Raw genomic sequence first — 224,375 nt, 5'->3', positions numbered from 1 at the left:
GATGGAGGCGACCAGCGTCGGCGGCAAGAACACGACCGAAGCGATCGAAAAAATCTTGATGATGGCATTCTGCTCGATGTTGATGAGGCCGAGCGAGGCGTCGAGCAAAAATGTGATGTTGCCGGCGACGAAGGACGCATGTTCCGAAAGGGACTGGATGTCGCGCGAAATCGTCCGGCAAAGTTCCTTGGTTTCCTGATCGTGCTGCACGACAGGGATCGTATAGAAGAAGGTGAGAAGGCGCGAGAGCGAGCCGAGACTGTCGCGCAGCTTGCTGATCATGCGGTGATGACCGGCAATGTCCTTCAGCTTCTCTTCCAGATAGTTCGACGGCTTGCGCACCTTCTTGGCGCGGTCACCGAACACGTGCACCGACAGGATGTCCAGGCGGGACACCGACATTTCCAGAACTTCGGCGGTGCGATCGACGATGGTTTCCAGGAGCTTGGCAAGAAGGGCGGCGCCGCTGCGCCACTGCTCCGGTATGCGATGCAGGGCGGCGATGAAGAGTGCGAAGGACTTCGGATGAGCGTAGCGGATGGTCACTAGCTTGTCGCCGGCAAGAATGAAGGCGACATCCGTCAGGGTCGGCGCTTCCGTTTCCGCTTTCCATATCAGCGAAGCGGTCATGTATACGGCGTTATTTTCGACATAGAGGCGGGCTGACGGCTCAATCGCCCTGAGATCGTCACGGGTCGGCACTTCGATGCCAAGGATCGTTTCGACATGCAGTTCCTCCTCGCGAGTCGGCTCGACCATGTCGATCCATACCACATCCGCCGGAAACTCCGGAGGATTGGCAAGATCACGGATCTCGACCGACTTGCAGTTGGAACAGTATGCGGTGATCACAGCCCGCATCTCCGGCGCCGGCAGCGCCCAGCCGTCGTAGCCCTTTTCATCGAAAGTCCTTCCATGCCCACGCGAGCGCGGTGACGCCAGGGCGCACTTGCCATCGATCGTAACGGAAGCGGATAAAGAAAGTTCATACAACTCCGGTCATGTCCGGCCTTATCGGCCGGGTTGCTCCACCGCATCGCAGTCACCAATCCTTCGATCGACAAGTCAACTCCGAATATGCAGGGAGGCCGGAACCTTCATCGACAGGCGGCCATCACAGAGCATTTGCAGACGCGCCATCATGACGCCGGCGCGCATATGAAGCAAAGCCGGAAAATAATCAAGACATCTTACGTGAACTGCGCCCTTTCATCTCATTTCCCCCACAATTCGAGGTGAGCGGCCAAGTGATTCGCACTATTCGAAGACGATCGCGGGTGCCTCACGCTGCGGCTTTTCACCGAGCTGTTCCCAGACCTTGGCAGCGATGGCACGGTAGATGCCGGCAACGACGCCATTCGGATCGGAGGCGACAAGCGGCGTTCCGGCATCCGAAGTCTCGCGGATATTCATGGTCAGCGGCACTTCGCCGAGAAAGGGTACACCGATGCGCTCGGCCTCCCTGCGGGCGCCGCCGTGGCCGAAGATGTCGTAGCGCGTACCGGTATCGGGCGCGACGAAATAGCTCATGTTCTCGACGATGCCGAGAACCGGCACTTCGACCTTGCGGAACATGTTGAGGCCTTTGCGGGCATCGATCAGCGCCAGATCCTGCGGCGTGGAGACGATCACGGCGCCGGCGAGCGGCACCTGCTGGGCCATGGTGAGCTGAGCGTCACCGGTGCCGGGCGGCATGTCGACGACGAGAACGTCGAGTTCACCCCAGGCGACTTCCCGCAGCATCTGCAGGAGGGCGGACTGAACCATCGGTCCGCGCCAGATCATCGCGGTTTCCTCATCGACAAGGAAGCCCATGGACATGACCTTGAGGCCGTAATTCTCCATGGGATTGATGATGCGGCCGTCGATCTGGGTCGGGCGGCCGGAAATCTTCAGGAGGCGAGGCATCGAGGGGCCGTAGATATCGGCATCGAGAATGCCGACGCGAAGACCATTCGCCTGCAGGCCGAGTGCCAGATTGACCGCCGTCGTCGACTTGCCGACGCCGCCCTTGCCCGATGCGACGGCGATAATGGCGCCAATGCCGGGAACACCGATCTTGGCGGTGCGCGGCTGCTGCGGGGCATGGGAGTGGCCGTGATGGCTGTGGTCAGCCTGCGGCGCGGGGCGCGCTGCGGGTGCATTTACGGCGGCCTTCTTGTCTGCCGTCAGCGCCACGAGCGCACCTTTCACACCTGGCATTTCCTTGATCACACGCTCGGCAGCAAGCCGCAGCGGCTCCAGTTCCTTGGCGCGTTCCGCCGGCACGGTGATCGAGAAATAGACCTTGCCATCGGAGATGAAGACATCGGAAACCATGCCGAGTTCGACGATGTTGTGCTCCAGATCCGGCCCGCGCACGGTCTTCAACGTTTCCAGAACCTGTTCCTTGGTGACCTCGGTCATTCCGCCCTCACTGCTTTTTCGTCTTCAGTAAATAGTGGAGGCCAGCAGCTTCGCCAAACAAAATCGGGCGGCAGGCACATCTCGCGTTAAAGGAAAGGCAGCGCGTTCTCTCTCCGTTGCGGTCATCAAGTCCGCTGGGCTCTCGCCCTGATGACCGCAACGGACTCCCCGAGAACCGGCGCAATTCGGGGCGAAGTAGAGCAAGCGGAAAAAAAGGCCAGAAAAAAATGAACGATATCGTCCGGTTTCGGAACAGGGCAAAAGGCGGTTGCCCAAACGCAACAACCGCCGCCGATATCGGAACGCCGGGAGAAAAGCGGCAGCGATATCAGACGGCGGCGTGTCGGTCGCGCCGTTCAGCTGGCGCTGTTTTCAAAGTCCCCTCTGGACCTCTGTTGATAATGATGCACGAAGCATGCCAACTGCGGAATCCGATGAAAAGGATGATAATTGTCAGTCCAGGGCCACCAGCAAAGGGAATGGCGCTCAGATATTGAGCACGGCGGCAGCGACTGACGATATTTTAGGCCGGCAATGCCTACTAATCGGGACTACTTGATGAGGCCGATGCGTAGCGCCTTGGCGACGGCCTGCGTGCGGTTGACCGTATCAAGCTTCTTGGTGGCGCGGTTCAGGTAGTGATTGACCGTATGCTCCGAGAGATCGAGGATTTCGGCAATCTCGGCACTGGTCTTGCCGGCGGCAGTCCAGTTGAGGCAATCAATCTCGCGGTCGGTCAGCGTGTCGGTTATGCGCGTATCGAGATTGCGGATCTCGGCCAGCCGGTCGAAGACATGGATCGCGATATAGCTGAGCTCGCGCATCTCTACCGGGGTGAAAGGCTCGCGATCACCGGCGAAGGAGACTGCACCGCGCGCGCCTGACGGTTCATGTGTAGGAAAATAGGCGCAGCGCATCATCTTGAAGCGTTCGAAAAGGGTTGCAACGACACCTGTCTTGCCGTCGTCACGCGGCCAGTTGGAGCGCGACGTGTCGTGGAAGAAAGGCAGCGTCGACGTACGCAGCCGACGCAGGACCGGGCTGTTCACCATCAGTCCCTCCTGATCGTAGATGGACAGCAGTTCAGCGGGCCAGCTGGTGATGATCGTATTGCCCTGAAGATCGAAGGAGGTAATCGGCGGCAGGTTCAAAACCATGAAAGCCCGGCTGCGATAGGCCTCCGTCACCCGCTTCATGAAGCGGAAAATGTCGAACTGCGTCTTTAGACTGGCGACCTCGTGGACATAGGCGTCTTCCACCGAAGTTTGCGGTAAGCTTGCCATCAGATTTTTTCGCCTTCAACCGGGCTTTGGGTAAACCTCTGGCAGCCTGTGTGGAAAAACGGTCAGGTACAGGGTGGGTTACACAACGCCCGTCAGATCAATAGGATTCAGCCTCGGCGTGCAGCGCGTTCGGCCGGTGAATTGTCGATGATTTCGCGGACGACCCCAGTTGGCGTGATTCGCCGTCAAATCTCAATAACGCACTCATCATAAGCATGCTATGTATACGACGTCCAGCAATGACCGCCGCCAAATCGGTTTCAACGCCTCGGCCCGAGGCGGATGCGCATTTCATCCATGATTTTCCGTGCTGTCATCTGAACCGGAACGGCCCATTCCTGAAGAAGTTCCATCGAGAGCCGGTAAGCGGGACCGGTGACAGAGACCCCACCGATGAAGGAGCGGTCGTCCGACCAGATGGGGGCGGCGACACAGCGGATGCCCGCCTCGTGCTCCTCGCGATCGAAAGCATGACCGGTCGCGGCGATTTCTCCGATCTCCGCCAGCAGGCTTTCAGCGCTCACATGCGTCGCCGAGGTAAAGCAGTTGAAATGCAGACCGGGTAGCAGTTCCTCGATTTTGTCGAGTGGCAGCACTGAGAGGGCCGCCTTGCCGACACCGGTGCAATAACAGGGCGAGGCGTTGCCGATCTGTGAATACATACGCACCGGCTGGTGTCCTTCGACCTTGTCGAGATAGATGATGGAGGAGCCGCGCAGCACGCCGAGATGGACGGTCTCTCCCGTCTCCCGATGAAGGGCGGCCAGATGCGGCGCGGCAATCAGGCGGAATTCGTTGCGCGCCCAGCTTCGTGAGGCGAAGTCGAGCAGCCGGAGGCCCGGCGCATAACGGCCCTCGGCGTCAAGTTCAAGGAGCCCTTCCTCCACGAGATGGCCGAGCTGTCGGTGCAGCGTGCCACGCGGCTGATTGGCAAGTGCGAGGATATCGGTGAAACGCAAGGGGGCATCGGCATGGGTGACGAGGTCGAGCAGCACCATCAGCTTGCCGAGCGTGCCAGTATCACGCGGCGTGACGGTGTCGCGCAACGTGCCTTTGTCATCCGCCTGCGCCATGCTGTCGCCGTTAGAACTCATTGCCCTTCCCACCCTTGACAGGAAAGGCAGCCTAGTCGGATAATTCCATATAGTCAAATTAAGTTCCATATAATGGAATAAATAGCATGCCCGGAGGAGAGACGGTGAGCGCTATGTCTGCACAATTCCCCGAATTCAGGGATCGCACGGTGTTGGTGAGCGGCGGAGGTTCCGGCATCGGCGCTGCCCTGGTCGAAGGTTTCGCAAGGCAGGGTGCAAGGGTTTCCTTCCTGGACATCGCCGAGGCAGAAAGCCGGGAATTGGCGGAACGGCTTTCCAGAGAGACTGAGCATCCCGTCAGCTTCTACCACACCGACCTGCGCGATATCGATGCCATCAGGCGCGCGGTGAACGAGGTTGTCGAAAAGTCCGGGCCGATCCGGGTGCTCGTCAACAATGCCGCCTGGGACGACCGGCACGAATTCGACGATGTGACCGAGGACTATTGGGACAATAATCAGGCGGTCAATCTGCGCCATGTCTTTTTCACCTCGCAGGCGGTTGCCCCTTCGATGCGGGCAGCCGGCGGTGGAGCGATCATCAATATGTCGTCGATCGCCTTCAAACTGAACATGGGTGTCTTTCCCGCCTATGCCGCCGCCAAGGCGGCAGTCGTCGGCCTGACGAAGAGCATGGCCGGAAGGCTTGGCCCTGAGAATATCCGCGTCAACTGCATCCTGCCGGGCATGGTTGTGACCGAGCGGCAGATGAAGCTATGGCTGACGGAGGAAAGCATTGCCCGCTCCGTGCAGGGGCAATGCCTGAAGATCGTATTGAAGCCTGACGCGATTGTCGGTCCGGCTCTGTTTCTTGCATCCGACTGCGCAGCCGGCATGACCGCGCAGTCCCTTATCGTCGATGGAGGCGTTCTCTGATGGCAAATCCCGCTTATGTCGCGGTGGACTGGGGCACCAGCAGCTTCCGGCTCTGGCTTATCGGTGCTGACGGCAGCATTCTTGCCGAGCGCCGCAGCGGCGAAGGCATGACGACGGCCGCCAAGACCGGTTTTTCCCAGGTACTCGAAGGACATCTTGCAGCAGTTGAAGCGCCGGCCAACCTGCCGGTTATCGTCTGCGGCATGGCAGGCGCCCGGCAAGGCTGGGTGGAGGCGGGTTATATCGACGTGCCGACTTCGCTTTCCTCGATTCTGTCAGGTGCGGTCTCCGTGCCCGGCGAACGCCGTGACGTCCGTATTCTGCCCGGCCTTGCCCAGCGCGATGCGGCGACGCCGGATGTCATGCGCGGCGAGGAAACGCAGCTTCTCGGTGCGCTCGGGCCTGACAGCCAGGGCACGCAGGCCGTCTGCATGCCGGGTACGCATTCCAAATGGGTGCATGTCAGGGACGGAAAGGTCACCGGTTTCTCCACTTTCATGACCGGTGAGCTTTTCGACGCCATCACCAAACATACGATCCTCATGCATGCCGTTGCCGGCGCCGAAGACCAGCCGGCCGAGGCCGCAGCCTTCGAAGCGGCGGTTGCAGCCGCCTTCCAGCGACCGGCGCTCGCGTCGAACCTGATTTTCACCGCCCGCTCCGGCCAGCTTCTGCACGGTATTTCGGCTGCCGCGGCTCAAGCCAAGCTCTCGGGTACGCTGATCGGCCTCGAAATCGCTGGCGCGCTGCAGAATGCCGGAAAGGATACGGCCATTACCCTTGTCGCTTCCGGACGCCTGCAGGCGCTTTACGAGCAGGCCTTCCGTACGCTCTCCCTTTCCTTCACCGCCATCGATGCCGATGCCGCCGTTCGCGGCGGGCTTTCGGCCGCTGCCCAAGCCATTTGGCCAAACTGAGCCATCTGGCCGAACTGAGAAAGATACCTCCCATGAACCGTATCCCCTTCCCCGACATGAAGCGTCCGCTCATTGCCATTCTGCGCGGCATCAAGCCCGAGGAGACCCAAGCCGTGGTCGGCGCGCTGATCGAGAACGGTCTAACGGCAATCGAAATCCCGCTGAATTCGCCCGAGCCCTTCAAGTCTATCGAGATCGCCGCCAAGATGGCACCTGACAATGTGCTGATAGGCGCCGGCACCGTGCTGACCACCGGGGCCGTCGACAGCCTGCATGCGGCCGGCGGCAAGCTGCTGGTGACACCGAATGTCGAGCCCGACGTCATCATTCGCGCCCGCGACTATGGCATGGTGACCATGCCCGGCGTCTTCACGCCCACAGAAGCGCTGCAGGCAGCTCGCGCGGGTGCGACCGGCCTCAAGTTCTTCCCCGCCAGCGTTTTGGGACCGTCAGGCATCACCGCGATCCGCGCCATCCTGCCGCCGGAACTGGTAATTGCGGCGGTCGGCGGTGTGTCGGACAAGAACTTCTCCGACTACACCAAGGCCGGCATTCTGGCCTTCGGTCTCGGCACCAGCATTTACAAGCCTGGAATGACTGATGCAGAGGTTGCCGAGCGCGCCAAGGCGACCATCTTAGCCTATGACGCAGCCATAGGAGCATAGGCATATGACTGATATTTATGAATTCGAGGGCAAAACACTTTGTAATACCAATTCGGTTCTCGGTGAAGGCCCCACCTACGATCCCGGCACTAACACGGTCTGGTGGTTCAATATTCTTGGAAAGGAACTGCACGAACTCGATCTTTCGACCGATGAAAAGAAGGTACATTCGCTGCCGATGATGGCAAGCGTGCTCGCCCGCATCGATGCCGGCCGCCAGTTGCTGGCGACCGAAGAGGGGCTGTTCGTGCGCGACGTCGCCAGCGGCAACCTGACCTTTTATGCGGCGCTCGAAACTGACAGACCGGAAAACCGCTCCAATGACGGGCGCACGCATCCGTCCGGTGCGCTCTGGATTGGCACGATGAGCAAGCGCGCCGAGAACCAGGCCGGAGCGATCTATCACGTGGCCGCCGGCAAGGTGACGAAGCTCTTCAGCGGCATCAGCATCCCGAACTCCATCTGCTTTTCGCCCGACGGCACGATCGGCTATTTCACCGACACGCGCCTCAGCCGCCTGATGCGTGTGATGGTCGATCCGCAGACCGGCCTTCCCTCCGGCGAGCCGATCGTCATGGTCGACAGCATGGATGAGCCGGGCGGCCTGGACGGATCGGTCTGCGATGCCGACGGCTATATCTGGAACGCCCGCTGGGGTGCTGGCGTCGTCGATCGCTACAGCCCGGATGGCTTGCGGATCGCCCGCTACAAGGTGCCGGCCGCACAGCCCTCATGCCCGGCCTTCATCGGCGCCAATGCCGATCGGCTGGCGGTGACCACCGCCTGGGAAGGGCTGGATGAGGATGCCCGCTCCACGCAGCCGAGCGCCGGCGCCCTGCTCGAACTCGGCGTTGCCGTGAAGGGCGTTTTCGATCCTGCCTATGTGATCTGAAGCACGAACTGCGGGCAGAGCCGGCAGTCTCGAGGGCGCTCCGATCCGGGGCGCCTTTTTGCTTTTGTGGGCCTATCTCCCGGTAAAGGTTCCGTAAAAACCGTAAAATTTTCCGTGTCTTCGTCCGGAACCAATAAGCAAATCGGTCATTTCACTCTTGAACCGGCGCGGCAGGAATGCCTGAAAAACGGGCGCTGCCACGCCAGGGATCACTCAAGGAACGAAGGTAGGTTCGAAATGACACGCAAACTTCTGACGACCGTTGCCGCTGGCGCACTGTTTGCCACGGCTTTCGCACCGGCGGCATTCTCGCAGACGGCTCCGCAGCCGGCGAACCCTGCTGCCCCGACCCAGTCTGCGCCCGCCGACCCGGCCGCCCCGGCCCCGGCAGAGCCGGTCAAGCCGATGGCGCCCGCAGGTGATGCCGCACAGGCTCCGGCCCCGGCACCGAGCACTGATACGGCTCAGGCAGGTGGCGACAGCTATCTGACGCAGCAGGCCGCGGACCAGATCAGCGCCAACACGTATATCGGCCAATCGGTCTATAACGGCAACAATGAGAGCATCGGCAGCGTCAATGACCTGATCATGAAGAAGGACGGCGGCCTTGTTGCAGCCGTGATCGGTGTCGGCGGCTTCCTGGGCATTGGCGAAAAAAATGTCGCCGTTCCGATGGAGAAGGTAACCGTTGCGCAGAATACGCAGGACGGCTCCGTCAAGCTGACGACCACAGAAACCGCCGAATCCCTGAAGGCAGCTCCGGAATTCAAGACGCTGGCCATGCAGTCAGCTGAAAAGGCTCCGGCAGCAACCGGCACTGCCCTGCCGACGGACAATACGTCGACAGGTTCGACGACCAACAAGTAATCCGTACGGAGAGTAGAGCGTAAGCGATGGCGTCCCATGGGCGCCATCGTTTCTTTGCTTCTGCCGCTATGCGCTCGCGCGTTCGGTTGCGCTTGTGTCGTAATAATAGTTCTCGTGCAGGAAGCGCAGTGTAGCGATGCCATCGGCCGGCCGGCCGAAATGATAGCCCTGCCCCATGCCGCAGCCGAGCATGCGCAGCTTGACCGCTTCCGAATAATCCTCGATGCCCTCGGCCACGACTTCCAGCTCCAGACCTTCGCACATGGCAAGGATCGCCTTGATGATGTGCTCGGAGGCGCGGTCGGAATTGATGCGCGAGACGAAGGCGCGATCGATCTTGATCTTGTCGAAGATGAAATCGCGCAGGCGCCCGAGGCTCGACTGGCCGGTGCCGAAATCGTCAAGCGAGATGCGCACGCCGGCGGCCCTCAGATCGGCGATGATCCGGTGCGCGGTGTCGGCAGAGCTCATGACAGCCGTCTCGGTGATCTCAAGCTCAAGACGATGCGGGTCGAAACCGACGCGGCCGAGGATCGACAGAATGCTGCTGCTCGTGCCCGGATCCATGAGCTGGGCCGAAGACAGATTGAAGGACAAGAAGAGTTCTCGCGGCCAGGAGAGTGCGGCTTCCGCAGCCTTGCGCAGCAAGGCTTCCGACAGGGCATCGATGAAACCGCGCTCTTCGGCGAGCGGCACGAAGACGCCAGGCGAGACGAAGCCGAGATCGGGATCGTTCCAGCGGGCAAGTGCCTCGAAGCCCACCACCTGGTTGTTGGCGAGCGAGACGATCGGCTGGAAATGCACGTCGATTGCGTCGGAGATGATGGCGTTTCGAAGCGCTTGTTCGAGCTGGGTCGCCCGTTTCATCTCCTGCGCTATCTCGCGCGAATAGACGGTGATCTGACCGCGGCCGCGGCGCTTGGAACGATAGAGTGCGGTTTCGGCACTCTTCAGCAGCTCCTCGCAATCCTCGCCGGCAAAGGGATAGATCGCAAAGCCGAAGGAGGCTGAAAGGCGCACGTTGCGGTCGCCGAGATCGTAGGGAGCCGACAGCACCTCGCGGATCATCTGGCCGAACTTTTCCGCACTGGCGCGCTCGAAGATCAGCGGCAGGACGAAGGCGAACTCGTCGCCGTCATGACGGGTGACCACCGCACCATCCGGAATGCAGGCTTTCAGACGATGAGCGACCTGGCACAGGATTTCGTCACCGGCGGCGGAGCCGAAGAGATCGTTGATCGGCTTGAAGCTGTCGAGATTGGCGATACCGATGGTGAAGGGCGCAGGATCGCTGGCCCGCTCGGCAGAAATCTGTATCACCTTGTCCCGCATGCGATTGCGGTTTCCCAATCCGGTCAGCGGATCGGTATAGGCCATAGACTGGAGTTCGCTTTGACTCACAGTCGTGAATGGTACTTCCGCCGACACCATCACTCCAAACCCAGGGTTTTCCTCCACACCGTGGTGAAGATGACGGGCAAATCTTAACAATTCGATAGTAAATCGGCGGGACTACAACCCGAAGCATTCCCAAATTCTGGGGAGTTGACGGATATTTTATTTAGACCTGCGCCTTAAGCGGCTCATCTATCAGGTGTTTCTGAAATACCGTTTCCAGGATGTCGGGGCTGACCGGTTTCATGATGACGTCATCCATTCCGGCCTTGGCGCATTCCGCTCGATCGCGCTCGAAGGCCTGTGTCAGCACGCCGATAATCGGGGTTCGCGTGCCCTGCCCCTCTTCCATCTGGCGAATGAGGCGCGACGCTTCAAAACCGTTGAAGACCGGAAGCGAAATATCCATCAGCACGATCTGTGGCCTGTGTTCGGCCCAGAGACGAACGACCTCTTCGCCGGTCGCTGCGATCCGATGGCGGTAACCGAGACCTTCGAGGATCTGCGTGAAGACGATCTGGTTGATGTCATTGTCCTCGGCGACGAGAACCTGCAAGCCTACGGTTTCTTCAGTCGTGGTGATTTCCCAGTCGCCTTCAGTGCCGCCGCCACGTCCGCTGCGGTTGAAGTGGCGGGCGATCTGGAAGGTCAGCTCGTTGGCGATCTGGAAGCCATCCATGACGAGGGCGGGAATGCCGTATTGTTCGGTGAGCTCCAGGCAGCGCATGCCCATCTGGTTATCGATGATCAGAAGATCGAGCGAGATGCCGGAGGAGCTGGCAATCTCGAGGAAACGTTCCTCCTCATCCTCGCCACGGACCGAGCAGGCCTCGAAGCCGTATTTGGCGAGCGTGCGCAGCGCGGCAGCCTCGGCGGCGAGATCCGAGGTAACGACGAGGATCTTTCGGCCGGAGAAGTTTTCCGGAACGATCGCCTCCATCGCCGCAGGCTCGCGACGCTGCGATGCGCTCGGCACCGGCACATAGGCGCGGCGGTAGGTCTGGTTGCTGGAGGTGGTGATCTCGGAGGCCTGATTGAATTCATCGAGATCGTCGCCGTCGCGCGGCAGGTCTTGCATGGTCGAGACGAGAAAATAACGTCCAGGCTTGCCGATCCTGTGCTTGCGGCTGACGATGTCGCGCTCGGTGCCGTCGCGGGCAATTTGGCGCTGGCGGGAGACCGACATTTCACCGGTTTCCAGTACGTGACGGTCGCTTTCCTCGAAGCGCGTGGCAATGTCAGGCGAAAACAGATCACCGCTCTTGCGGCCAAGAACCTCGTCCGCCGTCGTCTGGTACTTCTCGCAGAAGGCTTTGTTGACGGCGACGTAGGCGAGGTTGCGATCCTTGACGAAGAGCGGGAACGGCAGATGGTCGAGAATGTCCTCGGTGAGCTGTACGCGCTCCAGGTCGTAGCGCCACTGTTCCTCTCGCTTCCGCGCCTCAGAAATATCGGAGACGATAGTCACGCCGTAGCCGTTCGGCAGGCGGCGCTTCAAAAAGCGCACCCAGCGGTCGGCGCCGTGGCGCTCGACGGATTCGAAACGTTCGCGCCAATGGGAGGCGATGCGCTGAGACAACCAGTCCTCGCGACTGAGCGAACCCGGTTGATGCACGAGGGTCTGCTCGCGAAAGCCTGTGTCGTAGACCGCACTCAGGAAATCACGAAGCCGGGTGCCCGGTCGAAGCACATCCTCAGGCACCGGAAAGAATTCCATGACCTGATGGCTGGCAAAGATAAGAAGATCGTTGCGATCATAGATGACGAACGCAGCAGAAAGACTATCGCATACCGCATCGAAAAGCACCGTCTGAAGGTCAGCCTCAGGCGGCAGTGCGTCACTCGCAGATGATGTGTCCGCCTTTTCGAAGCCGGCACTCATTCCTTCACGTCCCACATCTATCCGATTTTCGCAGTTTCGCAGGTGTATGAATAAAATGCCGTTTTTGTCTTAAGAGCCGCTTAACGGTAATGACCCCCAAATTTGGGGGAGAAGCCTCCGGTGTCCTCTCACAGGCTAATGAAAACCCTTTCCTCGGGGCCGCGAATCCTCGAAAATAGGGATATGGCCATCAGACAGCTCTCCGAAACGCTCATCAACCAGATCGCCGCCGGTGAAGTCATCGAACGGCCGGCGAGTGCTGCAAAAGAATTGATCGAAAACGCGCTCGACGCAGGCGCCACCCGTATCGAAATCGCAACCGCCGGCGGCGGCAAGGCGCTGCTGCGCGTAAGCGACAACGGTGCCGGCATGGATGCCGCCGATCTGGAACTTGCCGTCAAGCGGCACTGCACCTCGAAAATATCGGAGACGCTCGACGACATTCGCACGCTCGGTTTTCGCGGCGAAGCATTGCCGTCCATCGGTTCGGTGGCGCGGCTCAGCATCGCAAGCCGCAGGCGTGATAGCGCGGCCGGCAACGAAATTTCCGTTGCCGGCGGCAAGATCGTGCATCTGCGCCCGGCAGCCGGCAATCCGGGAACGATCGTCGAAGTGCGCGACCTGTTTTTCGCGACGCCGGCGCGGCTGAAATTCCTGAAGACGGAGAAGGCGGAAGCGGCGGCAATCACCGAGATCGTCAAGCGCATAGCGATCGCCTTTCCGGGTGTGCGCTTCGTGCTGTCAGGCCCCGACCGTTCGACGCTGGAATTTCCGGCAACCGGCGAGGATCATCTGGCGCGCATGGCGCAGATACTCGGCAAGGACTTCCGCGACAATGCCATCGCCATCGACGCCGAACGCGAGGATGTACAGCTGACCGGCTTTGCCGGCGTGCCGACCTTCAACCGGGGCAATTCGGCCCATCAATATGCCTTCGTCAACGGCCGCCCCGTGCAGGACAAACTCATCCTCTCAGCGATCCGCGGCGCCTATGCCGAAACGATCCCGGCCGGCCGTTATCCGGTCGCGGTGCTTTCGATCACGCTCGATCCGGCGCTGGTGGACGTCAATGTGCATCCGGCGAAATCCGACGTCCGCTTCCGCGATCCGGGACTGGTGCGCGGGCTAGTCGTCGGCGCAATCCGCGAAGCACTTGCCCGTGACGGCAGCCGGGCGGCAACGACCGGCGCAAGCGACATGCTGCGCGCCTTCCGCCCCGGTTTCCAGGCTGCACCACAGCGGCCGCAGGCACCATGGTCGGCGGCAACCTCCCCATCCCGGCCGTATCAGCCGAGTGCCGGTTTCGGCGAGAGGCCGCAAGCTTCCTTCGACGGGCTCGTCCATCCGACGGCCCGTTCCGAACCGGCTTTCCAGCCCGCACCACAGCCTCTTGCCGCTGCTGCCGCCGAACCTTTGGCGCGCTATCCGCTCGGCGCTGCCCGGGCGCAGATTCACGAAAACTATATCGTCGCCCAGACCGATGACGGCATCGTCATCGTCGATCAGCACGCGGCTCACGAACGGCTGGTCTTCGAAGCCATGCGTAAGGCCTTACACTCCAAGAGGCTCGCCTCGCAGGTGCTGCTGATCCCCGAAATCGTCGACATTCCCGAAGAGGATTGCGACCGGCTGATCGCGCATGCCGAGGAATTTTCCGAGCTTGGCCTTGCGATCGAACGCTTCGGGCCGGGCGCCATTGCCGTGCGCGAGACGCCGGCCATGCTCGGTGAAGTGAATGCGCAGGGCCTCATCCGCCAGCTTGCCGATGAGATCGCCGAATGGGATACGGCCTCCGGTCTCACCACCAAGCTCGAATATGTGGCGGCGACCATGGCCTGCCATGGCTCGGTGCGATCAGGGCGACGGCTGCGGCCGGAAGAAATGAATGCGCTTTTGCGCCAAATGGAAATGACCCCAGGCTCCGGCCAGTGCAATCACGGACGCCCGACCTATATCGAACTCAAGCTTGCCGATATCGAGCGGCTGTTCGGCCGGAGCTGAAAAAGCTGGCAAAACGGCTTCTCGGGGAGTATGGCAGACAGATGACAGACTGCAGGGAATGGAGCGCATGAACTTGTTCGAAGGACACGGAAACCGCGAGGCGAAGATCCGTTATCTCGACGGCGATTTCCAGATTCTGTCGCCCGGCTCCTATGTCGTCTGCGCACTGACAGGCAAACAGGTCCCGCTCGACGAACTTCGCTACTGGAGCGTGGCGCGGCAGGAGCCCTATGTCGATGTCGCCTCCGCACTGGAAGCCGACCGGCGCGCCGGCGTTCTGCCGACCCAACGCTAAGTTTTTGCCTTTGCCTCCTTGAGCCTCCGCTCACGGCAGGCTTCAAAGGCTCGGTCGATGATGAGACCGGGGGCGAGCGGGTCGGTGAAGGCCATTTCCACCTCGATGACATGGCAGCGGGCCGCAAGCTGCTCCGCCTTGCCGTGATGGCCGGCGAGACGCACGAAATCCTTCGACGTCGTGACGATCGTCAGGTTCTGCTGGTCTGCGGTCATCAGGAGACCGTCGATCTCTTCCTCGCTTAAATGCTCGTGATCGCCGAAGGAGGTCGCGACCTCGATGGTCGCTCCAAGCGAACGGACCGTGCGGAAGAATTTTTCCGGATCGGCAATACCGGCAAAGGCGAGCACTTTGAGCCCCTCCAGATAATTCTCGCCGGGCACTTTCAGCGCGGCGGTAAAATAGGGCTTGGCAGCGCGCGCCGCGATACGGACGATACGGTCAGCCGCATTGCCATCTCCGACCTTCAGAAGCGCGGTCGCCTGGCGCAGTTGCAGGCGAACCGGCGCACGCACCGGGCCACCCGGCACGATATGGCCGTTGCCGAGACCGCGCGTCGCATCGATCACCAGAAGCGCGTAGTCGATTGCGAGCCGCGCACTCTGGAAACCATCGTCCATGATAATGAAATCGGCACCTTCTTCGACGAGCCTCACAGCACCATCGACACGCCTGCGGGAGATCACCGTCAGGGCTTCCTGCGCCAGCAACAGCGGCTCGTCACCGACAGCGACCGCGCGGTGGTGGGTAGGATCGACGACGGTGGTGACATCCAGCAAGCCGCCGTGACCGCGGCTTAAGAAACCGGGCTTGAGACCCTTGGCTTTGGCGGCACGGGCAATGGCAATTGCCGTCGGCGTCTTACCGGCGCCGCCGACCGTGAAATTACCGACGCAGATGACGGGGATCGGAACCGAGGCGCGGCGCGCATGGACCATGCGGTAGCCCGCCACACGACCATAAAGGAAAGAAAGGGGCGACAGAGCCCATGCCTGCCAACCTGCCCGCCTCCACCAGAAAGGCGGCGCTTCGGATATCATGATGCCGTCCCGTTTCCCTTGCCCTCACCCCCAGGCGAGGTCTCACAAAATCGACCGGGGCGGATTGAGAAGCCAAAACGCGTGAAAATGCAAGTCTTTGCGCGTCAGGCCAGCTGCAGATCCGGCAGCAGGGCTTCGATGTGGGTGATGTCATCGAAAACATGATCGGCGGAGGCGGAGAGTGATTCACGCGAGCCGGTGCCGGTCAGAACCGCGATCGTCAGGCCGGTTTTTGCATTCCTGCCCATATGAAGATCGTGATTGTTGTCGCCGACCATAGCGATCTCTTCCGGCTGCAGGCCCGTCGCAGCGCAGAAGCCGAGCACCATGCCGGGCTCAGGCTTGCTGCCGAAGCCGCTGTCGTAGCCGGCGATGTAGTCAACATAGTCGGAAATGCCGAAGCGCTGGGCCGTTTGGCGGATCGAGCGCTCATTGTCGCTGGAGGCGATGCCGAGCTTGAAGCCACGGCTGTGCAGGCGTCCAAAGAAGGCTGCGAGATCGGTGACCGGCACAGAGAATTCTGCGGCATTGGCAAAGAGATTGTCGAGCTTGATCGTCAGCTCGATCACATCGAGTTTTGAGCCGGCGGCAACGAGGCCTTCCGCGATCTGGTGGGTATTGCCGGCAGCAAGCAGGCTGTCGGGAACAATATGGCCCGTGACGGGGTCCATGCCGCATGCGGCAAGCAGGTGATCGGCGAGCGCCGCGTCGCCTTCGGCGGCGATATGAGCAAGCTCGCGGTTTACTGGCAGCCAGCTTTCATCATAGTCGAGCAGCGTACCGTCCTTGTCGAAGAGGATGCCCCTGATCTTCGCCTCTGCAGACATAACCGCTCCTCAGGCCTGCGCCACGGCCTTCGGCAGCAGACGCGCCTTCACCGTCAGCGGATTGATATAGGGCTCCAGCCCCTTCAACGTGGCGCTGAGCGCGCCGCGCATTTCATGCACGGCCGCAATACCGGCCTGGATCATCTTGCCGCGCGCCTCGTCATTGGTCAGCAGGTAATGCACGCCCTTCGCCAGCATCTCGGTATCACGCACCATGCGGGCGCTGCCGCTGCGCGCGAGCTTCTGATAGGCCTCGCGGAAATTCTGCACATTGCCGCCCGAAAGGATGGCACAGCCGAGCATGGCCGGCTCGAGCGGGTTCTGGCCGCCCTCGGCAAAGAGTGAGCGGCCGACGAAAGCCACTTCCGTCAGGCGTAGATAAAGGCCCATTTCGCCGATCGTATCACCAAGGAAGATATCGACATCCGGGGTCAGAACATCGTCACGCGTACGGCGAGCGACCTTCAGACCCTGCTTGACGAGGGCTGCCTCGATCTCGTCAGCGCGCTCGGGGTGGCGCGGCACGATAATGGTCAGCTGTTTGTCACGGTCGCGCAGCGCCCGATGGACGATGCCGGCGGCATTTTCCTCGCCGTCGAAGGTGGAGATCGCCGCCCATGTCTTGCGGTCGCCGATCTGCTTCTTATAGCGGGCGAAAACAGCGCTGTCATAGGGCGGAGCGTCGGTATCGACCTTCAGGTTGCCTGAGGTGATGACCGGTACAGCGCCGAGATCGCGGAAACGCTCTGCATCCAGATCTGACTGGGCAATGACGAGCGCCAGATTTTCGAAGAGCGCCTCGGCAAGCGACGGGCGGCGGCGCCAGCGGGCGAACGAGCGGTCGGACATGCGGGCATTGACGAGGATCTGCGGAATGCGGCGACGACCAAGTTCAAGCACGGTCGCGGGCCAGATTTCGGATTCGGCAATGATGGCGCAATCCGGCTGCCAGTAGTCGAGGAAACGGCCGACAGCAGGTTTCAGGTCGAGCGGCACATATTGATGGATCGCGTCATTGCCGAGACGTTCAGCTGCAAGCCTTGCCGAGGTGATGGTGCCCGTCGTCAGGATGACATGGATGTCGCGGCGGCGGATTTCACGGATCAGGGGAATGACAGCGTTGGTTTCGCCAACGCTTGCGGCATGAAACCAGACAAGCGGGCCTTGCGGCCGATTGGCGCTCGCATAGCCGAAGCGCTCCAAACGGCGGGCGCGGTCTTCCTTGCCCTTGGCCGTGCGGTAGGTGATGTAGAGGCCGACGACCGGCGACGCCACAGTTCCCGCCAGACGGTACGCGTTCAGACCGATCCGCGCCATCCGGGAGCTCATTCAGCAGACCTCCGACCTATGCAGATCGACATCAATCCATTTCCCTAATTATCGTTGCGGCCGCAATGACCGATCAATTTGTTCAGAATGCGTCGATCAAGGGCAAGGAACCGATGCGCAAAGGCCTCCGCTGTGGACAGCGGAGGGCCAGCGGCTTGCTGCTAGGGCTCACTTGCTCCCAGTCGTATCCTGCGGATCGAGCAGACGATGCATGTGGACGATGAAATAGCGCATATGCGCATTGTCGACCGTTTGCTGCGCCTTGGCCTTCCAGGCCGTCAGTGCCGTGGCATAGTCGGGGAAAATACCGACAATATCGAGATCCCCAAGATCCCGGAACTGGATGCCTTCAAGGTTTTCGAGTTCGCCACCGAAGACGAGGTGCAGGAGCTGCTTTTTACCGCCGGAGTCCGTCATTTTTATTCTCTTTCTGCCTATTCTCCTCCGGCCCTTCATCTGAGGGATTTTGACGGAAACGTCAACCGTCTCTTAGCTGAGTGAACAAGTCCAGATATTCACGGAGACGCGGGACAGGCGAAGCGCAGAGCGCCTCGTGGCTGACTTTCTCTCTATTATAGGTTGTCGGGTGACCCGAGAGGTCGACGAGACCACCGCCGGCACGTTCGAGAATAAGATCGGCTGCCGCAATATCCCAGTCGTGGGCATTCCGCCCGACAAACGTCGTGTCCAACCGGCCATCGGCCACCATGGCGATGCGGTAGGCGAGCGAGGGGATATATTTGACGCGTTCGCTGCGTTCACGAACCGCCGCCGGCAGAATCTTGAACAGCTCCTCGCTGACGGCAAGCTGGCTGAGATCAGCTTCGCCGCGCGTGGAGACGGAAATCGGCTCGCCGTTTTTCAGCGCAGGGCCGCCTTCCATCGCTTCGTAGAGTTCATCGAGCGCCGGCGCATAAAGCGCGCCCGCAACGGGACGGCCGCGATGGACGATGCCGACGCTGACGCACCAGAGATCCTTGCCGGCGAGGAATGCCCTGGTACCATCGATCGGATCGACGATGAACAGCGTCTCGTGTTCCAGACGGCCGGCATCGTCGTCGGTCTCTTCCGACAGCCAGCCATAGTCCGGCCGCGCCCCGCGCAGGATGGTTTCAAGCGTTTCATTGGCGGCGAAATCGGCGGCGCTGACGGGCGAGCGTTCCTCATTCTTCCACCAGACTTCCGGTGACTTGTTGAAGAAGCCAAGTGCGACGGCGCCCGCCTGTCTTGCGGCATCGGCGATCAGTGCGAGATCGCTCTGCCAGCGGTTGTCCGTGTCGCTCATCGCGTCGATCCGTTCGTCAGCGGCCGGCAAGCGTCATGCCTTCAATGGCGAAGGTCGGAGCCGCCACACCGAATTTACGGTCGATGTCGTTAGCGAGCGTCAGCCGCATGAACATGTCCTTGAGGTTGGAGGCGATCGTCACCTCCGATACCGGGAAGGTGAGTTCGCCGTTTTCGATCCAGAAACCAGTCGCGCCCCGGCTGTATTCGCCGGTTATCATGTTGACGCCCTGGCCGATCAGCTCGGTCACATAGAAACCGTTGCCAACGCTGCGGATCAGCTCTTCCGGCGAAATGTCGCCCGGCTCCAGCGCCAGATTGGTCGAGGCAGGCGTGACAGAGGTGCCGCCGCGCACGCCGCGGCCATTGGTTTCCAGACCGCCGATCTCGTTTGCGGTGGAGGTCGACAGGAACCAGTGCTTGAGTACCCCGTCCTCGATCATGACCAGCCGCTCGCCGGAAACGCCCTCGCCATCGAAGGGACGCGAGGATGGGCCGCGCACGATCAACGGATCGTCGGTGATCGACAGGCCCGCTTTCAGCACCTGCTGGCCCATCTTGTCGCGCAGGAAACTCGTCTTGCGGGCAACCGACGCACCATTGATGGCGCCGGCAATATGGCCGACGAAACCACGAGCGATGCGGGGATCGAAGATGACGGTAATACCCTTGCCGGTCGGCACCTGCCGGGGATTAACGCGTTTGATGGCGCGCTCGCCGGCCCTGCGGCCGATCTCGGCGGCATCGTCCAGTTCGGAATAATAGAGGCGGCTGTCGAAATCATAGTCGCGCTCCATGCCCGTGCCTTCGCCGGCAATGACGCTGACGGAGTTGCCGAAGCGCGAAGCCATATAGCTGCCTTCGAAGCCATGCGAGGTGGCGAGCACCAGCCCGCCCATTCCGGCAGAGGCGCCAGCGCCGGAGGAATTGGTGACACCTTTCACTGCAAGAGCCGCCGCTTCGGCGGCAAGAGCCGCTTCCCGCAACTGATCGGCGCCGACTTCGGTCGTGTCGAGAAGCTGCAGGTCGGGATAGGTTTTTGCGAGCCTGTTCTCATCGGCGAGGCAGGCAAACGGATCTTCCGGCGAGACCTTGGCCATGGCGACGGCGCGTTCAGCCAGCGCCTGCAGGTCGAAACCCGGATTGGCGGAAACGCTTGCCACCCGCTTGCCAACGAAGACACGGAGCGAAAAGTCGTCGCTCTCGGAGGACTCCGTGCCTTCGACCTTGCCCAGGCGTACGCTGACCGATTGAGCGCGCGAGCGAACGACGACAGCGTCGGCGGCATCAGCACCTGCCTTTTTCGCCAGATCGATCAGTTGACTTGCACGGGAAAGAAGTGTCGAGGAATCGATTTCAGAGGACATGATTTGGCCTTTCCTTCCCGTTCCATTTATTGTGCACTCCCGAAAGCATCAAGGCCGTGGATGCCGATTCTTTTCCTCGCTGCCTGCTTGCCCCGCCATCGAAAGAAATGAAGCATGTCCGCACCCAACGCTCTTTTCACCGAAACGATCCTGCTGCTCGGCGGCGCGGTCGTCGCCGCACCGATCTTCAAGAAGCTCGGGCTCGGCACGGTTCTCGGCTATCTGGCGGCGGGTATCGTCATCGGGCCGATCTTTCATGGCATTACCGATGGCGAGCAGATCCTCGATGTCGCCGAGCTCGGTGTCGTCTTCCTGCTGTTCATCATCGGGCTTGAACTGAAGCCCACCCGCCTCTGGCAGATGCGGCGCGACATCTTCGGTCTCGGCACCGCGCAGGTGGTGGTGACGGGCTTTGCGCTGACAGCACTTGCCTGGTTTTCCGGCGTGCTCGAATGGCGCGGCAGCATCGTCGCCGGCTTCGGGCTGGCGCTTTCTTCCACGGCGTTCGCCATGCAGATCCTCGAAGGTGACGGTGACGTCAATACCCGTTACGGACAGCGCTCCTTCTCCATGCTGCTGTTTCAGGATCTGGCGATCGTGCCGCTTCTGGCTGTCGTCACCATCCTCGACGGCGACAAGGGCAGCGGTAACCCACTCGTCGACTTCGGCATTTCCGTTGCGGCGGTCGGTGCGATGATCATCATGGGCCGATACCTGCTGACGCCCCTCTTTCAGATCATCGCCCGCACCGGCGCGCGCGAAGCGATGATCGCGGCCGCGCTCTTCGTCGTCATGGGATCGGCAAGCCTGATGCAGTTTGCCGGGCTCTCGATGGCGATGGGTGCTTTCCTGTCCGGCGTCATGCTGGCGGAATCCTCCTACAGGCACGAGCTGGAAGCCGATATCGAACCCTTCCGCGGCGTGCTGCTCGCTATCTTCTTCATCGCCGTCGGCCTGTCGTTGCAGCTTCAGGTGCTGCTCGACAATGTGCTCTTCATCATCATTGCCGTGCCGATCATTATGGCGGTGAAAGCGCTCATCATCTACGTGCTCTGCCGTGTGGCGCGTTCTTCGCATAACGATGCCGTTCGCATCGCCTTCCTGCTGCCGCAGGGCGGGGAATTCGGTTTCGTCCTCTTCACCACGGCCGCTGTCGCCGGGCTGATGTCGAGCAGCACGGCTTCGCTGCTCGTTGCGATCGTCACCCTTTCCATGGCGCTGACGCCGCTGGGTGCCGCCCTCTCCAAGCGAATGCTGACGGGAGAGGATCACGAAGAGTTGGACGAGGATTTCGAGGGTGCGGGTGCTGATGTGCTGATGGTCGGCTTCTCGCGTTTCGGCCAGATCGCCGCGCAGATCCTGCTTGCCGGCGGCCGCAGCGTCACCGTCATCGATTTCTCCGCGGACCGCATCCGGCAGGCGTCCTCCTTCGGTTTTCGCATCTATTTCGGCGATGGCACCCGCAAGGATGTGCTGCGTTCGGCCGGCATTGATAGGGCCAAGATCGTGCTCGTCTGCACCCAGAAGAGGGAAATCACCGACAAGATCGTCGAACTGATCCAGGCCGACTACCCGCAGACGACGCTCTTCGTGCGCTCCTATGACCGCATTCACTCCATCGAACTGCGCAACAAGGGCGTCGATTACGAGCTGCGCGAAACGCTGGAATCCGGTCTGCTCTTCGGCCGGCGCACACTGGAGGCGCTCGGTGTCGCCGAAGTCGATGCCTACGAGATCGGCGAGGACATTCGCAAGCGCGACGAGGCGCGGCTGGTGCTGCAGGTTTCGGAGGGCCTGCAAGCAGGACAGGATCTGCTGTTTTCGAAGCCGATCCATCCGGAGCCGCTGGTCAAGCCCAAGCGTGCGCCCGGTCCCTTCGACAACGATCCGCTGGCAAATACGGCCGATGTGACGGCGGACGCCTGAAGCGATACCGGTTTATCGCTTCAGCTGCGCCTCGATTTCCCGATCGAGCGCATATTTCAGCTCGTCCTTGACGCCAACCGACATGGCAAGCACATCGCGCGCCTTCAGGAAATCCATGACGCCTGTGCGGCCGACGATAGGGCGCAGGAAGATATGCGGCCGCAGGAGCTTCAGCTTCAGGGAAATCGCCGCCTGCATCATCAGCTGGCCGGAGCCGAAGATGCTTTCCATCCGGTTCGGGATATGGGTGCCGTCGCCTTCGGGCGCGCCGACGACATCGATGCCGATGACGATATCGGCGATGTCCATCAGGCATTCGTAAGGAACGGGATTGGCAATGCCGCCATCGATCATCACCCGGCCGTGCAGCCTGACCGGCATGAAGACCGCAGGAATAGCCGATGATGCGGCAAGTGCCGGAAAAAGCTGGCCTTCTTCGACGATGACCTCGGCCTGGCCATAATAGTCGGTGGTGATCACTTTCATCGGCACTAGCAGATCTTCGAAGCGCGCCGGAAGCTCTGAGGGCAGGAAGGCTTTCAGGATGCGTTCGAGATTGAACTGGCCAATGCGGATGCCCTTGGCCACGGCATCGCGTACGGTCGTCGGGCGCAGCCCCCAGATACGACTGACGACAGCTGCCTTGTTGCCGACGGTTGCCAGCGCATGTTCGCGGATCTCCGCACCCGACATGCCGGCCGCCATACCGGCGCCCATAATGGCGCCGATGGAGGAACCAGAGATCGCCACCGGGCGGATGCCGAGTTCATCCAGCGTTTCGATGATGTGGATATGCGAGAGGCCGCGTGCGCCACCGCCGCCGAAGGCGACGGCAACCGTCGGTAGGTCGCTGATCGCAGGCGATTTCGGACTGATGATTTCCGCCTGCACGATCTGCCCCCAACGCGCCCGCTACTGCGGCTGATACCGGAAGAAATGTACTCTTGTATCGCCGAATATTCGGCTTTCGAGGAAAACATAGGAAGGATGAACCGAAACGGCAACATCCGCGCGTTCTTCCAGAACGGTAATCGCGCCAGGCTTGAGCCAGCCGCCTTCGGCCGCCGCCGCAAGCGCCTTCTCTCCCAGCCCCCGGCCATAGGGCGGATCGGCAAAGAGCATGTCGAAAGGCTCGAGATTGCCGATGCTGCCGAGATCGGTCGCATCACGGCGCAGGATTCGCGTCCTACCATGCAGGCCGAGCGCATCGATGTTTTCCCAGAGAAGCGCCCTGCCCTCCACGCTGTTTTCAACGAACAGCGCATGGCGACAGCCGCGCGAGACGGCTTCGAGGCCGACCGCGCCCGTACCGGCGAAAAGATCGAGTATCCGGGTGCCGTCGATGCATTCCGGATAGGCATGGCTCAGAATGTTGAACAGGCTCTCACGCGTCCGGTCCGCTGTCGGCCGGATGTCGTTGGATTTTGGTACGGCAAGCGGCCGTCCGCGAAACTCACCGCCGACGATCCGCACCGCGCGTCATTCCCTTGCCTTTCGCACCACCTCTGGACGGCCCGCCCGAAGGCTTGCCACCACCGCCCGGTCGATCGCCCTTCGGCTTGCCGGAAAAATTCTTTGCCCCGCGGGGTTTGTCGCCTTGGGGACGTTCCGAACGGGCCTCGCCGCCAAAGCTTCTCGCCGGACGCGAAGCACGCTCGCCACCCTCCTCGCGCGGACGATCGCGGAAGGAACGCGGGCGTTCTTCCCCCTCCGTACGCGGACGACGTTCGCCGCGCGGCTTGTCACCAAAGGGTTTGTCGCCGCGGACGCGCTCGGAGCGGCCTTCGCCGCCAAAGCTTCTGGCGGGACGCGAAGCGCGTTCGCCTCCGTCCTCACGCGGCCGATCGCGGAAGGAACGCGGGCGCTCTTCTCCCTCCGTACGCGGACGACGGTCACCGCGCGGCTTGTCGCCGAAGGGTTTGTCGCCACGCGGACGCTCCGAGCGACCTTCGCCGCCAAAGCTTCTGGCCGGACGCGAAGAACGTTCGCCACCTTCCTCACGCGAGCGGCTGCGGAAGGGACGCGAGCCCTCTTCGCCTTCCGTGCGTGGACGGTGCTCGCCACGCGGCTTGCTACCAAAGGGCTTGTCGCCACGAGGACGCTCCGAGCGGCCTTCGCCGCCAAAGCTTCTGGCTGGGCGCGAAGAACGCTCGCCCCCCGCTTCGCGCGGACGGTCGCGGAAGGAACGCGGGCGCTCCTCTCCGTCCGTACGAGGACGACGTTCACCACGCGGCTTGTCGCCGAAGGAACGCTTGCGGCCGAAACCTTCATCCTCATCGCGCTTGCTGGGCGTCTCGCTCGAACGGATCCACTCGCCATCCTCTTCGTGGACGCGATTGATCTGCGGGCGCAGGCGATCGGCTGCAGGATCGAAGCGCTGCTCCTTCACTGGGGCCGTTTCACCGCGACGGCGTGCGGTCTGAGCATTCTTGGCAGCCTTGGCGGCGGCCTTCTCGCCGAGCGGACGGGCACCGGGCGCCATCCACACATTGGCGTTGCGGCGGCTGCCGAGGGCCGGACGCTTCGGCCGGTCATCTTCGCTGCGGCGGTCATCCCGTCGCTCGTCCCGCTTATCATCACGACGGTCGTCGCGCTTGGTATCGAGGCGGCTCAACGCCCGTTCGCGCTTGTCTTCCTCGCGACGCGGACGCTCGCGGCGCTCCGGCGCCGGTTCCTCGGGCTCTTCGGCGGCAACGGCCGGGGCATTGTAGAGCGGCGCATCGAAATTCGCCTTGGCATCCTCGATGAGGCGCGGACCGAGCTGGTCGCGCAGCGTGCGGCCGCGCACCTCGACCACGTGACCTTCGGGCAATTCGCCAAGCTGGAAGGGGCCGTAGGAGATGCGGATCAGGCGGTTGACCTCAAGACCAAGCGCGCCGAGCACGTTCTTGATTTCGCGGTTCTTGCCTTCGCGCAGGCCCATGGTGATCCAGACATTGGACCCCTGCGTGCGATCGAGCGTCGCTTCGATGGAGCCGTAGAGAACGCCGTCGACGGCAATGCCATCCTTCAGCTTGTCCAGCGCATCCTGATCGATATCGCCGTGGGCGCGGACGCGGTAGCGACGCAGCCAGCCGGTGGTCGGCAGTTCCAGCGCACGGGCCAGACCGCCGTCATTGGTGAGCAACAGCAGGCCTTCTGTGTTGATGTCGAGACGACCGATCGACATGACACGCGGAAGTTCTTCCGGCAGATTGTCGAAGACGGTCGGGCGTCCCTCGGGATCGGAATTCGTCGTCACAAGTCCCTGCGGCTTGTGGTAGAGCCACAGGCGGGTGCGCTCGATGCCGCGGATCGGCACGCCATCGACTTCGATCTTGTCTTCGAGCGTGACGTTGACGACGGGCGTGTCCAGGAGCTTGCCGTTCAGCGTGACGCGGCCGTCCATGATCATGCGTTCGATATCGCGACGGGAGGCGACGCCAGCGCGCGCCATCACCTTGGAGATGCGTTCCGCCTTGGCATCGCCATCCGCTTCGTTAGCAGCGACTTTCGCGGCAGCAGCCTTCAACGGCTTCTCGCTGCCGGTCTTCGGGCCGCTTCCGGACCGGGCTTCGCGCGCGGGGGCCTTGGTGCCGGGGCGTTTTGGCTTGTCTTTGGGTGTCATTTGTTGTTTGCCTGCCTTTTCGGCCTGTCTATCAGGTCATGCACCTGCGGTTAAGTGGAAATTCTTGCGAACGTGAAGACAAATCGATTTATGGAGATGGCGCTCGAGGAAGCGCGCGCTGCCGGGGAGCGCGGCGAAGTGCCGATCGGCGCGGTCGTCGTCGTCGATGGCGCGGCAGTCGCCGCCTCCGGAAACCGCACGCGGGAACTCAACGACGTCACCGCCCATGCCGAGATCGACGCCATTCGCATGGCCTGCGAAAAGCTTGGCCAGGAACGTCTTGCCGGCGCCGACCTCTATGTCACGCTGGAGCCTTGCACCATGTGTGCGGCGGCCATATCCTTCGCCCGCATCCGCAGGCTTTATTACGGCGCGGAAGACCCGAAGGGCGGAGCGGTCGATAGTGGCGTGCGCTTCTATGCCCAGCCGACCTGCCATCATGTGCCGGAGGTCTATTCCGGCTTCAACGAGACCGAGGCGGCGGATATGCTGAGGGCATTCTTTTCTGAGAGAAGAGACCTGCCATGATCCTAGAGCCTTTCCTGGTTAGATTGAAGCATTCTGCCGGAGCAGGTTTTCGTCAGGGCAAAGGCGATCGGCGAAGGGCATACCCCTCGGTACGTCCGAGCCGATCGCCTTTGATCCTGGCGGAAAGATGCCCGGCCCTTCGGGTTGGCTGAAACGGGCCGCCTGATCGACCGGCCGGCTTGGCCGGAGATCTGGCTACGACGCGCGCCGGCCGGTCGATCATCCGACTCCGTTTGAGCCAACAGAATGCTTCAATCTAACCAGGAAAGGCTCTAGCCATCGGAACCATCATCGTCATGGGCGTGCTTGCCGCCTACGCCAACCGGACAGTTGCGCCCGGCGTGGCGAAGCTGCCGATGCAATGGTCACTGAACGGAAGCGTGAACTGGACGGCGCCGCGGACGATCGCTTTCGCCTTCATTCCAGGGCTTGCAGCTATCATCATGGCCGCGATCCTGCTCAGCGACCAAGTGCGCAATGCCGATATCGCCTTGATGGGTGCGTCCTTCTCGCGTGCCAGCTTCTGCATATCACGCTGACGCGACGCTGGTTTAACGCGTCGCGCCGCTAAACATTTCCGTTTTGCTTCTACGCATTCCGGACGCAAAACCGCTGCGCATTCTTGCTGAATTGCTTTTACTGAAGGATCTGCCACCACTTGGTGCCGCTATTGGCGACCGCTGCATCCTTCTTGCGCTGCTTCGCCTTCTTCTGCTCCGGCGTGCCGAGGTCATCGAGCTTGGCAGGATCGTCGACGGCGCGATATTCGGTCGGCGGATCGGAAATGTAGCGGCGCTGGTCGATATAGGCGCCCTTCTGCAGGGCACGGGCTTCGCGATAGGCCTTGGTCTGGGCTTCGGACGTCTGGCGGCCGCCCTCGATGGCGGAGCTGGCGAGCGGCGAACGATAGCTCGGATTGTCCGAATTCTCGTCGGCTTCCTTCACGAGACGGGCGCGGGCCTCTTCCGGGGATTCAACCCACTCAGGATTGTCCTTGTTGGCGACATTCTGCTGCGGCGCGACGAGCGTTTCCTTCTGCGCGGGCGCAGGCATGACCAGCGTCGGGCGCGGCGTATATTTCACACCGGTGTTCTTCGGGCCGGGACCGGTCAGCGAAACGGACTGGCCGAGGTCGTCGGCAAGCTGTTCCATGGCGGTCTTGTCGGTACCGTAGGTCGGGCTGCTGGCGCAGCCGGACATCGTGGAGCTTGCCGCCAGAACAAGAGACAGGCAGGCGCCCAAACGGAACCAATGCGTCGCTAACATGAAAACCCTTCCCGCATGCCGGAATCAGTACTGCCCACCGGACAATCGTCCCCCTGACGCAAAAATCCGGCCATTTTCAGGCAGCTTTTACCGGATGAACGCCATAAAGGCAATTCACCCGGCAAATATCTTCAGGCACGGATGCCGAGTTCGCGGAGTGCCGCTGCGTCACGCGCCGAAACGTCGGGATAATCAGGATCGGAACCGACATCGGTGGTGATGCGCCAGGAACGTGCACATTTTACGCCTTCGGCAAGCTTCGGAACGACGGCGACTTCAGGCACTTCCGGCAGACGGAAAGCGTCAGCCGGGCCGGCGTCCGCCTTGATGGTGATGCCGGAGGTGATGCAGACCTCGCTGAAATCCTGGCCCTCAAGTGCCTTGCGCAGTTCCGCGTCGGCAACATAGACGACGGGGGCTGCTTCCAACGACGAGCCGATGCGCTTGTCCTTGCGCTCGATTTCGAGAGCGCCGGTAACGACGCTGCGGATCGCGCGGATCTGCTTCCACTTTTCGGCCAGAGCATCGTTGCGCCATTCCGTGGCGACGGGAGCAAACTGCTCCAGATGCACGGAGACGGCCGAAGGATTACGCGAGAGCCATGCTTCTTCCGTGGTGAAAGGCAGCATCGGAGCAAGCCAGGTCACCATGCAATCGAAGATCATGCGGATGACGTAGAGTGCCGAACGACGACGAAGGCTGGAGGGCGCATCGCAGTAGAGCGCATCCTTGCGGATATCGAAGTAGAAGGCCGAGAGCTCGACGTTTGCAAAGTCGATCAATGCACGGGCGATCTTCTTGAAGTCGAAGGCGTCATAGTTCTCACGCACGAGCTGGTCGAGCTCGGAGAGACGGTGCAGCATCAGCTGCTCCAGTTCCGGCAGATCCGAGAGCGCGATGACTTCGCCCTTGTCATGCGCCAGCGTGCCGAGCATCCAGCGGATGGTGTTGCGCAGCTTGCGATAGGCATCGACATTGGTCTGGATGATCGTCTTGCCGACGCGCAGATCGTCCGCATAGTCCGAGGTCATGACCCAGAGGCGAAGGATATCGGCACCGGCATCCTTCATCACTTCCTGCGGCGAAGTGACGTTGCCCTTCGACTTCGACATCTTCTCGCCCTTCTCGTCCATGGTGAAGCCATGGGTGAGGACGGCGTCATAGGGCGCTCGGCCACGCGTCGCAGCCGATTCCAAGAGCGAAGAGTGGAACCAGCCACGATGCTGGTCGGAACCTTCGAGGTAGAGATCGGCCGGCCATTTCAGGTCGGGCCGATCTTCCAGTGTGAAGGTGTGCGTCGAGCCCGAGTCGAACCAGACATCGAGAATATCCATGACCTGCGACCACTTGGCCGGGTCATGCTCGTTGCCGAGGAAACGCTCCTTGGCGCCCGCAGCAAACCAGGCATCGGCGCCTTCGGCATCGAAAGCATCGAGAATGCGCTGGTTGACGGCATCGTCCTGCAGCACTTCGCCGTGCTCATCGACGAAGACGCAGATCGGCACGCCCCAGGCGCGCTGGCGGGACAGTACCCAGTCCGGGCGCTGCTCGATCATGGCGCGCAGGCGGTTCTGGCCGGCAGCGGGCACGAAGCGGGTGTCGTCGATTGCCTTCAGGGCGCGGGTGCGCAGCGTGGCGCCGTCTGCCAGGGTCTTGTCCATATAGACGAACCACTGCGGCGTGTTGCGGAAGATCACCGGCTTCTTGGAGCGCCAGGAATGCGGATACTGATGCTTCAGGCGGCCGCGGGCAAAGAGCGCGTTGCGCTCGATCAGCGCCTTGATGACGCGGTCGTTGGCATCGCCCTTCTTGCCGTTGTCGTCGATGACGCGTGCGCCTTCGAAGCCGGGCGCATCGGCGGTATAGAAGCCGCCGTCGTCAACCGGGAACGGGATCTTGCTCTCGATACCGCGTCCCTCGATTTCTCGGGCATGCGCCATCCAGACATCAAAGTCTTCGCGGCCGTGGCTCGGCGACGTGTGAACGAAACCCGTACCGGTATCGTCGGTGACGTGATCGCCTTCGAGTAGCGGTACCAGAAATTCGTAGCCGCCTCCGAGGCCATGCAGCGGATGGGCGCAGGTGATGCCGGCGAGATCGGCAGCCGTGACGTCGGCGAGACGCTTATACTGCAGCTTTGCCTTGGCGAAGGATTCTTCGGCGAGCTTGTCGGCGAAGATCATCTTCTCGCCCGGGCGCGGGCCAAAATCGTTCTCAGCAGCCGTTACCTCATAAAGGCCGTAAGCAACACGCGAGGAATAGGCGATCGCCCGGTTACCAGGGATCGTCCAGGGCGTGGTGGTCCAGATGACGACGGAAGCATCCTTGAGGCTATCAGGGCCCTTCGCGACCGGGAACTTCACCCAGATCGTGTCGCTCTCATAGTCGTGGTATTCAACTTCGGCTTCCGCCAGTGCAGTGCGCTCTACGACCGACCACATGATCGGCTTGGAGCCACGGTAAAGCTGGCCGCTCCTGGCGATCTTCAGAAGCTCGCCGGCGATCCGGCTTTCCGCATGAAAGTTCATCGTCAGATACGGGTTTTCGAAATCGCCGACGATACCGAGACGCTGGAACTCGCCGCCCTGGATGGCGATCCACTTTTCGGCATAGGCGCGGCATTCGCGGCGGAACTCGATCATCGCCGACGGCTCGGTCAGGTCAGGCTTGGCCTTGCCCTTGGCGCGGTAGTTTTCTTCCTCGATCTTCCATTCGATCGGCAGGCCGTGGCAGTCCCAGCCGGGAACGTAGTTGGAGTCGTAGCCGCGCATCTGGAAGGAGCGCGTGATGACATCCTTGAGGATCTTGTTCAGCGCGTGGCCGATATGGATGTTGCCGTTGGCATAGGGCGGGCCGTCGTGCAGGACGAACTTTTCGCGGCCGGCGGCGGAGGCGCGCAGCTTCTTGTAGAGGTCCATCTGCTGCCAGCGGGCAACGAGTTCCGGCTCCTTCTGCGGCAGGCCGGCGCGCATGGGGAAATCCGTCTCGGGCAGGTAGAGGGTCTTCGAGTAATCGATCTTTTCGGCTGTGTCGGTCATGTGTGACAATCGCTTCTGGCGGCCCGAACAAGGGCACGCGGATATGAAATCTGTGGTGACGGAAAGCGCTCGCGCAAGCCAAGCGCCGAAAACCCGGACCTTCCGGCCGCTCAGCGCGCGCGGAAGACCGGGCCGATAATTCGTATCGAATGCGCCAGCCGGAATTTACTCATTGCGCCGGTTCATAAGCGCTTTTCAGCGGAAAAGGAAGAGGGATTTCAGTCTCTCAGCCTCACGAAAAGCCGCCGGCCGGATGCCTGCCGCTTCGCTCCAACGAGATTCATGAACTACGCGCAGGCTCTCGCAGCTCCCCGTGCCGGCGCTGGCAGATTGACGATGACGGCAACGAGGGCGTTCACTGTCTCACCGTTCCAGAACCCTTGTCCATGTCGAGATTGCCTTTCGGCGCCTGGGCACGGTCAATGCGCGGGCGATCGGTTGGCAAACGCCTGGGACAGGCGATGGCTGCAGTTTTGCTGGTCCCAATGCAAAAAATCCCAAAACCCCTGTCGAATTCCCCGTTGCCCGAACGTCTTTGACTCGCAGGCATGGGAAATTCATCATGCCTATCAAACCCGCCCGCAAGGAGTTATGTGGATATGAGCAGTTCCTATCGTTGGGTAATCGTCGCGGCCGGCGCACTGATGACGTGCGTTGCTCTCGGCGCCATGTTTTCTCTCGCAATCTTCCAGCAACCAATCGCCAACGCGACCGGCTGGTCGCATGCCGGCATCGCCAGTGCCATGACGCTGAATTTCATCGTCATGGGCGTAGGCGGTTTCTTCTGGGGTGCTGTCAGCGACCGATACGGACCGCGCCCCGTGGTGCTGATAGGCTCCGTCATCCTCGGGCTGGCGCTGATGCTTGCCAGCCGTGCGGAAACGCTACTGCAGTTCCAGCTGACCTATGGCGTGCTGGTCGGGCTTTCAGCCAGTGCCTTTTTCGCGCCGATGATCGCCGCGACGACGGAGTGGTTCGACGAGAACCGCGGGCTTGCCGTCTCGCTGGTTTCGGCAGGCATGGGTGTCGCGCCGATGACGATCTCGCCCTTCGCGCGCTGGCTGATCACCACCTATGACTGGCGCCCGGCGATGATGATCATCGGCATCGGTGCGCTCATCCTGATGATCCCGGCAGCACTTCTCGTACGTCGGCGGCCGTCGCCGCCGCAGGATGCGCATGAGGCCATCGTGTCAGGTGATGGCAGTGCCCCCAATCTGTGGAAGGTTTTCCGCTCGCCGCAGTTCATTGTGCTCGGGCTGACCTTTTTCGCCTGCTGTGCTGCCCATTCCGGACCGATCTTCCATATGGTGAGCTATGCAACGCTCTGCGGCGTTGCACCGATGGCTGCCGTCAGCATCTACAGTGTCGAGGGTCTTGCCGGTCTCGGCGGGCGCCTGCTCTATGGCACCCTGGCGGACCGGATCGGCGTGAAGCCGGTCATCATCGCAGGCCTGCTGGTGCAGGCGGCGGCCCTTGCCACCTACCTTGCCGTCAGCAAGCTCGGGGAGTTCTATGCGCTCGCCGTCATCTTCGGCAGCGCCTATGGCGGGGTGATGCCGCTTTATGCCGTGCTGGCGCGTGAATATTTCGGCCCGCGCGTTATCGGCACGGTGTTCGGGGCGGCGACAATGCTCTCCAGTATCGGCATGGCCTTCGGCCCGCTGATCGGCGGCTGGATCTACGATACCTATGCCAACTATTCGTGGCTCTTCATCGGCTCCGCGCTGGTCGGGCTCGGTGCGGCGGCAATTGCACTCGCTTTCCCGCCTTTGCCGCGCCAGAAATCACAGCCCGCGCTCGGCACGGCCTGAGGTCAATTGAAACAGAGCTTGCGGTCGAGCTCGCCGAGCGGTCTCACACCTGCCAGCAGTGCCCTCGCTTCCTCCTCGTCGCGCTTGATCTGCGCGACGAGCGGATCGAGCCCGTCGAACTTCAGTTCGGGGCGCAGATAGCCGAAGAAGGAGACCGAACAGGTCTGGCCGTAGAGATCACCGCTGAAATCGAAAAGATAGGTTTCGAGCAACGGCACGCCGTTTTCTGTCACCGTTGGACGCCGGCCGTAGCTTGCCACCGCATCATAGAGCCCGCCGTTTTCGAGGCGGAAACGAACGGCGTAAATGCCGGCTGCAAGTTCCGCTTCCGGCGGCAACTGCATGTTGGCGGTCGGGAAGCCGAGCTGGCGGCCGAGCTTCTCTCCGTCAATGACCTTCGACTGGACCGTATAATGATAGCCGAGCATGGCGGCGACCGAGGAGACATCGCCTTCCTTCAGCAGCGCGCGGATATGGCTCGATGAGACGACATCGGTGTTCTCGTCGCGAAAGGCGTCGATCAGTGTGACGCCGAAACCATACCTGTTACCGGCATCCATCAGGAAGGCAGGCCCACCTTCGCGGCCGCGGCCGAAATGGAAATCGAAGCCGGTCACCACCTCGGACGCGCCAAGCCAGTCCTTCAGGATGGAATGGATGAACTCTTCCGCCGAGCGCTGCGAGAACTCGTAATCGAAGGGATATTCGATGACCGCGTTGAAGCCGAGCTCTTCCAGGATGCGCGCCTTGAACGGTGCGGGCGTCAGGCGGAAGACCGGCGCATCCGGCTTGAAGACGGTGCGCGGATGCGGCTCGAAGGTCAGTACCAGGGCGGGGATACCGCGCTCTTTCGCGATATCGAGAGCCCGGTTCAGCACCGATTGATGGCCGCGATGGACGCCGTCGAAATTGCCGATGGCGATGACACCGCCTTTCAAATGCTCGGGCAGCGGATCACGGGTTTCATTGCGGTGGAAAACGGTCATCGGCTTCAATTCTCTTATGCGAGGCGCGGCATCCACCACTTTGGCGCTGCCTTTTCCCGTTCGAGATAGGCGTGCAGGATCGCCTCGTCGGTCTCACCGTGCAGCGTATATTCCTTCGCGTGAATACCGCCGCTGATGTAAAGAAGGTCGAGGCCATAATTCAAGGCGCCGCGAACATCCGTCGGCATGCCGTCGCCGATCGCCAGCACACGGTTAACAGGGAAATCACCACGGACCTCGCGGGCAGCGGCAAGTGTGGCCTCATAGATCGGCCGGTGTGGCTTGCCTGCGATCCGGGTGGAGCCTCCGAGTTGCTCATAATAGGCGGCCATGGCGCCGGCGCAGGGAATGATGCGGTGACCGCGCTCGACCACGAGGTCGGGATTGGCGCAGATCATCGGCACGTTGCGGGCTTTGAAATCCAGCAGCATGTCCGTGTAGTCCTCGGGCGTCTGCGTCTCGTCGTCGAAAAAGCCGGTGCAGACGACGGATGTGGCTTCGCCGGCGGCAGCGCGCTCGATATCGAGGCCTTCAAGGATCGGATTGTCGCGCTCCGGACCGAGCAGGAAGACCTGCCGCGGGCCTTCAGCAATCAGCGCGCGGGTGACATCGCCCGAAGTGACGATGCGATCATAGGCGTCGTCGGGTACGCCGATCTGGCGGAGTTGCTCGACGACCTGCCAGGAGACGCGCGGCGAATTGGTAATGAGAACGACAGTGAGGCCAGCGGCACGGGCGGCCTGGAGCGCTTCCCCGGCCTTCGGAAAGGGATCGACGCCGTTGTGCACGACGCCCCAGACATCGCAGAGCACCGCATCGTATCGATCGGTGATTTCGGAGAAGTTCGCAATCCGCTTTGCCATTCCGCTTTCCTGCTTCGCTTTCAGTCACCGGTGACATTGCAAAGGCGGGCTTCAATGGCAAGGCATTTTCTGCGCATTTTCTGCGTCAGGCGAAGAACGCCGGAGGTTCAAAAGCTGGACGTGAGCAAAGCTCGGTAACCACGCCGGACAAATCCTGCCTGTCTCCACAATTCCGGCACAAAAATCCGTGATGGCTCTTCTTGACTCCTTCTGAAGCCATCCCTAAATGCACGGCGGTAGCACTCACGGGAGTTGAGTGCTAACACCTTCATTGTGGACCAACCCGGTCCGCGAATGTCATTTGATCGAGGGATTAGCAATGGCAAGCACCAATTTCCGCCCGCTTCACGATCGCGTCGTCGTCCGTCGCGTTGAATCCGAAGCGAAGACCAAGGGTGGCATCATCATCCCGGACACCGCCAAGGAAAAGCCGCAGGAAGGCGAAATCGTCGCTGTCGGTTCCGGCGCTCGTGACGAATCCGGCAAGGTCGTTCCGCTGGACGTCAAGGCCGGCGACCGCATTCTGTTCGGCAAGTGGTCGGGCACGGAAGTCAAGATCGACGGCGAAGACCTTCTGATCATGAAGGAAGCCGACATCATGGGCATTATCGGCTAATCGGCCGATTGTCTTTCATCGAAATCGCTGACACCCCTTTTCAGGAGTTCTCAAAATGGCAGCTAAAGAAGTAAAGTTCGGCCGCAGCGCGCGCGAAAAGATGCTGCGCGGCGTCGACGTCCTCGCTGACGCAGTGAAGGTCACGCTCGGTCCGAAGGGCCGTAACGTCGTTATCGACAAGTCCTTCGGCGCTCCGCGCATCACCAAGGACGGTGTTTCTGTCGCCAAGGAAATCGAACTCGAAGACAAGTTCGAAAACATGGGCGCGCAGATGGTCCGCGAAGTTGCTTCGAAGACCAACGACATTGCCGGCGACGGCACCACGACCGCCACGGTTCTCGCACAGGCCATCGTTCGCGAAGGCAACAAGGCTGTTGCAGCCGGCATGAACCCGATGGACCTGAAGCGCGGCATCGACCTCGCCGTTGCTGAAGTCGTCAAGGATCTCCAGGCCAAGGCCAAGAAGATCTCCACGTCGGAAGAAGTTGCCCAGGTCGGCACGATCTCCGCAAACGGCGACAAGCAGGTCGGTCTCGACATTGCTGAAGCCATGCAGAAGGTCGGCAACGAAGGTGTCATCACCGTCGAAGAAGCCAAGACCGCTGAAACCGAGCTCGAAGTCGTCGAAGGCATGCAGTTCGACCGCGGCTACCTGAGCCCGTACTTCGTCACCAACCCGGAAAAGATGGTTGCTGACCTCGAAGACGCCTTCATCCTGCTGCACGAAAAGAAGCTCTCGAACCTGCAGTCCATGCTCCCGGTTCTCGAAGCTGTCGTTCAGACCGGCAAGCCGCTCCTCATCATCGCTGAAGACGTCGAAGGCGAAGCTCTTGCGACCCTCGTCGTCAACAAGCTGCGCGGCGGCCTGAAGATTGCCGCTGTCAAGGCTCCGGGCTTCGGCGATCGCCGCAAGGCCATGCTGGAAGACATCGCTATCCTCACGGGCGGCACTGTCATCTCCGAAGACCTCGGCATCAAGCTCGAGTCCGTCACCCTCGACATGCTCGGCCGCACCAAGAAGGTTTCGATCTCCAAGGAAAACACCACGATCGTCGACGGCGCCGGCGCCAAGTCCGACATCGAAGGCCGTGTTGCCCAGATCAAGGCCCAGATCGAAGAAACCACCTCTGACTACGACCGCGAAAAGCTGCAGGAACGTCTTGCCAAGCTCGCTGGCGGCGTTGCCGTCATCCGCGTCGGCGGTTCGACGGAAATCGAAGTGAAGGAAAAGAAGGACCGCATCGACGACGCTCTCAACGCGACGCGCGCTGCTGTTCAGGAAGGTATCGTCCCGGGCGGCGGTATTGCTCTCCTGCGCTCCTCCACGAAGATCAAGGCCAAGGGTGAAAACCAGGATCAGGAAGCCGGCGTCAACATCGTTCGCCGCGCGCTCCAGTCGCTGGTTCGCCAGATCGCAGAAAACGCTGGTGACGAAGCTTCGATCGTTGTCGGCAAGGTCCTCGACAAGAACGAAGACAACTACGGCTACAACGCCCAGACGTCTGAATATGGCGACATGATCGCCATGGGCATCGTCGACCCGGTCAAGGTTGTCCGTACGGCTCTGCAGAACGCAGCTTCGGTTGCTTCGCTGCTGATCACCACGGAAGCCATGATCGCCGAGCTGCCGAAGAAGGACGCTCCGGCAATGCCAGGCGGCATGGGCGGCATGGGCGGTATGGACATGATGTGATAGGCCAACGGCCTTTCACAGCATCGTCCACGAAACCGCCCATCATCTAAGATGGTTCAGCACCTCGAGCGCGCTGAACTGGCGGTATGGACATGATGTGATGGGCGCAAGCCATCACTGATATCCATTCCGATCTCCGGAATAGAAAGGGCGGTCTTCGGGCCGCCCTTTTTTATTCAGTCGATTCGAAAATAACCGCGGCTTAAGCTGCGACTTAAGGCGCGGTTTTGGGTCCAAAACTTTCGCGAGGCTTGCGTACTTCGCATTTTCCCCTTCAATGAAATTCGGTCTCAGAGCTGTCTAATTTACGAAAACCGCATGCTATGGTGTGTGTGAAACCGTTCCCACAATGCATAAATGAGACTTTTGAACACAAAACTAGCGGATAACGCGCAATCCGGGCAAAATCCAATCATAACGTCAACCTAACGCCCCGGAAAAAGCCGTTGCCGTTTGCGCAAAAGCTCCTATAAATCCGCGCTGCAATTGACGTTCGCCCGGAACAATTCTCGCCACAGACGAGACCGGACACGCCAAAGGCCATGCGTGAACATTCGGGCTTTCGAAGGTCTCCGCGAACATACGAGATTAAATCTTGCGGGAGACATTCGAGCGGCGACCATCAAAGGCGCAGCCGAACAGCTGTTCCCGCAAGGTGAAAGCACAGGCATGATGCCTGGCGCTACGTGATCCTGTTTCTTTGTGTTTGCCGAGCGTGTGGCAGGGGAGCCGCACCCAAACTGGGGAACGCCTTGTTTAAGATCGCCAAAGCCAATGCTGCCGCACCCTTGATGCCCGGCTCGCTGGACTACAACAATCATAATCACGACATGTTGGCGCAGTTTTCCGTCTCCGAAAGCTGGATCGGAGACTTTTCGACTGGAGTCATCAGGCTCGGCGAATGGAGCGCGATGCTGCACGGTCTCTCGGCGCAGGAATGCGGCCTATTGAGCCTGGTGCGCTGTTACGATCCCAAGGACCGCAACCACGTTCTGCAGCTCTTCGAGCAGGCTGCGACGCTTTCCTCATCCTTCTGCTTTTTGACGACCATCATCATGCCGAACGGCTTTCGCCAGCCGCTCTTCTGCATGGGCGAATCCAACGGGCTGGAAGAAAAGTACAGCGGCAGCATGGTCGGCGTTTTCGTCTTCCCGCGCTTCAAGCTGGAAGGCGCCAGCCAGATCGCCAGCCGGCAGTAAGCGCGCTTTAAACGTGGGCTTGCTCCTCGTGCTGCCGACAGGATCAATCCGGAGAGCCTCATGGGCAGGGAAAGCACATCTCCGACCGATGCGGGTCACATCTTTCCCGGGATACGATGGGAGGATGCCGCCGGCGAAAGTTCCGGCTGGTCGCCGACTGGCCTTGCCGCACTTTCCCTTAGATTGAGTGAGGGCGAATCCTCCGCATTCATGATCGTTCAGGCAGGACGGCTGATCTATCAGTGGGGCGACCTTACTCTCAAATCCAGCGTCGCCTCGGTGCGGAAAAGCCTGATCAACGTGTTATACGGCATCTTCATCGCCGAGGGCCGGATCAACGCGAATGCGACGCTCGCGGATCTTGATATTGACGACACCGAGCCCCTGACGCCGGCAGAGCGGCAGGCAACCGTCATGAACCTGCTGATGGCCCGATCCGGTGTCTATCTGCCTTCGGTCTACGACACGGAGAAGGGACGCCCGGCGAGAGGAAGCCATCCGCCGGGAACGCACTGGTTCTACAATAACTGGGATTTCAACGTCCTCGGCACGATCATCCAGCGCGCGACAGACCAAAATCTGTTTGACGCCTTCGTGTCGCGGCTCGTCCTTCCGCTCCAGATGGAAGATTATGCGCCGGGAGACGGCTGGTTCCAGCATGGTCCTCAATCATTGCACCCGGTCTATAAGATCAGTATGTCGGCCCGCGATCTTGCGCGGGTTGGGCTGCTTTATCTGCGTTCCGGCTGTTGGGGAGACAAGCAGATCGTTCTCGAAAGCTGGGTCAGCGACAGCACCGCCATTCATTCGGAAGTCGGCGCCGGACATGGTTATGGCTATCTCTGGTGGGCCACAGAAGCGCACGCCGGGGGCGATAGCATGGCGACACATGTGCCGATGTTCTACGCCAGTGGATGGGGTGGCCAGTATCTGATCGTGCTGCCGACGCTCGATCTTGTCATCGTTCACAGATCCGCCTCGTCCAAAAGGAGCGGCAGCGGTGCCAGCCATGTCCAGATGGGCGCAATATTGCGCCTCGCGCTAGCTGCGATGAATGGGCAAGGTTAGACCGACCCAAGACCGGCCTAACGTTCAATCCAAACTCAGGCCAAAACTCAGGCCGGCTTGACCGGAATGTTGAGGCCCTTCTCGCTCGCCGGGCGGGCGATGCAGCGCTGCAGCCAGTCCATGACGGCCGGGAATTTCGCATAGTCCAGCACTTCGCGGCCGCCATAGAAGATATCGGCGCCACGGATCCACGGGAAGGTGGTGATGTCGGCGATGGTGTATTGGTCGCCCATGATCCACTGGCGGCCCTGCAGGCGGCTTTCCAGCACGCTCAATAGGCGCTTCGCCTCGTCGCGGTAGCGCTCCACGGGGTAGGAATTGTTGGCGACCTTATCGGCGGCGAATTTGTAGAAATGGCCAAACTGGCCGAACATCGGGCCAATGCCCGCCATCTGGAAAAAGACCCATTGGATGGTTTCATAGCGGCCTGCAGCATCAGCCGGGATCAGCTTGCCGGTCTTTTCCGCCAGATAGAGCAGGATGGCGCCGGATTCGAAGAGCCCTATCGGCTTTCCGTCCGGGCCATTGGGATCTACGATTGCGGGGATACGGCCATTTGGGTTCAGCGATACGAATTCCGCCGTCTTCTGATCCGTCGTCGCGAAGGACACATAGTGGGGCTCATAGGGCAGAGCGAGCTCCTCCAGCGCCACTGAAATCTTCACGCCATTCGGCGTCTGAAGCGAATAAAGCTGGATAATGTCGGAGTTTTTCGCCGGCCAGCGGCTGGTGATCGGAAATGCGGAAAGATCTGCCATCGGTTTCTCCTTGGGTGAGGCGGCGACCATAAAAGACAGCCGCCATGCAAGGCAAGCCAACCGATCGTTTCATATTAGTGAACAAACTGTCCGCTGACGTTTATCTTTCCCCAACGTCAAAAAAAGGCGAAATAGAGGGCATCCGAGGTTCAACACGGTGCCGGGGCATCAAGACCTCAAAAGCCATTCAACGGAGCAACGTCCATGTCGAATACGAACAACGTCCTCATCCTTCTCGCCCGCATCCTTCTGTCCTTCATGTTCATCCTTGCCGGCTTCGGCAAGGTAACCGATGCTGCCGGTACTGCGGGCATGATCGCCGGTGCCGGCCTGCCGGCAGCAACCCTCCTGGCCTATGTCGCAGGCCTCTTCGAACTGCTGGCCGGCCTTGCGGTTCTCACGGGCTTCCAGGTCCGCATTGTCGGCTGGCTGCTCGCCGGCTTCTGTGTCTTCACGGCCGTTGTCTTCCACCTGCCCTACGCAAGTGGCGCGGAACTCGTGAATATCCTCAACCAGATCATGGTCATGAAGAACATCACACTGGCCGGCGCGTACATCCTGCTTGCCACCGTCGGTGCCGGTGCCTATTCGATCGACGCACGCCGCGGCCTGCAGGCCATCGCCGCCCGCTAATTCCATTTCCTCCCAAACACGAAAGCCCGCCGTCTCTCCTGACGGCGGGTTTTGCATGTTCAATAACGTGATCAGAGAACCGAGCGGACAGCCTCGACGATCGCCGTCACCGTGGGCGTATCGGCATGGGCATCCTTGCGGGCACGCACCAGGCAGGCTTCCGAGCGCAGGATGACGCCATCGGAGAGCACCTTGAGGTGATTGGCGCGCAGCGTCGAGCCGGTGGAGGTGATATCGACGATGATATCGGCCGAGCCCGAAGCGGGTGCGCCTTCCGTGGCGCCGAGGCTCTCGACGATGCGGTAAAGCTGGATGCCATGCTGGCTGGAGAAGAACTGCTGGGTCAGGCGCCAGTATTTCGTGGCGATCGCCAGACGCCGGCCATGACGGGCGCGGAAATCGGCGGCGACGTCAACGAGGTCGGCCATAGTATCGACATCCAGCCAGATTTCCGGCACGGCGACAACGACATCGGCATGGCCGAAGCCAAGCCGGGCGCAGAATTCCACCCGCTTGTCGGCTTCCGCCAGTCCCTCGCGCACGAGGTCCTCGCCGGTAACGCCGAAATCGATCGAGCCGTTGCCGAGCTCGCGGGAAATTTCCGAGGCCGAGAGGAAGGCGATTTCCACATCGTCCCAGCCTTCGACGCGGCCGCGATAGGAGCGGTCATTGCCGACGGCATAAATTTTCAGGCCAGCGCGCTCGAAGATATCAGAGCAGTCGTCCTTCATGCGGCCCTTGGAGGGAAGCGCAATGGTGATCGTCATGCGGCTGCCCTTTCGGTTTCGATACGGTCGAGCCAGAGGGAGAAGCCGACGGCGGGAATACGATCCTTGGCACCGAGGAAGGTCATCAGCCTGTCGAAACGACCGCCACCGGCCAGAACCGCCGACGAGCCCTCGACCATCGTCTCGAAGACGAGGCCGGTATAATAATCAAGCGGGCGGCCGAAAGCGGCGCGGTATTCGATGAGCGAGAGATCGACGCCGGCGTTGGAGAGTGCAGCGACACGGCCATCGAAGCGGGCCAACGCATTGCCGAGCTTCAGCCCCGCCGCGTCGGCGAAATGCGAGAGTGCTGCCGAAGCATTGACCAGCGGTACGTTGAGCGACAGGAACTTTTCCAGCACCTGGAAGGCCGCATCATCGAGACGGGTCTCGGAGAGGACGAGCTTTTCCTTGAGCCGCCGGGCGATCTCCTGCGGCGAGCGGCTGGCATTGGTGGAATAGCCGGTCGCCTGCATCGTCTCGTCGATATAGGAAATCAGCGCCGTTTCATCCTCGAGGCCGACAAGGCCTGCGACATGATCGTCGAGGCCGGTGACGAATTGCGGGCTCACGAGACCCGCCAGCAGGCTCTCAAGCTGGATCATATTGCCGAAGGCATGGATCAGCCGCTTCTGCCAACCGAGCGGCAGGCCAAGAGCCTGCACGACGGCCTCGAATACGGCCTGATCGCCGATCGTGACGGCGAGCTGCCGGCCTGGTAGCAGGCGAGAGAGAATGCCGACGGCATCGCCGATTGCGCGGGCATCGGCGCTGGCGAGATTGATATCGCCGAGATCTTCGATGCCGGCCTGATAGAACTCGTTGCTGCCGTCGCGGCGCTGGCGGAAGACTTCGCCGAGATAGGAATAGCGCTTCGGCGTGCCCGTTGCACTCTCGATATGGCGCAGACAGACGGGGATGGTGAATTCCGGGCGCAGGCAGAGGCTGGCGCCGGTTTCGCTTTCCGTCATGAAGATACGCCGGCGAAGATCTTCGCCGGCGATATCGAGAAAGGGTTCGGCCGGCTGGATGACCGGTGTGTCGATACGCTCCGCCTTGCGGGCGGAAAATTCGTCCAGAAGCTCGCCGGAGAAATCAGGAAGGTTGATCAGGGCCATATCAGCCCGCCCTCTTCCGGTCCTCCGCCTGGGCGGCGAGGATTTCTTTCACCTTGGCGATCAGATCGGCTTCCGGCACGGTCTCCTGTGCCACACGCGCTTCGCGCCAGGTGGTGTTGTCCTCGATCTCACCGGAGAGGCGCTTGCCTTCGATCAGATCCTTGATCTGCACGACGCCCTGCGCACGCTCGTCGCCGCCCTGGATGATGGCGATCGGGCAGCCGCGGCGGTCGGCATATTTCAGCTGATTGCCGAATTTCTTCCAGTTGCCCTGGAACATCTCGGCGCGGATGCCGGCGGCACGAAGCTCCTGCGTGAAGCGCTGGTAGCGGCCCATCGCCCCGACATCGCCGTCCATGACGGTGACCAGCACCGGCTGGATAATATCCTGCTGGCCGAGCTTGCCGAGGTTCTTCAGCGCCGTCATCAGGCGCGAGACGCCGATCGAGAAGCCAGTGGCCGGCACCGGCTGGCCCATGAAGCGGGAGACGAGACCGTCATAGCGGCCGCCGCCGCCGACGGAGCCGAAGACAACCTTTTCGCCCTTTTCGTTGGTGACGTCGAAGAGCAGTTCAGCCTCATAGACCGGGCCGGTATAATATTCGAGGCCGCGGACAACAGAGGGATCGATCTTGATGCGGTCGGACTGATAGCCGGCGCTGGTGACGAGCGCGCCGATGAAATTCAGCTCCTCGACGCCTTCGACGCCCTTCCCGGTGCCGGCGACTAGCTCTGCCAGCTGGGCGGCACTTTCAGCATAATCCTTGATGCCGACGAAGAAGAGAACCTTCTCGATCTGGCTCTGGTCAAGGCCGGCACCCTTGGTGAAGTCGCCGGATTCATCCTTTCGGCCGGGGCCGAGCAGCAGGGCCACACCTTCCGGGCCGAACTTATCGAGCTTGTCGATCGCGCGCAGCACATTGAGGCGCTGGCCGGCCTTGTCGTCGCCGCCGAGGCCGATCGCTTCCAGCACGCCGTCCAGAACCTTGCGGTTGTTGACGCGGATGACATAGTCGCCGCGCTTGATGCCGAGAGCTTCCAGCGTATCGGACATCATCATGCACATTTCGGCATCGGCCTGAACGCCCGGTGCGCCGACAGTATCGGCATCGAACTGCATAAACTGGCGGAAGCGGCCCGGACCCGGCTTCTCGTTGCGGAAAACGTAGCCGGCGCGATAGGTTCGGTAGGGAAGCTGGATCTCGTTGAAATTCTCGGCGACATGACGGGCGAGCGGCGCCGTCAGGTCGTAACGCAGCGACATCCACTGCTCGTCATCGTCCTGCAGCGAGAAGACGCCCTCGTTCGGGCGGTCGCTGTCCGGCAGGAACTTGCCGAGCGCATCGGTATATTCAAGCAGCGGCGTTTCGACCGGATCGAAACCATAATGCTCGTAGACCTCGCGGATCTTCGCGGTCATTTCGTTGACGGCGCGGAGATCGGCTGCTGAGCGGTCGACGAAGCCGCGCGGAAGGCGGGCCTTGAGCTTTTGCGGTTTCTTCTGCTTGTCGTTCATTTCGGGGAAATTCCACATATGTGACAGTGGCGGTTTCCTAGCGGATTGGGCGGGTAGCGGCAAGGGCAAGGGCCTTGATATGGCGACCAGAATCGATGGAACGATGCGGAAAGAACCTGTTATCAGGATATAGCCATGATCGCGGAAGCGCTTCAGTATCTCGCGACAGCAGCGCTTACGGGCAGCGCGCACCGCCGCTTCGTGCGCTATTCGGTCAATCTGTGGTCGCGCGCCGGCCGCTGCAGCCGCGATTGGGCGGCCCATGAGGCCAACAGCAAGAAGGCCATTTCCGCCGCGATATCAGGCCTGTCGCAGCGGCGGACCGCTGTCGTGCTCGGCTCCGGATTGCTCCGGGACGTGCCGATCGAGGATCTGGCTGAGAGCTTCGATACGGTGGTGCTCGTCGATCTCGTACATCTGGCATCGGTGCGCCTGCGGCTGAGGGGCAAGCGCTATCGGAACGTGCGGCTGATCGAACGCGATCTCTCGGGCTATGGCGATCTCAAGGCAGGACAAGATCCCGAGCCGCTCAGCTTCCTGCGCAGCGTGCCCTATCTCGACTTCGTCGTTTCCGCCAACCTGCTCTCGCAGATCGGCCGGGGCGTCAAACGACAATATGAGGCGGAAGCTCCATCCGGGATGCCTGACGATACCGTTGAGAGGCTGATAGCGGCGCATATCGAGGGACTTGCGGCGCAGCCCTGCCGCACCTGCCTGGTGACCGATATCTCCTACATGGTCATCGACCGGACTGGCAAAGTACATGAGGAAGCCGACCTGCTGCATGGCGTGGCGCCACCCGAGGCGAAGGCCGGCTGGGACTGGCCCGTCGCACCACTCGGCGAAGAAAGCCGTGACTACCAGATCGTTCACAAGGTTATTGCTGCCTGGTGAGCGGCTTGGCTTTTCGCCTGGGCTTGCCTATGTTTCTCGCATGCGCGCATTGGCTCTCATGACGATGTTTTTCGGCTGGCTGGTCTACAGCACCCTGTCGGCATGGGCTGGCTGCCCGACCTGCGCATCGATGAGCACTGCGGTTCAGACCGAAGCCAGCATGACGCATCATCACATGGAGGGCATGGCCATGCCCGACATGGCGGCTAAGGCCGATTCTGCGAAAGACCCTTGCTCCACAGGCGTTGCCCATATGCCGCTTTGCGCCGCCTGCATGGTGCTGCCGCCGGTCGATCTGCTTGCCGATGGCGGCAAGCATGTTTTCGCCTATCCGTCTCCTGCGCTCGACCGGGCGCTCAGGGACAACAGGCCCACACCACAGGCACCGCCTCCCCGCTTCGTCTGACGATCCCTTTTTGCAGAACGGCAGCGATGCGCTGCCATCAGACCCTATTGTCAGACAGAGGAAGGAATACTCATGTCTCTGAAAATCATCGCCCTTTCCGCCAGCATCGCCTTTGCTGCGCCGGCCTTTGCCGAGGATATGCCGACCATGGACATGTCCAAGCACATGGGCGGCCACGGCCCATCCAGCCAGGCTTTCACGGAGGCCAATGACAGGATGCACAAGGATATGATGATCAAACTGAGCGGCGATACCGATGTGGATTTCGTCCGCAGCATGATCCCTCACCATCAGGGAGCGATCGACATGGCAAAGATCGAGCTGCAGTACGGAAAGGATCCGGAAATCCGCAAACTTGCCGAGAGTGTCATCAAGGCGCAGGAGGCTGAAATCGCCGAGATGAATGCCTGGCTGAAGGCGCACGGCAAGTAAGTCGGCAGCAAAGAATAAGGGCCGCCGTCGGAACGGCGGCCCTCTTCAATCAGTCCTTTGCTTGATCAGGCTTTGGGCTCGAAATCGACCGGGCGGCGGCCGGCGGCCTGGCGAGAAAGCATCCAGCCCGGATATTCCGGAGCAAGAGCGCTGACCTCATCGAGTTTTTTGATCTCCTCGGCATCGAGCTTCAGGTTGACGGCAGCAAGGTTCTGGTCGAGCTGGTCGACACGCTTGGCGCCGATGATGACGGTCGTGACGAAGGGCTTGGCGAGGATATAGGCAAGCGCCACCGTGGCGACGCTGACGCCATGCTTTTCGGCGATTTCGCGCATGACGGCGACACAAGCCCAGGCCCGATCCTTATCGACGGGCGGGAAGTCGAAATTGGCGCGGCGGCCTTCACCATTGCCTGGTGCGCCCGGACCATACTTGCCCGAGAGCAGGCCGCCAGCGAGCGGCGACCAGACCATCAGGCCGAGCTTTTCTTCCTGCAGCAGCGGCACGATATCGCGTTCGAGGTCACGTCCGGCAATCGAATAATAGGCCTGCACGGTCTCAAAACGGGCATAGTCCTTACGCTCGGAAATGCCGAGCGCCTTGGCGATGCGCCAAGCCTGCCAGTTGGACACGCCGACGTAACGCACGAGCCCACGGGAAACGAGATCGTCGAGCGCACGCAACGTCTCGTCGATCGGGGTGACCGGATCGGTGGCATGGATCTGGTAGAGATCGATATGGTCCGTCTGCAGGCGCTTGAGGCTTGCCTCGACGGAATCCATGATATGGCCGCGCGAGGCGCCGCGGTCGTTCGGCTTGTCGCCCATAACGCCATAGACCTTGGTGGCGATGACGACATCCTTGCGCGGCACGCCAAGGTTCTTCAGTGCCTGGCCGAGCAGCCGCTCGGATTCACCAAACGAATAGACGTCTGCGGTATCGATGAAATTGACGCCGGCATCCAGTGAACGCTGGACGATCTCATCGGCCGCCTTCTGGTCGACATCGGCAATGGCGCCCCAGGGGGTGCCTTGCTTGGCCTCCCCGAATGTCATGGTTCCAAGGCAGATTTCAGATACGAAAAGTCCGGTATTTCCGAGTTGATTGTAACGCATGTCGAGAAATTCCCTTGTGTCTGCCGCAATAGGGGCTTGCGGACTGCTGAACTCTATTTTTTGATTATTGGCCTGCGCGTAACAGGCACAGCCGGGGCTGGCTGCAAGGTGAGGCACTTTTCATGTAGGTCGCCGGCCCGCGTTTTTCAACGGAACACGGCCCCGTGGAGACGCCCTTGTCTCGACACAGGCTGGGAATAGATTGCCCGCCTTATATCGACAGGGCGTATTTCTAGAGGTGCGTATATGACCGCCCGACCATTGACGACGATCGGTTTCGATGCCGATGACACACTCTGGCAGAACGAACACTATTACAGACTGACAGAAGAGCATTTTACCCGGCTTCTCGCCGATTTCGCCGAGGGCGCGAAGATTTCCGAGCGGCTTCTCGAAGCCGAAAAACGCAACCTCGCCCATTACGGTTTCGGCATCAAAGGCTTCACGCTGTCGATGATCGAAACGGCGATCGAAATCACCGAGGGCAAGGTGCCGGCGAGTGTAATCGCCAAGATCCTCGATACCGGACGCGACCTTCTGTCCCATCCGGTCGAAACCCTGCCGCATGTGCGCGATACACTGGAAACGCTTGCGGGAAAATATCTGCTGGTGGTGATCACCAAGGGTGATCTCTTCGATCAGGAGCGCAAGCTCGCCCAGTCTGGACTTGGCGACTATTTCGATGCTGTCGAGATCGTCTCCGACAAGACTGCGGTCACCTATCGGCGCATCTTCTCCAAGGTCGGCGACGGGCCGGAGCGGGCGATGATGGTCGGCAATTCGCTGAAGTCCGATATCGTGCCGGCCATTGCCGCCGGCAGCTACGGTGTCTTTGTGCCCCACGAGCTCACCTGGGTCCTGGAGCGGGTCGAGGAGCCGAAAGACGCGCCGCGCTTCCGCAGGATTGTCCATCTCGGCGAATTGCGCGGGCTGATCGACGGGCTTGGCTAAAGCATCCTTACGCAATTCCGGACGCAAAACCGCTGCACAGTTTTGCTAAAATTGCTCTCGGTTATTACCGCTTCGGAAAAAGCGACGGCCGCTCCTCCTGTTGAGGCGCCGGCTTCACCGGCTGAGGAGCCGCGGCAAGCGGTTCGATCAGGATGCTGTAGGGCGCGCCCAGCCCGCGGCGCGGCGAGACCTTGGAATAGTAAGGGCGCAGCAGCCAGGTAGCGTTTTCCTCCACGGTCGTCTCGTAGCTGGTGCCGTCCTCGTCCGTCCCGAAAAAGGCTTCGTCATCGGGTTTCGACAGATCGAAGATCGCGAGATAGGCGAATTTGCTCTTTGTCTCGAAGCTGATCTTCACATGCTGGCCGACGCGCACGGGCAGCGTATAGACGTGGCTGTTGCCGAACTTGGTCCAACCCTTCAATTGCATGGTCACGGCGGGGAACTGCAGCTTTTCGATTTTCTCGCCCGGGTCGAGTTGCGGCGTCTGCGCAATGGCTGCGGAGGCGGAGAGGAAAAGTGCTGTGGCAAACACAAGAAGCGGCTTCATGGGCGCGCCAATGCTGCGCGCATCGCCTCCACTTCAGCGCGACAGAAGCAGCCTTCGAGATGATCGTTGACGAGACCCATAGCCTGCATGAAGGCATAAACTGTGGTCGGTCCGACAAAGGTCCAGCCGCGCTTCTTCAAATCCTTGGAAATCCTGACTGACGTGGCGGTGGTCGGATTGGCGACGATATGCTGGCGGTCGACGACGGCAGGCCGATCTTCCTGGCGCGGCTCATAGTTCCAGAAGTAGCGGGCGAGAGTGCCGAATTCGCTCCTGAGATCGATTGCGCGACGCGCATTGTTGATCGTCGATACGATCTTGCCGCGATGGCGGATGATGCCGGCGTCAGCAAGGCAGCGAGCGATATCCTCGTCGCCGAAGCGCGCCACCTTCTCGAAATCGAAGCCGGCGAAAGCGGCGCGGAAATTCTCGCGTTTGCGCAGGATCGTCAGCCAGGAAAGACCGGACTGGAAACCTTCGAGGCAGATCTTCTCGAAGAGCCTGATGTCATCGGTGACAGGCCTGCCCCACTCCTCATCGTGGTAGCGCAGGTAATCGGGCAGATTCGCATGCCAGTGGCAGCGGCTCTTGCCATCCTCGCCGATGATGATGCCGGTTTCGCTCATATTTTCTTCTCGTTTTGCGGCTGTGAATCCGGCTTTACCATTTGCAAACCTTCTTTCCAAACCGAACGGTAACCCTGACGAAAAGTTTATTCCGTCCGTCGCCTTTTAATGAATCCGCATTTACCATTCGCTGGCGAACGCGGTGGCAGCATGGCCGCAGGCGGACAATTCCGCCAGCGCATTTTCGGTCATTTGTAGAGAGTTCGTCCGATGATGAAACCCCTTGTCCTTGCCGCAGCCATGCTCGGCATTCTGTCCACGGCCGCCCTTGCAGACGACCGCTACGCCTCCCGTCCGCCCGTGGTGTTGAGCCCCGATCTCACCGCCCCCTGGATCAACCAGCTCGGCGGCGGTTCGGTTCGTCCCGTCGTCTACCAGCGGCCGGTCGTCGTACAGCAGCGCGGCCTTTTCCAGCAGCGCCGGACGTATATCCAGCGCGCGCCGCAGCCGGCACCGCAGACCGTGTCTGCCATCCGCCCCGGCGTTCCCGTCATCCGTGGGCAGGTCGAGCCGCAGTTCCTGCCACAGATCGTCGATTACGATACGAAGGAAAGGCCCGGCACGCTTATCATCGACACCAACAACCGCTTCCTCTACCTCGTCATGGATGGCGGCAAGGCCCGCCGCTACGGCGTCGGCGTCGGCAAGCCCGGCTTCGAATGGGCAGGCGCCCACAAGATCACCCGCAAGGCGGAGTGGCCGGATTGGACGCCGCCCTCGGAAATGGTGAGCCGCGAAGCCGCCAAGGGCCATTATCTTCCCGCCCGCATGGATGGCGGCCCGGAAAATCCGCTCGGCGCCCGTGCCATGTATCTCGGTTCCACGCTCTACCGCATTCACGGCACCAATGCGCCCTGGACGATCGGCAGCGCCGTCTCCTCCGGCTGTATCCGCATGCGCAACGAGGACGTGGTCGACCTTTATGATCGCGTCAATATCGGCACCCGCGTCATCGTGATGTAAAGGCCAAATAACGCCAGCGGACGGCAAGAACAGCCGCCCGCTGGACAACAAAAAACCGTGTCCCTCACCTCTCCGACTTGAAATTCAAACCGATTTGACTAGCCTCTACGCGGTCTGAAGGAGAGGGTATCGAAAATGAAGCAGTTTTTTAGGCTCGCGGCGGCGGCTGCCGTCGCGCTGTCCTGTACAGTTGTGACCGTCAGCGCGGAACCGGTCATGACGGCTACGGACGCCGTGCGCGGCGTCAAGCAGACCCGTGAGATCAAGCCACAGTTCCGCAAGCGTGTCGTCCGTCTTGCCACCAGCGAAAAGCCCGGCACCATTATCGTCGACACCAACAACAAGTTTCTCTACCTCGTCGAAGGCAATAACCGCGCCACGCGCTACGGCATCGGCGTCGGCCGCGACGGTTTCGGCTGGTCGGGTGTCGTGACGGTCGGTCGCATGGCCGAATGGCCGAACTGGACGCCGCCGGCTGAGATGCGCGCCCGCGAGGCCCGCGAGGGTCACAATCTTCCCGCCGTTCAGCCCGGCGGCCCTGATAATCCGCTCGGTGCGCGCGCCATGTATCTCTACAAGGGCGGCCGCGACACGATCTTCCGCATTCACGGCACCAACCAGCCCTGGACGATCGGCCTCAACATGTCCTCAGGCTGCATCCGCATGATGAACAATGATGTGTCGCATCTTTACAGCCGCGTCTCCGTCGGCACCAAGGTCATCGTCGTCGGTCCCGGCAACAAGCAGGGCAATGTCGCCTTCCAAGACAAGGGCATCGATATCCTGCGCACCATGTTTGGCGGTTGAGCCACACTTTCAACAAAAAAATAAAGGCGCACATCGTGCGCCTTTTTGTTTGTTAAGATTGTGACACAGAACTCTGCCACAAAATCGACCTGATCACCTTTCGGTACTTCGGGGACATTCAATGGCATATGCATTGCGTCTTTCCGCCATGCTTCTGGCAGGCATTGCGTTTTCCGCACTTGCATCGATGGCTGGCACGGCTTCGGCCGAAGATCTGGAATTTTCCATCTATGGCGGCTACCAGACGGCGCCGCATAGCCACGTCGATGTTTCCGACGGCACCTCCTTCAGCGCCGGCTGGGAGGGCAAGTCGTTCGGCAGCCCGCCCTATTACGGCGGCCGCGTCACCTGGTGGCTGGGCGACTTCAACCTGCCGAACTGGGGCGTGTCGCTCGACTATACCCATGACAAGGTCTATGCCGATGACGAGACGATGGCACGTTCACCGGGCTGGACGCATTTCGAATTCACCGACGGCCTGAACCTCCTGACCGTCAACGGCCTCTACCGCTTCAAGGACCCGGCTCGTCGATGGACCCCCTATCTCGGCGCCGGTGTCGGGGTAAACATTCCGCACGTTGAAGTCACCCGTCCGCAGGGCACGACCTTCGACTATGAATTCGGCGGCGTGACCTTCCAGGCGCAGGCGGGCGTCGACTTCCGCGTCACCGACAACTGGTCGACCTTCGTGGAATACAAGGGCACCTATTCGCGCGTCGACGTTCCGATCGACAGCGGCGACCGCCTGAAGACGAACATCGTCACCAACGCCGTCAATGTCGGTATTTCCTACCACTGGTAATCTGGAGCAATTCCAGCAAAAGCGTACAGCGGTCTTGCGTCCGGAATTATGTAAAAACAAAGAGATAGAGCTGCGGGACTATTTGGTGCCGCAGCTCACCTTGCCTTCGACGACGAAGAAGCTTGTGCTGCCTTCGATGCGCAAAGCATAAGTGCCGCTGAAATTCGGCGAAGCCTTGCCGTGCTCGCCGGCGAGAACCGCGAGATCCAGAGACTCGCTTTCAGCGTCAGTACCTTCCGTCGTGAAGACTTCCAGGCGCAAATCGCCATCGCGCGACCAGCGGTTTGTCAAATCCCTCGATTCGAGGATCCGCTTGCCGAAGTTTTTGGATTTATTGGCGTCCTTGAGCATCAGCGCGCCACGGAAATGGATCAGCTTGTGACCGCCTCCATCTTCAAAAGCGCTTTCGAGCGTGAAGCGCACGCCCTTGTCGTCTGCAGAACAGAAATAGCGACTGTCGGCGTGCGCCGCACCAGCCGCGCCGAGCAATACGGCAAGCACCGTCAATCCACGCCACATAGCCAGAACTCCTGAGATCGGCCCTTGAGATCGGCCAATGAATCGATGCTCTCAGGCTAGCGGCAAATCCCTTAATTTTTCAGGCACAGCACCGCCATAAGCCCAGTCCAGAAGCTCGACGGTGTGCAGGATTGGCGTTGATGTGCCTGACCCGATCTGGGTGATGCAGCCGATATTGCCTGTCGCGATGATATCGGCCTTGGTCGCCTCGATATTCTTGACCTTGCGGGCCTTGAGGGTAGCGGAAATATCCGGCTGCAGGACGTTGTAGGTGCCGGCCGAGCCGCAGCAGAGATGGCCCTCGGCCGGATCGCGAACGGTAAAACCTGCCGCCTTGAGCAGATGCCTTGGCGCCATGGTGATCTTCTGCCCATGCTGCATGGAACAGGCTGAGTGATAGGCAACGGTGATGCCTTTCGGCATGTGGGCGGGCAGATCGAGGCCGGCCAGATATTCTGTGACGTCCTTGGCAAGGGCAGAAACCTGCGCCGCCTTGCCGGCATAGGCCGGGTCAAGGCGCAGCATGTGGCCATAGTCCTTGATCGTCGTGCCGCAGCCGGAGGCGGTGATGATGATCGCGTCGAGGCCGCCAGCCTCGATCTCGCGGGTCCAGACATCGACATTGACACGGGCCGAGGCGAGAGCCTGCTCTTCGCGCCCCATATGGTGGACGAGAGCGCCGCAGCAGGCCTCGCCCTCGGGGACGACCACCTCCACGCCCAATCGTGTCAGCAGCCGGATGGTCGCCTCATTGATGGCGGGATCGAGAACGGGCTGCGCGCAGCCGGTGAGGATCGCGACGCGGCCGCGGCGCTCGGCCTGTGGCTCATGCCGGCCAGGCCGAGCAAAAGGCGACGGCGCCGGAATGCTGTGCGGCGCAAGCGCCAGCATGGCTGCAAACGGCTGCAGTGCCGCCCCGCGCATCAGGCCGGCAAAGGGACGACCGATGCGGGCAACCGCAAGTGCTGCACGAAAACGGCCGGGATAGGGCAGCACCGCCGCCAGAATGGCGCGCGTCAGCCGGTTCATGAACGGCCGCTTATAGGTCTTTTCGATGTGAACCCGGGCATGGTCCACGAGATGCATATAGTCGACGCCGGAAGGACAGGTCGTGGTGCAGGCAAGGCAGGAAAGACAGCGGTCGATATGGGTGACGACTTGCGTATCCGCCGCGCGACCGTTTTCCAGCATGTCCTTGATGAGATAGATGCGACCGCGCGGGCTGTCGAGTTCGTTGCCGAGCGTGACATAGGTCGGACAGGTGGCGGTGCAGAAGCCGCAGTGGACGCATTTGCGCAGGATCTGCTCGGATTCGGCGACATGCGGATCGGCAAGCTGGGCAAGGTTGAAGTTGGTCTGCATTTCAGTGTCCCGCCATCTTCCCCGGGTTGAAGATCCCCGACGGATCGAACTTTTCTTTCACGCGGCGCGAAAGCAGTGCCACTGCCTCTTCCTCGGGATGGAAGGCTGACGTCGCCGCTCTTGCCTGAGCCGAGGCGCGGATGAGCGTCGCATGGCCGCCACCGAGCGCCTTGATGAAGCGGCGGACCAGATCAGCTTCCGGATCGGCTTCCATGCGCATCCAGACTAGACCACCCTGCCAATCGTAGAAAGCATCGACACCGGCTTCCAGCCGCAGGGCCGCAACAAGCTGATGGCCAATGCCCGGTGCGACGGAAGCACGCCAGACATGTCGGGCGGTGCCATCGGCATAGGGCGCCACATCGCGGACTTCCTGCCAGAGCTGGCGGCTGGAGGCCCGATCCAGGCTCGCGACCTGCCCGAAGGGCGCCATCGCCGACAGAAGCTTTGCCACGCGCGATTCCACCGAGCCGGGTAGGCCTTCGATGCGCAGCACCGTCGCCTCGCCCTCGGGCAGGTTGCCGCCGAGAAATTTCCAGGTCACCGTCAAAGGCAGGTGAGCAGCACCCGAGGCCTCCACCGGCAAAGCCATGGCCGCTGCCATAGCATTTGCGGCCTCGGCATCGTTGAGACCGGAGATGACGACAGTCTCCTCCGTCTTCGCACGCGGCGGCACACGGAAAGTCACCTCGGTCAGGAAGCCGAGCGTGCCATGCGAGCCGGCGAGCAGCTTGACCAGATCGAGGCCCGTGACATTCTTCATCACGCGGCCACCTGCCTTGATGATCTCGCCTTTGCCGTTGACGAAGCGGATGCCGAGCAGGCTGTCACGAGCAGCCCCCGCCACGAAGCGGCGCGGGCCGGAGACATTGGCGGCAAAGACGCCGCCGATCGTCGGTTCGCCCGAGGTGCCCATCACGGCGCGATGATCCATGGGTTCGAAAGCCAGCATCTGGTTGTTTTCGGCAAGGGCCGCCTCGACTTCGGCGATTGGTGTACCCGCCTTTGCTGTCATCACCATCTCACCGGGATTGTAGGAGACGATGCCGGACAGGCCAGTCGAGCGCAGGCGATCCTCCGCGTCGACCGCATTACCGAAACCAGAACGCGTATCGCCGCCGCTGATGGCGAGCGCACGACCCTCTTGCGCATGCGCGCGGATGATCGCTGCGGCTTCTTCTTCGCTTACAGGCACCAGATCGATCATGCGGCAGGACGCCCCTCGAGCGGGAAGACCTTGGAAGGGTTCAGCAGCCATTGCGGATCGAAGGCGGCGCGCGCCGCCATCTGCTGGGCAAGATCGGCCTCGGAATATTGATGACGCATCAGATCGCGTTTCTCGATGCCGACGCCGTGCTCGCCGGTCAGGCAGCCGCCGGAATCGACGCAGAGCTTCAGGATATCGTTGCCGGCCGCTTCCGCCTTGGCGGCATCCTCGGGGTCATTGGCATTGAAGAGAATCAACGGGTGCATGTTGCCGTCGCCGGCATGGAAGACATTGGCGACGCGCAGGCCGTAACCGGCGACGATCTCGGACGTCCGCTGCAGCACATGCGAAAGCTGGCTCAGCGGCACGGTACCATCCATGCAGATGTAATCGGCAATGCGGCCGGTGGCGCCGAAGGCGGACTTGCGCCCTTTCCAGATCAGCGCCGCCTCGGTTGCCGACTGGCATTCGCGCACCGTCTTGACGCCATGTTTGCGGGCGATGTCGACGATGCTTTTCAGCATGTCGTCCATTTCCGCTTCCGATCCCTCGACCTCGACGATCAGGAGCGCGCCGACATCAAGCGGGTAGCCGGCATGGGCGAAGGCCTCGCAAATCTCGATCGCCGGCTTGTCCATGAATTCGATGGCAACGGGAATGATGCCGGCGGCGATGACGTCGGCGACACAGCGGCCTGCCTCCTCGGAGCTTTCGAAACCGAAAAGCACCGGCCGGGCGCCTTCCGGCTTGGCGATCAGGCGTACCGTCGCTTCGGTGACGATACCGAGCTGGCCCTCATGACCGCAGACGAGGCCGAGCAGATCGTAGCCCGCCGCATCCAGAGCCTTGCCGCCGAGCTCGATCACCGTGCCGTCGGTCAACACCATCTTGACGCCGAGCAGGTTGTTGGTCGTGACACCATATTTCAGACAGTGCGCACCACCGGAATTCATGCCGATATTGCCGCCGATTGTGCAGGCCAGCTGCGAGCTCGGGTCGGGCGCATAGAAGAAACCGTCCGCCGAGACGGCTTCGGAAATGTTGAGATTGGTGACCCCGGCCTGAACCACGGCGCAGCGATTGGCGAAGTCGATCTCCAGGATGCGGTTCATCTTCGACAGGCCGAGCACGACGGCATCTTCCTGCGGGATGGCGCCGCCCGAAAGCGAGGTGCCGGCCCCACGAGGGACGACCGGAATGCCGTAGCGATGACAGTATTTCATGATGGCTGCCACCTCCGCGGTCGAGCGCGGCAAGGCAACGGCGAGCGGCAGGCGGCGGTAGGAGACGAATGCATCAGTCTCGAAGGGCACGAGTTCGCGCGCTTCGTGGATCAGGCATTCCGGCGGCAGGAGATCGACGAGATCGGCAACGATTTCCTTGCGGCGCGCAAGAACGTCGGGGCGCGGAGCGAGGAACGAAATGGCGTCGGACATGGCGTTCTCCCTCGGCCAACATGACGGAAACCGGTGACAAATCCTCCTTGTAACCGGTTCTTTCGGCTTAGCACTTTCCCGAAACCGGCGCAAATGTTAAGCACTTATGCCAAAAGGGAAAAAGTTATAAAAGCTTATGACCAATCTGGGTGATCTCGAAATCTTTGCCAAGGTCGTTTCAACCGGCAGCATGTCGCTCGCCGGCCGCGCGCTCGGCTTTTCCCCTGCCGTCGTCTCCAAGCGCATCAAGCGGCTGGAGGACCGGCTCGGCACGCGGCTCCTGCAGCGCACGACAAGGCAGATTTCGCTCACCGAATCCGGCCAGGGTTTTTACGATCGCGTTCTCGGCATCCTGGCAGGGCTCGAGGAGGCGGAATTCTATATTTCCGGGCGTTCGGCGCAGATGCACGGCACGCTGAAGATCTCGGCGCCTACCTCCTTCGGCCGCATGCATATCGCCCCGCATCTCAAGGCTTTCATGGAGGCGCATCCGGAGCTGGCGATCAATCTGGTGCTGACCGACGAGTTCAGCGATATCGTCGGCGGCGGCTTCGATCTCGCCATCCGGATCGCGGAACTCACCGATTCCAGCCTTGTCGCCCGCCGGCTGGCGCCTGTGCGTCGGTTGCTCTGCGCCTCGCCCGATTATGTTGCTGCCAATGGCATGCCCAAATATATCGAAGAGTTGAAGCAGCACCGCTGTCTGCCGGCCCATAACAATGATGTCTGGCGGCTGGACGGGCCGGATGGGGCCTTCAGCCTGCGGCCTGAAGGCATGCTGATCACCAATTCCAGTGAGGTGATCCGCGAAACAGTCATTGCCGGCCTCGGCATTGCGCTGCGTTCCACCTGGGACATCGGCGAAGAGCTGAAGAACGGCAAGCTCGTGCAGGTGCTGCCGGCCTACGAGGGTTCGCACAACGTTACGCTCTCGGCGGTCTACCCAAGCCGGCAGTTTCTGCCGGCCAAGGTTCGGTTGTTCATCGATTTTCTGGCCGAGCTCTACGGCCCTGTTCCCTACTGGGAGCGCTGAGCTCGGGCGAGCAGGCGACTAATCCGCCAGCTGCTCGATGACGAGATCGAGCAGCGCCCGAAGCCGCGCCAGCCGTTTCATATCGCGGTGATAGCCGACCCAGGTATCGCGGCCGGGCGGCGCTTCGCCGAGATCGACGGGCTCGATGGCTGGAATGGCATCGCCGAGCGGGCACGGCAGGACGGCAAGGCCGGCGCCGTTGGCGCAGAGGGTCGCCTGCACATCTCTGTTATTGCTGCGCATGGCGATATCAGCCTTCGGCAGCAGACGCTTCAGCCAGCCGACATCGGGCATGCCGCCGAAGGCCTCATCCATGGTGACGAGACGGGCGCCGGCCCCATCACCGGCCTCGGGATGTGGCAGGCCGCGGCGGATATAGAGGCGGTAATCGATATGCAGCAGCTTGCGGGATATGACCTCCGTCTCGGTGAATGGGGCGATGCGGAAGACGATATCGGCCTCGCGGCGCGCGAGGCTCATGAGGCGGCTGTCGGTCAGGAGTTCGATGACGACTTTCGGATAGGCGGCCGAGAACTCCGCCAAGACCGGTGAAAGCACATGCGCGCCGAACCAGTCGGACGAGGACAGGCGCAGCAGGCCGTCGAGCTGCTTGTTCTGGCCGGCAAGCTCGCGCTCCAGGCCGAGCGCTTCCTCTTCGATACGTTCTGCATGGGCAAAGACGGTCGTACCCTCATCCGTCAGGATGAAGCCATCGGCGGTACGCTGAAAGAGCGTCTGGCCGAACGAGACTTCGAGTGCACGCAGCCGCCGGCCCATGGTCGGCTGCGTCAGGCCGAGGCTGCGGGCGGCAGCACCCAGCGTTCCGAGCCGCGCGATGGCGAGAAAGAGTTTGAGATCGCTCCATTCCAAGGGTTTAGCCTCAAACAAAAATGCATGACCTACATGCGTTATCTTTGATTTTCATTCAGAATTCAACGCGGCATTCTGCGTCCAACAGATCAAGGAGAAGTTCCATGAGCAGCATGAAAGCAGCGCTTGTCGAAGCGCAGAATGCCGAATTCACCATTGCCGATATTGCAAAGCCCGTCGCGGAAGGCGGTCAGATTCTCGTGCGCATCAAGGCCACTGCGCTCAATCCGCTGGATACGAAGATCCGGGCCGGCGAGGCCGCCCATGCACGCCATCCCCTGCCCGCCATTCTCGGCATCGACATGGCAGGGATCGTCGAGGCGGTTGGCCCTGGCGTGACCAGTTTTCGCGTCGGTGACGAAATCTATGGCATGACGGGTGGCGTCGGCGGGTTGCAGGGATCGCTGGCGGAATTTGCCGCCGTCGATGCCGATCTCATTGCGCTGAAGCCGCGCAATCTCACCCTGCGCCAGGCGGCCGCCCTGCCGTTGATCGCCATCACCGCCTGGGAAGGTCTGGAAGAACGCACTCAGGTGAAGGCCGGGCAGAAGGTGCTGGTCATCGGTGGTGGTGGCGGCGTCGGCCATATCGCTGTGCAGATGGCAGTCGCTGCCGGTGCCGAGGTCTATGCCGTCGATAGCAGTTCGAAGGCCGCATACATCCTCAGTATTGGTGCAACGCCGATCGACTATACGAAGGAGACGACCGAAGATTTTGTCGCCCGATATACCGACGGGAAAGGATTCGACATCGTCTACGATACGATCGGCGGAAGGGGCCTCGATGATGCCTTCCAGGCCGTCGCCAAGTTCGGCCATGTTGTCAGCAGCCTCGGCTGGGGCACGCATTCGCTGGCGCCGCTTTCCTTCAAGGGCGCCAGCTATTCCGGCGTCTTCACGCTGGCACCGCTGCTGACCGGCGAAGACCGCGCCCACCATGGCGAAATCCTCAAGCAGGTCGCACAGCGTGTCGAAGCCGGAATGCTGATGCCAAATCTCGATCCGCGGCAGTTTTCGCTCGCAGACGTGGGAGAAGCCTATCGGCTGCTCGAAAGCCGTCAGGCCGAAGGCAAGGTCGTCGTGGAAATCTGACGCTCTGTCTGTTCGTTTCCCGCAATTGCGGACGCAAAACCGCTACGCACTTTCACTGGAATTGCTTTCTTGCTTACGCAATTCCACACGCAAAACCGCTACACACTTTTGCTGAACTGCTTTAGCGCGCCAGATCAAGATAGGCGCTCGCGACCATTGCGTCGATATCCGCGGGCACCGGCACGATGCAGGATTCGGCGCCGACACTGCGCTTTGCGACCCGCTCCAGGCAGCGGGCCTGCAGGGTGAAGCCGAGGTCCATGGATTCGACAGAGTTGCCGAGCGGGCGTGGGCCGGCGAGATTGGCCATATGACCGCCGCCGAGCACGTGGAAGGACCGACCGTCCTTCAGGTGGAAGGTCTCGATAAAATCGGCCTCGTACCGATCGATATCAACGACATCGGGATGGCTGCGGAAGGCTGCGACATCGATCTCATGCGGGAAATGCCCCCCGTTCATGAGGATCGCACCGTCCTTGATCAGCGGCAGATCGGTGACAGTGACAATGCCGGGAAAACCCGTGACAGTGGCGATCACGTCCGCCGAGCGGATCGCCTGTTCGCGGAGCGGCGTGATGAAGCCGTCGAGATGCGCCTCCAGGCTGGTAACAGGATCGATATCGACGACGCTTACCGTCGAGAAGGCGTTGCGGAAGGCGGCGGCCGTGCCCTTGCCACAGGCGCCGTAACCGAAGACGGTCACACGCTTGCCATTGGTGGAGCGGTTGGTGAAGCGCATGTAGCTTTCGAACAGGCTCTGGCCGACGGCATGCCTGTTTTCGGCAAACTGCTTGATCGGGCTGTCATTGATGACGAGGATCGGCATTGCCAGCTTGTCGCGCATCGGCAGCAGGCGGGTCCGGCCGGAGGTCGTTTCTTCCGTGCCGCCGAGCAGATTGGCATAGGGCTTGTCGGCTGCGATCGCGAAGAGATCACCACCATTGTCCAGCAAGAGATCGGGCTTTTCAGCAACGACGGCTTCAAGGTTCCGGTGATGGGCGACGGGATCAGTCGTCTGGGTTGCGAAGACAGTGATGCCCCGCGCGCGCAGGAATTCCACGGTTGCCGGCTGTGTACTGTTCAGGTTGCCGGTGCAGATCAGGCGTGCTCCACCGGCCCGCAGAGTCATCAGCAGAGCGACCGTCTTCGGTTCCAGATGGATGCCGGTGCCGATCGAAAGACCGGCAAACGGGCGCGTCTTTTCGAATTCCGCAGCCGTTGCCTTCAGCAGGCGGCAGCTATTGCCGATCCAGTCTATGCGTGTCGCAGGTTTTTCCATCTCATGCCCTTTCGTTCCCCTCTGTTCTAGCGAGGCAAAGATAGGGCGGGCATGGAGATATTTCTGATGAAAGGGCAGAAAAACTGCCCTTTCAGGACGCGCCGCCCGAGCGCAGCAGCCAGTTGCGGAGCGCCGCGAAGGCTGGCCGTTTCGCATCTGATGTCCGGCAGCAGAGGCTGTAGCCAGCCGGCCGGCGGATGAAGCCATAAGGGGCGGCCAGAATGCCGCGGGCGAGATCGTCCTCGATCGAAGCCTTCGGCGCCAGCGCAATGCCGAGGCCCGCGCGGGCAGCGCCCACTGCCAGAAGAAGATCCTCAAATTCCCGAAGACGGGAAAAGGAAACAGGGGGCGTACCGCTTTCTGCAAACCATTCTGTCCAGAGTTTTGGCGCGCTGCGACTGACAAGGATGTTTACTTCCGCCAAGGCCGCGGTATCGCCTGCAAGTCTGCCGGCTATTGCGGGCGCTGCAACCGGGCCGAATTCATCCTCCATGAAGCGTGTCTCGGTGATACCGGCAGAAGATCTGATCTCGCCGCCCATGATCACGGCATCGAAATCCGGATGTTGTGACAAGGGCTCGACTACCGTCATCGGCACGATATCGACCTCGATATCGCCAAGGCTTGCCTGCATGTCGGCCGCTCGCGGCATCAGCCACCAGATGGCGAAAGCCGACGGCACGCCAAGGCGGATGCGCTGCCTGGCCGCCTCTTCGAATTCATCGGCGGCGCGTTTCAATATGGTCAGGGCAGCACCGGCGGCCTCGGCAAAGGCGCTTGCCTTCTCGGTCGGAACCAACTTGCGGCCGTCACGCACGAAGAGCTTGCTGCCGAGGTGATCTTCGAGCGTCGATATCTGCTGGCGCACGGCGCCGCGCACCACGCCCAGCTCTTCGGCCGCCTTCAAAATGCTGCCGTGACGACAGACAGCTTCAAAGGCGCGGATCGCGTTGAGGGGTGGGAGTCGCATGGTTACCACACTGCAGAAAATCACGGTGGATCAGAAGATCTCGCCATTGAATGAAAAACAAGGTCGGGCCATATTGTACAGCTGTGCAAGACGACGCATTCGAGACAGGAAATGGCGGAATTTCCGAACCTGCCTGGCCTCGATTTTTCCTATGTACAGTGGATAAAATAGTTTTTCGGTCCGTTTTGCACGTATGGATCGCGCAAGCTTTTCATATCATACTAATATAACAACGACTCAGCTTAACGATCGTAAAGGTGACCCGACAATTGACCCTTCTTGCCCGCCTGGCTTCTGATGTGCAACTCATGTTTCGGCGTCCGCCGCGACAGCAGTATGCTGCGCTCTGTTATCGGGTCAAAAAGAAGACGGGTGAGCTTGAGGTTCTGCTGATGACCAGCCGCGATACCGGGCGGTGGGTGATCCCCAAGGGCTGGCCGATGAACCGCAAATGTGCCTATGAAGTTGCGGCGCAGGAAGCCCTGGAAGAGGCTGGCGTACGCGGCACGGTGGAAACCGAAACGCTCGGCGACTATACCTACGCCAAGGTTTTGCGCGACGGCATGAAGGTGACCTGCAAGGTTCAGGTCTATGCCCTCGAAGTAACTGGTGTGGCGAAGAATTTCAAAGAAAAGGGCGAGCGAACCGTCGAGTGGGTTTCCTGCGACGAAGCGGTCAAGCGCGTCCAGGAAGCCGAACTGCGTAACCTGTTCCTCGCCTTTAAACGGCGCATGGCTGAAAAGCTTTCCAGCGGCATTCCGAAGCAAATTCCGGCTGAATAAGTCTTGCCATCTTGTGCCGCTAGAAAAGGCGGCGCAAAAGCAGGATTTAGCCAGGAAACAGAATGCCGCAACGCAACACCATCCTTACGAAACGCACGCTTGATAAGGATCTCGACAAGGTCACCCATGTCGAGGATGCGGCCAAATATGTCTCGCGACGGCTGGTGGCGCCCGGGCTTGGCTTGATCTTTCTCGGCCTGGCGATGCTTTTTGCCGGCGTCTATGTGTTCGACAGGCCCGGCGCGGTGCTGGTGATTGCGGCTGCAGCACTTGCCGCCTACATGGCGATGAATATCGGCGCCAACGACGTGACCAACAATGTGGGCGCAGCGGTTGGTGCACGCGCCATCACCATGAAACAGGCACTCATCATCGCCGCGATCTTCGAGGTGCTGGGCGCGACGATTGCCGGTGGCGAGGTCGTCAAGACGATTTCGTCCAGTATCGTCGATACGGTTCAGGTCCCGCCGGCAACACTCGGCTGGATCATGATGGCGGCGCTCACGGCTGCCGCACTCTGGATCAACCTCGCCACCTGGATGAATGCGCCGGTTTCGACGACGCATGCGATCGTCGGCGCTGTGATCGGTGCCGGCGTGGGAGCGGTCGGATTCGAGCCGGTCAATTGGCGGGTCATGCTGGAAATCACCGCGAGCTGGATAACCTCGCCGTTGATCGGCGGGCTGGTCGCCGCGGGGCTCCTCTATCTGGTCAAGACCCTCATCGTCTATCGCGAGGACAAGATCGCCGCCGCCAGGCAATGGGTTCCCATCATGATCGCCGTGATGGCCGGCGGTTTCATGGCCTATATGGTGCTGCAGCTCGCACCGCGGGGTCGGTACTCATCGCTGACGATCCTCCTGATCGGCATCGGGATCGGTCTCGTCAGCTGGCTCGTGGTGCGGCCGGTCATCCTGCGGCAGGCAGAGAACCTCGAAAACCGCAACAGCTCGCTTCGCACACTGTTCCACTTTCCGCTGATCGGCTCGGCCGCCCTGCTCTCTTTCGCACATGGCGCAAACGATGTCTCCAATGCGGTCGGTCCGCTTTCGGCGATCGTTCACTCTGCCGGTATTGCCGACAACGGCATGATCGGCCACCCGCCGCTCTGGGTGATGCTGATCGGCGCCTTTGGAATCTCGGTCGGCCTTCTGCTTTTCGGGCCGCGCCTTATCCGGCTCGTCGGTGAGGAGATCACCAAGCTCAATCCGACCCGCGCCTATTGTGTAGCGCTCTCGACCGCCTTCACGGTCATCGTCGCCTCCTGGCTCGGCCTGCCGGTCAGCACCACCCATATCGCCGTCGGCTCGGTGTTCGGCGTCGGCTTTTTCCGCGAGTGGTACACGCGCAATTCGAAGCGCCGTATCGAATTCATACGCCGCAAGACTGAAAGCTTCGAGATCGACGAGCCGGAGCCGAACGTTCATGAAGCCCGACGGCGTTATCTGGTTCGCCGGTCGCATTTCATGACGATCGTCGGGGCGTGGGTCATTACAGTGCCGGTCTCGGCCGCGCTTGCGGCGGTGATTTATTGGGCTATGTTCGCGCTCTTCATGTGAGTCAGGGTCTTAAGATGCGCGCCAATTTCCGCATGCAGCGGCTTTTCATCAATGCTCCCTTGTCAACAGGTGCCGCCGTCGAGGCCAATTCGGAGCAGTTCAACTATCTCGCCAATGTCCTGCGTATGGACGAGGGTGCGGAAATTCTGCTCTTCAACGGCCGCGACGGCGAATGGAAGGCGAGCCTCACCTTCCCCACCCGCAAGCGCATCCTGCTCACGGCGACGGAAGAGACGAGGCCGCAGCCTGCCCCATCCGACCTGCACTATCTCTTTGCGCCGCTGAAGGTCGGCCGCATGGATTATCTGGTGCAGAAGGCGGTGGAAATGGGCGCCGGCTTTTTGCAGCCGGTCATGACTCAGCATGTGCAAGGCAAGATCACCAATCTCGACAAGATCCGCGCCAATGTCATCGAAGCGGCGGAACAGTGCGGCATCCTCGGCATTCCCGATGTGGCCGAGCCCGTGCGGCTTGCCGATCTGCTCGACCGCTGGCCTGCGGACCGGCGCATCATCTATTGCGATGAGGGCGACGCGGGGCAGAACCCGCTGCCGCTGCTTTCCAAAGTGACCGAACGGAAGATTGCGCTGCTGGTCGGCCCTGAAGGCGGCTTTTCGGAGGAGGAACGAACGCGCCTGCACAGCCTCGATTTCGTGACCGCTATCCCCCTCGGGCCGCGCATCCTGCGCGCCGACACGGCAGCGGTCGCAGCTATGGCCGTGATACAGGCTGCCATCGGCGACTGGAATTAACTGCCGAAGGCCGATTGAAAGGAAAGTGCTGCTATTTTTTTGATGACCTGTTGAAACAATTTCACTTGCAACTTAGCTGGCTTGGGCACTAATCACCCTTCCAATTGCCCCGGCCCCGGCGCCTTCCCGAATACAGGTACTTTCATGGCTCGCGACACCACCGACCAGACGCCGATCTCTTCGGTTCAGGAGCTGACCGACTATCTTGCCGCCGGCAATAAGCCGAAGGACCGGTTCCGCATCGGCACGGAACATGAGAAGTTCGTGTTCTTCCGCAAAGACAACAGCCCGGTTCCCTATTTCGGCGAAGCCAGCATTTCGGCGCTGCTGAAGGGCCTGCAGGCCAAGAGCGGCTGGGAGCCGATCACGGACGGCGACAATATCATCGGTCTTGGCGAGCAGAGCGGCATGGGTGCCATCTCGATCGAGCCCGGCGGCCAGTTCGAGCTCTCGGGCGCACCGCTTGAAAACATTCACCAGACCTGCAAGGAATCCAACCAGCATCTGGCGCAAGTGCGCGAGATCGCAGAGCCCATGGGCATCGGTTTCCTCGGCATCGGCGGCAGCCCGAAATGGACCTATGCGGAAACCCCGCATATGCCGAAGTCGCGCTACGAAATCATGACCAGCTACATGCCTGAGGTCGGCACCCGTGGTCTCGACATGATGTATCGCACCTGTACGATCCAGGTGAACCTCGATTTCTCCTCGGAAGACGATATGCGCCGCAAGATGCGCGTCTCGATGAAGCTGCAGTCGCTGGCGACCGCGCTCTTCGCCTCCTCTCCTTTCACCGAAGGCAAGCCGAACGGCATGCTCTCCTGGCGCGGCGATGTCTGGCGCGACGTCGACAACAGGCGCAGCGGGCTCCTGGACTTCACCTTCCGCGACGATTTCGGCTTCAAGGACTATGCCGAATGGGCGCTCGACGTACCCATGTATTTCGTCATGCGCGACGGGCACTATCACAGGGCGACCCACGTCACATTCCGCCAGTTCATGAACGGCGCGCTGAAAGGCGAGATCGCCGCCTATGAGCCGACGATGGGCGACTGGACGAATCATCTTTCGACGCTCTTCCCAGATGTGCGCCTGAAGCGCTTCCTGGAAATGCGCGGCGCGGATGGCGGGCCGTGGCGGCGCATCTGTGCCCTGCCGGCCTTCTGGGTCGGCCTGCTCTATGATGACGCCGCTCTCCAAGCCGCCGACGAACTGACCAAGGACTGGGGTTTTGCAGAAGTGAATACGCTGCGCAACGCGGTGCCGGAAGAAGGTCTCAAGGCCGAGTTCCGCGGACATGCGCTGATCGACACGGCGCGCGAGGTCGTCAATATTTCCCGCGCCGGCCTGAAAGCACGCAACAGGCTGAATGGCGACGGCGTCGACGAGAGCATCTTCCTGGCACCACTCGACGAGGTTCTGGCCAAGAAGGCGACGCTCGCAGAGGATCTGCTGGCGCTCTATCACGGCCGCTGGAACGGCTCGGTCGAGCCGGTCTTCCAGGAATATCAATACTAAGAGGCAAGCCGCCCCTTCCAAAAAGCCGTTTGCGCAATCCCATTTCGAGCTATAGTGGCGCGAATATGCGCCGCTATTCCGGGAAAGGGACTTTCATGCTGCCACTCTTCGACATGATGATGCAGGCGCAGAACGGGGCGGCGATGGACGCCGTTGCCAAGCAGTTCAACCTCGCGCAGGAACAGGCAACAAAGGCGATGGCCGCACTGACGCCGGCCTTTTCCGCCGGCCTCAAGCGCAGCACCAGCAACCCTTATGATTTCGTCGGCCTTATGCAGGCCGTGGCGTCGGGCAATTATGCCAAATATTTCGAGGACATGAACAGGGCCTTTACCCCTGAAGGCATTTCCGACGGCAACAATATCCTCGCCCAGCTTTTCGGCTCCAAAGAGGTCTCGCGCGCCATTGCCGCGCAGGCGGCGCAGATGACCGGCATCGGCCAGGAAATCTACAAGCAGATGCTGCCGGTCATGGCGGGCACGCTGATGGGCGGGTTGTTTAAGCAATCGATGGGGCAGATGGCGACACCGGTCAATCCCTTCGTCAATACCGCCATGGGCGAGACGATCCAGCAATGGCTTGAGAGCACCGGTTTTGCGCCGAAGCCGAAGGCAGCACCCGAGCCCAGCATTTTCGATAATCCGTTCACACAGGCCATGCAGCTGATGTTCAGCGTGCCGAAACCGGAAGCGGCGCCGCAGCCTGCCAATCCTTTCCTCGACAACCCCTTTGCCAAGGCATTCCAGGAAATGATGGCCGGTTTCCAGCAACCGACAGCGAAGGCTCCGGAGCCGCCGAAGGAAGAACCGAAAGCCGGCGACAGCTATACTGAGATGCTGAACGCCATGTTCGACAGCGGTCTCGAAGTGCAGAAAAGCTATCAGAAGAACCTTGAAGCCATCTTCGAGGCCTATCGGCCCAAATCCGCGCCCTCCCCCGAAGATCCCGCTCCCACCGCCAAGAAATAAAAAAACCCGGAGATGGCTTGGGAAAGCCGATCACCGGGTTAAGCAGCAGGGCTATTGGCTATCACCCTGCGGGGAAACGCGTGCGTTCAGTCCCTGTAGGGGCGCATGACCGCAATACGCCAGCGGCGCTTGGCCGCCTGCGTCAGATGCTCCGACGGATCTTCAAAGAAGGTCGAAGCGAGGAAAGCGGAGGTGACATCTGCCCGCGTCAGGCCGATATCCCGCAACTGGTTATCATCGAGATCGTGCAGCCCATTCACCTGCGAGCGATTGCGCACAATGCGAAGGGCGGTTGCCAGCGGCGCAAGGCCAGCCATAAGACGCTGCATGAACGTCGGGGCGAGCTTGCCGCAGTCGAGTTCTAGTGTCTGTTCATGAGTGCGCATCGAACTCTCCTTTCTTCGGGGCGCAGAACAGCCCACCCCGCCTGCGAGGTCGTGCAGGAAGGGCAAAGCTGGTCACAGGTTGGACAGGCAGGGTGTCTGTCCTTCACTTTGCTTGATTTGCATCCCGAAGATGCCAAAGACCTATTGATCAGTCCAACGAATGTTTCTAATGATTAGCATCAGAGATCTTTATGGATGGATGAGATCATGTCGGCGCCTCTTGATATCGACCAGTTGCAGACCTTCATCGCAATTGTGGACTCCGGCAGTTTCACCAAGGCGGCCGACAAGGTCTACAAGACACAGTCCGCCGTTTCCATGCAGATGCGGCGCCTGGAAGAACGCATCGGCAAGCAGCTCTTCATCAAGGACGGTCGCGGCAACCGGCTGACGGTCGAGGGCGAAAAGCTGCTCAATTATGCGCGCCGCATCATACGCCTGAACAATGAGGCAATCGCCGCCTTCGACGACAACAGGCTGGAAGGCACGCTGCGTATCGGCACGCCTGATGATTATGCAGACCGCTACATGCCGGAGATTATTGGCCGCTTTGCCAAGACACATCCGAATGTCGAGCTCTATATCGTCTGCGAACCTTCGGTCGACCTTGCCGAACGCATGCACAAGGGCGAGCTCGATATCGCGCTTGTCACCCACAATCCGCGCGAGCGCATTTCGGATGTGGTGCGGACGGAACCGCTCTGCTGGGTGAGCTCGGCCAACCATCCGATCCGCGACGATGCGCCGGTCCCGCTTGCCGTCGGCCGGCGCGACTGCCAGTGGCGCCAGCTCGCCTGCTCGGCGCTCGATGCCGTCGGGCGTGAATATCAGGTTCTGTTCACCAGCTGGTCCTGCACCGTGGTCGCCTCCGCAGTGCTCGCCGGCATGGCAGTCTCGGTCATGCCGGAATCAGCACTCCGGACAGGCATGAAGGTCTTGAGCCAGGCAGACGGCTTCCCGGCACTGCCGCCGGTGCAGATCGGCATCATGAAGCGGCCCGGCGTTTCGCTGTCGCTGATGAACGCGATTACGGCACATATTACCGCCTGCCTCGACAATATCACGCCGACCGTCATCGAAGATGGGCTGGAGCAGGATGGGAAGACAGGCTACGCCCGTCACTATCCGCGGCTCAAGGCGGCGGCGAGCATGATGCCGAGCTGGTAGGTCGTCTCAAGCTGCCGAAGCGGACGTCGGAGCAAATAGGGAAGCGCGGACCACGCGCTTCCACTCATCGAGAATGCGCTCGCCAAAGCCATCCTCGCTCAAGACCGCAAGGCGGATCGCCGCGCCGATCAGGTGGCTGAAAAGGTAAGTGCGCGCTTTCATCTGCTCATCGCAGAATTCCGGCGCCAGACGGCGCACGGCCTCCTGGAAGATCTCGGCGACCTGGCCGCTATGCTCGATGTTCAGGCGCAGGAGATCCTGATCCGTCTCCGTACCCATCCAGACGCCGAGATAGGCGGCATCGTTGCGGTATTCGGCATAATACCAGTCGATCATCGCCGAGATCAGGTCGAGCGCTTCATCGAGGGATCGAACATCCGCGAACATCTCCGCCGTCTTCTGCTGGATCGCCTGCGCATGGCGGTCGAACAGCGCTTTGACGATCGCCGCCTTTTCCGGGAAATACTGATAGACCGAACCGATCGGAACTTTTGCGGCGACGGCAAGTTCGGTCATCCGCATGGCGCTGACGCCCTTTTCGGCGATGATGGTGGCTGCGGCGTTGAGGATGAGATCCAGCCGCTGGATGCTTCGCTCCTGTTTCGGCTTCCTGCGAAGAGCAATACGATCCGAAATGTCCGCGCCCATGTGGTTCCCATCTGTCTCGTTATTGAGCGGCGGAAATGATGTGTCATACCGGCGCGTCGGGCGGATATGACATGCAGGTATTCATCCGTCGTAAAGGGAAATGGTCGGATTTTAAGCAATGGCAAGAGCGCAGGGGCAAAGGGGCGTTACGCCCCGTTTTGGCCTGTGCAAAAGTCAGTCTTAACACTTCATTCAGCAAGGCAGGCTGAGCACTTGTCACCCTGCCTTTTTCGTCTTGCGGCACACTCTCCAGGCCTGGTCAGGCGAGGTTCTGCTTCAGAAATTCGACCGTGCGGCTCCAGGCGAGATCGGCTGCCGCCTTGTCATAGCGGGCAGCGGACGTGTCGTTGTTGAAGGCGTGGTTGACCCCCTCATAGACGTAGATCTCAAATTTTTTACCATTCTCCTCTAGCGCCTTCTTGTAAGCGTCGATGCCGGCATTGATGCGATCGTCGAGGCCGGCATAGTGGAGCAGCAGCGCCGCCTTGATTTTGGGAACGTCAGAGGCCGGCGGCTGCGCACCATAATAGGCCACGCCTGCCTTCAGCTCGGGTGACTTGACCGCGAGGTTGTTGACCGCGCCGCCGCCCCAGCAAAAGCCGATCGCGCCGACATTGCCGTTCGCAGCCTCGAGCTTGGAGAGGTAGACGACAGTCGCCTCGCCGTTCGCGACGGTCGTGGCCGCATCGAGTTTGCTAAACATGTCACGCGCCTGATCCTCATTCTGAGTCGTGCCACCCTGCGGCGAAAGGAAATCGGGCGCGAGCGCTACGAAACCTTCGAGCGCCATGCGGCGGGCGACATCGCGAATATGCGGGTTGAGGCCGCGGTTCTCATGGATGACGATGACGGCGCCGAGCTTGCCGGACGCATTCTTCGGCTGCACCAGATAACCCTTCATGTCACCGCCGCTGCCGGGATAGGTAATATCCTGGGCGGTCAGGCGATCGTCGTTTTCGGCGACGACCTCGGCGGCTGCCTTGTTGGCCGCCAACAGCGGCGCGATTGCCGCGGCCGCGGTTGCCGAGCCGGCAAGCTTCGTGAGCTTGTCCATGAAGCTGCGGCGATCCAGCGTCAGGTGCGTATATTCATCATAGGCATTGATCATTGCCTGCGTAATGACGGGCTTTTCCATGACAGTCCTCCTCTATTCCCACCCCGTGCCCAATCGGTAAGGGGGAACTTAGGTCAGCAGCCGGTAACGCAGGAACAAAACTGTGTTACCAGCTTATCTGAGGAAATCGCCCGGATCAGGAGAACAGCATCCAGCCGGCAAGCCAGGCCCACATGGCTCCCAGCACGACAAAACCGGCGGCAAAAAGCGGGCTGCGATAGCGCAGATCGTTGCTGGTGATATGCACATAGGCATGGACATACCGCAGGGCGACGAAAAGCCAGGCAAGCCCGACGGCCACCAGATTATCCGCCTCGGTGATATAAAGAAGAATGCTGCAGGCATAGAAGAGCACCGGCAGCTCGAACTGGTTGGCGAGGTTGTTCTTGACGAAAAGGCATTCGGGCGGTTCGTCACGGTTCTCGCGATAGCCGGATTTCTTCATCCGCCCCTCACGAACCGCCTTGCCACGGCGCAGACCAAGCACTCCGTAAAGGATGTAGACCAACAGGACGTGGGCAAGCAGAGGCCAGAACATCTCAAAGCCGGTCATCATCATTCCTCTCACTTCGGCGACGGCGGGAGCAGTAGCGGAAAGACCGGACAGATACCAGAGCCATGACGGCCCGCCGTGGAGCGGGCCGTCTTCAGGGTCAGACCTGGGCGATACCGCCATCGACGAAGATCTCGGCGCCGGTGATGAAGCTCGAATCCTCTGTCGCGAGGAAGAGGGCCGTTGCGGCGATTTCTTCCGGGCGGCCGACGCGACCCATCGGAACCTGTGATGCCATATAGTCCAGCAGGCCCTGCTGCTGTGCCTTGTCCTGGCCCGCGAGCTCAACGAGGCCTGTCGTTTCGGTCGGACCAGGGCTCAGCGTGTTGATGCGGATGCCGCGGTCCTTCAGGTCGAGGATCCAGTTACGGGAGAAGTTGCGGATCGCTGCCTTGGAGGCGGCATAGACGCTGAAGGCCGGCGTGCCCGATACCCCCGCCGTGGAGCCGGTCAGGATGACAGAGGAACCCTGCCCGAGCAGCGGCAGCGCCTTCTGCACCGTAAAGAGCACGCCCTTCACATTGCGCCCAAAGGTATCGTCATACTGTTCTTCGGTGATTGCGCCGAGCGGCGCAAACGAGCCGCCACCGGCATTGACGAAGAGCACGTCAATGCGGCCGGCCTCCGCCTTCACCTGCTCATAGAGGCGATCGAGATCGGCAAGCTTTGCCGAGTCCGCCTGGATGCCGGTGACATTGCCGCCGATCTCGGCGACAGCCGCATCAAGAACCTCCTTGCGGCGGCCGGTGATGAAGAGGCGTGCGCCTTCGGCTGCGAAGCGCTTTGCGGTGGCAAGGCCGATGCCCGACGTGGCGCCGGTGATGACCGCGATCTTTCCGTTCAGTCTCCGTGTCCCATTCAGTGTCTGGTTCATTGTCGTCGTCTCCTGTTCTGTTCGACTGAACTGAAGATGTGGACGGGTCTTTCGTTTCTGAATAGAAAGAAATGAAAGATATCATTGCAGGAATGAAATGATGGGTTTTCCGGATTTCGAGGGCCTCGCCATGTTCGCCAAAGTGGCGGAGGAGCGCTCCTTCGCCCGCGCGGCCAAGACGCTCGGCGTTTCCGTACCGACGGTGTCGCGGGCGGTCAGCCGGCTGGAGGACCGGCTCGGTGCGCGGCTCTTCAACCGCACTTCCCGGCAGCTGGCACTCACCGATTTCGGGCTGCGGCTCGTCGACCGCGCCCAACGCATCTATGCTGAGGCGGAGGCGGCCGAGAATGCGGCGCGCGAACTTTCCAGCCAGCCACGCGGGCTGATCCGTCTCGCCGTACCGATGGTCTTCGGGCGGCAATGGCTGGCGCCGATCCTGCCCGATTTCTTCGAGCTCTATCCCGATATCTCCATCGACATGCATATGAGTGATGCGGTGGTCGATCTCGTGGGCGAAGGCTTCGATGCGGCATTGCGCATCGCGGTGCTGCCCGATTCCTCCCTCGTGGCGAAACGGCTGACACCTGTCGCGCCCTTCATTCTCGCAGCCCCCTCCTATCTCGAAAGATACGGCTGTCCACGGCACCCGCGAGACCTCGCGGCCCATCATTGCCTCGGTTACGCCTACCGGCCGCGGCAGGATGTCTGGCGCTTCAGCAACAAGGCGAGCGAAGAGGAGATCGTGGTGCCGACAGGACCGCTGAGGGCAACCAATTCGGAAGCACTGATCCCGATGGCGTTGCGCGGCCTCGGCATCGTCGAACTGCCGGAATTCATGGCTTACGAATACCTGAGCGACGGACGCCTGAAGGCGATCCTGACGGACTGGACCTTGCCAAAGGGCGCCCTTTATTTCGTTACGCCCTCAGCGCGTGCCCGGCCGGCGAAAGTGGAAGCGCTGGGAGATTTCCTCGCGGCAAAGCTTTCACAGCCGGTGTGGCGCTGGCCGCTATAAGCAATTCCAGCAAAATGTGCAGCGGTTTTGCGTCCGGAATTGCGCAAAAGGAAGTGCTGCAAGCATTCAGTTTTCGCGCGTTTGGTGGAGAATTGCGCTTCTCACGATCAGAATGGCGCAGATGGCAAGGCTTGCGAATTTCAGCTTCGTCATCCACGGCAGGATCTGCGCGGCAAAGCCTGCCGCAACACTGTCGCTGAAGGCAACAAGGCTTGAGATGTTTTCTGCGTAATCGGCGAAGCCGTAAATGAAGGGCAGGACGTAAGTAATCCGGCCGAGCAGGTGGGGCGCCTGCCGGCCGCGCCATGTCTCTATCGGGCCGAGCCGCAGGAAAATCACGAACAGAAGGGCTGTCAGCAGAGCCGGAAAGATGAGCTCCGGGCCGAAATACATGGCCCGGAGAATGCCGCTTGCCGTCTCGTTCTGATCGAGCAGCGTCTGCATATGGAAGACCGCGGACTCGTCATAGCCTACAAAATAGGTATCGAGCACCGCCTGCCCCGTCTCATGCTGGAAGGGCACGGTGTAGCCGAAGGTAGTCCAGCCGAGGACGATGAGGCAGAGGGCCGCGAGCAGCGCGATGATCCAGAGCGGAACCCGGCTGCCCGTTTCCATGATTAGACGCCGACGCCCGGATAGTTCGGGCTTTCGCGGGTGATCGTCACATCATGCGGATGACTTTCACGCAGGCCGGCGCTGGAGATGCGCACGAAGGTGGCGCGCTCCTGGAACTCCTTGATGTCCTTGCCGCCGACATAGCCCATGGCAGCCTTGAGGCCGCCCGCGAGCTGATGCAGGACGCCGGAGACCGGGCCCTTGTACGGCACCTGTCCCTCGATGCCCTCAGGCACGAGCTTCAGCGTGTCGCGCACTTCCGCCTGGAAGTAACGGTCTGCCGAACCACGCGCCATAGCACCGACGGAGCCCATGCCGCGATAGGCTTTGAAGGAGCGGCCCTGGTAGAGATAGACTTCGCCGGGGCTTTCATCGGTACCGGCAAGCAGCGAGCCGATCATGACGGCAGAAGCGCCCGAAGCGATGGCCTTTGCCACGTCGCCCGAGAACTTGATGCCGCCATCGGCGATGACCGGAATGCCCTGCGCATTCGCCGCCTCGACCGCCGACATGATCGCAGCAAGCTGCGGAACACCGACGCCGGCGACGACACGCGTCGTGCAGATCGAGCCCGGGCCGATACCGACCTTGACGGCGTCAGCGCCGGAATCGATCAGCGCCTTGGTGCCGTCATAGGTCGCGACATTGCCGGCCATGATGCGCACCGAATTGGAGAGCTTCTTGACGCGGGCAACGGCTTCCAGAACGCGAGCCGAATGACCATGGGCCGTATCGACGACGAGCAGGTCGACGCCGGCATCGATCAGCCGTTCGGCACGCTCGAAACCATCGTCACCGACGCCGACGGCAGCGGCAGCACGCAGGCGGCCCTGCGCATCCTTGGAGGCGTTCGGGTTCAGTTGTGCCTTTTCGATATCCTTGACGGTGATCAGGCCGACGCAACGGCCCTCACCATCGACGACCAGCAGCTTCTCGATGCGGTGAGAGTGCAGCAGCCGCTTGGCCTCCTGCTGATCGACGTTTTCCTTGACCGTCACCAGATTCTGATGGGTCATGAGTTCGTAGATCTTCTGGGTCGGGTCGGATGCAAAGCGGACGTCGCGGTTGGTGACGATGCCAACGAGGCGGCCGGATTTCTCGACAACCGGGATGCCGGAGATGCCGTGCATCTTCATCAGCGCCAGGGCATCGGCGAGCGTAGCATCCGGGCCGATGGTCACGGGATTGACGACCATGCCGCTTTCGAACTTCTTGACCTGACGAACCTGCTCAGCCTGCTCGACGGGGGTAAGGTTCTTGTGAATAACGCCAAGGCCGCCGGCCTGCGCCATCGCAATCGCCAGACGGCCTTCAGTGACGGTGTCCATCGCTGCTGATATGATCGGGATATTCAGCTCGAAGTCGGGTGCGAGGCGCGTTGCGACACTCGTCTGACCCGGCAGGACTTCGGAATGACCGGGTTGCAGCAGCACGTCATCGAAGGTGAGTGCGTCGAGTCCGGTTGGCGTTTCAATGATGCGAGCCATGGCCAAATTCCTTCAAGAAAGAAAAATGCGTTCCACCCGGTACGAATCGTCCGCACCGGCGGTGTGCATGAGTTTATGGAAGTTGGCGAGGGCTGGTAACACGTCTATGACAGGAAGGAAATAGCAAAAAAGCCCGGCACGTGGCCGGGCTTGGTATGGCAGCCATGCGTCTCGTTCAAATGTCGAACTGATAGGTCTTCGGCACGAAGCGGTAACCGGTCTCCTGCTTTTCGACAAAACCGACTGACGGGAACGGCATGTGGTAGCCAAGGAAGGCGATCTTCTCGGTGGCGATCATGTCGAACACCTTCTTGCGGGTTGCGGCTGCCTGCGCCTTGTCCATGTCGAAACGCACCTCCCAGTCCGGACGCTGCAGCGACAGGATGTAATGGTTTGCCGTATCACCCGTCATGACCAGCCGCTTGCCCTCGGATTCGACATGAAAGACCATGTGGCCGGGCGTGTGGCCGGTTGCGAGCATCGCGGTCAGACCGGGCGCAATCGTATCACCTTCCTTGACGAAGGTCGCCTTTTCGGCGAGCGGCACGACATTGGCGAGCACCGCCTTGTGGCCGCCTTCGGCAGGCGTGCCTTCCCGCGCCTTATCCGACCAGAAATCGTATTCGGCCTGGCCGATGACATAGCGGGCATTCTTGAAGGCCGGAGCACCACCTTCCATCAGACCGCCAATATGGTCCCCGTGCAGGTGCGTCAGGGCCACGACGGTGACGTCGTCAGGTGAATAACCTGCCGCCTTCAGCCCGGCGGTGAAATGGCCCAAGCCGCGTTCGCGGCCGGCCGCACCGAAGCCGGTATCGACGACGATGACGTCGGAACCCGTATCGACTACCGCGGGTGCATAGCTGTTTGCGAACTTGTCGGTCGGCAGGAAATTGGCGGCGAGAAGCGCCTGGACGGTTTGCGGGTCCTGGTTGGAACCGAAGGTCTCATAGGGCTTTTCGAGCACGTTGAAACCGTCGCGGACGGCAGTGAACTTGAAGGAGCCGAGCTTGAACTGATTGATCTGCGGCTGCGGGGTAACTTCCATATTGCCTGTTTCTCCAGTTGCGGCCGCATAGGCCGTTCCTCTCAGGATGACCGGCGCGGCGAGCAGACCGAGGCCTGCGGCAAAAAGCGCGCGTCGCTTTATTCCATGAAAAATCGTCATATATCCATCCTCGACACTGTGCGGTGCGTCGCCGCACGACCCCCGATATTCCAGCCGGATTGATACAGGATTTCTGGCCCCGGCCGGGTAAGCATATGTCAATCTTGAGAGGCGAAAGTGTCGGGCAAGTCGTCTCACGCAGTCGTGATCCAAACGTGTAATGGAAACCGATTGAGGGATTGGCACAGCCCGTAACTGGGACTACACAGCACGGGCTTCCCAAGCCCCATCCGCATCCATCAAGGCATTCGCCTATGAACCGCATTGTCCCGCTGATCCTTGCCGTTGCTCTCTTCATGGAACAGATGGACTCGACTGTAATCGCGACGGCCCTGCCGGCGATTGCGGCCGATCTGCATGTCGGACCGATCACGCTGAAACTGGCGCTGACCTCTTATATGGTGGCGCTTGCGGTGTTCATTCCGATCAGCGGCTGGATGGCGGACCGGTTCGGTGCGAAGAATATCTTCCGGCTGGCGATCTGTGTTTTCGTCGTCGGCTCCATCTTCTGCGCCTTCTCCTCCAATCTCATCGAATTCGTCTTTGCACGCTTCCTGCAGGGCATGGGCGGCGCGATGATGACGCCTGTCGGGCGTCTGGTGCTGGTGCGGACGACGCAGAAGAGCGAACTGGTCTCCGCCATGGCGCTGCTGACGATCCCGGCTCTTGTCGGCCCGCTTGCTGGCCCGCCACTCGGCGGCTTCATCACCACCTATTTCAGCTGGCACTGGATCTTCCTGATCAACGTACCTGTCGGCATCATCGGCGTGTGGCTTGCGACAATCTACCTGCCGGAGATAGAGGCGACGGCTCCGCCGAAGCTCGATTTCAGCGGTTTTATCCTGACCAGCCTTGCGGCTGCAGGCGTCGTCTTCGGCCTCTCGGTCGTCAGCCTTCCGGCCCTGCCGCCGATCATCGGTATTACGGCCACCGCCATCGGCATCATCTGCGGCGTGCTCTATGTGCGCCACGCCAGGCGCTACCCGACGCCGATCCTCGATCTCAACCTGTTCAAGAATTCGACCTTCCGCGCTTCGACGAGCGGCGGCACGCTGTTCCGCATCTGTGTCGGCGCCATGCCGTTTCTGACGCCGCTGATGCTGCAGCTCGGATTTGGCCTTACGCCCTTTCAGTCAGGCCTCATTACGTTTGCCGGCGCGATCGGGGCAATCACCACGAAGTTCATCGCACGGCGCGTCTATAAGGCGATCGGCTTCCGCACCACGCTTCTTTGCGCCGGTGCGGTGACGACGGTCGTGACGGCTGTGACCGGCCTCTTCACGCCGGAGACGCCGCACCTTGTCATCATCGGTGTGTTGCTGCTTGGCGGCTTCTCCCGGTCCTTCATGTTCACTGGCGTCAATGCGCTGGCCTTTGCAGATATCGACGATGCGCAGGCAAGCCAGGCGACATCCATGGCCTCGGTGATGCAGCAGATCAGCCTGGCGCTCGGTGTTGCCCTTGCCGCCTCGATCCTGGAAACCTCCATCTATTTCCGGGGAGCCGAGCTGCAGGTCATCGATTTCCACATCGCTTTCTTCCTGATTGCCGGCCTGACGGTGCTTGCCACCATCCCCTTTGCCCGCATGGCCAAGGATGCCGGCGCCTCCGTCTCCGGCCACCGCGCCAAGCGCCTGGCACCCGCGACGATCGCAGCCGAGCAGCAGCCGGTCAAATAAGGCAAAAGGCCCAGATCCACGTTTGATCCGGGCCTCCTCGGTGATATCTGGACGGTGATCGGCCTCAAAAGCCAAACGCATTCCGCCACTTGTCGATCCAAGCCCCCAAGTCGTTCGAGGCCTTGCCAAAATTGCTGTTGTTCAGCATCGCGGATGCCATTTTCAGCTCATCCGTATTGCTACCATCCGACCTGCTGATGATCATCCCAGCATCGATTAGTGCGGATTGGGCCGTCTTCAATCCGGTCGCAAGGGTCTTACTGGTGCTATTTCCATTCTTGTCTTCGATGTTGGAGATGATCGCGCCACCGCTTCCAAGCTTGAAGCCGATCACGAATTCGCCGTCACCGAATTTGGACCTGTTGTCACGGATCAGCCGCTGAATGGCGTTGGCCATCGCGTTGTCATCGCTGATGCTGGATTCTTCGCCTTTTCGGCTTTGACCAGCGAGGCAAATTTGTCCCCATCGTCGTTGATGAGTTCCTTGATGACGTCGGTAATGCCGGCATCACTGGTTTTGAAGTTGTCCGAATCCAGGAAATTGATCGCGCTTGAGACGATTCCGTCGTTGCTCTCTTTGACGTCGAGCAGCGCGCTGTTGATTGTCGATGAGGCCTGGGTCTTTGCGGCGCTTGTTTGACTGGAAACGCCGTTGGCGATGGCTGCAATTGTATCGGCAGCCGATTTCCCGGCTTGCTGCTTATTAGAAAGCAACGATGCGTTCGTCTGCTGCAGGATGAGCAGTGCCGCACTGTTGGCTGGTGAGATCGCGGTCATTATCGTTCCTCTGGTGCCGGAACTTCCTCCATCGGAATTCTCAACACGGAAGGGCTTGCGGCATCATGCGTGAGCGACTGAAATGCAAAATACTCAATAACACAACTTTGGATTTTACGAATTAACAAAAAACTAACCTCGCGTGCAAGATCTTGAAGCCAGTAGTGGTAACCGGACGATACAATCTCGGGCATGTTTCAACCTTAAATTCTCATAGCGCACATTAGGATTGGCTATTTAGCGCCAGACCGGCAGTTATGATCCCGCCGTCGCTTATTCATAATCAATGACTTAGGGCATATTTTGCCACATGGTTGCGTCACTGGATTTCCTCTTTTCTTGATGTGAGAAGAGAAAAAGAGAGTTAGGACCTCCAGAACTGGCGGGTAGCAAGAGAGAGCACCTCGTCCAAGCCATTGAAAATGAATAAGTTTTTTCGAAGCATCTGATAACGTCAGGAACGATGCGCCAGACGCATGTTTGCCGGCACACGGTCTCACCAAACTTTCTTATTCACAATCAATAACTTAGCGAAAAAGAAACTAGCCGCTCAGTCAAAGGGCGGTTCTTCCGCCTTCTCGCAGACGGCGCATAGCTTGTTGCCGTCGAGATCCCTGACATAGGCTGCGTAGAAATGCGCGTGATAGGAGCGCAGTCCCGGTTCGCCTTCATCGATAGCGCCGGCAGCAATTGCTGCCGCATGGAAGGCATCGACCGCCGCCCGCGTTTCCGCCTCGAAGGCGACCATGGAGCCGTTGCCATTCGTGGCCCGGCGCCTGTTAAAGGGGGTTACGACCCAGAAGCGGCAGCGAGTGTCGCCATCGGCGGCATAGCCGATCTCCTCCTCCGAATAGCGCTGGCGCCGGTAGCCGAGCACCGGCAGAACGGCATCATAGAAATGCCGGGCGCGATAGAGATCGTTGGTTCCGAGTGTAACGTAAAGAAGCATGGGATCGGTGGGTATCCAGTCCTGGGAAATCATCATCCGCAGGACTGGCGCAAAGATCAAGCGTCCTCTGGCTCCGCCTCGACCTTGCGGCCTTTGAAACCCTTCGCCAGCAGGAACATCTCCACCGATTCGGCGCGCGATGAGGCGGGTTTGACGTGCACAACCTGACGGAAATGCTGCTTCAGCATGGCAAGCAGATCCCGCTCGGTGCCGCCCTGGAAGGTCTTGGCGAGGAAGTGCCCACCCTCGCCCAGCACTTCGATCGCGAAGTGGGCTGCGACCTCACAAAGGTGCATGGTGCGCAGGTGATCGGTGCGGTGATGACCGGTCGTCGGTGCCGCCATGTCCGAGAGCACCAGGTCCGGCGTGCCGCCGACGGCCTCCATCAGCTTTTCCGGGGCTGTGGGATCAAGAAAATCGAGCTGCAGTACCGTGACGCCGGGTAGCTGCGTCATTTCCAGAAAGTCGATTGCTGCAACGCGGACATCCTCGTCCGTCGACCCCGTCACCTTCGCGGCGATCTGTGACCAGCTTCCGGGAGCGGCCCCGAGGTCAATGATGCGCCTAGCGCCCTTCAGGATGTGGTGCTTCTCATCGATCTCCAGCAGCTTGAAAGCCGCGCGGGCTCGATAGCCCTCGAGCTGGGCACGCTGCACATAGGGATCGTTGATATGGCGCTCCAGCCACTGGCGCGAAGAGGCCTTCATCTTCTTTTTCTTGACGCGCTGGCCGAGCTTGCGGCCGGTGCGGTTTCCCGCAATCGTTGGTTTGGTCATGCCTACCCCTTGTTTCCCCGCTGGCCGCGGCGGTTGCGATGACGCCGCCAGACGCCGTCATCGGCCATCATGTCGGTGAGCAGGCCTTCCCTCAAGCCACGATCGGCAACACGCATGCGCGGGCTCGGCCAGCGGCGGCGGATCGCCTCCAGAATGGCGCAGCCGGCCAACACCAGATCGGCGCGATCCGGCCCGATGCAGGGATTGGCAGCGCGGCTTTCGAAATTCCAGGAAAGTAGCTTTGCCTGCATGGCGGAGACTTCGTCATCGGACAGCCATATGCCATCGACCTTGCGGCGGTCATAACGCGGCAAGTCGAGATGCACGCCGGCAAGCGTCGTCACCGTGCCCGAGGTGCCGATCAGATGGAAATCGCCATCCTCGGCAATCTCGATCTCCGGGCAATCGAAACTCGACAGCATGCCCGCAACCTCGCTCACCATGCCCTCGAAAACATCAGGCGTCACATCGCGGCCGCCATGGCGCTCCGAGAGGGTGACGACGCCGACGGGCAGCGAGGTCCAGTGGGTGATGTGATTGGCAAGGCGGGCGAAGCGGTTATCACCGATGCGGATGACGGCAATTTCCGAGGACCCGCCGCCGATGTCGAAGAGCACGACGGAGCGCGCCTCGCGCCCGACCAGCGAGGAGCAACCGGAAACGGCAAGCCGTGCCTCGGTTTCCCGATCGATGATTTCGAGCTCCAGCCCGGTCTCAAGCACGACCCGCTGCAGGAATTCCTCGCCATTGGCCGCCTGACGGCAGGCCTCGGTCGCAATCAGCCGCATGCGGCGGATCTCGCGGTTCCGGAGCTTGGAGGCGCAGATTCTGAGCGCATCGACCGCCCTCTCCATCGCCTCGTCGGACAACCTGCCGCTAGCGGCAAGCCCTTCGCCGAGGCGCACGATACGGGAAAAGGCATCGACGACGCGGAACTGGCCGGGGCGTGTGGGCTGGGCGATCAGCAGGCGGCAATTGTTGGTGCCGAGATCGAGCGCGGCATAGAGTTCGTCCGGCCAGGGATGTTCGCCCCCTGCCCGTTCGTCTTCATGACCTGGCTGACGGCTCCTGCGATTTGCCGATTCGGCATCCTGCACCTCGCGCAGCACAGGGCGCGACTGCGCTTCAGCGCGATGTTCGGGCCTTGCGGACGGCGGCGCTTGCACAGGAGCCAGCGGCCTGCCTTGCAGACCCCGCTTGCTGCGATGCTTGCGTCGGTTACGTCGGCTGGAGGGCGAATCACCATTGGGGCGCGGGCCATGGCTTTGAGCGACGGCCTGAACCACAGGCAATGACTGGACGACCGTATCGGGCTGAGATGCGCCACGCCCACCACGACGGCGGCGTTTCCGCTTGCGGGCCGGGCTTTCCGTGTCTTCCTTCGGGCGCGCTGCCTCCCCGGCATGGCCGGAGAGATCATGCGAAGCGGGATGAGCGGCGCCGCGGGATTGCCCGCCACGCTTGCCCTTGCGACGCCTGGACTTCTTGCCGTCCTTGCGCCCTACCGCCGACGCCCCGTCAAATTGCGGCCTTGCGCCGCCTTCGGGGTCTTCCACGTTCGTTTTCCATCGCGCCGCGCAAGTCCAGAAAGGTATGCAGCAGGCGCTCATTCGATTTTTGCGTTGGCGCGAAGATATCAGCGACCGACGAAATCACCAAATTCTTTTTGATTCCAGATTTTAGCCACCCGATTTTCACGCCGCGTGGAGGGATCGAATTTTTTCAAAACGGGTATTTGCAATCCGCCCGGTTTTGGTTATAAGCGCCGCACAGCAGCCAAGCCACGCTTCGGCAGCGCCTGCTGGGGAATAGTTCAATGGTAGAACGACGGACTCTGACTCCGTTAATCTTGGTTCGAGTCCAGGTTCCCCAGCCAAATTTCTCCTCCTAAATTCCACTGTCTTGAATTGAGAGTCTTCTGCGCCCGTTTTCGCGCAACCGCAGTAGCAAAACCTCAACCTTCCGCCGCTAGAATCACCCCCACGACTTGGAGACGGTTCGAGCCATGAAGACCTTTTCTGCGATATTGCTGGCAGCACTCCTCATTCCGGCCGCGGCCCGGAGCGACACAGAATGGATGGGCGATGCGCGGCAGTGGTCGGTTGGGTTCGTCGGTGAGAAGCCGTCCTATTGCCGGCTGGTGTGGAATAATGAGCTCGGAAAAACGGTCGAATTCCGCCAGAGCCTCGACAGCGTCATGTGGCTCGTTTCGAAGGATGGCTGGGATATTCCCGAGGGCACCACGACCAAGGTAACGCTTGTCGGGTATTCCGGCACCAAGGCTGTTCCGGCCGAGGCCTTCGACAGCAAGACGCTTCGCATCCTGCCGGCCTCTGAGAAGACGGGCGTCGCGCAGATCAAGAAGATGCTCAAGAATTCCTTTATCGGCACGCCGGATATGGAACTGGATTTTGCCGGAAATGAAGAGCCTTGGGTGGTGCCGCTGTCGCGGCTGCAACAGATGTATACGACCTACGTCAATTGCTTGAACCGGCTCGTCCCCGCCAATCAGGCCAGCCAGGTTTCGGACAAGACTCAGCCGTTCTAGCGCGTGTTGCGATCCTTCCGATTCGCTCGCAGCGCTTAACCTCCTCATTTTACGCATGTCGTGATCGCAAAACCGCTGAATACTTTTGCGCGACATGCTTTCGGCTCCCGCTTTCTGCGTCGCCACGCCGCAGCGCTGCGCCACAAATTTGGCCTGCGCCGCAATGATCATCCTAGTCGTGCCAGCTGCACTTCATTCGCGCGGGCAATTGGATTGGTGTTCTTCCCGTTCAGGAGGCCATTGTGCAAAGGCTTCGTATCGCATTTCTCATGAGCGCCGTGGCAATCGCCGCCGTCGAGCTTGTCAGCCCAGCGGAGGCTCAGACCGTCGCCCACAAATCAGCAGATACCCATGTGCTTGTCGTGCGACTGCCGGATGGTTCGCTCGAGCGCATTCGTTACGCCGGCGACCGACCGCCGCAAATCCGGTTCGACAGTCAGCCGGATTCCGGCCTTTTCGATCCGTTCTGGCCTTCCGCTCCCTTTGCCGATCTGGACCTGATATCCGCGGCGATGGACCGTGAGGCTGCTGCGATGATGCAACAGGCCGACAGCATGATGCAGGCATCGCCGGGAAATCCGACTGATGTCGGCCTCAACAGGCTGCCGGCCGCCGTGCAGGGCTATTCGATGGTTTCGACCATGTCCGGCAACGGCGTCTGCACCCGCAGCGTCCGTTACTTCAGCAGCGCTGACGGCAGGCCGCAAGTCGAGAGCAGCACGTCAGGGAATTGCTCGCCCGGCAAGGCGGCAGGCGCGCCGTTGCCCATCAAGGCGCCACGGCCGGCCCTGAAGTCTAAAACATCTGGTTTCATCGAGGTCAACGCCCGGCCGCCGGCAACAGATGGCGGCGTATCACAGGCAAATCTTCGGCTTGCGAGCGCGGTGAACTGATGGATTACGGCCCAGTATCGTTAGTTACAGTCAGACGGAAATCTTGCTCCGTACCGCATCGGCGATCTCAGTCATGCGGTCGACCGGGGCGTGGCCGATGAGCATGAAGGCGTGGGTGGCGTTCGCCCAATAGACGACATTCATGCCCTTGCGGCCTTCGATATCGGGGGCCTTGGGGCCGCCACCGGAGGCGACGATGCAGAGCGCCATGGGGCCGGTTTCGGGATCCAGATAGGCGATCTGGGCGAGCGGCTTGCCATCATATTGCAGGATCTGGGCGCGCTTGAAATCGATATCCGGCAGGGCGACTTGCTCTGGCGAGAGCTGGAGGCGGAGGTCGCCGTCCAGACTGGCGAGCTGCGCTGCCTGCACATCTCTGGGCGGGACGGGACCGGCGAGCGTCTCCGGCGTGTAGAGCGAGATATATTCGGCAACGACGGCGCGCCATTCGCTGTTTTCGTCCTTGCCCGAGAGCCCCGTGCCGAGACCGATCACGGCGCGGTCGACGGCGATGCCGGCAACCACCGAAGCAGCAAGCGCGCCGAGAAAGCCTCGACGGCTCATGAAGGCAGCCGGTCTTGCAGGCCGGGCGGCGGGAATGGCCGACAGCATGGCTTCGAGCTTTGCCCGCGGAGCGGCATCGAGCAACGGCGCAAAGGCTTGCTTGTAAGGCAGGCCTGCACGCGCCAGGAATTCCAGCCGTTCGGCGACAGCCTGGTCGGCCTCGACCATAGCCTCGATGCGGGCAGCCTCTTCGGGCCCAAGCTCACCATCGATGAAGGCGGTCAATTCCTCGTTGGAGGGCATTATGTGCTTCGTGCTCATTCAACTCCCCCTGCCGATACGGTTTCGGAGAGCTTCGCGCGGGCGGCTGCCAGCCGACTCATCACGGTGCCGATCGGAACATCAAGTATGGCGGCGACCTCGCGATAGGAAAGCCCTTCCACATAGGCGAGGAAAACCGCCGATCGCTGCGCGTCGGGCAGCGCATTCACCTGTTTCAAAACCTGGTTCGCCATGACATGCGTTTCGGTGTCATGGGCGCCATCGAAACTCAGCGTCTCGTCGGCATCGACGAATCCCTGCCCCTGGCGGACGCGGCGGGCACGGATCTCATTCAGCCAGATCGAATGCAGGATCGAAAACAGCCAGCGGTCGAGCCGCGTGCCTGCGACAAACTGATCGGCCCGTTCCAGCGCGCGAACGCAGGTCGCCTGCACGAGATCATCGGCCACATCACGCTGATGCGAAAGAACGAGGCCATAGCGCCACAGACGGGCGAGATGTTCCGTCAGGCCGCTCCTGATATCCGCTTCGCTCGCGATGGTCGCCTCCGCGCGTATTGGCTGTTTCGGAATCGCCGGCCGGGCCGGCGATTCCGTTCTGGCGCGACTATAGGCAGGAAATGTGGTGTGCGCGACCGACATCCGGAAATACCCTTCAATCAACCTTATCTCTCTTCTGCCTCACGCAAGTGTACAGCTTTGTTTCGCGCAATTCCGGACGCAAAACCGCTGCACACTTTTGCTGGAATTGCTTTAGATCTTCGACGGATCGAGGATGGCGGCGTTGAGGTCCTGATATTCCTCGCAGCCGGTGCCGCAGATCGCCTTGATGGTGGTCAGCTGCTCCTTGGCGAGATCGAGCTGGCCCTTGATGACATAGGCTTCGCCGAGATATTCGCGGACCTTGGCATATTGTGGATCGAGCTTCACCGACTGCAGATAGTAGGAGATACCCTCATCCGTGCGGCCGAGCTTGCGCGTGGCGTAACCGCGATAGTTCAGCCATTCGGCATTGTTCTGATCCTTGACGGTGTCGAGCATGGCGAGCGCTTCTTCATAGCGGCCGGCCTTGGCGAGCGAGTAGGCGTAATCGGTACGGTTTTCGTCCGTCACGTTGGCGCTCTGCTGTTTGACGCACTTCTTTGCCTTCTTGTCATAGATCTCGCCCTTCTTGCAGACCGGCATGGTGCTGCTATCGTCGCCAATGGCGAAGACGGGACCGGAAAGGACAGATGCGGCAATGCAGCTGCCGAGCACGAGAGAAGCGATGCGAACAGTCTTGGTCGTCATGGGATAACTCCTCGAAAAATGACGTTGCGAGGAGTGAACACCGCTGTTGGCAGGTTTATTCGGCCGGCTTTCGCGTTTTTTCGATCACTGCTTCGTGAAGAGTAGCGTACTGAATAAACCTTCGCGCCCGCGTGTTTTCCGCTCGTTCCGCCGGGAACGACAAGGAGCATACCGTGACTCAATCCGTCAGACTTTTAAGTCTCGCCACCGCAGTGCCTGACCATATCATCACCCAGAGCCAAGCCGCCGAGGCCTCCGCGCGCCTCTTTGCGGATCGCTTCAAGGAATTCCGCCACCTCGCGCGCGTGTTTGACAATGCCGGTATCGGAAAGCGGCACGCCGCCCGTCCCCTCTCCTGGTTTGAAGAGACGCATGGCTGGCAAGACAGGATGGAGGCCTATGAGGAGGTCGCCGGTTCGCTGTTCGTCGCGACGGCAACGCGCGCGCTTGGTCAGGCAGGGCTGACAGCCGATCAGGTCGATTGCGTGGTAACGGTTTCCTCCACCGGAATCACCACGCCGAGCCTCGATGCGCGGCTCGCCGGCCGGCTTGGCTTTCGCGCGGATATCGAGCGTGTACCCGTCTTTGGGCTTGGCTGCGCTGCCGGCGTTTCCGGCTTTGGCATCGCTTCGCGGCTGGCGCGCAGCCGCCCGGGTGCCGTGGTGCTCTTCGTCGCCATAGAGCTCTGCACGCTGGCCTTCCGTCTGGATGAGCTGACGAAACCGAACATCATCGCCACCGCCCTCTTCGGTGACGGGGCTGCAGCCTGCGTGCTACGATCAGGCGAAGGCGGTATGGCGGAAGTGGAATCGGCGGGCGATCACCTGTTTCCCGATACGCTCGACATCATGGGCTGGAAGATCGACGATACCGGGCTCGGCATCCTGCTGGCGCAATCGCTGCCGCCCTTTGCGGAAAAGGAGCTCGGCCCGGCGATCGACGGCATCTTGGCGCGCAGCGGGCTCAAGCGCGATGATATCGACCGTTTCATCTGTCATCCCGGCGGTACGAAGGTGCTGGCGGCAATGGAGAGCACGCTTTCCATGGTGCCGGATACGCTCGACATCGAGCGGTCGGTGCTTGCAGATTACGGCAATATGTCCTCGCCGACAGTGCTCTTCGTTCTGGAGCGCGCTATCAGCAGAGGTCTGCCGGACCGGGCGGCGATGATCGCCATGGGGCCGGGCTTTACGGCAAGCTGCGTGACCTTGCGGAGGGTTGCATGATGTGGCCTTCCATCGCATTGCTGACCTTCGTGACCGCCCAGCGGCTTTCGGAACTGGTTATCGCGCGCCGCAATACGACGGCGCTCTTCGCAAGGGGAGCGCGCGAGATCGCGCCCGATCATTACCCCTACATGGTGGCGCTCCATACGGGCTGGCTCGTCGGGCTATGGATGCTGGCGACGGGACAGCCGGTCCAGCTCTTCTGGTTTGGTCTTTTCATGCTGCTGCAGGTGCTGCGACTGTGGGTGCTGACCACACTTGGGGAGCGCTGGACGACGCGTATCATCATCCTGCCCGGTGCGCCGCTCGTCGAGGGCGGCCCCTACCGCTTCTTCAAACATCCGAACTACATGATCGTCATCGGTGAGATCGCCGCCCTGCCGCTTGCCTTCGGCATGCCGCTTTATGCGCTCGTCTTTTCGCTCCTCAATGCCGCCGTCCTGACTGTTCGCATCAGGGCCGAAAATGCCGCACTCAAAAGCGCAATGATTTTGAAATGAAATGCGATTTTTCGTTTGCGCCGCAGCATTGAGATGGGCATTTTAGGGCCTAAAATATAGCGGAATGCAGGGGAAAATGACGAAAAACGCAATCGTGCTCGGCGCCGGTATCGTCGGGGTTTCGACGGCCATTCATCTTCAACGCCGCGGCTGGCAAGTGACACTCATCGACCGCAAGGAGCCGGGTAACGAAACCTCCTTCGGCAATGCCGGCCTGATCCAGCGCGAAGGCGTCATGCCCTACGGTTTTCCCCAGCAGCTCGGCCTGCTGCTGCGCTATGCGCTGAACAATCGCATCGATGCGCATTATCACCTGAAGGCGCTGCCGAGCCAGCTCGCCTTCCTCGCCCGCTACTGGTGGAACTCCAATCCGAAGCGGCACGAGATGATCACCAAGGCCTATGCGCCGCTGATCGAGAATTCGATCACCGAGCACAAGGACCTGATCGAGGCATCACATGCCGAAGCGCTGATCCGCAGGGATGGCTGGATGAAGATCTTCCGCACCGAGGCCAAGCGTGATGAAGCCTTTGTGGAAGCTGCCCTCTGGAAGGATCAGTTCGGTGTCAGCTACGAGAGCCTGAATTCGGCCGATATCGCTCGATTGGAGCCTAATATTACCGGGGATTTCGTCGGTGGCCTGCGCTGGGTCGATCCCTGGTCGGTTCTCGATCCGCATGCATTGACGCGTGCCTATCGCAGCTATTTCGAAAGCCTCGGTGGGCGGTTCGTGACCGGCGATGCGGCGTCGCTCGGGCCGGCCGGATCGGGCTGGAAGATCATGACGTCGGAGGGGTCGCTGGAGGCCGATGATGTCGTGCTGGCACTCGGCCCCTGGGCGGCGGTCGCGACGCGCCGCCTCGGCTATTCCTTTCCGCTCGGCGTCAAGCGCGGCTACCACATGCATTACGGCGTGCAGGGCAATGCTGTGCTCAACAACTGGACTCTCGATTCCGAGCGCGGCTATTTCCTGGCGCCGATGAACAAGGGCGTGCGCCTGACAACGGGGGCGGAATTCGCAACGCTCGATGCGCCGAAGACGCCGGTGCAGCTCGACCGGGCCGAAGCCGTGGCGCGCACGATATTCCCGCTGGGTGAGAGATTGGATCCGGAACCGTGGATGGGCGCGCGACCCTGCACGCCCGACATGATGCCGATCATAGGCAAGGCGCCGCGGCATCAGGGCCTGTGGTTTGCCTTCGGCCATGCCCATCACGGGCTGACGCTCGGGCCGGTGACCGGACGAGTGCTTGCGGAACTGATGACCGGCGAAGCGCCATTCATCGATATTTCGGCTTATTCGCCCAGCCGCTTCAACCCTTAGAGCCTTTCCTGGCTAGATTGCAGCATTCTGCCGGAGCAGGTTTTCGTAAGGGCAACGGCGATTGGCGAAGGGCATACCTCCAGGTACGTCCGAGCCGATCGCCTTTGATCCTGGCGGAAAGATGCCCGGCCCTTCGGGTTGGCTGAAACGGGCCGGCTGATCGACCGGCCGGCTTGGCCGTAGATCTGGGCTACGACGCGCGCCGGCCGGTCGACCATCCGACTCCGTTTGAGCCAACAAAATGCTGCAATCTAGCCAGGAAAGGCTCTAACACCGAGAGCGGCGAGAGCCTTCAGGGCTTCTGCCGCGATATCGTCGATTGTGTCGTCGATATCGACGGTGACGACACCGGGCTCGCCGGTCGGCACTTCCAGCGTCTGCAGCTGGCTTTCCAGGAGCGAGGTCGGCATGAAATGGCCCTTGCGGTGACCCATGCGCTCGGTCAGCAGTTCTTTCGAACCTTCGAGATAGACGAAATAGAGGTTGCCGCCAGCAGCGGCTCGCAGGCGGTCGCGGTAGCTGCGCTTCAGCGCCGAGCAGGAGACGATGATGCCCTTGCCCTTGGTAAGCGACGCCTTCATCTCCTTGCCGATCCGGTCGAGCCAGGGCATCCGGTCCTCGTCGGAGAGCGGAATGCCCTTCGACATTTTCTCGACATTGGCAGCGGGATGCAGCGCATCGCCTTCGACAAACGGCAGGCCAAGGCCTGCCGCTATCTTTTCGCCGATCGAAGATTTACCGGAACCGCTGACGCCCATGACGATGATTGCATGGAGAGTTCCGTTATTCTCGGTCATCGCTCATCTCGGTCATCGTTGCAGTGTGAGATATCTGCGGCCTTACTACGCCGCAGAGACGGCAGCGGCCTTGCGTGCAAGACGTGCCTTGATCGTATCGACATCCGCCCGCGGGGTCGCCGCAAACAGGGTCTTGGTATAGTTGTGCTGCGGATCGCTGAAAACCTGCTCCCGCGTGCCGTATTCGACTGCCTCCCCGAAATACATCACCATAACCTCGTCTGCCATATAGCGAACAACCGAGAGGTCGTGGCTGATGAAGACATAGGTCAGGTTCAACTCGTCCTGCAGGTCGGCGAGAAGGTTGAGCACCTGCGCCTGCACCGACAGATCGAGTGCGGAGACCGGTTCATCGAGAACCAGGAGCCGCGGGTTCAGCATCAGCGCGCGGGCAATGGCGATACGCTGGCGCTGGCCGCCCGAGAACATGTGCGGATAGCGGTTGAAGTGGACGTCCTGCAGTCCGACCTTCTTCAGCATCGCCATCGCCAGGTCGCGCCGCTCGGAAGCCGGCGTATTGGTGTTAATGATCAGCGGCTCCATCAGGATGTCGCCGATCTTCTTGCGCGGGTTCAGCGATCCGTAAGGATTCTGGAAGACGATCTGGACCTTCCGGCGGATTTCCGGCGTCAGATCGCCCTGGAAGATATCGACCTTCTTGCCGTCGATGAAGAGTTCGCCCGACGTGGCCGGGTCGATCATCGTCACGATGCGGGCGAGCGTCGACTTGCCGCAGCCGCTTTCGCCGACGATCGCCAGCGTCTTGCCTTGCTCCACGCTGAAGCTCACGCCCTTGACAGCATGGACCGTTCGCGCCTTCTTGAACATGCCGCCCGGTAGGTAATAGTCGCGGACGATGTTCTTTCCTTCGAGAACTGGCGTCATCAGGCCGCTCCCTCCACAGTCTTGTTCGGATTGAAAAGTTCGCCGATGGTCGGCAGCCGGTCGCCGGTCGCATTATCAGGAAGGGCGGCGAGCAGTGCGCGCGTGTAATCGCTCTTCGGCGCTTCGAAGAGCGAGAGCACGTCGGCCTCTTCCATCTTGCGGCCCTTGTACTGGACGATCACCCGGTCTGCCGTCTCGGCAACCACGCCCATATTGTGGGTGATCATGATCAGACCCATACGATGCTCCGTCTGCAGGCGCATCAGAAGATCGAGGATCTGCTTCTGGATGGTCACGTCGAGTGCCGTGGTCGGCTCATCGGCGATCAGGAGCTTCGGATTGCAGGCAATCGCGATGGCAATCATGACGCGCTGGCACTGGCCGCCCGACATCTGATGCGGGAAATGGCCAAGCCGCTCGGCGGGATCTGGAATGCCGACCGCCTGGAAAAGCTCGATTGCGCGCTTGCGCCGCGCCGCCTTGTCGAGACCGAGGTGAATTCTCAGCACCTCTTCGATCTGGAAGCCCACGGTGAAGCAGGGATTGAGGCTCGCGATCGGCTCCTGGAAGATCATCGACATATCCTTGCCGATGATTTCGCGCCGCTTGGCGCCGGACATGCCGAGCAGGTTCTGGCCGTCAAAAACCATCTTGTCGGCCGTCACCTTTGCCGTCCAAGGCAGAAGGCCCATGGCAGCGAGCATCGATACCGACTTGCCGGAGCCGGATTCGCCGACGATCGCCAGAATCTCACCCGCGTCGACCTTCAGCGAGACGCCGTCGACGGCGCGGAAAGGACCGGTCGACGTCTGGAATTCGACGACGAGATTTTCAATTTCGAGAAGCGCCATCTCAGGACCTCTTCATCTTGGGGTCGAGCGCATCACGCAGGCCGTCGCCCATCAGGTTGATAGCGAGAACGGTGATGAGAATCGCAAGACCCGGAAATGTAACAACCCACCAGGCGCGCGATATGAACTCGCGGGATTCGGCAAGCATCGTGCCCCATTCAGGTGTCGGCGGCTGAGCGCCCATTCCGAGGAAGCCGAGGGCGGCTGCATCAAGGATCGCGGCGGAGAAGGCAAGCGTTGCCTGGACGATCAGCGGTCCGAGGCAATTCGGCAGGATCGTCTTGAACATCAGCCGGAAGGTGCCGGCACCGGCGACGCGGGAGGCCACCACATATTCCTTTTCACGCTCGCCCATCACGGCGGCGCGTGTCAGGCGCACGAAATGCGGCTGGTTGACGATCGAGATCGCGATCATGGCATTGAGCAGGCCGGGACCCAGCACCGCGACGAGCACGAGGGCCAGAAGCAGTGACGGGAAAGCCAGGATGATATCCATGAGGCGCATGATGACGATATCGACGCGGCCGCGGAAATAACCGGCAACGAGGCCGATCAAGACGCCCGCAAGCACCGACAGCGTGACGACCACGACACCGATGAACAGCGAGAACCGTGCGCCGAAAATCAGGCGTGAAAGGATATCGCGACCGACGGCATCGGTTCCGAGCGGATAGGAGAAGCTGCCGCCATCCATCCAGAAGGGGACAGACAGGAGAAGCTGGCGGTTCTGCTCGGTCGGCGCATGCGGCGAGACGAGCGGTGCGAAGATCGCCATCAGAAGGATGACGAGGAAAACGAAGAGACCGATGACGGCGCCCTTGTTTCGCGAGAAATAGTACCAGAATTCCGTAAGGGCGGAGGGCTGGTCGGATTTTGCAGTAACCGTGCTCATGGACCGCTCCTAGTGCCTGATACGCGGATTGATGAAGCCGTAGGTCAGGTCGACGATCAGGTTCACCAGCATGATGATGCCGGCGATCAAGAGAAGACCGCCCTGGACGACTGCATAGTCGCGCTTGAAGACAGCATCGACCATCCACTTGCCGATGCCCGGCCAGGAGAAGATCGTTTCGGTAAGAATGGCGCCTGCGAGCAGTACGCCGACCTGCAGGCCGATCGTGGTGATGACCGGGATCATAGCGTTTCTGAGCGCATGAATACCGACGACACGCAGCGGCGCCAGACCCTTGGAGCGGGCCGTGCGCACGTAATCCTCGCCCAGCACTTCGAGCATCGCCGAGCGGGTCTGGCGGGCGATAACCGCAAGCGGAATGGTGGCAAGCACCACGGTCGGCAGAATGAGATAGCTGACGGCCGAGGCGAAGGCGCCCTTCTGGCCGGAGAGCAAACTGTCGATCAGCATGAAGCCGGTGACAGGTTTGAAGAAATACATCAGCGAGATGCGGCCGGAGACAGGCGTCCAGCCGAGATAGCCGGAGAAGAAGATGATGAGCAGCAGGCCCCACCAGAAGATCGGCATCGAATAGCCGATAAGGGCAACGCCCATCACGCTCTGATCGAACCATGTTCCGCGCTTGACGGCCGCGAAGACGCCGGCCGGCACGCCGAGAAGGATTGCCACCAGGATGGCGCAGAGCGAAAGCTCAAGCGTTGCCGGGAAGAGCGTAAAGAATTCGCCGAGAACCGCACGTTTGGTAACGATCGAGGTACCGAGATCGCCGTGCAGCACTTTTCCGAGATAATCGAAGTATTGCACGTACATGGGCCGGTCGAAACCGAGATCGTGCATGATCTGGGCGTGACGTTCGGGTGCCATGGTTCGTTCGCCCGACAACAGCATGACGGGATCGCCAGGAAGCAGGCGGATGAACGAGAAGGCAATGAGCGAAACGCCGAGGAAGGTCGGTATCAGGACTGCGAGGCGCCCGATGAGAAATCGCAACATAGCAAGGTTGTCCAATAGTTTCCGGCGGTCAGGTGGAGACCTGACCGCCGGTCGAGCCCGGTTTCAGCCGGGCAGTTTATCATTTTTCTTATTCGGCGATATCAACGCCGTCGAAGCGGTGGATGCCGAGCGGATCCATATGGAAGCCCGATACCTTCTTGCTGACCGGGACGAAGACCAGCGAGTGGTCGAGCGGAGCCCAGGGAGCTTCCTTCTTGAAGATTTCCTGTGCTTCTTCGTAGAACTTCGTGCGGGCAGCAACGTCAGCCGTTTCCTTGGCCTTCGTCATCAGAGCGTCATAGTCCTTGTTGCACCACTGAGCGCGGTTGTTGCCGCCCACAGCGTCGCAGCCGAGCAGCGTGTCCATGAAGTTGTCCGGGTCGCCGTTGTCGCCGGTCCAGCCGATGATGACAGCGCCATCGCGCTTCACGTCGGAGGAGAGCTTCAGGTATTCGGCCCATTCATGGGTGACGATCTCGACCTTGACGCCGACCTTGGCAAAGTCTGCCTGCATCAGTTCGGCGGCGCGGCGAGCGTTCAACATGTACGGACGCGAAACCGGCATTGCCCAGATCTTCATCGACAGATCCTTGACGCCAGCGGCTGCGAGAGCCTTCTTGGCGCCTTCCGGATCGTACTTGTCGTCCTGGATCTTGTCGTTATAGGACCACATTGTCGGCGGGATCGGGTTCTTGGCAACCTGGGCAGCGCCCTGGAAGACGGCGTCGATGATCGCCTGCTTGTTGATCGCCATGTTCAGCGCGCGGCGGACTTCCGGCTTGTCGAACGGAGCCTGCTGGGTGTTGTAGGCGAGGAAGCCGACGTTCAGGCCAGCCTGTTCCATGACCGTGAGGTTCGGATCCTTCTTGAGCTCGGCAACGTCAGCAGCATTCGGATACGGGACGAGGTGGCACTCGCCGGCCTTCAGCTTCTGGGCGCGGACAGCGGCGTCCGGGGTGATCGCGAAGACGAGATCGTCGATCTTTTCCTTGCCCTTGAAGTAGGTTTCGTTGGCCTTGTAGCGGATGACGGCATCCGTCTGATAGGCAACGAAGGTGTACGGGCCGGTGCCGAGCGGCTGCTGGTTCAGCTGGGCCATCTTGCCGTCAGCGGCGAGCTTGTCGGCATATTCCTTGGAAACGACGGATGCGAAGTCCATCGCGAGGTCGGCCAGGAACGGAGCTTCCGGATGGTTCAGCGTGAACTTGACGGTCAGATCGTCAACCTTCTCGACCGACTTGATGAGGTCAGGGAAGCCCATGCCGGCGGCATATTCGTAAGAACCGCCTTCGACATACTTGTTCCACGGATTGTCCGACTTGATCTGGCGCTCGAACGAGAAAACCACGTCGTCGGCGGTGAGATCACGCGAGGGGGTGAAGAAATCGGTGGTCTGGAACTTCACGCCGGGATGCAGCTTGAAGGTATATTCCTTGCCATCGGGGGAAACCGTCCAGCTGTCGGCAACACCCGGCTCGATCTCCGTACCGCCATGCTTGAATTCAACGAGGCGGCTGTAGACCGTACGTGAAGACGCGTCGAAGGTCGTGCCTGACGTGTAGAGGCTCGGATCGAAGCCTTCCGGCGATCCTTCGGCGCAATAGACAAGCGTCTTGGAATACGCGGCGGTGGCCATGACCGAAGCCAGGGCTGTCGCTGCGAGCAGGACAGAGAACTTTTTCATGATATCGTTTCCCAGGTTTGTTCTTTTTTGATCTTTAGAGATCGGGCGCTCATTACCCCGATCAGCGGGCCGATGGAACGATATTTATTTGCTGAACGCAACGGCATCCGCAGAAAATTTTTCCAGAAAAGCAATTTTAGAAATTTTCGGTCAAAAATAGGCCAAAATTTGCAAGATTGAGGCACGTTCAACCGCATTTCTGTCGCTTTTGGTACAATTTGGCGTCGCGGAAGGCGTTGAGAACGGTTTCAACGGGCTCTGATATATCAACAATCCGTGAGTGCAAATGAAAAACCACGGCTATCGAAAACAGCCGTGGTTCATGACGATATCAGAATATTCAAGTATCAGGCGGCCGGTGCCGGAACGACGGGCTTGCGATAGTGCTGTTCGCCGGTGAGGCCCAGCAGAAAGTTGATCTGCGGCCGCGCCTTTACCAGATCATCGATCGAATATTCGGTCAGCACGTCGAAGAAGGCATTCAGTGCCTTGCGCAGCGCCGAATTCAGGCCGCAGCTATCAACCAGCGGGCACTCGACCACACCATCTTCAAAGCATTCCGCCATGGCGAAGCTGTCTTCGGTGACCCTTACCACGTCGAAAAGGCTGATATCGGCCGCCGGCTTGCCAAGGCGCACACCGCCGTTGCGGCCGCGCACCGTCTCGACAAGGCCTGCCTTGTTGAGCGGCTGCAGAATCTTGAAAAGGAAGAGCTCGGAAACACCGTATGCTCTGGCAATCTCCGGAATCCGGCTCAAATGTCCTTCATTGGCTGCACAATACATCAACATGCGAACCGCATAGTTGGTCTGCTTCGTCAACCGCATGCCAATCTCCTAAATCATTTGTGAACCGTATATAATGGCTTTCACAGTTTTGAACAATTCCAAAATATGAAATTCACATTCACGTTTCCCGCGACTGCTCGCCGCAGCGTTTGAAACGAAAACGGGCCCTTCCCGGGCCCGTTTCCAAATGCGATGGCTTTCGCGTCACTTCATCGTCGGCATGACGAATTCGGCGCCGCCCTTGATGCCGGATGGCCAGCGGGCGGTAACGGTCTTGGTCCGGGTCCAGAACTTGATCGAATCCGTGCCATGCTGGTTGAGGTCGCCGAAGCTCGAAGCCTTCCAGCCGCCGAAGGAGTGGTAGGCGAGCGGCACTGGGATCGGAACATTGATGCCGATCATGCCGATGTTGATGCGGGAGGCGAAGTCGCGGGCAGCGTCGCCGTCGCGGGTGTAGATCGCGACGCCGTTGCCGTATTCATGCTTCATCGGCAGGGAGAGCGCTTCTTCATAGTTGTGGGCGCGAACGACGGACAGAACCGGCCCGAAGATCTCGGTCTTGTAGATTTCCATCTCGGGCGTGACGTTGTCGAACAGGCAGCCGCCGACGAAATAGCCGTCCTCATAACCTTGCAGCTTGAAATCGCGGCCATCGACGACAAGCTTTGCGCCCTCTTCGATACCCTTGTTGATCAGATCCTGGATGCGGTTATAGGCATCCTTGGTGACAACAGGGCCCATGTCTGCTTTATCGTCGGTGTAAGGACCGATGCGCAGGGATTCGATCTTCGGGATCAGCTTCTCGACGAGGCGGTTCGCTGTTTCCTCGCCGACCGGCACGGCAACCGAGACGGCCATGCAGCGCTCGCCAGCCGAACCGTAGCCGGCGCCCATCAGGGCGTTGACGGCCTGGTCCATATCGGCATCCGGCATGATGATCATGTGGTTCTTGGCGCCGCCGAAGCATTGAGCGCGCTTGCCGTTCATCGCAGCCGTTCCATAGACGTAACGGGCAATCGGCGTGGAGCCGACGAAGGAGACGGCGCCAATATCGGGATCGGTGAGGATCGCATCGACGGCCGTCTTGTCGCCGTTGACGACGTTCAGGATGCCGGCCGGCAGACCGGCCTCGATCATCAGTTCGGCAAGGCGGATCGGAAGGGACGGATCGCGCTCGGAGGGCTTCAGGATGAAGGCGTTGCCGCAGGCGATTGCCGGGGCAAACATCCACATCGGGATCATGCCCGGAAAGTTGAAAGGCGTGATGCCGGCGCCGATGCCGACGGGCTGGCGGATCGAATACATGTCGATCGCCGGGCCGGCGCCTTCCGTGAATTCACCCTTGGCAAGATGCGGGATGCCGCAGACGAATTCGCAGACTTCGAGGCCGCGGATGACATCGCCCTTGGAATCCTCGACCGTCTTGCCGTGCTCGCTGGAGAGCAGCGTCGCAAGCTCATCCATGTGCTGGTTCAGGAGATCGACGAACTTGAAGAAAACGCGGGCGCGGCGCTGCGGGTTCGTCGCGGCCCATTTCGGCTGCGCAGCCTTGGCGTTTTCGACAGCGGCGCGCAGTTCCTCGACGCTTGCGAGCGCGACCTTTGCCTGTACTTCGCCGGTCGCGGGGTTGAAGACGTCGCTGGTGCGGCCGCTGGTGCCGGCGACCTTCTTGCCGCCGATGAAATGACCAATCTCACGCATGGGTGTTCCTCCTGATCTCTTGATGGCGCAACAATCGCACTTCAATTTGCACAAATCAATGCGCTATAATAAGCAACCGTTGTGCGTATATTATAGCTCGATCGCTGTGACCGGTGCTCCTGCTTCAAAACTGGCACGGCACGCGGACAAGTCAAAGGGAGGCCGAACCGATGAGCGGGAAACCTGTCGTCAGGATGGCGGAACTGGAGATCGATCCAGGCACGCTCGAAGCCTATCGTGCGCTGCTGACCGAGGAAATCGAAGCATCCGTCGCGCTGGAAGACGGTGTCCTTTCCCTGAATGCCGTTTCCATCAGAGATCATCCGAACAAGATCCGTATCCTCGAGGTCTATGCCAACAGGGAAGCATACGAGGCTCATCTGCAGACGCCGCATTTCCTGAAATACAAAACCGAAACGGCCGGCATGGTGACAGCGCTGACGCTTATCGACGTCGAACCCATCATCATGCGTTCAAAGCCATGAACTGGGATGACGTTCGCATTTTCCTGGCCGTCGCCCGCACAGGGCAGATCCTCGCTGCGTCGAAGAGGCTGGGGCTCAATCACGCCACGCTCTCGCGCAGGTTGACCTCACTCGAAGAGGCGCTGAAAACACGGCTTTTCATACGCCGGACGAATGGCTGCGAGCTGACCGCTGAAGGCGCAGTCTTTCTTGCCTCGGCTGAGCGGATGGAAACGGAGATGCTTGCCGCGCAGGCCAATCTCGGCCACACCGACACGGCCATTGCCGGAACGGTGCGCGTCGGCGCGCCCGATGGGTTTGGTGTTTCCTTTCTTGCGCCGCGAATGGGCCGGCTGATCGAACGATATCCGGAGCTGAAGATCCAGCTCGTGCCGGTGCCGCGTTCCTTCTCGCTGTCGCAGCGTGAAGCGGATATCGCCATCACGCTGGAGCGTCCGGAACAGGGGCGGCTCGTCTCGTCCAAGCTAACCGACTATACGCTCGGTCTCTACGCGTCGCGGGATTATCTGGCGCAGCGTGGAAAGCCCGAAGATGTCGATGCCTTGAAGGCCCATCCGCGCATCGGCTACGTCGAAGACCTGATCTTCACTGCCTCCCTGAATTTCTCTGGCGAGGTGATGCGCAGCTGGGATGCGGGGTTCGAGATCTCGACGGCGATCGGCCAGACCGAGGCCGTACGTTCCGGCGCCGGCATCGGCATCCTGCACGATTATATCGCCCGGCAATACCAGGAACTGGTGCGCATCCTGCCGGAGGTTTCCATCCGCCGCGCCTACTGGACGACCTACCACGAAAGTGCGCGCGATCTGGTGCGCGTGCGCAGCGTCATCGATTTCCTGCAGGAACTCGTCGACGAGGAAAGGCAGATCTTCTTGTAATACATATGTTTTACGCAATTCCGGACACAAAACCGCTGCACACTTTTGCTGGAATTGCTCTAGAGATGCTTTGCCGGTTCCTCGTTCTCATCAGGGTTGGGAAGCGGCGTTTCATCCGGCAGGCGATCCGGTTCCGGTTCCTTGACCGGCGGCTCCGGCTTCCAGCCCGGTGAAGGCATTGGCGGCTGGTCGGGAATAGGTTCGTTCGGAACGGACATGGCCGGCTCCTTTACGATTGCGATATTGGATTATTTGTCGTGCCTGACGGTTTCGGCAGCGCGCACCGGCATGCTGTCGATGATGGCGAAGAGTTCGCCTGACGTGATCGGCTCACTGGCCTTCAGCTTCACGGTGCCATCCTTGCCAAGCAGGAAGGCGGCAAATTCGCCTGTGTCAGGCATGTCCAGTTCCTGGCGGAGCGCCTCGCCGTCCAGCCCGTCGCCGCTTCCGAAGAGCGGCTTTATGCTTGATCCGACAAGCTTGAGAATGACCATATCCCGCTCCTCAAGAGCGGCGCGATCGGCAAGCAACTGGTTTTCCTGGCGGGCTGCGCGGGAATTGTCCTGGTCGGCAATCACAATGAAGACGCGGTTTTTCCACTGAAACTGTTCGAGACTGGCGACAGCGGCGTAAGCTGCATTTGTCTCATCGATCTTCGTTGCGCCGTAAAGAAGGGTCTTGGACATACACATACTCCCGTCGACCGTTGAACGGCGCGGGAGCGCAAGAGTTCCAATCATGTCCCTTAAAAGGGGACGACGGCCGATCAGAAAATGCTGATCGGCCTTGTCGCCTCATCAGATATGCAAAAAGGCAGAAACTGGAACCTGCAGTGCTGCAGCAATACGCCTCAGCTTTGCCGGATCGGCGCTTTCACCATTTTCGATTTCGAGGATTTCCCCATTGGCCAGACCGCAGGTGACTGCGAGGTCTTCAATGCTGTAGCCAACCGCACTGCGTGCGTCCTTAACCGCAGCTGCCACGTCAATCGGGGAAACAGCGGTCGATTCCTCTATATTCTGAACAGAAATGGACATCAAATTCTCCTTAATGCCTCGGTGGACTGTCCCTACCCCCAAGCGGCAAGCCGCCAGCATTTCGCAACGCAACGAAGACATTGGGCAATTGCTGCATCGCACCGCACATAAATAGGTAAACTAATGTTAACGGCAATAGCAAAATGCGAGCAGGCATCATTTTGACATCAAAAAGCGCTGATGCCGTGCATTGCCGAACGGGAAAACCAACTTATGGGAGAGAATGGTACGGTTGGGGGGTCTCGAACCTCCGACCTCAGGTGCCACAAACCTGCGCTCTAACCAACTGAGCTACAACCGCACAATGTCACGCACGGCGCGACGGGGGTCACATACGAGGACTTGAACTTTTATTCAAGCCCCGATTTGCGCTCAATATACAAAAAGGCTGAACATGCGGTCCAGCCTTTATTATCTATCGAGCCTGGTAGATCAGGCAACCTTGAAGGATGCCATGGCCTTTTCAGCGGCTTCCTTGGAAGGCTTTGCAACCTTTTCGGCAACCTGCTTGGTGGTTTCCTGCAGCGACTTCGCCTGCTCGACGGTCAGTTCAGCCTGCTTGCGGAAGAAGGAGGTCTGCAGCTCGAAGAATTCGGCGACGGACTTGACGCCGAGAAGCGCTTCCATGTGCGAGAGCGAGCTTTCAGCATTGACGCGGAGCGCGTCGATCGCCTTAAGGCCGATTTCAACGCTGCCAGCCTGTGCGGTCTGGACCGTTGCTTCCAGCGTCTTGCCGGCTTCTTCGCCTGCGGACTTCAGCTTGGCATAGGCTTCCTTGGACTGCTGAGCACCCTTTTCGGCGAAGTCACGGAAAGACTCGGCCAGCTTGCTCGGGTCGAAAGAGGCAATTGAAAAAACGTCGTCGGTCTTTATGGTAGCCATCGGATCGTGTTCCTCTAAGATGGGCAGATCTTGTGCCCGCGATAAATCGGATAATTCTTATATAGGGCATTTTATTGTGCATTGCAACATCATTGTGCGCCGCACAATGCGTTAACCTTGCCGCCCGAAAGCTCCCGGCTCTTCTGGACCGACCGCAGACCTGCAGTTATTAATAAGCAGTTAATTTGAAGAGGCCGAAAGCGACAGGTTCGATCATGCCCGCAGTCCAGTATCCGTTCATCGACATTGCCGTTCATGCGCGGGTTCGTGAACGATTTTCGCGTGGCGAGGCCATGGTTCTGTTCTCGGGCGACCTTTCCCACTTGCTGTGGGCAAACGGTGCCGGCGCCGAGCTGTTTGGCCATGCTGCGGTCTATGACCTGCTTGATCAGGGCGTCAGCCACGCCGACATCACCTTCCGCCAGCTCGAGGCGACTGCCCGCCAGCTTGGCGAAGTCGGTGACCAGAAGACTTTTATTATCCGCATCGCTAAGTGTTTCCAGCGCGTTCAGGCTCCGGCTTCGTCGGAGCTCATCCGTCTCGCTTCTGGCGAGAAAGCCATCCTGTTTTCCGTTCCGGTCTCCACACGTCCGCTGACGGCTGGCGCAAGTGCTGCGCAGATGCTGCAGGGCCTCGATGACCCAGATACGCATATGGCAGTGATCGGGGCCGAGGGCGAAGTCATTGCCGCATCGCCAGGTTTCGCCTTGCTCGGCATCACGCAGCAAGCGGCAAGGACGCTCATCACGCTTGCCGGCGCCCATCCAGACCGGCTGGTGAAGCGCCCGGTTGCGACCGGCCGCGGCCACTTGCCGGCTGCCGTCGGCAAACTCAACGACGAGCCCGCACTCCACCTTCTCTTCGCCGTCGAAACGTCGATCGGTCATCTCGATCCCATCGAGCCCTCCGCCAAGGTGGAAGAGCCTGCGCCGCAGGAAATTGCACCTGCAGAAGCCGCAACGGATGAAATTGCTGATGTTGCCGCGCCTGTGGCTGGCTTTACAGAAGCCGAAGCGATCGACGCCGTTTCCGGCATCGAAGAAGTCGAGGAAACTCTGGAGGAAATCATCGGCGAGGCCGAGGAGCCGGTTGAAGTCAGCGAACCGACCGAGGCCGAAGCCCGTTTCGAGCCGTCGGCAGATGAGAGCATTTCCGAGCCCGAAGCAGCCGTCGTCGAAGACTCCGGCGAGCAGCAGGTGGATCAGCCGAGCGAAACTTTTGCCTCAGCGGAAGAAACCGTTGAGACAAGCGCAGAAGCTCCGGTTGTGGAGCAGGTTGAGCCGGCCGCTTCCGTCGCGGAAAACTTCGCGGCAACACCGGTGGTCCCGGTGGAGCCTGAAAGCGCACCGAATAGCAGCTTCGTCTTCAAGCCGAACAGCCGTGCCACCCGATTCGTTTGGAAGATCGATGCGGAAGGCCGCTTCAGCGAAGTTTCGCATGAATTCGCCGAGGCTGTCGGCCCGCATGCGAGCAACATCATCGGCAGCGCTTTCTCCGACGTTGCCGCCTTGTTCAACCTCGACCCTGAATCAAGGCTCTCCGAGGCCTTAGCGCGACGCGATACCTGGTCCGGCAAGACGATCTACTGGCCGATCGAGGGCACGAGCCTCGTCGTGCCTGTCGATCTCGCCGCTCTGCCGACCTATACGCGCAACCGCGACTTTGATGGTTTCCGCGGCTTTGGCGTGGTGCGCCTGTCGGACGCGCAGGAAGATCCTCTAGCGCTCGGACTGACGCTCGGGCCTGACGGCATCGGTCATGATGCCTCCTATCTTGGCCCGGTCAATGAAACCGCACCGGAAGAGACGGCACCGGCAGAAGCTGAACTGCCGCAAGAGCAATCTGAAGAAATTGCCGAAGCTGCGCCGCAGGCCGAAGATGCAGTGAATCCAGAGCCCGATGTCGAAGAAGACACCGGACCGGAAGTGGAAACGGCGACAGACGTAACCACTTCGGAAGAGACGGCAGCTGCGGAACCTGTCGCCGAGGAGCAATCCGCCGCTGAGCCTGATGTTGCCGAGCAGCGGGAAGAGCCGCCAGCGCTACGCCTTTCCGAAACGCCGAGCCGCCGCTTCACCGACAAGATCGTGCAGTTGCACAGCGCCAGCAGCGGTCTGACGGCTGCCGAGCAGGCGAATTTCCGCGAGATCGCCAAGCGCCTCGAAGCCTTCGGCGCGCGCAACGAAGAGCCGGTCGCCGCCCCACAGCCGGAACCTGATGTCGAACAGGCATCGGTAGTCGAAGACGTTGTTGCCGAAACTTCTGTCGTCGAGCAGGCAGCACCGCAGGAAGCGATCTACGAAGCCGCAGCAGAACCGCTGCCGGAAGAGGCTTCCCCGCAAGCCGAAGAAACATCCGCAGCCGAAGCGGAAGACGACGTGACCGAAGGTCTGCAGGAGACGGTCAGCCAGATCGAGGTTCTGACCAGCTTCATTCCGCCGCGCGTGAAGATGACGGACGGGCTCTCGGCGGCGACCGTCGATCTGCTGCCCGTTGCCGTGCTGATCCATGCTGGCGACCAGCTGATCCACGGCAATCCGGAATTCCTGCGGCTGACGGGCTACGGTTCCGTCGAAGCCCTCTCCGAAGTGGGCGGCATCGATGCATTGCTGCAGCGCCATGACCTCGAAAACGGTTCGGGCACGATGATGCTCGTCAAAGCCGACGACAGGCTGGTGCCGGTCACGGCCCGTCTGCAATCGGTTCGCTGGGAAGATTCCAACGCCCTGATGCTGGCGCTGATGCCCGTCGAAAACCGGGAGGAAGGCAGGGGCGAGGTTATCAGGCTCGACCAGCGTTCCGACCGGATGGTCGAGAAGGTCGCCAAGCTGCAGGTCGAGGTGGAGGAGTTGCGCTCGATCCTGGAGACGGCAACCGACGGCGTCGTCGTCATCGGCACGGAAGGCGATATCCGCTCGATGAACCGCTCGGCAAGCGCCCTCTTCAACTACGACGAACAGGAAACACGCGGCAAACCCTTCGTTATGCTGTTCGCGCATGAGAGCCAGAGGGCCGTTCTCGACTATCTGCATGGGCTTTCCGGCCATGGTGTGGCAAGCGTGCTGAACGACGGACGCGAGGTGATCGGCCGTGAGGCCGCCGGCGGCTTCGTGCCGCTGTTCATGACCATGGGCCGCCTGACCTCATCCAACGGCTATTGCGCCGTCATCCGCGATATCACCCAGTGGAAGCGTACCGAAGACGAGTTGCGCAATGCCAAGGGTGCGGCCGAAACCGCCAACGCCCACAAGACAGATTTCCTGGCGCGCGTCAGCCATGAGATTCGCACGCCGCTCAACGCCATCATCGGCTTTTCCGACATGATGGCGAGCGAGCGCTTCGGGCCGATCGGCCATCCGCGCTACATCGAATATGCCAACGATATCGGCCGTTCCGGCCGGCATGTCCTCGACATCGTCAACGACCTGCTCGATATTTCCAAGATTGAAGCGGGCGAGATGGATCTCGATTTCGCCTCCGTCGGCCTTAACGAAGCGATCTCGGAAGCAGTGGCATTGGTGCAGCCGCAGGCAAACAGCCAGCGGGTCATCATCCGCACCGCCCTTTCGCAATCGGTGCCCGATGTCGTGGCCGACCTGCGCTCGATCAAGCAGATCGCGCTGAACATCCTGTCGAATGCTATCCGCTTTACGCCATCAGGCGGGCAGATCGTCGTTTCCACTTCCTATGAGGCGAACGGCAGCGTCGCGATGCGGGTGCGCGATACCGGCATTGGCATGACGCGCAGCGAGCTCGACCAGGCGATGAAACCATTCCGCCAGGTGTCGTCCACGCAGTCACGCCATCGCGGCGACGGCACCGGTCTCGGCCTGCCGCTGACCAAGGCAATGGTCGATGCCAACAGGGCGATTTTCTCGATCAATTCTGCGCCGAACGAAGGCACGCTGGTGGAAATCACCTTCCCGTCGCAACGCGTGCTGGCGGGCTAAGCACTTATTTTTGCGCAATTCCGGACGCAAAACCACTGGACACTTTTGCTGGAATTACTCGCCAAAGAAAAGGCAGCCAATGGCTGCCTTCGAGAGTTGGTGCTGGTAAAACAAGAGCTTAGTCGATCAACGTCATGTTTCGGGAACCGCAGTTCCAGACCATCTCTTCATGTATGGTCTCCAAGTTGGTTTCACCTTTGACAAACCTTTCTTAACGAAAGGTTTCCAAAACGCGGAATTGATCAACGGCAAAAGCTTGTAGTTTAGCAGCCGCTATCAGACCTTTAGCTCTTCCAGTCCGGCAAAAAGCTTGAGTGCCTCGGGGTTGGCGAGCGCCTCCTGATTTTTCACCGGCCGGCCGTGGACGACCTCGCGCACGGCAAGTTCGACGATCTTGCCAGACTTGGTGCGCGGGATATCGGCGACCGCGATGATCTTGGCCGGCACATGGCGGGGAGAAGCGCCGACACGGATGCGGGTCTTGATCGCCTTGATCAGATCCTCGCTCAAGGTGACGCCGGGCGCCAGGCGGACGAAGAGCACGACGCGCACGTCGTCATCCCAGTCCTGGCCGATGCAGAGCGCTTCGGCGACTTCGTCCATCTGCTCGACCTGATTGTAGATTTCCGCCGTGCCGATGCGCACGCCGCCAGGATTGAGCGTCGCATCCGAACGGCCGTGAATGATCAGGCCGCCATGTTCGGTCCATTCGGCAAAATCGCCGTGGCACCAGACATTGTCGAAGCGCTCGAAATAGGCGGCGCGGTACTTGGCGCCATCAGGATCGTTCCAGAACATGACCGGCATTGATGGGAAGGCCTTGGTGCAGACCAGCTCACCCTTTTCCTGACGAACCGGCTTGCCTTCGTCATTCCAGACGTCGACGGCAAGGCCGAGGCCAGCTCCCTGGATCTCACCGCGCCAGACGGGCTGCAGCGGATTGCCGAGCACGAAGCAGGACACGATATCCGTGCCACCGGAAATCGAGGCAAGCTGGACGTCTTCCTTGATACCTTCATAGACGAAGGCGAAACCTTCAGGCGACAGCGGCGAACCGGTGGAGGTGATCAGCCGCAAGCTCGACAGATCATGGCTCGTGCGCGGCGTCAGCCCACTCTTGCGCACTGCGTCGATATATTTGGCCGAGGTCCCGAAGATCGCGAATTTCTCCTCGGCCGCATAGTCGAAGAGCACATTGCCATCAGGCGCGAAAGGCGATCCGTCGAAAAGGCAGAGCGTGGCACCGGAGGCAAGGCCGCTCGCCAGCCAGTTCCACATCATCCAGCCGCAGGTGGTGAAGTAGAAAAGCTTGTCCCCCGGCTGCACTCCGCAATGCAGGCGATGCTCTTTCAGATGCTGAAGCAGCGTGCCGCCGGCAGAATGCACGATGCATTTCGGTATGCCTGTTGTGCCCGAGGAAAACAGAATATAGGCCGGATGGGCGAAAGGCAGCTGCACGAACTCGATCGGCCTCGGCGCATAGGGAGCAACGAATTCTGAAAGCGTCTTGCCGCCGGCGATTTCGCGCGCGACCTCTTCGGCGTTGCCGGCATAATGGACCACCAGCGTCGGCACACCGAGGCTCTTGGCGACGTTCGCCACCTTCGACTGCACGTCCTGCAGCTTGCCATTATACCAATAGGCGTCGCAGGCGATGAAAAGCTTCGGCGCGATCTGCCCGAAACGATCGAGCACGCCTTGCTCGCCAAAGTCCGGAGAACAGGACGACCAGATGGCGCCGATCGACGTTGCCGCCAGCATGGCAGCTATCGTTTCCGGCATGTTGGGCATCATGGCCGCGACACGGTCGCCCTCGCCGATGCCGAGCGCGCGAAAGCCCTGCTGCAGCTGTGATACAAGCGCGCGCAGGCGATCCCACGACCAGCGGTCTTCGACCTTGTCCTCACCGCGGAAAATGATGGCATCGCCCCGCCCGCTTCCGCTCAGCAGGTTTTCAGCGAAGTTCAGGCGCGCCTCAGGAAAGAAGCGTGCTTCCAGCATGCGGTCGCCGTTAACGAGAATATCCGCGCCGCGCTCTCCCTTCACGCCGCAGAAATCCCACAAGGCCGACCAGAAGCTCTCCCGATCGGCGATCGACCAGGCATGCAGATCCTCAAAACCTTTCAAGGCGAGACCGAAGTCTCCATTGCAGCGCTGCAAAAAGGCATGGATCGGGCTAATTTCGATCCCATCTTCCGTGGGCTTCCAAAGCGGCTGATTTTCCTGCATTCAATCCTCCTCCCCAATGCGGAACTTATAGCATGCTGCATTGCATTATAAAGTGTGCAGCGACGCGATCCGCCGCGCGTGGGATTTGCATATGCCCGGTATTTCATATATCCGGCAAAATCAGAAAATAACGGGTAACCGGCTGAAGTTCCGGCGGAGCTCATGGGTACGTCAAGACAAGGCAGATGGCGAAAAAGGATCGGCCCCGTCTCGCGCTGGCTGCCGGCATTTGCCCGTGTCTCCACCATCCTATTGTTAATCGGGCTTGCCTTCTTCCTCGCGCTCAGGATCGCCGCTCCCTATCTTATTTCCACCGGCTTCGTGCGCTCCGGCATCGAGGATGCCCTGTCGAAATGGACGGGCTATCACGCCGAGATCAAGGGCAACCCCGTCCTCGAATTCTGGCCGACGCCACGCATTACGCTAAACGACGTCACCATCCGCCAACCGCGCGAAAGCGGCGACAAACTGCTCGGCCGCATCGAGAGCCTTTCAGCCGATTTCAGCCTGATCGATGCGCTGCGCGGCCGCACTCGCTTCCACGAATTTCACCTGCTGCGGCCCAGCCTCGCGCTGACGCGCGATGAGAATGGCCTGATCGACTGGAGCTATACCGGCCTTCTGGCACGAGCCATCGTTGGCGTACGGGATGACAACGGCGCCGAGGTTCTCGATCCGAAGCTCGACGCCGACATCGGTGCCGTGACGGTGGAGGATGGCACGCTGACCCTGACCGATACGCAGACAGGCAATGTCTACCACTTCGACAGCGTCGCAGCCGATATCGCCTGGCCGAAGCTGTCGAGGGCCATTTCAGCCGTCCTCATTGCCCGGTTCAACGGCGAGGACCTGAAGGTCGATTTTGCCTCTGCCGCGCCGCTGCTGGTCTTCGGCGGCAAGAATGCCGAGATGAAGGCCTCGATCGCTTCCAACCTGATGACCGCGCGTTTCCAGGGTGTCGGCAGCATGGTGAGCCTCTCCTCGGTCTCAGGCAATATCAACGCCAGCTTTCCTGATGTGCAGGCCCTCCTGAAATGGTCCGGCAGATCTATCCCGGGGATCGAGTCGCTGAAGAGCGCGTCGATGACCTCGGATGTGACGTCGGTATCCAACGGTTTCCGCTTCAACAATGTCAGTATGGCGCTGAACGATGCGAGCGCCACCGGTGTGATGGATTTCACCGTCGCACCCGGCAAGCGACCGAAGATCGGCGGGACACTTGCCTTCGACCAGATGAACCTCAAGCCGTTCCTCGATGCCTTCGCGCTCAGACTTGCCGCCGGCGGCCTTGGCGACTTGCTGCTACCGAGCCCTCTTGGACCGCTGCAACTTCTTGATCTCGATGTGCGGCTTTCCGCGCGACAGGCGCAGATGGGTATCTTTTCGCTTGCGGATGTCGGCGCCAGCGTGATCGTCGCCGGCGAGGAAGCGAAGTTCGATATTGGCGACAGCCAGTTCGAGGGCGGCGAAATGACTGCCCATCTGGAGGCGACCCGCCGCGATTTCGATGGTGGCGGCAAGCTGCAGCTTTCGATCCGCGATGCGGATTTCAATGCACTTGCCGAAAAATTGCAGCTCAAGGGGCCGCTGCCGCATGCGACAGGCTCCCTCGATCTTTCGCTGGAGACGCCGAAGGCGATCTGGACGACGGGACTTGCCGATGTGACCGGCAGGCTCAGATTCTGGACGGCTGCGGGCTCCATTCCCGGCGTCGATGTCTATGCACTTCGCACGCAGGCAGCGCAGAAGCCGTTCTTCGCGCTGAGCTCCACTGGAAACGGATCCTTCGCCTTCAGCAAGCTCGATCTTCAGGCCGACTTTGCCAATGGCACCGCAGAAATCCACGATGCGCGATTTGCCGGCTCCGATCAGATGCTGACGCTATCAGGCGTCATTACTTATGAGTCGAACGGGCTTGCGCTCTCCGGCGCGCTGGAAGCGATCGATCCGGCAAAAGCGGCCGATCTGCCGCGCCTGCCCTTCTTCATCGGCGGCTCGTGGCCGAACCCGGTCATTTCGCCGGTGCCGCTGTTCAACGTACCGACGAAAACCCAGCCTTAGCGCCTTTCCTGGTCAGTTCTAAAGCATTTCCGGACGCAAAGGCTTTCGCTGGAATTGCTCTTAAGCTGTCGCCGCCGCGGCCCTCTCATCGCGCTCGCGCTGCACTTCGCGGCGCTTGGTGACGACAGATGCACAGATGACGCCTATCGCCACGATGGCGATCAGAATGGTGCAGACCGCATTGATTTCCGGAGTCACGCCGAGACGCACCTGGCTGTAGATCTTCATCGGCAGCGTGGTTGCGCCCGGTCCTGACGTGAAGCTCGCAATCACGAGGTCGTCGAGCGACAGGGTGAAAGCCAGGACCCAGCCGGAAAAGACGGCTGGCGAGATGATTGGCAGCGTCACCTCGAAGAAGGTCCTGACCGGCGGGGCGCCAAGATCCTGGGCGGCTTCCTCGATCGACTGGTCGAAACTCAGAAGCCGTGACTGCACGACGACGGCGACGAAGCACATGGTCAGCGTCGTATGCGCCAGTGTGATGGTCCAGAAGCCGCGGTCAAGGCCGATTGCCACGAAGAGGAGCAACAGCGACAGGCCGGTGATGACTTCGGGCATGACGAGCGGCGCGTAGACCAGTCCTGAAAAGAGGATGCGGCCGCGGAAGCGCGTGAAGCGCACCAGGGTGATCGCCGCCATGGTGCCGAGGATCGTCGCGAATGTCGCCGACAGCAGGCCGACGCGGATCGTCACCCAGGCCGCATCGAGCAGGGCCTGATTGGAGAGCAGCGAGACATACCATTTGGTCGAAAAACCGCCCCAGACGGTGACGAGCTTCGATTCATTGAAGGAGAAGATCACCAGAAGCACGATCGGCAGATAGAGAAAGGCGAAGCCGAGCACGACGGAGGTGATGTTAAAGCGGGTCCATCTGAACATGGCTTATTTCCCTGCCTCGTCGGCTTTTGCCTGAACATTCTGGAAGAAGACGATCGGGATCACGAGGATGAGAAGCAGGATCGTCGCCACCGCCGAAGAAACGGGCCAGTCGCGATTGGAATTGAATTCGTTCCAGATCGTCTTGCCGATCATCAGCGTCTGCGAGCCGCCAAGCAGGTCGGGGATAACGAATTCTCCGACGGCCGGGATGAAGACCAGCATGCAGCCGGCGATGACGCCCGGGATCGACAGCGGGAAGGTGACGCGCCAGAAAGCCTGGATCGGCGTGCAGCCGAGATCCTGCGCCGCCTCGATCAGCGTGCCGTCCATCTTCTCCAACGCCGAGTAGAGCGGCAGCACCATGAAGGGCAGATAGGAATAGACGATGCCGATATAGACGGCTGTATTGGTATTGAGGATGATCAGCGGATTGTCGATGAGGTGCAGCGACGTCAGGAACTGGTTCAAGAGCCCTTCCGGCTTCAGGATGGCAATCCAGGCATAGACGCGGATCAGAAAGCTTGTCCAGAAGGGCAGGATCACCAGCATCAGGAGCGTCGGGCGAATGCTGCGGGGCGCCTGCGCCATGCCATAGGCAACCGGATAGGCGATCAAAAGCGTCAGGAAAGTGGAGATCCCGGCGATCACCACACTCGAAATATAGGCATTGAAATAGAGCGGGTCGTCGGTCAGGTAGCCGTAATTGTCGAGGGAGAAGCTCGAGACCTTGTCCCAGAAACCGCCCCAGCCATCAGCGAGAGCGAAGACCGGCTCATAGGGCGGCATGGCGATCGCCGTTGCCGACAGCGAGATGCGGAAGACGATGAAGAACGGCGCCAGGAAGAAGAGCAGCAGCCAAGCATAGGGAATGATAATGACAAGGCGGTTGTAGAAGCGTGAAGTGAAGGTCCCCATGGTCTCAATCCTTCAGCAGCACGCCGCTGTCCTCATCGAAGGAGACCCAGACTTCCTGATCGTAGGTGAAGGGGTCATCGACGGCGCGCTGTGCGTTGAGGGAAGAAGCCTTGACGACATTGCCGTTCGGCAGTCTGACGTGGAAGACCGTCATGTCGCCGAGATAACCGATGTCCCAGAGCTCACCCTTGGCGGCATTGGTCGAGGCATTCCCGGGTGCCGCGCGGGTGACGCGGAGCTTTTCCGGGCGGATGGCGAAACCGAGCGTGCTACCAACAGCCGGCGCGTCTGTCGAGGCCGTGCGGACCGTGAAGCCGCTGTCGACGGCGATTTCGACCGCGCCATTTGAGGCCGTTGTCACCTTGCCGTCGAAAATGTTCACGTCGCCGATGAAATCAGCAACGAAGCGGCAATTCGGCGCTTCGTAGATTTCGGCCGGCGTGGCGACCTGCACCACCTTGCCGTGGCTCATGACTGCAATGCGGTCGGCCATTGTCATGGCTTCTTCCTGGTCGTGTGTGACGACGACGAAGGTGAGGCCGAGGCTCTGCTGCAGGTCCATCAATTCGAACTGGGTTTCCTCGCGCAGCTTCTTGTCGAGCGCGCCGAGCGGCTCGTCGAGCAGCAGCACCTTGGGGCGCTTGGCGAGAGAACGGGCAAGCGCCACGCGCTGGCGCTGCCCGCCGGAAAGCTGGTTGGGCTTGCGGGAAGCGAACTGCTCGAGCTTCACGAGCTTCAGCATCTGCGAGACACGCTCGACCATCTCGTCCTTCGGCATGCCATCCTGCTTGAGGCCGAAGGCAATATTCTTCTCGACCGTCATGTGCGGGAAAAGAGCGTAGGACTGGAACATCATGTTGACCGGCCGCTTGTAGGGCGGCGTGCCCGAAAGATCGGTGCCATCGAGAATAATTTCGCCCGATGTCGGCTGTTCGAAACCGGCCAGCATGCGCAGCAGCGTGGACTTGCCGCAGCCGGATGCGCCGAGCAGCGCAAAGAACTCGCGGTGATAGATATTCAGCGACAGATCGTTGACGGCGGTAAAATCGCCGAAGCGCTTGGTGACATTCTTGAAGGCAATGAAGGGTTTTGCGGATGGATCGGTCCAAGGTGCGAATGCGCGGCGGATATTGCCAAGAGATTTCATATTATTCCCCGAAAATACAAGGTTTCAGCCGGCCTCCACCCGGGCCGGGAATGGAAAGGCCCGGACGTTTCCGTCCGGGCCGAAATCTCGGTTATTGGCCGGTGACGACCTTGGTCCAGATTCGCGTCACGACGCGCTGCGTCTTCGGATCGAGCGGCGGCACCGTGAAGAGCTTGGCCATGATCTCCGGCGTCGGATAGATCGCCGTGTCGTCGATCACGTCCTTGTCGAGAAACTGCTGCGAGGCTTTGTTGCCGTTGGCGTAGAAGACGAAGTTGGATGCTTTGGCGGCGACTTCAGGCTTCATCATGTAGTTGATGAATTCATGCGCCTCTTCGACATGCGGCGCATCCTTTGGAATGCCGAAGACATCGAAGAAGATCTGCGCACCCTGGCTCGGAACAGAATAGTCGACATTTACGCCGGCCTTTGCCTCGGCCGCGCGATCCCGCGCCTGGAAGACGTCGCCCGAAAAGCCGAGCGCGATGCAAATATCGCCGTTGGCGAGCGCGCTGATATATTCAGAGGAGTGGAACTTGCGAACGAAGGGACGAACGGCAAGCAGGACTTCCTGCGCCTTGTTCAGGTCTTCCGGCTTCTTGCTGTTCGGATCGAGGCCGAGATAGGCAAGAACGGACGGAATGACGTCTGTCGGCGAATCCAGCATATAGATGCCGCAATCCTTAAGCTTTGCAGCCTTGGCCGGATCGAAAAGCGCATCCCAGTTCGGCTTTTCATCCGTGCCGAGTGCAGCCTTCACTTTGTCGACGTTAAAGCCGATGCCGGTCGTGCCCCACATATAGTCGACGGAGTATTCGTTGCCCGGATCGAAGGTGGCGACGCCCTTCGTCACGACGTCCCACATGTTCGACAGGTTCGGCAGCTTGGACTTGTCGAGCTTCTGGTAAACGCCTGCAGCGATCTGACGCTGCATGAAGGAAACGGTCGGAACGACGACGTCATAACCGGTGCCGCCGGCCAACAGCTTGGTTTCCAGCGTCTCGTTGGAATCAAAGGTGTCGTAGACGACCTTGATACCGGTTTCCTTGGTGAAGTCCTCGAGGATCGAGCTGTCGATATAATCGGACCAGTTGTAGACGTTGACCACACGCTCCTGGCCGAAGGCAGGCGCGGCGGCAAGGAGAGCGACAACGGCAACTGCCGTCAGGCTGGCGATTCTTGACCTCATGATATCTCCTGTTTTTTTAAAGGTATCGCGCCCCCGGACACCTCTTATTTCCCTCTGGTTTTGCTGCAGACTAGAAAGGATTTCCGGAGCCTACAAGCGCAAAATCCTGCGGCGTCAATGATTTCACAATCACTGAAAATCGAAGCTTCCAAGGCCAGCAGAGGTCTCGTCCAGAGCAAGTGGACGCGTCAGCGGCGGCTCGGCCCGGGAAAGGCATCCGCGCCTTTCACAAAGGCGGCAGGCGGGGCCGACCGCAACCGGCAAGGCATCGCTTCGGCCGTAGACCAGACTGTCGTGCAGGGCGGCATCGCAGCCGATCAGCAGAGCCGTGCGCCGCACCCGCTCGCCGAACTCCACCACCGGCCCTTCGAGCGTGCGTGCGATCGTCAGGAAAGCCGAACCGTCAGGCATGGCGACCGTCTCCACCAACACCCTGCCCGGCTCAAGAAAGGCAGCGTGGACGTTGAGCTTCGGACAGTTGCCGCCAAAGCGCGCCTGCGGAAAGCCCTGGGCACCTGTCCGGCGAATGACATGGCCTGCAGCATCACTCTCCATCAGGAAGAAGGGAATGCCGGCAGCGCCGGGACGCTGCAGCACGACGAGGCGCGACGCGGCCTGGCCGAAGGAGACAGCGAAACGGGCGCGGATGAGATCGATGTCGTATCGGGTATTCTGTGCGGCAAGAAGAAAGGCCCCATAAGGCATCAGCAAGGCGAGCGCCGCACTGCGCGTCAGCTCGAAGCGGGCGATGCGCCGCGCCTCGTCGGATGACAGCGGCAGTTCCTCAAGCGCGGCCTCGATCTCGGGCCGCAGGGCGAGCCTTGCCACTTCGATGGCAATTTCCTGCGCTTGATCGGCCCCTGAAAGGCGCTCGGACAGGAAAAGGCGCATCGAGTGACGGTCGAAGCGGCGACGCAGATCAGGCATGACATGAACGGGCAGGATTCGGGTGGCGATGCCGCGCTCGTTCTTCAGCCAGTCCTTCAGGTTGCCGCCGGCAGTAAGTCCGTTGGCGAAACTTTCAGCCGCCGCCTCGATGTCAGCGAAATAGGCGGGGCGGCGTTCCAGCGCCTCCCTCACCTCGTCCAGAGGCAGGCGGCCGGAAGCGACCGGCGCGCGGCCCTCGCCCGCCATCAGGGCCGTCAGGTCGGAAAGGCGGGCGGCCTGCTCGCGATAGGCGCGGTAGAGCTTGATCATACCGCTTGCCGCATTGGGCGCGGCATCGGCCACTTCGACAAGCTCCTGATCCCCCGGCAGCTCACCCGACAGCAACGGATCGGCGAACACCTCCTTCAACTGGCCAAGGCCACCGGCGGTTTCGCCCTGCAGTTCCTCAAGATCTATGCGGTATACGGAAGAGAGCTTGAGCAACAGTTGCACCGTCAATGGGCGCTGATTGCGTTCGATCAGATTCAGGTAGGAGGGGGAGATTTCCAGCGCCTCGGCCATGGCAGTCTGCGTCAACGCCAGCGCATTGCGGATGCGCCTGACTTTCGGCCCCGCAAATATCTTCCGTTCCGCCATGTCACATCCTTTACACTTTAGGATTTACAAGTTTTTACAAAATTACAAAACCACCCTGTAAATCCTCCTCATCCTAACCTCTTTCTTCGCCTGAAATCAAAGGTTTTTCTGGATAATTTACTCGTTCTTGTAAATTCTGTCATCAGCGCTCAAGCGTTGGAAATCAAAGAGGAGATTGGCATGACAGATTTTTACAAACTCATTCGCAATGCGCCTGATGGCCGTTTCGACGGTATCGAGCGGCCCTATTCCGTCGCCGATGTCGAGCGTCTGCGTGGCTCCGTCGCGCTCCGCTACACGCTGGCCGAAATGGGGGCTCAGCGCCTCTGGCAGCTTCTGCACGAGGAGAATTTCGTCAATGCGCTCGGCGCGCTCTCCGGCAACCAGGCCATGCAGATGGTACGCGCCGGGCTGAAGGCGATCTATCTTTCCGGCTGGCAGGTCGCCGCCGACGCCAACACGGCATCGGCCATGTATCCGGATCAATCGCTCTATCCCGCCAATGCCGGACCGGAGCTTGCCAAACGCATCAACCGCACGCTGCAGCGTGCCGATCAGATCGAGACGGCAGAAGGCGGGGAACTTTCGGTCGAGACCTGGTTTGCGCCCATCGTCGCCGACGCCGAGGCCGGTTTCGGTGGGCCGCTCAATGCCTTCGAGATCATGAAAGCCTATATCGAGGCGGGATCGGCCGGCGTTCACTTCGAGGATCAGCTGGCCTCGGAGAAGAAATGCGGCCATCTCGGCGGAAAGGTTCTGATCCCGACGGCGGCCCATATCCGCAATCTCGATGCGGCGCGACTTGCCGCCGATGTCATGGGAGTGCCGACGCTCGTCATCGCCCGCACGGATGCTGAAGCGGCCAAGCTTCTGACCTCTGACATAGACGAACGCGACCAGCCTTTCGTCGATTATGATGCCGGACGCACGGTCGAGGGCTTCTATCAGGTGCGCAACGGGCTGGAACCCTGCATTGCGCGGGCCGTCGCCTATGCATCGCATTGCGACCTCATCTGGTGCGAAACGTCGAAGCCGGATCTCGAGCAGGCGCGCCGCTTTGCCGAAGGCGTCCACAAGGCGCATCCCGGCAAGCTGCTTGCCTATAATTGCTCGCCGTCCTTCAACTGGAAGAAAAACCTCGACGATGCGACGATCGCCAGGTTCCAGCGCGAACTCGGCGCCATGGGCTACAAGTTCCAGTTCATCACACTCGCCGGGTTCCACCAGCTGAACTACGGCATGTATGAGCTCGCCAGCGGCTATCGCGAGCGGCAGATGGAGGCCTATTGCGAGCTTCAGCGGGCGGAATTCGCTGCCGAGGCACGCGGCTATACTGCCACCAAACATCAGCGTGAAGTCGGCACCGGCTATTTCGACGCCGTGTCACTGGCGATATCAGGCGGCCGCGCCTCCACGACGGCCATGGGGGAATCGACCGAACACGCCCAATTCAAACCGGCTGCCGAGTAGAGGAGGAAACGACATGGCATCCATTGCGCGCGTCCGCGAACGGACGGAAGAGCAGGCAAGCAGCATGACTGATGATCAGCAGACGGTGATCCGTATGCTTGCCAATGATCTGCACAGGCTGAACCAGTCGGTGATGAAGGCGGTCGAGGCCGGTGTTTCGGTGGAGCTGGTACGCTCCGCCCGGCATCATGGCGGTGACGGCAACTGGGGAGATCTGCTGATCCCCGTCATCGTCGCAAACAGAAATTAAGGGTAGGGTCCGGTGGTAAAGACCGCCGGACCTACGCTATTTGACGCAATTGTCAGCACGGCGGAGTCGCGGCATAATTGAGCATATCTTCGAACGGAACTGCATATGCCCGGTTCGCCGCACGCAAAACTCGAAGTTCTGACCGATCTGATCTATGGCGCGCTCTTCGGCGAGACGTCGTGGCAAGCCTTTCTCGATGCGCTGACCGCGACGATGCCGGATGCCAAGTCGACGCTGTTTTTCCACGATGCCGTCGCGCGCACCGGTGGCCTCTCCCTCTCTTCTGGTCTCGCGGAAAAGGAAACCGAGGCCTATAACCGCTATTATGCGGCCATCAATCCGTGGATGCCGCGCGCCGCCACCCGGCCGATCGGCCTTGGCGTGATCGCCGATCAGATGCTGCCGCGCGATCAGCTTCTGAAGACGGAATTCTACAGCGATTACCTTCGCTGGATCGGCTGCGAAAGCAGCGTCGGCGTAACGATCATGCGGGAACGCGGACGCTCCTTCAATCTTTCGACGCTGACCTCGTCTTCCGATCCGGATTTCAATCGCACGAATGCCGAGCTGCTCAGCGACCTGGCACCGCATCTGCGCCGCGCCTTCGATTTCATTCGCCGCGAGCACAGCGATCCCCATAACAACGAAAACGGATTGGCGCTCTTCGACGCGATCGGCGTCGGTATCGTCTATATCGGCGAGGATCAGAATATCCGCTCGATCAACAGCGCGGCGGAGCGGATGATTGCCGAGGGCGAAGCGATCGGCGTCACCTCGACCGGGCGGATCATGATCAATGACAGCGAGCTTGCCTCCCGCCTATCGGCTCTGTTGCGCCACCGCTTGCAGGCATTCTCGCCGGCAAGCACGCTAATCAGGATGAAGAACACCGGCTTCAAATGCACGTTGGTGAAGATGCAGTCGGATTTCATCACCGAATTTCTCGAGGGACCGACGGTGGCGATGATCATCGAGCGGACGAGCCTGCCATTGCGCCCCGATCTCAATGACGCGCTGCTCCGTATCGACCAACTGACGGCGGCAGAAATGCGGATTGCGGCCGGCATCACCGCGGGCCTGTCGCTGCGCGAAGTCGCGCGGACGAACGATGTCAGCTACGAGACCGCACGCTCGCATCTGAAGAACATCTATTCGAAGCTCGGGGTGAACAGCCAGGTGGGGCTCGTGCGCCGGCTGATGCCGTAGAGGCAGATTATCCGCGGCTGGCGCGCTTGCCGGCGAAGAGGTCGGTATAGCTTTTCAAAAGCTTCGTCATCCGGTCGGCGACCGTACGAATTTCTGGGCGGTAGCGATCCTCGGCATTCATGACGATCCACTGGCGGTGACGCAGCTCCGGCAGCTCGCCACCGCACCGTTCGAGTTCGGGATCGAGATCGCCGACGAAACAGGGCAGCACCGTCTTTCCCGCGCCCGCACGCACCAGATCCGGCAGGGAGCGCGGGCGGTTGACGGTCGCGACGATGGCGGATGCAGCATTCTGATAGGGCCAGCGCAGATAGGCCGAGATCGCATCCTCTGCGCCGACAGCGATCCATCTGGTGTCGTCCTGGCTGGCATTGCGTCTGATGTAGATGGCATAGGCGACTTCGCCGAGCAGACGGGCCGCGAGATTGCTTTCCTCCGGTTCGAAGGCGCGGATGCCGATATCGCTTTCCCGGTAATTCAGGTTCGCGCGGGCCTCGCCGATCGTCAAGGAAATGCCGAACGTGTCCCCGGGCATACGGATCGCCGAAAAATTCTCCGTCAGCAGCCAGGAGATCCATGTGCCGGCAGCGATCCTGACGGTGGCGCCACCTTCGGACGATTGCCGCCATGCTTCGACCTTGCGGGCGGCCGCCTCCATCTCCTGCAGATGATCGACGAGGGTCTGCCCATCAGCGGTCAGGCGGTAGCCTGTCTGGCTGCGGTGAAAGAGTGTGCGGCCGAGTTCCTGCTCCAGATCGAGCATGCGCCGGCCGATTGTTGCTGGGCTCAAAGCAGTGGCAGTGCTGGCGCCCGTCAGGCCGCCGGTGCGGGCGACCTGCAGGAAAAGCTGATAGGAGTCCCAATTGCTGTTTTTCATGAGTGAAAAACATAATGGGATTTCGCTCGTTCAAAAAGCGAATTTTGATGTGTAGATCAATTGATGTCCAGAAACGAGAGGACATCATGATGATCGATAATTTCATAATCGCAGACATTGCCGGCCGAATGCAGCGAGCAAGCTTGCTGCAGCGAACAAGACGCGACCGGATAAAGGAAGAGGATGCCTTCTATAACAACGCAGGAAGCAGCTTCCTGGTGCGATTTGCAGCCTGGCTGACGCTGCCGGCAGATGAGGCCGCCGGTCGCACGAAGGTGCGGCCCGACGAAGACGAATTCGGATGTCAGGCCGCCTGTCTCACGCGGCCATGACCGGCAGCGCCTTCGGCGAGGCGGAACTGCTCTATGAGCGCCATCAGCATGTCGGCCTCTTCCGCCAGCTGACGGCTTGCCTGCGTGGCTTCGGCAACCATGGAGGCATTCTTCTGCGTCATCTGGTCCATGGCATTGACGGAGCTGTTGACGTCCTGAAGGGCGGCCGACTGGTCACGGCTTGCCGTGGCGATGGTCTCGACGTGGCCGCTGATTGCGATGATCTCGTGGCTGATCGAGGCGAGCACGCTGCCGGTCTTCTGCACGAGTTCGGAACCGGCATTCACCTCGCGGGTCGACTGTTCGATCAGCGCCTTGATCTCCTTGGCGGCATTGGCCGAGCGCTGGGCAAGCTCGCGCACTTCCTGAGCCACGACGGCAAAGCCCTTGCCGGCTTCACCGGCACGTGCCGCCTCGACACCGGCATTCAGCGCCAGCAGGTTGGTCTGGAAGGCGATGTCGTCGATGACGACGATGATCTGTTCGATGCGCTGCGAGGCGTCTTCGATGCGACCCATGGCGGCGACTGCATCACCGACAACGGTGCCGGAACTGTCGGCCGTCCGTTTGGTCGCGGCAACGACATTGTTTGCCTCATGGGCGCGTTCGGCCGACGAGCGGACCGTAACGGTGATTTCTTCGACGGCAGCGGCCGTTTCCTCAAGGCTGGCAGCCTGGGATTCCGTGCGCCTGGAGAGTTCGTCAGCCGAGGCCGAAACCGAACCGCTGTTGCGCTGGATGGAAGCGGCACTCGCCCGAATGCGCGTCAACGTATCCTGAAGGCGTTCGAGCGAAGTGTTGAAATCCATGCGGAGCTGTTCGAGCCGACCGACAAAGGGTGTTTCGATGGTCTGCGAAACATCGCCCTGTGACAGGCGTCCGAGACCAGCGGCAAGCTGATTGACGGCAAAATCGATCTGGCCATCGAGTGTACGCTTCTCCGCATCGTTGCGGCTGCGCTCGGCATCGTTCAGCGCGCGCTGTTCGGCGGCCTGAGTCTCCAACTCCTGGCGCGCGACTGCGCTGTCGCGGAAGAGAGCGAGCGCACGACCGATGTCGCCGAATTCGTTCTTCTTTTCGATGCAGGGGACGGCGCTGACGAGGTCGCCCGACGAAATGGCGCGCACGCTCGATGTCAGTGCCTGCATCGGCTTTACCGAACGGCGGATCGCATAGAAAGCGAGCACGCCGACGAGTAACATCACCACGGCGCCGACGCTAAGAACCAGCGTCTGCAATTCGTTCATCCGCTGGTAATAGACTTCCATGGGTATGCCGATGAAGAGGATGCCGATCGTGGCACCCGAGGGATTCTTGACCGGGAAATAACCCGTCATGAATTTGCGGCTGAAGAGGTCTGCCGGACCGTAATAGGCATTACCCTGTGCGAGCACAGGCTGGGCGGGATGATCCGCGGCAAGCTTGGTGCCGACGGCACGGTCGCCATTTTCTTTCTTCACATTGGTGGAGACGCGGACGTAATCGCCTCCCTGCTTTTCGAAGATGGTGGCAACGCCGGCAATCGACTGCGCCGTGCGGTCGACCAGCGAATAATCTGCAAAAGCAGGGATCTTGTCTTCGGTCACGCCTGACAGCGCGTTGTCCTTCACATCGATGCGGACATCAGCATCGCTTGCGCCGTAGAGAACCGCCATCGAGCGGCTTGCATCCTTCGCGTCGGATACTGCGCTGTCCATGACATAGCTGCCGAGATTGTAATAGGTCACGCCGACAATCGCTGCGGTGCTGCCGGCAAGCAGAAGCAGCGTGATCGCAACGATCTGGCGCACGATGGATGTCGAAAAGAAACGCGGCATCTGGAACCTCTGGCGAACACCTTTATGGTTTTCATAAGAATGCGTTAGGGAAAATTTTCTCTTAACGCAGGGTTCTCGCTGAGCCTTTTACTTGTCTTTTTTCAAATCTAGTATGATTTCATGAATGCATCATCTGCAAGAAGGGCAGGAATTTTTCAATCCATCCGTCTCTTCACAACCTTGGCGTGACTTATTTTCCGCATAAAAATGGCCCCGGAGACGGGGCCATTTGCGTTGCGGATGGGAAGGCTGAAATCAGGCGGCGCGGTACATGTGCATGTCGCTGTCGCCGTCGATCTTGAACTGCTGCACGAGATGCAGCAGCGCATCCGCCTCGTTTGCGAGTTCGCGGCTCGCGGCGGTGGTCTCTTCTACCATTGCCGCGTTCTGCTGGGTCATCTGATCCATCTGGTTGACCGTGGAGTTGACCTCCTGCAGCGCGCTCGACTGGTCGTGGCTTGCGCGGGCGATCATTTCGACATGCTGGCTGATCGTGACGATCTGGGCGCTGATCTTGGCGAGAACCGTGCCGGTTTCCTGGACGAACTGCGAACCGGAATTGACCTCGTTCGTCGACTTGTTGATGAGGCCCTTGATCTCTTGTGCGGCAGCGGCAGAGCGCTGGGCAAGTTCACGGACTTCCATGGCGACGACTGCGAAGCCCTTGCCGGCTTCACCGGCGCGGGCGGCTTCGATACCAGCATTCAGAGCGAGCAGGTTGGTCTGGAAGGCGATTTCGTCGATGACGCCGATGATCTGCTCGATCTGGCGCGAGGCATCCTCGATACGGCCCATGGCGTCGATCGCATTGTTGACGACGACGGCGGAGTCGTCGGCGCTGCGCTTGGCCTGGCGGACGATCTGATCGGCATCCTTGGCGCGCTCGGCGGACGAGCGGACAGTGACGGTGATCTGGTCGACGGCGGCGGCGGTTTCTTCCAGCGATGCAGCCTGCTGCTCGGTACGCTTGGCGAGATCCTCGGAGGACTGGGCCATCTGGTTGCCGTTGCCCTGGATCATCTGAACGTTGTCGCGGATCTGGCTCATCGTGGCCTGCAGGCGCATCATCGAACCGTTGAAATCCTGACGGAGCTGTTCGAGACGGCCGATGAAGGGTGTATCGATCGTCGTCGAGATATCGCCCTGCGACATACGCTCGAGACCGGCAGCGAGCTCATTGACGGCATATTCGATCTGGCGGTCCATCTCGCGCTTTTCGGCATCGTTGCGCTGGCGCTCATGCTCGGCGGCCTGACGCTCTTCGTCGCTTTGCTCCTCGATGCGGATCTTGGAGATGGCATTTTCCTTGAAGATGCCAAGTGCGCGAGCCATGTCGCCGATTTCGTCGGAACGCTTCTCGCCGGAAATGTTCGTGTCGAGCGCACCTTCGGCGATGCGGCGCATGGCGGCAGTGATCTGGGCAATCGGCCGCTGCAGTGTCAGCACCAGCGCGATGCCGCCGACGATGGAGACCAGGATGCCGAGTCCGGTCGTGCCGACGGAGATGCTGTTGGCCTGGTCGCGTTCCGTGCCGGCAGTCTGCTTCTGCTCTTCTGCGAAGCTGGTCAGCTGGCCCCATACGCCGTCGAGCTGCTGTCGCGCTGCGGCATAATCGGTCGTACGCTGGTTGATCACATCGACGAGGCTCTGCGCACCCTTATCCATCGAAGCGAGAGCGGGCGTAATCGCGTCGACAATGTCGCCGGCGAAATTCATGCCTTTGGCGCTTGCCTGAAGGGTGTTCAGCATGGTGTTGAGCGTGGCGATTTCCTGGTTCAGGCGAACGCGATTTTCCTTGCTCGGCTTGGCGTTGAAATCGGCGAGCACGAGCTGCAGCGAATAGATGGAGCTTTCAAGGCGCCGTGTATCCTCCAGCACGGAGTTGGTCTGGGCGATGCGGCTGTCGAGCTCCACGAAAGTCGTCGTTGCCTCGCGCATCATCTGCGTGGCGGTGAGCTGCGTGTATGTCGACATCTGGCGGAAGCGGGAAACGAGACGACCAAGGTTGGCAACGCCATCATCCGTGCCGGCCTCCGGCGCCGTCGCCTGAGCCTTCAGGTCGCTGACGGTCTGCGCCATCGACTGTGTCATGCTCTTCTGGTTCTGCGGCACGGAGATTTCAATCATGCGCTGCGCCTTGGCGATCGCAGGCAGCGCATCGGTCACGACCTTCAGCTTGTCAGTAGACGTCTGCGCCTTGTTGAAATCGTTCATGACGGTTGCCAGCGTATCGCCGCCCTTAAGCAGACGGTCGGCTGCGCGCAGCGTCGACGTTGCATTGCCTTCATCAGTGCGGATGTTTTCTTCCAGCTGCTTGGCGTCGTAGCTGACGTTGAAGCGGTTGGTAATCATCACCTTCTGCGCATCGTCGATCTGCTTGCGAAGGGCAACTTCCTGCTCGTGCAGGGTCCAGAGCTTGCCGACGGTATCCGAAATGCCGTTCGTGCCCTCGATGGCAGCCTGCAGGTTTTCATGACCGGCATTGTCGCCGATCTGCGCCATGGTGGCGTCAAGCGTCTGCCCCTGGGTTTTGATATCTGTATGGAGTTTGTCGCGCGCCTGCTCGTTGGTTGTCTGCAGGAAGTCGTCCATCGAGGCGTAGAGATCCTTGAACCCGCTCAGCGACTGGAGAACGCTGTTGGAAATCTCCATCCGGCCCTGCAGCAGACCGGAGGCATAAAGACCGGTCAGACCGACGGCGGAAATGGTGATGACGAATGGCAGTACAAAAATCAGAACCTTGGTCTGAATCTTGAAACGAGAAAGAATCTTGTCAATGAACATGGCGCGCCGTGCCTTTCATACACCACTCCTCCCGCCGGCAGCCTTCTGGCGCCAGCCGGGTGCATATCGAGCTGATCTACTAACAGTTGGGAAAACCCTGGAACGGGCGGCAATCATTGCCAGTTCATTTCCGGCGAGGCCGGAAACACCCAAATATTCGTCTACAATGTGTCAGATTATATATTAATTTTCGGATAAGCGGTGAGAGGGCGTTAGCCGTGATCGCACAATAGTTGCAAATTGCACGCCGCGGATTCGCGATATATCAAGTCGCGAGACCGAAAACTTCCATTTCAAGCTGCGAAAAGATCAGATGAAGTGGGAAAGAAGAACAGCAATGCTGGCGGCGGTTGCGCCGGCTGCGAGCATCAGATAGCGCAGAGTTACGAGCTTCGTATCAGGCTTTACCTGGGCAATTGCGATGGCGCGGGCGCGTCGAGTGTTTCTGTTCATTGCGAAACCTCACTTCTATCTAAGCATAACAATCCAACAAAACGGCTTGCCGGTAAAGCTTAATTTAGGAACGGCTTTGCCAACCTGCCATTGAGACAGGATGGCGCAGCCCATCTTAAGAAGTCTTGAATCGGCTAGAAGGTTTTACGTCTACAAATATTAGCGTTTACAATGCCTCACCGGCGGCAAAACCGGAGGCCCAGGCCCACTGGAAATTATAGCCGCCGAGCCAGCCGGTCACATCCACACATTCACCGATGAAATAGAGACCGGGAACGGCCTTGGCCTGCAGGCTGCGGGAATCGAGCGCCGTCGTATCGATGCCGCCGAGCGTGACTTCCGCCGTACGATAACCTTCCGAGCCGGAGGGCCTGAGAGACCAGTTCTGCGCCGCCTCGGCAAGCCTGGTCAGCAGCTTGTCGGAGAGGTCGGCCATGTTGCCGCTGATCGCTTCGCGTTCGACGATATATTGCGCCAAGCGCTTCGGCAGGATTTCACCAAGCGCCGTCTGTGCGGACTGGCGCCCGTTTACCTGTTTCGCTTTCTTCAGATGCGCGGCGATATCGACATCCGGCTCGATGTCGATGGTGATGGCATCACCTTCCCGCCAGTAGGAGGAAATCTGCAGGATGGCGGGGCCGCTGAGACCACGGTGGGTGAAGAGCAACGCTTCGCGAAAGGCAGTCTTGCCGTGACGGATCTCTGCGGGCGCAGAGATGCCTGACAGAGGCGCGATGCTTTCGAGCAAGATCGGATCGAGCGTCAGAGGCACAAGGCCGGCGCGCGTTTCGGTAACGGCCAAGCCGAACTGCTCGGCAATGCGATAGGCAAAGCCGGTTGCTCCCATCTTCGGAATGGACTTTCCCCCCGTTGCGATGACCAGGGAAGCGGCTTCGAAGACCCCTTCGGAGGTCGAGACACGGAAGCCGCTTTCGGTCTTTTCAACTCCTGATATTTCGACACCGAGATGCCAGGCAGCACCTGCCGCACGCATCTCGTCGAGCAGCATGAAGATAATGTCCTTGGCGCTGTTGTCGCAGAAAAGCTGGCCAAGCGTCTTCTCATGCCAGGCGATCCCGTGACGTTCGACCATGGCGATGAAATCGGCCGGCGTGAAACGGGCAAGCGCCGACTTGCAGAAATGCGGATTGGCGGAGAGGAAGTTCTTCGGGCCGGCATTGATATTGGTGAAGTTGCAGCGGCCGCCGCCGGAGATGCGGATCTTCTCCCCCGGTGCGCGGGCGTGGTCCAGTACAGTGACGGAACGGCCGCGCTGCCCGGCACGGATAGCACACATCATGCCCGCGGCACCCGCCCCGATGACGATCACATCGCTCTTGTGCCGCAAAATCCATTTTCCCTGCTGAAATCGCGTCTTCTTTTTCCATCAGAGGGCGAAAGTCAACGCCTTCCACCCCCTCGCCAATTGCCAAACTCCGGTTATGATGGCGTTACGATCAACGCAAACCGGTGTGTCATGTCCCCAAAAAAGACGACGCTGAAGCCTGCCAGAAACGTACCCGCCTCGAAGAAATCCCCTCCTGATCCCGGATCTCTGCGCGGTGTTGCGAACTGGAAGGAAGCAGCGCAGTGGCTGAGGGCACGCGGTATCGAAGACATCGAATGCATCACGCCGGACCTTGCCGGCGTGCCGCGCGGCAAGATGATGCCGTCCTCCAAATTCACCTCCAACACATCGCTTGCACTGCCTTCGGCGATCTACCGCCACACGATATCAGGCGAATATCCCGAGGAGACCGAAAGCTTCCGCTACGAGCCGCGCGATAGCGACCTGAAGCTCGTGCCCGACCTTTCCACCCTGTCCGTCGTGCCCTGGGAAACCGATCCGACCGCGCAGGTCATCTGCGACATTGTCAATTCCGACGGACAGGAAGTTCCCTACACGCCGCGCAACGTATTGAAGCGCATTCTCAGCCTCTATGCCGAGCGCGGCTGGAAGCCGATCGTGGCGCCGGAAATCGAATTCTATCTCGTCGCCACGAATGACGACCCGGACTATCCGCTGCATCCGCCCAAGGGACGTTCGGGTCGTTCGATTCTCGGCGGCCAGGGCTATTCGATCGCCGGCATCAACGAGTTCGACGAGTTGATCGACGACATCTACCACTTCTCGGAAAAGCAGGGCCTCGAGATTGATACGCTGATCCACGAGGAAGGACCGGCGCAGCTCGAAATCAACCTCCGTCACGGCAATCCGATCGAGCTTGCCGACCAGGTGTTTCTCTTCAAGCGTACGATCCGCGAGGCGGCGCTGAAGCACGATATCTACGCCACCTTCATGGCAAAGCCGATGCAGGGCCAGCCGGGTTCGGCAATGCATATCCACCAGTCCGTGGTGGACATCAACACCGGCAAGAACGTCTTCTCGAACAATGATGGTTCGGCCTCGAAGGAATTCTTCCACTTCATCGGCGGTATGCAGAAATACGTGCCGAGCGCGCTTGCCATGCTGGCGCCCTACGTGAATTCCTACCGCCGCCTGCAGCCGGATATGTCCTGCCCGGTCAACAATGCCTGGGGTTACGACAACCGCACGACGGCCTTCCGCGTGCCGGTCTCCGATCCGCAGGCGCGGCGCGTGGAAAACCGCCTGCCGAGCTCGGATGCCAATCCCTATCTGGCGCTCGCCGCTTCGCTTGCCTCCGGTCTGCTCGGCATCACTAAGGAAATCGAGCCGACGGCGCCGACCGAGGATTCGGCCAATGAGGGCTCGATCGACCTGCCGCGCGGCCTTCTGGAAGCCGTGGCACTGCTTGAAGACGAACCGGCATTCGAGGAAGTCTTCGGCAAGGAGTTCATCGGGCTCTATGCCGGCGTGAAGCGGGGCGAGTTCGAAACTTTCATGCAGGTGATCAGCCCCTGGGAGCGGGAATTCCTCCTTCTGAACGTGTGAGGGTTCGCCATGACGAAAGAGACATGGCAGAGCCCCATCGCGCCTGGCCTGTCCTGGTATCAGGCGACAGTCGGCGACCGGCCGGATTATCCGGCGCTCGACGGCTCGAGGCAGTGTGACGTCGCCATTATCGGCGGCGGCTATACGGGCCTTCAGGCCGCCTATAATCTCGCCAGGGCCGGCGTCTCGGTGACGCTCATCGAGGGCAGCAGGCTCGGCGACGGCGCCTCCGGGCGCAATGGCGGCCAGCTCGGCACTGGCCAGCGCTGGTGGCCGGAAGAGATGGAGGAGAAGATCGGCTATGAGCGCTCCAAGGCGCTCTTCGACCTTGCCGAAGATGCCAAGCGGCACCTCATGGATTTTGCGACCGAGCACCAGATCGATATGGATTATGTGCCCGGTCAGCTCAGCGTCGCCCACAAGGAAAGCTACAAGCGGTACTACTACGAGAATGCGGAAATCGCGGCCTTCCGTTACGACTATCCGCATCTGCGTTTCATGGACCGCGAGGAGACGCAGGAGCGGCTTGGCTCCAAACGCTTCTATTGCGGGGTACGCGACGTCGGCACTGGCCATATCCATCCGCTGAAGCTGCTGATCGGCCTTGGCAGGGTGGCAGCCAATGCCGGGGCCGATATTTTCGAAATGACCAGGGCAAAGTCGATCGAAGAGCGCAGCGGCAAGGTCGTTATCGAAACCGAACGCGGCACGATCACTGCCAACAGGGCGCTGATCGCCTGCAATGGACATATCGGCAATCTGGAGCCAATCACGGCAAGCCATGTGATGCCGATCCGTTCCTTCATCGGCGCTACGGTGCCTCTCGACCAGTTTCCCAATGTCATCCCCGGCGGCGAAGCGGTGGCGGATTCGCGTTTCGTCGTGCGCTATTTCCGCAAAATGAAGGACGGACGGCTGCTCTTCGGCGGACGCGAGGCCTATACGGCGGACAATCCGCATGACATTTCGCAGCATATCCGCCGGCAGATCGCCGAAATCTATCCCGCATTGAAAGATATCGAGATCACTCACGCCTGGGGCGGCTCGGTCGGCATCACCATGCCCCGCCAGCCATTCGTGCGCGAGGTCATGCCCGGCGTGACCTCGATCGGCGGTTATTCCGGCCACGGCGTCATGCTGTCAAATTACTGTGGCAAGCTTTACGCAGAAATGGTGCTGGGAAAATCGGCCGATCTCGATCTCTTCAAGGCGCTCGATATCCCTGCCTTTCCGGGCGGCGCGCGCATGCGGGCGCCGCTGCTTTTCCTTGCCTTGTCGTGGTTCGCCCTCCGCGACAAGTTTTAGTTCGATTGCGGATTTCCTCTGCGGGTAATTCGCTTTAAAACCGATGACGGACAGATTCATTGCACCGCACACTGGCTTTTTTAAATCGATTAGATTAAAACGGCCACCAACCAAGCCTGATTGAGAGACAAGCTCATGAGCAGCCAAATCATTCCCGTTGAGCCTTTTGATTATGTCGTCTTTGGCGGCAGCGGCGACCTTGCCGAACGCAAGCTTCTGCCCGCGCTGTATCATCGCCAGATCGAGGGCCAGTTCTCGGAACCGACCCGTGTCATCGGCGCTTCGCGCAGCCCGCTTTCGCATGAGGAATACCGCAAGTTCGCCAAGGACGCGCTCAAGGAACACCTGAAGAAGGGCGAATATGACGAGGCGGAAGTCGAAAAGTTCTGCTCCCGTCTCTTCTATGTTTCCGTCGATGCCCGCACGGACAGCGGCTGGGATCAGCTGAAGAAGCTGCTCGACGAGGGCAAGGACCGGGTTCGCGCCTTTTACCTCGCCGTCGCTCCAGGCATCTTCGGCGACATCTCGCAGAAGATCCACGACCACAAGCTGATCACCAAATCGACCCGCATCGTCGTCGAAAAGCCGATCGGCCGTGACCTCGCCTCGGCCTTGCAGCTCAACGACAGTATCGGCCGCGCCTTCAAGGAAGAGCAGATCTTCCGCATCGACCACTATCTCGGCAAGGAGACGGTGCAGAACCTGATGGCGCTGCGCTTTGCCAACGCGCTCTATGAGCCGCTGTGGAACGCCAACTATATCGACCACATCCAGATCACCGTTGCCGAAGCCGTCGGCCTCGAAGGCCGCGCCGGTTACTACGACACAGCCGGCGCACTGCGCGACATGGTGCAGAACCACATCCTGCAGCTCCTCTGCCTGACCGCGATGGAAGTTCCTTCCTCGATGGATTCGGAAGCTGTTCGCGACGAAAAGCTTAAAGTTCTGCGCGCGCTGAAGCCAATCAACGCCTCCAACGTCGAGCAGGCCACGGTTCGCGGCCAGTACCGCGCCGGCGCTTCCGGCAGCGGCCCGGTCAAGGGCTATCTCGAAGAGCTGGAAGGCGGGGTTTCCAACACGGAAACCTTCGTCGCCATCAAGGCCGAGATCAACAATTGGCGCTGGGCAGGCGTTCCCTTCTACATCCGTACCGGCAAGCGTCTTGCCGGGCGCATGTCGGAAATCGTCATCACCTTCAAGCCGATCCCGCATGCGATCTTCGATCAGGCCGCCGGCCGTATCAGCCAGAACCAGCTGATCATCCGCCTGCAGCCGGATGAAGGTGTCAAGCAGTCGCTGATGATCAAGGATCCTGGTCCGGGCGGCATGCGTCTGCGCAATGTCTCGCTCGACATGAGCTTCGCCCAAGCCTTCAACGTCCGCAATCCTGACGCCTACGAGCGTCTGCTGATGGACGTCATCCGTTCCAACCAGACGCTGTTCATGCGCCGCGACGAAGTCGAAGCCGCATGGCAGTGGGTCGATCCGATCCTCAAGGGTTGGGAATCGACCGGTCAGCAGGTGCAGGGCTACACGGCCGGCACCTGGGGCCCGAGCCAGGCCATCGCGCTCATCGAACGCGACGGCCGCACCTGGCACGACGACATCTAGTCTGAGGTCTGAAGATATGGCATCGACACTGCATTCCTTCGCAAACGCCGCCGAACTCGCCACCAACCTTGCAGACAAGGTTTCCAGAGCGCTTACGGCAGCCATTGCAGCCCGCGGAGAAGCGAGCATCGCCGTTTCCGGCGGTTCCACGCCGAAAGCCTTCTTCCAGGCGCTTTCGGCGCGCGATATCGACTGGGCCAAGGTGACGATCACACTCGTCGACGAACGCTTCGTGCCCTCCGACAATCCGCGCTCGAACCATCTGTTGGTCGATGCCAATCTTCTGCAGAACAAGGCTAAAGCGGCGCGTTTCGTGCCGCTTTACCAGCCGGCCGCCTCCGTCGAGGAGGCCGCAAAGCTTGCAACGGCAAAGAGCGCCGAGATCGGCATCCCTTTCGATGTCGTCATTCTCGGCATGGGCGGCGACGGCCATACGGCCTCGTTCTTCCCGGGCGGCAACAATCTGAGCCTCGCGCTCGACGCAAAGACGCCACGCGGCATCATCACCATGGATGCAGAAGGGGCAGGCGAACCGCGCCTGACTTTCACCTTCTCCGCTCTTGAGGATGCCAAACTGCTCATTCTCCACATTGAGGGCGAAGGCAAAAAAGACGTTCTCGCCAAGGCGGAAGGCAACGGCGAAGAGGCAGAAATGCCGATCCGCGCCATTCTGCGCCGGGCCACTTCCCCGGTCGAGATCTACTGGGCTCCCTGATACGGCCTGAAGGGCCGCCGGAGCCGGCGAGCAGATAGAAACGAACCAGAACAAGGCAGGGATTTTCCATGTCCGCTCACGCACGCATTGCTGCGATCACGAATCGCATTGTCGAACGCTCGCAGCCGACCCGCGAGCGCTATCTGGAACGCCTGCGCGCTGCCGCCTCAAAGGGCGTCAACCGTTCCGTTCTCGGCTGCGCCAACCTCGCCCACGGCTTCGCCGTCTGTTCCCCCGCCGAGAAGGATGCACTTGCGGGTGACCGCGTGCCCAATCTCGGCATCATCACCGCCTATAACGATATGCTCTCGGCCCACCAGCCGTTCGAGACCTATCCGGCGATCATCCGCGAGGCGGCAGCGCAAGCCGGTGGTATCGCACAGGTCGCCGGCGGTGTACCGGCCATGTGCGACGGCGTCACCCAGGGCCAGCCGGGCATGGAGCTTTCGCTCTTTTCGCGCGACCTGATCGCCATGGCAGCGGGTGTGGGCCTGTCGCACAATATGTTCGATGCCGCCCTCTTCCTCGGTGTCTGCGACAAGATCGTGCCGGGTCTCATGATCGCCGCCCTCTCCTTCGGTCACCTGCCGTCGATCTTCATTCCCGCCGGGCCGATGACCACGGGCTTGGCGAACGACGAGAAATCGCGCGTGCGCCAGCTCTTTGCCGAGGGCAAGGTCGGCCGCGCGGAACTCTTGGAAGCCGAATCCAAGTCCTATCACGGCCCCGGCACCTGCACCTTCTACGGCACGGCGAACTCCAACCAGATGCTGATGGAGATCATGGGCTTCCATATGCCCGGCTCCTCCTTCATCAACCCTGGCACGCCATTGCGCGAAGCGCTGACGCGCGAAGCCGCCAAGCGGGCGCTCGCCATTACCGCTCTCGGCAACGAGTTCACGCCAGCCGGCGAGATGATCGACGAACGCTCGATCGTCAACGGCGTCGTCGGCCTGCATGCGACGGGCGGCTCGACGAACCACACAATGCATCTTGTCGCCATGGCGCGCGCCGGCGGTATCGTGCTGACCTGGCAGGATATTGCCGAGCTTTCGGAACTGGTGCCGCTGCTTGCCCGCGTCTATCCGAACGGGCTTGCCGACGTGAACCATTTCCAGGCGGCCGGCGGCATGGGCTTCCTCATCAAGGAGCTCCTGAAGCAGGGCCTCGTGCATGACGATGTGCGCACCGTCTTCGGTCACGGGCTGCAGGCCTATACGGTCGATGCCCAGCTTGGCGACAATGGCGCCGTCGTGCGCCAGCCTTCGCCGGAAAAGAGCCATGATCCGAAGGTGCTTGCCAGCATCGAGACGCCCTTCCAGGCGAATGGCGGGTTGAAGATGCTGCGCGGCAATCTCGGCAAGGCGGTCATCAAGATTTCCGCCGTCAAGCCTGAGCGCCACATTATCGAAGCGCCGGCAGTCATCTTCCACAGCCAGCAGGAGCTGCAGGACGCTTTCAAGGAAGGCAAGCTCAACCGCGACTTCATTGCCGTTGTGCGCTTCCAGGGCCCGAAGGCCAATGGCATGCCGGAGTTGCACAAGCTGACCCCACCACTCGGCGTGCTGCAGGATCGCGGCTTCCGCGTGGCGCTCTTGACCGACGGGCGCATGTCCGGCGCATCCGGCAAGGTGCCGGCGGCAATCCACGTCACGCCGGAAGCGGTCGACGGCGGCCCGATCGCCCGCATCAAGGATGGCGACATCATCCGTCTCGACGCAATCAGGGGCACGCTGGAGGTTCTGGTCGACGCTGCCGACATGGCCGAGCGCGAACCTGTAACCATCGATCTCTCGGATAATGAATTCGGCATGGGCCGCGAGCTCTTCGCGCCGTTCCGCCACGCGGTCGGCCCGTCCGACCAGGGTGCCAGCGTGCTTTTCCACGCCCACTGACATCGTCATCGATATAAGAAAAACCCGCGGCCGGAACCGCGGGTTTTTCATATCCAGCGAGACGCGAAACTGTTACGCGCGGATATCGAGGACGTAATCCTTGTGAGCCGGGTGCGTGCTGTAGACGAAGATCTTGTTCAGCTCCTTCTGCGTCAGCAGTCGCAGGAAGCGAACTTCAATCGTGTTGTTGGGGAAGGTCTTCATCAGCAGGCAGCCCACCTTGGTGATGCGGGCGTCCGGAATATCCAGATAGAATTGCTTCGGCAGGGTATACTGCGTGAGGATCGCGAGGATCGCGCTGCTCATCGAGATACGGACGATATCGCAGCGGCGCGAGGCGGCATGCATGACGCCCTTTTCCGTATATTCGATGCGCGCGGCGTTCATCGTGTCTTCCATCTTGAACCGCGCTTCGCGGTCGTACATGAAAGATTCTTCCTTCGCCAGGAAGTGCGATTTCGGAGGTGTTGGATTCGATGCGGCCATAGCCTTGGTTCCCTCAGTCGTAATGGGAAAAGGCTAGCACCGCATATTTAACAGAAAGTAAGAATCCTTCCCCTGCACAGCCTCAAGAAGAAGGATTCCACCAAAAATGGATGGTCATTTCCTATAGGTGTGGCCCGACGCATCGAAGAGGTGCAGCTTCTGCCAATCGGCGACGAAATGCATCTTCTGACCCCTCTTCACATTATAGATGCCGGGCAGCTTGACGATGATCGGCTCACCCTGAACCAGGCCCTCGATATAGAGCAGCGTCACTTCACCGAGCTGCTCGACAATCGAAACCTCGCCCTCGAAGAGATAGTCCTCATCGGGGCTTGCAATGCGCAGATCTTCGGGGCGAACGCCGAAGCTTGCCTGCTTGCCCTTCTCGGATGCGGCCGTTGCGATATTGAGTGTCACCGATTTGCCGCCCGTCAGCGTCACCGTCGTGTTTTCGCCGGCGTCGGTGATCGTTGCAGGAATGATGTTCATGGCCGGAGAGCCGATGAACTTGGCAACGAAAAGGTTTGCCGGGCGCTCGTAGAGCTCCAGCGGCGCACCGACCTGCTCGATATTGCCGGCAGAGAGGACGACGATGCGGTCTGCCAGCGTCATCGCCTCGACCTGGTCGTGTGTGACATAGATCATCGTCGTATCGGCCATCTGCTCGTTCAGGCGGGCGATCTCGATGCGGGTTGCGACGCGCAGTGCAGCGTCGAGGTTCGATAGCGGCTCGTCAAAGAGGAAGACCTTCGGATTGCGGCAGATGGCGCGGCCGATCGCCACGCGCTGGCGCTGGCCGCCCGAGAGCGCCTTGGGGAGGCGGTCGAGATATTTTGTGAGCTGCAGACTTTCGGCCGCAGCCCGCACGCGGCGGTCGATCTCCTGCTTGCTCTCGCCGGCGATCTTCATGCCGAAGGCCATGTTGTCGAAAACAGTCATGTGCGGATAGAGCGCGTAGGACTGGAACACCATGGCGATGCCGCGCTTGGAGGGCGGCACGTCATTGACGAGCATGCCGTCGATGTACATCTCCCCGCCGGTGATGTTTTCCAGCCCGGCGATCATGCGCAGAAGCGTGGACTTGCCGCAGCCGGAGGGGCCGACGAAAACGATGAATTCGCCCTGGTTGATCTCCAGGTCGATACCGTGGAGCACGTCCACGGAGCCATAGGATTTGCGGATATCCTTAAGCGTCAGTCCAGTCATTTTCCTCTCCCCTCCTGATCCTTAAGCGAGGCGGGCGAAATACGCCCCCCAGGCCGGAATATCGATCTTGTCGCCGTAATTGTTGCTGGTAAAGCCGTGGCCCGCCAGAGCCTGCCATTCGCCCGCCGGCAGGGTCACGTTGGTTTCCGCCGGTCCCATGTTGAAGATGCAGAGCAGCGTCTCGTTGCCGAATTCACGGGTGAAGACCAGCGCGTCGCCCTGCGGATCCTCGAACTCGATCTCGCCCTTGGCGAAAGCCGGGTACTGCTTGCGGAAGGCGATGAAGCGGCGGTAGTGCTCCAGCACGGAGTTCTCGTCACCCTGCTGCACGCTGACGGCACGCAAGATGTGCTCGACCGGCACAGGCAGCCAGGGCTTGACCGTCGAGAAACCACCCTGGGCAACCTGGCTGTCCCATACCATCGGCGTGCGGCAGCCGTCACGGCCCTTGAATTCCGGCCAGAACTGGATGCCGTAGGGATCCTGCAGATCCTGATAGGCGAGATCGGCTTCGGTGAGGGCAAGCTCCTCGCCCTGATAGAGGCAGACAGAACCGCGCAGCGTCATAAGCAACGAGGCATAGAGCTTGGCAAAGGCATCGTGATCGGCAACCAACGCACCCCAGCGGCTGACATGGCGCATCACGTCATGGTTTGAGAAGGCCCAGCAGGCCCAGCCATCGGGAGCAGCCGCACCAAAATCCTTCATGACTTCCTCAACACGCTCGGGCGAAAGCGGATCGGGCGCCAGGAATTCGAAGGCGTAGCACATGTGCATCTTGTCATTGCCGGACGTATATTCGCCGACGATTTCGAGACCGCGCTGGCTGTCGCCGACCTCACCGACAGCGGCGATTGCCGGGAACTCTTCCAGCACCGCACGGAAGCGCTTCAGGAATTCGAGATTTTCCGGGCGGTTCTTGTCGTAAAGATGCTCCTGGAAATTATAGGGGTTCACGGCCGGAGCAGTCGACGCATTGCGGCGTTCGGGAGCAAGCGCCGGGTTGTCGCGCAACAGCTTGTCGTGGAAGTAGAAGTTGATCGTGTCGAGGCGGAAGCCGTCGACGCCGCGCTTCAGCCAGAAACGGACGACATCGAGCAGGCGGTCCTGCACCTCCGGATTGTGCAGGTTCATGTCCGGCTGCGAGGTCAGGAAGTTGTGCATGTAATATTGCATGCGCGTCGGATCCCACGCCCATGCGGAGCCGCCGAAGATCGACAGCCAGTTGTTCGGCGGCGTGCCATCCGGCTTGGCATCAGCCCACACATACCAATCGGCCTTGGCATTGGTCTTGCTCGAGCGGCTTTCGACGAACCAGGGATGCTGGTCGGAAGAGTGCGAGATGACGAGGTCGATCATCACCTTGATGCCGAGACGGTGGGCTTCCGCAATCAGCGTATCGAAATCGATCAGCGTACCGAAGATCGCATCGACGTTTTCGTAGTCCGAAACGTCGTAGCCAAAATCGCGCATCGGCGAGGTGAAGAAGGGCGAAATCCAGATCGCGTCGGCACCGAGGCTTGCGATATGCGGCAGGCGGGCGGTGATGCCCTTCAGGTCGCCGATGCCGTCGCCGTTCGAATCCTGGTAGGAGCGCGGATAGATCTGATAGATCACCGCGCCGCGCCACCAGTCCTTGTCGGCGGTCAGAATGGATTGGGAAGCCACACTCATGGAATATCCTGTTTGAAATTACGTCTTGGGATGGATCAGCCTCCCTTGACCGACCCCGCCAGCAGGCCGCGCACCAGATAGCGCTGCAGCGAGAAGAAGACGAGCAGCGGTATGATGATGGTGACGAATGCGGACGCCGTCAGGATTTCCCAGTTGCCGCCGCGCGAGCCGAGCAGCGCGTTCAGCGCTCCTGTCAGCACGAGGTGGTCTTTGTCGGTGCCGAGGAAGACCATGGCAACGAGCAGGTCGTTCCACACCCACAGGAACTGGAAGATCGCGAACGACGCGAGCGCGGGGAAGGACAGAGGCAAAACGATACGGGTGAAGATCTCGAAGTCGCTCGCGCCATCGACGCGGGCGGATTCGATGATCTCCTTGGGCAGGCCGGAAATATAGGCGCGCAAGAGATAGATGGCGAGCGGCATGCCGAAGGCCGTGTGAGCCAGCCAGATGCCGGGATAGGTCTTCGACGGCTGGCCGATCAGAGTGCCGATCTCATTGTAGAGACGCAGCAGCGGGATGAGCGACATCTGCAGCGGCACGACGATGAGGCCAACGACGAGCGCAATCAGCAGCGCACGGCCGGGGAATTCCATCCAGCTCAGCGCGTAGGCGGCGAAGGCGGCAATCAGGATCGGGATGATGGTCGCCGGAATGGTCACCGTCAGCGAGTTGATGAAGGACTGGCCGATGCCCTCGCTGGCCAGAACGGTCTGATAGTTCTGAAGGGTGAATTCGGGGGGAGCCGACGCTGCGAGATAGATGCGACGCGGACGTTCATCCGGCGCGAAGGCGACATTCTTCATGTAGCGGTAGCTGCCATCGCTGTTGATGAGCAGGCTTTCGCCGTCACCGAGATCGGCGGTCTGACCAGCCTCGAAGGCCGCAGGCTGCTGCACACGTATGCCGAAGGCCTTGACCGAGCGGCCCGGCTGGTCGGCCAGCACATTGCCCGTGATGACGTAGATATCGCCTTCCTGCTTCTGCTGGTCGGGCGAGCCGAGGCGTGCGGCCACCGTCTGCGTGGAGCCGGCAAAGGCGGTCCACCAGCCGGAAACGGTGATCTGGTCCCTGTCGCGGAGCGCGCTGACGAAGATGCCGAGTGTGGGCACGAGCCAGACAATGACAATGACGAGAACACAGAAATGGACGAAAAGACGGGCGGGGCCGATCTTGAAGTAGCTTGCAGCTGTGGTCATCTCAGCGTCCCTTCAATTCGGCGTTGGCGCGGCGCACGTTCCACACCATGATCGGCGTGACGGCGAGCATGATGATGATGGCGATGACGGCACTTCGGCCTGAATCGCCGCCGCCGCGGAACAACCAGTTGAACATCAGGTTCGCCAGCACCATGGTCTGCCATTGGCCGTTGGTCATGGTGAGCACGATATCGAAGACCTTGAGGACAAGGATAGTGATTGTCGTCCAGACGACGGCGATCGTTCCCCAGATCTGCGGCACCATGATGCGCCAGAAGATCTGCCAGCCGTTGGCACCGTCGATGACAGCAGCCTCGATCGTCTCTTCCGGGATGCCGCGCAGTGCGGCCGAGAGGATGACCATGGCAAAGCCGGTCTGGATCCAGATCAGGATCACCATCAGGAAGAAGTTGTTCCAGAAGGGAACGGAGATCCAGACCTGCGGCGTGCCGCCGAATGTCTGCACGATGGCGTTCAGGAGGCCGATCTGCACATCGTTGCCGCCGCGATACTCATAGATGAACTTCCAGATGACGGAAGCGCCGACGAAGGAGATCGCCATCGGCATGAAGACGATGCTCTTGGCGATATTGCCCCACCAGATGCGGTCGGTCATGACGGCGATGACGAGGCCGAAGAAGGTGCAGGCAGCGGGCACGACGGCGAGCCAGAGGATGTTGTTGAAGATCGACTGACGGAATTCGCGGTCGTTCAAGGCCCACAAGTAATTCGTCGCGCCGACGAACTCGTTGCCCGACCGGTCGTAGAAGGACAGGATGAAAGTCGCGACGACAGGATAGACGAGATAGACGATCAGCAGGAAAAGTGCCGGAAAAAGAAACAGCCAGGGGCGGATCATCGCGCGCCGATTCAGATTGCGCGAGGCCTGACGGATATCACCGTCCCGCACCGGCAAGGCGAGATCGAGGATCTTGTTCGAGAAAAAGAAATAGGCCGAGCATGCGAAAACGGCGACGACCACGACGCCCAAAGCGGACACTATCTGCGACAGCATTTCGTCCCTCCCCTGCTTCCCTGTCTTATTCTGAAGGGTTAACGCCGGATATCGTCAATAGAGCTGATGTGTTTGACCACAGGATCCGGCTCGACCGGGCTCCCCCTCTGGAACCCGGCCGCTCATTCCGGTGATGCCGCCGGTTACCCGGCGGCATGAATTGTCAGGAGATTACTTGATGCCGTCCCAGGCGCTCTGGATTTCGGCTGCGGCGTCCTGAGCGGACTTGCCGCCGACGAAGTCGACCATGCCGGTCCAGAAGGCGCCGGCGCCAATCTTGCCGGGCATCAGGTCCGAACCGTCAAACCTGAAGGTGGTGGCCGAAGTCAGGATCTCGCCTTCCTTCTTCATCTGTTCGTTGGCGTAAGCATCAACGTTGACGCCCTTATAGGGGGTCAGGAAGCTCGACTGCGCCATCCAGAGCTCATGAGCAACCGGCGTCTTGAGGAAGTCGACGAAGGCGCGGGCCGTCGGAGAATCCTTGGCGATGGTAACGAGCGTGCCTGCACCGAGAACCGGCTTGCCGAGATCGGCATGTGCGGCATAGGTCGGCATGTAGAAGAAGTCTGCATCAGTGCCGAGCTTCGTGCCTTCAGGGAAGAAGGACGGGATGAACGAAGCCTGGTGGTGCAGGTAGCACTTCGGCGGAACGGCGAAGAGGCCCTTCGGGCTGTCGCGGAAGTCGGTCGAAGCAACGGCTGCAACACCGCCATCGACATACTTTTCGTTCTTGGCGAACTTGCCGAATTCATCGATCGCAGCAACGACGGCCGGATCGGTGAACTTCACTTCATTGGTGGTCCACTTGTCGTAGACGTCAGGCTTCTGCGTGCGCAGCATGATATCCTCGACCCAGTCGGTCGCCGGCCAGCCGGTCGCGCCGCCAGAACCCAGACCAATGCACCAGGGAACGCCGCCATCCTTGACGATCTGGTCGGTCAGAGCATGCAGCTCTTCCATCGTTGTCGGGACCTTGTAGCCGGCTTCCTGGAAGTTTTCCGGCACGTACCAGACCAGCGACTTCACGTCGGCCTTGTAGGGGAATGCATAGAAGGCTTCCTTGCCATCCTTGCCCTTGTAGGTGCCGTAGCCGACCCAGCTGTCGCCGGCGCCGTAATTGTCCTTGACCCACTTGGACGTGTCGTCACCGAGCGGCGTCAGATAGCCCTTGCCGGCGAGATCGGCCAGCAGGCCCGGCTGCGGCAGGATGGCGATATTCGGCGGGGAGCCTGCCTGTGTATCGATGACGATCTGCTGTTCGTAGTTTTCAGAGGAGGAATACTTGGCGTCGATGCCGGTGGCCTCGACAAAGTAGGCGAGAATGCTCTGGAAGAAGGCTTCGTCTTCACCGCGCCAGGGGCCGAAGATCGTCAGCTGCTGACCCTTCAGGTCGGCATGGGCAGCCTTGAAGTCATCGTAGCTCTTCCAGTTGAACTTGGAATCCTGGCCGGGCGGGAATTTCAGATCCGCGGCCGACGCAGCGCCGGCAAAAAGCGCCGCAACTGCAACACCCATCAAGAATGACTTTTTCATGTGATCAACCTCCCATCACAATCCGATAGCGCAGAATTTCATTCAAAGGAAATCTCAAAGCGCTTTGACAACGCAACTCATTCACTTTCAGCAGAATGAAGTCAAGCCATTTCGCGAAAACAGCGGGAATAGCGCCGCTTTATCGCGTTGCTGCAAGGCTTAATGGGGAATATGGAGCGATTTTTCTTGAGTCAAGCGCAGCAGATGCTACATATTTGAAAGCGCTTTGGAAGCCATTGGGCGGCGGCCACTATTTGACGGCCACAGGGCAGGCCGGGAGGAAGCATAGCAGGTGAATCTCAAACAGCTATCGGAATTGCTGGGGCTTTCGCAGACAACTGTGAGCCGCGCGCTTAACGGCTATCCCGAGGTCAACGAGGATACCCGGGAACGCGTACTCCGGGCAGTCAAGGAAACCGGATACCGGCCGAACAAGGCGGCCCAGCGGCTTGCGACCGGCAAGGCCGGTTCGATTGGCCTCGTCATGCCGACGGCACCCGGCCATCAGTCGGATGTGCATTTCGGCGAATTCCTGACCGGCCTCGGCGAGGAAGCGGTGCGCCACGACTTTCACTTCGTCATCATGCCGGCGGACCCGGATGATGAGGTCGCAGCGCTGCGGCGTCTCGCGATCAGCGGCAATGTGGATGCGCTCTTCGTGGCCTATATGCGCGGCCACGACCCGCGGCTCGCCATGCTGAAATCGCTTTCCATGCCCTTCGTGGTGCATGGGCGCTCCTTTGGTTCAGAGCCGGACTATCCCTATCTCGACATCGACAACGAGGCGGCTTTTTACGATGCGGCGAGGCTTCTCCTGCAGCTCGGCCATACGCGCTTTGCACTGATGAACGGACCGGCGCATCTCGACTTCGCCATTCGCCGCAGGAACGGCCTCATTGCAGCGCTTGGCGAACGCGGGCTGGAGCTTGCGGAGGACTGCACGAGCCATACGGTCATGACGGATGAGGAAGGACTGATCGCCATGGAGCGCTTCCTGCAGCTTCCGGATCGACCAACCGCTATTTTATGCTCCAGCACGGTGCTTGCACTCGGCGCGATCCGGGCCGTCAATCAAGCTGGGCTGAAACTCGGCGAGGAAATATCGCTGATCGCCCATGACGATGTGCTGCCGCTCTTGAAGCCGGAGAATTTCTCCGTGCCGCTGACGACTACACGCTCGTCGCTGAGGGCCGCCGGCGTGCGCATCGCACAGCGGCTCATCGGTACCGTCAAGCAGGCGGGTCCCTTCCCCGATCAGGAACTCTGGAAGACCGAGCTGATCGTCAGGGCCTCGACAGGCCCTGTCCCGCAAATCTGATCAGCCGCTTATTTTAGCGCAATTCCGGGCGCAAAACCGCTGCACACTTTTCTGGAATTGCTCTCGTTAGAATATCGGCGGTGTCAGCCCTGCCGAGCGATGGGCGGCAATCACGGTATTGGCCATCAGCATGGCGATCGTCATCGGGCCGACGCCACCCGGCACCGGGGTGATGACGGCGGCGACCGGAGAAACCTCCGCAAAGGCGACATCGCCGACGAGGCGGGTCTTGCCCTCGCCGCGCTCGGGTGCCGCGATGCGGTTGATGCCGACGTCGATGACGGTGGCACCGGGCTTGACCCAATCGGCCCTGACCATTTCCGGACGACCGACGGCGGCCACCAGGATATCGGCGTTGCGGCAGACCTCACCCAAGTTCTTGGTGCGCGAATGGGCAATGGTGACGGTCGCATTGGCATTCAGCAGAAGCTGCGCCATCGGCTTGCCGAACAGGTTGGAGCGACCGATGACGACGGCATTGAGGCCGGAAAGATCCTCACCATGGGTGCGGCGCACGAAAACCATGGCACCGGCCGGCGTACAGGAAACGAGGCCGGTCTTCAGATCGCCGGTCGCAAGCTTGCCGGCATTGACGACGCTCAGGCCATCGACATCCTTTTGCGGCAGGATCGACTGGATGATCGGCTCGCTGTCGAGATGTTTGGGCAGCGGCAGCTGCACGAGAATGCCATGGATCGACGGATCGGCATTGAGCGAGGCGACGAGCGCTGCAAGCTCCTCCTGGCTGGTCTCGGCTGGCAGTGTGTGCTGGACGGATTTGAAGCCGCACTCCTTGGCCATGCGGCTCTTGGAACTGACATAGGTGTGGCTCGCCGGATCGTCGCCGACGATGACGACGGCTAGGCCCGTCTGGACGCCCTTGGCGGCTTCAAGCGCAGCATTTGCCGATTTAACGGTTTCGATTACGGAAGCGGCAACCTGCTTGCCGTCGATTACTGTCGTCACGCGTCTTCTCCGCCCAATTTCGCGCCAGTCTATTCGCCCGCGGCGGGAATGATTTCCCGATAACGCCCTATCCCGTTTAAAAACGGCAAATGCAAGAGCAATCTGTGGTCGGGCGTTCGCTTACCGTGAGACCTGATAGGCATGCAAGCGATCGCGCAGGCTGGCGATCTGCGAGCGCAGCGCATCGACTTCCTCAGCCGCCTGCGGAACCAGCGCCGGCTCTGGTGTCTGCGCCAACGCCGGGACCGGCGCAAGTTCGGGCACAGGGGCGAGGATTGGAGCCTCGATGGAAACTTGGACCCGCACCTGTTCGGGCTGTCGGCGGAAGAAACGCGGCACGAAGGCGAAGCCGAGGCCCACCGCCAAACCGGCAAGGCCGCCAACCAAGGCGCTGAAACCGAAATTACTGTCGCCGGAAACCGGCAGCACAAGAGCGGGCTTGCGAACCGTTACCCGGCCATCACCGATGGCACCTGTCGTGGAGACCTCCTCTTCCAGACGCGAGCGGGCGGCAGACGCCTTTTCCCGCAGTTCGGTCAGCTTGGCGAGATCGACGCCAGTATCGCGGCTCTGGGCAATCAGCGCGTTGCGGCGATCGCTGAGCTGTCTGCGCGCATCGACGGCAGCCTTGGCTGCTGCATTTGCGTTCTGGGCGAGGCGCGCCAATTCCTTGCCGATGTTATCCTTCAGACCATCGACCTCGGACTGCTGTTGGAGCAGGCGCGGATGGCGCGGTCCGAGGTCTGCCGAAAGCTGTGCCAATGCGGTCTTGGCGATCGCGTATCTGTCGCGCAGATCCTGAAGGGCGGGCGAGATCATATCCGGAGCGAGCGAGCCTTCCAGCACGTCCGCGAGCTTGGCGGCCTTCAGCTTGTCGGCCTGTTCCTTGGCAGTCAGGATATTGCCGTCGGCATTCTTCAGATCGGCATCCAGCCCGGCGATCTGGCGCTGCAGCTGCGTCGCGACCTTGACATTGCCCTCGCCGTTCTTCTGACCGAAAGCCGTCAGCTCTGCTTGAGCCTGATCATTTTCCTTCTTCAAGGCAGTGGCCGTCTCGGCCGCTTTGCCCATGGCGCTGCCCCCGGTCACCGCATCGGACAGTCGCATGGCGATGCGCGTCGATTTGCCGCCATCGCCTGTCGTTACCATCAGACGGATCGTGCCAGTGCGGTCGTCGGGAATAATCGCCACGGCAGATTTCAGCGCGGCCTCGGCGCGCGATGCCGGATCGGCGGCTGCACCGCTGCCGGAGAGAAGATCGAAGGCGACACCAAGTGCATTGGCGCTGTTACCGGCAAATTCCGGATCGCGGTCCAGCTTCAGTGCCGCAACGGCAGAGGTGATGGCAGGTACTGACGACAGTCTTTTGACGGTCTCCCCGACGAGGGCCGCCCGGTTACCTGCGCCCGCATCCACGGCAAGCATCGTTTCTGCGGTGTAAAGCGCGGGTGAGGATGGCATCAGGATAGGGGTGGCAGCGCCGCCAAACGAGAGGGCAGCCATGATGAGAGCGTTCCTGATCCAGTTCGGGCGCCGTATTTCGCGCGAAACCGTCGAAACGGGCGCTCTCTCAGCGGGAGCAACGCGTTGAACCTGGACGAACTGCGTCGTCGGCTCTGGCGCAGGACGAGAGGGTTCAGCTGCGGAAGCGGAGGCGATATCGTTTGCAGCCTGAAGGCGCGAACCGAGGATCGTTTCGATCCGGTCCACAAGCGGTTCGGTCTGCCGCGCTTTCGCACGCTGTTCGTCGAGCAGCCGGCCTATGGCGCGCAGCAGTTCAGCTTCGGAAGGAAGGATCTCCGGCGGATGGCTGCTCTTTTCGGCATGACTTTGCCGCTGGCCGCGCGAAGAGGTGGTTGCGCGATCATGGAAACTGTTTTTCGCCCTGGAATCGTGCATTGGCGTCACATCTCATGCGCATGATGGCCGAGTTCGCTCAACCGCGCTGACGCGGAGGATTAAGCTACTCTAAATATACATGGCAAAGAAATGGTTAACCGGAACCTGCAGAAATCTGTAATCAGCCGGCTTTCTTCATCTGCTCAATTCTCTTCTGTTCGCCTGCAACATGCGCCCGTTCATCCGGCTGACTGAGGATGCGCGCACGCCGGCTGAAGCGATACTGGAAGACCCGGAAGAGGAAGACCGGAATACCGAGAATATAGCGGCGCCAGAGGCGCGTCGGCTCCTGTACCAGGCGGTAGGCCCATTCCAGGCGCATCATGCGCACGGTCTTCGGGGCGCGTGGCACAGTGCCCGAAACGAAATCGAAAAGTGCACCAACCGTCAGGACGAGACGCGCGTGATCGGCTCGGATATTCTGGTGAACCCACTTTTCCTGCAGCGGCGTGCCCATGCCAACGATCAGGATATCGAGTTTCTGGCGCTCCACCTCGGCGATAACGGATTCGGGATTGGCCTTGTCGAAAAAGCCGTCGGAGATCACGAAGAACTCGTGCCAGGGCGCGTGCCTGGAAAAGTTCTCGGCCGCCTTCTCAACGACCGCGCGCGCGCCACCGATAAGGCCGATACGACGCGGCGTTTCCATGAAAGTCAGGAAGGCCGGTACGAAATCGGTACCGTTCAGATTGGCGGGAAACGGCGAACCATGCGTGACCTGGGATGCGATATTGAGACCGATACCGTCAGGCAGCACGAGGTTGTGCGACATGATCTGATAATACTCATCGTCGCGCAGGGCCGTCAGCATGTTGTGGGCGTTGACGAAGCAAACCACCGTCTGCCCGACGGGAATGGAAGCCAGTTCGTTGATGAAAACCAGCGCGTCGTCCCAGCCGAGATCGCAGACCGGCAGATCGAAAATCGTCCGCCGCGACGCAAGCACCGCGAAGTTTGCAATCAGATTCATTCCAACCTCCTGCCGAGGGTGCGTCATGCGCCCGACATCCCGGAAAATAAGCCTACGTTTCCGCAGCGGAGGTCTTGTGAGGACCAGCAGCGTCCTGCCTGAAGCGATCTCCCCCAACCCCGTGGCGGCCATCCTCCCAAGCTTGTGCCGCGTTTATACCAACTCGGTTTCAAACAACCCTTAGGAAAAAACCTTGGATTTTCCTGCGCGCATAAGTGGTTCATTAACCAAGGCGAGAACGCAAAAACGGCGCCTTTCGGCGCCGTTTTTTAACTGGTCGGTCGATGGTGATCAGTGACCGGCGGATGGAGCCGGCGTTTCGGATGCAGGCGCGGTCTCGATGATCTTGACCGGCGCGCCAACCTTCTGCGGCTTGCCGCCGGAATTTTCCTTCACGTCTTCCTTCGAAAGGTAGTCGAGCTGTTCCAGCATGACTTCGGCCACATATTCGCCGCCGAGACGCTCGTTCATGCCCTTCTTGATCTCTTCGCGGAAAGCCCCGGGATCGAAGGCTTTGACGTTGGAAACATCGATCATCTTGTTACCGACGAGCAGGCTGAAGAGCTCGTCGGTCGTCATCTCCGTGATCGGCAGGTTCAGGCCCGCAATCATATCCTTGTGCATCATGAAGGAGATGCGGCCGAGAAAATAACCGTTGACCGCACCGTTGGCGATGACGGGCACAGTGATCGTCTCGCCCTTCACAAGTTCGAGCGCGCTTTGCTTGGTATTCGATTCAACCGGCGCCGGCGCAGTCGCCATGTTCACCGAGAAATAGACCGATGCCAAGGTGACGGCGCAGACCCAGACGCCTGTGAGGACGAGCTTGATCATCAGGCATCCCGCGCGACAAACTGTTCCTGGGAATAGGTGCCGTCAGCATCGGCATCCTGCACGGCATTCTTCAGAAGATCGGCAACGGCGCGAACCGCCTCCAGATGCGCTTCGACGCGACGGGCGTTCAGCGTAAGCTTCTTCTTCAGACCGTGAAGCTGGTCCAGATGCGAAGCTGCAAGTTCGGCCGGATCGGTGTCGCGGAAAAGCATCGAGAGCTCGTACAGGCACCGGCTCTTATGCGCGTTGGAGACCTTGAGATCGAACTGCGGATCGCTGCCGATCCGGGTGTTCTCATTGTCGATTATCATTTCGAGGCGTCCGAGAACGGATTTGATCCTGTATTCGTTCGAAACTATTTCCATTTTATCCTCGATTATGCGTCGCTTGTTGCGGACTTATTGTCGGCAGTCGGGGTGCCGAAGGTCTTGCGCTGAAATTCGTCGATCATGCTCATCGCGGTCTTGCGATCGTCTTCATCCGTAGAGGCATTGACGATCTTGCCTTCCTGGCGATGGAGCTGCTCGGCATACATCTGCTTGGCGATGCCGATGCCGTCGCCCTTGGCCATGACATTGCCGAGCTGCTCGGCCATCATGCCCTTCCAGATGTCGCCCGTTGCGCCCTTGCCGAAGACATTCTCGGCATCGCTCGGCAGCATCGACTTTACGAAGTTCTGCAGAACCATGGCCTCGAACTTCCGGTAGGTTTCCGGCACTTCCTCGGTCTTGGTACGGTTCTGAATATTGTTCAGGCCACTCTTCTGCTTGACGTGGTCGAGAATGTCGACTGCGGAAGAAAAGCCGTTACCACTGTCGGCCAGACTTGTCGCAGCAAAGGCGGCGCGGTTGGCCTTCAGCTTTTCCTGGGCAGCCTGAACCTCCATGGGGTCGGCCGCCTTGACGACGTCCATCACCAGATCGCTGGGGGGTGAAATAGCCACGTTACAATCCTCTAATGTAAGATCGTGGCGATTATTATTTTTGAAGCTTGCTGGAGGCTGGCGTTGCGAATTGCTGATCGATTACATCGTAGACAGCGTTGTCATCTGCCTCCCGACGCTCTGCCTGGAGGGCATCGAGCATGTTTTCTTCAAGCCGGTCACCTTTGGCGCGCTCGCGCGTCAGGCGCATTTCATGCACCTGCTGCATGCCAGTCAACTGCTGGTCCTTGATGCTCAGCCTGCCGAATCGGTCGGCGTAACTCTGCGAAAAAGCACGATGGACAGGGTCCAGCGAACCGAGCGCAAGAATGGCGACATCCATGGCCGCATTGACTTCGGCGCGCTGGCGGCCGGTTTCTGCGAGATCGTATTCCGCCATCTTTTCAAGATGCCGTTGCACCGCGACCAGGCGCTTGAGCTTGTCGGAACGCTTCTTCTCGATCATCGCCCCTCACCTTCCCACATATAGTGCCGCGAAGGATTGGCCGAATTGGCTGATCATTGCCGCGATCGAGAAATAGAGCAGGAAGAGGCCGCCCATCAGCAGATAAGGCGTGGAGATGAAGTAGACCGGAATCTGCGGCGCAAGCTTGTTAATGAAGCCGATCGAGATGTTGAAGATCAGCCCGTAAATCAGATAGGGGCTCGCCAGCCGCAGCATGATGTAGGTGGTCTGCTCCAGCGTATCAGTGAAGGTAATGAGCGTGGAACGCATCTGCATCAACCCGCCGAAGGGCATGGTCGTGTAGGAATCGATCAGCGCGCGGAAGACGATGTGATGGAAGTCCATGATGAAGAGAACCATCAGGCCGGCCATCGTAATGAAGGCCGTCAGGCTGATTTCGGCCGAGTCTTCGACGACATCGCTCGTGCTCGGCTGCGTGTAGCCAACCATCATGGAGACGATCGAGGCGGCAAACTGCAGGCCGAGCGTATAGAGCCGGGCGAGCATGCCGTACATGACACCGATCAGCGATTCGCTGAAAATCAGGCCGATATAGGTGCCGGAACTGGTGTGAACGGACGGATAGACCGTATCCCAGAGCACCGGCAGCACCGCAAGCGAAAGTCCGGCGGCGATGAAGACGCGCAATTGCTCCGGAACACGGGCGGAAGAAAAACCCGGAAGGGTCAGCACACAGCCACCGATCCGGCAGAAAACCAGAAACAGCGCCAGAACTGTCCCTTGCGGGTCTGAAATCATGAAATCGAGCCCAAAATCTTGATTTCGATGCCCTTGGCCAGTTCCACATGCGAGAGGACGGGAAGCGTTGCGAAGAGTCGCTCGATGATCATGCGGACATAGGAGCGCGTTTCCGGCGACGTGACAAGGGCGAATGGCAGGCCTCTATCCATGAATTCACGGATAACCTTCGTGGCCTGCTCGCTGAACTCTTCCAGAGTGCGCGGGTCGATGTCGAATTCGACGACTTCGCCCTTTGCATCACGCTTGAGAGCTTGATGGAAGGCGAGATCCCACTTGCTGCCGAGCCGCAGCACGCGCAGCACGCCATTGTCCGCCAAGTCGCCGCAGAGCTGCTGGGCCATGCGGATGCGGACGTGCTCGACGATCTGCTCCGTCTTTCTGACATGCGGGGCAAGTTCGGCAACCGCTTCCAGAATGAGGTGCAGGTTGCGGATCGAGACGCGCTCGGCAAGAAGCAGCTTCAGCACCGCCTGCAGGCCCGAATAGGACATGTGCGACGAGCAGATCTCGTCTGCGAGCTTCTTATATTCGGGGTCGAGACGATCGATCAGGATCTTCACGTCCTTGTAGGAGAGAAGCTGCGGCAGGTTGTTTCTGATAACCTCGCTCATATGCGTCAGCACGACCGAGACGTTGTCGATCGGCTGGAAGCCTTCGCGCTTCAAATCCTCGGCGAAATTTTCGAGGATCGAAACCGCCGGCATGCCGAATGCGGGTTCGCGGATTTCGTCGCCCGGGATGCTCGGCTTCCGGCCGGCGCCGGTGACGACGAGAACTTCGCCGACACGCAGAAGGTTCGAAGCAACGGTCGTGCCGTGGATGCGGATCTGGTACGACTTTTCGGGGATGCCGATATCGTCCGTCACCTTGATTTCCGGCACGACGAAACCGTACTGGGTCGCAAACTTCTTGCGCATCTTGCCGACGCGGAAGGCGAGCTCCTGATGGGCGCCAAGCAGACGGGTCGAGACCATCTTGCCGAGAGCAAGCTCGATTTCGGAGGTGCGGAGAACCGACTTGACCGAGTCCTTTTCTAGCTCCTTGCTCTGGACAACCTTCTTTTCCTCGGCATCACGGCGGATCTTGTTTTCGGCTTCGACCTGACGCGGAATGAACCAGGCGCCGAAGGCGAGAAGACCGCCGAGGATCACGAAGGGGACAAACGGCAGGCCCGGCATCAGGGCCAGGACGAACATCAGCACGGCCGAGACGGAGAGCGCGCGGGGATAGCCGCTCAGCTGATTGACGACCGCCTGGTCGGTGGAGCCGGTGGTGCCGCCGCGCGAAACGAGAAGGCCGGCGGCGAGCGAGACGATGAGAGCCGGCATCTGCGAGACGAGGCCGTCACCAACCGAGAGCTTGACGAAGACGTCGGCCGCTTCGCCGATCGGCATGCCATGGCGGAAATAACCGATGATGATGCCGCCGAAGACGTTAATGGCGGTAATGAGAAGACCCGCGACCGCGTCACCGCGAACGAATTTCGACGCACCGTCCATGGCACCGAAGAAGGAGCTTTCTTCTTCCAGTTCCTTGCGGCGGCGCTGGGCTTCCTTCTCGTCGATGATACCGGCCGAGAGGTCGGCATCGATCGACATCTGCTTGCCGGGGATGGCATCGAGGGTGAAACGTGCGCCGACTTCCGCGATACGCGTCGCACCTTTGGTGATGACGATGAAGTTGATAGTGATGAGGATCAGGAAGACGATCAGACCGATGACGAAGTCACCGGACATGACCAGGCTTGCAAAGCCGGCGATGACGCCGCCCGCAGCATCGTGCCCTTCGTTGCCGTGCGAAAGGATGACACGCGTCGTCGCAATGTTCAGCGCCAGTCGCGTCATCGTCGCGATCAGAAGGATGGTCGGGAAGGATGAGAAATCGAGAGGTTTCTGGATCCACAGCGCGACCATGAGGATCAGCACCGAGAAGGCGATCGAGAATGCCAGTCCCATGTCGATCAGGAACGGCGGGATCGGCAGGAAGAGGATGCAGATGATGCCGATGATGCCCATGGCAAAGCCGACATCACGCAGGCTCGGAGTGACTTTCGGAAGGGGTAGTGCAGGTGGTTGCGCCATAACGATTCCGTCTCTTCATGAGAGGAGGCGGACATCAGAGTCCGCCCAGTTCGGATCGACAGTTAAATGGCGAAGCTTGCGCGAAGTTGGCTCAGAAGCCGGACTGGATTCGCGAGAACACCAGATTGGTAAAAATGGAAATCTGGGAGCCCACGAAAGGGGCGGAAATACCGACCGTCACCAGAACGGCGACGATCTTCGGGACGAAGGTAAGCGTCGCTTCCTGCACCTGTGTGAGCGCCTGGATCAGCGCGATCACGAGACCGACGACCATTGCCGCAGTAACCGCAGGACCCGCCGCAACGAGAACGGTCCAGATCGCAGCCTGGAACAGGTCGAGTGCATCAGCTTCATTCATCGTCAGGCAACCTCATATCGCCTTGAAAGCAGCCAGCCCGGCCTTAGCCGGACTGGTATTTTTGGCATCATCCAAACGAACGAGCGTCAGGCCCCACCCGTTTCGTCGGCACTCAGGTATTATCCGAACCGCTATCGTCGCCCGAACCGTTGGTCGGCGCCGAATCAGAAACGGATATGCCAGCCTGAATGAGAATTTTACCGCCATTGTCCAGCGTTGCAACAAGGCCGTCCGAATAAACCTTGACGGATTCGACCTGGCCTACGGTTTTGCCGTCGGCGCTCGTCATGTATTTGCCGATATAGCTGCTCGCCTGGGTCAGGCTGGAGCTGGTCAGCAGCGTGTCGAGCTTCGTGTTCGTCTGGATCGTCTGCTCGACCTGCGAGAAGCTCGCAAGCTGCGACATCTGCTCGCTCGCATCCATCGGATCGGTCGGATCCTGGTTCTTCATCTGCGCGACAAGCAACTGAAGGAAGTTGTCGTAGTTCAGCGTGGCCTTCTGCTGCGCGGCATTGGACGAGCCATACGTGCTGCTGCCTCCACCTACGCCCTGAGTTCCGTCTACCGCCATGGTGCGATCTCCCTGCGAATCTGCTCGACCATTGTCGGGGGCAGTTCGTGATTGTTGAGAATGCCGTCTTCGATCGCGTAGAGACCACGGATCGCCTTCAGCGCGTCGAAGGCGCGGCCAGTCGAAACGAGTGCATCGATGCGCTTCAGCTCGGCGAGGATTTCCTCGTTCTTGAAGCATGTGAGCAGCATCGTGATCGACTTGCGGAACATCGCCGTCGAATGTTCCTTGCCCTCGGGATTGATGAGGATCATCTGGGCAATGAAGTAGAGTTGGCGAAGCGGCGTGGTCGCGCCTTCCGGCTGAAGCACGTGGTTTTCGAGAAGGAACGTCACATCATTCAGGAATTCCAGTGCGACCTTGCGGTCGACACGCAGGACAGCGCCGTTGATGAAGATTCTTTCTCCGGCTTTCAGAGAAATGCGAAGTGTACTTTTCATTTAAGTCCATCCCTGATGATGGTGGTAACGTCGATGATGCCCTGGTAGTTATTCGACTGACGTTTTCTAATTCTGTCGCATTCTTTCAATATCCAGATCGCAATCGAGATGAGGTTCGCCCTGAGCTCGACTTCCAACTGGTTGTCGGGATGCTTCAAATCCTCAATGAAGCTGATCCACACCCGTCGCGTATAGAAGAGAGCTTCGATAGACTCCCGGCTGTACTTCTCTTTGTCGCGCGCCACCGAAAGCAGTTCGATCGAACGTTCGAGAACCTGCCATTCCCGCTCTTTCGCGTCGGCAACCGAGTCTTGCATGACCTCGGCATAAGAGAACTGATACATTCATGCATCCTTCTTTATATTGCGCGCCTTTGCTCATCAAAGGTAGTTCACGAGACTCAACTGCTGGATCTTCGATACGATCGTGTAGGCGGTTTCGAGCTGGGTTTCCAAAGTCTTGACAAGGGTCGAAGCCTCATAGGGATCGACGCCCTGGATATCGACGAGCTTGGTCTGCATGATATTTGCCTGGGCATCGAGGGCGTCATTCGCCTTCTCGACACGCTCCTGTGACAGACCAAGCTGACTGCCCTGAGTGACAATCCCCGAGGTGGCTCTGGTCGTATAGGTGATTGCCTTTGAAGAAACCGCGCTCATTGCGTCCGTGCTGAGGCTCTGCCCCATCAAAGCAGAGGTCACCACCGTCGCCAGAGCGAAGTAACGCATGCCTTCGGAATTGGCGTTGGTCGAGGATTCAACGACTTCCGAATTGCTGATACGGCTCGTCATGTTTTGGCTGGACGCCTTCGACCAACCAGTCGTCGGGTCCGTCCAGGCCGCTTCGCTGAACATCGGCTCGACCTTGGTCTCGATGAAGGTCTTCATCTCGTCGCCGGTAAGTTGGTTAACCGGCTTCGGTGTCGGCAGGCTTGCCGCATAGGCATTCAAAGCTGTAACGATCGCCGCCGAAGTCGCAGTGGTTTTATCCGTTAGCGGCTGGATGTCAGTGTTGATGCCGGCAAAAAGATATTCGCCATTTACCATCGAGTTCGACGTGTCCATCATCGTGGAAAGCGCGCTCGTGGCCGACTGGATTGCGACCGTGATGCTGCCCGGATCGTGGCTACTCTGAAGCGCGGTCAGCTTGGAGAGGAAGCTGTCGCCGGCCTTCTTCATTTTATCGAGCCCGGTTTGAGCCGATTCCATACGAGCGTCGACGAGAGCATTGCTCAGCTTGATCGATTTGATGCGGTCGACTTCGCGGGTAAAGTCGATGCTCTTGGCTGCGTATCCCCCAAGCGACACACCGATATCTGCGTAGGTGCCGGTGGTCGCTTCCATCGTCGCCTTCGTCATCTGGTTCTGCGCCTGACGGATCGTCAATCGCATGGCGTTTTGGATGGCCGAACTTGAAATAAATGAGCTCTTCATGGCTTAACTCGCAATATCCAGCAATGCTTTCAACATTTCGTCAACGGCGTTCAAAATCTTGGTCGCCGCCTTGTAGGACTGTTCTATGTCGAGAAGGAGCGTCAGTTCCTCATCAAGGTTGACGCCGGTTTCGTTGGAATAAGCTTCATCGGTTCGTGCTGCGGCAGCCTGGGTATTTTCCGCCGCCGTCGTAGCGTTGCTGCGATTCTGCTCGAGCCAGCCGATAGAATTGGTGGCAAAGGTCAGGATGCTGATATTCGAGTCGAGACCGGTCTTCGGATCGAATGCAATCCCCGAATCCATCGACGTATAGAGACGGTCGAGTTCCGCGGTATAACCGCTCGAACCCGTCGGGTTCGCAGCCGTGCTTGTCGTATTGATGTTCCCGTCACGCAACCGCATCGGATCACCTCCCTTGGAGGTGACGACACGGTCGTTGATCGCGATCGTTCCGGCGATGCCTTTGATGATGGTACCAGCCGGCGGAACCCCGCCTGCAGTGCCAGTCGTCGGGTTTGTCCAGACGAAGAGGCCAGGATTGCCATCCTCCTGGTAAAGATTCACAAGGCCGCGAGCGACTTCATCAAGCTGGTTCTGGAAAGTCGGTGCGATATCATCGCGGATCTGCAGAAGCGAAGCCAGACTGCCCTGCGCATTGGTCGTCGAGCCCGAGCCCATATTGACGGCCACACCATCGACATAGACCTTGTTGCCTGCTGTGTCAGCCGCATAGGACTGCGTCGGCTCGAAGCTGACCGCGCGCGGGATCGTCTCGAACAGCGTCGTGCCGTCAGCCGTATAGAGCACCATGTCGTTGTTAGCGCGTGTCACTGTCGACACACCAACGATCTGGTTAATCTGCTTGAGGACCTTTTCCCGCTCATCGAGAGCGCTCGAAGGATCCTCGTTGGATGATGTCGCCTTCTTGACTGCATTGTTGGCAGTTTCGAACTGCTTCAGCAGGCTGTTCAGCGAGTCGACCTGATTCTTGATCTGCTTGTCTGCATCGGCACGCTGCTGCTGCACCGCCTTGGAGGCATTGTTCAGGGAGGTCACAACGTCTTGCGCCGCCGTAATCGCACCCTGGGCGGCAATAAGGTCGCCCGGGGTGGCGCGGAAGGTGCCGAGCTTGTCGCGGAAGGTGCGCAGGGCAACTTCAGGCGACGTTTCGTTATCGTTGCCGCCCATGATCGACTTCAGATCTTCGAGGCCGCTCAGCAGGGTCTGTTGAGCGCTGTCCTGTGAGGACGCCTTGAGATACTGTTTCAGCAGCGCATCTTCCTGTGCGCGGCTGATCTTGACCACCTGGGCGCCGTTCAGCGAGGTGGTGAGCATCGCCTGCCGGCGCACATAGTCCTTGTTGCCGGCGTTCGAGATATTATTCGATACGACGCTGCTCTGCGCGCCCGTATTGTTGAATATGCTCTGCGCGGTGTTAAGTGCTGAAGTGAGCGACATGGCTTACCCGTTACCCTTATTAACGCTTGAGGTTGACGAGAACGTCCATGAGATCGGAACCCGTCTGGAACACCTTGGAGTTGGCGGTGTAGCTGCGCTGGGATTCGATCATCTCGGTCAGTTCGCCGGCGAGATCGACGTTCGAGCCTTCGAGGGCGCCCGACTGGATCTTGCCCAAGCCGCTGGTCTGCGGGAAACCCGTGACGGTCACGCCCGACTTGCCGTTGGCCGAGTAGACGTTGCCCGACATCAGCGTCAGCAGGTCCGGGCTCGGTACGTTGGCGAGCGGAATCTGGAAAACCGGCTTGGTGCTGCCATCATCATACTTGGAGTAGACGATACCGTCAGCATCGATCGTGATATCGACCGGCGAATTCGCGCCCTGACCGTCGACGTTACCCGTGCCCGAGAAGTTGTCGCCGACCTGAGAGAGATCGAGCTTCATGCTGATGGTAAGGCCCGTCTTCGGATCGACGATGTTCGTCGTCGATGGGGCCGCGGGGACCGTCATCTGGCCTTTGTCATTGAACTGGATCGAGGTGACATTCACGGCCGCCGAGGAATAGGGGAACGAGCTCGTGCCCGTCGTCGCCTTATCGGCATTGCGAAAGACTGCCATTTCCCACTGGGTCGTGCCGGCTGCGGCCGGCGGCGATGCGGGATTGGGAACCTTCGTGTAGTAGATGTCGTACATCACCTTACTGCCGAGCTTGTCGTAGGTGACCATCGAGTACTTCTGCGTGTCGGAAGTCGCCGTAGCGGCGTTTGCGCTTGGCAGGTTGGCCGCAGTCGCCTCAATCTTTGCGCCGGGCTTCAGGTTGCCGGTCCATGTACCGTTCGCGGTCGGAACCGCCGCCAACTTCTGATCGCCGAGAACGTTGATCGGAACGAGGCCATCAAAGCCGTTGACGACGACCGCTGGAGCCGAAGAGCCCCATGGATAGCCCATGAGCGTGAAGCCGGCCGAGTTGACGAGGTTGCCGCTGTCATCCTTCGTGAAGTCACCGGCGCGGGTCAGGACGGGAACACCGTCGGCGCCTTGGACGATGAAGAAGCCGTCACCGGAAATGGCAAGGTCGTAACCGGAGGTCGTGTAGGAAATATCGCCCTGGTCGGAAACGGCCTGACGAACCGTCGTCGTCACACCGCCCGAGTTGTAGTTACCAGAGCCCGATGGCAGGACCAGCGACGAGAACGCGGTCGAAACTGCCTTGTAGCCGCTGGTGTTCACGTTCGCGATGTTATCCGAGACCGTGCTGAGGCGGTTTGCCTGCGCGTTCATCCCCGATACTGCCGTCTTCATGCTGCCGAAAATGCTCATCTGAAAACCTCGTTTTACCTGCTAATTGCAACAGTATTTGGCGGGCCTTGCGTGAAGCTGTCTGTAATGCCCAGTCGCCGATCGAAATATTTCGGCCTTCCCGCGCGGCATGGCCCGCGCCGAAAAATTAATTCCAATCAATGCAATAGCCAAGGAAGCGCTTGGAATCGACCGGGTCGACACCGAGCTTCTTACGCAGCTTCTTGCGCAGCTTGGAGATGTGGCTTTCGACGACGTTTTCTTCGACTTCCTCGTCGAAAATGCCGTAGATCGCATTGAAGATCTGTGTCTTGGTGACGCGACGGCCGCGATTGGCAATCAAGTATTCGAGGATGCGGCGCTCGCGGCGCGGCAAAGCGAAGGTTTCGCCGTGGATTTCCGGATCCCGCCCATCGGAGAAGACACGGATGGCACCGATGTCGGTGTGGTTTGCAATCGCCTTCAGGCGACGGCGGATTGCGGCGGCACGCGCGAGAATCTCACGCGGATGCACCGGTTTGCGTACAACGTCGTCCACGCCGCAATCAAAAAGGGCAAGTGTGTTTTCGAGCGATGGCTGGTCGCTGACCGCGATCACGGGCGCCATCGAGCGATCTCTGATCGCACGCGGCAACTCCATGGCGCGCTGCCCCTGGCCGATCAGGAATGCCTCGACCGCAGCGATATCGGAATCAGCCGCCGTCTGCACCCATTCGCCGAATTCATTGGGATCAAAGCCGGTTGAGGGAATTCCCTCCCGACCAAACAAAGAAGTGTAACCATCCTTCACGAGCTCACGCTCATCAACCACTACGATCATTCGTCCGCCTCCGAATCAGTGTGGCACATCGATGATCTATGGATACGAATCGCGCGAATCAGCGGCTACTCGTGAAAGTTAATGGCGGAAATTAATAATTGATTAAGAATTGGGTACCGATTTGATCTACATATAGTGGGTCAATAACATTATGCACACAAAAATTTCGTGGAAAAGTTAACGCCTGCTTAATTACGTCTTGCAAGCAGGAATCGCGCCGGATTCTTGCCACACTTTGACACAGTTCGGTCATAATTGGTGAATTCAATTATTAATTGAATTAATTTCCGCAGAAATTACTCGCATTGGGAGTCCACTTGCCGTAGCCGGTGGCGACCAGATTTGCGATGACGCGGCAGACATACTGCTTCTGCGCCGGATTATTGTTCGGTCCTGCGTGGTATCTCGCTACCGCCATGGTCCATGTTTCGTGACGATCGTGCAGGTTGCGCAGGAACTTCGCGGCATATTCCACGTTGCGGTGAGGGTCGAACATTTCCTCCACGGAGCTGAAGTTCCCGCCGTGGAAATAGTGATTGATCTGCATACATCCGATATCGATGAGCTTCGCGCCGCCCCTGCTGGCGGTGTCGAATTGCAGCAACGCGGCCTGCTCGGAGGGTGGAAACAGAGCCTTCCCCTCGACGTTCATCGCATAGGGATAGAGCGATCCCTTGCGCCCGGTTTCCGTCAGCCCGACCGAATAGAGAATTCCCTCAGGGATCCCATATTTGGCCGCAGCAGACTGAATCTCACGCTCACAGGCCCCGGTCGAAGCGGATGCGCTAGAGGTAAACGCTGCCAGAGCGGCTGCCACCAGCGTCGGCAGCAGAAGCGTTCTCAACACCGTTCCCGCCCGCACCATTGAAGCCTCCATCCGTCTGCCGCGCTGTCTGGTTCTGGCGCTCGCGCGCCTCGCCGCCCTGGCCTTGCTGGGCGAGCGACTGTTGCTGCTGCTGTGAAGTCTGTCCCTGGCTGTTTGCCTGGTTACCGGCATCAGCGCGTTCCACAGGGGCCATGCTGATGGTCACGTTATCGACCGCGTAGCCCTGGCTGCGCAGCGCCTCGAGGATCTTGCCGTGATCTTCCTTGAGCTGGCGATAGGCCGCGCCGGTCTCGACCTTGAGATCGACGTTCAGCGTATCGCCCGACAGACGCATCGTAGCCGTGACGAGGCCAAGATCGATCGGGCTCATCTGGATCTTGAGGGTGTTTACCACCTTGCCGGTGCTTGTCCATTCGGCGGCGTTCGACAAGGCGGAGCTCGGCTGCATGGCCTGCGTCCATTCCTTGTCACCCGAAAGCGCCGCTGTCACGTTTGCGGAATTCGGGTTCTGAACCAGACCGAGATAGCGGCGTGATTCCAGAACGGAGACATTTTCGACGCTCGACTTTGCCGACTTTTCGGAGCCCGGCTGTTCGGCACCGATCTGCATGTCCATCGTCTGCCCACGGCCATCGGCGCGGCTGATCCTGAACGTCTTGCCTTCGACACCTTCAGCATTCTCCGTTCCCGGCACATGCGCGTCATTGCCATGCGAGGCAACGGCTGCCAATGCATCCGACACATGCGCATCAGCCTTGGCACCGTTTACACCTTCGGCCTTGGCGTCTTTCTTGCCGGCCGTAGTGTCGTCCGCCTTCGCGACGGCATGATGAGCGGATGCCTGCAGGACAGCCGCGGCATCACCGGGCTCCTTGTTCAGCAGGCCGAGAACATCGGTGATATCGCCGTCGCCTGCTTCCGTGTCCGCGTCTGCATCGACAGTGATGTCGCCATTGAGGGTGCTGGTCTTGGTCTGCTTGGCAGGCTTGCCCACTGCCTGGGCAGCGGTCTCGGCTGCCCGATCCTTGGCGCCCGGCTTGCCCAGTCCAAAGACAGCCGTGTTCTTGCCCTGGTCCTCTTCGGACTTCACAGGCATCTTGCCGGCATTTGCGATGGTTTCGGACTGCGCGTCCACCTGTCCCTTGAGCGAGGCGTCATTCAGATCGATCAGCGGCTTCGGATTGCGGCCGCGCAGGTTGCGCGCTGCGGCCTCCGCGCTGTCGTTGGCAGCCTGCTGGTCGGATGTATCGACGGCATCGGCATCCTGATCGTTGTTGCCAGCCTTGGAGAGGGCGTCCGAGAAGCCACCGTTCTGATCCGCAGCCTCGCCTTTGCCGGCTCCCCGACCGGATCTTACGGACGCAGACGCATCCGTGCCGGGCGCTCCGCCCGAGACGCTGATATCCATCATCATCTTACTTGCCTTCTTGGGCCAGGAGACCGTCGATTTCGTCGAGCTTGGATCGATTGGTCGTCACGAAAGAGGTGAATGAAGGGTCGACATCCTGGCTTCTCGTGCCAGCAGAAGCCGCGCCTTCGACAACAGGTTCCGGAGCAGCAACTGGCGCTCCTTCCGGTTGCGCAGCCGTGGCGGCTGCAGCCTGTTCAGAAGTGATTTCTTGATTAGTATTATTAGGGGTCGAGCCTTGTGTCAGGCTTGCCGGATCCGGAGCCCGCAATATCTGCTCGGCGACGGATCGTGCGGCAGCTTGCAGTGCCTGGTCCTGTGGCGAGAGCGATGCGCCGGAGATATTGGCGATATATTTGGCAGCCTGATCAATATCGTCGGTGGGGACGTTCGCCATGCCGTTATAGAAATCGGCGAGCGGTCCAAAAGGATTGTCCGTCCCCTCGCCCAGCGACTGAACGCGCTGGGCAGCCATACGGGCGAGCTCGGGCTTTCCGGCAATCGCAGCGGCGCGCGCGACGCGCAGATAGACCTCGCGCTGGCGCGGCGCATCCATGAAGGACAGGATATCGACGACCGTCTGCGGACTGACATCGTGATCGTGGCTGACGATCAGCTTGACGAAGAGATCGGCGAACTGGCTGGCATAGGGCGAATGGAGGAAGCGGCGGATATAGCGTTGCGAATAGGCGACCCCCTTGTCGACCTGCCCGGTTTCGACGCAGATGGCGACCGAGCGGCGTAGCGCCGCCTCCTCCACGATGGTGCCGGGTGCATTGAGCCGCGCTCTGTCATAAAGAGTAAGAGCGTCCAGCGGCTTCGTGGCGATCAGCACATTGCCGCCGATCAGCGCCAGATAAGGGCCGATCTTCTTGCCTTCATACTCCTTGGCGGTTTCCTCCAGCGTCCTGGAGACAAGCAGGCCCTTGCCGCTCAGATATTTCCGCAGCACGTCGGTGACGCGATTATCGAAGTAGCCGTTGACGTCATGGGTGACGAGATATTCCAGCGTCTGAGGATTGCCGCCACTCATCACATAGATCAGCGCGGCATCGACGTTGCGATCGTCATCGTAGACGGACGGATCAACGTTGCGCAGGCGCTGATCGATCTTGCCAAGCATGAAGCGCTGCATTTCACCGGCGGAATGATCGCCTGCTACAACCGAGTCCTGAACGAACTGCAGAGAGCGCAGCATCTTGTATGGCGCGAGATCGTCCGCATCCGCGGCATGACCGACGGCGGGCGACATCATCGCCAGGCCGAAGACCGCATATCTGAAATAGCGATGCTGCCTGCGCGTCATGCGACTATCCTTGATCTGCCTGCACGAGTATCTCGATCCGGCGGTTTGACGCGTTGTAGGGGTCCTCGGGCAACTTCAGGCGACGGTCGGCGAAGCCGGAAACCTGGGAAATGCGATTCTCATCGAGGCCGCCGCGAACGAGCATGTAGTAAGCGCTCTGGGCACGGTCCATCGATAGACGCCAGTTCTCGTTGAGATCGCCCTTGAACTTCCGGCCGTCCGTATGGCCACGGACGGCGACGGCTCCGCCCCTCTGCTTCAGGATCGCGCCGATCTTCTGCATCGCGAGGACCATTTCCTGGCGCGGCACTGCGGAGCCGATGTTGAACATGGAGTCGTCGTTCTGGTCGGAAATGCTCACCAGCAGGCCACCTTCGGACGCCGTTACCGTCAGGCCCTCGGCGAGCTTGCCGGCGACGCCCGCGATCTGCTGGGCAATCTCTTGCTGCAGTTCCTCGGCCTGCTGCTTGTCTTCAGCTTGCTTGGCCTCTTCCTTTTTGTCGGCGTCCTTGGTCTTGTCCGCCTGCTTGTCTTTGGTCTTATCCGCCTTCTTGTCCGCCTGTTTCTCTGTCGAAGCGGCAACGGCAGCGCTATTGGCATCCTTGCTCAGCAGAGTGGAGGGCTGGGTATTTTCGGCCTTGGCCATCTCGTTCGGTTCGGCCTGCGAATCGAGCGGCGAAGGCTGCTGCGGCTTACCGGCGGTGGTAACTTCGACCTGCTTGGTCCAGAAATCCGGATCGAAGGGGTCGCGGTAGGCTTCGCCGCCATCGGCACCGGTCGCCGGGCCTGAGTCCGCCGCACCGCCGTCACCCTTGGCGCTGACGTTTGCCTGCTGGCCAACTTCCTGGGCAATCTCTGCGAGAACCGAATAGGGATTCTCGAAGAAATCGGCTTCCGAGTAATTGGTCTTGTCGCCGGAGGTCGAGGTCTGGTCCTCACCGTCAGCGGCAGACTTGCCCTGGTTCGGATTCTCTTCCTTATTCTTCGACTTTTCCTGGTTCTGCTCGCCCTCGGCCTGGTCGACGGGCTTTTTCAAGCCTTTTTCGGTCGGCTTTTCGTCGGAAAGCTTGATAGGATTAAAATAGGTCGCGATCGAGGCCTTGGTTTCTTCGTTGGCAGCGTTGACGAGCCACATGACGAGGAAGAAGGCCATCATTGCCGTCATGAAGTCAGCATAGGCAATTTTCCACGCACCGCCATGAGCGCCGTCGTGATCCCCACCGCCATGTTTCTTGACGATGATGATCTCGTTCTTGCCGTGGTGATGGTTTTCGCCGTCGCTCATTCGGAAACTTTCTTCAAGCTAGCCGCCCAGGCGGAAATACGGGTCACGAGCACGGTTTCGCCAATCTCGGCAGCAAGGTCGACGTCATCAGCCTCATGATGGCGGACCAATGCGGCATGCTCTCCAAGTTCATCCTTGAGGATATCGAAAAGCTTGGCCGGACCACGCACGACGATCGGCGCCGCCGCGCCGTCGAGGATCGCCTCCCGCAGCAGGACGGCAAGATTTTCGGTCGCTTTCTTTGCGAGCGCTTCGGTCATGACCGGTGTGATGGCTGCCGCGGTCACTTCGCTGACGAGGGTGGCAATCTCTTCGGCCATGTCGCGGATACGGGAAGCGATCACCGCAGCCGCCTCGATCTCGTAGCGGAGTTTCAGCTCCTCGATCTCACGCACATGCGCTTCGGCCGCGGCCTGGGCTTCGCCTTCGTATTTTTCGGCCAGTTCCACGGTTGCTTCCGCGAAACCTTCGGAATAGGCCTCGCGCCGCTCCGCCTCTACGTCGATTTCGGGCTCCTGCGGCAGATCCGCAAATGCGGAGGCGGTTTCGGCGGCGAAATCATCAACATCGATGATCGGTGCCGAGGGACTCGGCTCACCGAAATCCTTCAAATACCGGGAAAGCATAATGCTCATAAAAAACCGTCCAGTATTCGGGGGGCACGCGGCATGCCCCCGCTTGAAAAATGACCATCGTCCTTGCCGGCATGCCGTTCCGGTTCGGGAGAGGCCCAGGGCCTGTCGCCGGCATGGATTCGGACGCTGCCTTCATGCCGGAAACTAGAAACCCAAACTTGCGCGAGGATGAATGGTGCCGCCCTCGCCCTGATCATTATTCGAGCAGGATGAGAATCTTGCTGGCTGATGCATTCAGAATGGAGATCGCTTCAACGGCCATCTGCTTCTGGGTTTCGATGGCCTTCTGGCGGGTCGAGGCCTCGTCCATATCGGTGTCGACGAGGGCGCCGACGCTCTTGTCAACAGCGTCGGACAGGTCTGCGGTATAATCGATCTGATCGTCGATGCGAGCCTTCATGATACCAATCCCTGCTGCCGAATTCGTAAGCTGCTTGAGCATGGCGTCCGTGGCCGTCAGCATATCCGTGAGCTGCGCGTCGGTGGTCGACTTGCTGATGGAGATTTCCGTGCCGGTCGCCGGCGTCGCGGAGTTCACGTTCAGGAGATAGTAATTGCGGACCGGCGTGCCGTCAGCATTGCCGTTGACCGCCTTGGTGAACAGGCCGCCATTGGCATTGTTCCTATCTATCAGGATGGTCTGAGACGACGGAAAATCGATGGTCTGCGCCTGATACTCGCCTGTCGGCGCACGCACGAAGCTGCCGATGATCTTCCATTGCGGGGGTGCCGCAGGCTCGCCGTTCAAAAGCCAGTTCTCGCCGGCGAAGGACGTTCCTTCGACCATCGTCTGGAGCTGGTTCTTGTATTCGGTGATTTCCGCATTGATCTTGTCCTTGTCGGCGCCCGGCTCACGCGCAGCAACCAGCTTGGCTCTGAGATCGCCGAGGAGATCGATGGCGGAGTTCATCGCCGTATAGGTCGAATCAACCTTTGCGGCGCCGAGGCCAAGGGCATCGCCAATGGTGCCCAGATTGGTACTGTCGCCGCGCATGACGCTCGCGATCGACCAATAGGTCGCATCGTCGGCCGCAGTCGCGACCCGCTTCGCCGTAGAAATCTGCTGCTGTACGTCGGTTGATTCTTTAGTGATGCTGCGCAGCACTGCCAGCGCACTCACCGCGGCCGCGTTGGTAATCTTGACGGTCATCGACATGGTCTCGGAAAGGTGAATGGGCAGGCCGGTTTTTGCCGGCAGCGACTGAACTGGCTTCATGCCGCCGGCGGGTCCCCCACACCGGTGCGTCGCAAAACAAATCAACTCCCGGCAACGTTAACCCGATATCAACCACTTTCGCAAGAGCGGAAACGGGGATTGAAACAGCAGCGCCGATGTTCATGCAAATTATTGAAATAAAAGAAAAACCGCGCCGAAACAGCGCGGTTTCCAGGCTGCCGCAAGTTGGCGGCGCAAGGTTTGATCCAGCTTCAACCGGTGGCTTAGCTGCGGAAGAGCGTAAGGACGTTCTGAGCGCTGGAATTTGCAATCGAGAGGGACTGGATCGCCAGCTGCTGCTGCGTCTGCAGTGCCGTGAGCCTGCTCGATTCCTCTTCCATGTCGGCGTCGACGAGACGACCGACACCCGAGTCGATCGAGTCACCAAGGGCCGCGACGAAGTTTTCCTGCAGCTCGATGCGATTGGAGATGGAGCCGAGCTGAGAAGCTGCCTTCGTCATTGCCTCCAGGCCCGATTCGATTGCCGTCAGTGCCATAGCGATTTCCGTCTGGCCAAAAGAGGTGATGTTCATGGTGTAGATCGAGCCGATCGTGCCGTTGGAGCTGCCGATAATGCCGGTGCTCGAATCGATGGTGCCGGTCGTGGTCATGCCGAACAGGACGTTACCATTGGAAGCCGCATCCAGGACATAGTCGGTCGTCTTGACCGAGACATTGCCGTTGCCGTCGCGGACGAAGGTGGAAACAACACTCTTCGTCGTGTTGCCTGCAACCCAGTTTTCGCCGGAGAAAGAAGCCGACTGGGAGATGCTCATGAGCTGCGCCTGGAGCTGGCTGATTTCTTCCTGCACCTTGGTCTTGTCGACACCCTTTTCAGTTGCGGCGACGATCTTGGACTTGATTTCGCTGACGACGTCGATGGCGTTGTCCATGGCAGTGTAGGCCGTATCGACCTTTGCAGCACCGAGGCCGAGAGCGTCGGAAACAGCCGAGAGGGCCTTGTTGTCCGAACGCATGGTCGTTGCGATGGACCAATAAGCTGCGTTGTCTGCTGCCTTTTCAACGCGATAGCCGGAAGATACGCGAGCTTGAGTATCCTGAAGATTGTTGCTGATACCGCGGAGGGTCTGGAGGGCGGCCATAGCCGCGACGTTCGTCAAAATGCTTGTCATGAAATGATTGCCCCTTGCTGGCAGGCGTTAATAAAAGGGACATTCCGGAATAGCGCCCGGGAACGACGATCAGCCTTCATGCCTGTTAACCCGTTCTTAAATTTGGTTAACTCGCCGTCTCGTTGAGACGCAGATGACAGCAATATGGTTAATCAATCGTTAACGGAAATTAAAAAAGCCGCGCTCCATCGAAGCGCGGCTTGATTTCGATAGGACCCGCCGGTCACCCGGCGGGCTATGTTTCGCGATCCTATTAGCCGCGGAAGAGCGACAGGATGTTCTGCGAAGAGGAGTTGGCGATCGAGAGCGACTGGATCGCGAGCTGCTGCTGCGTCTGCAGAGCAGAGAGCTTGGAGGACTCTTCTTCCATGTTGGCGTCGACGAGGCGGCCGATACCGGAGTCGATCGAGTCGCTCAGGGAGTTGACGAAATCGTCCTGCATCGTGATGCGGGTGGAGATCGAACCGAGCTTAGCACCGGCAGAGGTCATCGACTTCAGGGCGTTTTCGACGTTGGTCAGGGCGAGACCGAGGTCGGCGCTGGTGAGGTTGGTGATGTCGAGCGAGTAGACCGAACCGATCGTACCGTTGCTGGAGCCGAGGATACCTGTGGAGGTTTCGATTGCACCGGTCGTGGTCATGCCGAACAGAACGTTGCCGGCCGAAGCGTTCGACAGGACGTAGTCGGTCATCTTGACGGAAACGCCGTTCGAACCGTCACGAACGAAGGAGGAAACAACGCTCTTCGTGCCGTTGACACCGGCAACCCAGTTTTCACCGGAGAAGGAAGCCGACTGAGCGATGCTCACCAGCTGGTCCTGCAGCTGGTCGATTTCTTCCTGGACCTTCTTCTTGTCGACGCCGTTTTCAGTCGCGGCAACGATCTTTGCCTTGATTTCGCCGACGACGTCGATGGCGCTGTCCATGGCGGTGTAGGCGGTGTCAACCTTGGCAGCGCCGAGGCCGAGAGCGTCGGAAACGGCCGAGAGGGCCTTGTTGTCCGAACGCATGGTCGTTGCGATCGACCAGTAAGCAGCGTTGTCGGAAGCCTTGCCGATGCGGTAACCGGAGGACACATGATCCTGGGTCTTGTTGAGGCCCTGGTTGATGCCACGCAGCGTCTGGAGAGCTGCCATTGCAGCATTATTGGTGTTGATGCTCGTCATAGTTTGATTGCCCCTTGTTGGCAGACGTTAAATAAAGGGACATTCCGGATTTGGGCCGGCCCACAGCGATCAGCATCATGCCTGTTAACCATTCTCGTTAAGGTTAACTCGCCGTTTCGATGGGCCTAGAAAACAGCAAGATGGTTAAGGAAAACTAAATTCGAAAACGAAATTTCGTAAAAATATCTGATACTTAGAAGCGTTTCCATTAACCTTATGTTAAAACATTCGAGGCCGGGGTTACCCGGCCTCGACGTTTTTCGCGATATGGCTGAGCCGCTATTAGCGGAAGAGCGACAGGATGTTCTGCGAAGAGGAGTTGGCGATCGAGAGCGACTGGATCGCGAGCTGCTGCTGCGTCTGCAGAGCAGAGAGCTTGGAGGACTCTTCTTCCATGTTGGCGTCGACGAGGCGGCCGATACCAGAGTCAAGCGAGTCGCTGAGCGCGCTGACGAAGTCGTCCTGCATCGTGATGCGGGTGGAGATCGAACCGAGCTTAGCACCGGCAGAGGTCATCGCCTTCAGGGCGTTTTCGACGTTGGTCAGGGCGAGGCCGAGGTCGGCGTTGGTGAGGTTGGTGATGTCGAGCGAGTAGACCGAACCGATCGTACCGTTGCTGGAGCCGAGGATACCTGTGGAGGTTTCGATTGCACCGGTCGTGGTCATGCCGAACAGAACGTTGCCGGCCGAAGCGTTCGACAGGACGTAGTCGGTCATCTTGACGGAAACGCCGTTCGAACCGTCGCGAACGAAGGAGGAAACAACGCTCTTCGTGCCGTTGACACCGGCAACCCAGTTTTCACCGGAGAAGGAAGCCGACTGAGCGATGCTCACCAGCTGGTCCTGCAGCTGGTCGATTTCTTCCTGGACCTTCTTCTTGTCGACGCCGTTTTCAGTCGCGGCAACGATCTTTGCCTTGATTTCGCCGACGACGTCGATGGCGCTGTCCATGGCGGTGTAGGCGGTGTCAACCTTGGCAGCGCCGAGGCCGAGAGCGTCGGAAACAGCGCCGAGGGCCTTGTTGTCCGAACGCATGGTCGTTGCGATCGACCAGTAAGCAGCGTTGTCGGAAGCCTTGCCAACGCGGAAACCCGTGGAAACGTGGTTCTGCGTGCTGTTGAGGCCCTGGTTGACGTTGCGCAACGTCTGGAGTGCTGCCTGGGCGGAATTGTTCGTGTTAATGCTCGTCATAAGTGTGTCCCCTAGAAAACTAGATACAAAAAAGGAGGACATACCGGACTATAAATACCGGCGATGACGGACCAGCTTCATGCCACTCGGTGCCTTTGTTTCTTGGCCCAAACCCGTCATGTCCAGGGCAATCTCGCAGCGAATACTTGCCAACTTCTTAAAAGCGGAGCTCCCGGCCAAGCCGCTCCAATTGCATGGTTAATGTTGTTTGAATTCGTCTTCGAAACCGCAGCTTTCCCGGAAAGCGAGCATTCAGCCGCACCGGTTTCAAGCAAGCTTCGAATGCCAGTGTGGCAGAAGCCGGGATAGTATCGTCGGGTAACCTGCATTCTGCGGGACGGCCTGATTGCGCGCCCCGTCGATCACCATTTCATGCCGGAACATTTCCTCACGGAGTTAGGTTTTGAACAGCAAAGTTTCGTTCTCGGCGGCATCCCGGGATTATCAGGCAGGCCGCTATACACAATCCCTGGCGACGCTCAACCAGCTCATCGATACCCAGAAGGACGCCAAGACCTACGCTCTCCTGGCCAAGAACCTGCTGCAACTGGGCTTCAAGACCGATGCTGCCAAGGCCTATGGGCTGGCGGCCGATTGCGCCGGGCAAGGCGCGTTCGAATTCCTGAAGACCGCCGCCAAAATCCACCTTGAGGCCGGCAACGAGGACGAAGCTCTTCTGATTGCGATGCGTAATCTCAGCAAGGCGCAGGAAGATCCGGAACTTGCCTTCATTATCGCGTCGATCTATCTGCGCCGGCAGCGGCGCGATCTGTTGCGCCCCTTCAAGAAGGTCCTGTCCGAGAGCCAGAATCCGGAGCATGCACGCCTTGCCGCACTGCTGCTCAACGACGACCTCATGGACGAAACGAACCAGACGCTCGCCCGTAACCTCTTCCGGCGCTACCCGGGCAATCTTGCCTTCCGCTTCCTCTATCTCGTCTGCGTACGCGAATTCAACGAATTCGACGAAGCGAACAAACATCAGATGCCTATCGACGCCGCACTCGCCAAAAACGACATTGATATGCTGAGGAAGGACAACCCCTTCTATCACCTGCATTGGTGCGGCAACGAGGATTATAACCGCTACGCGACCATCGGCACGAAGCCGCTCGACGCGGCCCGCGTGGCCTACCGGCGCGGCCTGCCGCATAGGTGGTCCGACAAAATCCGTATCGGTTACATGTCCTCGGATTTCTGGGACGCCCATGCCACGATGAAGCTGCTGCAGCGCGTCCTCGAGCTTCACGATCGCAATCGTTTCGAAATTACGCTCTTCGATCACACGCAGCCCGAATACCTGGAGAAGAACAAGGCCGATCGCAGCCGCTGGGGCAAGGTCGTCGATGTCTACGGCCAGTCCGACGAAGCGATCCTGAAGGCCGTCCGCGCCGAAAATATCGACATCATGGTCGACCTCAAAGGTCATACGTCCGGAAGCCGCGCCTCCTCCTTCAATTTGCCGCTAGCGCCCATCCATGTCGCCTGGCTGGGTTTCCCCGGCAGCACGCTCAATGTCGATCTCGACTATGTAATCGGCGATCACTCGGTGCTGCCTGACCTGGCCAAGCCTTTCTACCACGAGAAATTCCTGCGCATGCCGGAGAGCTATCAGCCGAACGATCCGGCGAACCGCCCGCAGCCGCAGCCGGTCACGCGCGAACAGCTTGGCCTTCCGGAAAACGCCTTCATCTTCGCATCCTTCAACGGTAACCGTAAGATCACCCCGCAAGTGGTCGACAGCTGGTGCCGGATCCTCAAGCGTGCGCCCGATAGCGTGCTCTGGCTGATGGCGAACACGGCTCGTAACATGGAAAATCTGCTCGAGCGCTTCCAGGCCGGCGGCATATCGCCGAAGCGGATCATCTTCTGCCCGCGTGCGCCTTATGAACAGCACATCAGCCGTCAGCAGGCGGCAGATCTCGGTATCGATACTTTCCCCGTCAACGGTCACACCACGACTTCGGAACAGCTCTGGGGCGGCCTTCCCGTCCTGACGATGAAGGGTACCAATTTCGCCTCGCGTGTCAGCGGGAGCCTGCTCAGGGCTATCGACCTGCCGGAACTCGTCGCCGACGATCTCCAGGCCTACGAGGATCTCGCCGTCGAGCTCGCACTCAACCCGGAACTCGTCGCCGGCTACAAGAAACATCTGCAGGAAAAGCGTTACATCGCGCCGCTCTTCGATGCCGAACGCTTCTGCCACCACCTCGAACATGGCTACGAGATGATCGCCGAGCGCGCCAAGCAGGGCCTCGGCCCTGATCATATTGACGTCCCGGCACTGCCGCCGCGCACCGAGCCCTTCGGTTCGAATAGCTAAGGCGCTCAGACACATTCAGCAACATAAAACCCGCCGGAGCGATCCGGCGGGTTTATGTTTGCGAGAGGAAGAAAGTACGCGACGGCGCTCCGCCTTTGCCCCGTCAGCTGAAGGAGCGCACGAGACTGCCGACCAGAAGGTTCCAGCCGTCGATCAACACGAAGAAAAGGATCTTGAACGGCAACGAGATCGAGGTTGGCGGCAGCATCATCATACCCATCGCCATGGTAATCGTTGCAACGATCAGGTCAATGACGAGGAAGGGCAGGACGATGAGGAAGCCGATTTCGAAACCGCGCCGGATCTCCGAGATCATGAAGGCGGGAAGGAGGATGCGGTAGTCGATCGGCTCGGTCGTCTGGATATTCTGGCCGCGCTCGCGGGCCAGATCGGCAAAGAGCGCCAGATCCTTGTCGCGGGTATTGGCAGACATGAAGGTGCGGAACGGCTCGGCAATGCGCTGAACTGCCGTTGCCTCATCGATCTGGTTGGCAAGCAGCGGCTGAACGCCGTCCTGCCAGGCCTTATCGAAGGTCGGCGACATGACGTAGAAGGTCATGAACAGCGAAAGCGAGAGAAGGATCATGTTCGAGGGCGTCGAAGACAGGCCCATGCCCGAACGCAGGATCGAAAAGGCAATGATGAAGCGCGGGAAGCTCGTCACCATGATGAGGATACCCGGCGCGACCGAAAGCACGGTCAGCAGGCCGAATGTCCTGATGATCCAGGCGGCGACAGAGCCGTCGACCGGGATATTCAACAGATCAGTCGGCAGCTGCTGGGCTACCGCCAGTTCCGGCACCGCCATCATGGCGGCAAGGAAAACTATAAGTCGAATCATTCGATGACAAAGGTCCTGAACATGACCTTCGATACGCGCCCTTGAGAGCGAAGGTCAACACGTTCCTGGATGTCATCCTTGAGATATTGAAAGCCGCGCGGCCCTTCGATCTGCTGAAGGGAAATGGTCCTGACATAAGCGAGGATATCCTGGTGAATATCCTCGGCGACCTTGACATCCGGCGGCCCGTTGAACATCAGCGCCACCTCGAGTCGGATCCAGTTTTCCGAGGGATAAGCGAGGTTCGAGGTGACCGGATCGAGCAGCACAATGTTGTTGGCTTCGTTCGCGATTTTCGGAAGACCGCCCTCGGCCTTCTTCTTGGCCTCGGCCTCTTTCGCCTGTTCAGCCTCTGTAGCACTGCGGATGTTCGGGGCCACCATGTTGCCGACCGCCCAGCCGCCGCCGGCGCCGACGAGCGTCAGCACGGCAAGGCCGATGATCGTCATCACCATGCCGCTCGACTTCTTTTTGCCTTCGCCTGTTTCGTTGTCTGCCATCTTGGTTCAGCCTCAAAGCGGCGAGAAGAGATCGACGGCCTGCTGGCCGCGCGGCGGCTGCTGCACTTCCATCAGGCGGCCACGGCCACCATAGGAAATGCGGGCTTCGGCGATCTTGTCGTAGGAGATCTGGTTGTCGGAATTGACGTCCTGCGGACGCACGATGCCGGCGACGTTAAGGATACGCAGTTCCTGGTTCAGGCGAACTTCCTGCGAACCGCTGATAACCAGGTTGCCGTTTTCGAGAATGCCGGTGACAACGGCGGCAACCAGAAGGTTGAGCTTATCGGTACGCTCGATCTTGCCCTTGCCGTCCGTGCTCGTGTCGGAACCGTAGGTCAGATCCGTCTTGGACTGCGGCGTCCAGCCGAAGACCTGGGCGTTGACATCCCAGTTCATGCCGCTCGAATTCTTGCGGCTGCGATTGGTCTCGTTGTCGAAGGATCCCTTGTCATTGATCTGGATATCGACTGTCAGGATATCGCCGACGTTGAGAGCGCGCGCATCCTTGAAGAGCGCGGCCTGCGAATCGCTCCACAGTGAATAGCCCTGGGCTACCGCACGCGGCTGCTTCGGATAGAGCCCCATCTGCGGCGTCTGGCCATAGGCAAGACCGCTGCCGATCGGGCTCATGGCAGGCGCGCGGCCGATCTCGTTGACTGCCGTGGACTGGCAGCCTGCAAGGAGTGCGACGGCGACAATCACAGCCGGTAAACGCTTATTCATGAAGGATCCTTCGAGGTATTGGGATCAGATGCACTTGCAATGATACCGGCGATTTTGGCGGCCTTGGTGGAATCCATCTCGTTCAGGATCAGGCTCGACTGACGCGGCCCGAGCCGCATGATGACGGCCGCGGCCAGTTCGGGTCTGACATCCTGCAGTTGCAGCGCTGCGGCATCCGGCTTCATCTTCTTGTAGATATCCGTCAGGCCGGCCTCGGCCTGTTTGAGGAAATCATCACGCCGCTTCAGCCAGTCCTGGTATTCCGCCTTGCGCTTGTCCATCTCGGCGACGCGGCTGTCGATATCAGCACGCAGCTTCTCGAGCTCCTGCTTCTGCAGGAGATAGCGCTGATCGCGGGCCGGATCGGCGATATTCGTGCAGAACTGCTTGACCTCGTCCGTCGAGGTGATGTCGCCTGCCGGCGCCACCTCCTGGGCGAAGGCGCCGGGAATGGAAAGCAGCACGAGGCCTGCGGCCGGCAATGCCAGCCGGCGCAACAGTTCGACGATCGAGTTCTGGTTCGTGATCTTGCTCATTGCAGCACAAGCTCCGCCTGCAGGGCGCCTGCAGATTTGATGCCCTGGAGAATGGCGATGATGCCATCCGGCTTGACACCGATATTGTTGAGACCGGCAACGAGAGTGCGCAGGTCAGGACCGTCGATAATAGCGACCCGTCCGCCCGTTTTCTGCGCCTGGATATCCGTCTGCGGCTGGACAGCGGTCTCACCGCGCGAGAAGGGCTCCGGCTGGATGATCTGCGGCGTTTCGGTTACCTGCACTGTCAATGTGCCATAGCTGACGGCGACCGGCGAGACGCGAACATCCGAACCAATGACGATCGTGCCGGTGCGTTCGTTGATGACGACCTTGGCCGGCGTGTCGGTCTCGACCACGAGGTTTTCGATATCGGCCATCAGGCGCGTAAGATCGGCTTCGCGCGGCTTCTCGATGACGACTTCCTGCGAATCCTTAGCTTCCGCGACCGGACCGCCAAAGCGTGCCTTTGCGTAGCCGTTGACGATATCAGCAATGCGGATCGCGGTGGAAAAGTCCGGGTTGCGGAGCTGCAGGACGAGATTGACCGAATCCTTGAAGCGGGACGGCAGCTCGCGCTCGATGATGGCGCCACCCGGTACACGGCCGGCCGTCGTCACACCCTCAGTCACGGTCGCGGCCTGTCCTTGAGCCTGAAAGCCAGTGACGACGGCGGCGCCCTGGGCGACGGCATAGATCTGGCCGTCGGCGCCCGACAGCGAGGTCATGATGAGCGTACCGCCACGCAGCGAGGTCGCATCGCCGAGCGAGCTGACCGTCACATCGATTCGGCTGCCGGGGCTTGCGAAAGGCGGCAGGTTGGCGGTGACCATGACGGCCGCGGTATTCTTGGCGTTCGACTGGCTGCCCTGCGTGGAGATGCCGAGGTTCTGCAGCATCGCGCGCATGGACTGCTCGGTGAAAGGCGAAGCACGGAAACCGTCGCCGGTTCCCTGCAGGCCGACAATAAGACCGTAGCCGATGAGCTGGTTGTCGCGGCCGGCCTGAAGCGAGGCAATGTCCTTGATACGGGACGTCAGCGCCCATGCAGGCGCGACATCGGTCAGGCTCATCGCCAGAACCGCAACCAGGCTCAGGATACGAAAGAAGAACTTCATTTTGCCCTCACATGGACCGTACCGTCGGCGAGCACGGTGCCGCTGACGATGACGCCGGAATCCATATTGCGTGCACGGATCATCTGGCCGGTCGCACCATCTTCAAGAGGCGAGCCGGCAGCGGAAATGGTCATCTGACCAAGCTGGAAGACCAGGCGGATATTGGAGCCGCGCGTGACCGTATAGGGCTCGCGCAGGGCGGAGATCGAAATCGTCCGCCCCGGCAGGAGCGTGCGCTTGGAAACCAGACCCTCGACCTGGGAGACCGACTTTGCATAGTCTCCGGCGAGGTTGGGATTGGTGACCTCGACTTCCTGAAGCTGAGCGCTCGAAATCGTGTCGCCGGGATAGATGATCGTCGTGGGGACAACGGCATAACCCATGCCGGCATCCGCTGCTGCCGGCATGATCATGCCAGCGATTGCGATCGTGGCCGCAGCCACCCATCCTTGGATGTGTCCTGCCCGGCGAAACATCATGTTCGGCCCTTCCCTCTTACTTCAGGTTCTTGCTGACGATGGATGCCATTTCATCAGCTGTCGTGATCACCTTGGAATTCATTTCGTAAGCGCGCTGGGCCGATATCAGCTCGGTGATTTCCTTGACCGGATCGACGTTCGAGGATTCCAGGTAGCCCTGCTTGAGGTAACCCATATTATCCTCGTCAGGATTGCCAATGACCGCTTCGCCGGATGCCGGCGTTTCCTGGAAGAGGTTGTCGCCAATCGGCTGCAGGCCTGCCTCGTTAACGAAGTCGGCGAGCGTAAGCTGGCCGAGAGTGGTCGGAGTGGTCTGGCCGGGCAGCTTGGCGGTGATTTCGCCGGAGCGGCTGATCGTCAGCTCGGTGGAGCCCTGCGGGATAGTGACGCCGGGGATGACTTCATAACCGTCGATGTTGACGAGCTGGCCCTGATCGTTCTTGTTGAGCGCACCGGCACGGCTATAGAGCGTCGTACCGTCCGTCGACTGGATCTGGAAGAAGCCCTTGCCGACGATTGCGACGTCGAGGTCGTTGCCGGTCTGGGTCAATTCGCCCTGGAGATGCAGGTTGCGCACGGCCGAGGTCTGGACGCCGAGACCGATATTGGCGCCTTCGGGAACGACAGCCTGGTTGGCGCGGTTGGCGACACCCTTGGCGCGTTCGGTCTGATAGAGAAGGTCGGTGAACTCGGCGCGGGCGCGCTTGAAACCGGTCGTATTGATGTTCGCGATGTTGTTCGCGATGACTTCCAGGTTAGTCTGCTGGGCATCCATGCCCGTTGCTGCAATGGCGAGCGCTCTCATGTGTTCGTCCTCAAATCAGTTACATCTGCATCTTGGTGACTTCGAGGAAGGCCGAGACGACCTTGTCGCGAATGGCGATTGCAGTCTGGAGCGTCTGCTCCGCCTGCAGCATGGAATCGACGACCTCGCGCGTCGAGGCCGTACCCTTGATGCCGGCAAAGGACATGTTTTCCGCGCCCTTCAGGCTGCTGACGGCTTCGGTCGCCATGTTGCCCATGACGGAGGCGAAGCTCAGGCCGTTGGAAACGCCGGCCGCAGCAGATGAGGTTGCGGTCGAAGAGGAGGCGGAATTTTCGGTGTCGATGGCGCCGAGGGCGCGGGTCATCGAGAGATTGCTTACGTTCTGTACGCTGCTGATCATTATTGTCCGCTCTTCAGGAGATCGATCGTCGAGGAAATGAGGTCGCGAGTCTGCTTGATCGTCTGCAGATTGGCGTCATAGGAACGGTTGGCTTCGCGCATGTCGGCCATCTCGATCAGGATGTTGACGTTCGGCATCTTGACGATGCCCTTCTCGTCCGCAGCCGGATTGCTCGGATCATATTCCTTGGTGAAATCGCCTTCGTCAGTACCGATTTTCTTGACGTTGACGGTCTCGACGCCGCTGGTGCGATCCAGTTGCTGGCCGAAGGTGATGGTCTTGCGGCGATAAGGATCGGCACCGGGTGTGTCGCCTGTCGAGCGGGCGTTGGCGATGTTTTCCGAGACGATACGCAGACGTGTCGACTGCGACTCGAGCCCGGAACCTGCGATTTTCATTGCTGCTGAAAGCGGATCCATGAGGCTACTTCCTTACGGTCATCAACATCATTCGATGAAAGGAACTGACGAGCGAGGTATTCAGGTCGTACTGACGCTTGATCTCGCCGGACTTGGAGAGTTCTTCGGCCACACCGACGGTGTTGCCGGATTCCTGAACGCCGATTTCCTGGTCGAGCGCGGCATCCTTCACGTCAATGTCACCGCTCGTGCTGAAATCGTTGCCGCTCAGGTGCATCGGATTGGTGCGCGTCATGGTGACGTCCGACTGGTCGAGCACAGCCTGAAAAGGCGTCACATCCTTCGCCCGAAATTTCGGCGTGTTTGCATTCGCGATGTTGCCGGCAACAACCTCCTGACGAATCGTCAGCCATTCCGCCTGCTTTGAAGCCAAGTCGAAAAGTTGAATCGGTTGCATGAGAACTCTCCGTTTTTACTAGGCCGAACCTAGGGCGGTAATCTTGCGTGGGACTTACGGTAAATGCGGGCTTTACAAGCCATTCTTCGAGATTACTTGCAGACAGCGACCATCCGCCGCCCGGTCGTTGCTCCGACAGGGCCTCACAGCGATTCGTCCTCTTGCCTGAACTAGTTGTTCTGGTAGATCTCACCCTTGGAAGTAACGATCACCCACTTGCCGTCGCGCTGTTCCAATGTGGCAAGGCGGCTTTCGTCAGGCAGGATCGAGCCGACGCGCACGACATACATGCCCGAAGGATCTTCAATGAGCGCCCGGCCGTTGGCCACGTGCAGCAAACGGAAAGAGCCTTTGCCGGGGAAGGGCTGATCCTCCATCGAGGCGTCGCCACTGCGCTCCTTGCCGAGCTCGGAAACGGTTGCCGTCGTCATATTGTCGATCGGTGGGACTTTCTTGCCTTCATCGTTCTTGTTGACCATGGCGAGCGGTGAAACGCTGAAGACGTTGCGCGCCGGCCAGTTCGGCAATTCACGAGAGGCATTGCTATCGGCGACGCTGATGCCGAACTTGTCCGCGTTGAAGAAGACATACCAGGGGAAGAAGGCGGAAGCGCCGGCAAGTGCCAAACCCAAAAAGGTCAGCGCGCGGTCGAGCAGCACTCCCTTGTTACGCTCTTTCAGCGCGGCGATCCGTTCGTCTTCGAAATCGGCCATGATCAGGCCCTCCTTTGAATAGGCGCACTCGGAGTCGGTACGCCGGCGGCGGCCTTGAGAGCACCGGCAAGATCGGCGAAGGCATCAAGCGATTCGCGGTCTCCCGGAGATTGTTTCAGGACGTCATAGATGATCGGTACCTGCTTGACCGCCATGTCGAGATCGGCATCGGCGCCGGGACGGTAGCCGCCGATAAGGCGCAGGTCGCGCGTTTCCTCGAAGCGGTGGATCAGCACCTTGAGGCGGGAAACCAGCTTCTCCTGATCCGGAGTCCAGGCCTTGCGGGCAAGACGCGAGATGGATGCGAGCGGATCGATTGGCGGGTAGCGCCCCTCCTCCGCCAGGCTTCGCTGGAGAACGATGTGACCGTCGAGAATACCGCGAGTGGAGTCGGCGATCGGGTCGTTATGATTGTCGCCATCGACGAGGATGGAGATGATCGCGGTGATGGTGCCTGCACCTTCCGGACCGGGACCGGCGCGCTCCAGAAGACGCGGCAGCTCGGTGAAGACGGACGCCGGATAGCCGCGCGCGATCGGCGGCTCGCCCGAGGCGGTCGCCACCTCGCGGATGGCATGGGCGAAGCGCGTCACGCTGTCGACGATGAAGAGAACGTTTTCGCCCTTGTCGCGGAAGTGCTCAGCGATCGTGACCGCCGTCAGCGGCGCCATCTTGCGCAGCATCGGGCTCTCGTCGCTGGTGGCAACGACGGCAATCGCCTTCTTCATATTGGTGCCGAGCGTATCCTCGATGAATTCGCGGACTTCGCGACCGCGTTCGCCGACCAGCGCGATCACCACCTTGTCGAAGGCGTCGGCACGGGCCAACATCGACAGCAGCGTCGACTTGCCGACGCCGGAGCCGGCGAAAATGCCGAGACGCTGACCGAGGCAGAGCGGCGAGAAGATATCGATTGCGCGCACGCCGGTCTTGAAGCCGTTTTCGACGCGCTGCCGCGTCATCGAAGGCGGCGCAGTGTTCGAGATCGAACGGCGGTCCAGGCCTTCGGTGATCGGGCCGAGACCGTCGATCGGCTCGCAGAGGGAATTGATGGTGCGGCCGCACCAGCTGTCTGACGGAGATATACGGAAGGCACCCTTGCGGATGACGATGTCATGGATGCCGATCGGCTCGCCCGGTTCGATCGGGCAGACGTAAACCAGGTCCGGCTCTACCCTGACCACTTCGCCAAGATGGACACCCGTCGCGGATTTATGCGCCACGAACTCGCCAAGCCGCACATGCCGGGAAAGGCCGCGGACGGTATAGTGGCCGGCGGCGATGGTGTGCACGCGACCGCCATGGGTCACGGAGAATTCCGGCGACGTGTAGCGCTTTGCAAGGTCGCCGAGATGTGTGAGCTTCGGCGAGAGCGCGTCCTCGGTCAACAGGGTGGTGTTCATGCTTCACACCCTGCCTTAGCGGCTGCCGCCCAGCGTCTGAACCGCTTCCTTGAAGGAGTCTTCGCTGTCGCGCATCAGCGACGACACGCTATCGAAAGCGCGATTCACCTCGATCAGCTGCGTCATCTCGTGCATCGCATTGACGTTGGAGTTTTCCAGATAGCCCTGCTCGACACCGACATTGAAGCGGTCGACGACGGCGCGCGGCTGCTCGGTCGTCATGATGCCGCTGTTTTCGTAGCGCAGGTAACCCTTGCTGATATCGGCTTCGAAGAGGCCGAGTGAACCGACCTGGCGGTCATTCTGATAGATGATGCCATCAGTGCCGACCTTCGGCTCGCCGCCGGCGGTGTTGAGCACGATCGGCGCACCGCCTGCATCGAGAACCGGATAGCCGCGGATGGAAACCAGCTCGCCGGTATCCCGCATCGTGAAGCGGCCGTCCCTCGTCAGAACGCGGCCGGCGGGCGTATCGAGAGAGAACCAGGCATCGCCCTTGATGGCGAAGTCGAGCATGTTGCCGGTGTGCTGCATTTCGCCGTGAGTGGTGTCCAGGTAGTCGTTGCCCTGGGAGACGAAGGCGACCTTGGTGTTCGTCTTGTTCTCGTTGTTCGCCAACATTTCATCGAACTTTACCTCAGTGCCGCGAAAACCGGTCGTGTTCACGTTGGCCATATTGTCGGCGATCGTCGTCAGGCGTTTCTCGAGAGCCATCTGCGACGACAGGGAAACGTAAAGACCGGATTGCATGTCGGTAAGCTCCACATTGGCGATAAACGGGACGAAACACCGGGCTCCTTTTAGTTCGGCCACGGGTTCCGCTGAGCGGCATCTCAGACATGGGCGCGCATAGGCCCACTCGTCACGTTCAATATGAAGGCAAATCCTTGCGCGAAGCTGGTAGCGCAAATGAATGCGCGAAAGCCGCGTTCATCAGCCTCACGCAAGGCACAAACCCTATCCGTCGCAAAGAAAAGCAACGTTCAGATTGGGCTGACGATGAATATTATTATCGGATTTGTAGTTGTCTGCGGCTGTATCGTCGGTAGCTTCATGGCCATGGGCGGCGAAGTCGATGCTCTTTTTCAGCCCTTCGAATTCCTGATCATCGGCGGCGCGGGTCTCGGCAGCTTCATCATGGCCAACCCTATGAAGGTGGTGAAGGACTCCGGCAAGGCGCTCGGAGAGGCCTTCAAGCACTCCGTTCCCAAGGAGCGCAACTACCTCGATACGCTCGGCGTGCTCTATTCACTGATGCGCGACCTGCGTACGAAATCGCGCAACGAAATCGAAGCGCATATCGACAATCCGGCCGAATCGACGATCTTCCAGCAGGCTCCGACGGTTCTGAAGAACAAGGAACTGACGGCCTTCATCTGCGACTACGTGCGCCTGATCATCATCGGCAACGCCCGCTCCCACGAGATCGAGGCGCTGATGGACGAAGAAATCAACACCATCCTTCATGACAAGATGAAGCCTTACCACGCGATCCAGATCATGGGCGATTCATTCCCCGCTATCGGTATCGTCGCGGCGGTTCTCGGCGTTATCAAGGCCATGGCGCATATCAACGACTCGCCGGAAGTGCTCGGCCACCTCATCGGTTCGGCCCTCGTCGGCACATTCCTCGGCATTCTGCTTTCCTACTGCGTCTGCTCACCGCTGGTCTCGCAGATCAAGGTCGTCCGCTCCAAGCAGCACCGCCTCTACGTCGTCGTCAAGCAGACCCTGCTTGCCTACATGAACGGCTCGGTGCCGCAGGTCGCCCTCGAATATGGCCGCAAGACGATCTCGGCGTATGAACGCCCGTCGATCGACGCAGTGGAACAGGAAATGATGAACCCAGGTGGCGAAAACAAGGCAGCTTAAATGACTATGAGCAATGCTTCGCATGACAACCAGACAATGGATCCAGCTCTCCTTGCCAAACTGACCGGCGGTCTCGGCGACAAGGGCAGGGTTGCCAAGCTCTGCAGTTCCTTCAGCGATATCTACAGCGAATTCCTTCCTGATATCCTGAAGAGCGAAACCGGCCTCGACGTGACAGTCGGCTATCTCGGCTGCGAGATCGGTTACAAGAATCATCTGATCGACGATCTCAGCTCCAACATGACGCTGGTCGATGCGACGCTGCGCAATTGGTCTCAGAACATCACCATCGCCTGTGGCAACAGTTTCATCATTACCCTGATGGAACATCTGCTTGGCGCTGCTGCCGAAACGATCGAGGAGCCGGCCGACCGGCTTCTCTCCGTTATCGAGATCGACCTCGCCGGCATGGTGTTCGACAAGATTTCCAAGGTGCTGCGTTCTGCCGTCAACGCGCCTGGCGGATTCGAGCCCAGCCTGTCGGCTCCCTTCGCTCTTGAAGCACGCATCCGTCCGCCGGAAGACCGTCCGGATGAATTCGCGGCGGCAATCAACATGTCGATCACGCTTGCCGGCATCACTTCCGAATTCAGCCTGATCGTCCCCCAGGCAGCGCTGCTCAAGACCAAGGTCTCTGCCCCGAAGCCGAAGAAGCAGCCGAGCAAGTCGCCGGAGTGGACGGAGCAGATCGGCGACCAGGTTCGCCGGTCGCAGGTGACCCTCGAAGCGAAGATCCGCCTGCAGGATCTGACGCTCAGAACGATTTCCAAACTGATGGCCGGCGACGTCATTCCTTTCCGCGACAGCGGCGACGTACGCGTCGAAGTCAGCGCCAACAGCCGAGAATTGTATGTGTGCGAGTTCGGGCGTTCAGGCGACAACTACATGGTGCGAGTGAAAGACACCATGAATTCGGATGATGAGCTGATCCGGCACTTAATGAATTAATCGGTTCTCTCGCTCTCAGGGCCACAAAGGCAGTTTGAGGCAAGTTTCAACTGGAATAGTGATTTCATGGCTACGAAGAAGACACAGCAGAATAGTGACCTCTCCCTGGACATGCCGGGCAATGAAGCCGATCTGGATCAGGCTATCGACGATCTGCGCGGCGTGCTGAAGAAAGATTCGGACGGCGACCTTCCGCAGTTCGGCGACGACCTGCAGAACGATGCTTTCGCAGCAGGAACGGACCTTTCGCCGTTCGGTGGTGATGCCGGCGAAACCGCCTTCGGCGGTGCCGATTTTGCAGGCGGCGATTTCGGGGGCAGTGATTTCGGTGACAATGCTGCCGGCATGGGCGCAGCAGGCTTTCCCAGCCTTGACGCCGCGCCGAGCTTCGGCGGCAATTCCTTCCAGTCCGCTCCGGCACCGCTCGGGAGCGCACTGAACTCGAACTTCGACCTGATCATGGACATCCCTATCGATGTCCAGATCGTGCTCGGGACGAGCCGCATGCAGGTTTCCGGCCTGATGAACCTCACCGAGGGTGCTACCATCGCGCTCGACAAGAAGATCGGCGAGCCGGTCGAGATAATGGTGAATGGCCGCAGGATTGCACGCGGCGAGATTACGGTTCTTGATAACGACGACACGCGATTCGGTGTAAAACTGATAGAAGTTTTGAGCACGAAAAAAGCCTGATCCCTGTGCGGGACGGAGAGGTTAGACCATGATGGACTTTGACGATTTCGGCGGCGCACTTGCCGGGAAACCGTTGACCCAGGCTGAAAAGGCGGCGGCAGTTCTTCTCGCTATGGGGAAGGGGGTCGCCGGCCGACTGCTGAAATATTTCACGCAGGCCGAGTTGCAGACCATCATCGGATCTGCCCAGGCGCTTCGTGCCATCCCGCCGGACGAGCTTCTTCAGCTCGTCGGCGAATTCGAAGATCTCTTCACCGAAGGCGCCGGTCTGATGGACAACGCCAAGGCGATCGAGGCCATCCTCGAGGAAGGGCTGACGCCTGACGAAGTCGACAGCCTGCTTGGCCGCCGTACCGCCTTCCAGGCCTACGAAACATCCATCTGGGACCGTCTCGCCGAGGCGGAACCTGCCTTCGTCGCCCAGTTCCTGCTGCGCGAGCATCCGCAGACCGTTGCCTATATCCTGTCCATGATGCCGTCGTCCTTCGGCGCGAAGGTGCTGCTGCAGCTTCCCGACAACCGCCGCGCCGACATCATGAACCGTACGGTCAACATGAAGGGCGTCAGCCCGAAGGCCGCGCAGATCATCGAAAACCAGGTGATGACGCTGCTTGCCGAGATCGACGCGGAACGCAACGCGTCAGGCTCCACCAAGGTCGCCGACCTAATGAACGAAATGGACAAACCGCAGGTCGACACGCTGCTCACCTCGCTCGAATCGATCAACCGCGAAGCGGTGAACAAGGTTCGTCCGAAGATCTTCCTTTTCGAAGACCTCATGTTGATGCCGCAGCGCAGCCGCGTGATGCTGCTCAACGATATTTCGTCCGACGTTCTCACCGTCGCACTGCGCGGCGCATCGGCCGAAATCCGCGAATCGGTCCTTTCCTCCATCAGCCCGCGCCAGCGCCGCATGATCGAATCGGATCTGCAGAGCGGCATGGCCGGCGTCAATCCACGCGAGATCGCGATTGCGCGGCGCGCCGTCGCACAGGAAGCGATTCGCCTGGCCAATGCCGGCCAGATCGAGCTCAAGGAAAAGGAAGGCGGCCCGGCCGCCGCCTAGACGATCGCAGTTGTTGACAAGCCCCCTCGCCCACAAGGCGGCGGTTGATCAGCAGCACGCACAAGACTACCCTTCGGGGAAATGGGCCGCGCTCCAGTCGCGGCCTTTTTCTTTGACGGAGGGCCGCAGACTTGGCCGATGAAGACAAGGACAGCAAAACAGAAGCCCCTACCGCGAAAAAGCGGTCTGATGCTGCCGAAAAAGGTAATACCCCCCACTCGCGCGAAATCTCGATCTTCACGACGATTCTGGCGACCTTCATCTATCTCGTCTTCTTCCTTCCCGACGCGACGTCACACATGGCCGAGACCCTGCGTGACGTCTTCGAGCAGCCAGATCAGTGGAAGATCGAGACCGGACCTGACGTCCTCTCGCTCTTTGCGAAGCTCGGCTGGGCTATGGCTGCGCTTCTGGCCCCTGCCTTCATCATGTTCATGGCGTTCGGCATCGCCTCGTCCGTCTTTCAGAACCTGCCGACGCCGGTTCTCGAACGCATCCGTCCGCAGGCCTCGCGTATTTCACTGATCAAGGGATGGTCGCGGCTCTTCAGCCTTCAAGGCCTCGTCGAATTCGGTAAGTCGCTGTTCAAGGTGGTGGTGGTCGGAGTGATTCTCTTCTTCGTCCTCAGAAGCGAATATTTCGGCTCGATCGATGCGATGTTTTCCGATCCGCAGACGATCATGGTTCGCATGATGACCGCGATGCGCAAGATCATCATCGTCATGCTGGTCGCCACCGCGATCGTTGCGATCGCCGACGTCTTCTGGACGCGCTATCATTGGTTCACCGAACTGAAGATGACGAAGCACGAGATAAAGGAAGAAAACAAGCAGTCGCAAGGCGACCCCTTCGTCAAGAGCAGGCAGCGCTCTGTCATGCGTGACCGCGCCCGCCGACGCATGATCGCCAGTGTCCAGCGTGCCACCCTCGTCATCGCCAACCCGACGCACTATGCCGTGGCGCTGCGCTACGTACGCGAAGAAAACGATGCACCGGTCGTCCTTGCCAAGGGCCAGGACCTTATTGCGTTAAAAATCAGAGAGATCGCCGAGAAGAACGACATCCCCGTCTTCGAGGATCCACCTCTCGCACGCTCCATGTTTGCGCAAGTCTCGGTGGATAGTGTCATACCGTCAGTCTTCTATAAGGCCGTCGCGGAACTCATTCATCGGGTTTACGCCGCGGAGGCCAAGAACAAACGGGTAAGATAAGTCGAATGAAAAAATGCCCCTACTCTGCCCAGCGTGAAAAAATCCTTGCAGAAGCGATCAGCCCGGTCGCAACCGAGCTCAGGCTTCTGGACGCATCCGATCTCATTTCTCTGCTGCGTTTCGAGTATTACGGCAATCTCGCCGACCTCGTCGCTTCCGCAGCGGAACTGTTTTTCCATCCTGGCACTGTCAACTTCGGCTTGGGGGGAAATTATACGCTGGAATGGGGCGGTAAGCCTGAAGTTGTGCTCGATCTCGAAATCAAGCCGCGCGGCGTGACCGTCTATGCGCAGCTGACACTCGCCGAAGACCATGCCGGCATCGAGATCAATCATATTTCCTTTCAGAACGCCTCCAGCGATCCGGACGCAAACACGGCTTTTCTCCAGAGAAGCCTGCACGAAGCGCGCTATATCGTGGCAAAACCGCAGGCGCTCGCCGGCTAAAGCACTTCCGTTTGAGAATATCAGGCCCGGCCCGCAAGGCGCCGGGCTTTGCCGTTCTCAGAGCCCTAGCTGATGTAGCCGAGACGTATCGCCTTCGCGATCGCCTGGATACGGTTGACCGAATCGAGCTTAATGGTCGCCGAGCCGAGATAGGCGTTCACCGTGTGGACGGACAGGCCGAGCTTGTCGGCAATTTCTTCGCTGATACGACCGTCGCCGGCAAGCTGAAGGCAGGCGATCTCACGCTCGCTCAGCGCTTCGGTCGCCGCCGCACGCCGCTCATCGAGCGACAGCAGATCCATCATCACATTGCAGCACCGGCCATGCAGCTCGATGATCGTATCGCTCGACGGATCGATATCGTCGCCGGTGAAAAGCACGAAGCCATTGCCAATGGCGCCAAGGCGCACTGGAAATGCGAGACCGGAGAAAGGCACCATGCCGTCTTTCAGCCTCACCATGAAGGGAGAGAAGTCGGCAGGGCCAGGAGCTGCACGATCATGGCTACCGGCCCAGAACAAAGGCAACAGCGAGCGATCGATATGGTCGAGCAAAGCCTCGCCATGAGCATCGACGAAGCCCTTGCCGAAGCCGGCATTCGAGGGACTCCAGTTTTCCAGCTCGCAGATCAGTCGCTGCTTTGCCGGCACGCCGGAGCCGGTGACACGAAAAACGGCGAAGCCTTGCGCATCCGCGAGCTTCTGCATGGCAATCAGGCGCGGGAAAAGGTCAGACCGGCTGGAAATCCTGTTCACACGTACCATGCGCATCTGGTCCGTATTGCCTAGCGCCCTGCCTGGATGATGGCCCATAATTTCCCTCAGACGAGATTGTTGCGAACGGCGAAGGCTATCGCCTCGGAACGCGTCTTCGTTGCAGTCTTCCGCATCACGCTGGTGATATAGTTATTGATAGTATTCCGGGAGATGCCGAGGATCATGGCGATCTCGTCGCTTGTCTTGCCTTCCGCAATCCAGAAGAGGCATTCCAGCTCCCGGTCGGTCAACTCGAAATCGCGATCGACCTTCGTGCCCCCGCACCGAAGGAAGCTTGCGAAATAGCCTGCAAGCAGGCCCACGTCCCGGAGACGTTCCGGCGAAAGAACGAAACCTTCCCTGAACAAGAACATCAGCACCAAGCGAGAGCGGCCGACATTCAAGGTCAGCGAGCAATATTGGCGGCTCGCGCCATGCGGCACATCGGCGCTGTCCGGCAGGAGTGCGAAGCCCGGCTGCAGCACCTGCATGCACTTCTCGAATTCGGTCGAGCGCGCATAACCCACGACCAGGTCATTGGCGACCTCCTTCACCAGATCGAAAGGCCAGTCGGACGAAACGATAAAGTCCAGACCGCTTTCCTGGATGAGATCGCAGCGCGCCATCAGATAGTGCATGGCGCCGACATACTCGGTCAGCGCCAGTAAGCCGGCATGCAATTTGCCGGTTTCGGCGATGACGCGAAGGCGATCGATCAGTTCGTCGCGCGGCAAAAGATCCGGCACATTGGCGCCGACGAAGTTCGCCATCTGCTTCTCGCCTTTATTCGCCTGAAATATGTCCATATCCATTGGCAGTGACCTGCGGCTGAGAAACTGTCGGTTCTCGCAAAGAAGTTCTGTTTTTGTGAAAGGGATTCAAACACATGCCCCACGCGAATCCCAATTCGAATCACTTAAGGGTAAGCCAACCACCGTAAATCACCATCTCCGACTTCTGGGGATTTACTTTTGCGACCTTCCATGCGGTGATTCGATCACCACTCCACTCTCGCGAAGATGTATAAAACTAGGATGATTCTGGCATTGGCCGCAACGTTTCTCGCCTTATGCGCGAGTGACGCGGAGCGGAATTATCGGTCTGAATGGCGTAATTATCACAGTTCCGGCAAAGGAAGTGCCGTAACCGAATGCCCCGGCAAAAGCAGATTTCAAACGCACGAAAGCAACGATCTATTGTTCTACTGGAGACATACTTGCGTCATCCGCCTTATGTACGGCTTGAGCATCATGCGAACGGCGTCATCCCGCTGCCGGGCGATCTCTACATCAGAACTCTCTGCAATAGAGTAACCGGCTCCTTACGAGCCGGTCACCAGTGCCGGTAACGTTCTTGTTACCGGCCGATGTATCCACAGATGAGAATGAAAAAGGCCGGTTTCCCGGCCTTTTTCATTATGCAGCTTCGTCGATGGCCCATTTCCTGAGGATCTTCGCGGCGCGCTCCTCGTTGATCTCCACCATACGGGCGAGCTTGCGTTCCGGACCTTCCTTGACGCGGCGGTTGAAGTTGCCGTCGTCGTCGCCGAGACTGAGCAGATCCTCGGTGCTGTCGAAGCCGAAGTCGGAGCCGAAGCCATCCATGAGCGCGCCGCCCGCGGAAGCGCCCGCCGGTGCGAAGTCCGGCAGTTCCAGGCCAGCCGATTCCGGAGTGGCGTCGCCGAAAACTGCGGCGGATGAACCCGAGCCGTTGACGGTGCGGATGAGAGGACGCACGCCCATCCAGACCACCACGAAGGCGACCGCGACGAAGGCCAGCGAGTTGATGATGCCTGCGAGGTTGCGGCTCAGCATGTCCATGACATGGACGCCGTTGTTGGCATCGTCGAGAAGCTGGTTCTCGAGGAAGTCCATTGCGGTGACGGTGACGACGTCGCCTCGGTTGGTATCGAGGCCGGCGGCCGAGGCGACGATGCTCTTCATCTCTGCGAGATAAGCGTCGATCTTGGCCTGGTCTGCCGGTTCGCCCACCATCTTGGCGATGCGGCCCTTATTGACGACGACGGCGACCGAGAGCTTTTCGACCCGGTAGCTGTTGCGCGTCGTGGCCGTGGTCTTGCTGTTGATTTCGTAGTTGGTCTGCTCTTCGCGCTTGTCGGACTTGTCCTGCGACTGCGGGCCGGTCGCGCCGCCAGCTTCAGGTGCGGCCTGCGGAATGTTCTGCTCGACCGTCGTCGCGTTGTCGGCCTGGTTCTGCTGCGACTGCTGGGCTTCCTTGGTGGAGCGGACCGAGCGCTCGACCTTGGATTCCGGATCGTAGGTGGTTTCCTGGATCTGCTGGGCGTCGGTGTTCAGATTGGCCGTTACGCTGGAGCGGAAGTTGTCCATGCCGAGGAACGGGGCGAGCGCCTTGTCGATGTTCGATTCGACTTCCTGCTGGACGTTCTGGACGATATTGAGCGAGCGGTTCAGCGTACCGTTGGCGGCGTCATCGCCGGAGGCGAGAAGCTGGCCGGCGGAATCGAGGATCGTCACGTCAGCGATATCAAGCCCCGGCACGGCCGAGGCGACGAGGTGGCGGATCGAGGTGGCGGCGTTTCGCCCCGTCGCGGCACTGGCGCGAATCATCACGGAGGCCGTCGGCTTCTGTTCCGCCTTCCGGAAATTGCCGACCTCGGGCATGACGATGTGGACGCGCGCGGCGGTGATGCCTGAGATCGATTGAATGGTGCGGGCGATTTCACCTTCGAGGGCGCGGACGCGGGTCACTTCCTGCATGAAGGAGGTGAGGCCGAGCGAACCGACATTATCGAAGAGCTCGTAACCGGCATTGGCGCTATTCGGCAGGCCGCGTTCGGCAAGCAGCAGGCGGGCCTTGCCCGTCATGCCTGCTGGTACGGTGATGCTGGAGCCGTCCGTTCCAACCTGGAAATCGACGTTGCTTTCGGCGAGCGCCATACTGATCTGATTGAGATCGGGCTTCTCCAGGCCGACATAAAGCGTTTCCTGGGCCGGTTTGTTGACGAAAATTGCCGCGGCCAAGATGATTGCGATGGAAGCGGCGCCGACCCCACCAAGGATCATCAAACGCGTCCGCCCAAGCGAACCAAAGTTCTTAATAATCTGAACTAATTGATTTAACAGATTCATTCTGTTCTCGCACGATCCGTCAAAGACAAAGCAGGCTTATTGCCTCATTTGACGAATAGACGCCGAAACTTGTGCGAGCGTTTCGTTCAGCGCATGCGGGAATGAATTGCGGTATCAGAAGAAATCGAAGTCGCCGGCCGCCTTGCTGAGCGGCTGGGAGTGGCCGTGACGGGTACCGCCACCGAGTGCCTTCTGCATTTCGGCAAGCTTCACAAGGCTCAGCGCGGTGGCGACATCGATCGACCAGTTCTGCGGAATTTCACCGGTGATGGTGTCGATGAATTCGGCCAGACCGCGCGATTTCTGCACGGCGAGATCGATGCCCTGCATCACCTTCATGCTATCAGGGGAATTCAGGATTTCCGAGCCGCCCAGTTCGATCAGCTGAGGCTCGATCCGTTCCATCAGGTAGGCAACGTCGTGAAGCTCGGAGACAATGCGCATCAATATGTCGCTCAGTGCCTCGACCGGCGCCGGCGGCTCGATAATCGGTGTAAAAGTCATATAAAAATCCTCGCCATTAAAAGAATTCGATACTGGTCTCGGCGGGCTTCTGCGGAGCGGCGGGACGCTGCTCGAGAGCGACGGTTTTCTGCGTTTCGGCGCCGGTCAGGGGGTATTGCCGGGCACGGCCGGAAACCGGCCAATATTCGATCTTGCGTCCATGCTCACCGCCGGTGCTGGAGCTGACCACCGGAATGCCTTCATCCCTAAGGAACTGCACGGCGAAGGCCGCGTTCTGCTCGCCGACATTCGAGAATGTCGAGATCGTCTTCGCTCCTCCGAAGATCTTGGCCTCCAGCCGGTCGCGTCGCGCGCCCTTTTTCAGGAGGCCGTTGATCAGCAGTTCCATGAGATGTACGCCGTATCGCGTGGCATCGCCGCCGGTCATCGGGGTGTTGCCTGTCCCCGGCAGCAGGAAGTGGTTCATGCCGCCAACACCAGCGACAGGATCTCTGAGGCAGGCTGCCACGCACGACCCAAGGATGGTCGTGAGCACCGCATCCGGGTCGCTCAGGACCTTATATTCACCCTGAATGATGTGCACGCGGCGGGCCGCACCCTCAGTGATCATTTCAGGGCTCCAAACACGGCTTCGATAGCCGCTTTCATCTTTTCGATGGTGAAGGGCTTGGCCAGAACGTTGTTTGCGCCGAGCTGCGCTGCTTTGGTCACCAGCGCACGGTCGCCCTGTGCGGTGAGGATGATGAAGGCCGCCTTCTTGGTGTTCGGATTGCTGCGGACTGCCTGCAGGAAGCCGATGCCATCCATCTTCGGCATGTTGAAGTCCGAGATCACGAGGTGGTGGGGCTGCTCCGCCATGATCTTCATACCCTGCTCGCCATCGCCGGCAGAGGTGATCTGCTTGAAGCCGAGCTGCGTCAGCGCGTCGCTGAGCAGCAGGCGGCTCGTAACCTGATCGTCAACGATCAGAACTTTGATTTTCTCCGCGATCGACATTATTCGGTCCCTTCCTTTCGGGCGGCTGTCATTTTCAATATTTCTTCGCCGATAGCAGCAAGCGGGAGCTGCTGTTCAACTGCGCCAAGTTCGTAGGCAACTCTTGGCATTCCGTAAACGACGCAGGTTTTTTCGTTCTGACCAAGCGTTCTGGCCCCTGCATGTCGCATTTTTAACAACCCGGCGGCGCCATCGCGACCCATGCCGGTGAGGATCACGCCGACGGCATTGCGTCCGGCGAGTTCGGCAACCGAATCGAAGAGCACATCGACCGATGGACGATGGCCATTGACCGGCCCCCGCTCGACCAGCCGGCAGCAAGGCGCCGATGCATTGGAGACCTGCAGATGACGCTCGCCGCCAGGCGCAAGATAGACCTTGCCGATCTCGAGACGGGCGCCATCGGTCGCTTCTTCCACGACCGGCGCGCAGAGGCGGTTCAGCCGTTCGGAAAAGCTCTTGGTGAAGGTCGGCGGCATATGCTGGGTGATGACGGTCGGCGGGCAGTTCGCCGGGAATTTCTGCAGCACGGCGATCAGGGCTTCCACGCCACCGGTCGAAGAACCGATCGCCACGATCTTGCGGCCGACGCGGAAATCGGCCACTGCGAGCGGCGTGACGGCGGCAGACTTGGCCGGCTTGGCGAAATTGCGCTGCGTGCGGGCGGCAGCCTTTACCTTCTCGACGAGGTCGCCGAAGGGGCGCGGCTCGCCCGGCTGCGGCTTGCCGACGCAATCGAAGGCACCGATTTCAAGGGCTGCGAGCGTCGCCTCCGCGCCGCGATGCGTCATGGTCGAGACCATGATGACGGGCATGGGCCGCAGGCGCATGATCTTTTCGAGGAAGTCGAGGCCGTTCATGTTCGGCATCTCGATATCCAGCGTTAAGACATCGGGGTTCAGCCGCTTGATCGCCTCGCGCGCCTCCAGGGCGTCGCCGGCCTGGCCTATGACGTTGACTTCGGGATCCGAACTCAAGACGGCCGAGATCAGGCCGCGCATGGTCGGCGAGTCGTCAACGACGAGAACTCTTGCCGGAGCGCTCATGCCTTCCTCCCGATACCCTTGGACGTATAGCGATAGGTGGTGATGCCGATATTGTCGAAGACGTGCTTGGCCTCGCCCGAAACGCGCTCGGAGTGGCCGATATAGAGATGGCCGCCCTCCGGCAGCAGGCCGGCAAAGCGCTGCCAGATCTTCATCTGCGTCGGTTCGTCGAAGTAGATTACGACATTGCGGCAGAAGATGACGTCGAACTTGCCCTTGAACGGCCACTGGGCCATCAGGTTCAGTTCGTTGTAGGTGATGAGGCGCTTCACGCGGTCGTCGACCTGGAACTTGCGGCGTCCCTGCATCTCGACCTCGGTAAACCATTGCTTACGCATAGCGGGCGAGACGGTTTCCAGCGCGTTTTCGTCGTAGGCGCCGGCCCGGGCGATCGCCAGGATCTTCGGGTCGATGTCGGTCGCGAGGATCTTGAAGTCGTAGTCGGCAGCGTTCGGCATCATTGACAGAACGGTCAGCGCGATCGAATAGGGCTCCTGCCCATCCGAGGACGCAGCAGACCAGATGCGGACACGGCCGCCGGCGCGCGCCCGGTTCAGAAGATCGGGCAGCACATGGTCGCGCAAGTGTTCGAAATGATGGTTTTCGCGGAAGAAACGCGTGAAGTTGGTCGTCAGGTGCGACAGCATCTCGCGCCGGGCGGCGGCCCCTGCCGGCGAGGCGACAAGCTCGCAATATTCGCGAAACCCCGAAAGGCCGAGATTGCGGATGTGCTTCGACAGACGAGAGTAGACCAGCGAGGCCTTCGTCTCATTGAGATAGATTCCGGCATCCGCATAGATCATGGCGGCAATTTCCGAGAGATCGCGGCGCGTCAGCGGGTATTCCCCGCTCGCCAGAACCTCGTCGGCACCAGACTGCCTCTGATCTTTTACGCCAAGTGCGTTCATGCGGCTTCGCTTTCGGTGTCGGGGAACAGGGCTTCGAGTTCGATCAGGCAGATCATTCGCTTTTCGATGGAGAGAATGCCGCGGGCGAACTGACGCTGAAGGTCTGAGGAGATCTCGGGCGTGGGCTGGATGTCATCTTCATTGACGGTCAGAATGTCGGAAACAGCGTCGACCAGCAGGCCCACCGTTTTGCGGCGGACCTGGGCGACGATGATGACGTGGCGGGCGGTCGGATCGACCGGCTTCATGCCGAGTCGGCCCGACAGATCGATGATCGGCAGCACCGCGCCACGCAGGTTTATGACGCCAATCATATAAGATGGCGAGTGCGGCATCGCGGTCGCCGGGGTCCAACCCCGGATTTCGCGGACTGCCATGATGTTCACGCAGAATTCCTGATCGCCGATGCGAAACGCGATGAGTTCGCTTCCGCTGAGGGTCAGATTTTTTGCCGTGTACGACATTGCCTCTTATCCTACTGCCGCCAGAGACATTTCAGCCTTCAGGGACTGACCGCGCGAGGCGCCGACCACTGCGTCCACGTCCAGGATGAGGGCCACGCGGCCGTCGCCAAGGATGGTTGCTGCGGCAATGCCCGGAACGTGGGTGTAATTCGCCTCGAGGCTCTTGATGACGACCTGGCGCTGGCCCTGGATCGCATCGACCATGAGCGCGCGCTGACCGCCGCCTTCCGATTCGACGAGCAGTGCGACACCTTCGACCGGATTGGCCTGGGTGGCGCGGAAGTTCAGGATGCGACCGACATCGACCAGCGGGCAGAAGGAGTTGCGGATCGAGATCAGACGGTGGCTCGCACCGAAGGAGTGGATCGCAGCAGCTTCCGGTTGCAGGGTCTCGACGATGGCCGTCAGCGGTACGACCAGTGTCTGGCCGGCAACCGTGACCACCATGCCGTCGAGGACGGCGAGCGTCAGCGGCAGGCTCATGGTGAAGACCGAACCGTGGCCCGGCTTCGAGGTGATGTTGATACGACCGCCGAGTGCCTGGATCGAGCGCTTGACGACGTCCATGCCGACGCCGCGGCCGGAGATGTCGGAGATCTTGTCGGCCGTGGAGAAGCCCGGCAGGAAGATCAGGTTGTCGATTTCTTCATCCGACAGGTTGGCGTCCGCCGGGATGAGATCGTTCTGGATCGCCTTCTGGCGAACCTTTTCGCGGTTGATGCCGGCGCCGTCGTCGGCAAGCTCGATCAGGATGCGACCCGAACGATGTTTTGCCGTGAGGCGGACCGTGCCTTCAGTGTTTTTGCCGGCGGCGGCACGCTTTTCGGGCGTTTCGATACCGTGGTCGACGGCGTTGCGGATCATGTGCGTCAGCGGCTCGGCCAGCTTGTCGATGACCGTCTTGTCCACTTCGGTGTTTTCACCTTCGGTGATCAGGCGGATCGACTTACCGGTCATGTCGGCGATTTCGCGAACGATACGCGACATGCGCTGGAAGACCGGCTTCACAGGCTGGGCGCGGATCGCCATCACCGAGTCCTGGATCTCGCGGGTGAGCTGCTGCAGCTCTTCGAGGCCCATGTTGATCGAGGACGTGCCGGTCGTGTCGTTTTCGATGACGCTCTGGGAGAGCATCGCCTGGTTGATGACAAGCTCGCCGACGAGGTTGATCAGGCGGTCGACGCGATCGAGATCGACGCGGATCGTCTGGCCTGCACCGGCAGCGGCATTGTTCTGCGCCGCTGCACTTGCGGCGGCGGCAGCAGCGGCTGCCGATTCCTTCTTTTCGACGCGGGCAGCGGCAGCAGCCATCTGCGCGACGTTGGTCGCCGTTTCAGCGGCAGCAACGGCAGCAGCGGTGTCGTCGGCCTTGGTCTCGGCAGCGGCCGGCGCTTCGGAGGCCCCGCCATCGTCCAGGATCGAGAGATCGAATGGAACCGGGATCATCGGCAGTTCTTCGTTGGTCTCGCCCGGCTTGCTGTCTTCTGCCGGCTTCACGGTCAGATCGCAATCCCATTCGGCGAATTCGAAGACCGTGCGGATGGCGTCTTCGCCCTTGTCCGTCTTGATCGTGATGTTCCAGAAGAAATAAGCGCCTTCGGGATCGAGCTCCTCAAGGCCCGGCAGAGCATCGGTGTTGCAATAGATGCTCATCTCGCCGAGGCGGGAAAGATCACGCAGCAGAAGGGTGGCGTCGTTACCCTTTGAATAGAGTTCGAAGCGCGGCTTGAAGGTGATTTCATAGGCCGGCAGATCGATCGGCTTCTCTTCGCCACCGAAATCGTCGAAGGAGAAGGGGACCGGCTGGAAGCCGCTATCGTCGGTCGGCTTGGGAGCCGGGGCTGCGGCAACCGGAGCAGGAGCGGCCTTCGGGGCCGGCTTCGGCGCGGGCGCCTCGGGAACTGCCGAGGGAGACGGCAGCTCACCGTGGGCAAGCGCTTCCAGTTCCTTGACGAGGCCGCGGCTTCTGCTTTCATCAACGCTGCCGCCATCGCGGGCAGCATTGGTCAGGTCGGCGAGCACGTCGGCCGACTTCAGCATGACCTTCAGGACGTCCTGGTTAGGCTCAAGCTTGTTGGAACGAACGCAATCAAGTGTGGTCTCAAAGACGTGAGCGAAGGCGACGAGGTCATCCAGGCCAAAGGCGCCGGCACCGCCCTTGATCGAATGCACCGCGCGGAAGACCGCATTGACGGTTTCCGGGTCGCGATCGCCATCATTCATTTTCAGGAGACCGGATTCCAGTTCGGCGAGCTGTTCCTCGCACTCCTGGAAAAAGATCTCTTTGATTTCGTTCATATCCATAGGAGCAAATCCTGGGCTTTAAGCGGTTACACGCTCGATGGCATCGATCAGCTTGGCGGGGTCGAAGGGCTTGACGATCCAGCCGGTGGCACCAGCCTGGCGGGCGCGGTTCTTCTTTTCCGCATCGCTTTCGGTGGTCAGCACCAGGATCGGGATCGCACGGTACTTCTCGTTGCGACGGACACCTTCGATGAAGCCGAAGCCATCGAGGCGCGGCATGTTGATGTCGGTGACGATAACATCAGGATTGGACTCTTCGAGAACTTCGAGGCCCTCAACGCCGTCTTCAGCCTGGATCGTCTCGAAACCTGCATTGTTCAGCGTTACGAGAAGCATGTTTCGGATGGTGCGGGAATCGTCCACCGTCAGTACTTTCTTCTTCATTGCCGGATCTCCTTGGCAAGCAGATGGTCGATATTGACGCCAACCAGCTGCATGGTTTTTTGAAATGCGTCGGACACCTTCGAGAAGGTGATCGACTGCTTGTCCTGGTCCCAGGTCTTCTCGGCGGCCATCAGAACCTGGGCGCAAAGAGCGCCGATGCGTTCGACTGCCGAAGCATCGATCGCCAGAGGGTTTCCTCGCATGGAGAGAAGCTTGTCGCGCAATGCGGAAGCCTCATTGAGATCAAGAACCGCTGGCAACTCCAGCGTCTTGGCACTCTTCTTTGCTGCCATCAGCTTTTCCTTGTCCCCTTGTCCCCAACCCGCGAAAGCGAGCCGGCGTCATAATCCGATAGGTTAGTAAACATTCCGCCCACCTCCGGCGCTTGCGAGAGGCTGAAGCATGCTAAAATCGTCATTTTCGTAATCGTCTTCGACCACTTCCGGGCGAGCTGCGATCGCAACCGTCCGGGAGGCAGAAACACCCACCTGATGAGGCCGGGTTGCATAGGCATTTTCCCGCGCAATGCGGAATTCGCGGATCGTCTGGCCGAGTTCCAGAATGACCGTATGAAGATGATTGGCGCCTTCGGCTGAACGTTCCGCAAAGCCGGCATTGTCGGCGACTTCGCCGCCGAGGCCCTTAACGTCTGCGGTCACGGCTTCGAGACCGGCGGCGTGTTCACCCGTCTCGCCTGCGATGCCAGCGATTGCGGCATTGATGTCGGTCACCTGACGGACGATGCTGGCAATCGAATCCTGTGTGCGGCCGACCATCTGCACGCCGGCATCCACCTGTGTCTTGGTGGTGGTCACCAGCGTCTTGATTTCACGGGCAGCTTCTGCGGAGCGCTGGGCGAGCGCCCGCACTTCCTGCGCCACGACGGCAAAGCCGCGGCCGGATTCGCCGGCGCGGGCAGCTTCGATGCCGGCGTTCAAAGCGAGCAGGTTCGTCTGGAAGGCAATCTCGTCGATCGCACCGATAATTTGGCCGATCTTCTCCGCAGACTGTTCGATATCAGCCATGGCGCTGATCGCGCGGCCGACGACCTCACCGCTTTCCTCGACGGCCGCACGCGTCGCGGCAGCAGCCTGTTCGGCGGCTCGGCTGCCGGCTGCACCCTCGCGGACCCGCTCGGCGATGCCGGCAAGGGCGGCGGCGGAAAGCTGCAGCCGCCCTGCCTGACCGGAAGCGTTGCCGGCGAAGCTACGGGATGCGCCGGCGAGCGATTGCGTTGCGGCTTCCGCCTTCGCATTGCGTTCTGCAATTGCGGCAAATTCCGTCTGGAGGTTGTCGAGTGCGGCGTTCAGCGCGGCGGCAATGTCGGTGTGAGCGCCATCGACCGGTGCGCGCTGCGTCAAGTCCCGGGCTGACAGGCCTTCGATGACATCGCTGAAGATGCGGGCGACTTCCGCTTCACCTTCGGCACGCTGATCGGCGAGTGCGCGCTGCTGCGTGGAGCGCAGCGCATTGAAACGCAGCGAGACGGCGATTTCGACATCAACCATGACGATGCGGATGATTGAGGTCATCAGGTCGGTGATCTCGCGAGCACGCCGCTTGGCCGACGGCAGTACCGGGCGACCGGCCAGCTCATCGGCCAGACCGGAAATCACGTGTTCCAGCATGACGCCGTGGCCGGCCACGTGCCAGCGAGGGTCGAGGCCGATCTTGCTTTCGGTATCGGAGAGAACCTTGACGCGTTCTGCATAGAGGCTGTCGAATCGCGCATCCGTGAGCACGTCCCAGTGCGAGGACTGCAGGTCGTGGAGACGCTCGATCTGACGCTCGCTCTCGAAATTGCGCGAGGCATCCGGGAAGGACTGGAAACGATGGAAGAGATCGCGCAGGCCGGCCTTGAGATGGGCTTCAAGGGCGGGCCGGTTACGGCGAACCATCTCGCACTGGTCTGTGTTGAGGCCGGCAAAGCGCAGGCGGTCGCGCAGGCTGCCTGCCTGTGCTCCACGAGCCTGATCTGATGGCATATCCTGCCTCAACGCCTATCCCCAACCACTTTCCGGGCGAACCCGGCCAAAAACCTTCGCAGATTCCGATGAATGCGATACGCAGAGGTGCTCTTCGCCACCGGTCGCAACCGAGGGACTGAAGCCTCCTGATCAGCAATTCTGTTTCGGAGCTGCCTGAAGAAGATGGATACCGGATCGACCCGGTACGGCGGTACGGCGTCATGCCTGGTGGGAACGAGTGCATCTTCCCATTCCGACGTGTAACCCAATGTTTATGGTTAATTCCTTGCTTGAAGGTTAATAAGCCATTCCCGTCGGTAGCTTTTGAGACAATTGGGAGAGTTCACCTAGTAAATACTGGCGCAGAGTTGCATCGCTGCTACAAGGCACACGCAAGCTTTATGTTATAGACCCGTTTTATAGAGCCTGACATGACGTCAATAAGGAAAGAGAAATGATAGTTCTCGGAATGGGTTCCTGCCTGATCGCCCTCTCGATCGCCGCAGCCGTTGCCCTCCTCGACCTGATCGCGACACACCGCGACAACCGCACGCTTCGCGTCTTCTAAGAGGTCACTGCGCCTTAAATCTACCTTTACCTTTCCCGTTGGCAGCCCGGCACCGTTGGTGTATCGACACGCGCTCCTGTGTCAGCGGAAGTAAGGGATTATGTCAGCTCGGACCGGCCTCATCATCATATTGGCGTTTACGATCTTCCGCATCGTGACGCTGCATTTCGATACGACGGACCTTTTCGTCGATGAGGCGCAATACTGGTTCTGGTCGCAAAACCTCGACTTCGGTTACTATTCCAAGCCGCCGATGATTGCCTGGGTTCTCAGGATCTTCACCGAGCTTGCCGGCTCCAGCGACATTTACTGGCTGCGGCTTCCCGGCCCCCTCTTCCACATGGCGACCGCGCTGGTGCTGATGAAAATGGCGAAGCGCTTCATCGGGCCTGAGATCGAAGGCTGGGTCGGCGCAACCTATATCACGCTGCCGGCGGTTGCGCTTTCTTCGGTGTTCTTCTCCACCGACGTCATCCTGCTCTTCTTCATAGCCATTGCGCTCATTGCCTATTTCGAACTGACGCAGCGCCGCTCCGTCGGGCTTGCACTTCTCATGGGTGTCGGTGTCGGGCTGGCGTTTCTTACGAAATATGCCGTGCTCTTCCTTGTGCCCGGCGGAGCGATTGCGCTGCTGCTCATTCCGTCGGCGCGGATTTCGGTGCGCGATTTCATCATCGCGGTCGTCACCTCCGCGGTCATCGCGTTCCCGAACCTGTGGTGGAACCTCCAGCACAACAATACGACGGTGCGCCACACGCAGGATATCGCCCACTGGAACGATCTCGGCAGCAATATCCGCGGCGGGCTGGAATTCTTCTCCGCGCAGTTCGGCGTTGTCGGCCCGATCGTCTTCTTCGCCACGCTCTGGGCCGTCTGGAACATGATCCGCGGCCGCAGTGAACCGCGTGAGAAGATGCTCGTCTGGCTCTCGATCCCGGTCGTGCTGCTCATTACCCTGCAGGCAACTGTCGCCAAGGCCTATGCCAATTGGGCCGTAACGGCCTATGTGGCAGGTATCGTGCTGGCGGTCTGGCTGCTTCACCGCCTGTGGCCGAAGGGTCTCAGAACCTCGCTCACCATCAATGGCGTTGCCTGCCTGCTCTTCCCCTTCGCAACTATCTTCGCACATCAACTGGTGCTGCCAAACGGCAAGGAAGTCATGCAGCGCTATCTCGGCCGGGCCGAAGTAAGCCGCGCAGCCGCTGATCTTGCCGCGCAGGCCGGCGCCGGCATCATCGTCACCGACAACAGGGACATGGTCGCCGATCTCTTCCACACGCTGAGAGCCGCACCCTACAAGATATATGCCCGTCCGCCGGCCGATCTGCCGGACAGCTATTACGAACAGGAATTCGCCCTCCCGGCCGATACCAGCGGGCAGGTTCTGTTCCTGACCTCCAAGCCGCTGAGTTGCGCGAACGAAACGCCGGAAATGCTGAAAAGCTGGCAGCCGGAAAAAGGCAACTACAGAGGCGATACGATCTATGTCTATAAGGTCGGTGCGGCCTGCCTGATGCAGCCCTAAGGCAGCTCAGTTCACCGGGCCGGGCAGGCAGAGGCCGATTCCGCAGCCTTCTATTTCGATAAATTTTACGCCACCCTCCTCGAAGGCAAGGCGCAGCTGCGCCTCCGTCGCACGATGGATTTCGTGGTGACGGCCTTCATAGTCGCGTATCGTGCTACGGGAGACGGCAGCCTTCTCAGCGAGGTCCGCCTGCGTCCAATCAAGCAGACCACGAGCCGCGCGGCACAAAGCGGGCGTCAGAATTGTTTCTTTTGCACCTTGACCCATAATTTCAAACCACCCATATTGGTCAATATAAATCAAATATGTCATGTTTTGAACAGGATTTCCAGATCGGGAGAGAGCGATGCCCCACGATACGCCTTTGATTTCAACAATCGTCGGCGGCCTTGTGCTGGCATTTATCCTGGGCGCGCTCGCCAATCGCCTGCGCCTGCCCCCTCTCGTAGGATATCTTGTCGCAGGAGTTCTCGTCGGTCCGCACACGCCGGGTTTCGTTGCCGATCAGAGCCTTGCGCCTGAGCTTGCGGAAATCGGCGTCATCCTGCTGATGTTCGGCGTCGGCCTGCATTTCTCACTCAAGGACCTGCTTTCCGTGCGCGGCATCGCGGTGCCGGGTGCGGTCGTGCAGATCGGCTTCGCCACGCTGCTCGGCTGGGGTCTTGGTGCTTTCATGGGATGGCCGACGGGCGGCAGCCTCGTATTCGGCCTAGCGCTTTCGGTCGCCTCCACGGTCGTGCTGCTGAAAGCCCTGCAGGAGCGGCGTCTCGTCGAGACGGAGCGTGGGCGCATCGCCGTCGGCTGGCTGATCGTCGAAGACCTTGCCATGGTGCTTGCGCTGGTGCTCATCCCGGCGGCCGCCAGCATCACCGGCGATGGTCATGGCCCGGTCGAGCCTCTCTCGGCGGGCCTCAACCGGATTTTCGGCCTCGATCTCGGCGTCGGCGGCATCATCGCCATGACGCTGGTTAAAGTGGCGCTGTTCGTCGCCCTGATGCTGGTCTTTGGCCGTAAGCTCATTCCCTGGACCATGCACCGCATCGCTCATACCGGTTCGCGTGAACTCTTCCGCCTCGGCGTGTTGGCAATTGCTCTTGGTGTCGCCTTCGGCGCGTCCAAGCTTTTCGGCGTATCGCTGGCGCTCGGCGCCTTCTTTGCCGGCATGGTTCTCGCCGAAAGCGAGCTCAGCCATCGAGCCGCCCAGGAAAGCCTGCCGCTTCGCGATGCCTTCGCGGTGCTCTTCTTTGTCTCCGTCGGCATGCTCTTCGATCCGAACATCCTGATCGAGCGACCGCTGCCGCTGCTTGCGACGGTCTTCATCATCGTGATCGGCAAGTCGATCGCAGCCTTCCTGATCGTCCTGCTTTTCAAGAAGCCGGTCAGTACGGCGCTGACGATCTCGGCGAGCCTCGGGCAGATCGGCGAATTTTCCTTCATTCTCGCCGCCCTCGGCGTCGATCTCGGCTTGCTGCCGGAGGAAGGGCGCGACCTTATCCTTGCCGGCGCGATCATCTCGATCATCATCAACCCGCTGCTCTTCTTCGTCTGCGACCGCATCCGGCCACTGCTGGAAAGCCCGAAGCGCGAGGAACCGGCCACCGAGACTGCTCCGGCCACTGAGGTTTCGCCGGCACCGGAAGAGGCCGTGGCCGACAGCGACGAGGTCCATCCGACAGCGCTGAACCGCCATGCGATCCTTATTGGTTACGGCCGTGTCGGCAGCATCGTCGGCCAGAACCTCAAATCATCAGGCACGCCCTTCCTCGTCATCGAGGATTCAGACAAGCGCATCATTGAATTGCGCGCGCAAGGCGTCGAAGTCATCCCCGGCAACGCCGTTTCTCGCGAAACACTTGATCTCGCCAACATCGCCGGCGCCCGCAGCCTCGTCATCGCCATCCCAAACGCCTTCGAGGCCTGCAGCATCGCCGAGCAGGGCCGCACCATCAATCCATCGATCCTGATCGTTGCACGCGCCCATTCCGACGCCGAAGTGGACGAACTGCGGCAATACGGCGCCGACACGGTGATCATGGGAGAGCGGGAAATTGCGCTTGGCATGGTTGACCGGCTCGCCCAAGTGCATCATGACAGTGCACCCTATGAAGACGGACCTTCGGCTGGTACAATCGTGCCATCGGTGGAGTATCCGCCGGAAAAACAATGAGAGATTGCCGCGCCTTTGAGCCGATCTGGGAGTGAAATCGCCGATACAGGGGAGATGGTGCTGGAACAGCGCCGTCTGGCAAGCCGTATTGCCGCCTCCGTCGTCGTTGCGATCTTTGCTTATCTCGGCCTGCTTTTCGGCGGCAATATCGTCATCGGCCCGTCCGCAGCACCGAACAGCCTTTCCTCTTCCAGCCGGGATTCGCAGCAGACGCAGGTTACGGCGCGAGACGCCATCCGCGGCCTGCTGATCAGTGATCGCAAGGCCGCACCGAAACAATCGCTCCAGGATACCGGCCCGGCGGCGCTTACCATTGTTCCTGCATTGCAGTTCGCCGACTGGCGCGCTGCCACGGGGGCAGCTGAATTCGATGCCCCGCTGCCCATTGCGGCAGCCAGGGCCCACCAGCCGCGCGCACCGCCGCAAGCTGCCTGAATCAAACGCCTTCGGGCGCTTCTGATCCATAGACATGCCGCAGCGCGGTTGCGCCGGCCCAAGCATTATCCAAGGATTTAAAACATGCGCAATTCACCATGGCTGGTGTTCACCTATACGGTGATCATCGTGCTCGGCCTGTTGATCGCCCTGCCGAATGCGCTGCCGCAGAGCGTGCTGCAGCGCATCCCCTCCTGGCTGCCGCACAGCCAGGTTTCTCTCGGTCTCGACCTTCGCGGTGGTTCACACCTCGTGCTCGAAGTCGATGAAGCCGACCTCACCAAGGAGCGCCTGAATTCGCTCCTGCAGGACGCACGCCGTGTGCTGCGCGAAAGGAACATCCAGCCGAAGTCGGTTGTCCGCAACAATAACAACATTGTTGTTTCGCTCGCCGATCCGTCGCAAAGCGATGCGGCCGTCACCCAGCTTCGCACGCTCGGCAATGTGATCGCCAGCGGCATCAGCGCCGGCCAGTCCGATCTTGCAGTCACAGCCGATGGCGGCAACATCACTATCGGCTTCTCCCCGGCCGGTATTTCGACAAACGTCGACAATGCCGTCACGCAGAGCCTTGAAGTCATCCGCCAGCGCGTCGACCAGGTCGGCGTTGCCGAGCCGACGATCCAGCGTATCGGCGCCAACCGCATTCTCGTGCAGCTTCCGGGCGCGCAGGATCCGTCCCGCCTTCGCGAACTGCTCGGCTCCACCGCCAAGATGTCCTTCCACATGCTCGCCCCGAACGGCCAGGCCGGCCCGGGTGTGACGATCATGAAGGACGACGAGGGTAACAGCTACCCGGTTCTCGACCGCGTCGAGATTTCCGGCGACCGCCTCTCGGATGCCCGCGTCAGCTTCGACCAGAGCCAGCAGCCGGTCGTCACCTTCCGCTTCGACAGCGCCGGTGCAACCCGCTTTGCCGAAATTACCCGCCAGAACGTCGGCAATCCCTTCGCGATCGTCCTCGACGACAAGGTGCTGAGCGCGCCCGTCATTCGCGAGCCGATCACCGGCGGTTCCGGCCAGATCTCGGGCAACTTCTCGACTGATAGCGCCAACACGCTCGCCGCCATGCTGCGCGCCGGCGCCCTGCCCGCCAAACTCACCGTCATCGAAGAACGCACCGTCGGCGCCGACCTTGGCGCGGATGCGATCCGGATGGGCCTCTATGCCGGCGTCGTCGGTTTCGCGCTCGTCGCCGCCTTCATCTTCGTGCTCTACGGCACCTGGGGTATTCTGGCGAACACCGCGCTTCTCATCCACACGATCCTGACCTTCTCGGCGCTGACGCTTGTCGGCGCGACGCTGACGCTGCCCGGCATCGCCGGCGTCGTGCTCGGCATCGGCCTTGCGGTCGACGCGAACGTCCTGATCAACGAGCGCATCCGCGAAGAAAGCCGCAAGGGCAAGAGCGCCTTTGCCGCCATCGACACCGGCTTCCGCCGCGCCTATTCGACCATCATCGACGGCAACATGACGGCGCTGATCGCCGCAGCCGTCCTGTTCTGGTTCGGCTCCGGCCCAGTTCGCGGCTTTGCCGTAACCATGGCGCTCGGCCTGATCATCTCGATGTTCACCTCGGTCGCCTTCGTGCGCGTCACGATGATCGAGATCACCCGCCGCCGGAAGATGAAGACGATCAACATCAAGCCGATGTTCTCCTTCTTCAGCCCCTACGACAAGCATATCCAGTTCATGAAGGCCCGCTTCCTCGGCGTGACCGTCTCCGCATTGCTGTCGATCGCCTCGATCGCACTCTTCGTCTATCCGGGCCTCAACTACGGCGTCGATTTCCGTGGCGGTATCCAGATGTCGGTGAAGACACAGGACGCTGCCGATCTCGGCCGCTTCCGCGAAGAACTGAACAGCCTTGGCCTCGGCGAAGTGGCCCTGCAGTCCTTCGGTGACAACAACACCATGCTGGTGCGCGCGCAGCGCCAAGAAGGCGGCGAAGAGGCACAGACGGCAGCCGTGACCAAGCTCAAGGCCGAGATCGTCAAGATCGACCCGTCGGCAACCGTCACCGGCACCGATGTCATCGGTCCGAAGGTCAGCGGCGAGCTTGCCTGGGCAGGTATCCTGTCCGTCGTGATCGCCAGCCTCGCGATGCTGTTCTACATCTGGTACCGCTTCGAATGGCCTTTCGCCGTCGGCGCCATCGTCACGCTCGTGCTCGACGTGACGAAGGTGATCGGCTTCTTCGCGCTGACCGGTCTGGACTTCAACCTGACGGCTATCGCCGCCATCCTGACGCTCGTCGGCTACTCGGTGAACGATAAGGTCGTCGTCTACGACCGTATGCGTGAAAACATGCGCCTCTACAAGTCGATGCCGCTGCGCGAAATCATCGACAAGTCGATCAACGAGACGTTGGCCCGAAGCCTCTACACCAATGCGACAGCCTTCCTCTCGCTCCTGCCGATGGCAATCTGGGGCGGTAGTGCGGTGGAAAGCTTTGCAGTGCCGATGGCTTTCGGAATTCTCGTCGCCGCCGCTTCCTCGGTCTTCATCGCAGCACCGATCCTGCTCTTCCTCGGCGACTGGCGCCGCCGCCATGCCAAGGCAGTGGCAGCTTCGAACGATGCAGCCGTGGAAATCATTCCGCCGGATGCAGGCCAGCCGCGCAAAACGGCAGGCTAAACCGTCGATATTTAAGGTGGACTTGGAGAGGGCGCCGGTTGCACAGCCGGCGCCCTCTTTCTATGTTCAGTTCAAAGAGATCGGGAGCACCGCGACATGTCTTCCAACCCGACGGCGAAAAAGCCGGAAGCCGGTTCCACCGGGGATCAGGAGGAGCGCATCAAACGCTTCCTCGCGACCGCCTCGCATGACCTGCAATCGCCGCTCCGCCATATCGCCATGTATGCGGAAATGCTGCTCGACGATCTGGAGCCGACGCTCGACAGCGAACAGCTGCAGAGCCTCAGGATGATCATGGACAAGGCCCAGACGGCGCAGAGGCTGACCAAGGCATTGATGAGCCTTGCGGGAACGACGCCGCAGATTACAATCGGTGACGTGCGCCTCACCGACGTTGCGCAAGAGGCCTGGAAGCAGTCGCTGGAGGAATTTCCGGTGAACGGCGCGGCACTTGATGCGGACAATCTGCCTCTCATCCGCAGCGATGCCGCACTTCTGACCATTGTTCTGAGGCACCTCTTCTCCAATGCGTTGACATATCATGGCGCCGCTGCGCCCCACGTCACCGTGACGGCCGCACGGGAAGGTGCGGACTGGCGCATCATCGTTGCTGATAACGGCTGCGGCATCGAACCTGCCTATCGGGAGAAGATCTTCGATGCCTTCTGGAAGCTGCCGAAAGCAGGCAGCGTGCCCGGACCGGGGCTTGGCCTGACAACCACGAGGGATCTGCTCGGCGCGTTCGGCGGCGATATCAGGCTCGACCATTCCGATGAGAGCGGCAGCCGCTTTGCGATCCGCCTGCCGGCTTAGGGCGCCGTGCGTCCATTCGGACGCACAAAGGACGCTCTAACTCTTTGAATCTACGCATCAGGCTTTCCGGTCAGATGCTGTAATCATCCTTCCAGAAATCCGGGACATCATAGGTCACGTATTCCCGGATGATGTGCTGTAGCGTCTGGACGTCGATCTCATCTTTGCCGATGCGGAAATCGACGCCGTAATCGGGGAATTCCTGGAAATAGTTACCAGATATATCGGTCGAGACGACACCGATCGGGCCGGTATAGCCGATGCCCCTGAGTTCAGGTACGGTCTCGCGAAAATCCGCATTCGGCAACAGGCGGTTGTCGAGAAGGATGAGATCGAAGCGAGCGGCCTTTATCTTGTCCAGCGCATCACCGATCGATTGAGAATATTCGACATCGACACGCGGTTCGGAGAGATCGGCGATCTTCTTTTTGAGCGAACGGAATTCGATAAACTCGTCATCGACGAATAATACCTTTACCGCATTCCTGCGCGTTGCTTCCGCACTCATCGTTTCAGCTTTCCCCGAAATGAAACCAGCTCACGAAACCAGACCGTTTCGCAACGCAATCGCCACCATATGAACGCGGTTGACGGCATCGAGCTTCCGGACGGAGGCCGTGATATGGGAATTGACCGTATGTTCCGAAAGACCGAGGATTATGGCAATCTCCGCAGAGGTCTTGCCTTCGCTCGTCCATTTGACGATTTCGGTTTCGCGCTGCGTGAGCCGACCGGATATTTCCTGCGTCAGGATTTCCTCATACAGCTTGTCGAAGATGCGCATGGCATCGAGCAGAATATCCGCCACCTCGCCCTGGTCCGGCTCCTGACGCTGGCCGGCGAGCACCAGGCAGTAGCGACGTCCTTCCGGCGTAAACAGTGGAATGAAAAGGAATGTGTTGCCGCTGAATTCATTAAAGACGAGGTCTGGCGGGTAGCCTTCTATCGCCGCACTTTTTCCATGCACCGGTGTCGTCAAAAACTGCGCCGTCCGCGCCTTGGCGGTTCCCAGCGCTTCCTTGAGGGTCTTGACAAAGAGGCTCATGCGCCGTTCGGCGACATTGGTGATGACGACATCGCGTTCGCCGAAAGGAGTTGCAGCCTCCGAAATGCGCGCCAGGGTAAAATTGTCGAAATTGTAGTGCTGTGCGGCCGCCTTCAGCAGGCGAAAAAAATCCGTGCGATTGATAGCCCGGCTAAGTTCCGGACCGGCATGAAAGGGAACTGCGGCAGCACTGGTCATTCCCACCACTCCTCCTCCCCAATTCTCATTCCGACGATCCCGAAATCTTGGGATATACGTCTTAAGCGCGAACAGCTACAAAAATTGCGAGATAGTTGATGATCGATAACGAAATGGGGACTTTCGATATCGCAGGCAGAGACATCTCAACTACAGGTGATGCGTAGGACAGTTTACTCGAATAGTAGCTCTTACCTAGGTATCCCAATCTCTCCGTATTCAACATCCATGGATGCGGAAGACAGTGCCAGAAGTAAGCGCGGGAGAGCCGGTCGGGCCATCAGCTAAGGGGTTGGCTGACGTTCGTGGCGGCGAACAGGGATCGGGCGGCTCTCTCAGTGCTTTTTGGTTTTCTTCTCTTCGGGTGCAGTTTGAAATGCACTGCCAGGCTTGTCAATTGTGCTTTCTTGCAGGCGTCGCGCACTTTTTGCATGCAAATAAATTGCGCTTTCTGCAATCACCGATTGCCGATGATCCTAGCAAAGTCCAGCGGCTTCTCAAGGTAGAAATCGGCACCGGCGGCAAGTGCCCGTTCTCGGTCCTCCACCGCATCCGAACCGCTGCACACGCCGAGCTGCATGGTGGAAAAGCGATCATCCTGTCGCAGCCGCGCGATCAGCCCGCTGCCGCTGTCGAGAGGCATGTAGAGATCGGCGATCAGTATATCCGGCGCGCCTTCGCCTCTTTCCAGACGCTCCTCAAGCGCCTCGAATGCAGCCTGTGCGGTCGGGAAACAGAATAGATCAACATCCACCTGTTGTTTCTTTCGGATATAGTCGAGATAGAAGAGATCATCCCTGCTATCGTCGACGTAAAACAAGATCGACATCTGGCACCACAATCCGGATATTGTTTCTGATGTTCTGCACTGTCCTTCACTGAGACATTAACGCCACTTCACTAAAATTCGATATCGACCTTTAGGGATTTACTGTCGAAAAAGCATGTTTTGCGCAACAATCTGCCTATTGAGTATTCGTAGATTTCGGAAAAGATGGCTCGCCAACAAGGACATGGCGGAGAGGTGATGCAGGTGCGGGATACTGCTACATCAGGACGAGACGGGGCGGAAAGCGGTCGCTACCGCATGGTCGCGCTCGTCATCGGCTACCTGCTGGTCCTGCTCGGCCTGACGGCGCTGACCGGGTGGCTGCTGGAGGTCGAAATCATCATCTCGATCGTGCCCGGCTTTCCGTCCATGGCATTCAATACCGCCATCTGCTTCGTGCTGTCGGGTATCGGGCTTGCCACGTCGATGGAGACAGGCAAGCCTAACCGCATCGTGCCCGTCATTGCCTGCAGCCTTGCCGCCCTGCTTTCCGCGGTGCGCCTAACAGAGATCATCACGCTCGGCCGCACGATACATAATGTCGATGTGTTCCTGACGCAGTTTTTCATCTCTCCAACCTTTGTCGAGCAGATCGGCGGCGGCATGGGGCCGAACACAGCGCTGATCTTCCTGATATCAAATCTTTCCATTCTCTTTGCGCTCTATGGGAAGGAGCCGCGCGGCCAGCTTGTACAGGAACTCACCAGCTATATCGCGATCACGCTCGGCATGATCGCGCTTGCCGGATACGTCACAGATGCCGAACAGGGATATCGCTGGGGTCCCTATGCCGCGATGGCCTTGCCTACGGCTATCGGTCTGGTGGCTTTCGGTTGCGGGCTTCTCGCCAGATCCTGGTGGATGTTGCCAACCAACAGGGCACAGATCCCCCTCTGGATACCGGCATCGATCTGTTTTACCGGCCTCATCGTCGATCTCTATACGCCGCTTGGCGTGGCAAACGGTATTCTCTATGTCCCGCTCGTGCTGACGGCGCTCTGGTTCGGTAATCGCAACGCGCCGATGTTATTCGCCTTCGTCTGCACTGTCCTGATCCTGCTTGGCTTTTTCGCCGTCAACCATGCTGAGAATGATTACTGGCGGGAAGCCACCAATCGCTCGATCACGGCAGCAACGCTCTGGCTGATTGCCATTTTCGTCTTCTATTTCATGCGCAACAGCCAGCATCTGGAAACCGAGCGCATCCGCTTCAGCGCGCTGGTACGCAATACGCCTGACGCCGTGATCTCCATCGACGAGGTCGGGCGGATCATGAGCTTCAATCCAGCCGCCGAGACCATGTTCGGTTACACGCCGCAGGAAGTGATCGGCAACAATATCAAGATGCTGATGCCGGAACCCTATCATTCCGAACATGACGCCTATCTCGGCAATTACCGGCGCACCGGTGAGGAACGCATCATCGGCACGACGCGCATGGTCTCCGGCCGGCGCAAGAACGGCGTGGTCTTCCCAATCGACCTCTCGGTCAGCGCTGTCGTCGGTGGCTCGGGCAAGACCTTCGTCGGTATCGTGCGCGATATCAGCGAGCGCATGCGGCAAGAGGAGCGGATGAAGACGACGCTTGCGCAGCTCGAGGCATATACGGCCGATCTCGAACGCTCCAACCACGATCTCGATGAGTTCGCCTATATCGCCTCGCATGATCTCAAGGAACCGCTGCGCGGCCTGCACAATCATTCGCGTTTCCTGCTGGAAGATTATGAGGAGAAGCTCGACGAAGACGGCGTGCGCCGGCTTAACCGGCTTGTCCGGCTCAGTCAGCGCATGGAAAAGCTCGTCAACGATCTTCTCTATTTCTCGCGCATCGGTCGCCAGCAGCTCGCGGTCAAAAGAACCGATATCGGTTCGATCATCCGCGACGTCGTCGCCACCATGGAGCTTTTTCTGGAGGAGCGGCATGCGAAGGTCGTCATCGACGGGATGCTGCCGGAGGTCGTCTGCGATGCCCCGCGGCTAACCGAGGTATTCCGCAACCTCGTCACCAATGCCATCAAATACAACGACAAGCCCGTGCCGCTCATCAGCGTCGGCCATCTGGAACGCTATGCCGGCAAGGACGGGACGACGGCCCGCAACGTCTTCTACGTGAAGGACAACGGCAAGGGCATACCCCAAGAATTCCACGAGGATATTTTCCGCATTTTCAAACGGCTTGAAAAATCGCAGGATTCCGAGGACGGCACCGGCGCAGGGCTCACCTTCGTGCGCAAGATCATTGGGCGTCACAATGGTGAGATATGGCTGGAGTCGGACGTAGGCATCGGCACGACATTTTACTTTACTTTGGGAAGGAAGCGCGAGGGCCAGAATGCTGCAGCGTGACACGCAACCGATCCTCATCGTCGAGGACAGCGAAGACGATTTCGAAGCAACGATGCGGGCCTTCAAGCGCACCAATCTGCGCAACCCCATCCGCTGGGCAGCCTCCGGTCAGGAAGCGCTCGACGTGCTCGCCACCATGGCGCCGAAGCCCGGCCTCATCCTGCTCGACCTCAATATGCCGGGTCTCGACGGGCGCAAGACACTTGAGGCGATCAAGTCCAATGCGCATTGGCGCAAGATCCCGGTCGTGATCCTCACGACATCGGACGACGAGCGCGACATCGAGGGCTGCTATGCGCTCGGCGCCAACACTTATGTACAGAAACCGGTCGATCTCGACGGACTATTCGCCGCTATCCAGCGGCTCAAGGAATACTGGTTCGAAATCGCAATCCTGCCCCTAGAGGACTGACGTTTGGCGGAAGACTGCTGCGTTCTCATCATCGATGACAATATAGACGACCGGGAAGTCTATCGCCGCATGCTGGCGCGGGTCTCCGGCACGAACTATACCGTGATCGAGGCCGAGAGCGGCGACGAGGGTCTCGCCCTCAACAGCCAGAGGCACCCTCACTGTATTTTGCTCGACTATTCGCTTCCCGGCCGCGACGGCCTTGGCGTGCTCTCGGAAATCCTCGCCCAAGATGCGGCCGCGAATGTGGTGATGCTGACCGGCCAGGGCAACGAAACCGTCGCAGTTGAAGTGATGAAAAGCGGTGCGCGCGACTATCTCACCAAGGATGCGCTATCGCCCGAGACGCTGCATCGCTGCATCCAGAATGCCGTGATGCATGGTGTACTGGAAGCAAAGCTTGAGCAGAAGCGGCAGTCGCTCGAAATCTTCACCCGCGCCATGGCGCATGATCTCAAAGAGCCGCTGCGAACGATCAAATCTTTTAGCCGCATTCTGCACGGCTCGGCCGAGCTGCCGGCCGAGGACCGCGAACTTCTCGATTATATCCTCAGCGCCGCCGATCACATGGAAGACCTGATCGTCAAGGTCTCAGGCTTCACGAAGCTGGAGGTCTCGAGCGAGCTCGAGCTCAAGCCGATCTCGCTGTCGGCCGTGCTCGATCAGGTGGAGCACAATCTGCATCAGCAGATCGAAAGCCGGCAGGCGATCATCATCCGCGGTCGGCTGCCGGAGGTGATGGGCGACGCGACGCTGCTGATCCAGCTTTTACAGAACCTCGTCTCCAATGCGATCCGCTATTGTGAAGATACCGTTCCGGAAGTGCGCGTTTCGGCCATAGCAGACAGGGGGATATGCCGCCTGACGGTCGGTGACAACGGGCCCGGAATCGACCCTAATCATCGTGAGCTGATCTTCCAACCCTTCAAGCGCCTCGTCGGCCGCGGCATCGAAGGCACAGGGCTCGGGCTTGCCATATGCCGTCGCATCGCGCAGCTGCATGGCGGATCGATCTGGTGCGAGGCGAAGACCGGCAGGGGTGCGACCTTCCTGCTCGAAGTACCGCTCGCGAAGATATCAGGCGATCAGCCGGTCACCAGCGAACAGCCACAGGCGGCAAAAGCATCCGACCATACGAGCGAAAGCCGCGGCAGGCTCGCCGAAGTGCTGCTGGTGGAAGACAGCCCGGCCGATATCCAGCTTCTGAAGATCAAGTTGATGCGGCGCGAGAAGGTGAACTTCAACCTGCATGTGGCGACCAACGGCCGCGAGGCGATGCGGCTTCTGGAGCAGCGCGCCGGCGTTCCCGGCGAGCCGCAGATCGATCTGATGCTGCTCGATATCAACATGCCGATCATGGATGGTTTCGAAGTGCTGAACGCGCTCTCAGCCGATCATCGGTTGAATAGGATTCCGGTCTGTGTGCTCAGCACGTCAAGCGACGAAAGCGACATGCAACGGGCAAAAGACCTCGGCGCGCTCGCCTATATGATCAAGCCGCCGACGCTGCAACAACTCGAAGAAGCATTGGAGGAAGTCGACACGCTGGAGCTCCTGCCGCGTGGTGACGCACTTGTGCTTTTTGCGGAACAAAATTAGAGAAAAGGTCATTGGCAACGGTATGACGCTAGCAACGACCCTCATACTCGCGCTCCTGGCCTCGCCTTTTCAATTCGGGCTTTCATCCATGGCTTCAGGCATACACCATATCACGCTGATCACCCGCAAGGTGCAGGCGAATGTGGATTTCTACGCCGGATTCCTCGGCATGCGGCTCGTCAAACAGACGGCCGGTTTCGAGGACGCCACACAGCTTCACCTCTTCTATGGCGATGCAGAGGGCAGTCCGGGCTCGCTCGTCACCTTCCTCGTCTGGGAGGACGGTGCGCCCGGCCGCGCTGGCTACGGCCAGATCAACGAGATGTCGCTGGCGATCGATCCGACCAGTATCGGCTACTGGCTGACGCGTGCCATGCGCTTCGGCTTCCGCTCGGAAGGCCCCGCGGATGAATTCGGCGAGCCGGTGCTGCGGTTGAAGGACCCGGATAATGTCATCGTCAAACTTGCCGGGGCCAGGGATCTGAAATCACCGGCCGTCTGGGACGGTGGCGACGTGCCGATCGAGCATGCCGTGCAGCGCGTGCGCGGTGCGACCATGCTGACCGAAAAACCGAACGAGAGCCGCCATTTCATCGAAAGCCATTTCGGATACAGGTTCCAGGCAAATCGCGGCACGATCGACCGCCTTGTCTCGCAGTCGGGCGATATCATCGACGTGCGCGATGCGCGTGGCTTCTGGTCCGGCGCACCGGGTACCGGCACGGTCGACCATGTCGCTTTCCGCGCAGATGACGACGCAGCCGTTCTGGCCGTTCACAAGGCGCTCGAAAAGGAAAATGCATCGGCGACCAACCTGCACGATCGCAAATACTTCCGCTCGCTCTATGCCCGCGAGCCGGGCGGCACGCTGATAGAGCTTGCCACCAACCAGCCGGGCATGATGGTGGATGAGCCGAAAGCTACACTCGGGACCAAGCTCTTCATTCCGCCGAAGGATTCGATCACCAATCTCAGCGACCTGAAGGTCGTGCTGCCGCAGTTTTCCATGCCCGGCCAGCCGCGCATCAATTATCGCGACCTGCCCTTCGTCCATCGTTTCTATACGCCGCCCGATCCCGACGGCAGCGTCTTCGTGCTGCTGCACGGCTCCGGCGGCAACGAGACGACGCTTATGCCGCTGCTGAACAAGGTCGCGCCACGCGCCACCCTTCTCGGCGTGCGTGGGCGCGCGACCGAGGAAGGCTTCCCGCGCTGGTACAAGCGCATCACGCCTTTCTCCTTCGACCAGGACGACATCAAGAACGAAGCCGAAGCCTTCGCCGCCTTCATCGAAGGTGCGGTCAAATCTTATGGTCTCGATCCGAAGAAGATCGTCTATGTCGGCTACTCAAATGGCGCTAACCTTCTGAATTCGCTGCTCTACCTGCACCCGAACCTGGTGCACAAGGCTGTGCTTCTGCGCTCCATGCCGGTGCTCAGCGCCTATCCGCATGCCGACTTGAAGGGCACGGACCTGCTTGTCATCAGCGGCAAGATGGATGCCTACGGCAAATATGCGAGCGAGCTGGAAGAGCGGCTGAAGACGTCGGGTGCGACCGTCGATTCCGACGTCATCCCCGGCGGTCACGATCTCGGCGATGCCGACGTGCCGATCATTCAAAAGTGGCTGCTGCAGGAAAGCAAACTGCAGGGAACCCAATAAGCTACCAGTGGAAGCTGTCTGGGCATGATGCCGGAACGGCATCCCCTGCCGTCGGCGCGTTGCGATCGATCCCGTAGAGCCTTGCAAAACCGGCGTCTTTCAGGAGATGGGTACCCGCCGGCATGACGTCGCCGACATTCTGATCGACGACGTCGGCGTTGACAACCAGGATAAAATCGAACTTGCTGCGCCAGTCGACAAGATAGGGCGTGAAGCTGGCGTCCTCCGCCATCAGACCTGGACAGGACAGAACGCCGGTTGAAAAGAGATTTCCTTCCGGTACCGAGCGATCTGACCAGGATGGAAGGACGGCAAGAGGCTGCTTGCCCTGCGCGCTGAAGAGCGTCGGAACGAAAGCATGCGCCAGTGGAATCGCCAATGTCGGCAGATGCCGAAACGTATCCTCGGTGAATGCGTAATGCCGCTGATCGAGTTTTATCTCAGCAAAGGCCGGATCGTGCTGCAACGGCAGGATCGCGGCGCCCGAGGGAATGGCTTCAAGCACCTTCGCTACGCTCGTAACATCGACCTGCCCCCGCCACCAGTTGAAACCGATCCAGGCAGTCCGGCCAAAGACAGCGACATTCAAGGCGAGGAACAGGATGACGGCCCGACGGCGGCCGATCTTTTGAAAAGGGCAGATCATCACCATGCCGACAAGGGCGGCCATGATGGGGAAGCGCCAGCTTATCCAACCGGTGCCAAAAGCATGCCGTGGCGAAAGGATGGATAGCACAAGAAGGCCTGCCACGGTGATAACGAGCCCTGCATGAATGCGCATGTTTTTCGTGGCAATCGCCCTGCTGCAAACGAGTAGAATCGGCACAAGGAAGATTACATCGACGAGCGCAACATAGGTCCAGACGGCCGACAGCAGATTGAAAACCAGCAGCACTGGGCCGTCGTTCCAAGCAGCCACGATGCCGCCCACATGACTGCCTGGGAGGTCGGCGGTCAGCGCCAGCGCGACCGGCGGCAGCAGGCAGGCGATCATTGCCGCCGCGAGCCTGCCGGCAAGGTGCAGGACCGCCGAACGAGATTTGAGGACATCAAAGCGCCAGGAAAATTCCAGTCCGCAGACGATCGCCAGAAAAAAGCCTACAGAGAATATATGGACGACGGTGAGCAGCAGCGATACGGCCACCCGCCATAAGAAGAGCCTGACTGCAGACCCGGACTCCAGGCGGTGGTCCAGCGTTGCAAACAACAATGCAAGGCCGAGGCCTATCTGGAAATTGATGAAACCGCCGACCAGCGTGGCGCACCAGGCGAGATAGAGCATGCCGATCTGCCAGTAATAGCTGCCGCCGAACAGGCGCCGATGCAGTACGATGGCACCGAGCGGCGGCAGGACAATCGCCAGGAATAGCAGGACGCGGGCGAGCAGTGAGACGCCGATGACGGGACCGATGAAGCGGGCGAGCAGATCAATGCCGACATTGGTGAAAGTGCGGTTCCACTCGATCGCGTAGATTTCGGGGAAGGGTGCTTCCTTTATGCCGCCGGCAAGCAGCCACATACGGGCATAGTGGTTTGCATAATCGAGGAGCGGCGGAAATTTGAAGAGAGCGACAAGGATGGCGGCAAGGGCCATGAAAGCCAGCAAGGGCGCAGTCGAAGCCTGCCGCGCAGCGACTTCCTGCGGCTTTTCCGCCTTTTGAACTTCAGCTGAAAATACCTGATCAAGGTTCGCCATGGCCGATCCTGCCCAAACTCCGGGACAGATCTATCAGCCAATGGTCAAGCTTCCTTTAAACGGGATTATCCGCGCCGTGCGACCGTGATACCGGCAAGAACAATCAGGCCGCCCAAGGCCTGCATTGCCGTGATCGATTCGTTGAGCAGCGCCCAGGCGAGGATGGCCGCCACGACCGGCTGGAGAAGCAGCGTCAGCGAGGAGAAGGCTGCCGGCAGATAGGCAAGCGCATAGGCGATCGCCACTTGCCCGCCGGCATGGCTGACGAAGGCAAGGCCGAAGACCACCGACCAGCCGTAAAGGCTTGCCGGCAGCATGTGGCCTTCGAAGAAGAACGCAAGCGGGAAGACGCCGACTGCGGCAGAGGCTGTGCTCCACAGCATGATACGGATCGTATCGAAACGACTGCGCAGCGCGCCGATCGCCAGGATGTAGCAGGCATAGAAGAAGGCGGCGATCATGGCGACGCCATCACCGCGCAGGTCGCCATTTCCAAAGGCAGCAGGCCCGCCCTTCAGCACGACCACGCCGGCCAATGCCAGGATGAGGCCGAGCACGAAGACGCGGGTAACCTTGGTGCCGAAGAACAGAAAGCCGATGGCGGTCACGAAGACCGGCGCAAGGTTTGCGAGCAGTGTCGCATTCGCAACCGAGGTCATGGTGATCGACAGATGCCAGGCCGACAGATCAAGCGCCAACACGGCGCCCGGCAGGATCAGCATGCCACAATCGGCAAGGCTCTTCGGCTTGGGGCCGGTATCCTTGCGCAGAAGCGAGAACATGAAGATCGGGATCAGCGCCAGTGCCACACGCCAGAAGGCCGTTGCCATCGGCCCGACCTCGGAAAGCCGCACGAAGATCGGCGATCCACCGATCGCCGCGCCGCCAATAATAAGGGCGACTAGCGGGAGACGGCTGGAAGATGGAGTTTCGGAAACGGAGGAAGCGGCCTGCGACATGATCTCGATGCTTTCTGCGCGGCCGATCTCAGCCGCGACTGACGCAGCGACTATCAGGAGTAGCGCCTCGAAGACAGTCAGAGAACGACAGATCGATCAGAAATAGGTCGCCAATTATCTCGCGGCTGCGGCTTTCAGTTTGTCTGTGATCTCGCGGGCAACGAAGACCGTATGTTCGGTGATCTGCGGCAATCCCATCAATTCACCGAAGGTTCCACGCGCAAGCGGACCGGAAATGAGCAACGAGGGGATCGCCTGACCATCCGCTCCGAGCGCTTCGGAACGCTCGGAGCAAGCAAGTCCGAGACCGGTGGGATCAAGGACGAGATAGCCTTCGCGCTCGAGTTCACCGAGCCAGGGTTGCGTCTGCAAAATACCACCATGTGCGGGACCGGTCGTGACGATGACGGCATCGAACGTTCGTTCCACTCTTTCGCGGGCATGCCGCGGCTGCAGGGTGATGCGGATCGTTTCACCCTCGACCTTGGCATCGGCGACGGATGCTGCAAGCACTTCCAGCCGGCCGGCTTCGATTGCTGAATCGAGCACCGCCTCCACCTGCGGGGCGATGCGGAAACGGTGAACATCCCAGTAGGACCTGAGATGCCGGACGATGCGCCGCCGCTCGGCGACCGGCAAAGCGCGCCAGAGATCGTGCCCCTGGGAGCGCACCTGATCGATGACGGCATGCCAACTCGAGCCCTGCTCGGCTGCCTGGAGAATGGTCAGCCGGATCTTGCGCAACAGCGCGACTGCCGAGGATGCGGGATCGGCGATGAAATCGCCAAAGGGTTCCTGCAGAACCGCGGCATGGCCGCGAGAGCGCAGGCCGCGGCGAGAAATCGCCACAACAGGACCCTCATGGCCGTTTCGCGCAAGCGAAGCGATCACGTCTGCCCCCGTCAGCCCGTTGCCGATGACGAGAACTCTGTCCTGCGGCCGCACGACCTCAAGGGAACCTGGTTTCGTGGTATCGGCAACGAAACGAGGATGATCGCCAAGAATAGCCGCCAGCCTGCCCGGCGCCACCGGCGGCGGATGGCTGGTGGCGATGGCGACAATATCGGTCTCAGTGCGCCCGCCCTTATCGTCGAGGATCACCCAGCTATCACGCTGGCGGCGGATGGCCGTCACTGTGGCGCGGCGATGAGTGATGGCACCCGACTTCAGGAAGGGCTTCAGAAGTGCACCGACATAATCGCCGAACACGCGCCGGCGCGGGAAAAGCTGGCCGTTCTCGCGCGCAGCCTCGGGATCGTCGCGCACGGCATTGTTCGCCTCGATCCAGCGCTGGAACTCCTCCGGATCATCGGGCTGCAGGCTCATCTTGGCGGCCGGCACATTGATGCGGTGCGCCGGATCGGCGGTGTCATAGGCAAGGCCACGGCCCAGCATGGGGCGCGGCTCGAAGACCACGATATCGGGTGCGTCGGCGCCGGCAAGCTTCAGCAAATGATAGGCGACACCCGCCCCGGAAACGCCGCCGCCGATGATGGCGACGAGCGGCCGCTGGGATTTCTGTTCGTTCGAAGGTTCTGTCTGGAACTGCATCTCAGCCGGCGTCATTTCAATCGATGCCGGAGCATAGGTGGAGCCCGGAGGCCACGCAATGCTCCGGTCCCATTGTCTATAATTTTCATGCAGAAACCTGCGGCGACCCGATCAGCCGGAGATCGTGGTTGCGAAATCCGGAGTGCCTCTGATGGTGTTGCTGACGGTGCAGATTTCGTCTTCGGCCATATGTGCAATCTTGCGGCGCGTTTCCTCGTCGATATCGCCCTTGATGGAGAAGATGATGTTGAACTTGGCGACGCGCGACAGCCCTTCCGCCGCCTTTTCGCCGGTCACATCAGCGGTCATCTCGGTGATCTTGTCGAGGACGCCGAGCTGGCTTGCCGCCATGCGGGCACTCAGCACGAGACAGGCCGAAAGCGAGGAATAGAGCAGGTCGAGCGGGTTGAAGCCCGGCTGTGATGGGCTGGTGACGATATCGATCTCACCGCCGGTGACCGACGTAACGTGCGGAAAACCGGTACGACCAAGAACGGCACTTGCACCTGTGGGACGGGGACGCGCCTTGAGATCGGCCATATTGTAATCCTCTATTGAATAGAGCTTTCAGATAGTGTCTCGGCCGCAAACCCGCAATGCGGCGATTTTGATTTTCGTTGCACCGCTCAGCGGAACCTTTCCTCTGTTCAGCGGTTTTTTCACCTGAAAAACCTCATGAAGGCAGGACTTTCCCATGCCCGGCATCCGCAAGATCGACCGCAAACGCAGCAGTATGGATGCGCGCGACCGGCTGATCGTCGCGCTCTATGCCCAGCTCAAGGCCGAGCGGGAGACACGTGAGACGCTGGAATGGGCAATCCGCAACGGTGCGGTATCCAAGGAAGTACTGGAGGCGATCGCCGCCGATCCGGTTCCTGTCGTCACCAGCGAGGATATAGCATCGCTTGAAAAGATCATCGCGCTTGACGAGCGGCGCAGCCGCTCGTCCCGGCAATGAATGACCAGAACGGCTGACAAGGAGGAAAGCACATGGCCGACATCACCTATCAGATCGTTCCGCATGACAATGGCTGGGCCTACAAGCTCGGTGATACATTGTCTGAACCCTATGCCACAGCAGAACAGGCGATGGATCGCGCAAGAAACGCAGCCGCGCGCCAGAAGATCGGCAAGGGCGATGCGCTGCTCGCCTACCCGGCGCCGGATGGAAGCGGCTGGAAATTCCAGCAGATCGACACCGACAAAAGCAACAGCAGGCTCTGAACGGAGGAGACGATGGCGGGACGCGCAAGCTGGAAGGGCCATCTAAAGGTCGGCGACCTTGCTTGCGCCGTTGGCCTTTATACCGCCGTTTCCTCTTCCGAACGCGTCTCTTTCAACATCGTCAACCGCAGGACTGGCCATCGCGTTGAGCGGCGGTTCGTCGACAGCGAAACCGGCAAGCCGGTGGAGCGCGACGATCAGGTCAAGGGCTATCGGACGGAGAGCGGTGACTACATCCTCATCGAAGGTGATGAGATATCGGAGATCATGCCCGAAAGCGAGAAGGTGCTTGACGTGAAGGGATTCATTCCCTTCGACGGGATCGACAAGCTCTATTTCGACCGCCCCTACTATCTGGCACCAGTCGACGAGCATGATGCGGAAGCCCTCGCATTGATTGCCAGAGCCATGGTTGACGGCAGGGTGGCAGCTCTTGCCGAAGCAGTGCTCTTCCGCCGCAATCGCACGCTGCTCGTCCGCGCGCATGACGACCACATCATCGCGACCATGCTGAACTTCGACTATGAAGTGCGCTCGGCAAGCTCCGTCTTCAAGGACATTCCCGATATCAAGTTCGACAAGGAGATGCTGGAGCTTGCCGGCCATATCATCGGCACCAAAGAGGGCCGTTTCGACCCGAGTGAATACCACGACCGCTACGAGGCCGCGCTCGTCGAGCTGGTGAAAGCCAAGATCGAAGGGCGGGCGCCGCCGAAACGCAAGCGCGAGCCGGAGCGCAAGGTAGTCGATCTCATGGAGGCGCTGCGCCAAAGTGCAAAAATGGGCGGCAAGGCGCCGGCGAAGAAGCCTGCCGCACGCAAGACCTCTGATAGAACCAGCAGAAAAGCGAGCTGATCATGGCGCTCGAAACCTATCAGGCCAAACGCGATTTCAAGATCACATCGGAGCCGCGCGGCCGGAAAGGCCGGGCGACAGGCAACAGTTTCGTCATCCAGAAGCACGACGCCACCCGCCTGCACTATGATTTCCGCCTTGAGATGGACGGCGTGCTGAAAAGCTGGGCCGTCACCAAGGGACCGAGCCTTAACCCCGAAGACAAGCGCCTTGCCGTCCATGTCGAGGATCATCCTCTCTCCTATGGCGATTTCGAAGGCATCATTCCAAAGGGACAGTATGGCGGCGGCACGGTCATCGTCTGGGATCGCGGCAGCTGGACGCCGCTCGGCGATCCGCACAAGGCCTATCGCAAGGGGCACATGGAATTCGAACTCGACGGCGAGAAGCTGAAGGGGCGCTGGCATCTGGTGCGCATGCATGGAAAACCCGGCGAGAAGCGCGAAAACTGGCTGCTCATCAAGGGCGACGACGAAGAAGCCCGCCGTGAGGGCGAAGCCGATATCCTCGAAGAGCGCCCCGAATCCGCCAAGACCGGCCGGCAACTCGAAGAGGTGGCGGAATATCCCGATGCCACCTGGCACTCCAGACCGGAGGGTGGCAAGGCCGTTGCCGCAAAGGCCAAGGCGCCGCCAGCGAGAAGGGCAAAGTCCCCTGCCCCACAAGAGCGGGATTGGCCGAAGGGCGCGAAAAAAGCTGATATGCCCGACTTCATCGAGATGGCGCTCGCCAAGCTGAAACCCAAGCCACCGGCCGGTGAGGGCTGGATCCACGAGATCAAGTTCGACGGTTACCGGCTGCAGGTGAAGATTGAGAATGGGCGGGTGACGATGCTCACACGCGGCGGTCTCGACTGGACGGAGAAATTCGGCAGGGACCTTGTCGATGCCTTTGCATCTTTGCCGGTCGAAACGGCCGTCATCGATGGTGAACTCGTCGTCGAGCGCGATAACGGCGCGTCGGACTTCTCCGCCCTGCAGCACGACCTTAGCGAAGGTCGTTACGACCGCTTCGTTTTCTATGCTTTCGACCTGCTCCATCTCGACGGATACAGCCTGCTCGATGTAAGCCTCCTCGAACGCAAACGTCTGCTGGAGACCGTGGTTCCCAAAGATAGCAGCAAGCTGCGTTACAGCACGCATTTCAACGAGAACGGCGGGCTGGTGCTGGATCACGCCTGCCGGCTCAGCCTCGAAGGCGTCGTCTCCAAGCAGCGCGACAGCAAATATATTTCCGGCCGCAACGGTGAATGGATCAAGTCCAAATGCTCGCAGCGGCAGGAATTCGTCATCGGCGGCTATGTGCCCTCGACCGCGATGAAGAATGCCATCGGCTCGCTCGCCATGGGTTATTACGAGGATGGCGCGCTGAAGCATGTCGGCCGCGTCGGCACTGGTTACACAGTCGCGACGGCGCAGATGCTTTACGAGCGGCTCTCGGCGATGGAGATGAAGCAGAATTCCTTCGACGACACGCTGACCGCCGAGGAGCGGCGTGGCCTGCATTACGTCAAGCCGCAGCTCGTTGCCGAAGTGGAGTTCCGCGCATGGTCGGCGGATGGTAATCTGCGCCACGCGGCCTTCCGCGGATTGCGGGAGGACAAGCCGGCAAAGGACGTTGTGCGCGAGATGGAAAAGACGACCGCGAAAAACCTGCCGAAATCGGTAGTGCAGCTCACTCATCCCGACCGCATCTACTGGCCGGATGAAGGCATCACCAAGGAAGGTCTCGCCAATTACTATGCGCAGGTCTGGCACCTCATGGCGCCCTATGTGGTCAACCGGCCGCTTGCCCTGCTGCGCCTGCCCGATGGGATTTCCGGCCATCAGCGCTTTTTCCAGAAACATGCCTGGAAAGGCATGAACGACTATATCGAGGAAATTACCGACCCCAAAGACAAGGGTGGCGAGAAGCTGCTGCGCATTACCGATTTCGACGGTGTCGTGGCGCTGGTGCAATCGGCCGCGCTGGAAATCCATCCCTGGGGCACGACGACGGACAATTGGGAAAAACCCGATATGGTCACCATGGACCTCGATCCCGGCGAGGATGTGCCATGGGAAAATGTGATAGCGGCAGCTTACGAATTGAAGGAGCGCATCGAAGGTGAAGGCCTTGCAGCCTTTGTCAAAACATCCGGCGGCAAAGGCCTGCATGTAGTGACGCCACTTGAGCCGAAGGCCGATTGGGCGGATGTGAAGGGCTTTGCCAAATGGCTGGCAGACAGCATGTCGCAAGATGATCCCGAGCGCTATCTTGCAACCGCAACCAAGGCGAAGCGCAGCGGCAAGATCTTTATCGACTATCTTCGGAACGGCCGCGGCAACACCGCCGTTGCCGCATATTCCGCGCGCGCTCGCCCGGGTGCGGCCGTTTCCATGCCGCTGGAATGGAGTGAACTGACCACCGCAATCGGCCCCGCCTATTTCACGGTCGATAATACGCCGGCGCGGCTCGATGCGCTTAGCAAGGATCCCTGGGATGGGTTCTTTGCGGCGGCAAAGCCATTGCAGAAGCGGAAGCGATAGGGCTTCACTTCCAACCCTGCGGACTTTTTAAGATTATCGCGACTTCCCGCGATCGCCTTCAGCGGCCAGGCTCTTCTTCAGTGCATCCATGATGTTGATGACATTGCCCGTCGATTTCACCGGTGGAGGCTTGCGAGCCGGGGCAGCCTTCTTGAGGTTCTTTTCCTTGCTGCGGATCAACGCCTTCAGCCGCTTCTGAACCGGATCCTGTACCATCGAAGGGCTCCATTCCTTCGTCTCTTCCTTGACCAGCTTTTTCATCAGGGTCAGCAACTCGCTATCGACCTTCGCCTTCATATCGAGTTCGGCGGCCGGTTCGCGCACCTCGTCTCCATAACGCAGCGTCCAGAGAATGATGCCCTTGCCTTGCGGTTCCAGGAGCAACGCACGCTCTCGCCGGTAAAGCACCAGCCGAGCGATGCCGACGACATCGTTGGCTTTCATCGCCTCGCGGATCACACAGAAGGCCTCAATGCCGACCTTGTCTTCCGGCGCCAGGAAATGCGGCTTGTCGTACCAGATCCAATCGATCGACCCGCGCGGCACGAAAGTATCGATATCGATTGTGCGCGTGCTTTCCAACCCCACCTCTTCGATCTCCTCGTCCTCGAGCAGAACATAGTCGTCCTCGCCACGCGGATAGCCTTTCATCTGATCCCTCTCGGCAACGGGCTTGTGTGTGACGCTATCGACATAGCGGCTTTCGACGCGGTTTTTCGTTGCGCGATTCAATACATGAAACCGCACCTTGCTCGACTCCGTCGTCGCCGGCGTCAGTGAAACGGACGCGGTGACAAGCGAGAGCTTAAGGTAACCTTTCCAGAACGTTTGACGGGCCATGGGCCATAAACGGAAATGGTCGCGAGAGGTTCCGTCCGTTGCCTGTTGGAGCGAAAATTCCGGCAACGTTCCAACGGAATGCAATACCTAAGAGCCCCGGTTGCAATCACATATTCGTTTCGACAATTTCCTGACACGATTTTCGTACCAACTGGTTCGATGTCGTTGTCCGCAGGCAAACAAATGCAAAAAGATGATGTCTCCCGAGCCAAGAAAGTCGCTTTCGTCCTCACGCTGTTTTTTGGCGTGATGATATCCTACGCGAAGTTTGCCGGACTGTTTCCGCCGCCTAATTTGAGCGACGAAACAAAATACGGACCGCCGGGCTGGTTCTCAAGCTTCGACCTCGGACCTTCGCCATTCTCTCGTCCGCCGGAATTCGGGCCGGTTGAGGAACCGCACGACATTTCCGTTTAACGTTGCGGTGCGGAGCTTCGCAGCCGATGCGAGCCGAAGCCGGCCGTCGAACGTCAACGCAAAGGGTCGGGAGTTTGCATGGGCATCATCCCGCAGCTCGTTCGGCACGGTCTCTCAAATCATGGAAGCCCTCTCGGACCTCGACTCTCAGCTTGAGTTAGTACCTGGGGAGTGGCCCGCAGATCGATGGTGTTAGGCTTCTGCCCTGGCTGCCAGGAAAACCAGATAGCGATCGGACGCCGATAATGCTTGTTGAGGGCATCCGCTGCTTCCCTCTCGAAGAGCGTCCGTTCTTTCGGACTGTCGGTAATATTCCGCTTTTCGTAGATCACAGTATCCTCCCCATTGTTGCGATCCAATTCGGATCATGCGCAAAAATGCGCCTATCCGAAACGGACTAAGGTCCGAGGGTTACGCGGGATTGTGCAGAGGAGGTGAAGATGGCGCAGGGTTCAGTGTACGGCGCTACCCCAGTCAGGTTAGATCCGCAACCAGTTGGAAACATTTTCTCCCCTGAGGATCGATATCTGCTTCCTGCATGATGATGAGCCTCAAAAGGCGGGCCGCTCATGAAGTCGTGAAGTCGCGCCTACCGAGCGCACAAAGGTGGATACACCGCATTCTACAATGCCATGTATGTTTGGATAGAAATGCTTCAGAGATTGAATGGTGCCCAGGACCGGAATCGAACCAGTGACACGCGGATTTTCAATCCGCTGCTCTACCAACTGAGCTACCTGGGCTAGCCATGCTTCCTAGGAAACATCCTGCTTGAGAATGTCAGGGCCTTGGTTCGCCCCGGAAGCGAGCGGGGTTATAGCATCTTGTTCGCCCATGGCAAGCATCAAATGATAGTTTTTTGACGGTCCTGCGGATTTTGGCGATTTGCGAGGAAAAATAAAGGCTTCGCGGTGGAAAACCTGCTCTGTTCCTTTGTCTTCACGCAATTACGGACGCAAAAACCGCTGCACATTTTTGCTGGAATTGCTCTAGTTTTCCTCGTCGGGATAATCCGCCTTCGTCTCGTCGTCGGCCACGGGGATGGCGTAGGAGCCCGTCAGCCAGCGTGACAGGTCCACTTCGCGGCATCGGTTGGAACAGAAGGGATAGTGTTCGCGGTTCGACGGTTTGCCGCATTCGGGGCAGGGGCGCGTCTTGCGCAGCGGCTCAACCTTGCCGTCGGTCTTCATTTCATCAGACATGGTTTCCTCCTACAACATCAGCCCGAAAATCGTTCCGATTTTCGGAAAGCCTGATGAGTAGATTCAACAAGCTAGAGCGTCCTTTGTGCGCCCCGAATGAACGCACGGCACTCTAGCGGGAGATCAGCCCTCGGGCCAACGGCTGTGGACATCGAAGCCCTCGCCGGTCAGAAGCAGAATGGTTTCGTAAAGCGGCAGTCCCACGACATTGGTGTAGGAGCCCACCATTTTTTGCACAAAGGTGCCAGCCAGCCCCTGGATGCCGTAGGCGCCGGCCTTGCCGCGCCATTGGCCCGAGGCAATGTAGTTTTCGATCTCGAAGCTCGACAGGCGCTTGAAGCGCACTTTCGTCTCGACGATCTTGTGGCGCACCTTGCGATCGGGCGTGATCAGGCAGATGCCGGTATAGACAACGTGGTTGCGGCCGGAGAGCAGGTGCAGCGAGTTTGACGCCTCATCGGCAAATTCCGCCTTGCCGAGAATGCGGCGACCGACAGCGACCACCGTATCGGCGGACAGGATATAGCTGCCCTTCCAGGTGATGTCGCCCTTGATGGCGGCAAGTGCCGCTTCCGCCTTTTCGCCTGAGAGGCGGCGAGCGAGCGAGCGTGGATGCTCCGACTTCTTCGGTGCCTCGTCGATATCCATCGGCATCAGGCGCGAAGGCTCGATGCCGGCCTGATTGAGCAGATCGACGCGGCGGGGCGAGCCCGAGGCCAGAATGAGCTTGTATTTCAGCGCCATGGAACCTCGACCATCGGCAGGCGGGAGCGGAAACTCCGGGGAGCTTCGCAGACCAAGCTTACTTGAAGCGGTAGGTGATGCGGCCCTTCGTCAGGTCGTAGGGCGTCATTTCGACCAGAACCTTGTCGCCGGCGAGAACGCGGATACGGTTCTTGCGCATGCGGCCGGCGGTGTGGGCAATGATCTCATGCTCGTTTTCGAGCTTCACGCGGAATGTCGCATTCGGCAGAAGTTCGGTCACGATACCCGGGAATTCGAGGACTTCTTCTTTCGGCATATAAGGGTTTTCTTCCTGTGTGTTGGGTAAAGCGGCGCTGGGCGCCTCAAAATTTGCGCGGAAACTACACAATCAACGGGGATTTGTGAACCTCGTAGATCGGGCTTTCTATCTTTTGTTTCACGCCGATTGCGCGGCGATGCCATTTCTCTTGAGTAGCCGGCTTTCGATGAGGCCGGCGATGTGATCGCGAACCTCTCGATAGCTGTCCAATATCTGCTCGCGCGTTCCGGTCGCGACCGTCGGATCCATGGTCGGCCAGTAGACCACGTCAACGGCACTGGAGCGGGTCAGCTCGAGTGCTGCGTGATGGGCCTGCGGTGAGAGCGTGATGATGAGGTCGAAATAATCGTCCTCGAGCTCCTCCAGCGTCTGCGGCTGGCGACGGCCGAGCGACAGGCCAATTTCTTCCAGCACGACATCGACGAAAGGATCGCGTTCGCCGGCGCGAACGCCGGCAGACCTTATATAGGTATTTCCAGGCAGAATGCTACGGGCGATCACTTCGGCCATCGGCGAGCGGATGACATTCAGCCCGCACATGAAGAGGATGGCGCCCGGCCGCTTTCCGTCCTCCGTTTCGACGTGCGGCTCCATCGCCGTCATCCGCGCCAATAGAGTACGCAGACCAGCGTGAAGAGACGCCGGGCGGTGTCGAAATCGACATCGATCTTACCCGAGAGACGGTCCTTCAGCGTTTGTGAGCCCTCGTTGTGAATGCCGCGTCTGCCCATGTCGATCGCCTCGATGCGGCTCGGCGAGGCCGAGCGGATCGCCTCGTAATAGCTCTCGCAGATCATGAAATAGTCTTTCACGAT

The 224,375-nt window shown here is 60.1% G+C and carries 216 protein-coding genes, 3 tRNA genes and 1 pseudogene (2 of these 220 cut by a window edge); 74 read left to right on the top strand and 146 right to left on the bottom strand.

The features are described from left to right. From AB8B33_RS02205 to AB8B33_RS02190, 4 genes are all read right to left on the bottom strand, one after another. Positions 1–852: the 5' portion of a magnesium transporter CorA family protein gene (locus AB8B33_RS02205; protein WP_113321888.1), read on the bottom strand. 126 nt of this gene lie to the left of the window's left edge; 852 of the gene's 978 nt are visible here — the first part of the coding sequence; the start codon lies at positions 850–852; its stop codon lies off the left edge, out of view. 405 nt (positions 853–1,257) lie between these two features. Continuing rightward, positions 1,258–2,406, bottom strand: a complete 1,149-nt coding sequence (locus AB8B33_RS02200) for an Mrp/NBP35 family ATP-binding protein (RefSeq protein WP_439014200.1) — start codon at positions 2,404–2,406, stop codon at positions 1,258–1,260. Between the two features lie 551 nt (positions 2,407–2,957). After that, complete coding sequence (locus AB8B33_RS02195; protein WP_439014199.1) at positions 2,958–3,689, bottom strand: LuxR family transcriptional regulator; 732 nt, start codon at positions 3,687–3,689, stop codon at positions 2,958–2,960. A 260-nt stretch (positions 3,690–3,949) separates the two neighbouring features. Beyond that, positions 3,950–4,783: an IclR family transcriptional regulator gene (locus tag AB8B33_RS02190; protein ID WP_439014198.1), complete on the bottom strand. Its 834-nt coding sequence runs from the start codon at positions 4,781–4,783 to the stop codon at positions 3,950–3,952. A gap of 113 nt (positions 4,784–4,896) precedes the next feature. On the opposite strand from AB8B33_RS02190, the gene AB8B33_RS02185 reads away from it, so the two are divergent. The 5 genes from AB8B33_RS02185 (at position 4,897) to AB8B33_RS02165 (ending at position 8,999) form a co-directional block, all read left to right on the top strand. Next, the gene (locus AB8B33_RS02185) at positions 4,897–5,658 is read left to right on the top strand and encodes an SDR family NAD(P)-dependent oxidoreductase (protein ID WP_439017175.1); all 762 of its coding nucleotides are present in this window, start codon (positions 4,897–4,899) and stop codon (positions 5,656–5,658) included. Beyond that, the gene (locus AB8B33_RS02180) at positions 5,658–6,575 is read left to right on the top strand and encodes a 2-dehydro-3-deoxygalactonokinase (protein WP_439014197.1); all 918 of its coding nucleotides are present in this window, start codon (positions 5,658–5,660) and stop codon (positions 6,573–6,575) included. The genes AB8B33_RS02185 and AB8B33_RS02180 overlap by 1 nt, the downstream gene beginning before the upstream one ends. Positions 6,576–6,607: 32 nt before the next feature. After that, a complete protein-coding gene (locus AB8B33_RS02175; RefSeq protein ID WP_439014196.1) occupies positions 6,608–7,240 on the top strand; it encodes a 2-dehydro-3-deoxy-6-phosphogalactonate aldolase in 633 nt (210 codons plus the stop codon). Positions 7,241–7,244: 4 nt separating this feature from the next. After that, positions 7,245–8,132 carry an SMP-30/gluconolactonase/LRE family protein gene (locus tag AB8B33_RS02170; protein WP_439014195.1) on the top strand — a complete coding sequence of 296 codons (888 nt, stop codon included), beginning with the start codon at positions 7,245–7,247 and terminating at the stop codon, positions 8,130–8,132. Positions 8,133–8,369: 237 nt separating this feature from the next. Next, positions 8,370–8,999 (top strand): PRC-barrel domain-containing protein, encoded by a 630-nt coding sequence (locus AB8B33_RS02165; RefSeq protein WP_007814252.1) that lies wholly within the window; start codon positions 8,370–8,372, stop codon positions 8,997–8,999. Between the two features lie 66 nt (positions 9,000–9,065). Here the strand turns inward: AB8B33_RS02165 and AB8B33_RS02160 are convergent, their stop codons facing one another. Further along, positions 9,066–10,433: a putative bifunctional diguanylate cyclase/phosphodiesterase gene (locus tag AB8B33_RS02160; protein WP_439014194.1), complete on the bottom strand. Its 1,368-nt coding sequence runs from the start codon at positions 10,431–10,433 to the stop codon at positions 9,066–9,068. 127 nt (positions 10,434–10,560) lie between these two features. Next, on the bottom strand, positions 10,561–12,276 hold the full coding sequence (locus tag AB8B33_RS02155) for a response regulator (protein ID WP_439014193.1): 1,716 nt from the start codon (positions 12,274–12,276) through the stop codon (positions 10,561–10,563). Positions 12,277–12,459: 183 nt separating this feature from the next. Here AB8B33_RS02155 and mutL point away from each other — a divergent pair, with 183 nt between their 5' ends. Together mutL and AB8B33_RS02145 are read left to right on the top strand one after the other, a co-directional pair. Beyond that, entirely contained in the window at positions 12,460–14,277 is a 1,818-nt protein-coding gene (mutL, locus tag AB8B33_RS02150; protein ID WP_439014192.1) for a DNA mismatch repair endonuclease MutL, read from the top strand. Between the two features lie 67 nt (positions 14,278–14,344). Beyond that, complete coding sequence (locus AB8B33_RS02145) at positions 14,345–14,572, top strand: DUF2093 domain-containing protein (protein ID WP_439014191.1); 228 nt, start codon at positions 14,345–14,347, stop codon at positions 14,570–14,572. Here the strand turns inward: AB8B33_RS02145 and lpxK are convergent. From lpxK to AB8B33_RS02115, 6 genes are all read right to left on the bottom strand, one after another. Beyond that, complete coding sequence (lpxK, locus tag AB8B33_RS02140; RefSeq protein ID WP_439014190.1) at positions 14,569–15,612, bottom strand: tetraacyldisaccharide 4'-kinase; 1,044 nt, start codon at positions 15,610–15,612, stop codon at positions 14,569–14,571. The two genes, AB8B33_RS02145 and lpxK, sit on opposite strands and share 4 nt — an antisense overlap. A 104-nt stretch (positions 15,613–15,716) precedes the next feature. After that, a complete protein-coding gene (locus tag AB8B33_RS02135; RefSeq protein WP_439014189.1) occupies positions 15,717–16,439 on the bottom strand; it encodes an HAD family hydrolase in 723 nt (240 codons plus the stop codon). A 9-nt stretch (positions 16,440–16,448) separates the two neighbouring features. Then, a complete protein-coding gene (gene waaA / locus AB8B33_RS02130) occupies positions 16,449–17,768 on the bottom strand; it encodes a lipid IV(A) 3-deoxy-D-manno-octulosonic acid transferase (RefSeq protein ID WP_310378567.1) in 1,320 nt (439 codons plus the stop codon). Between the two features lie 168 nt (positions 17,769–17,936). Continuing rightward, the gene (locus tag AB8B33_RS02125) at positions 17,937–18,185 is read right to left on the bottom strand and encodes a DUF4170 domain-containing protein (protein WP_007814234.1); all 249 of its coding nucleotides are present in this window, start codon (positions 18,183–18,185) and stop codon (positions 17,937–17,939) included. Between the two features lie 61 nt (positions 18,186–18,246). Beyond that, a complete protein-coding gene (locus AB8B33_RS02120; protein WP_439014188.1) occupies positions 18,247–19,053 on the bottom strand; it encodes a 3'(2'),5'-bisphosphate nucleotidase CysQ in 807 nt (268 codons plus the stop codon). A 16-nt stretch (positions 19,054–19,069) separates the two neighbouring features. Beyond that, entirely contained in the window at positions 19,070–20,419 is a 1,350-nt protein-coding gene (locus AB8B33_RS02115) for a TldD/PmbA family protein (protein WP_310378571.1), read from the bottom strand. A 114-nt stretch (positions 20,420–20,533) separates the two neighbouring features. Here AB8B33_RS02115 and AB8B33_RS02110 point away from each other — a divergent pair, with 114 nt between their 5' ends. Further along, positions 20,534–22,345 carry a monovalent cation:proton antiporter-2 (CPA2) family protein gene (locus AB8B33_RS02110; protein WP_439014187.1) on the top strand — a complete coding sequence of 604 codons (1,812 nt, stop codon included), beginning with the start codon at positions 20,534–20,536 and terminating at the stop codon, positions 22,343–22,345. Between the two features lie 12 nt (positions 22,346–22,357). Here the strand turns inward: AB8B33_RS02110 and AB8B33_RS02105 are convergent, their stop codons facing one another. Genes AB8B33_RS02105 through AB8B33_RS02095 form a run of 3 tightly spaced genes read right to left on the bottom strand, consistent with a single transcriptional unit; the run spans position 22,358 to position 25,952 of the window. Then, the gene (locus tag AB8B33_RS02105; RefSeq protein WP_439017174.1) at positions 22,358–23,239 is read right to left on the bottom strand and encodes a patatin-like phospholipase family protein; all 882 of its coding nucleotides are present in this window, start codon (positions 23,237–23,239) and stop codon (positions 22,358–22,360) included. A gap of 18 nt (positions 23,240–23,257) precedes the next feature. After that, positions 23,258–23,818, bottom strand: coding sequence for a 16S rRNA (guanine(966)-N(2))-methyltransferase RsmD (rsmD, locus tag AB8B33_RS02100; RefSeq protein WP_037105838.1), 561 nt, complete (start codon positions 23,816–23,818; stop codon positions 23,258–23,260). Next, on the bottom strand, positions 23,799–25,952 hold the full coding sequence (locus AB8B33_RS02095; protein ID WP_439014186.1) for a pseudouridine synthase: 2,154 nt from the start codon (positions 25,950–25,952) through the stop codon (positions 23,799–23,801). Before AB8B33_RS02095 ends, rsmD begins: the two co-directional genes overlap by 20 nt. A 90-nt stretch (positions 25,953–26,042) precedes the next feature. Here AB8B33_RS02095 and AB8B33_RS02090 point away from each other — a divergent pair, with 90 nt between their 5' ends. Both AB8B33_RS02090 and AB8B33_RS02085 read left to right on the top strand, forming a co-directional pair. Further along, on the top strand, positions 26,043–26,480 hold the full coding sequence (locus tag AB8B33_RS02090; protein WP_439017173.1) for a nucleoside deaminase: 438 nt from the start codon (positions 26,043–26,045) through the stop codon (positions 26,478–26,480). A gap of 296 nt (positions 26,481–26,776) precedes the next feature. Continuing rightward, positions 26,777–27,019, top strand: a complete 243-nt coding sequence (locus AB8B33_RS02085) for a hypothetical protein (RefSeq protein ID WP_439014185.1) — start codon at positions 26,777–26,779, stop codon at positions 27,017–27,019. Positions 27,020–27,116: 97 nt separating this feature from the next. On the opposite strand, the gene AB8B33_RS02080 is transcribed toward AB8B33_RS02085, so the two are convergent. After that, complete coding sequence (locus AB8B33_RS02080) at positions 27,117–27,746, bottom strand: hypothetical protein (protein WP_113321884.1); 630 nt, start codon at positions 27,744–27,746, stop codon at positions 27,117–27,119. Positions 27,747–27,877: 131 nt separating this feature from the next. After that, positions 27,878–30,784: an isoleucine--tRNA ligase gene (gene ileS / locus AB8B33_RS02075; protein ID WP_439014184.1), complete on the bottom strand. Its 2,907-nt coding sequence runs from the start codon at positions 30,782–30,784 to the stop codon at positions 27,878–27,880. 599 nt (positions 30,785–31,383) lie between these two features. Here ileS and AB8B33_RS02070 point away from each other — a divergent pair. Further along, positions 31,384–32,598, top strand: coding sequence for an MFS transporter (locus tag AB8B33_RS02070; protein ID WP_439014183.1), 1,215 nt, complete (start codon positions 31,384–31,386; stop codon positions 32,596–32,598). A gap of 2 nt (positions 32,599–32,600) precedes the next feature. Here the strand turns inward: AB8B33_RS02070 and AB8B33_RS02065 are convergent, their stop codons facing one another. Both AB8B33_RS02065 and AB8B33_RS02060 read right to left on the bottom strand, forming a co-directional pair. Then, the gene (locus tag AB8B33_RS02065) at positions 32,601–33,584 is read right to left on the bottom strand and encodes a bifunctional riboflavin kinase/FAD synthetase (protein ID WP_113325778.1); all 984 of its coding nucleotides are present in this window, start codon (positions 33,582–33,584) and stop codon (positions 32,601–32,603) included. A 14-nt stretch (positions 33,585–33,598) separates the two neighbouring features. Next, on the bottom strand, positions 33,599–34,447 hold the full coding sequence (locus AB8B33_RS02060) for a TIGR01459 family HAD-type hydrolase (RefSeq protein ID WP_439014182.1): 849 nt from the start codon (positions 34,445–34,447) through the stop codon (positions 33,599–33,601). A 319-nt stretch (positions 34,448–34,766) separates the two neighbouring features. On the opposite strand from AB8B33_RS02060, the gene groES reads away from it, so the two are divergent. From groES to AB8B33_RS02040, 4 genes are all read left to right on the top strand, one after another. Then, a complete protein-coding gene (groES, locus tag AB8B33_RS02055) occupies positions 34,767–35,063 on the top strand; it encodes a co-chaperone GroES (RefSeq protein ID WP_007814205.1) in 297 nt (98 codons plus the stop codon). A gap of 55 nt (positions 35,064–35,118) precedes the next feature. Then, entirely contained in the window at positions 35,119–36,756 is a 1,638-nt protein-coding gene (groL, locus tag AB8B33_RS02050) for a chaperonin GroEL (protein ID WP_439014181.1), read from the top strand. A gap of 752 nt (positions 36,757–37,508) precedes the next feature. Then, the gene (locus tag AB8B33_RS02045; RefSeq protein ID WP_439014180.1) at positions 37,509–37,955 is read left to right on the top strand and encodes a hypothetical protein; all 447 of its coding nucleotides are present in this window, start codon (positions 37,509–37,511) and stop codon (positions 37,953–37,955) included. Positions 37,956–38,015: 60 nt separating this feature from the next. Next, positions 38,016–39,023: a serine hydrolase domain-containing protein gene (locus AB8B33_RS02040; RefSeq protein ID WP_439014179.1), complete on the top strand. Its 1,008-nt coding sequence runs from the start codon at positions 38,016–38,018 to the stop codon at positions 39,021–39,023. 47 nt (positions 39,024–39,070) lie between these two features. On the opposite strand, the gene AB8B33_RS02035 is transcribed toward AB8B33_RS02040, so the two are convergent. Beyond that, entirely contained in the window at positions 39,071–39,781 is a 711-nt protein-coding gene (locus AB8B33_RS02035; protein ID WP_439014178.1) for a glutathione binding-like protein, read from the bottom strand. A 204-nt stretch (positions 39,782–39,985) separates the two neighbouring features. Here AB8B33_RS02035 and AB8B33_RS02030 point away from each other — a divergent pair, with 204 nt between their 5' ends. Continuing rightward, on the top strand, positions 39,986–40,414 hold the full coding sequence (locus tag AB8B33_RS02030) for a DoxX family protein (protein WP_439014177.1): 429 nt from the start codon (positions 39,986–39,988) through the stop codon (positions 40,412–40,414). A gap of 71 nt (positions 40,415–40,485) precedes the next feature. On the opposite strand, the gene hisG is transcribed toward AB8B33_RS02030, so the two are convergent. Genes hisG through hisS form a run of 3 tightly spaced genes read right to left on the bottom strand, consistent with a single transcriptional unit; the run spans position 40,486 to position 43,815 of the window. After that, positions 40,486–41,181 (bottom strand): ATP phosphoribosyltransferase, encoded by a 696-nt coding sequence (gene hisG / locus AB8B33_RS02025; protein WP_007814195.1) that lies wholly within the window; start codon positions 41,179–41,181, stop codon positions 40,486–40,488. Then, positions 41,178–42,299 (bottom strand): ATP phosphoribosyltransferase regulatory subunit, encoded by a 1,122-nt coding sequence (locus tag AB8B33_RS02020; RefSeq protein WP_439014176.1) that lies wholly within the window; start codon positions 42,297–42,299, stop codon positions 41,178–41,180. The genes hisG and AB8B33_RS02020 overlap by 4 nt, the downstream gene beginning before the upstream one ends. A 1-nt stretch (position 42,300) precedes the next feature. Further along, the gene (gene hisS, locus AB8B33_RS02015; RefSeq protein ID WP_439014175.1) at positions 42,301–43,815 is read right to left on the bottom strand and encodes a histidine--tRNA ligase; all 1,515 of its coding nucleotides are present in this window, start codon (positions 43,813–43,815) and stop codon (positions 42,301–42,303) included. A gap of 135 nt (positions 43,816–43,950) precedes the next feature. Here hisS and AB8B33_RS02010 point away from each other — a divergent pair, with 135 nt between their 5' ends. The 3 genes from AB8B33_RS02010 (at position 43,951) to copM (ending at position 45,547) form a co-directional block, all read left to right on the top strand. Continuing rightward, on the top strand, positions 43,951–44,709 hold the full coding sequence (locus AB8B33_RS02010) for a hypothetical protein (protein ID WP_439014174.1): 759 nt from the start codon (positions 43,951–43,953) through the stop codon (positions 44,707–44,709). Between the two features lie 40 nt (positions 44,710–44,749). Continuing rightward, positions 44,750–45,115 carry a hypothetical protein gene (locus AB8B33_RS02005; RefSeq protein ID WP_439017172.1) on the top strand — a complete coding sequence of 122 codons (366 nt, stop codon included), beginning with the start codon at positions 44,750–44,752 and terminating at the stop codon, positions 45,113–45,115. A 72-nt stretch (positions 45,116–45,187) separates the two neighbouring features. After that, on the top strand, positions 45,188–45,547 hold the full coding sequence (gene copM, locus AB8B33_RS02000) for a CopM family metallochaperone (RefSeq protein WP_113323879.1): 360 nt from the start codon (positions 45,188–45,190) through the stop codon (positions 45,545–45,547). A 65-nt stretch (positions 45,548–45,612) separates the two neighbouring features. Here copM and AB8B33_RS01995 read toward each other — a convergent pair whose 3' ends face one another. Continuing rightward, positions 45,613–46,662, bottom strand: coding sequence for an aldo/keto reductase (locus AB8B33_RS01995; protein WP_439014173.1), 1,050 nt, complete (start codon positions 46,660–46,662; stop codon positions 45,613–45,615). Positions 46,663–46,908: 246 nt separating this feature from the next. On the opposite strand from AB8B33_RS01995, the gene AB8B33_RS01990 reads away from it, so the two are divergent. Continuing rightward, complete coding sequence (locus AB8B33_RS01990; RefSeq protein ID WP_113323880.1) at positions 46,909–47,613, top strand: HAD family hydrolase; 705 nt, start codon at positions 46,909–46,911, stop codon at positions 47,611–47,613. A 64-nt stretch (positions 47,614–47,677) separates the two neighbouring features. On the opposite strand, the gene AB8B33_RS01985 is transcribed toward AB8B33_RS01990, so the two are convergent. Both AB8B33_RS01985 and AB8B33_RS01980 read right to left on the bottom strand, forming a co-directional pair. Further along, the gene (locus AB8B33_RS01985; protein ID WP_439014172.1) at positions 47,678–48,160 is read right to left on the bottom strand and encodes a hypothetical protein; all 483 of its coding nucleotides are present in this window, start codon (positions 48,158–48,160) and stop codon (positions 47,678–47,680) included. Then, the gene (locus AB8B33_RS01980; RefSeq protein ID WP_310378613.1) at positions 48,157–48,786 is read right to left on the bottom strand and encodes a DNA-3-methyladenine glycosylase I; all 630 of its coding nucleotides are present in this window, start codon (positions 48,784–48,786) and stop codon (positions 48,157–48,159) included. The genes AB8B33_RS01985 and AB8B33_RS01980 overlap by 4 nt, the downstream gene beginning before the upstream one ends. 210 nt (positions 48,787–48,996) lie before the next feature. Here AB8B33_RS01980 and AB8B33_RS01975 point away from each other — a divergent pair, with 210 nt between their 5' ends. The 3 genes from AB8B33_RS01975 to AB8B33_RS01965 all read left to right on the top strand — a co-directional run bounded on the left by AB8B33_RS01975 (position 48,997) and on the right by AB8B33_RS01965 (position 51,358). Continuing rightward, entirely contained in the window at positions 48,997–49,749 is a 753-nt protein-coding gene (locus AB8B33_RS01975; protein WP_439014171.1) for a L,D-transpeptidase, read from the top strand. A 135-nt stretch (positions 49,750–49,884) separates the two neighbouring features. Then, positions 49,885–50,556 (top strand): L,D-transpeptidase, encoded by a 672-nt coding sequence (locus tag AB8B33_RS01970; protein ID WP_439014170.1) that lies wholly within the window; start codon positions 49,885–49,887, stop codon positions 50,554–50,556. A gap of 121 nt (positions 50,557–50,677) precedes the next feature. After that, a complete protein-coding gene (locus tag AB8B33_RS01965) occupies positions 50,678–51,358 on the top strand; it encodes an outer membrane protein (RefSeq protein ID WP_439014169.1) in 681 nt (226 codons plus the stop codon). Positions 51,359–51,436: 78 nt separating this feature from the next. Here AB8B33_RS01965 and AB8B33_RS01960 read toward each other — a convergent pair whose 3' ends face one another. From AB8B33_RS01960 to AB8B33_RS01945, 4 genes are read right to left on the bottom strand one after another with little or no spacing between them, the layout of a single operon-like run. Beyond that, positions 51,437–51,877: a hypothetical protein gene (locus tag AB8B33_RS01960; RefSeq protein WP_439014168.1), complete on the bottom strand. Its 441-nt coding sequence runs from the start codon at positions 51,875–51,877 to the stop codon at positions 51,437–51,439. A 51-nt stretch (positions 51,878–51,928) separates the two neighbouring features. Next, positions 51,929–53,239, bottom strand: a complete 1,311-nt coding sequence (gene glcF / locus AB8B33_RS01955; RefSeq protein WP_439014167.1) for a glycolate oxidase subunit GlcF — start codon at positions 53,237–53,239, stop codon at positions 51,929–51,931. Between the two features lies 1 nt (position 53,240). Continuing rightward, positions 53,241–54,446 (bottom strand): FAD-binding protein, encoded by a 1,206-nt coding sequence (locus AB8B33_RS01950; RefSeq protein WP_439014165.1) that lies wholly within the window; start codon positions 54,444–54,446, stop codon positions 53,241–53,243. Next, positions 54,443–55,882 (bottom strand): FAD-linked oxidase C-terminal domain-containing protein, encoded by a 1,440-nt coding sequence (locus AB8B33_RS01945; protein ID WP_439014164.1) that lies wholly within the window; start codon positions 55,880–55,882, stop codon positions 54,443–54,445. The genes AB8B33_RS01950 and AB8B33_RS01945 overlap by 4 nt, the downstream gene beginning before the upstream one ends. 136 nt (positions 55,883–56,018) lie before the next feature. On the opposite strand from AB8B33_RS01945, the gene AB8B33_RS01940 reads away from it, so the two are divergent. Further along, on the top strand, positions 56,019–56,915 hold the full coding sequence (locus AB8B33_RS01940) for a LysR family transcriptional regulator (protein ID WP_439014163.1): 897 nt from the start codon (positions 56,019–56,021) through the stop codon (positions 56,913–56,915). 18 nt (positions 56,916–56,933) lie between these two features. Here the strand turns inward: AB8B33_RS01940 and AB8B33_RS01935 are convergent, their stop codons facing one another. Beyond that, positions 56,934–57,785, bottom strand: a complete 852-nt coding sequence (locus tag AB8B33_RS01935; protein ID WP_439014162.1) for a LysR family transcriptional regulator — start codon at positions 57,783–57,785, stop codon at positions 56,934–56,936. Positions 57,786–57,889: 104 nt separating this feature from the next. Here AB8B33_RS01935 and AB8B33_RS01930 point away from each other — a divergent pair, with 104 nt between their 5' ends. Next, positions 57,890–58,876 (top strand): zinc-dependent alcohol dehydrogenase family protein, encoded by a 987-nt coding sequence (locus AB8B33_RS01930; RefSeq protein ID WP_439014161.1) that lies wholly within the window; start codon positions 57,890–57,892, stop codon positions 58,874–58,876. Between the two features lie 121 nt (positions 58,877–58,997). Here AB8B33_RS01930 and AB8B33_RS01925 read toward each other — a convergent pair whose 3' ends face one another. Then, the gene (locus tag AB8B33_RS01925) at positions 58,998–60,155 is read right to left on the bottom strand and encodes an adenosylhomocysteinase (protein ID WP_439014160.1); all 1,158 of its coding nucleotides are present in this window, start codon (positions 60,153–60,155) and stop codon (positions 58,998–59,000) included. A 91-nt stretch (positions 60,156–60,246) separates the two neighbouring features. Further along, on the bottom strand, positions 60,247–61,125 hold the full coding sequence (locus AB8B33_RS01920) for a LysR substrate-binding domain-containing protein (protein ID WP_439014159.1): 879 nt from the start codon (positions 61,123–61,125) through the stop codon (positions 60,247–60,249). Positions 61,126–61,394: 269 nt separating this feature from the next. Here AB8B33_RS01920 and AB8B33_RS01915 point away from each other — a divergent pair, with 269 nt between their 5' ends. From AB8B33_RS01915 to AB8B33_RS01895, 5 genes are all read left to right on the top strand, one after another. Next, positions 61,395–61,907: an NUDIX hydrolase gene (locus tag AB8B33_RS01915; protein WP_439014158.1), complete on the top strand. Its 513-nt coding sequence runs from the start codon at positions 61,395–61,397 to the stop codon at positions 61,905–61,907. A 62-nt stretch (positions 61,908–61,969) separates the two neighbouring features. Beyond that, positions 61,970–63,466 (top strand): inorganic phosphate transporter, encoded by a 1,497-nt coding sequence (locus tag AB8B33_RS01910; protein ID WP_439014157.1) that lies wholly within the window; start codon positions 61,970–61,972, stop codon positions 63,464–63,466. A gap of 14 nt (positions 63,467–63,480) precedes the next feature. Further along, positions 63,481–64,218 carry a 16S rRNA (uracil(1498)-N(3))-methyltransferase gene (locus AB8B33_RS01905; RefSeq protein WP_439014156.1) on the top strand — a complete coding sequence of 246 codons (738 nt, stop codon included), beginning with the start codon at positions 63,481–63,483 and terminating at the stop codon, positions 64,216–64,218. A gap of 144 nt (positions 64,219–64,362) precedes the next feature. Continuing rightward, positions 64,363–65,736 (top strand): glutamate--cysteine ligase, encoded by a 1,374-nt coding sequence (locus AB8B33_RS01900; RefSeq protein ID WP_439014155.1) that lies wholly within the window; start codon positions 64,363–64,365, stop codon positions 65,734–65,736. 95 nt (positions 65,737–65,831) lie between these two features. Then, positions 65,832–66,704 (top strand): DUF937 domain-containing protein, encoded by an 873-nt coding sequence (locus tag AB8B33_RS01895; protein ID WP_439014154.1) that lies wholly within the window; start codon positions 65,832–65,834, stop codon positions 66,702–66,704. An 86-nt stretch (positions 66,705–66,790) separates the two neighbouring features. On the opposite strand, the gene AB8B33_RS01890 is transcribed toward AB8B33_RS01895, so the two are convergent. Further along, positions 66,791–67,090, bottom strand: a complete 300-nt coding sequence (locus AB8B33_RS01890; RefSeq protein ID WP_439014153.1) for a DUF1127 domain-containing protein — start codon at positions 67,088–67,090, stop codon at positions 66,791–66,793. Between the two features lie 207 nt (positions 67,091–67,297). Here AB8B33_RS01890 and AB8B33_RS01885 point away from each other — a divergent pair, with 207 nt between their 5' ends. Further along, entirely contained in the window at positions 67,298–68,257 is a 960-nt protein-coding gene (locus AB8B33_RS01885; protein ID WP_113325684.1) for a LysR substrate-binding domain-containing protein, read from the top strand. Positions 68,258–68,263: 6 nt separating this feature from the next. On the opposite strand, the gene AB8B33_RS01880 is transcribed toward AB8B33_RS01885, so the two are convergent. The 4 genes from AB8B33_RS01880 to AB8B33_RS01865 all read right to left on the bottom strand — a co-directional run bounded on the left by AB8B33_RS01880 (position 68,264) and on the right by AB8B33_RS01865 (position 71,446). Continuing rightward, on the bottom strand, positions 68,264–68,905 hold the full coding sequence (locus AB8B33_RS01880; RefSeq protein WP_310378648.1) for a TetR/AcrR family transcriptional regulator: 642 nt from the start codon (positions 68,903–68,905) through the stop codon (positions 68,264–68,266). A gap of 259 nt (positions 68,906–69,164) precedes the next feature. After that, complete coding sequence (locus tag AB8B33_RS01875) at positions 69,165–70,040, bottom strand: dienelactone hydrolase family protein (RefSeq protein ID WP_439014151.1); 876 nt, start codon at positions 70,038–70,040, stop codon at positions 69,165–69,167. 115 nt (positions 70,041–70,155) lie between these two features. Further along, positions 70,156–70,572 (bottom strand): MAPEG family protein, encoded by a 417-nt coding sequence (locus tag AB8B33_RS01870; protein ID WP_439014150.1) that lies wholly within the window; start codon positions 70,570–70,572, stop codon positions 70,156–70,158. Between the two features lie 100 nt (positions 70,573–70,672). Next, positions 70,673–71,446, bottom strand: a complete 774-nt coding sequence (locus tag AB8B33_RS01865) for an SDR family NAD(P)-dependent oxidoreductase (RefSeq protein WP_439014149.1) — start codon at positions 71,444–71,446, stop codon at positions 70,673–70,675. A gap of 97 nt (positions 71,447–71,543) precedes the next feature. Between AB8B33_RS01865 and AB8B33_RS01860 the strand changes: the two genes are divergently transcribed. Next, on the top strand, positions 71,544–72,461 hold the full coding sequence (locus AB8B33_RS01860) for a LysR family transcriptional regulator (RefSeq protein ID WP_439014148.1): 918 nt from the start codon (positions 71,544–71,546) through the stop codon (positions 72,459–72,461). Between the two features lie 66 nt (positions 72,462–72,527). Here AB8B33_RS01860 and AB8B33_RS01855 read toward each other — a convergent pair whose 3' ends face one another. The 3 genes from AB8B33_RS01855 to AB8B33_RS01845 all read right to left on the bottom strand — a co-directional run bounded on the left by AB8B33_RS01855 (position 72,528) and on the right by AB8B33_RS01845 (position 75,731). After that, positions 72,528–73,076 (bottom strand): hypothetical protein, encoded by a 549-nt coding sequence (locus tag AB8B33_RS01855; RefSeq protein WP_439014147.1) that lies wholly within the window; start codon positions 73,074–73,076, stop codon positions 72,528–72,530. Between the two features lie 2 nt (positions 73,077–73,078). Next, entirely contained in the window at positions 73,079–74,563 is a 1,485-nt protein-coding gene (gene guaB / locus AB8B33_RS01850) for an IMP dehydrogenase (RefSeq protein WP_310378657.1), read from the bottom strand. Between the two features lie 175 nt (positions 74,564–74,738). Next, positions 74,739–75,731: an MBL fold metallo-hydrolase gene (locus tag AB8B33_RS01845; RefSeq protein ID WP_310378659.1), complete on the bottom strand. Its 993-nt coding sequence runs from the start codon at positions 75,729–75,731 to the stop codon at positions 74,739–74,741. Positions 75,732–75,985: 254 nt separating this feature from the next. Between AB8B33_RS01845 and AB8B33_RS01840 the strand changes: the two genes are divergently transcribed. Further along, positions 75,986–77,410 carry a DHA2 family efflux MFS transporter permease subunit gene (locus AB8B33_RS01840; protein ID WP_439014146.1) on the top strand — a complete coding sequence of 475 codons (1,425 nt, stop codon included), beginning with the start codon at positions 75,986–75,988 and terminating at the stop codon, positions 77,408–77,410. Between the two features lie 64 nt (positions 77,411–77,474). On the opposite strand, the gene AB8B33_RS01835 is transcribed toward AB8B33_RS01840, so the two are convergent. The 5 genes from AB8B33_RS01835 to AB8B33_RS01815 form a co-directional block, all read right to left on the bottom strand. After that, positions 77,475–77,807 carry a hypothetical protein gene (locus AB8B33_RS01835; RefSeq protein ID WP_439014145.1) on the bottom strand — a complete coding sequence of 111 codons (333 nt, stop codon included), beginning with the start codon at positions 77,805–77,807 and terminating at the stop codon, positions 77,475–77,477. After that, entirely contained in the window at positions 77,783–78,187 is a 405-nt protein-coding gene (locus AB8B33_RS01830; RefSeq protein WP_439014144.1) for a hypothetical protein, read from the bottom strand. The genes AB8B33_RS01835 and AB8B33_RS01830 overlap by 25 nt, the downstream gene beginning before the upstream one ends. A gap of 550 nt (positions 78,188–78,737) precedes the next feature. Next, on the bottom strand, positions 78,738–79,136 hold the full coding sequence (locus tag AB8B33_RS01825) for a VOC family protein (protein ID WP_439014143.1): 399 nt from the start codon (positions 79,134–79,136) through the stop codon (positions 78,738–78,740). 56 nt (positions 79,137–79,192) lie between these two features. Continuing rightward, the gene (locus tag AB8B33_RS01820; RefSeq protein ID WP_113324850.1) at positions 79,193–79,912 is read right to left on the bottom strand and encodes an RlmE family RNA methyltransferase; all 720 of its coding nucleotides are present in this window, start codon (positions 79,910–79,912) and stop codon (positions 79,193–79,195) included. 2 nt (positions 79,913–79,914) lie between these two features. Further along, positions 79,915–81,468 (bottom strand): Ppx/GppA phosphatase family protein, encoded by a 1,554-nt coding sequence (locus AB8B33_RS01815; protein WP_439014142.1) that lies wholly within the window; start codon positions 81,466–81,468, stop codon positions 79,915–79,917. A 246-nt stretch (positions 81,469–81,714) separates the two neighbouring features. On the opposite strand from AB8B33_RS01815, the gene AB8B33_RS01810 reads away from it, so the two are divergent. The 3 genes from AB8B33_RS01810 (at position 81,715) to AB8B33_RS01800 (ending at position 83,353) form a co-directional block, all read left to right on the top strand. Then, positions 81,715–81,788 (top strand) — tRNA-Gln (locus AB8B33_RS01810). 129 nt (positions 81,789–81,917) lie between these two features. Beyond that, positions 81,918–82,460 (top strand): hypothetical protein, encoded by a 543-nt coding sequence (locus tag AB8B33_RS01805; RefSeq protein ID WP_439014141.1) that lies wholly within the window; start codon positions 81,918–81,920, stop codon positions 82,458–82,460. Positions 82,461–82,702: 242 nt separating this feature from the next. Beyond that, a complete protein-coding gene (locus tag AB8B33_RS01800; protein ID WP_439014140.1) occupies positions 82,703–83,353 on the top strand; it encodes a hypothetical protein in 651 nt (216 codons plus the stop codon). A 30-nt stretch (positions 83,354–83,383) separates the two neighbouring features. Here the strand turns inward: AB8B33_RS01800 and AB8B33_RS01795 are convergent, their stop codons facing one another. From AB8B33_RS01795 to AB8B33_RS01785, 3 genes are all read right to left on the bottom strand, one after another. Beyond that, positions 83,384–84,178 (bottom strand): anti-sigma factor family protein, encoded by a 795-nt coding sequence (locus AB8B33_RS01795; protein ID WP_439014139.1) that lies wholly within the window; start codon positions 84,176–84,178, stop codon positions 83,384–83,386. Continuing rightward, positions 84,175–84,780: an RNA polymerase sigma factor gene (locus tag AB8B33_RS01790; protein ID WP_439014138.1), complete on the bottom strand. Its 606-nt coding sequence runs from the start codon at positions 84,778–84,780 to the stop codon at positions 84,175–84,177. Before AB8B33_RS01790 ends, AB8B33_RS01795 begins: the two co-directional genes overlap by 4 nt. Before the next feature lie 111 nt (positions 84,781–84,891). After that, positions 84,892–85,428 carry a tetratricopeptide repeat protein gene (locus tag AB8B33_RS01785; protein WP_439014137.1) on the bottom strand — a complete coding sequence of 179 codons (537 nt, stop codon included), beginning with the start codon at positions 85,426–85,428 and terminating at the stop codon, positions 84,892–84,894. Between the two features lie 173 nt (positions 85,429–85,601). Here AB8B33_RS01785 and AB8B33_RS01780 point away from each other — a divergent pair, with 173 nt between their 5' ends. From AB8B33_RS01780 to AB8B33_RS01770, 3 genes are all read left to right on the top strand, one after another. After that, complete coding sequence (locus AB8B33_RS01780) at positions 85,602–86,654, top strand: type III polyketide synthase (RefSeq protein WP_439014136.1); 1,053 nt, start codon at positions 85,602–85,604, stop codon at positions 86,652–86,654. Then, complete coding sequence (locus tag AB8B33_RS01775; protein WP_439014135.1) at positions 86,651–87,154, top strand: isoprenylcysteine carboxyl methyltransferase family protein; 504 nt, start codon at positions 86,651–86,653, stop codon at positions 87,152–87,154. The genes AB8B33_RS01780 and AB8B33_RS01775 overlap by 4 nt, the downstream gene beginning before the upstream one ends. A gap of 76 nt (positions 87,155–87,230) precedes the next feature. After that, positions 87,231–88,478: an NAD(P)/FAD-dependent oxidoreductase gene (locus AB8B33_RS01770; protein WP_439014134.1), complete on the top strand. Its 1,248-nt coding sequence runs from the start codon at positions 87,231–87,233 to the stop codon at positions 88,476–88,478. Between the two features lie 251 nt (positions 88,479–88,729). Here the strand turns inward: AB8B33_RS01770 and AB8B33_RS01765 are convergent, their stop codons facing one another. From AB8B33_RS01765 to AB8B33_RS01730, 8 genes are all read right to left on the bottom strand, one after another. After that, positions 88,730–89,275 (bottom strand): gluconokinase, encoded by a 546-nt coding sequence (locus AB8B33_RS01765; protein ID WP_439014133.1) that lies wholly within the window; start codon positions 89,273–89,275, stop codon positions 88,730–88,732. 45 nt (positions 89,276–89,320) lie between these two features. Next, positions 89,321–90,160 (bottom strand): dipeptide ABC transporter ATP-binding protein, encoded by an 840-nt coding sequence (locus AB8B33_RS01760; protein WP_439014132.1) that lies wholly within the window; start codon positions 90,158–90,160, stop codon positions 89,321–89,323. Then, positions 90,160–91,011: an ABC transporter ATP-binding protein gene (locus AB8B33_RS01755; protein ID WP_113324862.1), complete on the bottom strand. Its 852-nt coding sequence runs from the start codon at positions 91,009–91,011 to the stop codon at positions 90,160–90,162. The genes AB8B33_RS01760 and AB8B33_RS01755 overlap by 1 nt, the downstream gene beginning before the upstream one ends. A gap of 1 nt (position 91,012) precedes the next feature. Next, complete coding sequence (locus AB8B33_RS01750) at positions 91,013–91,903, bottom strand: ABC transporter permease subunit (protein ID WP_113324863.1); 891 nt, start codon at positions 91,901–91,903, stop codon at positions 91,013–91,015. A 9-nt stretch (positions 91,904–91,912) separates the two neighbouring features. Continuing rightward, on the bottom strand, positions 91,913–92,917 hold the full coding sequence (locus AB8B33_RS01745) for an ABC transporter permease subunit (RefSeq protein ID WP_113324864.1): 1,005 nt from the start codon (positions 92,915–92,917) through the stop codon (positions 91,913–91,915). A gap of 88 nt (positions 92,918–93,005) precedes the next feature. After that, complete coding sequence (locus AB8B33_RS01740; RefSeq protein ID WP_113324865.1) at positions 93,006–94,601, bottom strand: ABC transporter substrate-binding protein; 1,596 nt, start codon at positions 94,599–94,601, stop codon at positions 93,006–93,008. 347 nt (positions 94,602–94,948) lie between these two features. Further along, positions 94,949–95,428 (bottom strand): iron-responsive transcriptional regulator RirA, encoded by a 480-nt coding sequence (gene rirA / locus AB8B33_RS01735; protein WP_439014131.1) that lies wholly within the window; start codon positions 95,426–95,428, stop codon positions 94,949–94,951. A 165-nt stretch (positions 95,429–95,593) separates the two neighbouring features. Next, entirely contained in the window at positions 95,594–97,090 is a 1,497-nt protein-coding gene (locus AB8B33_RS01730; RefSeq protein WP_439014130.1) for a CoA-acylating methylmalonate-semialdehyde dehydrogenase, read from the bottom strand. A 170-nt stretch (positions 97,091–97,260) separates the two neighbouring features. Between AB8B33_RS01730 and AB8B33_RS01725 the strand changes: the two genes are divergently transcribed. Together AB8B33_RS01725 and AB8B33_RS01720 are read left to right on the top strand one after the other, a co-directional pair. After that, positions 97,261–97,575, top strand: a complete 315-nt coding sequence (locus AB8B33_RS01725) for a putative quinol monooxygenase (protein WP_439014129.1) — start codon at positions 97,261–97,263, stop codon at positions 97,573–97,575. After that, on the top strand, positions 97,572–98,453 hold the full coding sequence (locus AB8B33_RS01720) for a LysR family transcriptional regulator (RefSeq protein WP_439014128.1): 882 nt from the start codon (positions 97,572–97,574) through the stop codon (positions 98,451–98,453). Before AB8B33_RS01725 ends, AB8B33_RS01720 begins: the two co-directional genes overlap by 4 nt. A 59-nt stretch (positions 98,454–98,512) precedes the next feature. Here AB8B33_RS01720 and AB8B33_RS01715 read toward each other — a convergent pair whose 3' ends face one another. The 5 genes from AB8B33_RS01715 to AB8B33_RS01695 form a co-directional block, all read right to left on the bottom strand. Then, positions 98,513–98,671 (bottom strand): hypothetical protein, encoded by a 159-nt coding sequence (locus AB8B33_RS01715; protein WP_192728093.1) that lies wholly within the window; start codon positions 98,669–98,671, stop codon positions 98,513–98,515. Positions 98,672–98,701: 30 nt separating this feature from the next. Next, positions 98,702–99,139, bottom strand: a complete 438-nt coding sequence (locus AB8B33_RS01710) for a DUF4174 domain-containing protein (RefSeq protein WP_439014127.1) — start codon at positions 99,137–99,139, stop codon at positions 98,702–98,704. Positions 99,140–99,250: 111 nt separating this feature from the next. Beyond that, on the bottom strand, positions 99,251–99,490 hold the full coding sequence (locus tag AB8B33_RS01705; protein ID WP_113324871.1) for a helix-turn-helix domain-containing protein: 240 nt from the start codon (positions 99,488–99,490) through the stop codon (positions 99,251–99,253). Between the two features lie 224 nt (positions 99,491–99,714). After that, positions 99,715–99,791, bottom strand: a tRNA-His gene (locus tag AB8B33_RS01700). 131 nt (positions 99,792–99,922) lie between these two features. Further along, positions 99,923–100,372, bottom strand: a complete 450-nt coding sequence (locus tag AB8B33_RS01695; RefSeq protein ID WP_113324872.1) for a phasin — start codon at positions 100,370–100,372, stop codon at positions 99,923–99,925. Between the two features lie 215 nt (positions 100,373–100,587). Between AB8B33_RS01695 and AB8B33_RS01690 the strand changes: the two genes are divergently transcribed. Further along, positions 100,588–104,322 (top strand): ATP-binding protein, encoded by a 3,735-nt coding sequence (locus AB8B33_RS01690; RefSeq protein WP_439014126.1) that lies wholly within the window; start codon positions 100,588–100,590, stop codon positions 104,320–104,322. A 276-nt stretch (positions 104,323–104,598) separates the two neighbouring features. On the opposite strand, the gene AB8B33_RS01685 is transcribed toward AB8B33_RS01690, so the two are convergent. Then, complete coding sequence (locus AB8B33_RS01685; protein ID WP_439014125.1) at positions 104,599–106,551, bottom strand: acetoacetate--CoA ligase; 1,953 nt, start codon at positions 106,549–106,551, stop codon at positions 104,599–104,601. 162 nt (positions 106,552–106,713) lie between these two features. On the opposite strand from AB8B33_RS01685, the gene AB8B33_RS01680 reads away from it, so the two are divergent. Next, a complete protein-coding gene (locus AB8B33_RS01680; protein ID WP_439014124.1) occupies positions 106,714–108,612 on the top strand; it encodes an AsmA family protein in 1,899 nt (632 codons plus the stop codon). Between the two features lie 60 nt (positions 108,613–108,672). Here AB8B33_RS01680 and AB8B33_RS01675 read toward each other — a convergent pair whose 3' ends face one another. The 5 genes from AB8B33_RS01675 to AB8B33_RS01655 form a co-directional block, all read right to left on the bottom strand. Next, entirely contained in the window at positions 108,673–109,491 is an 819-nt protein-coding gene (locus AB8B33_RS01675; RefSeq protein ID WP_310378750.1) for an ABC transporter permease, read from the bottom strand. Between the two features lie 3 nt (positions 109,492–109,494). Continuing rightward, positions 109,495–110,406 carry an ABC transporter permease subunit gene (locus AB8B33_RS01670; RefSeq protein WP_007819316.1) on the bottom strand — a complete coding sequence of 304 codons (912 nt, stop codon included), beginning with the start codon at positions 110,404–110,406 and terminating at the stop codon, positions 109,495–109,497. A gap of 4 nt (positions 110,407–110,410) precedes the next feature. Continuing rightward, complete coding sequence (locus AB8B33_RS01665; RefSeq protein WP_439014123.1) at positions 110,411–111,553, bottom strand: ABC transporter ATP-binding protein; 1,143 nt, start codon at positions 111,551–111,553, stop codon at positions 110,411–110,413. Positions 111,554–111,644: 91 nt separating this feature from the next. Next, complete coding sequence (locus AB8B33_RS01660) at positions 111,645–112,742, bottom strand: polyamine ABC transporter substrate-binding protein (protein ID WP_439014122.1); 1,098 nt, start codon at positions 112,740–112,742, stop codon at positions 111,645–111,647. Between the two features lie 129 nt (positions 112,743–112,871). Next, positions 112,872–114,266 (bottom strand): helix-turn-helix domain-containing protein, encoded by a 1,395-nt coding sequence (locus AB8B33_RS01655; protein WP_439014121.1) that lies wholly within the window; start codon positions 114,264–114,266, stop codon positions 112,872–112,874. A gap of 180 nt (positions 114,267–114,446) precedes the next feature. Here AB8B33_RS01655 and aceA point away from each other — a divergent pair, with 180 nt between their 5' ends. The 3 genes from aceA to AB8B33_RS01640 all read left to right on the top strand — a co-directional run bounded on the left by aceA (position 114,447) and on the right by AB8B33_RS01640 (position 117,192). Beyond that, positions 114,447–115,736: an isocitrate lyase gene (gene aceA, locus AB8B33_RS01650; protein WP_439014120.1), complete on the top strand. Its 1,290-nt coding sequence runs from the start codon at positions 114,447–114,449 to the stop codon at positions 115,734–115,736. Between the two features lie 13 nt (positions 115,737–115,749). Beyond that, entirely contained in the window at positions 115,750–115,986 is a 237-nt protein-coding gene (locus tag AB8B33_RS01645) for an SMc00767 family acetate metabolism repressor (RefSeq protein ID WP_113323861.1), read from the top strand. Positions 115,987–116,091: 105 nt separating this feature from the next. Further along, a complete protein-coding gene (locus tag AB8B33_RS01640; RefSeq protein ID WP_439014119.1) occupies positions 116,092–117,192 on the top strand; it encodes a helix-turn-helix transcriptional regulator in 1,101 nt (366 codons plus the stop codon). A gap of 7 nt (positions 117,193–117,199) precedes the next feature. On the opposite strand, the gene AB8B33_RS01635 is transcribed toward AB8B33_RS01640, so the two are convergent. Further along, positions 117,200–118,069, bottom strand: a complete 870-nt coding sequence (locus tag AB8B33_RS01635; RefSeq protein WP_113323863.1) for a LysR family transcriptional regulator — start codon at positions 118,067–118,069, stop codon at positions 117,200–117,202. An 86-nt stretch (positions 118,070–118,155) separates the two neighbouring features. Between AB8B33_RS01635 and AB8B33_RS01630 the strand changes: the two genes are divergently transcribed. After that, the gene (locus AB8B33_RS01630; RefSeq protein ID WP_439014118.1) at positions 118,156–118,401 is read left to right on the top strand and encodes a hypothetical protein; all 246 of its coding nucleotides are present in this window, start codon (positions 118,156–118,158) and stop codon (positions 118,399–118,401) included. Here AB8B33_RS01630 and AB8B33_RS01625 read toward each other — a convergent pair. From AB8B33_RS01625 to AB8B33_RS01610, 4 genes and pseudogenes are all read right to left on the bottom strand, one after another. Then, positions 118,374–120,218 carry a methyl-accepting chemotaxis protein gene (locus AB8B33_RS01625; protein WP_439014117.1) on the bottom strand — a complete coding sequence of 615 codons (1,845 nt, stop codon included), beginning with the start codon at positions 120,216–120,218 and terminating at the stop codon, positions 118,374–118,376. The genes AB8B33_RS01630 and AB8B33_RS01625 overlap by 28 nt on opposite strands. Before the next feature lie 255 nt (positions 120,219–120,473). After that, a complete protein-coding gene (locus AB8B33_RS01620; protein ID WP_439014116.1) occupies positions 120,474–123,002 on the bottom strand; it encodes a methyl-accepting chemotaxis protein in 2,529 nt (842 codons plus the stop codon). 309 nt (positions 123,003–123,311) lie between these two features. Then, the gene (locus tag AB8B33_RS01615) at positions 123,312–123,455 is read right to left on the bottom strand and encodes a hypothetical protein (protein ID WP_439014115.1); all 144 of its coding nucleotides are present in this window, start codon (positions 123,453–123,455) and stop codon (positions 123,312–123,314) included. Between the two features lie 166 nt (positions 123,456–123,621). Further along, positions 123,622–124,843: pseudogene (locus AB8B33_RS01610) on the bottom strand (NAD(P)/FAD-dependent oxidoreductase). A gap of 89 nt (positions 124,844–124,932) precedes the next feature. Here AB8B33_RS01610 and AB8B33_RS01605 point away from each other — a divergent pair. The 5 genes from AB8B33_RS01605 to edd all read left to right on the top strand — a co-directional run bounded on the left by AB8B33_RS01605 (position 124,933) and on the right by edd (position 131,895). Then, positions 124,933–126,369 (top strand): glutamine synthetase family protein, encoded by a 1,437-nt coding sequence (locus AB8B33_RS01605; RefSeq protein WP_113323867.1) that lies wholly within the window; start codon positions 124,933–124,935, stop codon positions 126,367–126,369. A gap of 9 nt (positions 126,370–126,378) precedes the next feature. Further along, positions 126,379–127,674: an NAD(P)/FAD-dependent oxidoreductase gene (locus AB8B33_RS01600; protein WP_439014114.1), complete on the top strand. Its 1,296-nt coding sequence runs from the start codon at positions 126,379–126,381 to the stop codon at positions 127,672–127,674. Positions 127,675–127,809: 135 nt separating this feature from the next. After that, positions 127,810–129,285: a glucose-6-phosphate dehydrogenase gene (gene zwf, locus AB8B33_RS01595; protein ID WP_007819337.1), complete on the top strand. Its 1,476-nt coding sequence runs from the start codon at positions 127,810–127,812 to the stop codon at positions 129,283–129,285. A gap of 16 nt (positions 129,286–129,301) precedes the next feature. After that, the gene (pgl, locus tag AB8B33_RS01590; RefSeq protein WP_310378779.1) at positions 129,302–130,000 is read left to right on the top strand and encodes a 6-phosphogluconolactonase; all 699 of its coding nucleotides are present in this window, start codon (positions 129,302–129,304) and stop codon (positions 129,998–130,000) included. A gap of 68 nt (positions 130,001–130,068) precedes the next feature. After that, on the top strand, positions 130,069–131,895 hold the full coding sequence (gene edd, locus AB8B33_RS01585; protein WP_439014113.1) for a phosphogluconate dehydratase: 1,827 nt from the start codon (positions 130,069–130,071) through the stop codon (positions 131,893–131,895). Positions 131,896–131,967: 72 nt separating this feature from the next. On the opposite strand, the gene AB8B33_RS01580 is transcribed toward edd, so the two are convergent. The 6 genes from AB8B33_RS01580 to AB8B33_RS01555 form a co-directional block, all read right to left on the bottom strand. Next, positions 131,968–132,381: a hypothetical protein gene (locus tag AB8B33_RS01580; protein WP_310378783.1), complete on the bottom strand. Its 414-nt coding sequence runs from the start codon at positions 132,379–132,381 to the stop codon at positions 131,968–131,970. 114 nt (positions 132,382–132,495) lie between these two features. Next, positions 132,496–133,587: an ABC transporter ATP-binding protein gene (locus AB8B33_RS01575; RefSeq protein WP_439014112.1), complete on the bottom strand. Its 1,092-nt coding sequence runs from the start codon at positions 133,585–133,587 to the stop codon at positions 132,496–132,498. A gap of 21 nt (positions 133,588–133,608) precedes the next feature. Next, positions 133,609–135,261: a beta-galactosidase BglA gene (gene bglA, locus AB8B33_RS01570; RefSeq protein ID WP_439014110.1), complete on the bottom strand. Its 1,653-nt coding sequence runs from the start codon at positions 135,259–135,261 to the stop codon at positions 133,609–133,611. Positions 135,262–135,296: 35 nt separating this feature from the next. Beyond that, positions 135,297–136,460, bottom strand: coding sequence for a carbohydrate ABC transporter permease (locus AB8B33_RS01565; protein WP_439014109.1), 1,164 nt, complete (start codon positions 136,458–136,460; stop codon positions 135,297–135,299). Between the two features lies 1 nt (position 136,461). Continuing rightward, complete coding sequence (locus tag AB8B33_RS01560) at positions 136,462–137,475, bottom strand: carbohydrate ABC transporter permease (protein ID WP_310378792.1); 1,014 nt, start codon at positions 137,473–137,475, stop codon at positions 136,462–136,464. 171 nt (positions 137,476–137,646) lie between these two features. Further along, on the bottom strand, positions 137,647–139,008 hold the full coding sequence (locus AB8B33_RS01555; protein WP_113324893.1) for an ABC transporter substrate-binding protein: 1,362 nt from the start codon (positions 139,006–139,008) through the stop codon (positions 137,647–137,649). Positions 139,009–139,300: 292 nt separating this feature from the next. Here AB8B33_RS01555 and AB8B33_RS01550 point away from each other — a divergent pair, with 292 nt between their 5' ends. Beyond that, positions 139,301–140,326: a LacI family DNA-binding transcriptional regulator gene (locus AB8B33_RS01550; RefSeq protein ID WP_439014108.1), complete on the top strand. Its 1,026-nt coding sequence runs from the start codon at positions 139,301–139,303 to the stop codon at positions 140,324–140,326. Between the two features lie 66 nt (positions 140,327–140,392). Here AB8B33_RS01550 and folD read toward each other — a convergent pair whose 3' ends face one another. The 26 genes from folD to AB8B33_RS01420 form a co-directional block, all read right to left on the bottom strand. Then, positions 140,393–141,292 (bottom strand): bifunctional methylenetetrahydrofolate dehydrogenase/methenyltetrahydrofolate cyclohydrolase FolD, encoded by a 900-nt coding sequence (folD, locus tag AB8B33_RS01545; protein WP_439014107.1) that lies wholly within the window; start codon positions 141,290–141,292, stop codon positions 140,393–140,395. Between the two features lie 120 nt (positions 141,293–141,412). After that, complete coding sequence (locus tag AB8B33_RS01540; RefSeq protein WP_439014106.1) at positions 141,413–143,191, bottom strand: succinoglycan biosynthesis protein exop; 1,779 nt, start codon at positions 143,189–143,191, stop codon at positions 141,413–141,415. A 121-nt stretch (positions 143,192–143,312) separates the two neighbouring features. Beyond that, a complete protein-coding gene (locus tag AB8B33_RS01535; protein ID WP_439014105.1) occupies positions 143,313–144,161 on the bottom strand; it encodes a WecB/TagA/CpsF family glycosyltransferase in 849 nt (282 codons plus the stop codon). A 291-nt stretch (positions 144,162–144,452) separates the two neighbouring features. Next, positions 144,453–144,995 carry a hypothetical protein gene (locus AB8B33_RS01530; protein WP_113319640.1) on the bottom strand — a complete coding sequence of 181 codons (543 nt, stop codon included), beginning with the start codon at positions 144,993–144,995 and terminating at the stop codon, positions 144,453–144,455. Next, positions 144,995–145,360 (bottom strand): hypothetical protein, encoded by a 366-nt coding sequence (locus tag AB8B33_RS01525; protein WP_113300728.1) that lies wholly within the window; start codon positions 145,358–145,360, stop codon positions 144,995–144,997. Before AB8B33_RS01525 ends, AB8B33_RS01530 begins: the two co-directional genes overlap by 1 nt. Before the next feature lie 11 nt (positions 145,361–145,371). Continuing rightward, complete coding sequence (locus AB8B33_RS01520) at positions 145,372–145,938, bottom strand: rod-binding protein (protein ID WP_007825009.1); 567 nt, start codon at positions 145,936–145,938, stop codon at positions 145,372–145,374. Positions 145,939–145,972: 34 nt separating this feature from the next. Beyond that, positions 145,973–146,383, bottom strand: a complete 411-nt coding sequence (locus AB8B33_RS01515) for a hypothetical protein (RefSeq protein ID WP_439014104.1) — start codon at positions 146,381–146,383, stop codon at positions 145,973–145,975. 6 nt (positions 146,384–146,389) lie between these two features. Beyond that, a complete protein-coding gene (fliR, locus tag AB8B33_RS01510) occupies positions 146,390–147,142 on the bottom strand; it encodes a flagellar biosynthetic protein FliR (protein WP_310378812.1) in 753 nt (250 codons plus the stop codon). Next, positions 147,139–149,226: a flagellar biosynthesis protein FlhA gene (gene flhA / locus AB8B33_RS01505; protein WP_439014103.1), complete on the bottom strand. Its 2,088-nt coding sequence runs from the start codon at positions 149,224–149,226 to the stop codon at positions 147,139–147,141. Before flhA ends, fliR begins: the two co-directional genes overlap by 4 nt. Before the next feature lie 91 nt (positions 149,227–149,317). Next, positions 149,318–149,584, bottom strand: a complete 267-nt coding sequence (gene fliQ, locus AB8B33_RS01500; RefSeq protein WP_439014102.1) for a flagellar biosynthesis protein FliQ — start codon at positions 149,582–149,584, stop codon at positions 149,318–149,320. A 112-nt stretch (positions 149,585–149,696) separates the two neighbouring features. Next, complete coding sequence (gene flgD, locus AB8B33_RS01495) at positions 149,697–150,155, bottom strand: flagellar hook assembly protein FlgD (RefSeq protein WP_439014101.1); 459 nt, start codon at positions 150,153–150,155, stop codon at positions 149,697–149,699. Next, complete coding sequence (gene flbT / locus AB8B33_RS01490) at positions 150,146–150,595, bottom strand: flagellar biosynthesis repressor FlbT (protein ID WP_112541506.1); 450 nt, start codon at positions 150,593–150,595, stop codon at positions 150,146–150,148. Before flbT ends, flgD begins: the two co-directional genes overlap by 10 nt. Beyond that, positions 150,592–150,939: a flagellar biosynthesis regulator FlaF gene (gene flaF / locus AB8B33_RS01485; protein WP_029868528.1), complete on the bottom strand. Its 348-nt coding sequence runs from the start codon at positions 150,937–150,939 to the stop codon at positions 150,592–150,594. Before flaF ends, flbT begins: the two co-directional genes overlap by 4 nt. 36 nt (positions 150,940–150,975) lie before the next feature. Then, positions 150,976–152,028, bottom strand: a complete 1,053-nt coding sequence (locus tag AB8B33_RS01480; protein ID WP_029868527.1) for a flagellar hook-associated family protein — start codon at positions 152,026–152,028, stop codon at positions 150,976–150,978. A 3-nt stretch (positions 152,029–152,031) separates the two neighbouring features. Further along, positions 152,032–153,486: a flagellar hook-associated protein FlgK gene (flgK, locus tag AB8B33_RS01475; protein ID WP_439014099.1), complete on the bottom strand. Its 1,455-nt coding sequence runs from the start codon at positions 153,484–153,486 to the stop codon at positions 152,032–152,034. Positions 153,487–153,505: 19 nt separating this feature from the next. Beyond that, positions 153,506–154,807, bottom strand: coding sequence for a flagellar hook protein FlgE (locus AB8B33_RS01470; protein ID WP_029868525.1), 1,302 nt, complete (start codon positions 154,805–154,807; stop codon positions 153,506–153,508). A 127-nt stretch (positions 154,808–154,934) separates the two neighbouring features. Next, the gene (gene rem, locus AB8B33_RS01465) at positions 154,935–155,606 is read right to left on the bottom strand and encodes a transcriptional activator Rem (RefSeq protein ID WP_029868524.1); all 672 of its coding nucleotides are present in this window, start codon (positions 155,604–155,606) and stop codon (positions 154,935–154,937) included. Positions 155,607–155,886: 280 nt separating this feature from the next. Next, on the bottom strand, positions 155,887–156,471 hold the full coding sequence (locus AB8B33_RS01460) for a lytic transglycosylase domain-containing protein (protein WP_439014098.1): 585 nt from the start codon (positions 156,469–156,471) through the stop codon (positions 155,887–155,889). Next, complete coding sequence (gene fliK, locus AB8B33_RS01455; RefSeq protein ID WP_439017171.1) at positions 156,392–157,843, bottom strand: flagellar hook-length control protein FliK; 1,452 nt, start codon at positions 157,841–157,843, stop codon at positions 156,392–156,394. Before fliK ends, AB8B33_RS01460 begins: the two co-directional genes overlap by 80 nt. 4 nt (positions 157,844–157,847) lie before the next feature. After that, positions 157,848–159,146: a chemotaxis protein MotC gene (gene motC, locus AB8B33_RS01450; RefSeq protein WP_439014097.1), complete on the bottom strand. Its 1,299-nt coding sequence runs from the start codon at positions 159,144–159,146 to the stop codon at positions 157,848–157,850. Positions 159,147–159,150: 4 nt separating this feature from the next. Beyond that, positions 159,151–160,431, bottom strand: coding sequence for a MotB family protein (locus tag AB8B33_RS01445; protein WP_439014096.1), 1,281 nt, complete (start codon positions 160,429–160,431; stop codon positions 159,151–159,153). Continuing rightward, entirely contained in the window at positions 160,428–161,066 is a 639-nt protein-coding gene (locus AB8B33_RS01440; RefSeq protein WP_113319649.1) for a hypothetical protein, read from the bottom strand. The genes AB8B33_RS01445 and AB8B33_RS01440 overlap by 4 nt, the downstream gene beginning before the upstream one ends. A 196-nt stretch (positions 161,067–161,262) precedes the next feature. Further along, on the bottom strand, positions 161,263–162,216 hold the full coding sequence (locus tag AB8B33_RS01435) for a flagellin N-terminal helical domain-containing protein (RefSeq protein ID WP_439017170.1): 954 nt from the start codon (positions 162,214–162,216) through the stop codon (positions 161,263–161,265). A gap of 290 nt (positions 162,217–162,506) precedes the next feature. Continuing rightward, on the bottom strand, positions 162,507–163,415 hold the full coding sequence (locus tag AB8B33_RS01430) for a flagellin N-terminal helical domain-containing protein (protein WP_439014095.1): 909 nt from the start codon (positions 163,413–163,415) through the stop codon (positions 162,507–162,509). Between the two features lie 253 nt (positions 163,416–163,668). Next, positions 163,669–164,580: a flagellin N-terminal helical domain-containing protein gene (locus AB8B33_RS01425; protein WP_439014094.1), complete on the bottom strand. Its 912-nt coding sequence runs from the start codon at positions 164,578–164,580 to the stop codon at positions 163,669–163,671. Between the two features lie 282 nt (positions 164,581–164,862). Then, on the bottom strand, positions 164,863–165,771 hold the full coding sequence (locus AB8B33_RS01420; protein WP_439014093.1) for a flagellin N-terminal helical domain-containing protein: 909 nt from the start codon (positions 165,769–165,771) through the stop codon (positions 164,863–164,865). A 403-nt stretch (positions 165,772–166,174) separates the two neighbouring features. Between AB8B33_RS01420 and AB8B33_RS01415 the strand changes: the two genes are divergently transcribed. Next, a complete protein-coding gene (locus tag AB8B33_RS01415; RefSeq protein ID WP_439014092.1) occupies positions 166,175–168,094 on the top strand; it encodes an O-linked N-acetylglucosamine transferase family protein in 1,920 nt (639 codons plus the stop codon). A 103-nt stretch (positions 168,095–168,197) separates the two neighbouring features. Here the strand turns inward: AB8B33_RS01415 and fliP are convergent, their stop codons facing one another. The 13 genes from fliP to flgF form a co-directional block, all read right to left on the bottom strand. After that, positions 168,198–168,935 carry a flagellar type III secretion system pore protein FliP gene (gene fliP, locus AB8B33_RS01410; RefSeq protein ID WP_007816083.1) on the bottom strand — a complete coding sequence of 246 codons (738 nt, stop codon included), beginning with the start codon at positions 168,933–168,935 and terminating at the stop codon, positions 168,198–168,200. Beyond that, the gene (locus AB8B33_RS01405) at positions 168,932–169,435 is read right to left on the bottom strand and encodes a flagellar basal body-associated FliL family protein (RefSeq protein WP_439014091.1); all 504 of its coding nucleotides are present in this window, start codon (positions 169,433–169,435) and stop codon (positions 168,932–168,934) included. Before AB8B33_RS01405 ends, fliP begins: the two co-directional genes overlap by 4 nt. Before the next feature lie 12 nt (positions 169,436–169,447). Further along, positions 169,448–170,161: a flagellar basal body L-ring protein FlgH gene (gene flgH / locus AB8B33_RS01400; protein WP_007816086.1), complete on the bottom strand. Its 714-nt coding sequence runs from the start codon at positions 170,159–170,161 to the stop codon at positions 169,448–169,450. Beyond that, positions 170,158–170,697 carry a MotE family protein gene (locus AB8B33_RS01395; RefSeq protein ID WP_439014090.1) on the bottom strand — a complete coding sequence of 180 codons (540 nt, stop codon included), beginning with the start codon at positions 170,695–170,697 and terminating at the stop codon, positions 170,158–170,160. Before AB8B33_RS01395 ends, flgH begins: the two co-directional genes overlap by 4 nt. Continuing rightward, the gene (locus tag AB8B33_RS01390; RefSeq protein WP_007816089.1) at positions 170,694–171,815 is read right to left on the bottom strand and encodes a flagellar basal body P-ring protein FlgI; all 1,122 of its coding nucleotides are present in this window, start codon (positions 171,813–171,815) and stop codon (positions 170,694–170,696) included. Before AB8B33_RS01390 ends, AB8B33_RS01395 begins: the two co-directional genes overlap by 4 nt. Continuing rightward, the gene (gene flgA / locus AB8B33_RS01385; RefSeq protein ID WP_439014089.1) at positions 171,812–172,294 is read right to left on the bottom strand and encodes a flagellar basal body P-ring formation chaperone FlgA; all 483 of its coding nucleotides are present in this window, start codon (positions 172,292–172,294) and stop codon (positions 171,812–171,814) included. The genes AB8B33_RS01390 and flgA overlap by 4 nt, the downstream gene beginning before the upstream one ends. A 16-nt stretch (positions 172,295–172,310) precedes the next feature. Beyond that, positions 172,311–173,099 (bottom strand): flagellar basal-body rod protein FlgG, encoded by a 789-nt coding sequence (flgG, locus tag AB8B33_RS01380; RefSeq protein ID WP_310378844.1) that lies wholly within the window; start codon positions 173,097–173,099, stop codon positions 172,311–172,313. Between the two features lie 19 nt (positions 173,100–173,118). After that, positions 173,119–173,460 (bottom strand): flagellar hook-basal body complex protein FliE, encoded by a 342-nt coding sequence (locus tag AB8B33_RS01375; RefSeq protein ID WP_310378846.1) that lies wholly within the window; start codon positions 173,458–173,460, stop codon positions 173,119–173,121. Then, positions 173,460–173,879, bottom strand: coding sequence for a flagellar basal body rod protein FlgC (gene flgC, locus AB8B33_RS01370; RefSeq protein WP_113012948.1), 420 nt, complete (start codon positions 173,877–173,879; stop codon positions 173,460–173,462). Before flgC ends, AB8B33_RS01375 begins: the two co-directional genes overlap by 1 nt. A 4-nt stretch (positions 173,880–173,883) precedes the next feature. Then, positions 173,884–174,276 (bottom strand): flagellar basal body rod protein FlgB, encoded by a 393-nt coding sequence (gene flgB, locus AB8B33_RS01365; protein ID WP_132652652.1) that lies wholly within the window; start codon positions 174,274–174,276, stop codon positions 173,884–173,886. Between the two features lie 170 nt (positions 174,277–174,446). Continuing rightward, positions 174,447–174,989, bottom strand: coding sequence for a flagellar protein (locus AB8B33_RS01360; protein WP_439014088.1), 543 nt, complete (start codon positions 174,987–174,989; stop codon positions 174,447–174,449). A gap of 2 nt (positions 174,990–174,991) precedes the next feature. Further along, positions 174,992–176,392: a flagellar protein export ATPase FliI gene (gene fliI, locus AB8B33_RS01355; protein ID WP_439014087.1), complete on the bottom strand. Its 1,401-nt coding sequence runs from the start codon at positions 176,390–176,392 to the stop codon at positions 174,992–174,994. A gap of 15 nt (positions 176,393–176,407) precedes the next feature. Continuing rightward, complete coding sequence (gene flgF, locus AB8B33_RS01350; RefSeq protein ID WP_439014086.1) at positions 176,408–177,142, bottom strand: flagellar basal-body rod protein FlgF; 735 nt, start codon at positions 177,140–177,142, stop codon at positions 176,408–176,410. 249 nt (positions 177,143–177,391) lie between these two features. Between flgF and motA the strand changes: the two genes are divergently transcribed. From motA to AB8B33_RS01320, 6 genes are all read left to right on the top strand, one after another. After that, positions 177,392–178,264 carry a flagellar motor stator protein MotA gene (gene motA, locus AB8B33_RS01345; RefSeq protein WP_037071050.1) on the top strand — a complete coding sequence of 291 codons (873 nt, stop codon included), beginning with the start codon at positions 177,392–177,394 and terminating at the stop codon, positions 178,262–178,264. After that, positions 178,265–179,212, top strand: coding sequence for a flagellar motor switch protein FliM (locus AB8B33_RS01340; RefSeq protein WP_113323620.1), 948 nt, complete (start codon positions 178,265–178,267; stop codon positions 179,210–179,212). It begins immediately after the preceding gene. A gap of 66 nt (positions 179,213–179,278) precedes the next feature. Next, the gene (gene fliN, locus AB8B33_RS01335; protein WP_113323619.1) at positions 179,279–179,905 is read left to right on the top strand and encodes a flagellar motor switch protein FliN; all 627 of its coding nucleotides are present in this window, start codon (positions 179,279–179,281) and stop codon (positions 179,903–179,905) included. A gap of 28 nt (positions 179,906–179,933) precedes the next feature. Beyond that, positions 179,934–180,971 carry a flagellar motor switch protein FliG gene (gene fliG / locus AB8B33_RS01330; protein WP_007816114.1) on the top strand — a complete coding sequence of 346 codons (1,038 nt, stop codon included), beginning with the start codon at positions 179,934–179,936 and terminating at the stop codon, positions 180,969–180,971. Between the two features lie 131 nt (positions 180,972–181,102). Continuing rightward, positions 181,103–182,182, top strand: coding sequence for a flagellar biosynthesis protein FlhB (gene flhB / locus AB8B33_RS01325; protein WP_439014085.1), 1,080 nt, complete (start codon positions 181,103–181,105; stop codon positions 182,180–182,182). Between the two features lie 5 nt (positions 182,183–182,187). Further along, a complete protein-coding gene (locus tag AB8B33_RS01320; RefSeq protein ID WP_112541535.1) occupies positions 182,188–182,628 on the top strand; it encodes a hypothetical protein in 441 nt (146 codons plus the stop codon). Between the two features lie 65 nt (positions 182,629–182,693). Here AB8B33_RS01320 and visR read toward each other — a convergent pair whose 3' ends face one another. The 13 genes from visR to AB8B33_RS01255 form a co-directional block, all read right to left on the bottom strand. Beyond that, positions 182,694–183,440: a transcriptional regulator VisR gene (visR, locus tag AB8B33_RS01315; protein ID WP_113323617.1), complete on the bottom strand. Its 747-nt coding sequence runs from the start codon at positions 183,438–183,440 to the stop codon at positions 182,694–182,696. Positions 183,441–183,448: 8 nt separating this feature from the next. Further along, positions 183,449–184,195, bottom strand: coding sequence for a transcriptional regulator VisN (gene visN / locus AB8B33_RS01310; RefSeq protein WP_113323616.1), 747 nt, complete (start codon positions 184,193–184,195; stop codon positions 183,449–183,451). 603 nt (positions 184,196–184,798) lie between these two features. Continuing rightward, positions 184,799–186,493, bottom strand: a complete 1,695-nt coding sequence (gene fliF / locus AB8B33_RS01305; protein WP_439014084.1) for a flagellar basal-body MS-ring/collar protein FliF — start codon at positions 186,491–186,493, stop codon at positions 184,799–184,801. A gap of 114 nt (positions 186,494–186,607) precedes the next feature. Next, positions 186,608–186,997, bottom strand: a complete 390-nt coding sequence (cheT, locus tag AB8B33_RS01300; protein WP_113323614.1) for a chemotaxis protein CheT — start codon at positions 186,995–186,997, stop codon at positions 186,608–186,610. A gap of 16 nt (positions 186,998–187,013) precedes the next feature. Then, positions 187,014–187,568, bottom strand: coding sequence for a chemoreceptor glutamine deamidase CheD (gene cheD, locus AB8B33_RS01295; RefSeq protein ID WP_007816127.1), 555 nt, complete (start codon positions 187,566–187,568; stop codon positions 187,014–187,016). Further along, positions 187,565–187,954: a response regulator gene (locus AB8B33_RS01290; RefSeq protein WP_007816129.1), complete on the bottom strand. Its 390-nt coding sequence runs from the start codon at positions 187,952–187,954 to the stop codon at positions 187,565–187,567. Before AB8B33_RS01290 ends, cheD begins: the two co-directional genes overlap by 4 nt. Next, positions 187,954–189,000, bottom strand: coding sequence for a protein-glutamate O-methylesterase CheB (cheB, locus tag AB8B33_RS01285; RefSeq protein ID WP_113323613.1), 1,047 nt, complete (start codon positions 188,998–189,000; stop codon positions 187,954–187,956). The genes AB8B33_RS01290 and cheB overlap by 1 nt, the downstream gene beginning before the upstream one ends. After that, entirely contained in the window at positions 188,997–189,908 is a 912-nt protein-coding gene (gene cheR, locus AB8B33_RS01280) for a protein-glutamate O-methyltransferase CheR (RefSeq protein WP_439014083.1), read from the bottom strand. The genes cheB and cheR overlap by 4 nt, the downstream gene beginning before the upstream one ends. After that, positions 189,905–190,372, bottom strand: a complete 468-nt coding sequence (locus AB8B33_RS01275; RefSeq protein WP_439014082.1) for a chemotaxis protein CheW — start codon at positions 190,370–190,372, stop codon at positions 189,905–189,907. Before AB8B33_RS01275 ends, cheR begins: the two co-directional genes overlap by 4 nt. A gap of 6 nt (positions 190,373–190,378) precedes the next feature. After that, positions 190,379–192,676 (bottom strand): chemotaxis protein CheA, encoded by a 2,298-nt coding sequence (locus tag AB8B33_RS01270; RefSeq protein ID WP_439014081.1) that lies wholly within the window; start codon positions 192,674–192,676, stop codon positions 190,379–190,381. 18 nt (positions 192,677–192,694) lie between these two features. Then, a complete protein-coding gene (gene cheY1, locus AB8B33_RS01265) occupies positions 192,695–193,060 on the bottom strand; it encodes a chemotaxis response regulator CheY1 (RefSeq protein WP_003570362.1) in 366 nt (121 codons plus the stop codon). Beyond that, positions 193,057–193,353, bottom strand: coding sequence for an STAS domain-containing protein (locus AB8B33_RS01260; RefSeq protein WP_007821057.1), 297 nt, complete (start codon positions 193,351–193,353; stop codon positions 193,057–193,059). The genes cheY1 and AB8B33_RS01260 overlap by 4 nt, the downstream gene beginning before the upstream one ends. Positions 193,354–193,416: 63 nt before the next feature. Next, a complete protein-coding gene (locus tag AB8B33_RS01255; protein ID WP_439014080.1) occupies positions 193,417–195,045 on the bottom strand; it encodes a globin-coupled sensor protein in 1,629 nt (542 codons plus the stop codon). A 650-nt stretch (positions 195,046–195,695) separates the two neighbouring features. Here AB8B33_RS01255 and AB8B33_RS01250 point away from each other — a divergent pair. Further along, positions 195,696–197,120 (top strand): ArnT family glycosyltransferase, encoded by a 1,425-nt coding sequence (locus AB8B33_RS01250; RefSeq protein WP_439014079.1) that lies wholly within the window; start codon positions 195,696–195,698, stop codon positions 197,118–197,120. Positions 197,121–197,126: 6 nt separating this feature from the next. On the opposite strand, the gene AB8B33_RS01245 is transcribed toward AB8B33_RS01250, so the two are convergent. Beyond that, complete coding sequence (locus AB8B33_RS01245) at positions 197,127–197,432, bottom strand: helix-turn-helix domain-containing protein (RefSeq protein WP_439014078.1); 306 nt, start codon at positions 197,430–197,432, stop codon at positions 197,127–197,129. A 34-nt stretch (positions 197,433–197,466) separates the two neighbouring features. On the opposite strand from AB8B33_RS01245, the gene ybaL reads away from it, so the two are divergent. The 4 genes from ybaL (at position 197,467) to AB8B33_RS01225 (ending at position 203,172) form a co-directional block, all read left to right on the top strand. Next, the gene (gene ybaL, locus AB8B33_RS01240) at positions 197,467–199,287 is read left to right on the top strand and encodes a YbaL family putative K(+) efflux transporter (RefSeq protein ID WP_439014077.1); all 1,821 of its coding nucleotides are present in this window, start codon (positions 197,467–197,469) and stop codon (positions 199,285–199,287) included. A 54-nt stretch (positions 199,288–199,341) separates the two neighbouring features. Then, complete coding sequence (locus AB8B33_RS01235; protein ID WP_439017169.1) at positions 199,342–199,722, top strand: hypothetical protein; 381 nt, start codon at positions 199,342–199,344, stop codon at positions 199,720–199,722. A gap of 84 nt (positions 199,723–199,806) precedes the next feature. After that, positions 199,807–202,359: a protein translocase subunit SecD gene (gene secD / locus AB8B33_RS01230; RefSeq protein ID WP_439014076.1), complete on the top strand. Its 2,553-nt coding sequence runs from the start codon at positions 199,807–199,809 to the stop codon at positions 202,357–202,359. A gap of 96 nt (positions 202,360–202,455) precedes the next feature. After that, entirely contained in the window at positions 202,456–203,172 is a 717-nt protein-coding gene (locus AB8B33_RS01225) for a sensor histidine kinase (RefSeq protein WP_439014075.1), read from the top strand. 70 nt (positions 203,173–203,242) lie between these two features. On the opposite strand, the gene AB8B33_RS01220 is transcribed toward AB8B33_RS01225, so the two are convergent. From AB8B33_RS01220 to AB8B33_RS01210, 3 genes are all read right to left on the bottom strand, one after another. Next, complete coding sequence (locus AB8B33_RS01220) at positions 203,243–203,680, bottom strand: response regulator (RefSeq protein WP_007821076.1); 438 nt, start codon at positions 203,678–203,680, stop codon at positions 203,243–203,245. A gap of 30 nt (positions 203,681–203,710) precedes the next feature. Further along, positions 203,711–204,415, bottom strand: a complete 705-nt coding sequence (locus tag AB8B33_RS01215) for a response regulator transcription factor (protein ID WP_439014074.1) — start codon at positions 204,413–204,415, stop codon at positions 203,711–203,713. Positions 204,416–204,872: 457 nt separating this feature from the next. After that, positions 204,873–205,244 carry a response regulator gene (locus tag AB8B33_RS01210; protein ID WP_439014073.1) on the bottom strand — a complete coding sequence of 124 codons (372 nt, stop codon included), beginning with the start codon at positions 205,242–205,244 and terminating at the stop codon, positions 204,873–204,875. A gap of 258 nt (positions 205,245–205,502) precedes the next feature. Here AB8B33_RS01210 and AB8B33_RS01205 point away from each other — a divergent pair, with 258 nt between their 5' ends. From AB8B33_RS01205 to AB8B33_RS01190, 4 genes are read left to right on the top strand one after another with little or no spacing between them, the layout of a single operon-like run. After that, a complete protein-coding gene (locus AB8B33_RS01205) occupies positions 205,503–207,590 on the top strand; it encodes a sensor histidine kinase (RefSeq protein ID WP_439017168.1) in 2,088 nt (695 codons plus the stop codon). After that, positions 207,577–208,002 carry a response regulator gene (locus tag AB8B33_RS01200; protein ID WP_007821084.1) on the top strand — a complete coding sequence of 142 codons (426 nt, stop codon included), beginning with the start codon at positions 207,577–207,579 and terminating at the stop codon, positions 208,000–208,002. Before AB8B33_RS01205 ends, AB8B33_RS01200 begins: the two co-directional genes overlap by 14 nt. Positions 208,003–208,005: 3 nt before the next feature. Beyond that, positions 208,006–209,601: a response regulator gene (locus AB8B33_RS01195; protein WP_113321836.1), complete on the top strand. Its 1,596-nt coding sequence runs from the start codon at positions 208,006–208,008 to the stop codon at positions 209,599–209,601. Positions 209,602–209,623: 22 nt separating this feature from the next. After that, complete coding sequence (locus AB8B33_RS01190) at positions 209,624–211,264, top strand: VOC family protein (RefSeq protein ID WP_439014072.1); 1,641 nt, start codon at positions 209,624–209,626, stop codon at positions 211,262–211,264. A 1-nt stretch (position 211,265) separates the two neighbouring features. Here the strand turns inward: AB8B33_RS01190 and AB8B33_RS01185 are convergent, their stop codons facing one another. The 4 genes from AB8B33_RS01185 to AB8B33_RS01170 all read right to left on the bottom strand — a co-directional run bounded on the left by AB8B33_RS01185 (position 211,266) and on the right by AB8B33_RS01170 (position 216,010). Then, positions 211,266–212,960, bottom strand: a complete 1,695-nt coding sequence (locus tag AB8B33_RS01185) for a hypothetical protein (protein ID WP_439014071.1) — start codon at positions 212,958–212,960, stop codon at positions 211,266–211,268. Positions 212,961–213,025: 65 nt separating this feature from the next. Then, positions 213,026–213,919 carry a DMT family transporter gene (locus AB8B33_RS01180; RefSeq protein WP_113321834.1) on the bottom strand — a complete coding sequence of 298 codons (894 nt, stop codon included), beginning with the start codon at positions 213,917–213,919 and terminating at the stop codon, positions 213,026–213,028. Positions 213,920–214,033: 114 nt separating this feature from the next. Beyond that, the gene (locus tag AB8B33_RS01175) at positions 214,034–215,485 is read right to left on the bottom strand and encodes an FAD/NAD(P)-binding protein (protein ID WP_439014070.1); all 1,452 of its coding nucleotides are present in this window, start codon (positions 215,483–215,485) and stop codon (positions 214,034–214,036) included. A gap of 96 nt (positions 215,486–215,581) precedes the next feature. Beyond that, positions 215,582–216,010, bottom strand: coding sequence for an OsmC family protein (locus AB8B33_RS01170; RefSeq protein ID WP_113321831.1), 429 nt, complete (start codon positions 216,008–216,010; stop codon positions 215,582–215,584). Positions 216,011–216,164: 154 nt separating this feature from the next. Here AB8B33_RS01170 and AB8B33_RS01165 point away from each other — a divergent pair, with 154 nt between their 5' ends. The 4 genes from AB8B33_RS01165 to ligD are packed head-to-tail and all read left to right on the top strand — an operon-like array spanning position 216,165 to position 220,077. Then, positions 216,165–216,428 carry a hypothetical protein gene (locus AB8B33_RS01165; protein ID WP_113321830.1) on the top strand — a complete coding sequence of 88 codons (264 nt, stop codon included), beginning with the start codon at positions 216,165–216,167 and terminating at the stop codon, positions 216,426–216,428. Positions 216,429–216,460: 32 nt separating this feature from the next. Then, positions 216,461–216,694: a DUF2188 domain-containing protein gene (locus tag AB8B33_RS01160; RefSeq protein WP_439014069.1), complete on the top strand. Its 234-nt coding sequence runs from the start codon at positions 216,461–216,463 to the stop codon at positions 216,692–216,694. A 12-nt stretch (positions 216,695–216,706) separates the two neighbouring features. Then, positions 216,707–217,549, top strand: a complete 843-nt coding sequence (locus AB8B33_RS01155; RefSeq protein WP_439014068.1) for a Ku protein — start codon at positions 216,707–216,709, stop codon at positions 217,547–217,549. Between the two features lie 2 nt (positions 217,550–217,551). Next, positions 217,552–220,077, top strand: coding sequence for a DNA ligase D (gene ligD, locus AB8B33_RS01150; protein ID WP_439014067.1), 2,526 nt, complete (start codon positions 217,552–217,554; stop codon positions 220,075–220,077). Between the two features lie 33 nt (positions 220,078–220,110). Here ligD and AB8B33_RS01145 read toward each other — a convergent pair whose 3' ends face one another. Beyond that, complete coding sequence (locus tag AB8B33_RS01145) at positions 220,111–220,917, bottom strand: Ku protein (RefSeq protein WP_439014066.1); 807 nt, start codon at positions 220,915–220,917, stop codon at positions 220,111–220,113. A 183-nt stretch (positions 220,918–221,100) separates the two neighbouring features. Between AB8B33_RS01145 and AB8B33_RS01140 the strand changes: the two genes are divergently transcribed. Beyond that, complete coding sequence (locus AB8B33_RS01140) at positions 221,101–221,334, top strand: hypothetical protein (RefSeq protein ID WP_113321824.1); 234 nt, start codon at positions 221,101–221,103, stop codon at positions 221,332–221,334. 667 nt (positions 221,335–222,001) lie between these two features. On the opposite strand, the gene AB8B33_RS01135 is transcribed toward AB8B33_RS01140, so the two are convergent. From AB8B33_RS01135 to AB8B33_RS01110, 6 genes are all read right to left on the bottom strand, one after another. Then, a tRNA-Phe gene (locus tag AB8B33_RS01135) sits at positions 222,002–222,077 on the bottom strand. Between the two features lie 246 nt (positions 222,078–222,323). After that, positions 222,324–222,536, bottom strand: a complete 213-nt coding sequence (yacG, locus tag AB8B33_RS01130; protein ID WP_007821130.1) for a DNA gyrase inhibitor YacG — start codon at positions 222,534–222,536, stop codon at positions 222,324–222,326. 123 nt (positions 222,537–222,659) lie between these two features. Next, positions 222,660–223,280 (bottom strand): Maf-like protein, encoded by a 621-nt coding sequence (locus AB8B33_RS01125; protein WP_113325745.1) that lies wholly within the window; start codon positions 223,278–223,280, stop codon positions 222,660–222,662. Between the two features lie 58 nt (positions 223,281–223,338). Continuing rightward, complete coding sequence (infA, locus tag AB8B33_RS01120; RefSeq protein ID WP_003545338.1) at positions 223,339–223,557, bottom strand: translation initiation factor IF-1; 219 nt, start codon at positions 223,555–223,557, stop codon at positions 223,339–223,341. Positions 223,558–223,677: 120 nt separating this feature from the next. Next, positions 223,678–224,163: an arsenate-mycothiol transferase ArsC gene (locus AB8B33_RS01115; RefSeq protein ID WP_310378919.1), complete on the bottom strand. Its 486-nt coding sequence runs from the start codon at positions 224,161–224,163 to the stop codon at positions 223,678–223,680. Then, positions 224,160–224,375: the end of a UPF0262 family protein gene (locus AB8B33_RS01110; protein WP_310378921.1), read on the bottom strand. Its footprint extends 258 nt past the window's final position; 216 of the gene's 474 nt are visible here — the last part of the coding sequence; the start codon falls outside the window, past its right edge; its stop codon occupies positions 224,160–224,162. Before AB8B33_RS01110 ends, AB8B33_RS01115 begins: the two co-directional genes overlap by 4 nt.

Source organism: Rhizobium sp. 768_B6_N1_8 (assembly GCF_051811225.1).
In the GTDB taxonomy this organism is placed as follows: domain Bacteria; phylum Pseudomonadota; class Alphaproteobacteria; order Rhizobiales; family Rhizobiaceae; genus Rhizobium.
Note: the sequence above shows the minus strand (reverse complement) of the source record. Positions and strands in the feature narration are given on the sequence as shown.

What these genes read in the sequence shown, in the direction of transcription:
- AB8B33_RS01190 (WP_439014072.1), top strand. Translation starts at nt 209,624, where the DNA reads ATGACGCTAGCAACGACCCTCATACTCGCGCTCCTGGCCTCGCCTTTT.
- AB8B33_RS01770 (WP_439014134.1), top strand. Translation starts at nt 87,231, where the DNA reads ATGACGAAAAACGCAATCGTGCTCGGCGCCGGTATCGTCGGGGTTTCG.
- AB8B33_RS02095 (WP_439014186.1), bottom strand. Translation starts at nt 25,952, where the DNA reads ATGACACCCAAAGACAAGCCAAAACGCCCCGGCACCAAGGCCCCCGCG.
- AB8B33_RS01405 (WP_439014091.1), bottom strand. Translation starts at nt 169,435, where the DNA reads ATGGCAGACAACGAAACAGGCGAAGGCAAAAAGAAGTCGAGCGGCATG.
- hisG (WP_007814195.1), bottom strand. Translation starts at nt 41,181, where the DNA reads ATGACGATCACCATTGCGCTTCCCTCCAAGGGCCGCATGAAGGACGAC.
- AB8B33_RS01445 (WP_439014096.1), bottom strand. Translation starts at nt 160,431, where the DNA reads ATGAGCGACGGCGAAAACCATCACCACGGCAAGAACGAGATCATCATC.
- fliQ (WP_439014102.1), bottom strand. Translation starts at nt 149,584, where the DNA reads ATGAATGAAGCTGATGCACTCGACCTGTTCCAGGCTGCGATCTGGACC.
- AB8B33_RS01480 (WP_029868527.1), bottom strand. Translation starts at nt 152,028, where the DNA reads ATGAAGAGCTCATTTATTTCAAGTTCGGCCATCCAAAACGCCATGCGA.
- AB8B33_RS01470 (WP_029868525.1), bottom strand. Translation starts at nt 154,807, where the DNA reads ATGAGCATTTTCGGCAGCATGAAGACGGCAGTATCGGGGATGAACGCG.
- AB8B33_RS01420 (WP_439014093.1), bottom strand. Translation starts at nt 165,771, where the DNA reads ATGACGAGCATTAACACGAACAATTCCGCCCAGGCAGCACTCCAGACG.
- AB8B33_RS01980 (WP_310378613.1), bottom strand. Translation starts at nt 48,786, where the DNA reads ATGAGCGAAACCGGCATCATCATCGGCGAGGATGGCAAGAGCCGCTGC.
- AB8B33_RS01200 (WP_007821084.1), top strand. Translation starts at nt 207,577, where the DNA reads ATGCTGCAGCGTGACACGCAACCGATCCTCATCGTCGAGGACAGCGAA.
- yacG (WP_007821130.1), bottom strand. Translation starts at nt 222,536, where the DNA reads ATGTCTGATGAAATGAAGACCGACGGCAAGGTTGAGCCGCTGCGCAAG.
- AB8B33_RS01900 (WP_439014155.1), top strand. Translation starts at nt 64,363, where the DNA reads ATGGCTCGCGACACCACCGACCAGACGCCGATCTCTTCGGTTCAGGAG.
- flhA (WP_439014103.1), bottom strand. Translation starts at nt 149,226, where the DNA reads ATGGCGCAACCACCTGCACTACCCCTTCCGAAAGTCACTCCGAGCCTG.
- AB8B33_RS01855 (WP_439014147.1), bottom strand. Translation starts at nt 73,076, where the DNA reads ATGGAAACGGGCAGCCGGGTTCCGCTCTGGATCATCGCGCTGCTCGCG.
- cheY1 (WP_003570362.1), bottom strand. Translation starts at nt 193,060, where the DNA reads ATGAAGAAGAAAGTACTGACGGTGGACGATTCCCGCACCATCCGAAAC.
- AB8B33_RS01615 (WP_439014115.1), bottom strand. Translation starts at nt 123,455, where the DNA reads ATGAACAGAAACACTCGACGCGCCCGCGCCATCGCAATTGCCCAGGTA.
- AB8B33_RS01250 (WP_439014079.1), top strand. Translation starts at nt 195,696, where the DNA reads ATGTCAGCTCGGACCGGCCTCATCATCATATTGGCGTTTACGATCTTC.
- fliF (WP_439014084.1), bottom strand. Translation starts at nt 186,493, where the DNA reads ATGAATCTGTTAAATCAATTAGTTCAGATTATTAAGAACTTTGGTTCG.
- AB8B33_RS02195 (WP_439014199.1), bottom strand. Translation starts at nt 3,689, where the DNA reads ATGGCAAGCTTACCGCAAACTTCGGTGGAAGACGCCTATGTCCACGAG.
- AB8B33_RS02145 (WP_439014191.1), top strand. Translation starts at nt 14,345, where the DNA reads ATGAACTTGTTCGAAGGACACGGAAACCGCGAGGCGAAGATCCGTTAT.
- AB8B33_RS02040 (WP_439014179.1), top strand. Translation starts at nt 38,016, where the DNA reads ATGGGCAGGGAAAGCACATCTCCGACCGATGCGGGTCACATCTTTCCC.
- motA (WP_037071050.1), top strand. Translation starts at nt 177,392, where the DNA reads ATGAATATTATTATCGGATTTGTAGTTGTCTGCGGCTGTATCGTCGGT.
- AB8B33_RS01845 (WP_310378659.1), bottom strand. Translation starts at nt 75,731, where the DNA reads ATGACGATTTTTCATGGAATAAAGCGACGCGCGCTTTTTGCCGCAGGC.
- AB8B33_RS01565 (WP_439014109.1), bottom strand. Translation starts at nt 136,460, where the DNA reads ATGACCACAGCTGCAAGCTACTTCAAGATCGGCCCCGCCCGTCTTTTC.
- AB8B33_RS02165 (WP_007814252.1), top strand. Translation starts at nt 8,370, where the DNA reads ATGACACGCAAACTTCTGACGACCGTTGCCGCTGGCGCACTGTTTGCC.
- ybaL (WP_439014077.1), top strand. Translation starts at nt 197,467, where the DNA reads ATGCCCCACGATACGCCTTTGATTTCAACAATCGTCGGCGGCCTTGTG.
- visR (WP_113323617.1), bottom strand. Translation starts at nt 183,440, where the DNA reads ATGGGCCATCATCCAGGCAGGGCGCTAGGCAATACGGACCAGATGCGC.
- AB8B33_RS01185 (WP_439014071.1), bottom strand. Translation starts at nt 212,960, where the DNA reads ATGGCGAACCTTGATCAGGTATTTTCAGCTGAAGTTCAAAAGGCGGAA.
- AB8B33_RS01865 (WP_439014149.1), bottom strand. Translation starts at nt 71,446, where the DNA reads ATGAACCAGACACTGAATGGGACACGGAGACTGAACGGAAAGATCGCG.
- AB8B33_RS01705 (WP_113324871.1), bottom strand. Translation starts at nt 99,490, where the DNA reads ATGTCCATTTCTGTTCAGAATATAGAGGAATCGACCGCTGTTTCCCCG.
- AB8B33_RS02085 (WP_439014185.1), top strand. Translation starts at nt 26,777, where the DNA reads ATGGGCGTGCTTGCCGCCTACGCCAACCGGACAGTTGCGCCCGGCGTG.
- AB8B33_RS01140 (WP_113321824.1), top strand. Translation starts at nt 221,101, where the DNA reads ATGCAAAAAGATGATGTCTCCCGAGCCAAGAAAGTCGCTTTCGTCCTC.
- AB8B33_RS01640 (WP_439014119.1), top strand. Translation starts at nt 116,092, where the DNA reads ATGCCCGGTTCGCCGCACGCAAAACTCGAAGTTCTGACCGATCTGATC.
- AB8B33_RS01805 (WP_439014141.1), top strand. Translation starts at nt 81,918, where the DNA reads ATGAAGACCTTTTCTGCGATATTGCTGGCAGCACTCCTCATTCCGGCC.
- AB8B33_RS01320 (WP_112541535.1), top strand. Translation starts at nt 182,188, where the DNA reads ATGAAAAAATGCCCCTACTCTGCCCAGCGTGAAAAAATCCTTGCAGAA.
- AB8B33_RS01630 (WP_439014118.1), top strand. Translation starts at nt 118,156, where the DNA reads ATGATGATCGATAATTTCATAATCGCAGACATTGCCGGCCGAATGCAG.
- AB8B33_RS02190 (WP_439014198.1), bottom strand. Translation starts at nt 4,783, where the DNA reads ATGAGTTCTAACGGCGACAGCATGGCGCAGGCGGATGACAAAGGCACG.
- hisS (WP_439014175.1), bottom strand. Translation starts at nt 43,815, where the DNA reads ATGAACGACAAGCAGAAGAAACCGCAAAAGCTCAAGGCCCGCCTTCCG.
- infA (WP_003545338.1), bottom strand. Translation starts at nt 223,557, where the DNA reads ATGCCGAAAGAAGAAGTCCTCGAATTCCCGGGTATCGTGACCGAACTT.
- AB8B33_RS01555 (WP_113324893.1), bottom strand. Translation starts at nt 139,008, where the DNA reads ATGAAAAAGTCATTCTTGATGGGTGTTGCAGTTGCGGCGCTTTTTGCC.
- AB8B33_RS01690 (WP_439014126.1), top strand. Translation starts at nt 100,588, where the DNA reads ATGCCCGCAGTCCAGTATCCGTTCATCGACATTGCCGTTCATGCGCGG.
- AB8B33_RS02065 (WP_113325778.1), bottom strand. Translation starts at nt 33,584, where the DNA reads ATGACCGTTTTCCACCGCAATGAAACCCGTGATCCGCTGCCCGAGCAT.
- AB8B33_RS01165 (WP_113321830.1), top strand. Translation starts at nt 216,165, where the DNA reads ATGCCCGGCATCCGCAAGATCGACCGCAAACGCAGCAGTATGGATGCG.
- AB8B33_RS01910 (WP_439014157.1), top strand. Translation starts at nt 61,970, where the DNA reads ATGCCGCAACGCAACACCATCCTTACGAAACGCACGCTTGATAAGGAT.
- flbT (WP_112541506.1), bottom strand. Translation starts at nt 150,595, where the DNA reads ATGAAAAGTACACTTCGCATTTCTCTGAAAGCCGGAGAAAGAATCTTC.
- AB8B33_RS01750 (WP_113324863.1), bottom strand. Translation starts at nt 91,903, where the DNA reads ATGAGCACGGTTACTGCAAAATCCGACCAGCCCTCCGCCCTTACGGAA.
- AB8B33_RS01745 (WP_113324864.1), bottom strand. Translation starts at nt 92,917, where the DNA reads ATGTTGCGATTTCTCATCGGGCGCCTCGCAGTCCTGATACCGACCTTC.
- AB8B33_RS01930 (WP_439014161.1), top strand. Translation starts at nt 57,890, where the DNA reads ATGAGCAGCATGAAAGCAGCGCTTGTCGAAGCGCAGAATGCCGAATTC.
- AB8B33_RS02030 (WP_439014177.1), top strand. Translation starts at nt 39,986, where the DNA reads ATGTCGAATACGAACAACGTCCTCATCCTTCTCGCCCGCATCCTTCTG.
- AB8B33_RS01760 (WP_439014132.1), bottom strand. Translation starts at nt 90,160, where the DNA reads ATGACGCCAGTTCTCGAAGGAAAGAACATCGTCCGCGACTATTACCTA.
- AB8B33_RS02180 (WP_439014197.1), top strand. Translation starts at nt 5,658, where the DNA reads ATGGCAAATCCCGCTTATGTCGCGGTGGACTGGGGCACCAGCAGCTTC.
- AB8B33_RS01115 (WP_310378919.1), bottom strand. Translation starts at nt 224,163, where the DNA reads ATGACGGCGATGGAGCCGCACGTCGAAACGGAGGACGGAAAGCGGCCG.
- lpxK (WP_439014190.1), bottom strand. Translation starts at nt 15,612, where the DNA reads ATGATATCCGAAGCGCCGCCTTTCTGGTGGAGGCGGGCAGGTTGGCAG.
- flgH (WP_007816086.1), bottom strand. Translation starts at nt 170,161, where the DNA reads ATGAATAAGCGTTTACCGGCTGTGATTGTCGCCGTCGCACTCCTTGCA.
- AB8B33_RS01890 (WP_439014153.1), bottom strand. Translation starts at nt 67,090, where the DNA reads ATGCGCACTCATGAACAGACACTAGAACTCGACTGCGGCAAGCTCGCC.
- AB8B33_RS01160 (WP_439014069.1), top strand. Translation starts at nt 216,461, where the DNA reads ATGGCCGACATCACCTATCAGATCGTTCCGCATGACAATGGCTGGGCC.
- AB8B33_RS01440 (WP_113319649.1), bottom strand. Translation starts at nt 161,066, where the DNA reads ATGAGCATTATGCTTTCCCGGTATTTGAAGGATTTCGGTGAGCCGAGT.
- visN (WP_113323616.1), bottom strand. Translation starts at nt 184,195, where the DNA reads ATGGATATGGACATATTTCAGGCGAATAAAGGCGAGAAGCAGATGGCG.
- cheB (WP_113323613.1), bottom strand. Translation starts at nt 189,000, where the DNA reads ATGAGCGCTCCGGCAAGAGTTCTCGTCGTTGACGACTCGCCGACCATG.
- AB8B33_RS01270 (WP_439014081.1), bottom strand. Translation starts at nt 192,676, where the DNA reads ATGGATATGAACGAAATCAAAGAGATCTTTTTCCAGGAGTGCGAGGAA.
- AB8B33_RS02135 (WP_439014189.1), bottom strand. Translation starts at nt 16,439, where the DNA reads ATGTCTGCAGAGGCGAAGATCAGGGGCATCCTCTTCGACAAGGACGGT.
- AB8B33_RS01340 (WP_113323620.1), top strand. Translation starts at nt 178,265, where the DNA reads ATGACTATGAGCAATGCTTCGCATGACAACCAGACAATGGATCCAGCT.
- AB8B33_RS02005 (WP_439017172.1), top strand. Translation starts at nt 44,750, where the DNA reads ATGCGCGCATTGGCTCTCATGACGATGTTTTTCGGCTGGCTGGTCTAC.
- AB8B33_RS01725 (WP_439014129.1), top strand. Translation starts at nt 97,261, where the DNA reads ATGAGCGGGAAACCTGTCGTCAGGATGGCGGAACTGGAGATCGATCCA.
- AB8B33_RS01905 (WP_439014156.1), top strand. Translation starts at nt 63,481, where the DNA reads ATGCGCGCCAATTTCCGCATGCAGCGGCTTTTCATCAATGCTCCCTTG.
- AB8B33_RS01740 (WP_113324865.1), bottom strand. Translation starts at nt 94,601, where the DNA reads ATGAAAAAGTTCTCTGTCCTGCTCGCAGCGACAGCCCTGGCTTCGGTC.
- AB8B33_RS01965 (WP_439014169.1), top strand. Translation starts at nt 50,678, where the DNA reads ATGGCATATGCATTGCGTCTTTCCGCCATGCTTCTGGCAGGCATTGCG.
- copM (WP_113323879.1), top strand. Translation starts at nt 45,188, where the DNA reads ATGTCTCTGAAAATCATCGCCCTTTCCGCCAGCATCGCCTTTGCTGCG.
- AB8B33_RS01775 (WP_439014135.1), top strand. Translation starts at nt 86,651, where the DNA reads ATGATGTGGCCTTCCATCGCATTGCTGACCTTCGTGACCGCCCAGCGG.
- ligD (WP_439014067.1), top strand. Translation starts at nt 217,552, where the DNA reads ATGGCGCTCGAAACCTATCAGGCCAAACGCGATTTCAAGATCACATCG.
- motC (WP_439014097.1), bottom strand. Translation starts at nt 159,146, where the DNA reads ATGACGCGCAGGCAGCATCGCTATTTCAGATATGCGGTCTTCGGCCTG.
- AB8B33_RS01875 (WP_439014151.1), bottom strand. Translation starts at nt 70,040, where the DNA reads ATGGAAAAGCCCGTCATTACGCAGGCAATGATCAATGCCTATGATGAA.
- AB8B33_RS01540 (WP_439014106.1), bottom strand. Translation starts at nt 143,191, where the DNA reads ATGCACGATTCCAGGGCGAAAAACAGTTTCCATGATCGCGCAACCACC.
- cheD (WP_007816127.1), bottom strand. Translation starts at nt 187,568, where the DNA reads ATGATCACTGAGGGTGCGGCCCGCCGCGTGCACATCATTCAGGGTGAA.
- AB8B33_RS01180 (WP_113321834.1), bottom strand. Translation starts at nt 213,919, where the DNA reads ATGTCGCAGGCCGCTTCCTCCGTTTCCGAAACTCCATCTTCCAGCCGT.
- AB8B33_RS02035 (WP_439014178.1), bottom strand. Translation starts at nt 39,781, where the DNA reads ATGGCAGATCTTTCCGCATTTCCGATCACCAGCCGCTGGCCGGCGAAA.
- waaA (WP_310378567.1), bottom strand. Translation starts at nt 17,768, where the DNA reads ATGAGCTCCCGGATGGCGCGGATCGGTCTGAACGCGTACCGTCTGGCG.
- cheT (WP_113323614.1), bottom strand. Translation starts at nt 186,997, where the DNA reads ATGACTTTTACACCGATTATCGAGCCGCCGGCGCCGGTCGAGGCACTG.
- AB8B33_RS01225 (WP_439014075.1), top strand. Translation starts at nt 202,456, where the DNA reads ATGTCTTCCAACCCGACGGCGAAAAAGCCGGAAGCCGGTTCCACCGGG.
- AB8B33_RS01880 (WP_310378648.1), bottom strand. Translation starts at nt 68,905, where the DNA reads ATGGGCGCGGACATTTCGGATCGTATTGCTCTTCGCAGGAAGCCGAAA.
- AB8B33_RS02090 (WP_439017173.1), top strand. Translation starts at nt 26,043, where the DNA reads ATGGAGATGGCGCTCGAGGAAGCGCGCGCTGCCGGGGAGCGCGGCGAA.
- AB8B33_RS01600 (WP_439014114.1), top strand. Translation starts at nt 126,379, where the DNA reads ATGACGAAAGAGACATGGCAGAGCCCCATCGCGCCTGGCCTGTCCTGG.
- AB8B33_RS01375 (WP_310378846.1), bottom strand. Translation starts at nt 173,460, where the DNA reads ATGATCAGCAGCGTACAGAACGTAAGCAATCTCTCGATGACCCGCGCC.
- mutL (WP_439014192.1), top strand. Translation starts at nt 12,460, where the DNA reads ATGGCCATCAGACAGCTCTCCGAAACGCTCATCAACCAGATCGCCGCC.
- AB8B33_RS02125 (WP_007814234.1), bottom strand. Translation starts at nt 18,185, where the DNA reads ATGACGGACTCCGGCGGTAAAAAGCAGCTCCTGCACCTCGTCTTCGGT.
- AB8B33_RS01885 (WP_113325684.1), top strand. Translation starts at nt 67,298, where the DNA reads ATGTCGGCGCCTCTTGATATCGACCAGTTGCAGACCTTCATCGCAATT.
- AB8B33_RS01395 (WP_439014090.1), bottom strand. Translation starts at nt 170,697, where the DNA reads ATGAGCAAGATCACGAACCAGAACTCGATCGTCGAACTGTTGCGCCGG.
- AB8B33_RS01360 (WP_439014088.1), bottom strand. Translation starts at nt 174,989, where the DNA reads ATGGCCGATTTCGAAGACGAACGGATCGCCGCGCTGAAAGAGCGTAAC.
- AB8B33_RS02115 (WP_310378571.1), bottom strand. Translation starts at nt 20,419, where the DNA reads ATGTCCTCTGAAATCGATTCCTCGACACTTCTTTCCCGTGCAAGTCAA.
- AB8B33_RS01390 (WP_007816089.1), bottom strand. Translation starts at nt 171,815, where the DNA reads ATGAAGTTCTTCTTTCGTATCCTGAGCCTGGTTGCGGTTCTGGCGATG.
- AB8B33_RS01175 (WP_439014070.1), bottom strand. Translation starts at nt 215,485, where the DNA reads ATGACGCCGGCTGAGATGCAGTTCCAGACAGAACCTTCGAACGAACAG.
- AB8B33_RS01920 (WP_439014159.1), bottom strand. Translation starts at nt 61,125, where the DNA reads ATGCGACTCCCACCCCTCAACGCGATCCGCGCCTTTGAAGCTGTCTGT.
- flgB (WP_132652652.1), bottom strand. Translation starts at nt 174,276, where the DNA reads ATGCAACCGATTCAACTTTTCGACTTGGCTTCAAAGCAGGCGGAATGG.
- fliK (WP_439017171.1), bottom strand. Translation starts at nt 157,843, where the DNA reads ATGATGGATATCAGCGTCTCGGGCGGAGCGCCCGGCACGGATGCGTCT.
- AB8B33_RS01205 (WP_439017168.1), top strand. Translation starts at nt 205,503, where the DNA reads ATGGTCGCGCTCGTCATCGGCTACCTGCTGGTCCTGCTCGGCCTGACG.
- AB8B33_RS01430 (WP_439014095.1), bottom strand. Translation starts at nt 163,415, where the DNA reads ATGACAAGCATTTTGACGAACGTCGCGGCTATGGCCGCCCTCCAGACC.
- AB8B33_RS01755 (WP_113324862.1), bottom strand. Translation starts at nt 91,011, where the DNA reads ATGGCGCTTCTCGAAATTGAAAATCTCGTCGTCGAATTCCAGACGTCG.
- AB8B33_RS01530 (WP_113319640.1), bottom strand. Translation starts at nt 144,995, where the DNA reads ATGATCAAGCTCGTCCTCACAGGCGTCTGGGTCTGCGCCGTCACCTTG.
- AB8B33_RS01715 (WP_192728093.1), bottom strand. Translation starts at nt 98,671, where the DNA reads ATGTCCGTTCCGAACGAACCTATTCCCGACCAGCCGCCAATGCCTTCA.
- AB8B33_RS01790 (WP_439014138.1), bottom strand. Translation starts at nt 84,780, where the DNA reads ATGTCGGTCGCGCACACCACATTTCCTGCCTATAGTCGCGCCAGAACG.
- AB8B33_RS01235 (WP_439017169.1), top strand. Translation starts at nt 199,342, where the DNA reads ATGGTGCTGGAACAGCGCCGTCTGGCAAGCCGTATTGCCGCCTCCGTC.
- cheR (WP_439014083.1), bottom strand. Translation starts at nt 189,908, where the DNA reads ATGAACGCACTTGGCGTAAAAGATCAGAGGCAGTCTGGTGCCGACGAG.
- AB8B33_RS02170 (WP_439014195.1), top strand. Translation starts at nt 7,245, where the DNA reads ATGACTGATATTTATGAATTCGAGGGCAAAACACTTTGTAATACCAAT.
- AB8B33_RS01655 (WP_439014121.1), bottom strand. Translation starts at nt 114,266, where the DNA reads ATGGCGGAACGGAAGATATTTGCGGGGCCGAAAGTCAGGCGCATCCGC.
- AB8B33_RS01620 (WP_439014116.1), bottom strand. Translation starts at nt 123,002, where the DNA reads ATGTTCATTGACAAGATTCTTTCTCGTTTCAAGATTCAGACCAAGGTT.
- rem (WP_029868524.1), bottom strand. Translation starts at nt 155,606, where the DNA reads ATGATCGTAGTGGTTGATGAGCGTGAGCTCGTGAAGGATGGTTACACT.
- AB8B33_RS01925 (WP_439014160.1), bottom strand. Translation starts at nt 60,155, where the DNA reads ATGGAAAAACCTGCGACACGCATAGACTGGATCGGCAATAGCTGCCGC.
- AB8B33_RS01580 (WP_310378783.1), bottom strand. Translation starts at nt 132,381, where the DNA reads ATGGCCGCATCGAATCCAACACCTCCGAAATCGCACTTCCTGGCGAAG.
- AB8B33_RS01840 (WP_439014146.1), top strand. Translation starts at nt 75,986, where the DNA reads ATGAACCGCATTGTCCCGCTGATCCTTGCCGTTGCTCTCTTCATGGAA.
- bglA (WP_439014110.1), bottom strand. Translation starts at nt 135,261, where the DNA reads ATGAGTGTGGCTTCCCAATCCATTCTGACCGCCGACAAGGACTGGTGG.
- AB8B33_RS01680 (WP_439014124.1), top strand. Translation starts at nt 106,714, where the DNA reads ATGGGTACGTCAAGACAAGGCAGATGGCGAAAAAGGATCGGCCCCGTC.
- AB8B33_RS01515 (WP_439014104.1), bottom strand. Translation starts at nt 146,383, where the DNA reads ATGATCGAGAAGAAGCGTTCCGACAAGCTCAAGCGCCTGGTCGCGGTG.
- AB8B33_RS01830 (WP_439014144.1), bottom strand. Translation starts at nt 78,187, where the DNA reads ATGACCGCGATCTCACCAGCCAACAGTGCGGCACTGCTCATCCTGCAG.
- AB8B33_RS01525 (WP_113300728.1), bottom strand. Translation starts at nt 145,360, where the DNA reads ATGGAAATAGTTTCGAACGAATACAGGATCAAATCCGTTCTCGGACGC.
- edd (WP_439014113.1), top strand. Translation starts at nt 130,069, where the DNA reads ATGTCCGCTCACGCACGCATTGCTGCGATCACGAATCGCATTGTCGAA.
- glcF (WP_439014167.1), bottom strand. Translation starts at nt 53,239, where the DNA reads ATGCAGACCAACTTCAACCTTGCCCAGCTTGCCGATCCGCATGTCGCC.
- fliP (WP_007816083.1), bottom strand. Translation starts at nt 168,935, where the DNA reads ATGATTCGACTTATAGTTTTCCTTGCCGCCATGATGGCGGTGCCGGAA.
- AB8B33_RS01950 (WP_439014165.1), bottom strand. Translation starts at nt 54,446, where the DNA reads ATGATCGATCTGGTGCCTGTAAGCGAAGAAGAAGCCGCAGCGATCATC.
- AB8B33_RS01710 (WP_439014127.1), bottom strand. Translation starts at nt 99,139, where the DNA reads ATGTCCAAGACCCTTCTTTACGGCGCAACGAAGATCGATGAGACAAAT.
- AB8B33_RS01560 (WP_310378792.1), bottom strand. Translation starts at nt 137,475, where the DNA reads ATGCTGTCGCAGATAGTGTCCGCTTTGGGCGTCGTGGTCGTCGCCGTT.
- AB8B33_RS01535 (WP_439014105.1), bottom strand. Translation starts at nt 144,161, where the DNA reads ATGAATCTGATTGCAAACTTCGCGGTGCTTGCGTCGCGGCGGACGATT.
- AB8B33_RS01220 (WP_007821076.1), bottom strand. Translation starts at nt 203,680, where the DNA reads ATGAGTGCGGAAGCAACGCGCAGGAATGCGGTAAAGGTATTATTCGTC.
- AB8B33_RS01605 (WP_113323867.1), top strand. Translation starts at nt 124,933, where the DNA reads ATGTCCCCAAAAAAGACGACGCTGAAGCCTGCCAGAAACGTACCCGCC.
- AB8B33_RS01990 (WP_113323880.1), top strand. Translation starts at nt 46,909, where the DNA reads ATGACCGCCCGACCATTGACGACGATCGGTTTCGATGCCGATGACACA.
- AB8B33_RS01675 (WP_310378750.1), bottom strand. Translation starts at nt 109,491, where the DNA reads ATGTTCAGATGGACCCGCTTTAACATCACCTCCGTCGTGCTCGGCTTC.
- AB8B33_RS01895 (WP_439014154.1), top strand. Translation starts at nt 65,832, where the DNA reads ATGCTGCCACTCTTCGACATGATGATGCAGGCGCAGAACGGGGCGGCG.
- aceA (WP_439014120.1), top strand. Translation starts at nt 114,447, where the DNA reads ATGACAGATTTTTACAAACTCATTCGCAATGCGCCTGATGGCCGTTTC.
- AB8B33_RS02080 (WP_113321884.1), bottom strand. Translation starts at nt 27,746, where the DNA reads ATGTTAGCGACGCATTGGTTCCGTTTGGGCGCCTGCCTGTCTCTTGTT.
- AB8B33_RS01860 (WP_439014148.1), top strand. Translation starts at nt 71,544, where the DNA reads ATGATGGGTTTTCCGGATTTCGAGGGCCTCGCCATGTTCGCCAAAGTG.
- flaF (WP_029868528.1), bottom strand. Translation starts at nt 150,939, where the DNA reads ATGTATCAGTTCTCTTATGCCGAGGTCATGCAAGACTCGGTTGCCGAC.
- flgC (WP_113012948.1), bottom strand. Translation starts at nt 173,879, where the DNA reads ATGGATCCGCTTTCAGCAGCAATGAAAATCGCAGGTTCCGGGCTCGAG.
- AB8B33_RS01245 (WP_439014078.1), bottom strand. Translation starts at nt 197,432, where the DNA reads ATGACATATTTGATTTATATTGACCAATATGGGTGGTTTGAAATTATG.
- AB8B33_RS01975 (WP_439014171.1), top strand. Translation starts at nt 48,997, where the DNA reads ATGATGAAACCCCTTGTCCTTGCCGCAGCCATGCTCGGCATTCTGTCC.
- AB8B33_RS01170 (WP_113321831.1), bottom strand. Translation starts at nt 216,010, where the DNA reads ATGGCCGATCTCAAGGCGCGTCCCCGTCCCACAGGTGCAAGTGCCGTT.
- AB8B33_RS01720 (WP_439014128.1), top strand. Translation starts at nt 97,572, where the DNA reads ATGAACTGGGATGACGTTCGCATTTTCCTGGCCGTCGCCCGCACAGGG.
- AB8B33_RS01835 (WP_439014145.1), bottom strand. Translation starts at nt 77,807, where the DNA reads ATGGCCAACGCCATTCAGCGGCTGATCCGTGACAACAGGTCCAAATTC.
- ileS (WP_439014184.1), bottom strand. Translation starts at nt 30,784, where the DNA reads ATGACCGACACAGCCGAAAAGATCGATTACTCGAAGACCCTCTACCTG.
- fliG (WP_007816114.1), top strand. Translation starts at nt 179,934, where the DNA reads ATGATGGACTTTGACGATTTCGGCGGCGCACTTGCCGGGAAACCGTTG.
- AB8B33_RS01730 (WP_439014130.1), bottom strand. Translation starts at nt 97,090, where the DNA reads ATGCGTGAGATTGGTCATTTCATCGGCGGCAAGAAGGTCGCCGGCACC.
- AB8B33_RS01765 (WP_439014133.1), bottom strand. Translation starts at nt 89,275, where the DNA reads ATGACCGAGAATAACGGAACTCTCCATGCAATCATCGTCATGGGCGTC.
- flgG (WP_310378844.1), bottom strand. Translation starts at nt 173,099, where the DNA reads ATGAGAGCGCTCGCCATTGCAGCAACGGGCATGGATGCCCAGCAGACT.
- AB8B33_RS02070 (WP_439014183.1), top strand. Translation starts at nt 31,384, where the DNA reads ATGAGCAGTTCCTATCGTTGGGTAATCGTCGCGGCCGGCGCACTGATG.
- zwf (WP_007819337.1), top strand. Translation starts at nt 127,810, where the DNA reads ATGAGCAGCCAAATCATTCCCGTTGAGCCTTTTGATTATGTCGTCTTT.
- groES (WP_007814205.1), top strand. Translation starts at nt 34,767, where the DNA reads ATGGCAAGCACCAATTTCCGCCCGCTTCACGATCGCGTCGTCGTCCGT.
- AB8B33_RS02155 (WP_439014193.1), bottom strand. Translation starts at nt 12,276, where the DNA reads ATGAGTGCCGGCTTCGAAAAGGCGGACACATCATCTGCGAGTGACGCA.
- AB8B33_RS01670 (WP_007819316.1), bottom strand. Translation starts at nt 110,406, where the DNA reads ATGGGGACCTTCACTTCACGCTTCTACAACCGCCTTGTCATTATCATT.
- secD (WP_439014076.1), top strand. Translation starts at nt 199,807, where the DNA reads ATGCGCAATTCACCATGGCTGGTGTTCACCTATACGGTGATCATCGTG.
- AB8B33_RS02200 (WP_439014200.1), bottom strand. Translation starts at nt 2,406, where the DNA reads ATGACCGAGGTCACCAAGGAACAGGTTCTGGAAACGTTGAAGACCGTG.
- AB8B33_RS01820 (WP_113324850.1), bottom strand. Translation starts at nt 79,912, where the DNA reads ATGACCAAACCAACGATTGCGGGAAACCGCACCGGCCGCAAGCTCGGC.
- AB8B33_RS01645 (WP_113323861.1), top strand. Translation starts at nt 115,750, where the DNA reads ATGGCATCCATTGCGCGCGTCCGCGAACGGACGGAAGAGCAGGCAAGC.
- AB8B33_RS01825 (WP_439014143.1), bottom strand. Translation starts at nt 79,136, where the DNA reads ATGCTTCTTTACGTTACACTCGGAACCAACGATCTCTATCGCGCCCGG.
- flgF (WP_439014086.1), bottom strand. Translation starts at nt 177,142, where the DNA reads ATGCAATCCGGTCTTTACGTTTCCCTGTCGTCGCAGATGGCTCTCGAG.
- AB8B33_RS01660 (WP_439014122.1), bottom strand. Translation starts at nt 112,742, where the DNA reads ATGAGGTCAAGAATCGCCAGCCTGACGGCAGTTGCCGTTGTCGCTCTC.
- AB8B33_RS01985 (WP_439014172.1), bottom strand. Translation starts at nt 48,160, where the DNA reads ATGAAGCCGCTTCTTGTGTTTGCCACAGCACTTTTCCTCTCCGCCTCC.
- AB8B33_RS01945 (WP_439014164.1), bottom strand. Translation starts at nt 55,882, where the DNA reads ATGTCCGACGCCATTTCGTTCCTCGCTCCGCGCCCCGACGTTCTTGCG.
- AB8B33_RS01145 (WP_439014066.1), bottom strand. Translation starts at nt 220,917, where the DNA reads ATGGCCCGTCAAACGTTCTGGAAAGGTTACCTTAAGCTCTCGCTTGTC.
- AB8B33_RS01665 (WP_439014123.1), bottom strand. Translation starts at nt 111,553, where the DNA reads ATGAAATCTCTTGGCAATATCCGCCGCGCATTCGCACCTTGGACCGAT.
- AB8B33_RS01785 (WP_439014137.1), bottom strand. Translation starts at nt 85,428, where the DNA reads ATGACGACCAAGACTGTTCGCATCGCTTCTCTCGTGCTCGGCAGCTGC.
- flgD (WP_439014101.1), bottom strand. Translation starts at nt 150,155, where the DNA reads ATGGCGGTAGACGGAACTCAGGGCGTAGGTGGAGGCAGCAGCACGTAT.
- AB8B33_RS01215 (WP_439014074.1), bottom strand. Translation starts at nt 204,415, where the DNA reads ATGACCAGTGCTGCCGCAGTTCCCTTTCATGCCGGTCCGGAACTTAGC.
- AB8B33_RS02110 (WP_439014187.1), top strand. Translation starts at nt 20,534, where the DNA reads ATGTCCGCACCCAACGCTCTTTTCACCGAAACGATCCTGCTGCTCGGC.
- rirA (WP_439014131.1), bottom strand. Translation starts at nt 95,428, where the DNA reads ATGCGGTTGACGAAGCAGACCAACTATGCGGTTCGCATGTTGATGTAT.
- AB8B33_RS01210 (WP_439014073.1), bottom strand. Translation starts at nt 205,244, where the DNA reads ATGTCGATCTTGTTTTACGTCGACGATAGCAGGGATGATCTCTTCTAT.
- AB8B33_RS01435 (WP_439017170.1), bottom strand. Translation starts at nt 162,216, where the DNA reads ATGACCGTCAAGATTACCAACGCGGCCGCGGTGAGTGCGCTGGCAGTG.
- AB8B33_RS01685 (WP_439014125.1), bottom strand. Translation starts at nt 106,551, where the DNA reads ATGCAGGAAAATCAGCCGCTTTGGAAGCCCACGGAAGATGGGATCGAA.
- AB8B33_RS02020 (WP_439014176.1), bottom strand. Translation starts at nt 42,299, where the DNA reads ATGGCCCTGATCAACCTTCCTGATTTCTCCGGCGAGCTTCTGGACGAA.
- fliN (WP_113323619.1), top strand. Translation starts at nt 179,279, where the DNA reads ATGGCTACGAAGAAGACACAGCAGAATAGTGACCTCTCCCTGGACATG.
- AB8B33_RS01970 (WP_439014170.1), top strand. Translation starts at nt 49,885, where the DNA reads ATGAAGCAGTTTTTTAGGCTCGCGGCGGCGGCTGCCGTCGCGCTGTCC.
- fliR (WP_310378812.1), bottom strand. Translation starts at nt 147,142, where the DNA reads ATGATTTCAGACCCGCAAGGGACAGTTCTGGCGCTGTTTCTGGTTTTC.
- pgl (WP_310378779.1), top strand. Translation starts at nt 129,302, where the DNA reads ATGGCATCGACACTGCATTCCTTCGCAAACGCCGCCGAACTCGCCACC.
- fliI (WP_439014087.1), bottom strand. Translation starts at nt 176,392, where the DNA reads ATGAACACCACCCTGTTGACCGAGGACGCGCTCTCGCCGAAGCTCACA.
- flgK (WP_439014099.1), bottom strand. Translation starts at nt 153,486, where the DNA reads ATGTCGCTCACTTCAGCACTTAACACCGCGCAGAGCATATTCAACAAT.
- AB8B33_RS02120 (WP_439014188.1), bottom strand. Translation starts at nt 19,053, where the DNA reads ATGAGCGACACGGACAACCGCTGGCAGAGCGATCTCGCACTGATCGCC.
- AB8B33_RS02175 (WP_439014196.1), top strand. Translation starts at nt 6,608, where the DNA reads ATGAACCGTATCCCCTTCCCCGACATGAAGCGTCCGCTCATTGCCATT.
- AB8B33_RS02010 (WP_439014174.1), top strand. Translation starts at nt 43,951, where the DNA reads ATGATCGCGGAAGCGCTTCAGTATCTCGCGACAGCAGCGCTTACGGGC.
- AB8B33_RS01425 (WP_439014094.1), bottom strand. Translation starts at nt 164,580, where the DNA reads ATGACGAGCATCAACACCAATAATGCTGCAATGGCAGCTCTCCAGACG.
- guaB (WP_310378657.1), bottom strand. Translation starts at nt 74,563, where the DNA reads ATGGCTCGCATCATTGAAACGCCAACCGGACTCGACGCACTCACCTTC.
- AB8B33_RS01460 (WP_439014098.1), bottom strand. Translation starts at nt 156,471, where the DNA reads ATGGTGCGGGCGGGAACGGTGTTGAGAACGCTTCTGCTGCCGACGCTG.
- AB8B33_RS01275 (WP_439014082.1), bottom strand. Translation starts at nt 190,372, where the DNA reads ATGTCGTACACGGCAAAAAATCTGACCCTCAGCGGAAGCGAACTCATC.
- AB8B33_RS01255 (WP_439014080.1), bottom strand. Translation starts at nt 195,045, where the DNA reads ATGCCATCAGATCAGGCTCGTGGAGCACAGGCAGGCAGCCTGCGCGAC.
- AB8B33_RS01575 (WP_439014112.1), bottom strand. Translation starts at nt 133,587, where the DNA reads ATGACTGGACTGACGCTTAAGGATATCCGCAAATCCTATGGCTCCGTG.
- flgA (WP_439014089.1), bottom strand. Translation starts at nt 172,294, where the DNA reads ATGATGTTTCGCCGGGCAGGACACATCCAAGGATGGGTGGCTGCGGCC.
- AB8B33_RS01260 (WP_007821057.1), bottom strand. Translation starts at nt 193,353, where the DNA reads ATGGCAGCAAAGAAGAGTGCCAAGACGCTGGAGTTGCCAGCGGTTCTT.
- AB8B33_RS01940 (WP_439014163.1), top strand. Translation starts at nt 56,019, where the DNA reads ATGACCAATCTGGGTGATCTCGAAATCTTTGCCAAGGTCGTTTCAACC.
- AB8B33_RS01995 (WP_439014173.1), bottom strand. Translation starts at nt 46,662, where the DNA reads ATGCGTTACAATCAACTCGGAAATACCGGACTTTTCGTATCTGAAATC.
- AB8B33_RS02185 (WP_439017175.1), top strand. Translation starts at nt 4,897, where the DNA reads ATGTCTGCACAATTCCCCGAATTCAGGGATCGCACGGTGTTGGTGAGC.
- AB8B33_RS01695 (WP_113324872.1), bottom strand. Translation starts at nt 100,372, where the DNA reads ATGGCTACCATAAAGACCGACGACGTTTTTTCAATTGCCTCTTTCGAC.
- groL (WP_439014181.1), top strand. Translation starts at nt 35,119, where the DNA reads ATGGCAGCTAAAGAAGTAAAGTTCGGCCGCAGCGCGCGCGAAAAGATG.
- AB8B33_RS01795 (WP_439014139.1), bottom strand. Translation starts at nt 84,178, where the DNA reads ATGAGCACGAAGCACATAATGCCCTCCAACGAGGAATTGACCGCCTTC.
- AB8B33_RS02060 (WP_439014182.1), bottom strand. Translation starts at nt 34,447, where the DNA reads ATGGCAAAGCGGATTGCGAACTTCTCCGAAATCACCGATCGATACGAT.
- AB8B33_RS01635 (WP_113323863.1), bottom strand. Translation starts at nt 118,069, where the DNA reads ATGAAAAACAGCAATTGGGACTCCTATCAGCTTTTCCTGCAGGTCGCC.
- AB8B33_RS01960 (WP_439014168.1), bottom strand. Translation starts at nt 51,877, where the DNA reads ATGTGGCGTGGATTGACGGTGCTTGCCGTATTGCTCGGCGCGGCTGGT.
- AB8B33_RS01125 (WP_113325745.1), bottom strand. Translation starts at nt 223,280, where the DNA reads ATGGCGCTGAAATACAAGCTCATTCTGGCCTCGGGCTCGCCCCGCCGC.
- AB8B33_RS01290 (WP_007816129.1), bottom strand. Translation starts at nt 187,954, where the DNA reads ATGTCGATCGCGGAGAAAATCAAAGTTCTGATCGTTGACGATCAGGTT.
- AB8B33_RS01870 (WP_439014150.1), bottom strand. Translation starts at nt 70,572, where the DNA reads ATGACCGGCTTTGAGATGTTCTGGCCTCTGCTTGCCCACGTCCTGTTG.
- AB8B33_RS01625 (WP_439014117.1), bottom strand. Translation starts at nt 120,218, where the DNA reads ATGCCGCGTTTCTTTTCGACATCCATCGTGCGCCAGATCGTTGCGATC.
- AB8B33_RS01155 (WP_439014068.1), top strand. Translation starts at nt 216,707, where the DNA reads ATGGCGGGACGCGCAAGCTGGAAGGGCCATCTAAAGGTCGGCGACCTT.